The sequence below is a fragment of the Agromyces sp. NPDC055661 genome, from assembly GCF_053618135.1.
Genome location: NZ_JBSHHC010000001.1, coordinates 2,268,619 through 2,478,763, shown reverse-complemented (window position 1 = coordinate 2,478,763; position 210,145 = coordinate 2,268,619). Strand labels below are relative to the sequence as shown.

General features: G+C 70.1%; 176 protein-coding genes, 2 pseudogenes and 1 riboswitch (1 of these 179 cut by a window edge). Of the genes and pseudogenes, 82 read left to right on the top strand and 96 right to left on the bottom strand.

The features are described 5' to 3' along the window. The first annotated feature begins 144 nt into the window (after window positions 1-144). From ACWGO8_RS11360 to ACWGO8_RS11350, 3 genes and pseudogenes are all read left to right on the top strand, one after another. Window positions 145-339, top strand: coding sequence for a hypothetical protein (locus ACWGO8_RS11360; RefSeq protein ID WP_452043159.1), 195 nt, complete (start codon window positions 145-147; stop codon window positions 337-339). Window positions 340-407: 68 nt separating this feature from the next. After that, window positions 408-1,469 carry an iron-containing redox enzyme family protein gene (locus tag ACWGO8_RS11355; RefSeq protein WP_452043158.1) on the top strand — a complete coding sequence of 354 codons (1,062 nt, stop codon included), beginning with the start codon at window positions 408-410 and terminating at the stop codon, window positions 1,467-1,469. After that, window positions 1,466-1,630: pseudogene (locus ACWGO8_RS11350) on the top strand (CDGSH iron-sulfur domain-containing protein); the annotation flags it as partial. The gene ACWGO8_RS11355 and the pseudogene ACWGO8_RS11350, both read left to right, overlap by 4 nt. A 74-nt stretch (window positions 1,631-1,704) precedes the next feature. Here ACWGO8_RS11350 and ACWGO8_RS11345 read toward each other — a convergent pair. Further along, on the bottom strand, window positions 1,705-3,120 hold the full coding sequence (locus ACWGO8_RS11345; RefSeq protein ID WP_452043157.1) for an amidohydrolase family protein: 1,416 nt from the start codon (window positions 3,118-3,120) through the stop codon (window positions 1,705-1,707). A gap of 326 nt (window positions 3,121-3,446) precedes the next feature. Here ACWGO8_RS11345 and ACWGO8_RS11340 point away from each other — a divergent pair, with 326 nt between their 5' ends. The 3 genes from ACWGO8_RS11340 to ACWGO8_RS11330 are packed head-to-tail and all read left to right on the top strand — an operon-like array spanning window position 3,447 to window position 5,005. After that, window positions 3,447-3,668, top strand: coding sequence for a hypothetical protein (locus ACWGO8_RS11340; RefSeq protein WP_452043156.1), 222 nt, complete (start codon window positions 3,447-3,449; stop codon window positions 3,666-3,668). A 1-nt stretch (window position 3,669) separates the two neighbouring features. Next, window positions 3,670-4,014: a DUF1036 domain-containing protein gene (locus ACWGO8_RS11335; RefSeq protein WP_376953753.1), complete on the top strand. Its 345-nt coding sequence runs from the start codon at window positions 3,670-3,672 to the stop codon at window positions 4,012-4,014. A gap of 4 nt (window positions 4,015-4,018) precedes the next feature. Further along, window positions 4,019-5,005, top strand: a complete 987-nt coding sequence (locus ACWGO8_RS11330; protein WP_452043155.1) for an alpha/beta fold hydrolase — start codon at window positions 4,019-4,021, stop codon at window positions 5,003-5,005. Between the two features lie 103 nt (window positions 5,006-5,108). Here ACWGO8_RS11330 and ACWGO8_RS11325 read toward each other — a convergent pair whose 3' ends face one another. From ACWGO8_RS11325 to ACWGO8_RS11315, 3 genes are all read right to left on the bottom strand, one after another. Then, entirely contained in the window at window positions 5,109-6,560 is a 1,452-nt protein-coding gene (locus ACWGO8_RS11325; protein WP_452043555.1) for a DHA2 family efflux MFS transporter permease subunit, read from the bottom strand. A gap of 119 nt (window positions 6,561-6,679) precedes the next feature. After that, a complete protein-coding gene (locus ACWGO8_RS11320; RefSeq protein WP_452043154.1) occupies window positions 6,680-7,309 on the bottom strand; it encodes a PadR family transcriptional regulator in 630 nt (209 codons plus the stop codon). A gap of 139 nt (window positions 7,310-7,448) precedes the next feature. Then, window positions 7,449-8,159: an alpha/beta fold hydrolase gene (locus ACWGO8_RS11315; RefSeq protein ID WP_452043153.1), complete on the bottom strand. Its 711-nt coding sequence runs from the start codon at window positions 8,157-8,159 to the stop codon at window positions 7,449-7,451. Between the two features lie 270 nt (window positions 8,160-8,429). Between ACWGO8_RS11315 and ACWGO8_RS11310 the strand changes: the two genes are divergently transcribed. Further along, window positions 8,430-9,236 (top strand): alpha/beta fold hydrolase, encoded by an 807-nt coding sequence (locus ACWGO8_RS11310; RefSeq protein ID WP_452043152.1) that lies wholly within the window; start codon window positions 8,430-8,432, stop codon window positions 9,234-9,236. A gap of 47 nt (window positions 9,237-9,283) precedes the next feature. On the opposite strand, the gene ACWGO8_RS11305 is transcribed toward ACWGO8_RS11310, so the two are convergent. From ACWGO8_RS11305 to ACWGO8_RS11290, 4 genes are all read right to left on the bottom strand, one after another. Continuing rightward, entirely contained in the window at window positions 9,284-10,399 is a 1,116-nt protein-coding gene (locus tag ACWGO8_RS11305) for a fatty acid desaturase family protein (RefSeq protein ID WP_452043151.1), read from the bottom strand. Between the two features lie 144 nt (window positions 10,400-10,543). Continuing rightward, window positions 10,544-11,257 (bottom strand): ANTAR domain-containing protein, encoded by a 714-nt coding sequence (locus ACWGO8_RS11300; RefSeq protein WP_452043150.1) that lies wholly within the window; start codon window positions 11,255-11,257, stop codon window positions 10,544-10,546. Window positions 11,258-11,297: 40 nt separating this feature from the next. Further along, on the bottom strand, window positions 11,298-11,981 hold the full coding sequence (locus ACWGO8_RS11295; RefSeq protein ID WP_452043149.1) for a GAF and ANTAR domain-containing protein: 684 nt from the start codon (window positions 11,979-11,981) through the stop codon (window positions 11,298-11,300). Between the two features lie 46 nt (window positions 11,982-12,027). Then, the gene (locus ACWGO8_RS11290) at window positions 12,028-12,375 is read right to left on the bottom strand and encodes a DUF7882 family protein (RefSeq protein ID WP_452043148.1); all 348 of its coding nucleotides are present in this window, start codon (window positions 12,373-12,375) and stop codon (window positions 12,028-12,030) included. Between the two features lie 224 nt (window positions 12,376-12,599). Between ACWGO8_RS11290 and ACWGO8_RS11285 the strand changes: the two genes are divergently transcribed. Both ACWGO8_RS11285 and ACWGO8_RS11280 read left to right on the top strand, forming a co-directional pair. Next, a complete protein-coding gene (locus ACWGO8_RS11285; RefSeq protein WP_452043147.1) occupies window positions 12,600-12,800 on the top strand; it encodes a hypothetical protein in 201 nt (66 codons plus the stop codon). A gap of 312 nt (window positions 12,801-13,112) precedes the next feature. Beyond that, window positions 13,113-13,466: a DUF7882 family protein gene (locus ACWGO8_RS11280; RefSeq protein WP_452043146.1), complete on the top strand. Its 354-nt coding sequence runs from the start codon at window positions 13,113-13,115 to the stop codon at window positions 13,464-13,466. Here the strand turns inward: ACWGO8_RS11280 and ACWGO8_RS11275 are convergent. Next, window positions 13,456-14,397, bottom strand: a complete 942-nt coding sequence (locus tag ACWGO8_RS11275; RefSeq protein WP_452043145.1) for a helix-turn-helix transcriptional regulator — start codon at window positions 14,395-14,397, stop codon at window positions 13,456-13,458. The genes ACWGO8_RS11280 and ACWGO8_RS11275 overlap by 11 nt on opposite strands. Before the next feature lie 131 nt (window positions 14,398-14,528). Between ACWGO8_RS11275 and ACWGO8_RS11270 the strand changes: the two genes are divergently transcribed. Beyond that, window positions 14,529-14,741: a hypothetical protein gene (locus ACWGO8_RS11270; RefSeq protein WP_376953742.1), complete on the top strand. Its 213-nt coding sequence runs from the start codon at window positions 14,529-14,531 to the stop codon at window positions 14,739-14,741. A 45-nt stretch (window positions 14,742-14,786) separates the two neighbouring features. Here ACWGO8_RS11270 and ACWGO8_RS11265 read toward each other — a convergent pair whose 3' ends face one another. Both ACWGO8_RS11265 and ACWGO8_RS11260 read right to left on the bottom strand, forming a co-directional pair. After that, window positions 14,787-15,809 carry a PHP domain-containing protein gene (locus tag ACWGO8_RS11265; protein WP_452043144.1) on the bottom strand — a complete coding sequence of 341 codons (1,023 nt, stop codon included), beginning with the start codon at window positions 15,807-15,809 and terminating at the stop codon, window positions 14,787-14,789. Window positions 15,810-15,951: 142 nt separating this feature from the next. After that, window positions 15,952-16,995 (bottom strand): zinc-dependent alcohol dehydrogenase family protein, encoded by a 1,044-nt coding sequence (locus ACWGO8_RS11260; RefSeq protein WP_452043143.1) that lies wholly within the window; start codon window positions 16,993-16,995, stop codon window positions 15,952-15,954. 213 nt (window positions 16,996-17,208) lie between these two features. Between ACWGO8_RS11260 and ACWGO8_RS11255 the strand changes: the two genes are divergently transcribed. Together ACWGO8_RS11255 and ACWGO8_RS11250 are read left to right on the top strand one after the other, a co-directional pair. Then, window positions 17,209-18,249: an EamA family transporter gene (locus ACWGO8_RS11255; RefSeq protein ID WP_452043142.1), complete on the top strand. Its 1,041-nt coding sequence runs from the start codon at window positions 17,209-17,211 to the stop codon at window positions 18,247-18,249. Next, window positions 18,192-18,893 (top strand): alpha/beta fold hydrolase, encoded by a 702-nt coding sequence (locus tag ACWGO8_RS11250; RefSeq protein WP_452043141.1) that lies wholly within the window; start codon window positions 18,192-18,194, stop codon window positions 18,891-18,893. Before ACWGO8_RS11255 ends, ACWGO8_RS11250 begins: the two co-directional genes overlap by 58 nt. Window positions 18,894-18,932: 39 nt before the next feature. On the opposite strand, the gene ACWGO8_RS11245 is transcribed toward ACWGO8_RS11250, so the two are convergent. From ACWGO8_RS11245 to pip, 3 genes and pseudogenes are all read right to left on the bottom strand, one after another. Next, window positions 18,933-19,691, bottom strand: a complete 759-nt coding sequence (locus ACWGO8_RS11245; protein WP_452043140.1) for an alpha/beta hydrolase — start codon at window positions 19,689-19,691, stop codon at window positions 18,933-18,935. 13 nt (window positions 19,692-19,704) lie between these two features. Then, a complete protein-coding gene (gene ypfJ, locus ACWGO8_RS11240) occupies window positions 19,705-20,583 on the bottom strand; it encodes a KPN_02809 family neutral zinc metallopeptidase (protein WP_452043139.1) in 879 nt (292 codons plus the stop codon). Between the two features lie 336 nt (window positions 20,584-20,919). Beyond that, window positions 20,920-21,870 (bottom strand): annotated as a pseudogene (gene pip / locus ACWGO8_RS11235) (prolyl aminopeptidase); the annotation flags it as partial. A 110-nt stretch (window positions 21,871-21,980) separates the two neighbouring features. Between pip and ACWGO8_RS11230 the strand changes: the two are divergent. The 4 genes from ACWGO8_RS11230 (at window position 21,981) to ACWGO8_RS11215 (ending at window position 24,640) form a co-directional block, all read left to right on the top strand. Next, window positions 21,981-22,475 carry a DUF427 domain-containing protein gene (locus ACWGO8_RS11230; protein ID WP_452043138.1) on the top strand — a complete coding sequence of 165 codons (495 nt, stop codon included), beginning with the start codon at window positions 21,981-21,983 and terminating at the stop codon, window positions 22,473-22,475. A gap of 98 nt (window positions 22,476-22,573) precedes the next feature. Beyond that, complete coding sequence (locus ACWGO8_RS11225) at window positions 22,574-23,587, top strand: malate dehydrogenase (protein ID WP_452043137.1); 1,014 nt, start codon at window positions 22,574-22,576, stop codon at window positions 23,585-23,587. Between the two features lie 51 nt (window positions 23,588-23,638). Beyond that, window positions 23,639-24,433, top strand: coding sequence for a glycoside hydrolase family 16 protein (locus ACWGO8_RS11220; RefSeq protein WP_452043136.1), 795 nt, complete (start codon window positions 23,639-23,641; stop codon window positions 24,431-24,433). A gap of 30 nt (window positions 24,434-24,463) precedes the next feature. After that, on the top strand, window positions 24,464-24,640 hold the full coding sequence (locus tag ACWGO8_RS11215) for an HPP family protein (RefSeq protein ID WP_452043135.1): 177 nt from the start codon (window positions 24,464-24,466) through the stop codon (window positions 24,638-24,640). 1 nt (window position 24,641) lies between these two features. On the opposite strand, the gene ACWGO8_RS11210 is transcribed toward ACWGO8_RS11215, so the two are convergent. Beyond that, on the bottom strand, window positions 24,642-25,409 hold the full coding sequence (locus ACWGO8_RS11210; RefSeq protein ID WP_452043134.1) for a TetR/AcrR family transcriptional regulator: 768 nt from the start codon (window positions 25,407-25,409) through the stop codon (window positions 24,642-24,644). Between the two features lie 75 nt (window positions 25,410-25,484). Here ACWGO8_RS11210 and ACWGO8_RS11205 point away from each other — a divergent pair, with 75 nt between their 5' ends. After that, window positions 25,485-26,465 carry an ATP-binding cassette domain-containing protein gene (locus tag ACWGO8_RS11205; RefSeq protein ID WP_452043133.1) on the top strand — a complete coding sequence of 327 codons (981 nt, stop codon included), beginning with the start codon at window positions 25,485-25,487 and terminating at the stop codon, window positions 26,463-26,465. Continuing rightward, entirely contained in the window at window positions 26,462-27,310 is an 849-nt protein-coding gene (locus tag ACWGO8_RS11200) for an ABC transporter permease (protein WP_452043132.1), read from the top strand. Before ACWGO8_RS11205 ends, ACWGO8_RS11200 begins: the two co-directional genes overlap by 4 nt. Window positions 27,311-27,421: 111 nt before the next feature. Here the strand turns inward: ACWGO8_RS11200 and ACWGO8_RS11195 are convergent, their stop codons facing one another. The 10 genes from ACWGO8_RS11195 to ACWGO8_RS11150 all read right to left on the bottom strand — a co-directional run bounded on the left by ACWGO8_RS11195 (window position 27,422) and on the right by ACWGO8_RS11150 (window position 41,200). Further along, window positions 27,422-29,557: an acyl-CoA dehydrogenase family protein gene (locus tag ACWGO8_RS11195; RefSeq protein WP_452043131.1), complete on the bottom strand. Its 2,136-nt coding sequence runs from the start codon at window positions 29,555-29,557 to the stop codon at window positions 27,422-27,424. A gap of 244 nt (window positions 29,558-29,801) precedes the next feature. Further along, entirely contained in the window at window positions 29,802-30,203 is a 402-nt protein-coding gene (locus tag ACWGO8_RS11190; RefSeq protein WP_376953725.1) for a DUF7144 family membrane protein, read from the bottom strand. 55 nt (window positions 30,204-30,258) lie between these two features. Beyond that, window positions 30,259-30,696 (bottom strand): hypothetical protein, encoded by a 438-nt coding sequence (locus ACWGO8_RS11185; protein WP_452043130.1) that lies wholly within the window; start codon window positions 30,694-30,696, stop codon window positions 30,259-30,261. 136 nt (window positions 30,697-30,832) lie between these two features. Then, a complete protein-coding gene (locus tag ACWGO8_RS11180) occupies window positions 30,833-32,704 on the bottom strand; it encodes a glycoside hydrolase family 3 protein (protein WP_452043129.1) in 1,872 nt (623 codons plus the stop codon). Between the two features lie 85 nt (window positions 32,705-32,789). Beyond that, on the bottom strand, window positions 32,790-33,221 hold the full coding sequence (locus ACWGO8_RS11175) for a hypothetical protein (protein ID WP_452043128.1): 432 nt from the start codon (window positions 33,219-33,221) through the stop codon (window positions 32,790-32,792). A gap of 78 nt (window positions 33,222-33,299) precedes the next feature. Then, a complete protein-coding gene (recQ, locus tag ACWGO8_RS11170; protein WP_452043127.1) occupies window positions 33,300-35,330 on the bottom strand; it encodes a DNA helicase RecQ in 2,031 nt (676 codons plus the stop codon). A gap of 116 nt (window positions 35,331-35,446) precedes the next feature. Further along, window positions 35,447-36,079: a copper resistance CopC family protein gene (locus ACWGO8_RS11165; protein WP_452043126.1), complete on the bottom strand. Its 633-nt coding sequence runs from the start codon at window positions 36,077-36,079 to the stop codon at window positions 35,447-35,449. Window positions 36,080-36,096: 17 nt separating this feature from the next. Then, window positions 36,097-36,795, bottom strand: a complete 699-nt coding sequence (locus tag ACWGO8_RS11160; RefSeq protein ID WP_452043125.1) for a YcnI family copper-binding membrane protein — start codon at window positions 36,793-36,795, stop codon at window positions 36,097-36,099. An 84-nt stretch (window positions 36,796-36,879) separates the two neighbouring features. Then, the gene (locus tag ACWGO8_RS11155; RefSeq protein ID WP_452043124.1) at window positions 36,880-37,455 is read right to left on the bottom strand and encodes a hypothetical protein; all 576 of its coding nucleotides are present in this window, start codon (window positions 37,453-37,455) and stop codon (window positions 36,880-36,882) included. 85 nt (window positions 37,456-37,540) lie between these two features. Beyond that, window positions 37,541-41,200 (bottom strand): ExeM/NucH family extracellular endonuclease, encoded by a 3,660-nt coding sequence (locus ACWGO8_RS11150; RefSeq protein WP_452043123.1) that lies wholly within the window; start codon window positions 41,198-41,200, stop codon window positions 37,541-37,543. 315 nt (window positions 41,201-41,515) lie between these two features. Here ACWGO8_RS11150 and ACWGO8_RS11145 point away from each other — a divergent pair, with 315 nt between their 5' ends. After that, window positions 41,516-42,442, top strand: a complete 927-nt coding sequence (locus ACWGO8_RS11145; RefSeq protein WP_452043122.1) for an EamA family transporter — start codon at window positions 41,516-41,518, stop codon at window positions 42,440-42,442. An 18-nt stretch (window positions 42,443-42,460) separates the two neighbouring features. Here the strand turns inward: ACWGO8_RS11145 and ACWGO8_RS11140 are convergent, their stop codons facing one another. The 3 genes from ACWGO8_RS11140 to ACWGO8_RS11130 form a co-directional block, all read right to left on the bottom strand. Beyond that, a complete protein-coding gene (locus tag ACWGO8_RS11140; protein WP_452043121.1) occupies window positions 42,461-45,007 on the bottom strand; it encodes a DEAD/DEAH box helicase in 2,547 nt (848 codons plus the stop codon). Window positions 45,008-45,080: 73 nt separating this feature from the next. Beyond that, window positions 45,081-45,794 carry an LGFP repeat-containing protein gene (locus tag ACWGO8_RS11135; protein ID WP_452043120.1) on the bottom strand — a complete coding sequence of 238 codons (714 nt, stop codon included), beginning with the start codon at window positions 45,792-45,794 and terminating at the stop codon, window positions 45,081-45,083. A gap of 558 nt (window positions 45,795-46,352) precedes the next feature. Then, the gene (locus tag ACWGO8_RS11130) at window positions 46,353-46,952 is read right to left on the bottom strand and encodes a TetR/AcrR family transcriptional regulator (RefSeq protein WP_452043119.1); all 600 of its coding nucleotides are present in this window, start codon (window positions 46,950-46,952) and stop codon (window positions 46,353-46,355) included. 97 nt (window positions 46,953-47,049) lie between these two features. On the opposite strand from ACWGO8_RS11130, the gene ACWGO8_RS11125 reads away from it, so the two are divergent. The 3 genes from ACWGO8_RS11125 to ACWGO8_RS11115 all read left to right on the top strand — a co-directional run bounded on the left by ACWGO8_RS11125 (window position 47,050) and on the right by ACWGO8_RS11115 (window position 52,232). After that, window positions 47,050-47,388 (top strand): hypothetical protein, encoded by a 339-nt coding sequence (locus ACWGO8_RS11125; RefSeq protein WP_452043118.1) that lies wholly within the window; start codon window positions 47,050-47,052, stop codon window positions 47,386-47,388. 71 nt (window positions 47,389-47,459) lie between these two features. Beyond that, window positions 47,460-49,541 carry a hypothetical protein gene (locus ACWGO8_RS11120; RefSeq protein ID WP_452043117.1) on the top strand — a complete coding sequence of 694 codons (2,082 nt, stop codon included), beginning with the start codon at window positions 47,460-47,462 and terminating at the stop codon, window positions 49,539-49,541. Window positions 49,542-49,751: 210 nt separating this feature from the next. Then, window positions 49,752-52,232 carry a hypothetical protein gene (locus ACWGO8_RS11115; protein WP_452043116.1) on the top strand — a complete coding sequence of 827 codons (2,481 nt, stop codon included), beginning with the start codon at window positions 49,752-49,754 and terminating at the stop codon, window positions 52,230-52,232. Here the strand turns inward: ACWGO8_RS11115 and ACWGO8_RS11110 are convergent. Then, on the bottom strand, window positions 52,168-52,980 hold the full coding sequence (locus ACWGO8_RS11110) for a DUF1353 domain-containing protein (protein WP_452043115.1): 813 nt from the start codon (window positions 52,978-52,980) through the stop codon (window positions 52,168-52,170). The genes ACWGO8_RS11115 and ACWGO8_RS11110 overlap by 65 nt on opposite strands. A gap of 87 nt (window positions 52,981-53,067) precedes the next feature. After that, complete coding sequence (locus tag ACWGO8_RS11105) at window positions 53,068-53,988, bottom strand: AEC family transporter (protein ID WP_452043114.1); 921 nt, start codon at window positions 53,986-53,988, stop codon at window positions 53,068-53,070. 169 nt (window positions 53,989-54,157) lie between these two features. Here ACWGO8_RS11105 and ACWGO8_RS11100 point away from each other — a divergent pair, with 169 nt between their 5' ends. Then, the gene (locus ACWGO8_RS11100) at window positions 54,158-54,625 is read left to right on the top strand and encodes an aromatic ring-opening dioxygenase LigA (protein WP_376953706.1); all 468 of its coding nucleotides are present in this window, start codon (window positions 54,158-54,160) and stop codon (window positions 54,623-54,625) included. Further along, window positions 54,589-57,045, top strand: coding sequence for a phosphoketolase family protein (locus ACWGO8_RS11095; protein ID WP_452043113.1), 2,457 nt, complete (start codon window positions 54,589-54,591; stop codon window positions 57,043-57,045). The genes ACWGO8_RS11100 and ACWGO8_RS11095 overlap by 37 nt, the downstream gene beginning before the upstream one ends. Window positions 57,046-57,051: 6 nt before the next feature. Here ACWGO8_RS11095 and ACWGO8_RS11090 read toward each other — a convergent pair whose 3' ends face one another. From ACWGO8_RS11090 to ACWGO8_RS11065, 6 genes are all read right to left on the bottom strand, one after another. After that, window positions 57,052-58,041: an aldo/keto reductase gene (locus ACWGO8_RS11090; protein ID WP_452043112.1), complete on the bottom strand. Its 990-nt coding sequence runs from the start codon at window positions 58,039-58,041 to the stop codon at window positions 57,052-57,054. 95 nt (window positions 58,042-58,136) lie between these two features. Further along, window positions 58,137-58,997, bottom strand: coding sequence for a PhzF family phenazine biosynthesis protein (locus ACWGO8_RS11085; RefSeq protein WP_452043111.1), 861 nt, complete (start codon window positions 58,995-58,997; stop codon window positions 58,137-58,139). Then, window positions 58,994-59,599 (bottom strand): hypothetical protein, encoded by a 606-nt coding sequence (locus ACWGO8_RS11080; RefSeq protein ID WP_452043110.1) that lies wholly within the window; start codon window positions 59,597-59,599, stop codon window positions 58,994-58,996. Before ACWGO8_RS11080 ends, ACWGO8_RS11085 begins: the two co-directional genes overlap by 4 nt. Window positions 59,600-59,807: 208 nt before the next feature. Then, entirely contained in the window at window positions 59,808-60,248 is a 441-nt protein-coding gene (locus tag ACWGO8_RS11075; protein ID WP_376953698.1) for a VOC family protein, read from the bottom strand. A 50-nt stretch (window positions 60,249-60,298) separates the two neighbouring features. Further along, a complete protein-coding gene (locus tag ACWGO8_RS11070) occupies window positions 60,299-60,772 on the bottom strand; it encodes an SRPBCC family protein (protein ID WP_376953697.1) in 474 nt (157 codons plus the stop codon). Beyond that, window positions 60,769-61,170, bottom strand: coding sequence for an ArsR/SmtB family transcription factor (locus ACWGO8_RS11065; protein ID WP_452043109.1), 402 nt, complete (start codon window positions 61,168-61,170; stop codon window positions 60,769-60,771). Before ACWGO8_RS11065 ends, ACWGO8_RS11070 begins: the two co-directional genes overlap by 4 nt. A gap of 160 nt (window positions 61,171-61,330) precedes the next feature. Between ACWGO8_RS11065 and ACWGO8_RS11060 the strand changes: the two genes are divergently transcribed. Continuing rightward, window positions 61,331-61,747, top strand: coding sequence for a VOC family protein (locus ACWGO8_RS11060; protein WP_452043108.1), 417 nt, complete (start codon window positions 61,331-61,333; stop codon window positions 61,745-61,747). Window positions 61,748-61,989: 242 nt separating this feature from the next. Here the strand turns inward: ACWGO8_RS11060 and ACWGO8_RS11055 are convergent, their stop codons facing one another. After that, window positions 61,990-62,445, bottom strand: a complete 456-nt coding sequence (locus ACWGO8_RS11055; protein WP_452043107.1) for a MarR family winged helix-turn-helix transcriptional regulator — start codon at window positions 62,443-62,445, stop codon at window positions 61,990-61,992. 239 nt (window positions 62,446-62,684) lie between these two features. Between ACWGO8_RS11055 and ACWGO8_RS11050 the strand changes: the two genes are divergently transcribed. After that, entirely contained in the window at window positions 62,685-63,920 is a 1,236-nt protein-coding gene (locus ACWGO8_RS11050; protein ID WP_452043106.1) for an MFS transporter, read from the top strand. A 61-nt stretch (window positions 63,921-63,981) separates the two neighbouring features. After that, window positions 63,982-64,683, top strand: a complete 702-nt coding sequence (locus tag ACWGO8_RS11045) for a type 1 glutamine amidotransferase domain-containing protein (protein WP_452043105.1) — start codon at window positions 63,982-63,984, stop codon at window positions 64,681-64,683. A 256-nt stretch (window positions 64,684-64,939) separates the two neighbouring features. On the opposite strand, the gene ACWGO8_RS11040 is transcribed toward ACWGO8_RS11045, so the two are convergent. Together ACWGO8_RS11040 and ACWGO8_RS11035 are read right to left on the bottom strand one after the other, a co-directional pair. After that, complete coding sequence (locus tag ACWGO8_RS11040) at window positions 64,940-65,284, bottom strand: TFIIB-type zinc ribbon-containing protein (protein ID WP_452043104.1); 345 nt, start codon at window positions 65,282-65,284, stop codon at window positions 64,940-64,942. Between the two features lie 124 nt (window positions 65,285-65,408). After that, complete coding sequence (locus tag ACWGO8_RS11035; RefSeq protein ID WP_452043554.1) at window positions 65,409-66,485, bottom strand: fatty acid desaturase family protein; 1,077 nt, start codon at window positions 66,483-66,485, stop codon at window positions 65,409-65,411. 383 nt (window positions 66,486-66,868) lie between these two features. Between ACWGO8_RS11035 and ACWGO8_RS11030 the strand changes: the two genes are divergently transcribed. The 3 genes from ACWGO8_RS11030 to ACWGO8_RS11020 are packed head-to-tail and all read left to right on the top strand — an operon-like array spanning window position 66,869 to window position 69,780. Then, a complete protein-coding gene (locus tag ACWGO8_RS11030) occupies window positions 66,869-67,225 on the top strand; it encodes a hypothetical protein (RefSeq protein ID WP_452043103.1) in 357 nt (118 codons plus the stop codon). Beyond that, complete coding sequence (locus ACWGO8_RS11025) at window positions 67,225-68,853, top strand: M14 family zinc carboxypeptidase (protein WP_452043102.1); 1,629 nt, start codon at window positions 67,225-67,227, stop codon at window positions 68,851-68,853. Before ACWGO8_RS11030 ends, ACWGO8_RS11025 begins: the two co-directional genes overlap by 1 nt. Before the next feature lie 54 nt (window positions 68,854-68,907). Beyond that, the gene (locus tag ACWGO8_RS11020) at window positions 68,908-69,780 is read left to right on the top strand and encodes an NAD-dependent epimerase/dehydratase family protein (protein WP_452043101.1); all 873 of its coding nucleotides are present in this window, start codon (window positions 68,908-68,910) and stop codon (window positions 69,778-69,780) included. Window positions 69,781-69,861: 81 nt separating this feature from the next. Here the strand turns inward: ACWGO8_RS11020 and ACWGO8_RS11015 are convergent, their stop codons facing one another. Continuing rightward, window positions 69,862-70,065, bottom strand: coding sequence for a cold-shock protein (locus ACWGO8_RS11015; RefSeq protein WP_056733649.1), 204 nt, complete (start codon window positions 70,063-70,065; stop codon window positions 69,862-69,864). A gap of 439 nt (window positions 70,066-70,504) precedes the next feature. On the opposite strand from ACWGO8_RS11015, the gene ACWGO8_RS11010 reads away from it, so the two are divergent. The 4 genes from ACWGO8_RS11010 to ACWGO8_RS10995 are packed head-to-tail and all read left to right on the top strand — an operon-like array spanning window position 70,505 to window position 72,492. Continuing rightward, entirely contained in the window at window positions 70,505-71,050 is a 546-nt protein-coding gene (locus ACWGO8_RS11010) for a VanZ family protein (protein ID WP_452043100.1), read from the top strand. Between the two features lie 31 nt (window positions 71,051-71,081). Further along, a complete protein-coding gene (locus ACWGO8_RS11005; RefSeq protein WP_452043099.1) occupies window positions 71,082-71,900 on the top strand; it encodes a sulfite exporter TauE/SafE family protein in 819 nt (272 codons plus the stop codon). Continuing rightward, a complete protein-coding gene (locus ACWGO8_RS11000; protein ID WP_452043098.1) occupies window positions 71,893-72,189 on the top strand; it encodes a DUF2510 domain-containing protein in 297 nt (98 codons plus the stop codon). The genes ACWGO8_RS11005 and ACWGO8_RS11000 overlap by 8 nt, the downstream gene beginning before the upstream one ends. Window positions 72,190-72,198: 9 nt before the next feature. Beyond that, the gene (locus tag ACWGO8_RS10995) at window positions 72,199-72,492 is read left to right on the top strand and encodes a DUF1905 domain-containing protein (protein WP_452043097.1); all 294 of its coding nucleotides are present in this window, start codon (window positions 72,199-72,201) and stop codon (window positions 72,490-72,492) included. Between the two features lie 13 nt (window positions 72,493-72,505). Here the strand turns inward: ACWGO8_RS10995 and ACWGO8_RS10990 are convergent, their stop codons facing one another. Further along, window positions 72,506-73,732: an RNA polymerase sigma factor gene (locus ACWGO8_RS10990; RefSeq protein ID WP_452043096.1), complete on the bottom strand. Its 1,227-nt coding sequence runs from the start codon at window positions 73,730-73,732 to the stop codon at window positions 72,506-72,508. A gap of 39 nt (window positions 73,733-73,771) precedes the next feature. Next, the gene (locus ACWGO8_RS10985; RefSeq protein WP_376953682.1) at window positions 73,772-74,146 is read right to left on the bottom strand and encodes a YciI family protein; all 375 of its coding nucleotides are present in this window, start codon (window positions 74,144-74,146) and stop codon (window positions 73,772-73,774) included. Between the two features lie 314 nt (window positions 74,147-74,460). Here ACWGO8_RS10985 and ACWGO8_RS10980 point away from each other — a divergent pair, with 314 nt between their 5' ends. After that, window positions 74,461-75,603, top strand: a complete 1,143-nt coding sequence (locus tag ACWGO8_RS10980) for a carboxylate-amine ligase (protein WP_452043095.1) — start codon at window positions 74,461-74,463, stop codon at window positions 75,601-75,603. A gap of 28 nt (window positions 75,604-75,631) precedes the next feature. On the opposite strand, the gene ACWGO8_RS10975 is transcribed toward ACWGO8_RS10980, so the two are convergent. The 11 genes from ACWGO8_RS10975 to ACWGO8_RS10925 all read right to left on the bottom strand — a co-directional run bounded on the left by ACWGO8_RS10975 (window position 75,632) and on the right by ACWGO8_RS10925 (window position 85,893). Then, complete coding sequence (locus tag ACWGO8_RS10975; protein WP_452043094.1) at window positions 75,632-76,114, bottom strand: PKD domain-containing protein; 483 nt, start codon at window positions 76,112-76,114, stop codon at window positions 75,632-75,634. Window positions 76,115-76,431: 317 nt separating this feature from the next. Continuing rightward, entirely contained in the window at window positions 76,432-77,016 is a 585-nt protein-coding gene (locus tag ACWGO8_RS10970; protein WP_452043093.1) for a hypothetical protein, read from the bottom strand. A gap of 59 nt (window positions 77,017-77,075) precedes the next feature. Beyond that, window positions 77,076-77,333 (bottom strand): hypothetical protein, encoded by a 258-nt coding sequence (locus ACWGO8_RS10965; RefSeq protein ID WP_452043092.1) that lies wholly within the window; start codon window positions 77,331-77,333, stop codon window positions 77,076-77,078. A gap of 61 nt (window positions 77,334-77,394) precedes the next feature. Further along, a complete protein-coding gene (locus ACWGO8_RS10960; RefSeq protein ID WP_452043091.1) occupies window positions 77,395-77,616 on the bottom strand; it encodes a hypothetical protein in 222 nt (73 codons plus the stop codon). A 386-nt stretch (window positions 77,617-78,002) separates the two neighbouring features. Next, on the bottom strand, window positions 78,003-78,896 hold the full coding sequence (locus tag ACWGO8_RS10955) for a MurR/RpiR family transcriptional regulator (RefSeq protein ID WP_452043090.1): 894 nt from the start codon (window positions 78,894-78,896) through the stop codon (window positions 78,003-78,005). Further along, entirely contained in the window at window positions 78,886-79,869 is a 984-nt protein-coding gene (gene murQ / locus ACWGO8_RS10950) for an N-acetylmuramic acid 6-phosphate etherase (RefSeq protein ID WP_452043089.1), read from the bottom strand. The genes ACWGO8_RS10955 and murQ overlap by 11 nt, the downstream gene beginning before the upstream one ends. Beyond that, entirely contained in the window at window positions 79,866-81,143 is a 1,278-nt protein-coding gene (locus ACWGO8_RS10945) for an anhydro-N-acetylmuramic acid kinase (RefSeq protein WP_452043088.1), read from the bottom strand. Before ACWGO8_RS10945 ends, murQ begins: the two co-directional genes overlap by 4 nt. Continuing rightward, on the bottom strand, window positions 81,140-82,696 hold the full coding sequence (locus ACWGO8_RS10940) for a glycoside hydrolase family 3 protein (RefSeq protein ID WP_452043087.1): 1,557 nt from the start codon (window positions 82,694-82,696) through the stop codon (window positions 81,140-81,142). The genes ACWGO8_RS10945 and ACWGO8_RS10940 overlap by 4 nt, the downstream gene beginning before the upstream one ends. 5 nt (window positions 82,697-82,701) lie before the next feature. After that, window positions 82,702-83,502, bottom strand: a complete 801-nt coding sequence (locus ACWGO8_RS10935) for a carbohydrate ABC transporter permease (RefSeq protein WP_452043553.1) — start codon at window positions 83,500-83,502, stop codon at window positions 82,702-82,704. A 122-nt stretch (window positions 83,503-83,624) separates the two neighbouring features. Then, a complete protein-coding gene (locus ACWGO8_RS10930) occupies window positions 83,625-84,527 on the bottom strand; it encodes a carbohydrate ABC transporter permease (protein ID WP_452043086.1) in 903 nt (300 codons plus the stop codon). Between the two features lie 73 nt (window positions 84,528-84,600). After that, window positions 84,601-85,893 carry a sugar ABC transporter substrate-binding protein gene (locus tag ACWGO8_RS10925; RefSeq protein ID WP_452043085.1) on the bottom strand — a complete coding sequence of 431 codons (1,293 nt, stop codon included), beginning with the start codon at window positions 85,891-85,893 and terminating at the stop codon, window positions 84,601-84,603. A gap of 174 nt (window positions 85,894-86,067) precedes the next feature. On the opposite strand from ACWGO8_RS10925, the gene ACWGO8_RS10920 reads away from it, so the two are divergent. Genes ACWGO8_RS10920 through ACWGO8_RS10910 form a run of 3 tightly spaced genes read left to right on the top strand, consistent with a single transcriptional unit; the run spans window position 86,068 to window position 88,209 of the window. Then, complete coding sequence (locus ACWGO8_RS10920; RefSeq protein ID WP_452043084.1) at window positions 86,068-87,072, top strand: BadF/BadG/BcrA/BcrD ATPase family protein; 1,005 nt, start codon at window positions 86,068-86,070, stop codon at window positions 87,070-87,072. Between the two features lie 49 nt (window positions 87,073-87,121). Then, window positions 87,122-87,580, top strand: coding sequence for an NUDIX domain-containing protein (locus ACWGO8_RS10915; RefSeq protein ID WP_452043083.1), 459 nt, complete (start codon window positions 87,122-87,124; stop codon window positions 87,578-87,580). Window positions 87,581-87,624: 44 nt separating this feature from the next. Further along, window positions 87,625-88,209, top strand: coding sequence for a dihydrofolate reductase family protein (locus ACWGO8_RS10910; protein WP_452043082.1), 585 nt, complete (start codon window positions 87,625-87,627; stop codon window positions 88,207-88,209). Between the two features lie 33 nt (window positions 88,210-88,242). Here ACWGO8_RS10910 and ACWGO8_RS10905 read toward each other — a convergent pair whose 3' ends face one another. Together ACWGO8_RS10905 and ACWGO8_RS10900 are read right to left on the bottom strand one after the other, a co-directional pair. After that, entirely contained in the window at window positions 88,243-90,009 is a 1,767-nt protein-coding gene (locus tag ACWGO8_RS10905) for an acyl-CoA dehydrogenase family protein (RefSeq protein ID WP_452043081.1), read from the bottom strand. A gap of 237 nt (window positions 90,010-90,246) precedes the next feature. After that, window positions 90,247-90,906: a TetR/AcrR family transcriptional regulator gene (locus ACWGO8_RS10900; RefSeq protein WP_452043080.1), complete on the bottom strand. Its 660-nt coding sequence runs from the start codon at window positions 90,904-90,906 to the stop codon at window positions 90,247-90,249. 118 nt (window positions 90,907-91,024) lie between these two features. Between ACWGO8_RS10900 and ACWGO8_RS10895 the strand changes: the two genes are divergently transcribed. From ACWGO8_RS10895 to ACWGO8_RS10870, 6 genes are all read left to right on the top strand, one after another. After that, window positions 91,025-91,711, top strand: coding sequence for a DUF998 domain-containing protein (locus ACWGO8_RS10895; protein WP_452043079.1), 687 nt, complete (start codon window positions 91,025-91,027; stop codon window positions 91,709-91,711). A gap of 172 nt (window positions 91,712-91,883) precedes the next feature. After that, a complete protein-coding gene (locus tag ACWGO8_RS10890) occupies window positions 91,884-93,617 on the top strand; it encodes an ABC transporter ATP-binding protein (RefSeq protein ID WP_452043078.1) in 1,734 nt (577 codons plus the stop codon). Window positions 93,618-93,706: 89 nt separating this feature from the next. After that, window positions 93,707-95,758 carry an ABC transporter ATP-binding protein gene (locus ACWGO8_RS10885; protein ID WP_452043552.1) on the top strand — a complete coding sequence of 684 codons (2,052 nt, stop codon included), beginning with the start codon at window positions 93,707-93,709 and terminating at the stop codon, window positions 95,756-95,758. Between the two features lie 645 nt (window positions 95,759-96,403). Continuing rightward, complete coding sequence (locus ACWGO8_RS10880) at window positions 96,404-96,670, top strand: hypothetical protein (protein ID WP_452043077.1); 267 nt, start codon at window positions 96,404-96,406, stop codon at window positions 96,668-96,670. A gap of 159 nt (window positions 96,671-96,829) precedes the next feature. After that, window positions 96,830-98,140, top strand: coding sequence for an MFS transporter (locus tag ACWGO8_RS10875; RefSeq protein ID WP_452043551.1), 1,311 nt, complete (start codon window positions 96,830-96,832; stop codon window positions 98,138-98,140). Window positions 98,141-98,292: 152 nt separating this feature from the next. Then, on the top strand, window positions 98,293-101,046 hold the full coding sequence (locus ACWGO8_RS10870; protein WP_452043076.1) for a cation-translocating P-type ATPase: 2,754 nt from the start codon (window positions 98,293-98,295) through the stop codon (window positions 101,044-101,046). Between the two features lie 111 nt (window positions 101,047-101,157). On the opposite strand, the gene ACWGO8_RS10865 is transcribed toward ACWGO8_RS10870, so the two are convergent. Continuing rightward, on the bottom strand, window positions 101,158-104,145 hold the full coding sequence (locus tag ACWGO8_RS10865) for a DEAD/DEAH box helicase (protein ID WP_452043075.1): 2,988 nt from the start codon (window positions 104,143-104,145) through the stop codon (window positions 101,158-101,160). A 323-nt stretch (window positions 104,146-104,468) separates the two neighbouring features. Here ACWGO8_RS10865 and ACWGO8_RS10860 point away from each other — a divergent pair, with 323 nt between their 5' ends. Together ACWGO8_RS10860 and ACWGO8_RS10855 are read left to right on the top strand one after the other, a co-directional pair. Next, entirely contained in the window at window positions 104,469-107,642 is a 3,174-nt protein-coding gene (locus tag ACWGO8_RS10860; protein ID WP_452043074.1) for a M14 family zinc carboxypeptidase, read from the top strand. A 244-nt stretch (window positions 107,643-107,886) separates the two neighbouring features. Next, a complete protein-coding gene (locus ACWGO8_RS10855) occupies window positions 107,887-110,982 on the top strand; it encodes a M14 family zinc carboxypeptidase (protein ID WP_452043073.1) in 3,096 nt (1,031 codons plus the stop codon). A 64-nt stretch (window positions 110,983-111,046) separates the two neighbouring features. Here the strand turns inward: ACWGO8_RS10855 and ACWGO8_RS10850 are convergent, their stop codons facing one another. Continuing rightward, complete coding sequence (locus ACWGO8_RS10850) at window positions 111,047-111,748, bottom strand: hemerythrin domain-containing protein (protein ID WP_452043072.1); 702 nt, start codon at window positions 111,746-111,748, stop codon at window positions 111,047-111,049. A gap of 114 nt (window positions 111,749-111,862) precedes the next feature. On the opposite strand from ACWGO8_RS10850, the gene ACWGO8_RS10845 reads away from it, so the two are divergent. The 3 genes from ACWGO8_RS10845 to ACWGO8_RS10835 all read left to right on the top strand — a co-directional run bounded on the left by ACWGO8_RS10845 (window position 111,863) and on the right by ACWGO8_RS10835 (window position 114,611). Continuing rightward, window positions 111,863-112,684: an MOSC domain-containing protein gene (locus ACWGO8_RS10845; protein ID WP_452043071.1), complete on the top strand. Its 822-nt coding sequence runs from the start codon at window positions 111,863-111,865 to the stop codon at window positions 112,682-112,684. 62 nt (window positions 112,685-112,746) lie between these two features. Continuing rightward, window positions 112,747-114,174 (top strand): maltokinase N-terminal cap-like domain-containing protein, encoded by a 1,428-nt coding sequence (locus ACWGO8_RS10840; protein WP_452043070.1) that lies wholly within the window; start codon window positions 112,747-112,749, stop codon window positions 114,172-114,174. 20 nt (window positions 114,175-114,194) lie between these two features. Next, window positions 114,195-114,611, top strand: a complete 417-nt coding sequence (locus ACWGO8_RS10835; protein ID WP_452043069.1) for a nitroreductase family deazaflavin-dependent oxidoreductase — start codon at window positions 114,195-114,197, stop codon at window positions 114,609-114,611. On the opposite strand, the gene ACWGO8_RS10830 is transcribed toward ACWGO8_RS10835, so the two are convergent. Beyond that, on the bottom strand, window positions 114,608-115,075 hold the full coding sequence (locus tag ACWGO8_RS10830) for a methyltransferase family protein (RefSeq protein ID WP_452043068.1): 468 nt from the start codon (window positions 115,073-115,075) through the stop codon (window positions 114,608-114,610). The two genes, ACWGO8_RS10835 and ACWGO8_RS10830, sit on opposite strands and share 4 nt — an antisense overlap. Before the next feature lie 92 nt (window positions 115,076-115,167). On the opposite strand from ACWGO8_RS10830, the gene ACWGO8_RS10825 reads away from it, so the two are divergent. Next, window positions 115,168-115,857: a DUF1345 domain-containing protein gene (locus ACWGO8_RS10825; protein ID WP_452043067.1), complete on the top strand. Its 690-nt coding sequence runs from the start codon at window positions 115,168-115,170 to the stop codon at window positions 115,855-115,857. Here the strand turns inward: ACWGO8_RS10825 and ACWGO8_RS10820 are convergent. Both ACWGO8_RS10820 and ACWGO8_RS10815 read right to left on the bottom strand, forming a co-directional pair. Then, window positions 115,854-116,576: a nucleoside/nucleotide kinase family protein gene (locus ACWGO8_RS10820; protein WP_452043066.1), complete on the bottom strand. Its 723-nt coding sequence runs from the start codon at window positions 116,574-116,576 to the stop codon at window positions 115,854-115,856. The genes ACWGO8_RS10825 and ACWGO8_RS10820 overlap by 4 nt on opposite strands. 120 nt (window positions 116,577-116,696) lie before the next feature. Beyond that, a complete protein-coding gene (locus ACWGO8_RS10815; protein WP_452043550.1) occupies window positions 116,697-117,374 on the bottom strand; it encodes an NADPH-dependent F420 reductase in 678 nt (225 codons plus the stop codon). Between the two features lie 77 nt (window positions 117,375-117,451). On the opposite strand from ACWGO8_RS10815, the gene ACWGO8_RS10810 reads away from it, so the two are divergent. Beyond that, entirely contained in the window at window positions 117,452-118,054 is a 603-nt protein-coding gene (locus tag ACWGO8_RS10810) for a DUF4232 domain-containing protein (protein ID WP_452043065.1), read from the top strand. Window positions 118,055-118,135: 81 nt separating this feature from the next. Continuing rightward, window positions 118,136-118,624 carry a hypothetical protein gene (locus ACWGO8_RS10805; protein ID WP_452043064.1) on the top strand — a complete coding sequence of 163 codons (489 nt, stop codon included), beginning with the start codon at window positions 118,136-118,138 and terminating at the stop codon, window positions 118,622-118,624. 58 nt (window positions 118,625-118,682) lie between these two features. Here the strand turns inward: ACWGO8_RS10805 and ACWGO8_RS10800 are convergent, their stop codons facing one another. Further along, window positions 118,683-119,051, bottom strand: coding sequence for a winged helix-turn-helix transcriptional regulator (locus ACWGO8_RS10800; protein ID WP_452043063.1), 369 nt, complete (start codon window positions 119,049-119,051; stop codon window positions 118,683-118,685). A 122-nt stretch (window positions 119,052-119,173) separates the two neighbouring features. On the opposite strand from ACWGO8_RS10800, the gene ACWGO8_RS10795 reads away from it, so the two are divergent. Further along, window positions 119,174-120,052, top strand: a complete 879-nt coding sequence (locus ACWGO8_RS10795; RefSeq protein ID WP_452043062.1) for an SDR family oxidoreductase — start codon at window positions 119,174-119,176, stop codon at window positions 120,050-120,052. A gap of 143 nt (window positions 120,053-120,195) precedes the next feature. Here ACWGO8_RS10795 and ACWGO8_RS10790 read toward each other — a convergent pair whose 3' ends face one another. After that, complete coding sequence (locus tag ACWGO8_RS10790) at window positions 120,196-124,092, bottom strand: S8 family peptidase (protein WP_452043061.1); 3,897 nt, start codon at window positions 124,090-124,092, stop codon at window positions 120,196-120,198. Window positions 124,093-124,226: 134 nt separating this feature from the next. Here ACWGO8_RS10790 and ACWGO8_RS10785 point away from each other — a divergent pair, with 134 nt between their 5' ends. The 4 genes from ACWGO8_RS10785 to ACWGO8_RS10770 all read left to right on the top strand — a co-directional run bounded on the left by ACWGO8_RS10785 (window position 124,227) and on the right by ACWGO8_RS10770 (window position 129,607). Continuing rightward, complete coding sequence (locus tag ACWGO8_RS10785; RefSeq protein ID WP_452043060.1) at window positions 124,227-125,219, top strand: helix-turn-helix domain-containing protein; 993 nt, start codon at window positions 124,227-124,229, stop codon at window positions 125,217-125,219. A gap of 175 nt (window positions 125,220-125,394) precedes the next feature. Further along, the gene (locus tag ACWGO8_RS10780) at window positions 125,395-127,677 is read left to right on the top strand and encodes an immune inhibitor A domain-containing protein (RefSeq protein ID WP_452043059.1); all 2,283 of its coding nucleotides are present in this window, start codon (window positions 125,395-125,397) and stop codon (window positions 127,675-127,677) included. A gap of 208 nt (window positions 127,678-127,885) precedes the next feature. After that, complete coding sequence (locus tag ACWGO8_RS10775; RefSeq protein WP_452043058.1) at window positions 127,886-128,431, top strand: flavodoxin family protein; 546 nt, start codon at window positions 127,886-127,888, stop codon at window positions 128,429-128,431. Between the two features lie 66 nt (window positions 128,432-128,497). Then, the gene (locus ACWGO8_RS10770) at window positions 128,498-129,607 is read left to right on the top strand and encodes an epoxide hydrolase family protein (protein ID WP_452043057.1); all 1,110 of its coding nucleotides are present in this window, start codon (window positions 128,498-128,500) and stop codon (window positions 129,605-129,607) included. A gap of 243 nt (window positions 129,608-129,850) precedes the next feature. Here the strand turns inward: ACWGO8_RS10770 and ACWGO8_RS10765 are convergent, their stop codons facing one another. Continuing rightward, window positions 129,851-130,264: a YybH family protein gene (locus ACWGO8_RS10765; protein WP_452043056.1), complete on the bottom strand. Its 414-nt coding sequence runs from the start codon at window positions 130,262-130,264 to the stop codon at window positions 129,851-129,853. Between the two features lie 195 nt (window positions 130,265-130,459). Between ACWGO8_RS10765 and glsA the strand changes: the two genes are divergently transcribed. Together glsA and ACWGO8_RS10755 are read left to right on the top strand one after the other, a co-directional pair. Beyond that, complete coding sequence (gene glsA / locus ACWGO8_RS10760; protein ID WP_452043055.1) at window positions 130,460-131,674, top strand: glutaminase A; 1,215 nt, start codon at window positions 130,460-130,462, stop codon at window positions 131,672-131,674. 74 nt (window positions 131,675-131,748) lie between these two features. Then, on the top strand, window positions 131,749-132,588 hold the full coding sequence (locus ACWGO8_RS10755; RefSeq protein ID WP_452043054.1) for a hypothetical protein: 840 nt from the start codon (window positions 131,749-131,751) through the stop codon (window positions 132,586-132,588). A gap of 10 nt (window positions 132,589-132,598) precedes the next feature. Here ACWGO8_RS10755 and ACWGO8_RS10750 read toward each other — a convergent pair whose 3' ends face one another. The 4 genes from ACWGO8_RS10750 to ACWGO8_RS10735 all read right to left on the bottom strand — a co-directional run bounded on the left by ACWGO8_RS10750 (window position 132,599) and on the right by ACWGO8_RS10735 (window position 136,818). After that, window positions 132,599-133,024, bottom strand: a complete 426-nt coding sequence (locus tag ACWGO8_RS10750) for an NADase-type glycan-binding domain-containing protein (protein WP_452043053.1) — start codon at window positions 133,022-133,024, stop codon at window positions 132,599-132,601. Between the two features lie 278 nt (window positions 133,025-133,302). Further along, complete coding sequence (locus tag ACWGO8_RS10745) at window positions 133,303-134,742, bottom strand: DUF222 domain-containing protein (RefSeq protein WP_452043052.1); 1,440 nt, start codon at window positions 134,740-134,742, stop codon at window positions 133,303-133,305. A gap of 236 nt (window positions 134,743-134,978) precedes the next feature. Continuing rightward, window positions 134,979-135,491, bottom strand: coding sequence for a methylated-DNA--[protein]-cysteine S-methyltransferase (locus ACWGO8_RS10740; RefSeq protein WP_452043051.1), 513 nt, complete (start codon window positions 135,489-135,491; stop codon window positions 134,979-134,981). Between the two features lie 100 nt (window positions 135,492-135,591). Beyond that, window positions 135,592-136,818 (bottom strand): hypothetical protein, encoded by a 1,227-nt coding sequence (locus tag ACWGO8_RS10735; protein WP_452043050.1) that lies wholly within the window; start codon window positions 136,816-136,818, stop codon window positions 135,592-135,594. 203 nt (window positions 136,819-137,021) lie between these two features. Between ACWGO8_RS10735 and ACWGO8_RS10730 the strand changes: the two genes are divergently transcribed. The 3 genes from ACWGO8_RS10730 (at window position 137,022) to ACWGO8_RS10720 (ending at window position 139,092) form a co-directional block, all read left to right on the top strand. After that, the gene (locus tag ACWGO8_RS10730) at window positions 137,022-138,230 is read left to right on the top strand and encodes an amidohydrolase (RefSeq protein WP_452043049.1); all 1,209 of its coding nucleotides are present in this window, start codon (window positions 137,022-137,024) and stop codon (window positions 138,228-138,230) included. 146 nt (window positions 138,231-138,376) lie between these two features. Next, window positions 138,377-138,793: a CBS domain-containing protein gene (locus tag ACWGO8_RS10725; protein ID WP_452043048.1), complete on the top strand. Its 417-nt coding sequence runs from the start codon at window positions 138,377-138,379 to the stop codon at window positions 138,791-138,793. A 59-nt stretch (window positions 138,794-138,852) separates the two neighbouring features. Further along, window positions 138,853-139,092, top strand: a complete 240-nt coding sequence (locus tag ACWGO8_RS10720) for a hypothetical protein (protein WP_452043047.1) — start codon at window positions 138,853-138,855, stop codon at window positions 139,090-139,092. Window positions 139,093-139,142: 50 nt separating this feature from the next. Here the strand turns inward: ACWGO8_RS10720 and ACWGO8_RS10715 are convergent, their stop codons facing one another. Beyond that, window positions 139,143-139,529, bottom strand: a complete 387-nt coding sequence (locus ACWGO8_RS10715) for a hypothetical protein (RefSeq protein WP_452043046.1) — start codon at window positions 139,527-139,529, stop codon at window positions 139,143-139,145. A gap of 111 nt (window positions 139,530-139,640) precedes the next feature. Between ACWGO8_RS10715 and qcrB the strand changes: the two genes are divergently transcribed. Further along, entirely contained in the window at window positions 139,641-141,281 is a 1,641-nt protein-coding gene (gene qcrB / locus ACWGO8_RS10710) for a cytochrome bc1 complex cytochrome b subunit (RefSeq protein WP_452043045.1), read from the top strand. Here qcrB and ACWGO8_RS10705 read toward each other — a convergent pair. The 3 genes from ACWGO8_RS10705 to ACWGO8_RS10695 all read right to left on the bottom strand — a co-directional run bounded on the left by ACWGO8_RS10705 (window position 141,260) and on the right by ACWGO8_RS10695 (window position 142,641). Then, window positions 141,260-141,514 (bottom strand): hypothetical protein, encoded by a 255-nt coding sequence (locus tag ACWGO8_RS10705; protein WP_452043044.1) that lies wholly within the window; start codon window positions 141,512-141,514, stop codon window positions 141,260-141,262. The two genes, qcrB and ACWGO8_RS10705, sit on opposite strands and share 22 nt — an antisense overlap. Before the next feature lie 102 nt (window positions 141,515-141,616). Next, entirely contained in the window at window positions 141,617-141,829 is a 213-nt protein-coding gene (locus ACWGO8_RS10700; RefSeq protein WP_452043043.1) for a hypothetical protein, read from the bottom strand. A gap of 413 nt (window positions 141,830-142,242) precedes the next feature. Then, window positions 142,243-142,641, bottom strand: coding sequence for a DUF7715 family protein (locus ACWGO8_RS10695; RefSeq protein ID WP_452043042.1), 399 nt, complete (start codon window positions 142,639-142,641; stop codon window positions 142,243-142,245). A gap of 171 nt (window positions 142,642-142,812) precedes the next feature. Between ACWGO8_RS10695 and ACWGO8_RS10690 the strand changes: the two genes are divergently transcribed. After that, window positions 142,813-143,190 (top strand): YciI family protein, encoded by a 378-nt coding sequence (locus ACWGO8_RS10690; protein WP_452043041.1) that lies wholly within the window; start codon window positions 142,813-142,815, stop codon window positions 143,188-143,190. A gap of 118 nt (window positions 143,191-143,308) precedes the next feature. On the opposite strand, the gene ACWGO8_RS10685 is transcribed toward ACWGO8_RS10690, so the two are convergent. Next, window positions 143,309-147,100 (bottom strand): rhamnogalacturonan lyase family protein, encoded by a 3,792-nt coding sequence (locus tag ACWGO8_RS10685; protein ID WP_452043040.1) that lies wholly within the window; start codon window positions 147,098-147,100, stop codon window positions 143,309-143,311. Window positions 147,101-147,356: 256 nt separating this feature from the next. Here ACWGO8_RS10685 and ACWGO8_RS10680 point away from each other — a divergent pair, with 256 nt between their 5' ends. The 3 genes from ACWGO8_RS10680 to ACWGO8_RS10670 all read left to right on the top strand — a co-directional run bounded on the left by ACWGO8_RS10680 (window position 147,357) and on the right by ACWGO8_RS10670 (window position 150,563). Beyond that, window positions 147,357-148,031 (top strand): O-methyltransferase, encoded by a 675-nt coding sequence (locus ACWGO8_RS10680; RefSeq protein ID WP_452043039.1) that lies wholly within the window; start codon window positions 147,357-147,359, stop codon window positions 148,029-148,031. A gap of 90 nt (window positions 148,032-148,121) precedes the next feature. Continuing rightward, complete coding sequence (locus tag ACWGO8_RS10675) at window positions 148,122-148,394, top strand: DUF1876 domain-containing protein (RefSeq protein WP_148733501.1); 273 nt, start codon at window positions 148,122-148,124, stop codon at window positions 148,392-148,394. A gap of 93 nt (window positions 148,395-148,487) precedes the next feature. Then, window positions 148,488-150,563 carry an endonuclease/exonuclease/phosphatase family protein gene (locus ACWGO8_RS10670; RefSeq protein ID WP_452043038.1) on the top strand — a complete coding sequence of 692 codons (2,076 nt, stop codon included), beginning with the start codon at window positions 148,488-148,490 and terminating at the stop codon, window positions 150,561-150,563. Window positions 150,564-150,570: 7 nt separating this feature from the next. Here the strand turns inward: ACWGO8_RS10670 and ACWGO8_RS10665 are convergent, their stop codons facing one another. The 3 genes from ACWGO8_RS10665 to ACWGO8_RS10655 form a co-directional block, all read right to left on the bottom strand. Beyond that, entirely contained in the window at window positions 150,571-152,022 is a 1,452-nt protein-coding gene (locus ACWGO8_RS10665) for a DUF3482 domain-containing protein (RefSeq protein ID WP_452043037.1), read from the bottom strand. A gap of 113 nt (window positions 152,023-152,135) precedes the next feature. Beyond that, window positions 152,136-153,623 carry a DUF2868 domain-containing protein gene (locus ACWGO8_RS10660; protein ID WP_452043036.1) on the bottom strand — a complete coding sequence of 496 codons (1,488 nt, stop codon included), beginning with the start codon at window positions 153,621-153,623 and terminating at the stop codon, window positions 152,136-152,138. 506 nt (window positions 153,624-154,129) lie between these two features. Then, window positions 154,130-154,516: a hypothetical protein gene (locus ACWGO8_RS10655; RefSeq protein WP_452043035.1), complete on the bottom strand. Its 387-nt coding sequence runs from the start codon at window positions 154,514-154,516 to the stop codon at window positions 154,130-154,132. A gap of 309 nt (window positions 154,517-154,825) precedes the next feature. On the opposite strand from ACWGO8_RS10655, the gene ACWGO8_RS10650 reads away from it, so the two are divergent. Together ACWGO8_RS10650 and ACWGO8_RS10645 are read left to right on the top strand one after the other, a co-directional pair. Further along, window positions 154,826-156,076, top strand: a complete 1,251-nt coding sequence (locus tag ACWGO8_RS10650) for an NINE protein (RefSeq protein WP_452043034.1) — start codon at window positions 154,826-154,828, stop codon at window positions 156,074-156,076. Between the two features lie 132 nt (window positions 156,077-156,208). Continuing rightward, window positions 156,209-158,191 carry a hypothetical protein gene (locus ACWGO8_RS10645; protein ID WP_452043033.1) on the top strand — a complete coding sequence of 661 codons (1,983 nt, stop codon included), beginning with the start codon at window positions 156,209-156,211 and terminating at the stop codon, window positions 158,189-158,191. Window positions 158,192-158,225: 34 nt separating this feature from the next. Here ACWGO8_RS10645 and ACWGO8_RS10640 read toward each other — a convergent pair whose 3' ends face one another. The 7 genes from ACWGO8_RS10640 to ACWGO8_RS10610 form a co-directional block, all read right to left on the bottom strand. Beyond that, window positions 158,226-158,936, bottom strand: a complete 711-nt coding sequence (locus ACWGO8_RS10640) for a DUF6994 family protein (protein ID WP_452043032.1) — start codon at window positions 158,934-158,936, stop codon at window positions 158,226-158,228. 181 nt (window positions 158,937-159,117) lie between these two features. Then, window positions 159,118-160,092, bottom strand: a complete 975-nt coding sequence (locus tag ACWGO8_RS10635; protein ID WP_452043031.1) for a DarT ssDNA thymidine ADP-ribosyltransferase family protein — start codon at window positions 160,090-160,092, stop codon at window positions 159,118-159,120. A gap of 3 nt (window positions 160,093-160,095) precedes the next feature. After that, entirely contained in the window at window positions 160,096-161,847 is a 1,752-nt protein-coding gene (locus tag ACWGO8_RS10630; protein ID WP_452043030.1) for a GmrSD restriction endonuclease domain-containing protein, read from the bottom strand. Window positions 161,848-161,868: 21 nt separating this feature from the next. After that, on the bottom strand, window positions 161,869-164,103 hold the full coding sequence (locus ACWGO8_RS10625) for a 3'-5' exonuclease (protein ID WP_452043029.1): 2,235 nt from the start codon (window positions 164,101-164,103) through the stop codon (window positions 161,869-161,871). A gap of 34 nt (window positions 164,104-164,137) precedes the next feature. After that, complete coding sequence (locus ACWGO8_RS10620) at window positions 164,138-170,449, bottom strand: DEAD/DEAH box helicase (RefSeq protein ID WP_452043028.1); 6,312 nt, start codon at window positions 170,447-170,449, stop codon at window positions 164,138-164,140. Then, entirely contained in the window at window positions 170,446-175,149 is a 4,704-nt protein-coding gene (locus ACWGO8_RS10615) for a DNA methyltransferase (protein WP_452043027.1), read from the bottom strand. Before ACWGO8_RS10615 ends, ACWGO8_RS10620 begins: the two co-directional genes overlap by 4 nt. Next, complete coding sequence (locus tag ACWGO8_RS10610; protein ID WP_452043026.1) at window positions 175,149-177,998, bottom strand: helicase-related protein; 2,850 nt, start codon at window positions 177,996-177,998, stop codon at window positions 175,149-175,151. Before ACWGO8_RS10610 ends, ACWGO8_RS10615 begins: the two co-directional genes overlap by 1 nt. Before the next feature lie 374 nt (window positions 177,999-178,372). Between ACWGO8_RS10610 and ACWGO8_RS10605 the strand changes: the two genes are divergently transcribed. Genes ACWGO8_RS10605 through drmB form a run of 3 tightly spaced genes read left to right on the top strand, consistent with a single transcriptional unit; the run spans window position 178,373 to window position 188,036 of the window. Next, the gene (locus ACWGO8_RS10605; RefSeq protein ID WP_452043025.1) at window positions 178,373-183,052 is read left to right on the top strand and encodes a sacsin N-terminal ATP-binding-like domain-containing protein; all 4,680 of its coding nucleotides are present in this window, start codon (window positions 178,373-178,375) and stop codon (window positions 183,050-183,052) included. Next, window positions 183,049-186,264, top strand: a complete 3,216-nt coding sequence (locus ACWGO8_RS10600) for a helicase-related protein (RefSeq protein WP_452043024.1) — start codon at window positions 183,049-183,051, stop codon at window positions 186,262-186,264. The genes ACWGO8_RS10605 and ACWGO8_RS10600 overlap by 4 nt, the downstream gene beginning before the upstream one ends. Continuing rightward, complete coding sequence (drmB, locus tag ACWGO8_RS10595) at window positions 186,264-188,036, top strand: DrmB family protein (protein ID WP_452043023.1); 1,773 nt, start codon at window positions 186,264-186,266, stop codon at window positions 188,034-188,036. Before ACWGO8_RS10600 ends, drmB begins: the two co-directional genes overlap by 1 nt. On the opposite strand, the gene ACWGO8_RS10590 is transcribed toward drmB, so the two are convergent. Next, a complete protein-coding gene (locus ACWGO8_RS10590; RefSeq protein ID WP_452043022.1) occupies window positions 188,020-188,463 on the bottom strand; it encodes a very short patch repair endonuclease in 444 nt (147 codons plus the stop codon). The two genes, drmB and ACWGO8_RS10590, sit on opposite strands and share 17 nt — an antisense overlap. A gap of 80 nt (window positions 188,464-188,543) precedes the next feature. Here ACWGO8_RS10590 and ACWGO8_RS10585 point away from each other — a divergent pair, with 80 nt between their 5' ends. Next, window positions 188,544-189,650, top strand: a complete 1,107-nt coding sequence (locus tag ACWGO8_RS10585) for a DNA cytosine methyltransferase (RefSeq protein WP_452043021.1) — start codon at window positions 188,544-188,546, stop codon at window positions 189,648-189,650. On the opposite strand, the gene ACWGO8_RS10580 is transcribed toward ACWGO8_RS10585, so the two are convergent. Continuing rightward, window positions 189,647-190,261, bottom strand: a complete 615-nt coding sequence (locus tag ACWGO8_RS10580; protein WP_452043020.1) for an MrcB family domain-containing protein — start codon at window positions 190,259-190,261, stop codon at window positions 189,647-189,649. The two genes, ACWGO8_RS10585 and ACWGO8_RS10580, sit on opposite strands and share 4 nt — an antisense overlap. 79 nt (window positions 190,262-190,340) lie before the next feature. On the opposite strand from ACWGO8_RS10580, the gene ACWGO8_RS10575 reads away from it, so the two are divergent. Further along, window positions 190,341-190,793 (top strand): hypothetical protein, encoded by a 453-nt coding sequence (locus tag ACWGO8_RS10575; RefSeq protein WP_452043019.1) that lies wholly within the window; start codon window positions 190,341-190,343, stop codon window positions 190,791-190,793. Between the two features lie 61 nt (window positions 190,794-190,854). Here the strand turns inward: ACWGO8_RS10575 and ACWGO8_RS10570 are convergent, their stop codons facing one another. From ACWGO8_RS10570 to ACWGO8_RS10550, 5 genes are all read right to left on the bottom strand, one after another. Beyond that, window positions 190,855-191,199 carry a hypothetical protein gene (locus ACWGO8_RS10570; RefSeq protein ID WP_452043018.1) on the bottom strand — a complete coding sequence of 115 codons (345 nt, stop codon included), beginning with the start codon at window positions 191,197-191,199 and terminating at the stop codon, window positions 190,855-190,857. Then, a complete protein-coding gene (locus tag ACWGO8_RS10565) occupies window positions 191,196-192,374 on the bottom strand; it encodes a TRAFAC clade GTPase domain-containing protein (RefSeq protein ID WP_452043017.1) in 1,179 nt (392 codons plus the stop codon). Before ACWGO8_RS10565 ends, ACWGO8_RS10570 begins: the two co-directional genes overlap by 4 nt. Before the next feature lie 120 nt (window positions 192,375-192,494). Then, window positions 192,495-193,841, bottom strand: a complete 1,347-nt coding sequence (locus ACWGO8_RS10560) for a hypothetical protein (RefSeq protein ID WP_452043016.1) — start codon at window positions 193,839-193,841, stop codon at window positions 192,495-192,497. A 55-nt stretch (window positions 193,842-193,896) separates the two neighbouring features. Continuing rightward, a complete protein-coding gene (locus ACWGO8_RS10555; RefSeq protein ID WP_452043015.1) occupies window positions 193,897-195,048 on the bottom strand; it encodes an McrC family protein in 1,152 nt (383 codons plus the stop codon). A gap of 59 nt (window positions 195,049-195,107) precedes the next feature. Further along, entirely contained in the window at window positions 195,108-197,288 is a 2,181-nt protein-coding gene (locus ACWGO8_RS10550; protein ID WP_452043014.1) for an McrB family protein, read from the bottom strand. A 361-nt stretch (window positions 197,289-197,649) separates the two neighbouring features. Here ACWGO8_RS10550 and ACWGO8_RS10545 point away from each other — a divergent pair, with 361 nt between their 5' ends. Next, window positions 197,650-197,994 (top strand): hypothetical protein, encoded by a 345-nt coding sequence (locus ACWGO8_RS10545; protein WP_452043013.1) that lies wholly within the window; start codon window positions 197,650-197,652, stop codon window positions 197,992-197,994. Here the strand turns inward: ACWGO8_RS10545 and ACWGO8_RS10540 are convergent. The 5 genes from ACWGO8_RS10540 to ACWGO8_RS10520 all read right to left on the bottom strand — a co-directional run bounded on the left by ACWGO8_RS10540 (window position 197,978) and on the right by ACWGO8_RS10520 (window position 202,575). Further along, window positions 197,978-198,853, bottom strand: a complete 876-nt coding sequence (locus tag ACWGO8_RS10540) for a hypothetical protein (protein WP_452043012.1) — start codon at window positions 198,851-198,853, stop codon at window positions 197,978-197,980. The genes ACWGO8_RS10545 and ACWGO8_RS10540 overlap by 17 nt on opposite strands. Before the next feature lie 61 nt (window positions 198,854-198,914). Continuing rightward, window positions 198,915-199,346, bottom strand: coding sequence for a DUF1761 domain-containing protein (locus ACWGO8_RS10535; protein ID WP_452043549.1), 432 nt, complete (start codon window positions 199,344-199,346; stop codon window positions 198,915-198,917). Between the two features lie 118 nt (window positions 199,347-199,464). Then, window positions 199,465-200,739, bottom strand: coding sequence for a hypothetical protein (locus ACWGO8_RS10530; protein WP_452043011.1), 1,275 nt, complete (start codon window positions 200,737-200,739; stop codon window positions 199,465-199,467). Between the two features lie 76 nt (window positions 200,740-200,815). Further along, window positions 200,816-201,472, bottom strand: a complete 657-nt coding sequence (locus tag ACWGO8_RS10525; protein ID WP_452043010.1) for a response regulator transcription factor — start codon at window positions 201,470-201,472, stop codon at window positions 200,816-200,818. Then, a complete protein-coding gene (locus ACWGO8_RS10520) occupies window positions 201,469-202,575 on the bottom strand; it encodes a sensor histidine kinase (RefSeq protein ID WP_452043009.1) in 1,107 nt (368 codons plus the stop codon). Before ACWGO8_RS10520 ends, ACWGO8_RS10525 begins: the two co-directional genes overlap by 4 nt. Before the next feature lie 128 nt (window positions 202,576-202,703). On the opposite strand from ACWGO8_RS10520, the gene ACWGO8_RS10515 reads away from it, so the two are divergent. From ACWGO8_RS10515 to ACWGO8_RS10505, 3 genes are read left to right on the top strand one after another with little or no spacing between them, the layout of a single operon-like run. Continuing rightward, window positions 202,704-203,639: a hypothetical protein gene (locus ACWGO8_RS10515; protein WP_452043008.1), complete on the top strand. Its 936-nt coding sequence runs from the start codon at window positions 202,704-202,706 to the stop codon at window positions 203,637-203,639. 52 nt (window positions 203,640-203,691) lie between these two features. Next, window positions 203,692-203,925, top strand: a complete 234-nt coding sequence (locus tag ACWGO8_RS10510; protein ID WP_452043007.1) for a FitA-like ribbon-helix-helix domain-containing protein — start codon at window positions 203,692-203,694, stop codon at window positions 203,923-203,925. Next, on the top strand, window positions 203,909-204,346 hold the full coding sequence (locus tag ACWGO8_RS10505) for a type II toxin-antitoxin system VapC family toxin (RefSeq protein WP_452043006.1): 438 nt from the start codon (window positions 203,909-203,911) through the stop codon (window positions 204,344-204,346). The genes ACWGO8_RS10510 and ACWGO8_RS10505 overlap by 17 nt, the downstream gene beginning before the upstream one ends. A gap of 1 nt (window position 204,347) precedes the next feature. On the opposite strand, the gene ACWGO8_RS10500 is transcribed toward ACWGO8_RS10505, so the two are convergent. Further along, the gene (locus ACWGO8_RS10500) at window positions 204,348-205,742 is read right to left on the bottom strand and encodes an MFS transporter (protein ID WP_452043005.1); all 1,395 of its coding nucleotides are present in this window, start codon (window positions 205,740-205,742) and stop codon (window positions 204,348-204,350) included. 249 nt (window positions 205,743-205,991) lie between these two features. Here ACWGO8_RS10500 and ACWGO8_RS10495 point away from each other — a divergent pair, with 249 nt between their 5' ends. After that, window positions 205,992-206,195, top strand: coding sequence for a hypothetical protein (locus tag ACWGO8_RS10495; RefSeq protein WP_452043004.1), 204 nt, complete (start codon window positions 205,992-205,994; stop codon window positions 206,193-206,195). Window positions 206,196-206,244: 49 nt separating this feature from the next. Here the strand turns inward: ACWGO8_RS10495 and ACWGO8_RS10490 are convergent, their stop codons facing one another. Next, complete coding sequence (locus ACWGO8_RS10490; protein WP_452043003.1) at window positions 206,245-206,778, bottom strand: hypothetical protein; 534 nt, start codon at window positions 206,776-206,778, stop codon at window positions 206,245-206,247. A 33-nt stretch (window positions 206,779-206,811) separates the two neighbouring features. Next, window positions 206,812-206,926, bottom strand: a riboswitch (SAM riboswitch). A gap of 173 nt (window positions 206,927-207,099) precedes the next feature. Here ACWGO8_RS10490 and ACWGO8_RS10485 point away from each other — a divergent pair. The 3 genes from ACWGO8_RS10485 to ACWGO8_RS10475 form a co-directional block, all read left to right on the top strand. Then, complete coding sequence (locus tag ACWGO8_RS10485; RefSeq protein ID WP_452043002.1) at window positions 207,100-208,764, top strand: exonuclease domain-containing protein; 1,665 nt, start codon at window positions 207,100-207,102, stop codon at window positions 208,762-208,764. 124 nt (window positions 208,765-208,888) lie between these two features. Continuing rightward, on the top strand, window positions 208,889-209,695 hold the full coding sequence (locus tag ACWGO8_RS10480; RefSeq protein ID WP_452043001.1) for a nuclease-related domain-containing protein: 807 nt from the start codon (window positions 208,889-208,891) through the stop codon (window positions 209,693-209,695). A 155-nt stretch (window positions 209,696-209,850) separates the two neighbouring features. After that, window positions 209,851-210,145: the start of a DUF222 domain-containing protein gene (locus ACWGO8_RS10475; protein ID WP_452043000.1), read on the top strand. The gene runs 1,097 nt beyond the window's last position; only the first 295 of its 1,392 coding nucleotides appear in the window; its start codon is at window positions 209,851-209,853; its stop codon lies off the right edge, out of view.

Genomic DNA, 210,145 nt, shown 5'->3' with positions numbered 1-210,145 from the left:
TATTGCGGGCCCCGCGCACCCCCCGCCCGGCGTGTGGTTGTCCTCCCCGGGGGGGGGGGCGCGGCCGCCCCCGCCACGGAGGAGTGGCGGGAGGCGTACTGGCGCGAGACCGTCGTCGCGACGGGAACACGGCAGGTGCGCCCCGTGCACTGGGACGCGTTCTGGCGTCCGCTGGAGCGCGGTCTCGAGCCGCTCCCGCGCGCGTTCGATCGCCTCGACGTGACGATGGCGACCTTCGAGCGCCTCGCAGCGGCCGATGGGATCGAGCTCCGGCTGCCCGGGCTGTGGGAGGAGGAGCTCCTCGCGGGTCCCACGTCCGGGTACACCGGGCCCATCTGACGGTCAAGCCCCGTGCCTCGCCGCCACGGCCGACGTAGCGTGGCGGAAAGCCAGGCAAGGGGGCACACATGACGCTGACGGCACCGGTCTCCCCACGCACCGCCGACCGTTGGCCCATGCGCCTGCCCGAACCTCGCGGCGAGGTCAGCGCCCTCGTCATCGACCGACTGCGCGACGGCGGCGGCCGCGACGGCGTCCGCGGCCTGGACCCGGCAGCGGCATCCGATGCGGCTCGCCGCTCCGGGAGCCTCCTCGACGACGAGGACCTGCAGCTCGCCCTCTTCGTGCTCTTCGAACTGCACTACGGCGGCCTCGAGGGCGTCGACGACCGCCTCGAGTGGGACCCCGAGCTGCTCGCCTTCCGCGGTGAGCTCGAGCGCGCCTACGAGGCCGAGCTGCGCGAGCGCATCCCACAACCGCATGCCACCCGCGACGTCCCCGAGGCGCTGTTCGCCCTCGTCGAGGCCGCCGACGACGGACCGGGGCTCTCGGCGTGGGTGGAGCGCGACGCGACCGTCGATCAGGTGCGCGAGGTGCTCGTGCATCGTTCGATCTACACCCTCAAGGAGGCGGACCCGCACAGCTGGGCTATCCCGCGGCTGCACGGCCGGGCGAAGTCGGCGCTCGTCGAGATCCAGGCCGACGAGTACGGGGGCGGGCGGCCCGAGCGGCTGCACGCCGAGATCTTCGCGAAGACCATGCGGGTCATGGGACTCGACGACCGGTACGGCGCTTACGCCGACCACGTGCCGGCGCTCGTGTACGCGTCGATGAACCTGATGTCGATGCTCGGCCTGCAGCGTCGGCTCCGCGGGGCGATCGTCGGCCACCTCGCCGCCTTCGAGATGACCAGCTCGATCCCGTGCCGGGCATACGCGAACGGCTTCCGGCGACTCGGACTCGGCGACGACGCCGCCGACTACTTCGACGAGCACGTCGAGGCCGACGCTGTGCACGAGCAGCTGGCCGCGCACGACCTGGCCGGCGGCCTCGTGGCCGACGAGCCCGGGCTCGCCGACGACATCCTGTTCGGGGCATCCGCTTGCCTCACCGTCGACGGCCGGCTGTGGGGTGAGGTGCGCCGCGTGTTCGAGGCGGGCGGCTCCGCGCTCCGGAAGGCGCTGCCGTGACGCGGCCGCAGAGCCCGTCGGTCGTCGCGTGCCCGAACGGCCCGCTCATCGTCCGCGGCGACGTCGAGATCCTCGACGAGCAGGGCAACCACGTCGACCCGCATCGCCGAACCGTCGCGCTGTGCCGGTGCGGCGCGTCGGCGATCCGGCCGTTCTGCGACGGCAGCCACAAGGTCGTCGGGTTCCGCACGGTCCGACCCGAACGCGACCCGGCGGTCGTGTTCGACGAACCGGATCAGAACCCCGGTGGGATCGGCGGCGTGATGCCACCCGCCCGGGCGTCCTCCATCGAGAACCCCGCCGCCTCGAGCAGCCGCTCCCGCGACGCCACCGCGCGTCGCGCGAGCGCCTCGTAGTCGACGCCGACGAGCTCGCCGCCCCACTTCAGCGGCCGACCGTCGACGAACACCGCGTCGACGTCGGCGGGCGTCGCGAAGTTCACGATGGTGCCGACGGCCGATCCCCAGGGGTGCAGGTGCACGGCACGCAGCGAGAGCACCACGAGGTCGGCGCGCTTGCCCGGCTCGAGGATGCCGATCCGATCCTCGAGTCCGGCGTTCACCGCGCCTCCGACGGTCGCCGCGCGCAGCACGTCCCACGGCTCGAACGGGGCCGGCATGTCCTCGTCGGTGCCGAGCCTGCGGAACGCGAGCCCGCGCTGCACCGTGAGCAGCACGCGCATCTCGGTGAACAGGTCGTGCCCGTAGGCCGTCTCGTTGTCGCTGCTGATGCCGAACCGGAGGCCGGCGGCCTGCGCCTCGAGCACCGGCGTCAGCCCGCCGATCCCGTACTGGGCGTCCGATCGGACGACGAGGTTCACGGCTGCGCCGCTGTCGGCGAGCGCGTGCCACGTGTCGGCCGTGAGCCCGGCGCAGTGGTTGAAGGCCTGGCCCGGTCCGAGCGCACCGGATGCCGCGAGCTCACCCGCCGCGGGCGCCCACGGTCCGAGCTCGGCCGCGACGCCGAGGCCGTGGTCGGTCGCCCAGCGCAGGCTGTCGGGACTCGGGTAGAGGTCGAACGCGCGGAGCCGCACAAGGCCGTCGTCGCTCGGGAACCACCGGTCGCGCAGCCGCAGCAGCTCGTCGGGGAACAGGTCGTCGTGGGGACCGTCTCCGGGCGGGCCGGCCGCGAACACGGCGCGGATCCCGGTCGAGCGCAATGCCTCGATCGTGGCATCCGCGTGCGCCTCGGTGCGGTGGTTGTGGCTGTTGTCGATGAACGTCGTCGTGCCGGCGTTGATGGCCTGCGCGACCGACATCAGCTCGCCGACGGCCATGTCGTCGGGCGTGAAGTGCTCGGCCGTCCCGCCGTGGGTGAGTCCCCAGTACCCGCCGAACGCGACGGTCGGCGCGACGCCGCGGAGCGCGCCCTCCCACGCGTGCTGATGGCTGTCGACGAGGCCCGGCATGACGATGGCGTCGGCCACGTCGACGACGATCACCTCGGGTCCGACGCGTTCGGCGATCCCGAGCGCGATCGCCTCGATGACCCCGCCGCGGATGAGGACGTCCGCCCGCCGCGGTGCGATATCGACCAGGTCGACGACCCAGCCGCCCTGCAGCAGGAGCGACCGGTCGGGATCGTCGTCCGACGCACGCAGCGCGTGGAGCGCCGCAGCCTGGTGAGCCGTCACGGAGGTGGTCGATGGCATGTGCAGCCCCTCTTCGTCGAGGTCGATGGTGTCGGGCGCCCCTCCATCCATACCGAGAACATCCTCCGCTTCGCAAGGGTGCGACGGATGCCGCGACGACGCGATCGTCCGACGAACCTTGCCGCCCCTGCAGGCCGGGACTATATTCCGGCGTGTCGGGGGGCTGCGCCTGGTCGGGTGCATCGGGGGAATCATCGACCGCGGCCGTTGGGATGCGATCCGGGACGCTGCGCTCCGTCGACCGTGCCGAGGCGGTGAGGTCGGGCGCGCGCGACGGTGGCGTCGCGGATGCCGGGCCGGCCGCATCCGACGAATCGAGGTCTCGCATGCAGGATCCATCCGAGCTCGTCCGCACGCTCAGTGCCGACGAAGCTGCCGCCCTCGCCCCGCTTCCCGAGTCGGACGAGGAGAGTCCGACGACCGTGCGGCCCGGACAGGGCGCCGAGTCGACCGCCGAGGCGCATCGCCCCGGCGTGATGGCGTACGCCGATGCCGAGGCGTCGGGCGCCGACGGCCCACCGAACCCGCGCGACGTCGAGGAGCAGTGACATGGCCATCTACGTGCACAACGGCTCGGCGACGACCATGTACGTCGCCCTCGCCTACCACTCGCCAGGCTGCGAGGGCGACAACTGGGCGAAGAAGGGGTGGTGGGCCATCGCACCGGGCGGGCGCGCCACGGTGCGCGGCGGCGCCTCGAACGGGGCGAAGTACTTCTGGTACGCCGAGAACGACGGCGGCCAGGTGTGGGCCGGTCCGTTCATGACGCAGCTGCCGAGCCGGGCGTTCGACTGGTGCTGGCGTACGGGCAGCACCGACAGCCGGCTCCTCGGCCTGCGCATGCTCGTGGTGCCGACCACGAGCATCAACCACTCGATCGTCCTCCAGGGATGACGCCATGACCCAGGCGACGCGTCCCGCCATCGCGGCGGGATGCGCCGTCGGCGTGCTCGCCCTGCTCGCGGGCTGCGGTGTCGGCACGGTCGCCGACGGTGGAACGGGCAGTCCCACCGCGCCCGAGACGTCGGCCGCGGCATCCGACGCCTTCGTGCCCGGCGACGGCGACCGTTCGGGCCTGGTCGACCTCGGCGACGGACGCGAGCTGTACCTCCAGTGCAGCGGCAGCGGCTCGCCGACGGTGGTGCTCGTCTCGGGCGCCGGCGTCGCGGCCGACGACTGGGAGTACGTCGGCGACCCCACGAGCACGAGCGACCCGGCGGTGCCCTCCGACGATGCCGTGTACCCGCAGGCGGCCACGTCCACGCGCGTGTGCGCGTACGACCGACCCGGCACCGAGGAGATGGAGGGCCAGCCGAGCCGGTCGATGGAGGTGCCGCAGCCGACGACGTCGCAGGATGCGGCATCCGACCTGGCGGCGATGCTGGCCGCGGCCGAGGTCGAGGGGCCGTACCTCGTCGTCGGGCACTCGTGGGGCGGCATGATCGCGGCGACGTACGCGCGCGAGCACCCCGACGACGTGATGGGACTCGTGCTCGTCGACCCGGGATCGCAGTACCTGCAGGAGACCCTGCCGCCCGAGGTGTGGGACCAGTGGATGGCCGACATCGCGAAGGCCGGCGAGGCGAACCCGGGCGGCGAGGCGCCCGATTACCCCGCCAGCATCGCGGCCCTCGCGGCCACGCCGCCGCTCACGTCGATGCCCGTGGCCGTGCTCACCGCCGACCGGCCGTTCGACTACCTCGGCATCGGCGACGCCACCACCTACTGGCCCGCGTGGGTCGACGCCCAGGCGCGGTTGGCGGAGTCCCTCGGCGCCACGCACGTCACGCGGACCGACAGCGGCCACTTCATCGGCAACGAGCATCCCGAGCTCGTGCTCGAGCAGATCCGCGCGGCGATCATCATGGGGAGCAAGTCGGGCTGAGCTCCGACGACGGATGCCGCGGCGACTCGCTCAGCCGCTGGTCGAGGAGCGCCCGGTGCAGCCTGACGCGTCGCGAGACCCGGCTTGATCGTGCTCGCCCGGCTCAGCCCGCCGGCGCCGCCTCGGCCGCCGCGCCCGCGACATCCGGCACGCCCTGCGGCGCCCGCTGCGGCCGACGGAGGAAGACCACCGCGACCGCGCCGATGAGGATGACCGCGGCGGGCAGGAGCGTGGCCTGCGCCATCGCCTGCGAGAAGCCGTCGAGCACGAACGGCGGCAGCGCGCCGCCGCCGAACCCCTCGGACGAGGCCTCGGCCGCACCTGGGAGGTTCGCCTCGAGGCGCGCCTGCATGAACGCGGCGATGGCCGCCGAGCCGATCACCGACCCCACCGTGCGCATCGTGTTGTAGATGCCCGCGCCCGCTCCCGCCTGCCGCGGGGTGAGGTTGCGCGTCGCCGTGGTCGCGAGCGGCCCCCACATGCCGGCGTTGCCGATGCCCATGATCGCGGACGGGATGAGGAACGCCCAGATCGGGGTGTCGACGTTCATGAGTGACGAGTAGAGCACGAGCGATCCCGACACCAGCAGCAGTCCGGGGATGAGCATCCAGCGCGGGTCGATGCGGTCGATCAGGCGGCCGGCGAACGGCGAGAGCACGCCCGCGAACACGGCCATCGGCACGAGCAGCAGCGCGGCCTGCGTCGGCGTGAGCCCTCGGGCGAGCTGCACGAAGAACATGAGCGGCAGCGACATGCTCGTCACCGTGAAGCCGACCGTCGCGATCGTGAGGTTCGCGATCGAGTAGTTGCGGTCGCGGAACAGCGGGAGTGGCACGAGCGGCTCGCTGCGCGTGCGCGCCTGCTGCCAGACGAAGAGGCCCATGACGGCGACGCCCGTGATGATCAGGCTCCACACCGAGATCGGACCCCAGATCACGCCCCAGTCGTACTTCTCCGCCTCCTGCAGGCCGAACACGATGAGGAAGAGCGAGGTTGCGCTGAGGAACACGCCCACGAGGTCGAAGCGGTGCTTGTGCGTCTCGAGCTTCGGCACGAGGATCCACGCGAGCACGAAGCCGACGACGCCGACGGGGAGGTTGACGAAGAAGATCCACTCCCAGCCGAACCCGTCGACGAGCAGGCCGCCCGCGAGCGGGCCGACGAGCAGGGCGACGCCAGAGGTCGCGCCCCACAGGCCCATGGCCGCGCCGCGGCGGTTTGGCGGGAACGTGCGCGTGATGACGGCCATCGTCTGCGGCGTCATGAGGGCCGCGCCGAGGCCCTGCACCGCGCGGAAGGCGATGAGCGCGCCGAGCGAGCCCGAGAGGCCGCAGCCGAGCGAGGCGAGCGTGAAGATCGCGAGGCCGATGAGGTAGATGTTCTTCGGCCCGAACCGGTCGCCGAGGCGCCCGGTGATGAGCAGCGGCACGGCGTACGCGAGCAGGTATGCGGAGGTCACCCACACGACGTTGTCGAGGTCGGGCGTGTCGGGGTCGAGCGCCGCCTTGATCGCCGGGTTCGCGACGGACACGATCGTCGTGTCCACGAGGATCATGAAGAACCCGATGACGAGGGCCCAGAGCGCCGGCCAGGGTCCGCGCTCGCGGCGGCCACCGGATGCCGCGGCGGCCCCGGTGCCCGAAGTGGTGGTCGTCGCATCCGTCGAGTGCTCGGTCATCGACGTGCCTCCTCTCGATCGGCGAGGTAGCGCTCGGTGGGTCCGTCGAGCTCGTCGACGCCCCACGGGAACGCGTGCTCCTCCAGTGCGGTGATGATGCCCTCGAGCCACGTCAACTCGGCCGCCAGCATGGCGTCCTCGCGTTCGACCTCGAGGATGAACTGTCGTGGCACGTCCTTCTCGCGCGCCTCGCGACGGGCCTCGACCTGCATCTCGTGCAGTTCGGCGAGCGCGTCGCGGCGGGTGCGCAGCAGCGCGACGACCTCGTCGCGCCGGAGGTGATGCGCCTCGGCGAGCGCCACCCGGAACTCGGCCGGACGGTCGATGCCGGGCAGCTCGCGGCGCACCCAGTCGACGACGGTCTCGCGACCCGCGTCGGTGAGCGCGTAGGTGGTGCGCTCGGGTCGGTTGCCCGAGCGTTCGACGCCCACCTCGTCGACGAGGCCGAGCCGTTCGAGGCGTCCGACCGTGTGGTAGAACGTGCCGTTCGAGATCGCGACGAAGCGGTCGTCGTGCCGCTGGCGCATGAGCCGCATCATCTCGTAGGGATGCATGTCGCCCTCGCGCAGCAGGCTCAGGATCATGAACCCGAGGCCGGTGATCCGCTCCACGGTGGCGTCCTCCATCCCGAATAGTCGACATGGACTATACGCCTCGCACGCAGCGTCGCCAAGGCGAGGGTGAACGGATGCCCCGCATGGGACGAACCGCGCCGGGCGGCGCGCCGGCCGCGCCGGGACCGCGCCGGGCCGACGGCTTCCCCCTTCAGCCCCGACCGCTCGCCGCGAGGATGAGGTCGGCGATCTCGCGGGGGCGCACGACCATCGAGAGGTGGCCGCTTTCGACCTCGATCGTCGTCGCGCCCATGCGCTCGGCGACGAACCGCTCGAGCTCGGGCGAGGTCGTGCGGTCCAGCTTCGAGACCGCGTACCAGCTCGGCTTCTCGCGCCAGGCCGCGACGGTCGTGCGGCTCGCGAACAACGTGTCCGTGATCGGACCCTGCACGGCGAAGAGCACTCGAGCCCTGGCCGGATCGACGCCGTTCGCGAAGTCCTCCAGGAACGCCTCCTCGCCGAACTGGATGAAGCCGGCGTCGTTCACCAGCCCGGCCATGGCGGGCGGCGTGGGGAATCGCTTGGCGAGCGCGGCGTAGTCCTCGCCCGCGTCGGGCCCACGGGCCGCCACGTACACGAGCGCCGAGACATTCGGATGCGCGCCCGCCTCAGAGATGACGGTGCCGCCCCAGGAGTGCCCGGCGAGCACGGTCGGCCCGTCCTGCAGGTCGAGGGCACGGCGTGTGGCGGCCACATCGTCGTCGAGCGTGGTGAGCGGATTCTGCACGGAGGTGACCGACAGGCCCGCCTGCTGGAGCAGGGCGATGACGTCGGCCCACGACGAGCCGTCGGCGTAGGCGCCGTGCACGAGGACCACGTTGCGAGCCGGGACGCCCGCCCCGGTGGATGGTTCGGCTGGCATGGACATGCGTGCTCCTTCCGGAGGTTCGGAACGGGTCGTGCCCACCATACGTTCGGGCCGGGGCTTCGATCTAGACTCAGCCTGAAGGCAGCACCGCGCGGAATCGCAGACGTGGATCGGGGGCCGGCATGGACTGGGCACTGGCGGGCATCGGGCGACGGGGAGGCGGCGTTGTCGGCACCTGACGTCCGTGGCGATCCGCGATCCCGGCCGCGCGGACCCCGCCGGCCGGAGTCGAGCCTGGCCGAGCGCTGGACCCGGATCGACGGGGTGGACGTGTTCTACCGCGAGTCGCCGAACGCGCCGCCCGACACCCCCGTGATGGTGCACCTGCACGGCTTCGGACTCTCGGGCCGGTACCTGCTGCCGACCGCCGAGCGGCTGGCCGACGAGTACCGCACCTACGTGCCCGACCTGCCCGGCTTCGGTCGGAGCTGGCGCGCCCCGCGGGCGCTCGACGTGCCCGGCCTGGCGCAGACCGCCGCCCGGTTCCTCGACGACCGCGGCGTCGATCGGGCGACGCTCGTCGGCAACTCGATGGGCTGCCCGGTGATCACCGAGTTCGCCTACAGCTTCCCCGATCGCATCGACCGCGCGATCCTCGTCTCGCCGGCCGGCGGGGTCTACAACCAGCCGCTCATGGGCGCCATCACCCAGCTCGCGCGCGACGGCGGCCGCGAGCCGAAGCGGATGCTGCGGGTCGCCGTGCCCGACTACCTCAAGTTCGGCATCCCGAGCACCGTGCGCATGTTCCGTTCGCTCACCCGGTACCCGTCGTACGAGCGGCTGCTCGCCCTGCGCATCCCCACCCTGGCGGTGGTCGGCGACCGCGACCCGCTCATGCCCCCGCCGGCCATCGTGCGCGAGGTCGCGACGAACACCGACAACCACGTGGTGCTCGTCGTCATCGAGGGCGCGGCGCATGCCATCAACTTCAGCCATCCCGATGAGCTCGCGCACGTCATCCGGCTCTTCATGGCCGACAAGCCGATCGTCGACGATCCTGAGGCCCCGGGGCTCGCGCACGTCGAGGAAGTCCACCGCAGCCCGCACCACCCGCCCGTCGCGGACGCGTAGCCGTCGCCCGCGGCATCCGCTCTCGAGCCGGATCGGGTGTCCGGGAGCTAGAGACTGCTCCGCTGCGCGACGAGCGGGCAGTCGAACGGATCGTGCTCGCCGAGCCCGACGCGGTTGATGTACCGCAGCACGATCCCGTACGAGCGGAACAGCCCGGTCTGCGTGTACGTGACGCCGACCTCGCCGCAGTAGGCGCGCACGAGCGGAGCCGCACGCCGGAGGTGCGGCCGCGGCATCGACGGGAAGAGGTGGTGTTCGACCTGGTAGTTCAATCCCCCCATGGCCGTGTCGATGAACCGATTCCCGCGGATGTTCCGGCTCATCAGCACCTGGCGTCGAAGGAAGTCGAGCTTCACGGTCGCCGGGACGATGGGCATCCCCTTGTGGTTCGGCGCGAACGACGCCCCCATGTAGAACCCGAACACGCCGAGCTGCACCGCGAGGAACCCCGCGGCGACGCCGGGGGAGAGCACGAGGAACACCAGGGTCGCGAAGCCGCCGAGGCGGGCGGCGAGCAGCCCGATCTCGACCCAGCGGCGCTCGACGGGCTCCTTGGAGAGCACCCGGGCGACGCTCGACGCGTGGAGCGACAGACCCTCGAACAGGAGGATGGGGAAGAAGAAGATGCCCTGGTGGCTGATGAGCCACGACGTGACGGGGTTCCGCCGTCGCTCGGCCTGGTCGGCCGTGAAGGAGATGACGGGCAACTCGAGGTCGGGATCGACGCCCTCCTTGTTCGGGTTGGCGTGGTGCCTCGTGTGCTTGTGCCGCCACCAGCCGTAGCTCATGCCGATGAAGAGGTCGCCGATGATGAGGCTGGTCCAGTCGTTCCACCGCCCGGACACGAAGATCTGCCGATGCGCGGCATCGTGGCCGAGGAACGCGACCTGGGTGAAGAGCACCCCGAAGACGATGGCGCTGATGAGCTGCCACCAGGTGTCCCCGATCCAGACGAAGGCGACGCACGCGACGACGATGGCGAGGGGCAGCAGCACGAGCTTCGCCCAGTAGTAGCCGTAGCGCCGCCGCATCAGGCCGGCGCGTTGGATGCGTGCCGCGAGTTCCGTGAAGTCGCTCGCACTCGCACTCGCACTTCGCGTAGCCCGGACGCCGGCCTGCGCGATGACGGGGCGTTCCGAGACCCCGTTGAATTCGTCCCCCATGACCTTCTCCAGCCCGTGTCGCTGTCGGTGGAGTCGACCAGGGTCCGGGGTGACTGTCGAATGAGGCTACGTCGCCGAATCTCCGTCGACAAGGGGTTGCCTTCGAGACACGGCGGACACTCGGATGCCCATGTGCTGTGCGAATCAGAGGTCGAGGCGTCCGGTGATGACGTCGGCGGCCACGTCGCGCAGGCGACGCTGGGTTGAGCGGGCGTTCGCGCGGATACGGCTGAACGCGGCATCCATGTCGATGCCCTGCGTATGTGCGAGGTAGCCCTTGGCCTGCTCGATGGCCACGCGGCTGTCGAGGGCGTTCTGGAGCTGCGCCTGGGTGATCTCGGCCTGTTCGGCGATGCGGTGCTGCAGGATGCCGATGGTGGCGACGTCCGCGAGCGCCTGCGCCGCCATCGCATCCTCGTCGTTGAGCTGGCCGACGCGATCGCGGAAGAGGTTGAGCGAGCCGATGGTGTTGTCGCGGAGCCGCATCGGGATGGAGTGCATCGAGCGGAAGCCCGACCGGCGCGCGTCCGCCGCGAAGAGCGGCCAGCGCTCCTCGATGTGATCCAGGTCGGCGACTGAGACGACCGCGCCGGTCGTGACGGCCTCGACGCACGGGCCCTCGCCGGCCCGGAGCTGCATGAGTCCGAGGAACTCGCTTCGCTCGTTCGTCGAGACGATGACCTCGAGCTCCTGCGCCCGACTGACGAGGAGGATCCCGGCGGCGGCGGCGTCGAAGAGCTCGATGGCCTCCTCGACGAGCAGTTGGAGGAGGTCGACGACGTCGTAGTCGGCGACCAGGGAGTCCGCCAGTGTCACGAAGGTTCCCACCAGGCGATCCTCGCGGGTTCGGGCCTTCATGTCGCCATCCTAGGACGCGGCCGCCGGAGCGGGTACCGCCTCATGGCCGGAAGTCCAGTCGGCGTTCGACGACATCGCCGGCGACGTCCCGTACCGAGCGTCCGTGTGCGAATGCGTGGGCGCGCAGCACCACGAGGGCGTCGTCCACGTCGATCCGCAGCTGGGCGGCGACCATCCCCGACGCCTGGTGGACCTCGCGACGCGAGAAACGACCGTCGGCGATCCCGTCCTCGCCGTCCACCAGCTCCGCGAGCGCCCGCCGCAGCACCTGACGAGCCGCGATCGACGCGAGCGCCGTGATGTCCTGCACCTGCACCGGCGTGAGTCGACGCCGAGCCGTGGAGTACAGGTCGAGCGAGCCGACGGCGAGGTCGCCGACGTGGAGGGGGAACGCGAAGAGTGCGCCGAGGTGCAGCTCTTCAAGGGCCTCGTGAGCGGCCGGCCAGTCGCCGCTCAGGCGCTGGCGGTCCTGCTCGAGCACGGGCCGTCGCGACTCCAGCGCGTTCCAGCACGGGCCCTCGCCGAGGTCGATCTGGATCTCGTCGATCCTGGCCGCCACGGCGTCGCTCGCACACACGGTCTGCGAGCCCAGGGGATCACCGAGCGTGGAGATCACCGCGCCCGAGACGGCGAACGCCTCGACGAACGGCTGGCAGAGGCCCTGCGGGCCAATCGCCACCGTCAACTGAGCGGCCGCGCGGCCGACGGCCTCACCGGGGCTCACGGCTCGCCCGCCGATCTCCCGGACCCCCCGGAGGGGGACGACGGGGTCATGGCGCCGACACGGGTTCGCCGCGGGGGACGGGCTGGGGCACGGAGTCGCTCGGATGCGCCGGCATCGGCTCGGGTGTCAGCCGCAGCACACCGTGGATGCCGACCTCGTCGGCCATCTCCTCCAGCCATTCGCGGTTCAACGGCACGCGACGATTCCCGGCGTACACGAACTCCAGCGGGGTCCGCCGGCTGACCCAGACGGTCGACCAGTGCTTCGCGTCCCGGAGGTCGAGCGCGAACGACTCGTTGCGCCGGAGCTTGTCGAGGATGACGACCTGGAGGTGCGCGAGGGCGCGGTCATCGATGTCGATCGCGACACTCCTGTCGTAGATGAACGAGCCCATGGCCGCACCTGACCCTTCGTCGAACGACGAGCCCACAGGGTCCAGGTGGGACGTATACCTGCAGGCTACTCGCGGGCGCGGGACCTGTCGACGCGAACGAGCCGAACGGCCCCGGCCGAGCGCAGTCGGGCAGCACCACCACTGAGCCGACGGGTCTTGTGGCGCTTCTCGGATGCGGCGATGCTCGAAGCCCGGACTCTGCTGAAGCGCACGAGGAGATCACGATGGCCATCAATCCGATCGAGCGAGCGCAGATGCTGAAGGCGCTGGCGTCCGAGACGACCGAGGCGATCGGCGCGCTCGCCGACAGCGGCGAGGTCGCACCGGGCAGTGCCGTGTTCGACGCCGTGGCGAAGCTCGCCATCCAGGCGAACGGCATCTCGAACGTGCTCGTCGAGGTGTTGAACGAGCTCCGCACGCGCTGAGCGCGCGTCCCGAGGAGGGCGCGCAGCGCCCGTCTCGAAACCCTGCCTGCGCACGCGGGTTTCGAGACGCGTCCGACTGCACCGGGCGCTCCTCGACCCGCGGCATTCCGGGCGCGCGGCATCCGCGATCGGAACGGCTGGATCCGCTGGCGGAACGGATGCCGCGAGCGTGGGCCCGATCGGGGCGCCGCCGCCATACGGTGTGAGCGGACGACCGCCGGCGGCGTGGGGGCACCCGCCGGCCGGACCCCTCGGTCCGTGCGTCCTCCGCGGCACGCCCCGCCCGCGGACCCCCGACCGGCAGGAGACCCGATGGGCACGCTCATCTACAACGGCGGCATCCCGCTCGCCGTCGACGACCGCACGATGGCCCACCTCCAGGTCGTCATCATCAACAAGCTGCGCCGGCGCGAGTCGTTCACCTTCACGTGGGACGACGGCACGCAGCAGACCGTGTGCTGGATCGCACCGTCGATCGCGATCGAGTTCGTCTACTCGGGCAACCGTCGCCCGACGCTGAATCGGGCCTGGCTCGAGCTCCTCGCGCTCTCGGCCAACGCGAACAGCGGCCTGACGGTGGTGCCCGAGCCGATCGAGCCGCCGCGACCCGCCGACCGCCCCGACGAGCGCACGCCCGACCGCACGCCCGAGCCCGTCAGCGCCTGAGGGTCTCGGAGGGCTGTTCGCCGAACGCCCGGTGATACGCCTGCGAGAACCGCGAGGAGCTGGCGAAGCCCCAGCGACGGGCGACCGCGGCGACGGTGAGGCGCCCATCGGATGCCGCGAGGTCGGCGCGCGCCCGATCGAGGCGGATCCGCCGCAGCATGTCCGACGGCGAGCGGCCGAGGTCGCGCGTGAACGCGTAGTGCAGCCCGCGCGTGGAGATGAACGCGGCATCCGCGACGTGCTGCACCGTGATGGGCTCGCCGGCGTGCTCCTGCATGTACTCCACCGCGCGGCGCACGACCGCCGACCGGGTGGCATGGCCGAGGTCGCGTTCGGCGACCTCGAGCCAGCTCGTGTCGAACGCGTGCAGGAACGCGGTCGCGAGCTGGTGGAACATCCCCTCGGCGAAGATCGGGGAGTCGAACGCCTCGGGGGCGTCGGAGAGCATGCGCTCGAGCGCACCGAGGACGAGGCTCCAGTGGCGAGCGCGATCGGGCGACGACGGGGCAGTCCCCCGGCGGACCAGGCGGAACGACGGATCCCCGGCGGCCGCCTGCGCGATGCGCTCGACGGCTGCGAGGTCGAGCCGCACGAGCTTGGCGTCGAAGGAGTCCCACCGGCCGGCGAGGCCTGCGGCCGGCGCGAGGAACGGCTTGGACGTGTCGACGGCCTCGCGGCCGTGCGCCAGTTCGTATCCGCGGCCGCGACTCATGATGACGACGAGGTCCTCGGACCCGGAGGTCGCTGCGCCCGACCCTTCGAACGTGTAGTCCATGAGCGAGAAGCGGTCGCCGATCGTCGTCGCGAACGTCGAACGGAAGCCCTCGCGTTCGACCCGTCCGAGGCGGATGTCGGGGAAGTGGGCGCCGAGCTCGCGCTCGGCCGACTCGAGGTCGTGGATGACGACATCCGTGCGCGTCACACCGCTCATTCCATCTCCCAGGCGTTCGGGTCCGACCGGTGCGACCACTGTACGCGCCGCCCGCGTCGGGGAGAAGGAGAAGATCTCCCAGCGGCTGTCAAGGGGCGGCGGCGATCGGACAGCCGTGCGAGGCTGACCCGATGGACACCCAGGACGCACCCATCGAAGACGGCAGCGGCGAGGCCGGGATCGACGAGAAGATCGCGGGCGTCGCGGAGCAGATGCGCGGCGACGCCGCGCTGGGCCACGTCGACGACCTCACGACGATGGCGCGCCAGCGACTCGGCGAGGCGAACCTGCCGACGGACGACGCCACGGTCGCCGCCGTGGTCGACGGCGCCCGGCGCGCCTGAGCCGGTCCGGCTGCGGCATCGCCCAGAGCCCTGAGCCGCGCCCGCTCACCGGTTCCGCCGCGACCACTCCAGCAGCCGGTCCACCGGCCACGTCGTGACGATGCGCTCGGCCGGCACGCCGTTCGCCTCGGCGCGTGCCGCCCCGAGCTCGAGGAACGAGAAGTGCCCCGGCGCGTGCGCATCGCTGTCGACGCTGAAGAGGCATCCGGCCTCGAGCGCGAGCTGGATGAGGTCGTCGGGCGGGTCCTGGCGCTCGGGCCGCGAGTTGATCTCGACGGCCACGCCGTGCTCGGCGCACGCCGCGAACACCGCGCGCGCGTCGAACGTCGACTGGGGACGGGTGCCGCGTGAGCCCTCGACGAGGCGGCCCGTGCAGTGGCCGAGCACGTTCGTCTGCGGGTCGGTGATCGCCCCCAGCATCCGTCGGGTCATCTCGCGCGACTCGGTGCGCAGCTTGGAGTGCACGCTCGCGACCACCACGTCGAGTCGCGAGAGCATCTCGGGCGTCTGGTCGAGCGCGCCGTCGAGCAGGATGTCGACCTCGATGCCCGAGAGCAGCCTGATGCCGCCCTCCCGTGCGGCGTCCAGCTCGTCGAGCACGTCGAGCTGCTCGGTCAGCCGCTCCACGCTGAGCCCGTTCGCGACCGTGAGGTTCGGCGAGTGGTCGGAGATCACGAGGTACTCGAGGCCGACGAGCTCGGCCGCGCGGGCCATGGTCGTGATCGGCGTCGTGCCGTCGCTCCACTCGGTGTGGCTGTGCAGGTCGCCCTTCAGCTGCGCGCGGAGCCCCGGCTTCGCCGCCGAGACCGCCGGGCCGCTGCGCTCGCGCAGGTCGGCCAGGTAGTCGGGCACCTCGCCGCCGACCGCCTGGGCGATGACCGCGTACGTGCTGTCGCCGATGCCCTTCGTGCGCTTCAGTCGGCCGTCGCGCACGCGCGCCGCGAGCTCCTCGGGCGTGTACTGCTCGATGATCGCCGCGGCCCGGCGGAACGCCGTGGACTTGTACCTCGAGGCTCGGTCGCGCTCCAGCAGGAAGGCGATCTCCTCGAGCGCCGCGACGGGATCCATCCCCCCATTGTGGCGACCTCCGAGCTTCGACGTCTCCGATTCAGGCGATCGGTCGCGATTCAGGCGGATACGCGCGGAATCAGCCTGAATCGAGCGCGATCGCCTGAATCCGGCGCGATCGTCGGCAGTGCGACGGATGCCGCTACAGCTCGACGACCGTCATGCCCGAGCCCGCACCGCCCGCCGTGCCCATCGCGCCGAGCGCCGCCGGCACCTCGTCGAGCGCGATCGTGCGGCCGACGAGCTCGACCGGACGGAAGTCGCCCGACGCCACCGCGCCGAGCATCGACGGGTACTCGTGCGCCGCCATGCCGTGGCTGCCCAGGATCTCGAGCTCGCCCGCGATGACCGCGTCCATGGGCATGGCCGCGAGCGCGTTGTCGCCGAACATGAGCCCGATCTGCACGTGCCGGCCGCGCTTCTTCAGGCTCCGCACCGAGTCGAGCGCCGTCGCGGCCGAGCCGTATGCGTCGAACGACACGTCGACGCCGCCGCCGGATGCCGCGACGATCCGCTCCGCCGCGCCCTCGCCGCCGCGCACCGGCACCGCGCCGAGCTTCTCCGCCGCCTCGAGGGCCGCGTCGGACACGTCGACGCCGTAGACGGTGACGCCCGCCGCGACCGCGATCATGATCGCCGAGAGGCCGACGCCGCCGCATCCGTGCACCGCGATCTGCTCGCCAGGCGCGAGGCGGCTGCGCGACACGATCGCCCGGTAGGCGGTCGCGAAGCGGCATCCGAGCGACGCGGCCTCGACGAAGCCGAGCGAGTCGGGCAGGCGGATGAGGTTGCGCGCGGCCTCATCGACCACGACGAGCTCGGCGAACGATCCCCAGTGCGTGAAGCCCGGCTGCGACTGGGCGTCGCAGACCTGCTCGTTGCCCGCGAGGCATTCGGGGCAGCGGCCGCACGCGCAGATGAACGGCGCGGTGACGCGGTCGCCGACGCGCCAGCCCGCCTCGTCGGGCACCTCCGAGCCGAGTGCGGCGATCACGCCGGCGAACTCGTGGCCCGGCACGTGCGGCAGGGCGACGGTGTCGTCGTGGCCCATCCACGCGTGCCAGTCGCTGCGGCAGACGCCGGTGGCGCGCACGCGGATCACCGCACCGCGCGGAGGGCACACGGGCTCCGAGACGTCGGCGATCCGGGGCGTCTCGCCGAAGGCGTTCACGAGCACGGCACGCACAGGGGTCCTCCGTTCCGGGTCGTTCCGCCGACGGGCTGGGGGAACCACGTGGCGGATGCCGCGGCGACGCCTGCTGGGGGGAGGCGACGGTCCGCGGCACTGCGGGTCCGTCGCCGCAGGGCGCGCGCGACATCCGCGATGTTACCTCCCCGCGCAGGTCCATGCGTCCGTCGGGACTTGCGGGCCCGCCACAGGATTGTGTAACAATATCGCATGCGTTTCGTCGTCGCGGTCCTCCTCGCCTCGGTGTGCTTCGGCACCACCGGCACGGCGCAGGCGCTCGGGCCCGACGCGAGCTCCGCCTCCGTGGGTGCCGCGCGCATCCTGATCGGCGGCGGCGCGCTGGGGCTCATCGCCCTGTTCCTCCACTTCGCCGGGCGTCGAGGCGGCGCGACCGGGACATCCGCCGCGTCGACGCCCGGCGTCGGCCTCGCGCCCTCGCGCCGGGTGCCGACGTGGGCGATCGTCGGCATCGGCGCGCTCGGCGTCCTCGCCTACCAGCCCGCCTTCTTCGCGGGCACCGCCGCGAACGGCGTCGCGGTCGGCACCGTCGTGGCGCTCGGCTCGGCCCCCGTCATCACGGGCGCGCTCGACTGGATGCTGCGGCGCCGCTATCCCGGACACCGCTGGCTCCTCGCCACCGCGATCGCCACCGCGGGCGTCGCGATCCTCGCCGTCGCCACCGACCAGGGCTCGGCGAGCGCCAGCCCGCTCGGACTCCTCGCCTCGCTCGGCGCCGGTGCGTCGTACGCGGTGTACACGCTGGCGGGCAAGGCGCTGCTCGATCGGGACTGGACGCCGATCGGCAGCATGGGCTCGCTCTTCGGCGTCGCCGCGATCGTGAGCCTCCCGGTGCTCCTGTCGACGGATGCCTCGTGGCTCGCCACAGGCCCGGGCCTCGTCATGGCGCTGTGGCTCGGCCTCGTGACCACGACCCTCGCCTACGTGCTGTTCGGGATCGGCCTGCGCGGGCTCGCCCCCGCGCCCGTGTCGACGCTCACGCTCGCGGAGCCGCTCACCGCGGGGATCCTCGGCGTCGCCGTGCTCGGCGAGACGCTGTCGGCGGGTGGTCTGCTCGGCCTCGCGGTGCTCGCGGCCGGGATCGTGGTGCTCGCCACGGCGGGCGTGCGACGGGCGCCGCGGCCCGCGGTCGCCTCACGCGTCGAGGTGTCGGAGGCCGCCGATACCGTCGAGGAATGGACGTCATCCTCATCCCCGGTTTCTGGCTCGACGCGTCGTCGTGGGAGCGGGTGACTCCCCTCCTCGAGGAGGCCGGTCATCGCGTCAACCCGCTCACCCTTCCCGGGCTCGAGTCGCCCGACGCCGACCGGTCGGAGATCGGCCTCCAAGACCACATCGACGCGGTCGCCGAGATCGTCGACGGCTACGGCGCCGACGCGCAACTCGTCCTCGTCGGGCACTCGGGCGGCGGCGCCATCGCGCACGGCGTGGCCGACGCCCGCCCCGACCGCATAGCGCGCGTCGTCTACGTCGACGCCGGCCCGCTCGGCGACGGACTCGCCGTCAACGACCAGCTGCCCGTCGTCGACGGCGAGATCCCGCTGCCCGACTGGTCGGTGTTCGACGACGCCGACCTCGTCGACCTCGACGACGACCTGCGCGCGCAGTTCCGTGCCCGGGCGATCGCCGAGCCGAAGGGCGTCGCCTACGACCCGATCGCGCTCACCGAGGAGCGCCGCTACGACGTGCCGGTCACGATCATCGCGTCGGAGTTCCCCAGCGCGGCCCTCGTCGAGTGGATCGCCGCCGACTCGCCGTTCACCCGCGAGCTCGCTCGCGTGAAGCACGTCGACTACGTCGACCTGCCCACGGGGCACTGGCCGCAGTTCACCAAGCCCGTGCAGCTCGGCCAGGCGATCGCCGCCGCGATCGCCTGAGCCGAGCCGGCGGCGTCACCCGCGCCGGAGGCACGGGCGTCACGGCGCCGGCGCGAGGAACTCGGCGACCGCCTCCGTGATGCGGTCGCGGGTCTCCTCGTCCGACGCGGTCGCCGCGTTGTCGCCCGGTTGCGCGCCGTAGTCGCCGAACGCGGCATGGTTGGCGCCCGGGAGCATCACCGTCTCGGCGCTGGGCGGCAGCAGGTGCGCCGCGTCGGCGACCTTCTCGGGCGTCGAGAGTCCGTCGCGTTCGCCCACGAGCGAGAGCACCCGCAGGTCGGTGTCGGCGAGGTCGTTCGCGCAGTAGCTGCTGAACAGCACGACGCCGGCGACGGGCGGGTCGGCCGCGGCATCCGTGCCCGCACCCGCGAGCTGGCAGGCGCGCACGCCGCCCAGGGAGTGGCCGCCCACGTACCACTCGGTCACGTCGGGAGCATCGGCGGTGAACGCCGAGAGCGGGCGGGTGTCGAAGAACGCGAGGTTCAGCGTGGGCTCGGTGATCACGACGGTCGCACCCGACTCGGCGACGATGCCGCTGAGCTTCCACAGGTAGGCGGCCGGATCGACGCGCGCTCCGGGGATGAACACGAGTCCGACGTCGCTGCCGCCCTCGGCCGGTTCGATCACGAACGACCGGTCGGTGTGGGTGATGGTGATCTCGTCGTCGCGCCAGGCCTCGAGCGCGGCCGGTCGCTCGCCGGCCATCACGGTGTGCGCCCACGCGAGGAACACGACGACCACGAGCACGAGCACGGCGACCACGCCGAGGGCGATCCGCCCGACTCGGCGTGCGATCACCGACGGGCGCCGATCACAGCTGCGAGCCGTCGATCGAGAAGGTGTCGCACGACTGCGCGCCGCCCTGGTACCCGGTCTCGAACCAGCGCACGCGCTGCTCGCTCGACCCATGGGTGAACGAGTGCGGCGACACCTGCCCCTGCGTGGCCTCCTGGATCCGGTCGTCGCCGACCGCCGCCGCGGCGTCGATCGCCTGCGCGTACTGGTCGCGCGTGATCGGCTGGAGGAACGGGACGCCGCGCTCGTCGGTGGTCTGCGAGGCCGCCGCCGCCCACGAACCCGCGAAGCAGTCCGCCTGCAGCTCGGTGCGCACCGAGTTCGACGTCGGTCCGGTCTGGCCGTCCTGCGCGCGCTCGAGGACGCCCGCGAGGTTCTGGATGTGGTGCCCCCACTCGTGCGCCACCACGTACATCTCGGCGAGCGGGCCGCCGCTGGCGCCGAACTGGCTCTCGAGCTGATCGAAGAAGCTCGTGTCGACGTAGAGGGTCTGGTCGGGCGGGCAGTAGAAGGGCCCGGTGGCCGAGGAGGCGTTGCCGCAGCCGGTCGCGACGGCATCGGTGAAGAGCACGAAGCCCTGCGGGCTCGCGTAGGCGACCCCGATGGTCGGTGCCGCGTCCACCCAGTAGTCCTCGAGGGATGCCGCGGCGCCCTTCATGCGGCAGTCGACGCGCTCGTTGGCGTCCTGGCCCGTCTGGCACTCCTCCAGGGCGGAGTCCTCCGCCGCCGGCTGGCCGCCGCCTCCGCCGAGGAGGCCGGTGACGTCGACGCCGAGGAGCTGCGAGATGATCACCAACGCGATCACGCCGAGGCCGCCTCCGACGGCGATGCCGGTGTTGCGTCCGCGCTTCGAGGTCTTGCCACCGCCGATGTCGGCGTTCGGGTTGAACGTCATGGCATGACGCTACTCTCCGCGCGGCTTCGGAAGCCGATCCCCGCCGTCTTCGGGCGAGGGGTTGACGACGTCGGGTCGGGCCGGAATGAACCCCCTCCGATGCCGGAGCGGCCCCGTGTCGTCGCTGACCGCGTCGTCGTCGTCATCTTCGTCTTCGTTGTCGCCATCGCCCGCGTCGTCGTCCGCATCGTGGTCGTCCGCGTCTTCGTCGTCCGCGTCGTCGCCGTCGTCCACCTCGTCCTCGCCTGCGTCATCCGCATCGTCGTCCGCGTCCTCGCCCTCCGAGGGCTCCGTCGCGGCATCCGTGGCACGGTCACGCTCGTCGTCGCCGCCGCCCGCGAACTTGTCGGTCGCGCGGATCAGTGCATCGAGGATGCCCGGCTCGTCGAACGCGTGCCCGGCGTCGGAGACGAGGTGGAACTCGGCCTCGGGCCACGCGGTGTGGAGGTCCCACGCGGTCATCGGCGGGGTGCACATGTCGTACCGGCCCTGCACGATCACGGCCGGGATGCCGGCGAGCCGCGGGGCGTCCCGGATGAGCTGCCCCTCCTCCCACCAGCCACCGTGCCGGAAGTAGTGGTTCTCGATGCGCGCGAACGCGGTGGCGTACTCGGGCGCCGTGAACCGGGCGATCGTGTCGGCCTGCGGCAGCAGCGTGATCGTCGACGACTCCCAGCGCGACCACGCGATCGCGGCGGGCTGGTGCACCTCGGGGTCGGGGTCCTTCAGCAGCCGCCCGTACGCCTCGATGAGGTGCGCGCGCTCGAGCGCCGGCACGGGTTCAAGGAACTGCTCCCAGAGGTCGGGATACACGGCGGCGGCCCCGCCTTCGTAGAACCAGTCGAGCTCCTGCCTGCGGAGCGTGAAGATGCCGCGCAGCACGAGCTCGGTGACCCGCTCGGGATGCGTCTGCGCGTACGCGAGCGCGAGGGCGCTCCCCCACGATCCGCCGAAGACCTGCCACCGATCGATGCCGAGGTGGTTCCGCAGCCGCTCCATGTCGGCCACGAGATGCCACGTGGTGTTCGCCGACAGGTCGGCGTCGGGCTCCGACGCGTGCGGGATCGAGAGTCCGCAGCCGCGCTGGTCGAACAGCACGATCCGGTATCGCTCGGGGTCGAAGAGCCGGCGGTGCTCGGGTGTCGTGCCGGCGCCGGGTCCGCCGTGGAGGAACACCACGGGCCTGCCTTCGCGGTTGCCCGACACCTCCCAGTAGATGTGCTGGCCGTCCCCCACGTCGAGCATTCCCGTCTCGAGCGGCTCGATCTCGGGATAGAGGTCTCTCATGCCGACACGCTAGACGATCCGCGGATGCCCCCGACAGCCGCCGCGCCGCCGCCGCACCCCCATTCGCCAACGTGCCGCACGCTCCCAGCCTCGCGCCGTACGCTCCCGCCATGCGACCCGACCCGGCACCGACGGCTCCCGGGCAGGAGTCCGTCTGGGACTACCCGCGGCCGCCGCGCGCCGAAGTCGTCGACGTCCGCGTGACGATCGAGCTCGGCGGCGAGCGCGTCGTCGACACCCGCGATGTGGTGCGGGTGCTCGAGACGAGCCATCCGCCCGTGTACTACCTGCCGATCGCGGCGTTCGCACCCGGTTCGCTCGAGCCCGCGGCCGGCCGGTCGTTCTGCGAGTTCAAGGGCGCGGCCCGCTACCTCAGCGTGCGCGGCGGCGGCACGGTGGCCGATCGTGCGGCGTGGAACTACCCGACCCCGTCGCCCGGCTTCGAGGTGCTCGCCGACCGCGTCGCCGTCTACGCGGGCCCGATGGACGCCTGCATCGTCGACGGCGAACCCGTGGTGCCGCAGCCCGGCGGGTTCTACGGCGGCTGGATCACGTCGCGCGTCGTCGGCCCGTTCAAGGGCGGTCCGGGCTCGCACGGCTGGTGACGCGGACGGCGTCGGCCACGAGCCGTCGCGGTGCCGGGTCCACGCGGACGGCACCGGTCGCGCCTGAGCGCCCGCGCACCCGGGCATAGTCTGTGCGTATGGCCGCGAAGAAGCCGATCACGATCACGATCACGGGCGCCGGGGGGCAGATCGGCTACGCGCTGCTCTTCCGCATCGCCTCGGGCGCGATGCTCGGACCCGACACCCAGGTGCGCCTGAACCTGCTCGAGATCCCGCAGGGCCTGCGCGGCGCGGAGGGCGCGGCGCTCGAGCTGCACGACTCGGCGTTCCCGCTGCTCTCGCACGTCGAGGTCTACGACGACCCGACGGCGGCCTTCCGCGGCACGAGCCTGGCCCTCCTCGTCGGCGCCCGTCCGCGCACCGCGGGCATGGAGCGCGGCGACCTGCTCGCGGCGAACGCGGGCATCTTCGGGCCCCAGGGCGCGGCGATCAACGCCGGCGCGGCCGACGACGTGCGAGTGGTCGTCGTCGGCAACCCGGCCAACACGAACGCACTCATCGCAGCGGCGCATGCTCCGGATGTCCCGGCCGACCGCTTCACGGCCCTCACCCGCCTCGATCACAACCGCGCGCTCGCCCAGCTCGCGCCGACCGTCGGGACGCCCGTGAGCGACATCCGCGACCTCACGATCTGGGGCAACCACTCGGCCACGCAGTTCCCAGACGTCGCCCATGCGACCGCGGGCGGGCAGTCGGTGGCCGCGCTGCTCTCGTACCGCCTCGGCGGACCCGAGGCCGCGCGCGAGTGGCTCGTCGATCACTTCATCCCGCGCGTGGCGAAGCGCGGTGCCGAGATCATCGAGGTGCGCGGCTCGTCCTCGGTCGCCTCCGCGGCGAGCGCCACGATCGACCACGTGCACGACTGGGTGCTCGGCACCACGAACGGATGGACGAGCGCGGCGGTCGTGTCCGACGGGTCGTACGGCGTGCCCGAGGGGCTCGTGTCGTCGTTCCCGGTCGAGTCGGTCGACGGCGCCTGGCGCATCGTGCAGGGCCTCGAGCTCGATGCGTTCGCGCGGCATCGCATCGACGCATCCGTGGCCGAGCTGCACGACGAGCGCGACGCGGTGCGAGCCCTCGGCCTCGTGTAGCGAGGGCAGCCGCCGGGAGCGACGCAGACGTCGCGGAAGGAGCGACCGACGATGACGACGGATGCCACGACCCTGGACCTCGACGGCTACGTGCTCGCGGTCGACGAGCAGTTCGACGGCGACGACCTCGCCGACACCCGCTGGTTCCCGCACTACCTGCCGCACTGGAGCTCGCGCGCGGCGACGCGAGCTCGCTACGAGGTCTCCGACGGCACGCTCAAGCTGCGCATCGACCGCGACACCGAGCCGTGGTCGCCCGAGTACGACGGCGACGTGCGGGTGTCGCACCTGCAGACGGGCCAGTTCTCGGGCCCGCTCGGGAGTCCGGTGGGCCAGCACCGGTTCCGCGCCGGCCTCGAGGTGCGCGAGGAGGAGGACGAGGAGCGCCTCTGGCTGCCGCACTTCGGGGTCATCGAGGCGCGGGTCCGCGCGATCCGGCATCCGTCGGCCATGGTCGCACTGTGGCCGATCGGGTTCGAGGACGAGGCCGTGAACTGCGGCGAGATCTGCATCCTCGAGATCTTCGGCAGTGAGGTCGGGGAGGACTCGGGCCTCGTCGGCGTGGGCGTCAAGCCGCAGCACGATCCGCGGCTCGTCATGGACTTCGAGAAAGTGCGCGTCGACGGCGACCTCACCGGGTTCCACGACTACGCCGTCGAGTGGCTGCCCGAGCGCCTGCGCTTCTTCGTCGACGGTCGGCTCGTGAAGATCGTCGAGCAGTCCATCGCCTATCCGGTGCAGCTCATGCTCGACGTCTACGAACTCCCGACGGATGCCCCGCGCGACCTCGACGCCCTGCCGTTCGTGTTCGAGGTGGCCCACGTGCGCGAGTACCGGCCCCGCTGACCGCGCGCCGGCGCCGCCTAGGCTGGGGGCATGGCCTCCGATCCGATGTCCTCCGCCCGCCGCAAGCAGCTCATCGTGGGGCTCGTCGTCGGCGCCATCGTGGGCGTCGGCATCAGCCTCTGGACCGGCTTCTGGCTCTGGCTCGCCGCTGGACTCGCGGTCGGCCTCGCGGCCGGCGCGCTCATGAAACCCCCGTCGTCGGAGTAGGTCAGCGCCCCGACGCCACGTACGCCTCGATCCCGTCGATCACGCGGGCGAGCCCGAAGTGGAACGCGCGCTCGGGATCGGACGGCGCTCCGTACTCCTCGCCGGCCGCCTGCCCGACACGGCCCGAGATCGGGTAGCGCGCCGGGTCCATGATCTCGGTGAGCACCGGCGCGTTCCGCTCCCACCACTCCTCGTCGGTCTCGGTGGTCGAGCGATGCAGTCGCTCGGCGTCGACGTAGGCGCGCGCCGGCCCGGAGACGAAGCCGACGACGAGCGAGATCACCTGGTCCATGGCGAGATCGCTCAGCCCGAGGCCCTCGATGGCCCGCAGGCTCCACTCCCAGCGGTCCGAGACGTTCGGTCCGAGCGGCGGCCGGCTCGTGTCGATCGAGAGCAGCCACGGATGCCGCAGCAGCTCGTTCCACGTCAGCCGCGCCACCTGCTCGAGGCGCTCCCGCAGTGATCCGCGCAGCTCGGGGAGCGGCTGCTCGCCGGCCACGCGATCGACCATCAGGTCGATGAGCTCGGCCTTGCCCGGCACGTAGGTGTACACCGACATCGGCTTCAGGCCGAGGCGCTCGGCGATGCGGCGCATCGAGAGCGCCTCCATGCCCTCCTCGTCGGCGAGGGCGATCGCCGTGTCGACCACCGCGTCGACGCTCGCGCGCTGCTTCGGACCCCGCGAACCCACCGGCTCGCCGAGGCGATCGCGCCACAGCAGGCGCAGGGTCCGGTCGGGCTCCCCTCGCCCGGTGGATTCGGTCGACACGGGGGCTAGCCTACATTCTCCGTATAGTGTACGGTCATTGCAATAATTCCGTACGTTGTACGCTGAAAGGCTTCGATGAGTGCCACCCTCCCTCCCCCTCCAGCCCTCCAGGCCATCGGGCTTCGCAAGCGCTACGGGCGCGAACCGGCGCTCGACGGCTTCGACCTCACGATCGCGGCCGGCACGGTGCACGGCCTGCTCGGCCCGAACGGCGCCGGGAAGACCACGGCCGTCCGGTGCCTCACGACGCTGACCTCGTTCGACGATGGCACCGCCGCCATCGCGGGCGTCGACGTCCGGCGCGACCCCGCCGGCGTGCGCGAGCGCATCGGCCTCGTCGGCCAGTTCCACGCGGTCGACGACGCGCTCTCCGCCCGGCAGAACCTCATGCTCTTCGCCCGGCTCAGCGGCCTCTCGAAACGGCGGGCGGCCAAGCGCACCGGCGACCTGCTCGTGGCGTTCGGGCTGGCGGATGCCGCGGACCGCCCGACCTCCGGGTTCTCGGGCGGCATGCGCCGCCGCCTCGACATCGCGGCCGGGCTCGTGCTGACCCCCGCGATCCTGTTCCTCGACGAGCCCACCACCGGACTCGACCCGCGCGGCCGCGCCACCGTCTGGCAGGCCGTCCGCGAGGTCGCCGCCGCGGGCACCACCGTGCTCCTCACGACGCAGATCCTCGACGAGGCCGACCAGCTCGCCGACCGCGTCTCCGTCATGGACCACGGCCGCGTCATCGCCGAGGGCACGCCCGCCGAGCTCAAGTCGCGCCTCGGCGGCGATCGCGTCGAGGCCGTGGTCGCCGACCCGAGCCGACTGGCGGATGCCGCGGACGCGATCGCCCGGGTCACGGATGCCGCGGCATCCGTCGATGCCGACACCCGCACCGTCACCGTGGAGGTCGCCGCCGGCGCGAAGGCGCTCGCGCCCATCGTGCGGGCTCTCGATGCGGCCGGGGTCGACGTCGACGACCTCGCGCTGCGCCGCCCGTCGCTCGACGAGGTGTTCCTGCACCTCACCGCACCCGCCGCCCGAACCGACGAGGAGGTCGCCCGATGAGCGCCGCACTCCGTCCCACGCCCGCCCGCGGCATCGCGGCCGCCCCCGGGCTGCGCGACCGCCGCTCGAATCCGCTCCGCGAGGGAGCGCTCATCGCCGGCCGCGACCTGCTCCACCAGGTCCGCGAGCCCTGGGGAATCGTCTTCGGCCTCGCGTTCAACATCATGCTGATCCTGCTGTTCGCGTTCCTCTTCGGTGGCGCGATCGAGGTCCCCGGCGGCGGCGACTACATCGCCTACCTCCTGCCGGGGATGTTCGCACTGGCGATGCTGTTCGGGCTCGAGTCCACGATGACCGCCATGTCCGAGGACGCGAAGCGCGGGATCACCGACCGTTTCCGTTCCCTGCCCATCTCGAGCGCCTCGGTCGCGCTCGGACGGGCGATCGCCGACCTCGGCAACTCGACGCTGAATCTCGCCGTGCTGATGCTCGGTGGACTGCTCATCGGCTGGCGCCCGACGACCGGGCCGGCCGAGATCGCGCTCGGCGTGCTGCTCCTGCTCTGGCTCCGGTTCGCCTTGCTCTGGGTCGGGATCTTCCTCGGACTGCGGTTCCGCGGCACGGGTGCGACCACGGCGGTGCAGGTGCTCGTGTGGCCGATCGGGTTCCTCTCGACCGTGTTCGTCTCCGCCGAGACGATGCCCGGTTGGCTCGGCACGGTCGCCGAGTGGAATCCCGTGTCGGCGACCGCCACGGCCGCGCGAGAGCTGTTCGGCAACCCGACGGGAGTCACGAGCGGATGGCTCGCGGAGCACGCCGTGCTCGCGGCATCCGTGTGGCCGCTCGTGATCGCGCTCGTGTTCGTGCCGCTCGCGGCGGTCGCGTACCGGCGCCTGCGCAGATAGTCGGTGATCGAGGAGCGCCGCGCGCAGCGCGACGCGTATCGAGATCCGTCCTCAGGTCTCGATACGCGTCCGCCTCCGCCGGGCGCTACTCGACCACCCGGGAGGCGCTCGCTACTTCTTCGAGCTCTTCTCCGGCGCGGGCAGCGTGCCCGCCGCCCGGCGCTCCGCGTAGTACTCGCGAGCCTCGTCCTGGCGCTCGAGCTCGGCGCCCGTCGCGATGCTCGCACGCAGGTGCTCGGGCGCGAAGCCGAACGCGTCGACGAGGTCCTGCGCGTGCGGGCGCAGGCGCTCGACGAGCCGGTCGATGTAGGCCGTGACGGCCTGCGCGCGCTGCGGCGAGAGGCGGCCGTGGATGAGGTACCACGCGAGGTGCTGCTCGATGAGACCGAGGCCGAACAGGTCGCGCACCCACGTGAGCACCTGCTTGGTGCCGGGGTCGCTCGTCTTCGCGAGGCCGCGCGTGAACGCCTCCCACTGCAGCAGCTCGGCGTGTGCGCGGGCCGCCTCGATGAGCTCGTTCTGGTTGCGGTTGAACGCCGCTGCGGCATCCGCCTTCGGCAGCTTGCGCGCGTCGCGGAGCCGGCCCGCGATCTCGGCGATCATCGTCTCGACCCGGTCGGTGAGCAGCTCGCGCTGGCCCTCCTCGTCCCGGAGCTCCGAGACCGAGCGGGCCGTCGACCCGAAGTCGGCGATCGTCTGCGCGAGGCGGCGCAGGCCCGATCCGTGGTACGCACGGTCGGCCGTCTGCGCGACGACGTACCGGGCGAGGGCGCCGGCGTCGGCGTTCGCGAACTGCTTCGAGAAGTCGGTGAGCAGGCGCTTGGCCACGAGCTGCAGCAGCACGTTGTTGTCGCCCTCGAACGTCACGTAGATGTCGAGGTCCTGGCGCAGGCCGACGAGGCGGTTCTCGGCGAGGAACCCGGCGCCGCCGCAGGCCTCGCGGGCCTCCTGCAGCGTGTCGAGCGCGTGCCACGTCGAGAGCGGCTTCAGCGCCGCCGCGATGGTCTCGAGGTCCTGGCGGTCGTCGTCGGTGTCGGCCTTGCCCGAGAACACGGCGTCGAACTTCACGAGGAACTCGTCGTGCGCGAAGACCTGCGCGTACGTCGTCGCGAGCCTCGGGATGAGCCGGCGCTGGTGCCGCTGGTAGTCGAGCAGCACCTCCTCGTCGACGTCGCTCGCGGCGTTGAACTGGCGGCGCTGGTTGCCGTAGGTGATCGCGATGTCGAGGGCCGCCGCGGAGGCGATGGTCGCCGCGCCGTCGAGGGACACACGCCCCTGCACGAGCGTGCCGAGCATGGTGAAGAAGCGGCGTCCGGGGCTCGAGATGGGGCTCGTGTACGTGCCGTCGACCGTAACGTCGCCGTACCGGTTGAGGAGGTTCTCGCGCGGGACGCGCACGTCGGTGAAGTGCAGGCGGCCGTTGTCGATGCCGTTCAGGCCGCCCTTGAGGCCGTCGTCCTCGCCGCCGATGCCCGGCAGGAACTCGCCCTGCTCGTTGCGGATCGGCACGTAGAACGCGTGCACGCCGTGGTTCACGCCCTTGGTGATGAGCTGCGCGAACACCACCGCCGCGATGCCGTGCACGGCTGCGTTGCCGAGGTAGTCCTTCCACGCGCCGCGGAACGGCGTGTGGATCACGAACTCCTCGGTCGCCGGGTCGTAGGTCGCCGTGGTGCCGATGGCCGCGACGTCGGAACCGTGTCCGGTCTCGGTCATCGCGAAGGCGCCGGGCACCTCGAGGCTCATGATGCCCGGCAGCCACTTCTCGTGGTGCGGGGTCGTGCCGAGGTGCAGCACGGCGGCACCGAAGAGGCCCCACTGCACGCCCGACTTGATCTGCAAGCTCGGGTCGGCGAGCACGAGCTCCTCGAACGCCGCGATGTTGCCTCCGTGGTCGTCCTGGCCGCCGAGCTCCTTCGGGAACGCCTTGTGCACGGCACCCGACTCGACGAGGCGCTTGAGCTGCCCGAGCACGCGCTCGCGGTGCTCGTCCATCGGCTGGCCGTCGATGCGCTGGTACTCGGGCTCCGCCGCGCGGGCGCGAGCGGCGAGCCGGATCTCGGGCCACGTGCCGAGCAGCTGACGTGCGAGCTGCTCGACGTCGATGCGCGGCGAGGCGGGCTGCGGCGCTGCGGGCGGGGCCTGGACGGGCGCCGCGGAACGGTCGCGCGACGGCGTCGCGGGAACGGTCGCGGCGGTCGTGTCGCCGGTCGTCTTCGGGGAAGTAGGGGTTGCCGTGTCAACCATCGTCGGTTCTGTCCTTCGCTGTTCGGCGGGCTGCCGTTCCACGCTAGGACGCCCTCACGGGGGCCGGAAACGAGGCGTCCGGCGCCTACAAACGGCGTGCGGGACCCCTCGGACGGGGCTGTCGGGACCCTACAAAGGCGCATCGAGGCTGCGTTGCAGTGTCCACAAGCGGGCGTCGCGGCATCCGTGCACCCGCTTTACGACGATGAGCGGATGCCGCGGCATCCGCACATCGAATCGCGAGTCAGTTGCGGAAGAAGGCGCTCGCCCGGCGCGTCCAGAGCAGCGCGATGATCACGAGCGAGATCGCGACGCCGAAGTACTCGCCGATCGCGCCGGCCGGATAGGCGATCGCGAGGAAGATCGAGCTCATGATCGAGAGCGCCTCGAAGATGGTGATCACGATGCGCGCGCCGCTGCTGCCCCGCATGAGGCCGACCGCCACCACGATCACCACGGCGCCGATGAGGATCGAGAAGATCGCGGTCGCGATGAGCTGGCTCGCGCCGCCGAACTGCTCGACGGTCGAGGCGATGCTCGTCTGGAACAGCAGGATCGTGCCGCCCAGGATGTCGAGCGCACCCGAGATCCAGGTCAGCACGGCGACGAGCGTCACGCCGCCCGGACGGTCGACGGAATTCGACATCGATGACTCCCCCACGTCGTCGGCGCCGCCAGGACGCGGCGCGCCTGGTGCGATGCTAGCGCTTGGCGCGCTCCTTGGCGCGGGCCGTCGCGTTGAAGAAGGCGCTCGCCGGACGCGTCCAGAGCAGGATGAGCACGATCGCGGAGAGCGCGACGTTCGCCCACTCGCCCACCGGGTTGCCCATCCACGCGACCGCGAGGAACAGCGACTTGATGAGCGACAGCGCGCGAACGACGGTCACGATCATGCGGGCGACCCAGCTGCCCGTCCACAGGCCGAACGACAGCGCCACCACGATGGCGCCGAGGATCATCGACCCGATGGAGGCGGCCAGCACGCCCGCCGAGCCGCCGAACGCGGCATTCACCGTGGGATCGTTCGCCTGGAAGATCAGCAGGATGCCCGAGATGATGTCGTAGACGCCCGAGATGAACGCCACGACCGCGACGATCGAGACGACGACCGGCCGCTTGACTTCCACCGAATCCGACATGATGCGCACCCCATTCGCTCGGAGACGCGACCACTGCGTCCCGTGAGGCCGATGCTAGCGCGGGGGCGGATGCCGCGGCGAGGGCTCGCGGCATCCGCCACCCGATGATGGTCCCGACGGTGTCGGTGCGGGGTCGTCAGCGCTCGTAGCGCAGGCCGTGCCCGAAGCGGAACAGCGGGTCGGCGGTGTCGAACGGCACGTCGGGGCGGTTGGCCTCGACCGCGGCCATGCTCGAGGGCAGGTCGAACGGCAGGCGTCCCTTCGGCTCGGCCGCGCCGGTCAGCACGTCGAGCACGGCGCGCGGGTTCGCACCCCAGTTCGCCACGATCGCGGCGACCTCGTCGACGAACGGGGTGAGGATCGCCGGCCGGTCGAGGAACACGTCGACGACGGTGGGCACGGATGCCGCGACCGCGCGCACGTGCGCGACGAAGGCCTCGGCGAAGTCGAGCGAGCCCGCGTGGAAGAAGTTCTCGAACACCGTCGGGCGCTCCTCCCAAGGCGCCTGGACGCGCAGGATCGCGACGTCCGCCTCCTCGGGGGTCGCGACCACGGTGCCGTACTCGGCGGCGAGCTCGGCGTCGACGCCCTCGACGTAGAGCCTGAGACCCGGGGCGAGCGGGAGCGTGCGCGCACCGGCATCCGTCACCGAGTTCGTGAGCAGCGTGATCGACGCGCGCTGCGCCGCCTCGCCGGCGGCCACGAACTCGGGCGAGCCGACGACAAGCTTCGCGCGCTCGACGTCGACGAACGGGCGGTCGAAGAGGCCGAGCACGAACTTCTCGCGCAGCAGGCGGCGCGCGGAGACGTCGAGGCGCTCCTCCGCGACCTCGCCCGAGTGCACCAGGTCGATGAGCAGCTCGGGGATCGCTTCGCCGCCGAACTGGTCGACGCCGGCTTCGAGCACCTTCACCATGCGCTCGCGGGTCGAGAGGTGCTCGACGCCCCACGCGCGTGCCGGGAAGGCCTGGCCCAGGATCTCGGCGTCCGAGAGGAGGCCCCAGTCGGTGCACACGATGCCGTCGAACGCGTAGCGCTCGCGCAGGAGGCCGGTGATCACGGACTTGTTGAAGCCGAAGCCGACCTCCTCGTACTCGGTGCCGACCGGCATGCCGTAGTACGGCATGATCTGGCTCGTGCCCGCGTCGAACGCCGCCTCGAAGGGCTGCAGGTGGGTCTCGAAGGCGCCGCCCGGATACACCTGCTCGCGGCCGTGCGCGAAGTGCGGGTCCTCGCCGTCGAGCTGGGGGCCGCCGCCCGGGAAGTGCTTCGTCATGGTCGCGACCGAGTCGGGCCCGAGCTCGGCGCCCTGGAAGCCGCGGATGTACGCCGCGCCGAGTCGGCTCGTGAGGTCGGGATCCTCGCCGAAGGTCTGCAGCTGGCGCGACCAGCGCGGCTCGGTCGCGAGGTCGATCTGCGGGTGCAGCGCGACGCGGATGCCGACGGCGGTGTACTCCTGCCGGGCGATGTCGCCGAACCGCTCGACGACCGCCTCGTCGCCGATCGCCGCGAGTCCGAGCGTCTCGGGCCACACCGAGAAGGCGCCGGCCATGAGCCCCGCGAGCGGGTTGTCGCTGTAGGAGTGGCGCGGGTCGGTCGAGATCGTGACGGGGATGCCGAGGCGCGTGGCGGCCGCGAGCTCCTGGAGCCGGTTGTGCCACTCCGCCATGGCCTCGGCCGTCTTCGCCGCGGCGAGGATGTTGAAGTGGCTCATGAGCCGGCCGTTGACGTACTCGTCGGTCGCCGGCAGGCCGAACACCGGGTCGCCGTCGGACAGCGTGCCGTCCTCGTTCATCGCGATCATCGTCTGGAAGAAGAGGCCGGCCTTCTCCGCGAGCGTCATCTGCGAGAGCAGGATCTCGACGCGCTCGTCGACGGAGAGGCTCGCGTCGCGGTAGCGGGTGTCGAGGTCGCTGCCCGCGGTCGGGTCGATCGTGGTCGTCGGGCCCGCGACATCCGCCGCCTCGGTCGTGGTCGTCGGGTCGGCCTGCGCCGTCGTGTCGGTCATCCGCAGCACTCCTTCATGCTCCAGCCGGCACGTTCGCGTCCGGCATCCGGTTCATCATAAACCGAATGCCGCTTGGTTTTGAACCTCAGGCTGCGGGTTCGTCGGGCGCGAGGCCCTTGAAGTAGCGGCTCGCCTCCCCTGACCACAGCAGGAAGAGCAGGGCGATCGCGAGGAGGGCGCTGAGGATCTCGCTCGGGAGCATCGCCGGGTTGACGATGCCGAGCCAGATCGACTGCGCCAGCGAGAACACCTGCAGCACCGTCGCGGCGATGCGGGCCGTCGCGTATCCGCGCAGCAGGCCGAAGGCGATGACGATCATGGCCGCGCCGAGCAGCAGCGACACGATCGCGGCGGTCACGACGAGGCCGGCGCCGCCCGCCCGCTCGACGACCGCTGGATCGGCCTGCACGGCGAGCAGCATGATGCCCGCGATGACGTCGATGATGCCGGCGATGATGGAGAGGGCGGCCACGATCGTGACCCCGAGCGGCCGTTTCGTCGCGAACTGGTCTGACATGGCACTCCCTCGGTCGGGCGAACGGATGCCGCGGCGAACCGCGCTTGCGGCGATCCTAGCGGGCACCCGACGGCCGGGCTATGCCGCCGCGACCACTGCGAGGAGCGCCTCGCCGTAGGCCTCGCGTTTCTTCGCGCCGATGCCGGTGATGCCATCGAGCTCGCCGAGGTTCGCCGGCCGCGCCACCGCGACGGCGCGCAGCGTCGCGTCGCCGAACACGATGTAGGCCGGGACGCCCTGCTCGCGCGCCTCCCCCGCGCGCCAGGCGCGCAGCGCCTCGAAGAGCTCGGCCTGGGCGGGCTCGAGGTCGGCAGCGGCGGGGGCCGCCTTCGGACCGCGCGAGCGGGCCGCACGCTCGGGCTCGGTGCGGAGCATGACCGGGCGGCCACCCGACAGCACGTCGGACGCGGTATCGGTGATCGCGAGCGTGCCGTACTCGCCGTGCGTCTCGAGGAGACCCTGCGCGAGCAGCTGCCGCACGACGCCGCGCCACTGCTGGTCGCTCAGGTCTTCGCCGATCGACCAGGTCGCCAGGGCGTCGTGCCCGTACTGGCGCACGCGCGGGGTCTCCTTGCCGCGCAGGATGTCGATGAGGTGGCCCGCGCCGAAGCGCTGCCGCCGCTCGCGCTGCAGCCGGACGATCGTCGACATGAGCTTCTGCGCCGGGACCGTGCCGTCCCACGACGCGGGCGGTTCGAGGCAGGTGTCGCAGTTGCCGCAGGGCTCGCTGCGCTCGCCGAAGTAGGCGAGGAGGTTCTGGCGGCGGCACTGCACGGTCTCGCACAGGGCGAGCATCGCGTCGAGGTGCTGCGACATTCGGCGACGGTGCGCGAGGTCGCCGGGGCTCTCGTCGATCATGCGGCGCTGCTGCACTACGTCTTGGAGGCCGTAGGCGAGCCACGCCGTGGCCGGCGCACCGTCGCGGCCGGCGCGGCCCGTCTCCTGGTAGTAGCCCTCGACCGACTTCGGCAGGTCGACGTGCGCGACGAACCTCACGTCGGGCTTGTCGATGCCCATGCCGAACGCGATGGTCGCGACCACGACGATGCCGTCTTCGCGCAGGAAGCGCTCCTGCGTGCGGCGCCGCAGGCCCGCCTCGAGTCCGGCGTGATACGGGAGGGCGTTCACGCCGTTCTGGGCGAGGAACGCGGCGATCTTCTCGGTGCTCGCGCGCGAGAGCGCGTAGACGATGCCCGAGACCGGGTGCCCCGAAGCATCCGTGCCCTCGCTGCGGATGAAGTCGAGGAGCTGGCGCCGCACCTCGAGCTTCGGCCCGATGCGGTACTGGATGTTGGGCCGGTCGAAGCTCGAGACGAAGTGCTTCGCGCCCTCGAGCGAGAGCCGGCTCGTGATCTCGCGATGGGTCGCCTCGGTGGCCGTGGCGGTGAGCGCGATGCGCGGCACGTCGGGCCAGCGCTCGGCGAGCTCGGAGAGGGCGAGGTAGTCGGGCCGGAAGTCGTGGCCCCACTGCGACACGCAGTGCGCCTCGTCGATCGCGAACAGCGCGATGCGGCCGCCCTCGAGGAATCGCTTGACCGGCTCGGCGTTGAGGCGCTCGGGGGCGATGTAGAGCAGGTCGAGCTCGCCCGCGAGGTAGGCCCGTTCGACCGCGGCGCGCTCGGCGGGCAGCTGGCTCGAGTTGAGGTAGGCGGCCCGCACGCCGTTGCGCACGAGGGCGTCGACCTGGTCGTGCATGAGCGCGATGAGCGGCGAGACGACGATGCCCGTGCCCTCGCGCAGGAGCGCGGGGATCTGGTAGCAGAGGCTCTTGCCGCCGCCCGTGGGCATGAGCACGACGGCGTCGCCACCGCCGGCGACCTGCTCGATGATCGCCGCCTGCTCGCCGCGGAAGGCGTCGTACCCGAACACCGTGTGCAGCGCCTCGTCGGCGGTCGCGAAACGGGGCGGGGCGGGGCGCACGACGCGCGGCTCGGTCGCGGCGCGGCCCGGTGACGCGGCACCCGTCGGCGTGCCCCAGCCCTGTGCGGCGGCTGAAGGTCGCCCCTCGTCGGGGGGCGGCGGAGCCCACTCGTCGTCGGGCGGCGGGGCGAGCTCATCGGGATCCCAGGGGACCTCCTCGGGGCCGTGGGATTCCGCGTTCCAGCTCACCCGTCGAGTGTAACGAGCACCCACGACGGGTGAGCCGGAAGCCTCCCCGGCCCGGCGGCCGATGCCGAAGCCGGGCTGGGGAGGACGGGTTCAGGCGATCGGACCGCTCCCGCCGATCACGCCCGACGGCGCACGACGAGCCAGGTGACGATCGCCGCCACGGCCGCGAGCAGCACGCCGCCGACGATCCAGAGCGCGTCGGTCGGCGCGGCCGAGGCCGCCTCCGAGGACTCCCCCGGCGCGTCGGACTCGTCGGCCGGCGCGGACGCCTCGGGCGCAGCGGCCGACGTGCCGCCGCAGGCGCCCGGCTCGTCGGATCCCTCCGCGAGCGCGATGCCGTCGACCGGCTGCCACGTGAACGCCCACGTGCCCGAGATCGGGTGTCCATCGGTCGAGACCACGCGCCACGTCACCGTGTACACGCCGGGCGCGCCCAGCTGGGTCTGCGTCGTGGCGACGGGCCCGTCGACCACGGCGCATCCCTCGCCGTAGTACTTGCCGTCGGGACCCTGCACCTGGATGACCGAGCCGCCCTCGACGTCGAGCAGGGCCTCATTCGTCTCGAGGGAGACCGTGCCCGGCTGGGTGGTGACCACGGCGTCCTTCGCGGGCGTCGTCCCCACGAGGTAGTTGTGGGCCGACGCCGAGATCGCAGGCAGCAGGGCCAGCGCCGCGGATGCCGCGACGACCGCCGCGAGACGGCCGAACCGTGCCGCGACGCGCCGCCGGGATGCCGTGGGCCCTGCCACCGAACGCGTCGAGGACATCACGCCCCCGACCGCGGACGGCGCGCGGCGAGCGCGAGCACGATGCCCACCACGCCGACCACCAGGCCGCCGATGCCGAGCACGCGCGCGACCGTGTCGGAGTCGTCGGACGTCGCCGCGGTCTCCTCGGCGCCCTCGGCGTGGCCGTCGCCGTGCTCGTCGGACGCCGCCTCCTCGGTCGCGGCGCCGTGGCCGTGCCCGTCGCCCGTCGCCTCGGTCACGACGATGACGGGCGCCGGGCTCTCGGGCTCCTCCTCGCCCTCCTTGGCGACCTGGTTCCAGTTGGTCTCGCCGACCTCGCAGGTCTGCAGCACGGGGAAGGCGAGCGTCTCGCCGGCCGCGTCCTCGGGCAGCTGGAGCGAGAGCTCGATGGTGTCACGGTAGCCGTCCTGCACCGGCGTGATCGCGGTGTAGACGACCTGCGAGGTGCGGTCGCCGTCGGCGACCTTCTCGATCGTGTAGTTCGGGTTGAGCGTCGGCGAGACGCTCGCGATCGACTCGGGGATGTCGATCGCGATCGCCGTGGTCGGCGACCCTTCGCAGCCGTGGCTGAACGCGAACGTCAGCACGGTGTAGCTGCCTGCGGCGGTGCCGCTCGGCGTGACGGTGACGTGGGCGCTGGCGGCGAGCGGGACGGCCGCGAGCGCGAGGACGGCGCCGCCGGCGAGGCCGGCGAGGGAGAGGCGTGCGATGCGCATGATGGGATGCTTTCGTGTTCGGTGCGGACGCGCGCGTGTGCGCGAGCGCCGGCAAGGAAGAAGAGGTGGGAAGCGTCGGCCGCGTCAAGACGCGGCGAGGACGCTCGGAGGACCTCTCGACCAGAGCCCCGAGACGAGCAGGCGCCCGGCGAAGTTGGGACGCGGCGCATCGACGGGTAGGGAGAACGCGGGCGCGACGACCGGCGCCGGGATCGACGTGAGCCGTCGCACGAACACGCGGAGCGCACGGCCGACGGCCTCGACGATCCGGTCGCCCGCGACCAGCGCGCCCAAGGTGAGCGCGGCGGCCCCGAGGTGCGCCAGTGGCATCCAGACGTTCCCATGATCGACGGATGCCCCGGGCACGCTCAGGTGCGCGGTCGCATGCCCGCTCCGCATCGATCGGGTGGCGGGCTCGCCGATCGCGTACGTGAGGTGCAGCACGCCCTGGGCGATGAGCGCGGAGACGGCGGTGCGGAGCATCCTCGCCCGGGCACCGGAGAGCGCCATCGCGAGCGGTGCGGAGAACGCGAGCGCGACCGCGAGGGCGACGGGTCCGGGAGGTGCACCACCGCCGATGGTGTGCGCGAGCGAGGCCACGAACGTCGCGAACACGGCCACGGCCGTTCCGCGTGCGACTCGTGCGCCCCGGGAGATCACCCGTTCAGCCTAACCGGCCCGGCCGATCGGGAACGGGAACGGCCCCGGGCTCGCGCCCGGGGCCGTCTCCGTCATGCGCCTCGACTCAGCCGACGTTGATCACGAACGAACTAGTGGTGCCCACCGGTGTCGTGATGCCGAACCGGGTCGGTCCGCTGGTGCCCGCGGGCACCTGGAACGTCACCGTGGCCGTGCCGATCTCGTCGACGGTCGGCGTGTACGCCCGGACGACCGTGCCAGTGCCGATCGTCGCTCCACCGAACGTCACCGCGACCGTGCCGGCCGCCGTCTCGGTGCGGCTGAACTCGAGCGACGACAGGTTGACCGTCACCTGAGAGCCCGGGGCGAACGTGGGGCCGCCCTGCACGACCACGCCGACGGCTCGCTGCGCGAGATCCGGCGTGATGGTGTCGAAGGCCTCGAAGTAGTCGACCATCGACTCGAGGTCGACCTTGCCGCTGTCCGCCTTGTTCGTGCCCGAATTGAGCGTGGTGAAGTTGTCGCCACCCGTCGCGAGGAACGAGTTGACGCCCACCTTGTAGGTTGCATTCGGGTCGATCGCCACGCCATTGAGGAACATCTCGGTGATGTGCGTCCTCGTCCGCGAGATCGGGAGCGGGTTCGGGTTGTAGGTGTACGTGAACTCCTTGTTCACTCCGAGCTTGAGGAACGGACGGGACGCGCCTGCCGGCTGCCACTGCTCCTCGAGCACGTCCTTGATCTGCGCACCCGTGAGGTTCATCGTCACGAGCGTGTTCGCGAACGGCTGCACGTCGGCCGCCTCTCGGTACGTCACCTCGCCACTCGCCAGGTCGGCGCGGAGGCCGCCCGGGTTCATGAACGTGATGTCCACGTCACGCGTGCCGTCCTCGTTGAGCGACCAGAGCTGCACGTCGGCCACGAGGTTGCCGAGGGTCGACTCGCCCCCTCGGTTCTCGGGGAACGACGCGGCGCCGGTCGGGTCCGATGCCACGGCGCGGCCGAAGTCCGCGTTCGCGGTACCGAGCACGACACTGCCGAGCTCGTTGGCCTTGGCCACTGCTGCGTCGACGATCGGCTTCACGGCCGGGTCATCGGCGTACAGCGCGGTGGTGCCGTCCATCATGTTGAAGATGTCGTTCTTCATCGTGAAGGTCTTGGACGCCTTGTTGAACGTGATGTCCATGACCGAGAACCGCTCGCCGTACTGACCGCTCGAGATGACCGGCATCGGCGCGTGCTTGAACTGCGCCGAGTCCTTGTCGGTAATCACGTGGTTATAGGCGAGGTGCGTGTGACCCGAGACGATCGCGTCGATGTTCTTGTTCGCACCGAGCACGATCTTGCCGAAGCGCGACCCCGCGTCGAGCGCCGACGACTTGTCCGTCGTCGCCGCACCCTCGTGCACGAGGAGCACCACGATGTCGGCCTCGCCGTTCTGCTTCTTGCCGTCGCTCAGCTGATCCGCCACGCGGTTCGCCGCCTCGACCGGGGAGCCCACGTCGATGCCCGAGATGCCGCCCGGGCTGACCAGCGAGGGCAGCTCGTCGGTGACCGCACCGACGAAGCCGATGGTCACGCCGTCGAACGTCCGGGTGTAGTACTCGGGCAGGGCGGGCGTCTTGGTGCCCTTCTGGTAGATGTTGGCGCCGAGATACTCCCAGTTCGCCAGCGGGATCACCCGGTCGGTGAGGTCGGCGAAGCCCTGGTCGAACTCGTGGTTGCCCACGGAGCTGACGTCGAGCCCGGCAGCGTTCAGCGCGTCGATCGTCGGCACGTCCTTCTGGATGAAGGAGGTGAACGTCGAGGCGCCGATCATGTCACCGGCCGCGGCGAAGACCGTGTTGGGGTTGCCCGCACGGATCTGCTTCACCGCGGTCGACAGGGCGGCGATGCCGCCAGACGGGGTGGCCTGCTCGATGCGCCCGTGGAAGTCGTTCACCGTCACGAGGTCGATGTCGACCGTGCCGGGGACCTTCTCGGTGCCGACGCCCACGAGGATCGGGTCGTGGTCGCTCGAGCGGAACGGGTTGCTCGCGTCAGCGGCGGGGCCCGGGTACTCACGACCCGCCCATTCGGGCGAGTTGATCGACCAGACGCCGACACCCGTCACCCGGTCGGCCGCAGCCGGCGACGCGATCACGTGGTCGAGCGAGCCGAGCTCGCCGTCGAACGTGTAGGTGTACTGGCCGCGCGCCTTGGTGAACAGGAGGTCGCTCCAGCCCGCGTCGGTGAAGACCTTGATCGGGTCCTCCTTGGCGTACGAGTTGAAGTCGCCCACGAGGTACACGGCGTTCTTGCGACCGTCGGAGAGGCCGTCGGCGAACTTCAGGAGCGACTGCGCCTGCTCCACCCGCTCGTCGTTGAAGGCGTCCTGACCCGCCTGCGGTGTCGGGTCGGTGCCGCTCTTCGACTTGAAGTGGTTGGCCACGACGGTCACGAACGACTTGCCGTACCTGAACGTCTGGGCGATCGGCTCGCGCGCGATGTCCCACACGGTCTCGTCGATGATCGTCTGCGCCTCACCCGACGGCTTCACGACGGCGGGCTTGAAGATGATCGCGCTGGTGATGACGTCGGTGATCGCGGCGTCCTTCAGGGCGTCGGGCGTGCGGACGTAGTCCCACACCTTCGAGCCCGCCGCGGCGTTGAGCCCGGCGACGAGGTCGGCGAGCGCCTCGTCGGCCGTCTCGCCGAGCTTCACGGAGTTCTCGATCTCCTGGAGCGCGACGACGTCGGCGCCCAGCGCGTTGATCGCGTTGACGATCTTCGCCTTCTGGATCGCGAACTGCTCGGCCGTGGCCGCGCCCCGCGCGTCGGGGTTCTGCGACGTCAGCGTCGTGAAGTAGTTCAGGACGTTGAACGCCGCGACCTTGATGTCGCCGCCGACCTGCGGAACGGTGGTCGGCCGCGGGTTGCCCGTGGTGAACGTCGGCTTGAGGTTCGCCGGGCTCGCGTCGTTGATCGGCAGCGGCGGCTGCACGCGCCAGTTGTTGAAGTCGTAGCTGAGTAGGCCGCCGCCCGCCGGGAACGTCACGTTGTCGCCGTTGCGCACGACGGCGTCCTTCGTGAGGTACGGCTGCTCGCCCGGGTGCGCTGCGTTGTCGGTGCGGATGCTGTAGCCGTCGTCGAGCAGCAGTCGGGCGTTGTTGTTCGCGGTCGTGATGTTGTTCGCGGCCGTGGTGCCGGGCACCGCGGTCTCGAACGCCTCGACGGGCATGGCGCTGCCGGCGCTCGTCCACAGCTCGCCGAAGTTCTGCGCGTTGTGCGTGGAGACGAGCTTGTACGTGCCGGTCGGCCGCACGAGCATGCCCTCGAACGCCTCACGCGCATTGCCCAGCACCGTCGCCGGCAGCGCCGTCGGCTGGGGAAGCACGCCAACGCCGAGTCGCTCGATCGACCCGGTCTGCGCGCTGCTGACGCTGATCTGCGTGACCTTCTGGATGTCAGTCGGGTTCGACGCACTCGAGAAGTCGGAGACCGGACCGGTCACGCGGACCTTGTCGCCGATCGCGAGATCGAAGGTGCGGTTCCCGACGAAGACGAAGATACCGTCGCTTCTACCCGGGGTGGCGTCGGTCGCGCCGCCGGAGCCCTCGGTCTGCACGTAGATGCCGCGATAGCCGCCCGTCCGGTGGTCGCCGGTGACGACGCCTTCGACGGTCGCGCTCTGCCCGGCGAGCGGGGAGAGCAGGGCGCTCCCCTGGACGTCGGCGATGCTGACGGTTGCGGCGTACGCCGGTGGTGCGGCGAGGACTCCCGCCACGAGTGCGCCTGCCGCGGCGACCGCCGCGGCAGACAGACGATGAACAGTGCTGCGACGTGGCATGACTCTCCTCTGATCCCCTACCTCTGGGTGCACCTGCGGAGCCTGGGCTCGACGACGTTGTCGGCGCAGGTCGGGTTCGCAGGGAGCACTGGTCCGTAGCCTAGGCACCGCCTCCGACGCTGCCAAGGGGTTTCCGTTGCTTCGTACGCCCGTTTTCACGCGGTGTTCACGGATCATGCGCAGATGTGCGCCGCCGACCCTCCATCCTGCTCGGATGAGCACGATGATCGCCGCGGCTACGCTGGGACGACCATGCTCACCGCCGTCTTCTCGCTCGCCGGAGCGCTCGTCTTCGGCGCGGCCGACTTCCTCGGCGGACTCGCCGCCAAGCGCGTGAGCTCCATCCTGGTCACGGCCGTCGCGTCGCTGACGGGTTTCGTGCTGCTCCTCGCGGCGTTGCCGTTCCTCGGCGGCACCTGGCTGCCGGGCGACCTGCTCTGGAGCGTGCTGTCGGGCGTCGCGGGCGCGGTCGCGATCTCGCTGCTCTACGCGTGCCTCGCGATCGGGCCGATGAGCATCCTCTCCCCGCTCACGGCGGTCGTGTCCGCCGTCGTGCCGATGGTGTGGGGCCTCGTCGTCGGCGGCGAGCGATTCGCGACCCTCGGCTACTGGGCGCTCGGACTCGCGCTCGTCGCGGTCGTGCTCGTCGGCTTCGTGCCCGAGCGCGGCGCCGTGCGACCGAGCCTCCGCGGCATCCTGATGGCCATCGGCTCTGGCATCGCGATCGGCGCCTTCTTCATCACGATCGACCAGACCTCGGAGCAGAGCGGCGTGCTGCCGCTCGTCGTCAACCGCGTCGTGAACGCGGTCATCATGTTCGCCGTCCTCGGGGTGCTGGCGCTCGTCGGCATCACCCGTCGTCGCCGGCACGACGAGCCCCGGGCCGAGCGGATGCCGCAGCGCGCGTCGGTCGGCGCCGCCGTCGCGCCCGTGCGCAGCACGACGGCACTGGGTGTGCAGCTCGCGATCGCGTGCGGCGCCGTCGACGTCGTGGCGAACGGACTGCTCCTCGTCGGCATCCGCGCGGGCGACCTCTCGGTGGCGGCGGTGCTCGGCGCGATGTACCCGGCGGGCACGATCCTGCTCGCCGCGCTCGTGCTCGAGGAGCGCATCGCGCCCGTGCAGTGGGTCGGGCTCGTGCTCGCGCTGACGGCCGCGGGGATGCTCGCGGTCGCGTAGTCGCTCGCCCGCGGAACGCTAGAGCCGCACGACCTCGGTGACGCGCACGACGGCGGCGCCCTCCTCCGCGGACGCCTCGAGGTCGACCTCGGCGCGGATGCGCCAGTCGTGGTCGCCCGCGGGATCGTCGATCACCTGCTCGACGCGCCACAGGCCGCTCGCGGCATCCGATTCGTCGATCGTGACGAGCCGCGGCGAGCGCGCCGGGCCGCCCGTGAGGATCTCGTCGTGCTCGCCGTAGTAGCGGTCGAGCGCGTCGGGCCAGCCGACGTCGGGGTCGAGCTCGGCGAGCTCCTCGTCGCGCTCGAGCGCCGCGAGCTGCACGCGCCGGAACAGCTCGTTGCGCACGAGCACGGTGAACGCGCGGCGGTTGGTGACCACCGACGGCGGCGCGGGCGGCACGACGGCCTGCTCGTCCTCGGGAAGGTGCGACGACGGGTCGACGAGCTCCGCCCACTCGTCGACGAGGCTCGAGTCGACCTGCCGCACGAGCTCGCCGAGCCACTCGATGATGTCGAGCAGCTCCTCGTCCTTCGCGTCGGTCGGCACGGTCTGGCGGATCGCGCGGAACGCGTCGGAGAGGTATCGCAGCACGAGCCCCTCGCTGCGCTGCAGCTGGTAGAAGGAGACGTACTCCCCGAACGACATGCTGCGCTCGAACATGTCGCGGACCACCGACTTCGGCGAGAGCTCGAAGTCGCGAACCCACGGCTGGCTCGACGCGAACGTCTCGAAGGTGACGTCGAGCAGCTCGTCGAGCGGCTTCGGCCACGTCACCTCCTCGAGCAGCGCCATCCGCTCGTCGTACTCGATGCCGTCGCGCTTCATCGCGGCCACGGCCTCGCCGCGCGCCTTGTACTGCTGCTGCGAGAGGATCGGCCGCGGGTCGTCGAGCGTGGACTCGATGATCGACACGACGTCGAGCGCGTAGTGCCCCGTGCCGACGCCACCGGTCCCTGAGTCCGTCGAAGGGGCGGGGTCGAGCAGCTCGATCGCCGCGAGCGCGAACGGCGACAGCGGCTGGTTGAGCGCGAAGTTCGGCTGCAGGTCGACCGTGAGCCGCAGGTCGGCGAGGCGCCCGGGCGCGGACGGCTCGAGGATCTCGACCACGCCGGCGACCTTCAGCGTGCGCAGGATCTCGAGCGCGCGACGCGCCAGCTCGTACTGCCGGGCCCGCGACTGGTGATTGTCGAAGACGAGCGAGCGGATGGCGCCGACGACGTCGCCGCCCCGCCCGATCACGTTGATCAGCATCGCCGCCGTCAGCTGCAGCTGCGGCACGAGCGCCTCGGGCTCCGCGGCGACGAGTCGCTCGAACGAGCCCTCGCCCCAGGTCACGAACCCCGCCGGCGCCTTCTTGCGCACGACCTTCTTGAGCTTCTTGGGGTCGTCGCCCGCCTTGCGGATCGCGACCTCGTTCTCGATCTCGTGGTCGGGCGCGAGCACGACGACGGTGCCCGCGGTGTCGTAGCCGGCGCGGCCCGCGCGCCCCGCGATCTGGTGGAACTCGCGGGCGCTGAGCTGCCGCATCCGCTGGCCGTCGTACTTCGACAGCGCCGTGATGAGCACCGTGCGGATCGGCACGTTGATGCCGACGCCGAGCGTGTCGGTGCCGCAGATGACCCGGAGCAGCCCGCGCTGCGCGAGGGTCTCGACGAGCCGGCGGTAGCGCGGCAGCATGCCCGCGTGATGCACGCCGATGCCGGCCCGCACGAGCCGCGACAGCGTCTTGCCGAAGCCGGTCGTGAACCGGAACCCGCCGATGGCCTCGGCGATCTCGTCGCGCTGCTCCCTCGTCACGACGCGGATGGAGGACAGCGCCTGCGCGCGCTCCATCGCCGCGGCCTGCGAGAAGTGCACGATGTAGACGGGCGCGAGCCGGGTCTCGAGCAGCTCCTCGACGGTCTCCTGCACGGGCGTCTTCGCATACGAGAAATGCAGCGGCACCGGGCGGTCGACGCCCGTGACCCGGGCGGTGTCGCGGCCGGTGCGGCGTGCGAGGTCGTCGGCGATCGCGGTGACGTCGCCGAGCGTGGCCGACATGAGCACGAACTGCACGCGCGGCAGGGTGATGAGCGGCACCTGCCACGCCCAGCCGCGCTCGGGGTCGCCGTAGTAGTGGAACTCGTCCATGACGACCTGGTCGACGTCGGCGTCGGCGCCGTGCCGGAGGGCCAGGTTCGCGAGGATCTCGGCCGTGCAGCACATGATCTGGGCATCCGGGTTGACCGAGCTGTCGCCCGTGACCATGCCGACGTTCTGCGCGCCGAAGATCTCGACGAGTTGGAAGAACTTCTCGCTCACGAGCGCCTTGATCGGCGCCGTGTAGTAGCTGCGCCCGCCTCGGGCGACGGATGCCGCGTGCGCCGCGACCGCGACGAGCGACTTGCCCGTGCCGGTCGGGGTCGACAGGATCACGTTCGCGCCCGAGACGATCTCGATGATCGCCTCGTCCTGCGCTGGATAGAGGGAGAAGCCGCGGCCGGCGGCCCACGCCACGAACGCGTCGTACATCGCGTCGGCGTCGTACGGGCGCGGGGCGAGGTCGAGGAGCGGCGCGGTCATCCGTCCGAGTCTGTCATGCGGTGGGGCGCGGGCGTGCCGCGGTTCACCGGCGCAGCCGACCCGCCGTCGCGGGTCAGGCCCGCGGGGCGAACGCGGTGCTCAGCCGTCCGAGCGTGTCGCGGTCGGCGTCGTCGAGCGCGGCGGTCGCGTCGGCGACGGTGATCTCGGGCCCGCGCGACGGCGACCAGGCGATGGTGCCGTGCTCGAAGCATCCGCTCATCGCACCCGTGGCCGGGTCGACGATCACGTCGGCGACGGGCACGCCCAGGCTCGAGCGCTCCCAGCCGAGCAGCGCCCAGATGTCGCGCACCATGCCGTGCACGATGGCCGCGCCGTGGCGGGCCGTCCAGTAGACCGAGCCGCCCTCGAAGTGCGCGAAGCCGCCGGCGTCGCCGGTCGGGCCGTCGAGCCGCTGCTCGTCGGTCGTGGGCAGTCCGAGGAACGATCGCTCGCCGCCGACCGCCTGCCAGCGCTCGGCGATCTCGCCGTGCACCTCGTGAGCGCCCGTGCGCTCCGACCAGTACACCGTGCCGTGCTCGTAGCCGCGGCGGTACACGTCGGCCTCACCGACCTGCGTGTGCAGCGTCACGGCTTCGCCGAGCCACGGGTGCTCGGCGCGCTTGGCGCTGATGGCGGGCACCGCGATCAGCAGCCGGTTGGACGGGTCGTACCGAACTGCGGTGCGGAAGTCGGTCCAGCTCACCGCGCGGTCGAGCCGCTTCGGCAGCAGGGCGGCGTGCGCCGGGCGGCCCTGAGTGAGGCGCGCGGCTCGCGTCGTGTGGTCCATGGGTGCTCCGCTCGTCGGGCCGTGCGTGTGCCGGCGGGTCTGGGCTGGTGGTGATCGGGTGGTCCCGGCGATTGCCGGGGAGAAAGGGGGGAGCCGGTCCCACCCGGTCCGGGACCAGGTGCTGACCGGCTCTCCGGCCGCCGTCCGTGGTGACAGTTCCCCCTGCGGTCCACGGCTCGACGACCGGTTCCCACGCTACGGACGCCTCGAGCGGCGGGCATCAGGGTTATCACTGAACCTCGCGCTCGCGCGGATTCGCTCGACGGATCTCTCGATGGCGGACGGGGGTATCTCTCCGCAGAACCGGTGGATTCGTGGACTTCTCGACATGCCGACTTGTCGCACTGTCGCCTCGTCGACGAATCGACGAGTTGACTCGTCGCCTCGTCGCCCGGTCGATTTGTCGCCCGGTCGATTTGTCGCCCGGTCGATTTGTCGCCCGGTCGATTTGTCGCCCAGTCGATTTGTCGCCCAGTCGATCGATCTACCGCTTCTGCGGAGAGAGGGTCCCGGCAACGGCAGTGCCGCGCCCCCGATCGAGGGTGCGAGGCGGCCGAGTCAGGCGGCGGATGCCGCGGCGTCGATCGCGTCGCGAGCGAGCGCGGTCGCCGACGCGACGAGCACCGCACGGCGTCGCGCCGCGCGGTCGGGGCCGCCGTCGACGAGGAACGCGTCGAGGTGCCCGAGCACCGGCCACGCGTTCACGAGCGAGACGATCGTGAGCAGGAGTTCGCCGGCCGCATCGCGGTCGACGCCGGGCAGCAGCTCGCGGAACCGCTCGACCTTCTGGGCGTGGTACTCCGCGCGCGCCGCGTCGGCCGCCGTCGCCGCGCCCCGCTCGAGCCCCTCCCAGAAGACCAATCGCGGGATGACGCCGTCGACGAGGTGGTGGTCGAACAGGCGGCCGGCGTAGTCGCCCACCGCGTCGGCGCCGACGCCGCGCATCGGCACCTCGTCCATCGACGTGCGCAGGCGGGCGGCGAGCACGGCCGCGAAGAGGTCGTCCTTCTTGCCGAAGTACTGGTAGATCCGTTCCTTGTTCACGCCCGCTGCCGCAGCGATGCGGTCGACGCGGGCGCCGGCGAGCCCGTGCTCGCTGAACTCGGCCGTCGCGGCATCCAGCAGCAGTCGCTTCGTGCGCTCGGTGTCCCAGGCCATGCGGCCAGTGTAGCAATCTCCAACCGAACAGTTGCGATTTCGAGTGCGGCGTGCTTCAATTACAACCGTTCAGTTGGAAATGACCACAGGAGTCGACATGACCACCGCCCCCACCCCCGCCGTCGAGGCCGCAGCATCCGAGGCAGCCGCACCCGCCGCCGCAGCGCCGGCCGCCGCCGCAGCGCACGCCCCCCTCCCCGCCCCGCCGTCGGTGCACGTGCGCGCAGTGATCACATGGCTGGCGATCTTCCCGCTCGTCGCCGTCGGCATGCTGCTCATCGCGCCGATCGCGGAGTCGTGGCATCCGGTGCTGCGCGCCTTCGTGCTCACGCTCGTCGTCGTGCCACTCGCGGTCTACCTCGTCGTGCCGCAGCTGATGCGCGCGTACGGTGCGCTGCGCCGCCGCCGCGCCCCGCGTTCGGGGGATGGCGCTTGATCCGGCGAACCGCCGACCACTAGCGTGCGGTCAGGCGACGCGCCCGATGTCGCCCGACGCAGGAGGACCAGATGCTCATCGCCCCGGCCAAGGGCTCCGAGTCGGCGAGCCGACCCGATCCCGGCACCTTCGACGCCGCCCTCGTGGTGGTGCACGGCATGGGCAACGCGTTCAAGAGCCAGATCCTCCTCGAATGGGCCGAGCCGCTGCTCGAGCGCATGGACTGGGTCGCCCGCGACCGCATCATCGGTGCGAACGCGACGCACGGCGTGACGATCCACGACTCCGACCTCTCAGGCGACAGCCCGATCGTCACGGCAACGGTCCGGTTCCCGAAGCGACGCGACCCCGACGCGCCGCATGCCCCGGTCGAGACCGTCGAGCGGAAGATCGCGGTCCTCGAGGCCAGGTGGTCGGAGTCGTTCGTGCCCATGACGCGGGCGCAGGTGTTCCGCTGGGCGGTGCCGTTCATGTGGCGGGCGATCACGCGCACGCTGAGCCTGTTCTGGAACACCATGGTCGTGCTGTCGTGGCTGACCCTCGGGCACCACCTGCGCGCCCCGCGCAACACCCTCCTGCTCCCCCGCTGGCTCAACCTCATCGTCGACCTGATCCGAGTCATCGTGTCGACGATCGCGTTCCTCGTCGTCTGGACGTTCCTCGTCGTGGTCGGCGTGGTGCTGACGCCGATCCTGCCACTGCTCAGTCCGTTGCTGCTCATCCCGTGGTTCAAGAACGTCGCACAGGGCGTGCTCGACCAGCTCGTCGAGTCGATCGGCGACGTCGCCACGTGGAAGGAGCGTCCCGTGCGTGCGTCCGCCATGCGGCTCGTCGTGCGTGACGCGCTCACGCGGGCGAAGGAGCTCGTCGGCGACGACGGCGACGTGCACCTCTTCGCGCACTCGCAAGGTGCGGCGGTGGCCACCTTCGCGTTGTTCGAGGAGCTCGATCCCGCCGAGCTCAACGTGCGCCGGCTCACGACCGTCGGCGCAGCGGTGGTGCTGCTCGGCCGCGAGAAGTGGCAGGGCCGCAAGGACACCTACACGCCCGTCAAGACCTGGATCGAGCGGAACGCGGCGAACGAGCTCGAGGGCAAGCCGCACGTCGCCTGGTCGAACCACTGGGCGATCTGGGACCCGTTCTCGGCCGGCCCGATCACCGACACGAAGGATGCCGCGCGCAAGCGCTGGCAGGCCGCGTACTTCCCGTCCGCCGAGACGCTCGCACTCGGCCCCGAGGAGCATGCCGTGCACAACACGAGCCAGCCCTGGCTCGACCACGGCGTCTACTACGCGAACACCGTGCAGGTCGTCGAGCCGACCGTGCGGCACCTGCTCGGCGACGAGTTCCCGCCCGTGCCTCAGCCGGTGGAGTACATCCGCAACCGCCTCGTCGTGATCGACAAGAAGTCGCTCGGCCTCTCGACCATCGCGGCGTTCCTGATCGCGGCGATCCTGCCCGGCCTCTCCGGCGCGTCCGTGTTCTTCGCCTGGCTCATCCAGACCGTCGCCGACGCGATCGGATGGGTCATCTCGCTCGTCCCCGGGCTCGACGGCTCGGGCGCCTCGGCGTCCGTCGGGTTCCTCATCGACCAGGGCAGCACACCGCCGCGGCTCTCGACGATCGGCTGGATCGTCGCATCGGCGCTCATCGCGGCCCTCCTCGTCTGGCTCAACCAGCTCATGCAGAAGCAGACCGAGCGCTCGATCGTGTGGGACCGCTGCCCGCTCGACGTGCGCACCTGGCTCGTGCTCACCGCGATCCCGCGTGCCCTCTACGTCCTCGCCGCCGCCGTGGTCGTGTGGTTCGCCGTTCTCGACTGGTGGGAGCCCCAGCCCAGCACGGGCTGGCTCGTCGTGAGCGCGGTCGTCCTCGCGGCGATCGCCGGCTTCGTCATCGTCGAGCCCCGGTTCTCGCCGGCGCCGCGCATCGTGCCCGAGCAGGAGAGCCTCGAGGCGACGCCGCGAATCGTGCCGCCGCCCGAGCCGATGCGCCTCGGCATCGCGATCGCGAGCGAGGAGTACCGCCGCGAGCTCGCGACCCGGCGCGCCAACCTGCAGCCCGAGGGCGCGTGGGCGACGTGGTGGGCGAAGCACTTCCACGGCTGGACGCCCGACGCGACGCCCGCGGCATCCGACACGACCGTGATCTGACGGCTCGGAGGGATGCTTTGACGCGGTCTCTTGCGGCCCGGCGATTTCAGTAGTACCCCCGATGCGGGAGGAGGCACCGAGGGTGCACGCTGGGTGCCAGCACGCGCTACCGGTGCGCCCGCCTGACGCACCGACGTCCCCTGATCGGGGAATCACGCCGATGGCGGCGACGCCTCGGCTCGATCGACTCTTGCCGTCGATGGGAACACCATGCGCATCGCACCGAGCTCCGACCTCGTTGAAGAGCAGCTGATCCGAGTCCAAGTCCCCACACCGAAGCGATTCGACCCGAACGTCAAGGCGGACGGATCACCCCGCGTCGTGACGCCCCCGTTCGACGTCGCGCTCGTGCTGGTGCACGGCATGGGGAATGCCTATAAGAGCCAGATCCTGCTCGAATGGGCCGAGCCGATCGTCGAGCGTCTCGATTGGCTGACCCGAGATCAGTCAGTCGGTGCGGTCGCCGATTCAGGCCAGTTCGGGGTGACCGTTCGCGAGTCCGATCTCTCGGGTCCAGTGCCGATGGTGACGGCGGAGATCGGCGTGCCATCTTCGGCGAAGGAGTCCGTCGACGGTGTGCGCACCTGGAAGGTGGCCATCATCGAGGCCCGCTGGTCTGAGTCGTTCGTGCCGATGACCCGTCGTCAGGTATTCCGCTGGTCGGTCGCTTTCCTCTGGCGAGCCATCGGCCGGATGCTACGCCAGTTCGGTCGCACCATCGTGGTCATCCCGTGGATCTCGTGGACGGTCCACAGAGGATGGCCCCACGTGCTCCTGCGCATCCTCGATGGGCTCCATCTGGTCCTCGCCATGCTCGTCTACGCGGCGGTCGCGGTGGGCGTCATCGCGCTGGGCATCATCGCGAGCGTGTTGCTGCCGCTGCTGAGTCCGTTGCTGCTCATTCCGTGGTTCAAGGACAAGGCGCAGGCGATCATCGACGGCATCGTCGAATCGATCGGCGACGTCGCCGTTTGGAAGGAACGGCCACTGCGAGCAACTGCTATGCGAATCGTGCTCCGAGAGGCGCTGGACACGGCAGCCCGCCTCGTCGGCATCGATCCCGACGCCGAGAAGGCCGAGCGGGAGCGTCGAAGGAAGGACGGCCTCCCCGAACCGGTGCAGGACGACGACCACCCGCGCGTCGAGGTCCTCGCTCATTCCCAGGGTGCGGCCGTCGCAGCGTACACCCTCTTCAGCGACGGGCTCGTACCGAGTGACTACGGCGTCACGCATCTCACGACGGTGGGCGCTGCAGTCGTTCTTCTGGGTCGGGAGCACTGGAAGGGGCGCCCGGACCTCTACCAGCCGGTCATCGCGTGGACGGAGACAGCGCCCAGGACGACCTGGTCGAACTACTGGGCGATCTGGGATCCATTCTCTGCGGGTCCGATCGCGGACAACGCACAGGCTCTCGGTCGAAGGTGGCGCGCCGCCTATTCGCCGGCGCCCGCTGAACCGGCGACTACGGAATCGGCTCGGGCGGCACGGGTCCGAGCCCGAATCGACGCATCATTCGGTCCCGAGGAGCATGCGGTCCACAACACGAGCCAGCCCTTCCTCGATCACTCGATGTACTTCGACAACACGATGCAAGTCGTGGAGCCGGCCGCGCGGAGCTTGCTGCCGCCCGGCTTTCCGGAGCCGGACGACCAGGTCGGCTACCTGGCGAACCGGCTCGCCGTCATCGACAAGAAGTCACTCGGCGTGAACATGCTCCTCGCCATCGTCATCGCCGGATGCGTGCCGGGACTGCCGCTCGTCTCGGCATGGCTCGCCGAAGCCTTCGTAGGGATCGGGCAGGCCCTCGCGACCGTGCTCGGCTGGATCCCATTCGCCGACACCGAGGATTTCAATCCGGTTCAATCCATGTCGTTCCTGATCACAGGGACGAACGAGGATCCGCAGTTGACGGCATGGGGATGGGCGGTGTCGTCTGCGCTCCTGCTCGCCATCCTGATCTGGCTCAATCAGGTGCTCGCCGGGCTGACGACGCGCGCGCTCGCATGGAGTCGCACCCCCAGGAATCCCTGGCGATGGCTGATACTCTCGTCTGTCCCGCGGCTTGCATACACTGTCGCGGCAGCGTTCGCGCTCTGGTACTCCGCTCGCGGTGACTGGGCGCAGAACTCGTTCTGGCTCTGGACCTGGTACGTCGTCATCCTCGTCGGTGCCCCGCTGGTGTTCTTCCAGCCGTTCCTCGCGAGGGTCCCGACTGCCGTCCCCGCCTACAAGCCGGGCACGACCGTGGACCCTGCGACAGTGGCACCCGAGGTGGTCGCCGCTTCGAAGGTGGCGGCCACGGCGATCGCGGCCATCAAGAGCCCCGGTCCCGGCGGAGCCGCGGCCTCCGGGTCCGCGGGGCGGAGCCCCTTGACACTGCGCGGGGCGGCGAGGAGCGATGAGTTCAGGCGCGAGTACGCCAGGCGTCGAGCCCTCCGCCTCCAATCGCGCGACGTCCAGGACGCGCTCGATGACGCTCGTGCCGCGACGGAGTGGTGGGGCTGGCATGTGCGACGCAGCATTCGAAGGTCCGTCCGATGGGCGGACGACTGGTGGTTCTACCCCGAGCCGAAGCGGCGTGGAGCGCAAGCCAACGCGGGTGCCGCGACGCCGTCGGTCTCGCCGATCACCGATCCGGCCCTGGAGCGAGAGCCGGAGGCGGACCCGGAGCCGGAGCCGGCGCGACCGTAGGCCGCACCACATCCCGCGGGTCGCCCCCCGCGGCCACCTCGACGATCGCCTCGACGAGCCGGAACGGCACGAGCGCGACGAGGTGCAGCGCGAGCAGCGGGCCGAGCACCGCGAGCGATCCCGTGAGCAGGAGCACGAGCGTCGCGAGGCGGGCGGCCGCCCAGGGCAGCGCGGCGAGCGCCACGGCGGGCAGCGCGAGCAGCCACCACGGGTTCCAGAACGCGGCGACGGATGCCCCGAGCACCACGATCGCCCCGACGATCGACTGCACGAGCAGCAGCACGCCCGCCGCCCCGCCGAACTGCCGCTCGCGGTCGGCGGCGACCCACGCCCACATCAGCCACGACCGTAGGACTGGAACCCGCTGCTCGCGGAGTCCCGTGCGGAACACCCGATCGTCCTCGCGGCGCTGCGCGAGGGCGGCTGGTCGATCGCCGAGCTCCGCCGCGACGATCGAGCGCTCGTCGTGCAGGATCGCCGGCGCTGACTGGCGTCCGTAGCTCGCGATGAAGCTCCACATCCACATGGGCACCGAGGCGAGGTCGGTCACGCCGTGCACGGGCGGCTCCGCGACGCCGGGGGCGGACAGCGGCGCCCCCGGCGGACGCGTGGGCACCGTGTAGCGGCGGCCCGTCACCGGGTCGTCGTAGACGAACCCGGCCCGCACATCGAAGCGATGGCCGTCGGCCGGGCGCTGGGCCAGCAGCAGCTCGCCGAGGGGCTGCCCGTCGTCGGTGCGGAACGGCATGCGGTCTCCTTCGCTGGCAGGGTCGCGAGGGTCGCTCATGCTCACGGGGTCGCACGAACGCGCTCGCGACCATCCTGCCGCGCCCGGTCAGCCGAGCAGCAGCGCCACTGCGAAGAGCACCGGCACCGATCCCATCGTGGTGACGAAGACGGTGTCGCGCGCCACCACCTCGGCTGTCTCGTAGCGCTGCGCGAACACGAACACGTTCTGGGCGGTCGGCAGCGCCGCCAGCACCGTGACCGCGTAGAGCTCGATGCCCTCGAGCCCGAACACGAAGCGGCCGAGCGCCCACGCCGCGAGCGGCATCGCCACGAGCTTCAGCGTCGCGGCGAGCAGCACGTCGCGACGGCCGGTGCCCGGCTCGAGGAGTCGCTGCCCATGGAGCGAGAGGCCGTAGGCGATGAGCATGAGCGGCACCGCCGCGTGCCCGATGAGCTCGATCGGGTCGAGCACCCACGCGGGCAGCTCGATGCCGGTGACCGCCACCAGCACGCCGAAGAGCGAGCCCACGATGATCGGGTTCGTGAACGTCGACCGCACGATGTCCCACGCCGACGCGCGACCCTCCACCTTGGCGCCGAGCACGGCCAGGGCGATGGGCGCGAACAGCAGGAGCTGGAGCAGGACGACCGGCGCCGACCAGGCTGCGTCGCCGAGCATGTACACGGCGATCGGGATGCCGAAGTTGTTGCCGTTGACGTAGCCGGAGGCGAGCGAGCCGATCACCGTCTGCGCGAGCGTGCGCCGCCAGGCGAGCAGCGCGACGAGGGCGAAGATCAGCATCATCGCCACGGCGGTGAGCGCCGACACGGGCAGCAGCGCCGAGAAGAGCGCGCCGACGTCGGCCGTCGCGAGCACCGAGAACAGCAGGAACGGCGCCAGCACGTTGAAGTTCAGGCGCGCCAGCACGGGCCTCGCCTCGGGCGGCAGCACACCCGTCCGGGCCGCCACCCAGCCGACGAAGACGGCGAGCGCGATGACCGCGAATCCGGTCAGGATGCCGATCACGCGCGCACGCCCCGGTGCGGTGCGCGGGACGGGCGGCTCATCGCCATGAGCCTACTCCGCGGGCGGACCCCGCCGATCGTCCCGCCTGACCTCTTCCGCGCAACCGACAGCGCCCGATACGCTGCCCCCGAGGGCGAGAATCGCCCCCGACTGGGAGGGGGAACAAGCCATGAGCGGACAGGTGGACGACACCGAACGCACCACGACGGAGCAGCCCAAGCGGGGCAGCGGGGGCTCCCGATTCGCCGGCATCGTCGGCATCGTCATCGGCGCGCTGATGATCCTCGGCGGCGTCGCCGCGTGGATCGGCGTCACCACGCAGCTGGCCGAGGAGAACATCGTCGTCAGCGATGACGCCGCCTTCGCGCAGGGCCAGCAGGTGCTCGACCCGATCACCGCGTGGGCGCAGGCGGAGGTCATCCAGAAGCACGCGCTCGCGGCGACCGGCGGCAAGACCTACGCCGAGCTCGACCAGGACGACCCGCTGCGTGAGACCGCGGCGACGGCCTCGTACCTCCGCACCTCGCTCTTCACCTCGATCGTCGCGTTCGGCGTGGCGCTCCTCGCCGCCGGCACCGGCGTGATCGCCGTGCTCTACGGATGGTCGTTGCTCGCACTCGGGAGGCGGCCGGTCTGAGCGGCGGCGACGACGTGGCGTCGAGCGGCGGGTCATCCGTCGACCTGGAGGTCGTCGACGCCTGGTGGCGTGCGGCGAACTACCTGAGCGTGGGCCAGATCTACCTGATGCGGAACCCGCTGCTCGACCGCCCGCTCGAGCCCGACGACGTCAAGCCGCGGCTGCTCGGGCACTGGGGCACGTCGCCGGGCCTGAACCTCGTCTACGCGCACCTCAACCGTGCCATCGTCGAGCGCGGCACGCCGACGCTCTACGTGTGCGGACCCGGGCACGGCGGACCGGCGATGGTCGCGAACACGTGGCTCGACGGCACGTACTCCGAGCTGTTCCCCGCGATCACCTTCGACCGCCCGGGCATGGAGCAGCTGTTCCGCCAGTTCTCGTTCCCCGGCGGCATCCCGTCCCACGCGGCGCCCGAGACGCCGGGCTCGATCAACGAGGGCGGCGAACTCGGCTACTCGCTCATGCACGCGTTCGGGGCGGCGCTCGACAACCCCGGCCTCGTGGTCGCGTGCGTCATCGGCGACGGCGAGGCCGAGACCGGCCCGCTCGCCGCGAGCTGGCGCGGGCACTCGTTCCTGAACCCGGTCACCGACGGCGCGGTGCTGCCGATCCTGCACCTCAACGGCTACAAGATCGCGAACCCGACGCTCCTGTCGCGCATCCCCGAGGCCGAGCTCGTCGACTTCTTCCGCGGCAACGGTTACGAGCCGCTCCTCGTCACGGGCGGCTTCGACGGTGAGGACCACATGGCGGTGCACGGCCGGCTCGCCGACGCCATCGACGTCGCCTACGAGCGCATCGCCGCGATCCGGGCGGATGCCGCGGGGGGCGCGTTCGACGAGAACGCGGCGCGCTGGCCCGCCATCGTGCTGCGCACGCCCAAGGGCTGGACGGGACCCGGCGTCGTCGACGGGGTGCAGGTGGAGGGCACGTTCCACGCGCATCAGGTGCCGCTGGCCGAGGTGCGCGAGAACCCCGAGCACCTCGGGATGCTCGAGGCGTGGCTGCGGTCGTACCGCCCCGACGAGCTCTTCGACGCCGACGGAAGGCCCGTCGCCGACCTCGGCCCGCTGCGGCCGCGCGGCGAGCTGCGGATGAGCGCGACGCCCGTGGCGAACGCGGGCATCGTGCGACCGCTCGACCTGCCGCCGACCGAGGACTTCGCGGTCGACGTCGATCCCGGCGACCGCGGCGACTCCTCCGAGTCGACGCGGGTGTTCGGCGGATGGCTCGCCGAGCTCATGCGGCGCAACCCCGACGACGTGCGGCTCTTCGGTCCCGACGAAGTGCTGTCGAACCGGCTCGGCGCGGTGTTCGACGTGACGCAGCGGGTCTGGGCCGAGTCGCTGCATCCGCTCGACGAGCACCTGGCCCGCACCGGCCGCGTGACCGAGGCGCTCAGCGAGCACCTCATGCAGGGCATGCTCGAGGGCTACCTGCTCACCGGGCGGCACGGGCTCATCACGAGCTACGAGGCGTTCATCCACATCGTCGACTCGATGTTCAACCAGCATGCGAAGTGGCTCGAGTCGGCGACCCACGTGCCGTGGCGCGGCGACCTCGCCTCCCTCAACTACCTCCTGTCCTCGCACGTGTGGCGGCAGGACCACAACGGCTTCTCGCACCAGGACCCGGGCTTCCTCAACGTCGTGGTGAACAAGCAAGCCGACGTCGTGCGGGTGTACCTGCCGCCCGACGCGAACACCCTGCTCGTGGTCATGCGCCACGTGTTCGACACGCAGAACCGGGTCAACGTCATCGTGGCGGGCAAGCAGCCGGCGCCGCAGTGGATGACGCACGCCGAGGCCGAGGCGCACGTCGAGCAGGGCATCGGCATCTGGGCCGAGGCGAGCAACGAGCCCGGGTACGACGCGGCCGACCCCGCGGCATCCGTGCCCGACGTCGTGCTGGCCTGCGCGGGCGACGTGCCGACGATGGAGACCGTCGCGGCCGCCCTGCTGCTGCGCGAGCGGCTGCCCGACCTTCGCGTGCGCGTCGTGAACGTCGTCGACCTCATGCGGCTCCAGGATCCGTCGCACCATCCGCACGGGCTCAACGACCTCGCGTTCGATGCGATCTTCACCAAGGATCGGCCCGTGGTGTTCGCGTTCCACGGCTACCCGTCGCTGATCCACCAGCTCGCCTACCGGCGCACCAATCACGCGAACCTGCACGTGCGCGGCTTCGTCGAGAAGGGCACCACGACGACGCCGTTCGACATGCTGCACCTCAACGACCTCGACCGGTACCGGCTCGCGCTCGACGTGATCCACCGGGTGCCCGGGCTCGCCGAGCGACCCGGCGTGGCCGAGATCGCCGACGAGTGGCACGCGGCGCGCAACGCGGCGCGCGAGTACGCGTACGAGCACGGCATCGACCCGACCTGGGTCACCGGCTGGGAGTACGAGTCGCGCTGAGCCGCGCTACCAGCGATCGTGCACGAGCGGGCGGATGTCGCGGTCGTAGAGCTCGCGCACCTGCGACTGGAACGACGCCGGCAGCTCGAGCGACCCCGCGGCCGCGTTCGCCCGCGCCTGCTCGGGGTTTCGCGCGCCGGGGATGACCGAGCTCACGCCGTCCTGCGCGGCGACCCAGGCGAGCGCGACCTGCGCGGCGGTGGCGTCGGGCGCCGCCTGGCGCGTGAACTCGGTGAACTCGGATGCCGCGCGCACCCCGGTCGCGTAGTCGACGCCCGAGAACGTCTCGCCGACGTCGAACGACTCGCCGTGCCGGTTGAAGCTGCGGTGGTCGTTCGCGGCGAACTCGGTCTCGAGCGTGTAGCGGCCCGACAGGAGGCCGCTCGCGAGCGGCACGCGCGCGATGATGCCGACGCCGTTCGCGCGTGCGGCGGGCAGCACGTCGTCGAGCGGCTTCAGCCGGAACGCGTTGAGGATGATCTGCACGCTCGCGACGCGGGGACGGGCGATCGCGGTGAGCGCCTCCTCGACCTTCTCGACGCTCACGCCGTAGTCGGCGATCGCGCCCTCGTCGACGAGCGTGTCCAGCGCGTCGAACACGCGGTCGTCGGCGTACACCGAGGTCGGCGGGCAGTGCAGCTGCACGAGGTCGAGCGTGTCGACGCCGAGGTTCGCGCGTGAGCGATCGGTCCAGGCGCGGAAGTGGTCGAGCGAGTAGTTGGCGTGCTCCTGCGGCATCCGCCGGCCCATCTTCGTGGCGACCGTCACGCCCGAGCCGGGGTGCTCGCGCAGCCAGCGTCCGATGAGCGTCTCGCTGCGGCCGTCGCCGTAGACATCGGCGGTGTCGAAGAACGTGACGTCCGAGTCGTACGCCGCGTCGAGCACGGCGAGCGCGTCGGCCTCGTCGACGTCGCCCCAGTCGGCGCCGAGCTGCCAGGTGCCGAGGCCGATCGCGGAGACGGTGCGGCCGGTGCGGCCGAGGGTGCGGGTCTGCATGGGGTCGAGCCTAGCCGCGGGTGGGGGTGACGGATGCCCCGCCGAATCGTCGGCGGAGGCCACGTCATGTCGTCGACGGATGCCGCGCCCGCACCTCAGCGGATCGGCACCGCCCGCCCGCTCACGACGATGCCGCCCTGCTCGGGGATGTCGACGATGAGCCGCCCCGGGCGGCCGACGTGCCGGCCCTGCTCGATCACGACGCGGGCCGGCGGGTGCACCGCGCCGAGTCCGCGCAGGTAGCCGCCGACGGCGGCCGCGGCCGAGCCCGTCGCCGGGTCCTCGGTGATGCGGCCGACCGGGAAGATGTTGCGCGCCTCGAAGTGCAGGGCGCCGTCCGCGGCATCCGAAACCCGATGCAGCACGGCGATCGTGAGCGGCCACCCCTGCGCGTCGATGAACGCGCGCATGGCGCCGGGGTCGAACCGGAAGTCGTCGAACACGTTCGCGTCGGCGATGACGATCACCGGGTGTCGGCCGCCGGCGGTGGCGATCCGAGGCGGGTACCGCTCGTCGAGGTGCACGCGGTCGACGCCGATGAGCTCGAGCAGGGCGTCGAGCGCGAACTCGGGGAAGTGCGCGAGGTCGGTGTCGGGGCTCGTGAAGGCCGCGCGCAGCCCGTTCCCGTCGTCGCGGGTCTCGATCGAGATCTCGCCGACCGGGGTCGCGAACCGCACGATGCCGGGGCCCTCGCGCTCGGCGATGGCGACCGCGGTGGCGATGGTCGCGTGGCCGCAGAACGGCACCTCGGAGATCGGCGAGAAGTACCGCACCGTGCGGAGGTCGCCGTCGCGACCCGTCACGAACGCGGTCTCGGAATAGTCGACCTCGGTCGCGATGGCCTGCATGGCCGTGTCGTCGAGCGTCGACGCGTCGAGGACGATGCCCGCCGGGTTGCCGCCCGCCGGATCGTCGGTGAACGCGGCGTACCGCAGCACCTTGGGCTCGGCCGTCATGATGCCTTCGTCGGCGAGTAGCGCGTGGCCGACCACTCGTCGGCCACCGCGCTGACCTTGGTGTCGCGCCATCCCGCGCCACGCAGCACGGCGCGCACGGCGTTGTCGCCGGGTGCGCTGCTCGTCCGGCCCTTGCCGTGCACCACCCACACGTGCGAGGCGATGCCGCACTCCCGGAACCACACCGGGAGCGACTCGAGCTCGGCGTCGCTGTGCACCACGACCACGACCACGTCCGCCTCCCACGGCGGCACCCGCGTGGCGCCGGCGAGCGCCTCGTCGAGCTCGGGCAGCGGCAGCGCACCGCGCACCGCGACCGCCTCGCCGTCGGACACCCCGAGCTTCTCCGCGAGCGTTGGCGGCGGCGTGGTGAGCGCCGTCGCCCACGTCGGCGCCGCCGCGCCCAGCTCGAACCGGTACGTCAATCCATCGGCCTCGAACGACACCACGCCGTCGGCCGCCTCCACATGCGACCACGCCGAACGGGGCACGCGCCCTCGTCGCTCGCCCGAGATCTGCAATCCGGCGGCCTCCAGGTGCAGCGTCACGGATGCTGCGGTTCCGTGATCGCCGATCCAGGTCGCCTTCGCCTGCCTCCCCATGTCAGAACCCCCCGCATCATGATCGCCGCGCCGGCGGCTCGATGCAATGGTTCGGCGGTCGGATGTCGCCGGGTTTCCACACGTGATCGGGGGACATCGGCACGAACGCGCAGGCGGGGGCGCAGACGAGCGGATGCCGCGGCTCCGATCCCTGATGGGGACGGCCCGCGGCATCCGCTGGGCACCGCCGAGGTGATCGGCCGTACCGTCAGCCCTCCTGCTCCGCGCCGAAGCGCTGGCGGGCGTCGAGCGGGATGAGCGGCCGCTCGCCGCGCGCCTTGATCTGCTGCACGGCCCAGGTGTTGCCGTCGGGATCGGCGAACCCGAAGAAGGTGCCGCCGTCGCGCTCGTCGAAGACCGTGATCTCGCTGCACTCGATGCCGCGGGAGACGAGCTCCTCGCGGGCGGCGGCCGCGTCGGCGACCACGAGCTGCAGGCCGCGCATCGAGCCCGGCGCCATCTCGCGCTGCGAGGGCAGGTCGCCGATCACGATCGAGCAACCGGATCCTCGCGGGGTGAGCTGCACCACGTGCATGTGCTCGTTGCGCGTGTCGTGGTCGAGGTCGAACCCGACCTGGTCGCGGTAGAACGCGACGGACCGGTCGATGTCGGTGACGGGGAGGAGGACGACCTCGAGGGTCCAGTCCATGATGTGCTCCGTTCTCTTCGCTCTTCGCGTGATCGTGCGCGGTGATGGGGTCAGGCGTCGAGGATCGCGTCGAGGCGCTCGTAGCCCTCGCGCAGGCCGATCTCCATGCCGGACTCGACCATGCCGTCGCGGGCCTCGACGCTGGGGTAGGTCGACCAGCCGCGCAGCCGGGTGCGGCCGTCGCCCAGGTCTTCGAACGTCATCGACTCGACGGCGACCACGTCGGGCACGCCCTCGAACTCGAAGGTCTGCACCGCGAACTCGTTGGGCCGCACGGTGTGGAACGTGCCGTTGAACGCGTACTCCTCGCCCTCGGGGTTGCGGTGCACGTAGCGGTAGCCGCCCTGGGTCGTGAAGTCCCAGCGCTCGATGTCCATCTCGTAGCCGTTGGGCCCGAGCCACTGCTTCACGAGCGTGGGCTCGGAGTGGGCGCGGAAGACGGCCTCGACGGGCGCGTCGAACTCGCGGATGATCTCGATGAATGGGAGCCCCTCGGGGGCGTTGATGGTGACGGGGTTCGTCATGGTTCCGTCGCTTCCTGTGCGGCCCCGCCCTGCGGGGCATCGGTGTCGGATGCCGCGGCGTCCGTGCCGCGGTCGGTGAGCAGCGCGTCCAGGTTGCGGAACTGCTGCTCGTGGATCAGCCGGTAGCGGTCGACCCATGCGGTGAGCGCCTCGAGCTGCGCCGCATCCAGGTGCACGGGCCGGCGCTGCGCGTCGCGCGTGCGCGTCACGAGCCCCGCCTGCTCGAGCACCTGGATGTGCTTGGAGACCGCCTGCTTGGTGATCTCGAACGGCTCGGCCAGGTCGTTGACCGTCGCCGGGCCGCGGCTGAGCCGTGCGATGATGCGGCGGCGCACCGGGTCGGCGAGGGCCATGAAGGCCCGGTCGAGGCGGTCATCGGCACTCGGGTCGTAGATCATGTCAGCCTCCTTTGTCAACTCGATGCTTGATCAACTGTTTGGTTGATTACAACTGTACGCCGATCGCGGATGGTCGTCAAGAGTTGCCGAGAACCCCTCGCGTCGCCGCGGCATCCGGAGCAGAATCGGGCGGAGGACCGACGACGATCTGGAGGCCACGATGGTCACGCTCAACCCGTACCTGAACTTCCGCGACAACGCCCGCGAGGCGATGGAGTTCTACCACTCCGTCTTCGGGGGCGACCTCAACGTCAGCACGTTCGCCGACTTCCAGTCGGCCGAGGACCCGTCCGAGAACGACCTCGTCATGCACGCCCAGCTCGACGGGCCGGGCCTCACGCTCATGGGCGCCGACACGCCCAAGCGCATGGACTACAACGGCATCTCGGGATTCTCGGTGTCGCTGTCGGGCCCCAATGAGGACGACGCGGTTCTGCGCGGCTACTGGGACAAGCTCGCCGACGGCGGCACGATCGTGCAGCCGCTCGAGGTGGCGCCCTGGGGCGACGCGTTCGGCATGCTGGTCGACCGCTTCGGCGTGAGCTGGCTCATCAACATCGGCGGCGCGGCCGCCTGACGATCACGACGCGGCATCCGTCAGCTCGAGCGGCGGATGCCGCGTCGTCGTGTCAGCCGGGCGGTGCGCGCCGCGTCGCCGTGTCTGCCGGTCGCGCCCGGTCAGGCTCAGGCTCAGGCTCAGGCTCAGGCTCAGGCTCAGGCGATCGGCGCCGATTCAGGCGCGGATGCCGCATCGCAGCCTGAATCGCGGCCGATCGCCTGAATCGCGCTCGCGCCGCGCCGGGCCTCGTTGCTCGTCGCTCAGCCGGCGGCGGGCACCGCCGCGCCGTGCAGCGCTTCGACGACGGGCGCGAGCTCGGGCTGCTCGGCGGCCTCGGCCAGGACGCGCTCGAGCGTCTCGTCGTGGATCGGGCGCGCCTGTTCGTAGAGCGCGCGGCCGATGGGCGTGAGCTCGGTGTAGATCCCGCGGCGGTCGTCGGCGCAGAGGATGCGCGTGAGCAGCGCCCGGTCCTCGAGCCGGTTCACGAGGCGCGTGGTGGCGCTCGGGCTGAGTGCGGCGGCGCGCGCGAGCTGCTGCATGCGCATGTGCCAGCCATCCTGCCGGTTCAGCGCGTCGAGCACGGTGTACTCGACGACCGAGAGGTCGACGGATGCCGCGAGCGCGCGCTCGAGCTCGGCCTCGATCATGCCGTGCAGGGCGGCGAGCGTGCGCCAGCCCTGAGCGCGCACCTCGACCGCGTCGTCGGCGATGCCCATGTGATGCTCCTCGGTCGGTCTCTCTGTTCGTGAGTTCGGTCGATTTGTCGATTTGTCGATTTCTCGATTTGTCGATTTGTCGATTTGTTGACTTGTCGATCGGTCCGCCGGACGGATACCACCCCACCGACGTCCCAAGTAGTTGCTTGCGCTTTGTATTTGCGTGTGCAAGTATTGTGCCCGCGTTCGCAATAGAACGCGTCTGCAACTATCGTACCGCTTCTCAGGAGATCTTCCGCATGCCACTCGGACTCGTCGCCCTCGCCATCGGGGGCTTCGGCATCGGCCTCACCGAATTCGTCATCATGGGCCTGCTGCCCGAGGTGGCCGCCGACTTCGGCGTCACCGAGGCCGCCGCGGGCTGGCTCATCTCGGGCTACGCCCTCGCCGTCGTCGTGGGTGCCCTCGGCCTGACTGCCGCCACCACGCGGCTCCCCCGCAAGCCCGTGCTCATGGGCCTGCTCGTGCTCTTCATCGTGGGCAACGCGCTGTCGGCCCTGGCCCCGACCTACGAGGTCATGATGACCGGACGCGTCATCGCCGCCCTCTGCCACGGCGCGTTCTTCGGCATCGGCTCGGTCGTCGCGGCCGGACTCGTCGCACCCGAGAAGGCCGCCGGCGCCATCTCCGTCATGTTCACCGGGCTCACCGCCGCGAACGTGCTCGGCGTGCCGTTCGGCACGTTCCTCGGCCAGCAGTTCGGCTGGCGTGCGACCTTCTGGGCGATCGCCGTGATCGGCGTGCTCGCCCTCATCGGGATCGCCGCCCTCGTGCCGGCGCTCCATCGCGACGGGCCCGCACCGAGCCTGCGCCGGGAGCTCGGCGCGTTCCGCTCGGGCCAGGTGTGGCAGTCTCTCCTCGTGACCGTCCTCGGCTTCGGCGGCATGTTCGGCGCGTTCACGTACATCGCCTACACGCTCACCGAGGTGAGCGGCTTCGACGCGACCGCCGTGCCCTGGCTGCTCGTGCTCTTCGGCGCGGGCCTCGTCGTCGGCAACTGGGTCGGCGGACGCCTCGCCGACCGCTCGATCGACGGCACACTGCTCGTCTTCATCGGCGCGCTCGTCGTCGTGCTCGCGCTCTTCGCCTGGCTCGCGTGGAGCCCCATCGCGACCGTCGTGCTGCTCGTGCTCATGGGCGCCTTCGGATTCGGCACGGTGCCCGGGCTGCAGAGCCGCATCATGCGCTACGCCGCCTCGGCCCCCACGCTCGCATCGGGCGCGAACATCGGCGCCTTCAACCTCGGCAACGCGCTCGGCGCCTTCGCGGGCGGCGTCGGCATCAGCGCGGGCCTCGGATATGCGTCGCCCATCTGGGCCGGCGCCATCATCACGCTCACCGCGCTCGCGGTCATGGCGGTCGCGGCCCTCACGGCACGTCGCGCCGAGCGGGCGGATGCCGCGAATGCGCCCCGAGCGGATGCCGCGACGTCGTCCGACTCGCCCGAGCGCGAGCCCGCGGCATCCGTCGCCTGAGCGCGGCCCACGAGCGCACCGAACCCCGACCCAGTCCCACTCCCACAGAACAGGAACACGAATGAGCGACCTCCTCATGATCGTCACCGGCGCGACCAGCCTCACCATGAAGGACGGGTCGGAGCATCCGACCGGCTTCTGGGCCGAGGAGCTCGTGACCGCGCACCGCGACCTGGTCGCGGCCGGCCACCGCGTCACGATCGCCACGCCGGGAGGCGTCACCCCCACGGTCGACGCCGTGAGCCTCGACGCGGACGTCGTCGGGAGCGCCGAGACCGTCGCCGAGCTCGAGTCGTACCTCGCGTCGATCGCCGACGAGCTCGTCGCGGCGGTCCCCGTCGCCGACGTCGACCCGGGCGATTTCGCCGCGGTCGTGCTACCGGGCGGTCACGGCCCGATGGCCGACCTCGCCGTCGACCCGGCCGTGGGTCGCGTGCTCGTCGCGGCGAACGACGCCGGCACGATCATCGCGCCGTTCTGCCACGGACCCGCCGCACTGCTGTCCGCGACGCTCGCCGACGGCACGAACGCGTTCGCCGGACGTCGCCTCACGGTCTTCACCGACGAGGAGGAGCGCACGGGCGGCACCGGCGAGAACACGCCGTGGTGGGTCGAGACCGCGCTCCGCGACGCGGGCGTCGTCGTCGAATCCGCCGCGCCCTGGAGCGACCACGTGGTCGTCGACGGGAACCTCATCACCGGCCAGAACCCGCAGTCGAGCGCCTCGGTCGCGCGGCGGGTGCTCGAGGCGCTCGCGGCCTGAGTCGCACGCTTCGGCAGCCCGGCGACGGATGCCGTGGCTCAGGCGATCGGCGCGGATTCAGGCACGGATGCCGCATCGCTGCCTGAACGGCGGCCGATCGCCTGAATCGCGTCCGATGGGTGACGGCCGCGGGCCGGGCGCAGCACGACGGGAGGGGATCCGCACCGCGGGAGGTGCCTGCAGCGCGCAGGCTCCTCCGCTCGTGCGGATCTCCTCCCGTCGACAGCGACGCGCCGGAGGCGCGGCCGCCGGCTGCTCAGTCGAAGAGCTCGGAGAGCCAGTTCTCCTTCTTCTTCTTGCGGTACTGGCCCTGGTCGCCGTACCCGCGGCTGTCGTAGGCGCGGTCGTACGACGGCTGCCCGTAGGAGGGCTGCGAGTACCCGGGCGCCTGCGGCGGCGAGGGTGGCGCAGCGGGGGCGGTCGGCGCGGCGGGAGCTTGGGCGGCCGGTGCGGCCTGTCCGTAGTCGCGGGAGTCGCGCTCGATGATCTTGTCGAGCTCGCCGCGGTCGAGCCACACGCCGCGGCACGTCGGGCAGTAGTCGATCTCGATTCCGCTGCGTTCGCTCATCACGAGGACGGTGGCGTCATTGGGGCACTGCATGGGGGAATCCTCCTGGGGTGTCCGCGAACATCGGCGTCGTGACGACCCTATGGAGCGAAGCTCCGAAGATGCCCGACACGAAGACCCGGCGCGCACGGGGTGGAGGGCCGGGACCCGACGAGCGTCACGCCCGACGGAACCGGTTCACCATCGGGCAGTCGAACGGGTCCCGAGCCGAGAGGCCGACCTCGTTGAGGTAGCGGATGACGATGCCGTACGAGCGCACGAGCGTCGTCTCGGTGTAGGGAACGTCGAGCGTGCGGCAGTGCTCGCGCACGATCTCGCGCGCCTTCGCGAGATGCGGACGCGGCATGTTCGGGAAGAGGTGGTGCTCCACCTGGTAGTTGAGGCCGCCGAGCAGCGCACTCGCCCAGAGGCCGCCCGAGATGTTGCGCGAGGTGAGCACCTGCTTCGAGAGGAAGTCCAGCTTCACGTCGGCCGGGATGAGCGGCATCCCCTTGTGGTTCGGCGCGAACGAGGCGCCCATGTAGACGCCGAAGACGGCGAGCTGCACCCCGAGGAACGCGAACGCCATGCCGAGCGGCAGCACCCAGAAGATCGCCCCGAGGTACACCGCGAATCGCACGGCGATGAGCCCGAGCTCGATCCACCGACCCTTGACCGGCCCGCGGTCGAAGAGCGTCCGGATGGACCGGGCGTGCAGGTTCAGGCCCTCGAGGGTGAGCAGCGGGAAGAAGAGCCAGCCCTGTCGACGCGCGATGAGCGCAAGCAGGCCGCGCTGCCTCGCGGCATCCGTCTCGGTGAAGGAGATCGTGTCGAACTCGATGTCGGGGTCCTTGCCGACCCGGTTCGGGTTCGCGTGATGGCGGGTGTGCTTCGTCATCCACCACGAGTAGCTGATGCCCACGACGCCCGCGGCGAGGATCCGCCCGGCGCGGTCGTTGGCGGGCCCCGACTCCAGCACCTGCCGGTGCGACGCCTCGTGCGCGAGGAAGGCGAACTGCGTGAAGATGAGCCCCAATGCGGCGGCCATGAGGAGCTGGAACCACGAGTCGCCGAGCAGGATGAACCCGGTGATCGCGCCGCCGAGGGCGAGCGTCAGCAGCGCGACGAGCCCGAGGTAGAACCAGCGCGTGCGATGCAGGAGGCCGGATTCGCGGACCACTCGGGAGAGGGCCGTGTAGCTGCGGGTGATGTCGGCTGAGCCGGTGCGGGGCCTCGTGGCCCTGATCGCACCGATCGTTTCGGTGTGTGAGATGTCGGGTTCCCAGCGGGTCGTCGACTTCCCAGCCGGGGGTCGCGGGCGATCGCCCGCTGCAGATGCTCGAACGCTATGGGCTGCACATGTGCACGGCCTGTGAGGCCCCGGATGCCGCGCTGAGCCGAACACCGTCCCTCCCACGTCAGTCCGCGGCATCCGACGACGTCATGACGGTGTTCGACGCGGCATCCGTGCACCCATCGAACCTGAGGTTGCGTCACTTGTGCGGCGGGAGTACGTTGACGCGCAGAGGGGTCCGGGGGGAGCCCGTTCGACGTGCCCGCACGAGTCGTGGTGCCTGCACGAGTGCGCCGGACGCGCCATCGACCCTCGGGCGTGCCATCGACCTGAGGGGGAATCTCATGGCCAGGCGATCGAAGCGCGATGAGCGCGATGAACGCGACGTGACCGTCGACGAGGCGCCGGGCCGCCCGGAGGGCGGCCGCTTCGAGGCGACGGTGCACCCCGGCGAGCGCGACGTCGCGCTGGCGCAGGTGTCCGACCTCGACCTCGACCGCATCCCCGACCCGCAGGGCGGGGTGCGCGTCGTCGTCACGGCGGACGAGCTCGCCGAGCTCGTGCGACGCGGCTACGAGGTGCGCGTGTTCCGCACGGTGCCGATCGCGCCGCTCGATCCGTCGCTCATCGAGTCCGACGAGGACGCCAGGCGCTGGCTCGACGAACGCGTCGCCGGCATCCCGCGTGAGGAGGAAGGCTGATGTACCGCACCGTCGCGCAGCTCGACTCGCTGACGCAGCTCCTCGCCACGTGGTTCCCCGACTTCTTCACGCGGATCCAGCTGCCCGAGGCATCCGTGCAGGGACGCCCCGTCTTCGCCCTCCGGCTGCGCGCCGGCACGGGCCCCGAGCGCCGAGGCGTGCTCCTCGTCGGCGGCACGCACGCGCGCGAGCTCATGAACCCCGACGCGATCGTCGAGCTCGCCGTCGACCTCTTCACGAGCTACGTCAACGAGCGGGATCTCGTCTACGGCGGCCGCCGCTGGCCCGCCGCGGACGTGAAGCTCATCCTCGAGGCCCTCGACATCTGGATGGTGCCGTGCGTGAACCCCGACGGTCGCGTGCACGTCATGACGATCGACGGCATGTGGCGCAAGAACCGCCGGACGAACGCGGGCACGACATGCATCGGCGTCGACCTCAATCGCAATGCCGACTTCGTGTGGGGCGTGACGCAGGGCCAGACCTCGTGCAACCCGTGCACCGACATCTACGTCGGCCCGAGCGCGTTCAGCGAGCCCGAGAACCGCAACGTGAAGCACCTGCTCGACACGCACCGGGTGGACACGTTCGTCGACGTCCACTCGTACTCCGAGCTGATCCTGTGGCCGTGGGGGCACGCGCCGTCGCAGACGACGGATCCGTCCAAGCGGTTCACGACGCTGCCGACGGGCACGTGCGCGCCCATCGGCGTGCCGGGGTACCAGGAGTACATCCCGCCGCGCGACCTGCAGCGGTTCCAGACGGTTGGCGGACGCATCCGCGACGCCATCACGGCCGTGCGCGGCCGCACGTACGCGAACCAGGCGGGCATCGCGCTCTACCCCACCACGGGCACGTGGAGCGATTACACGTACAGCCGTCACATCGCAAACTCGCGCCTCAACAAGACGTACGGGTTCACGTTCGAGACGGGGCCGTACGTGGGCTCCGCCGAGGAGTCGTTCCACCCCGCCGACCCCGAGCCGGTCAAGCGCGACGCGAAGTCGGGCATGGTGGCACTCCTCCAGCAGAGCATCTGCGCGATCGAGCTCATCGGCCTGCAGTTCTTCCGCGCGCAGACCGAGGTCAACGCGCTGCGGAAGGTCCGCGACAAGCTGCTCGCCACGACCGACGCCGGACGCGAGTGGATCGCACTGTTCGAACGCGTCGAGGTGCCCGCGTTGGCGGCCGCGCTCCAGGATCGCGACCTGCTCGCCGAGTCCGCCGAGCTGGTGAAGCGCAGCGCGGGGCTCGCGCGCGACGACACCGTGAAGCTCACGGCGGAGGAGGTCGACGCGGGCGTCAAGGTCCTGCGCCGGCTCCGCGCGCGCGTCGACGACCCCGCGCTGCGCACGGACCTCCGCGCGATCGAGGTGCACCTCGACGCCATGCGGGGCGTCACGATGGCGAAGGCCGTCGAACGGCTCATGGCGCAGCCGCCGAGCGCGAAGCCGAAGCCGCCGGTGCCGCGCGGTCGGGCCGCGACCGGGTCGAACGCGACGTCGAAGGGCATCGAGAACGGCTCGCCGAAGGCCAAGGCGAATGCGAAGGCGTCCGCCGGGAAGGCCGCCGAGAACGGCGCCCCGAATGCCAGGGCGGCCGCGAAGCCGCGCACGAGAGCGCGGTGAACGGCGCCGGATGCCGCGGCGCGGGGCCGCGGCATCCGGTGCGAGACTTGACGCATGCGCATCGCCGTCACCGGTGGGTCGGGCAAGCTCGGCCGCACCGTCGTCCGTACGCTCCGCGAGGAGGGCCACGAGGTCGTCAACCTCGACCAGCAGGGCGACCGCGAGTCCGTCACCCGCGTCGACCTCACCGACTACGGGCAGGTGATCGACGCCATCGCGGGCGTCGACGACCGACACGCGGGCGTCGACGCGATCGTGCACCTCGCCGCGATCCCGGCGCCCGGCATCGTGAGCGATGTCGCGACCTTCCACAACAACATGCTGTCGACGTTCAACGTGTTCCAGGCGGCCCGCCGCCTCGGCATCGGGCGCATCGTCTACGCCTCGAGCGAGACCGTGCTCGGCCTCCCGTTCGACGTGCCGCCGCCGTACATCCCCGTCGACGAGGAGTACGCGGCGCGACCCGAGAGCACGTACTCGCTCGTGAAGCACCTCGAGGAGCAGATGGCGATCGAGCTGGTGCGCTGGCACCCCGAGCTCTCGATCACGGCGCTGCGCTTCTCGAACGTGATGGACCCGGCCGACTACGACGCGTTCCCGTCGTTCGACGCCGACGCGAGCCTGCGCAAGTGGAACCTCTGGGGCTACATCGACGCGCGCGACGGCGCGCAGGCCGTGAGCCTCGCGCTCGCTGCACGGAAGCCGGGCTTCGAGCGCTACATCATCGCCGCGGCCGACACGGTCATGACCCGGCCGAACGCCGAGCTCGTCGCTGAGGTGTTCCCCGACGTTCCGGTGCGCGGCGACCTCGGGGTCAACGACACGATGCTCTCGATCGACAAGGCGCGCCGGATGCTCGGGTACGAGCCGCGTCACACATGGCGCGACGAGGTGACGGATGCCGCGGCATCCGTGCGCCCCGACTGAGCCCGTTCTTCGTCTCAGGCGTCGGCTGGGACGACGGACGCCGCCGCGAACGAGTCGCGGCGGCGTCCGGGTTCGCGGAGCCTAGAGGCCGCGGATGTTCTCGGCCTGCAGGCCCTTGGGACCCTGCGCGACCTCGAACTCGACCTTCTGGCCCTCTTCGAGCGAGCGGTAGCCGCTGCCCGTGATGGCGCTGAAGTGTGCGAAGACGTCGGCGCTGCCGTCGTCGGGGGCGATGAAGCCGAAGCCCTTTTCGGCGTTGAACCACTTGACGGTTCCGGTTGCCATACTGCTGTCCTTCTCTCATGCGGGCCGCCGGCTGCGTGCCCGGTGCGATCGGCGGTCGATCGCGGCTCCGGCGACACGGTGCCGCCGAGGCGTCTTGGGCGAGGGACGGAATGCGCTCGGCATCCGCCGTCTCGTATCGGGTCATGCCATGCGGATCGGTCCGCCTCCGGGCAATCAGATGGAGGCGCGGGCGAATGCCCGCTGATGGAGGTCAACCAACACTAATGCACGCGGGCCGATCCGGCACGGTTTCATCCACAGGTGACGTGCGATGACGCGGATGCGAGGACGTCAGGGGTGGCCGACTCGAGGCTGACTCGAGGCCGACTCGTGGCTGACTCGAGGCCAACTCGTCCTCGACAGGGGCCCGATGTGGACGATCGGCGGACATGCGGCAACGTGCCAGCCTGCTCATAGGGAACCGGAGGAGAATCGTGGAATGAACCGCCGCCCCCTGCGATTCGTCGCCCTCGCCTACGCAGCCCTCGTGCTGTGGGTGACGGTGGGGCCCACGCCGTGGCGCACGACCCCCGGCAGCCAGCTCGAGGGCGGCATCCTCAATCCCGACTCGTGGACGGCGACGACCACCTGGACCACCGGCTACCTCTCCGAGATGGCGTTCAACGTGGCCCTGTTCATCCCGGTCGGCATCCTCGCCGCCCTGCTCATCCCGCGTCGCCGCTGGCTCCTCGCCCTGCTGGCGGGGCTCGCGTTCACCACCGTCATCGAGCTGATCCAGGTGCCCGAGCCGCACCGCATCTCCGACCCCCGCGACCTCGTGATGAACACGGCCGGGGCCGTCTTCGGCGTGGTCCTCGTGCTCGCCGCCCGCATGGTGCGCCGATCCGTCCGGGTCGCCACTGCCCTCCCGGTGCCGGCCTTCGAGTCGCTGCCCGAGGCCTCGGTCGAGCCGACCGTGACCGCCGCCTCGACGGTGCGGGCCGAGTCCACCGCGCTCCTCGCCGGCAGCGACCGCGCCGCCTGATCGCGCGCTCGCGCGCCGGTACGCTGGGCGGGTGACCTCCCCCGATGCGCCCGCCGATCAGGCGCGCGTGCCGTGGGTGCGCCTCGCGCTCGTCGGGGCGGCGGGCGGCCTGCTGTCGGGCGCGTTCGGCGTCGGCGGCGGCATCCTCATGGTCCCGCTCCTCATCCTCGTCGCCGGCATGGACCAGCGGCGCGCATCGGCCACCTCGCTCGCGGCCATCGTGCCCGCCGCGCTCGCCGGCTCGCTCACGTACTTCGCGAACGGCGAGATCGATCTGCTCGCGGCGCTCTTCGTGGCGATCGGCGGCATCGTCGGCTCGTGGATCGGGTCGTGGCTGCTGCGCAGGCTCTCGCTCGGCTGGCTGCGCTGGCTGTTCGTCGCGCTGCTCGTCGCGGTGGCCGTGCGCATGGTGCTCGTCGCGCCGGTGCGCGGCGGCGACACGACGATCGAGTTCGACGTCCTGCCGATCCTCGGCATGATCGCGCTCGGCGTCGTGATCGGCATCGCCTCGGGCCTCTTCGGCATCGGCGGCGGCGTCATCATGGTGCCCGCCTTCATCGCGCTGTTCGGCATGGGCGACCTCGTGGCCAAGGGCACCTCGCTCGCCGTCATGATCCCCACGGCGATCAGCGGCACGGTCGCGAACACGCGCGCGGGCATCGTCGACCTCCGAGTGGCGCTCGTGGTCGGCATCCCGGCGACCCTCGCCTCGTTCGGCGGCGTCGCCATCGCGTTCCTGCTCTCGCCCGAGTGGTCGGCATGGCTGTTCGCCGCGCTCATGGTCATCGCCGCGGTGCAGCTCGCCGTGCGCGCCGTGCGCCTGAGCCGCAAGGAGCGCGACGGTGCCTGAGCGTCGCACCGCCGGCTGGTACGACGACGCGACGGATGCCGCGGTCCTCCGCTACTGGGACGGCACGAAGTGGAGCCCGCACACGGCGCCGCGTCCGGGGCACGATCAGGCGCTCGAGGCTTCGCAGGACGCGCTCGCCGCGCTGTTCGGGTCGGAGGCGCCGACGGTCACCGTGACGATGCCGCTGCGCGCGCCCGACGAGCACACCACCGTCCCGCTGCCCGACGAGTCCGCGCCCGAGCCGCGCGACCGGCACGATCCGCGACGCCGCGTCGGTGGTCGCCGGTAGCATCCGGGCATGCGATTCCGCTTCACGGCGCCGCTCTGGGAGTGGAGCGCGCAGGGCGGCTGGTTCTTCGTGACACTGCCCGAGGAGTACGGCGACGACATCCGCGAGGTGCCGCGAATGCCGCGCGGCTTCGGGTCCGTGCGCGTGCGCGTCACCGTGGGCGGCACGACCTGGTCGACGTCGATCTTCCCCGACTCGAAGCAGGGCAGCTACGTGCTGCCCGTGAAGAAGGCCGTACGCACGGCCGAGGGCATCGAGGAGGGCGACGACGTCGAGGTCGCGCTCGAGGTGCTCGACCTCTGATCCTCGCGACGCCTCACCCCGCCGAGCTGCGCAGGCGCTCCGCCTTCGACGCGAGGTAGCGCTGCTCGGGGCCGTTGAGCGTGCGGCGTGCGGCCTCCGCGAACGCGAGCGACGCGGCATCCGTCGACCCCGACTGCTCGAGGAGGTGCGCGCGGACGGCCCAGGTCCGGTGGTGGTCGGTCAGTCCGCCGTCGCGCTGGGCTTCGGCCCGGTCGAGCGCCGCGAGTCCGGCCTCGGGGCCCTGCACCATCGCGAGCGCGACGATGCGCCCGAGCGTCACCATCGGGCTCGGGGCCAGGCGCGCGAGCAGGTCGTAGAGCCCGAGGACCTCGAGCCAGTCGGTCGTCGCGGTCGAGTCGGCCTCGTCGTGCACCGCCGCGATCGCGGCCTGCAACTGGTACGGACCGATGGGCGCCCGATCAAGCACAGCGGACACCAGGGCGACGCCCTCGTCGATCATGGCGCGATCCCAGCCCGAACGGTCCTGCTCGTCGAGTGGCACGATCGCACCCGCATCGTCGGTGCGGGCGGCGCGGCGGGCGTCGGTGAGGAGCATGAGGGCGAGGAGCCCGGTCGTCTCGCCCGAGGCATCCGGGTCGGCGTCGTGCAGCTGCCGGGTGAGGCGGATCGCCTCGGCGGAGAGGTCGACGCGCGCGAGCCGGTCGCCCGAGCTCGCGGTGTGCCCCTCGGTGAAGACGAGGTAGAGGACGCTCCGGAGCGCGCCGAGCCTCGATTCGAGCTCGTCGGCGCGCGGCATCCGGAAGCCCTCGTCACTCGCCTTGATGCGCGCCTTCGCCCGCGAGATGCGCTGGGCGATGGTGGCCTCGGGCACGAGCAGGGAACGCGCGATCTCGGCGGTGGTGAGCCCCCCGACCGCGCGCAGCGTGAGCGCGATCTGCGAGGGCGTGGTGAGCGCCGGGTGGCAGCAGAGCAGGAACAGGGCGAGGGTGTCGTCGACCGCGGGGACCGGCGTGGGCGGTGGTTCGAGGTCGACGGCGAGCGACTCGCGGCGGCGACGCGCGACATCCGATCGCACCTGGTCGATGTGACGCCGCGACGCCACCTGCACGAGCCAGGCGCGAGGGCTGTCGGGCACGCCGTCGCGAGGCCACTGGGCGGATGCCGAGATGAGCGCCTCCTGCATGGCGTCCTCGCACGCCTTGAAGTCGCCGTAGCGCCGCACGAGCACCGCGAGCGCTGACGGTGCAGCGGCTCGCAGTGCCCGGACGGCATCGCCCACGGCGTCGCTCATCGGCTCGACCGGCGTCGTGCCGACGACTCAGACGTCGCCGCGTGCGGCCATGTCGAGCACCGGCCGGACCTCGATGAGCCCGAACTCGGCCTCGGGGAAGCGGCCGGCGATCTCGACGGCGCGCGCCTCGGTCTCGCAGTCGACGAGGTAGAACCCGGCGAGCAACTCCTTCGTCTCGGCGAAGGGGCCGTCGCTCGCGACCGCCGAGCCGTCGGTCTGCGTCACGCGCTTCGCGAGCGAGGCGTCGGCGAGCGCCTCGGCGGCCACGTACTCACCGCTCGACACGAGCTCGTCGCTGATCGCCTGGTAGTACGCGTAGCCCTCGGCCTGCTGCTCGGGGGTGAAGGTGTCCCACATCGCCCGCGACTCGGGGTTGCTGTAGATCTGGATGAGGTACTTCATCGGAATCGCTCCTTCGATCGTGCGTCGTCGTCGTTTCGTTCAGGAGGCTGGACCGCGCTCCCACCAGTATGTCGAGGCTGTCCTCGCGTTCTCGACATGCGCCCTGATCGGATGCCTCGCGGGCCACCTCGAGGGCCGCCTCGCGGGCGCCGTCCTGCGCCCGTCCTCGTTCGTTCGGAGGTCATCGGATAGCCGAGATCCGTTCATCCGTCACGGGGTTGACAGGAGGATTCCAGCCACCGATGGTCGAATCGGGGCACTGATTCGGGGTCGGTGCCCGAGTCTGTTGTCGGGTTCGGCGGAGGGGTGACGTCGTGAGGACATTCGGGATCGAAGAGGAGTTCCAGTTCCTCGATCGCATCACGTTGCAGCCGGCGGACGTCGCGGCCGACGTCTACGGCGCCCTGATGGCGGCGCCGCAGTGGGCCGACGTGACGCACAAGGAGTTCCTCGCCTCGCAGGTCGAGCACGCATCCACGGTGTTCTCCTCGCTCGAGGAGGCGCGTTCGGCACTTCTCGGCTTCCGCCGGTTCGTGGCGGACCGCGCCGATGAGCTCGGCGTGGTCGTGGCGAGCGTGGGCACGCCGCCGCAGACGACCCCGTTCCCCTCCGTCACCGACGTCGAGCGCTATCACCGCATCGTGACGGACGTGGGCGGAATGATCGCCGACCACCAGCTGAGCGGCCTGCACGTGCACATCGGCGTGCCCGACCGCGAGGCCGGGGTCGTCGCGCTCAACGCCGCTCGGCCGTGGATGCCGCTGCTCACGGCCATCTCGACCAACTCGCCCCTGTGGCGCGGCCACGACACCGGCTACGACAGCTGGCGCACGATCCTCCTCCGCCGCTGGACGACTGCGGGTTGCCCGCCATCATTCGTCGACGCCGCGGACTACGACCGCCGGATCCATCGGCTCCTCGGCATCGGGGGCACCAAGGACCTGGCGCTGATCGCCTGGGACGTGCGCCTGTCCGAGCACCTTCCCACGATCGAGTTCCGCATGGGCGACGCCCAGCTCGACGCCGACTCGACGTTGCTCATCGCCGCGCTCTGCCGTGCGCTGGTGAGCCACATGCTCGCGAGGCCCGAGGCGACGGTCGCCGCGGCCACCGCCTCGGCGGAGGTGCCGTCCGAACTGCTCAGCGCCGCGCTCGTGCACTCGGCGCACTTCGGCATGCGGGCCGAGGTGTTCGATCCGATCTCGGGCGGACTCGCGCCGGCCGGTGACGTCCTCCGCCGCTTCGTGCAGATGGTCGCCGGCGAGCTCCAGGAGGAGGGCGACCTCGAGGCGGTCGAGAGCTCGGTACGACGCCTCATCCGGACCGGCACCGGGGCGGAGCGGCAGCGCGCGGCGTTCGCGATCGACGGGATGGCGGGCGTGCGACGGCTCCTCGACGCGACGATCGTCGCGAACCACGGCCGCAGCGGCGAGCGGACGGCGTCGAACAACCTCTAGGGCGACGCTTCGCTCCGCGGTGCGCCGATCAGCAGCCGGGGCCCGACGGGTCGGCGTTGCAGTCGCCGCGGGTCAGCACCGTGTCGAACTCCCCGACGAGGACGCGCTGCGGCGGACCCGCCACCGAGAGCGCGCCCGCGATCGACCGCCACGGCGATCCCGCGAACCGGTACTCGGCACGGAGGAGAACCTCCAGCTCCACCGTGTACTCGCCCGACGCGGTGTACACGTGGCTCGTCGACGTGGGGCTGAACTCGCGCTGCCCGAGGGCAGTCCAGCTCGCGCCGGGCGTGCCCGACTCGACCGTCGCGCCGTCGCTGTGGCTCCACCGGTAGCCCACCGGCGTGAACCGCACGTCGGCGGGCTGCCCGAGCAGCGTGCCCGAGACCACGTCCACGGATGCCGCGGCCACGAAGTTCGCCGGCAGCCCCACGACCGCCCATCCCCCGGGCTCCATCCCGTTGCCGGGCGTCGCCGGCCGGAACGACGCGATGTCGCGGAGCGTCACCACGACCGGGCCGGCCGGCTCCTCGGGCGGCGGCGCGGCGGGGTCGCCGGCGCAGAGCGCGATGTTGTTGGGGCTGCAGTTCGCGGGCGGGGGTGGGGGTGGGGGTGGTGCGTTTGCTGCGGCGCCGGGCCCCTCGGTTTGATACTCATCGTCACTGGCATATGTGGAACCGGAGCTGCTCTCACCTGTTAGCTCCACCTGACCGAGATCCGGATTGATGACGCTCGAAGCACTGCACGTGCCCGAAAGGATCTGTTCTTTCGAGCAGCCCTCCGCGGCCGACGCTGGCGAAGCGGCCAGTGCGAGGAACGCCGAGATCGCTATGCAAGACAGAAGTTGTCGCGTGTCCACAGTTCCTTCTCGCTAACTCGAAGACTGTCTGCGTCTTCTCCAGAGACCACGACTGTGTATGGCACGTCCACTACCCGACCTTCGACCACCATCGACTCTCCCGCTCCGTTCAGAAGGTCGACCTGACGCAAGTCATCGCAGACGTAGAACGTGATCTCGACGCCGTATGGATCCTCAGCGATCGATTGAAGGTTGGTTACTCGAAAGCCGACTGCTCCAGTCGTTCGAAGTCCCTGCTCGCGGAATCTCTGGGCAGCGGCTTGCTCCTCGTCGAGCGCATCGCCTGATGCAACCGAATCGAGGCTTTCGGGCGCTGCACCGCCCCCGTTAGTAACCGCCGTCGTGTTCTCGATAAACCGGCCATATGTAGCTTCCGCCGCCGCGAGCGCTTCCTCATCCGACGCGAAGATCGGGGCGGAAGTGTCGGCAGGGGAAGGCGTCGGCGTGGCCGCGGGGGCGCCCACGCATCCGGCGAGCACGAGGGCCAGTCCCGTCGCCGCGGCCGCTGCAACAGCACCGCGTCGCACGGTTCGGCGGCGGGTGGGGATCGGCATGGCGTCGAGCCTAGGCGAGCGCGGGCGTCCGGCCGGCCGGGTTATCCACAGGGGGCGCGTCAGCGCGAATCGGGCGCGGGCGGCTCGGAATCCGGGTCATCCGAGGCATCCGTCGGCCCGTCGGCCGACCGCTGCCCAAGGACCTTGCCGAACGCCAGCGCGAACACGAGGCCGATCGCAACGCCGATCCCGATGCCCAGCCCGACGTTGCCGAGGGCGGTTCCCAGTGCGACGCCGACGCCGGTCCCGAGGGCGAGGCCGATCCCCCACGCCTCGCCGGACGGCTTGGGTGCGGGGGCTCGGTCGTGGTCGCTCATGCGTGCGAGCCTACGGATCGCGAGGTGCAGGTTCCTCCCCCGCGACGGATTCCGCCGAGCGCTAGCGCATGAGGTCGCGGACGAGCTCTCCCCACTCGAAGCCGCACTCGCGGCAGTCGAAGAGCGGGCTCTCCCCGGCGAACGGGTCCGCAGCGGCATCCGTCTCGATGACGACGTCGACCGTGCGGGCGTGCACGACTGCTCGCACCGCCGTCGACTCGCAGCGGGGGCACGGCTCGTCGAGCACGTCGTGCGCGACCGTGATCTGCACCTGGTTCGTCATGGCGCCCACGGTACGCACGGGCGGCGACATCCCCGGGCGCACACGCGCGGGTGGACGACAATCGAGCCGATCGTCCGGGTGGGCGGCTCGGCGACGGACTCTCGGCGGAGGGAGCGGGCGGGATTCAGGCGATCGCGCCGGATTCAGGCCCGAATCGGCGAGAACGGCCTGAGCGGCGCGATTGCCTGAATCGGGAGCGAGAGCGCGGCGAGAGGAAGCGATGCGGGTGAGGAGGCGGGTTTCGAGACGCGGCTGCGCCGCTCCTCAACCCGCGGAACTCCGCCCGCGGCTGCGCCGCTCCTCAACCCGCGGAACTCCGCCCACGGCTGCGCCGCTCCTCAACCCGCGGAACTCCGCCCGCAGAGCGAAAACAAACCGCGAACGCCCTACCCCTGCTGCTCGCGCCGCTTCCGCGTGCTCACCTTGTGGCTCGCGGTCACCTCGTACGTGCGGCGCAGCGGCGCCGCGACGTCCTCGTGCCGACGCTGTGCGACGCGCACGAACACGAAGTCGACGACCGCGAGCTGCGCGATACGGCTCGACATGGCGCCCATCCGATACGTCGACTCGCGCGCCTGGGTCGTGAGCACGATGTCGGCGACCTCGGTGACGGGCGAGTCGGGCGAGTTCGTGAGGGCGACCGTGGTCGCACCGGCATCCCGCGCGACGCTCAGCGCGTGGATCGTCTCGGTCGTGAGGCCGGAGTGCGAGATGCCGATCGCGACGTCGCCGGGCTTGCGCAGCGCCGCCGAGACGAGTGCGAGGTGCACGTCGACGGAGCAGAACGCCGAGATGCCGATGCGGGACAGCTTCTGCTGCAGGTCCTGGGCCGTGAGGCCGCTCGCACCGAAGCCGTAGAGGTCGACGTGCGCGGCGCCGGCGATCGCGTCGACCACGCGGTCCAGCTCGGCGATGTCGAGCGCCTGCACGGTCTGCTCGATCGCGAGCACCTCGTGGAACGCGATCTTGGCGACCACGTCGGCGGCGGGGTCGTCCGGCCCGATGTCGGAGTCGGCGAGCCCGAACCGGTCGCGCTCGGCCGCCTCGCGGCTGATCGCGCTCGCGACCTCCATGCGGAACTCGCGGTAGCCCGTGTATCCGAGCGTCTGGCAGAAGCGCGCGACGGTCGAGAGCGAGGTGCCGCACCGCTTCGCGAGGTCGGTGATCGTGAGGTCCACCACGATCGAGGGATCGGCGATGATCGCCTCCGCGACGCGCGCCTCCGACGAGCTCAGGCGCGGCAGGGCCTGCCGCACGCTCTGGAGCACGTCACGGGACATCGGTCTCCTCTATTCGGGCGGGCACGGTCACGGCGCGAACCTCACTGAGAGCATCTCGCAACACCCCATCGTGCGTCGCGAGGCGCGCGAGCGCCGCATCGGGCGACACCCCAGTAATGGTCACGAGGATCGCCGCCTTCACCGAGCCGCCGACCGATTCGAGGGCCGCGGATGCCGCCGCCGCGTCGACGCCCGTCGCGAGCATGACGATGCGCTCAGCACGGGCCCGCAGCTTCGCGTTGGTCGCCTGCACGTCGACCATGAGGTTCCCGTGGACCTTGCCGAGCCGCACCATCGCGATCGTGGAGATCGCGTTGAGCACGAGCTTCTGCGCGGTGCCGCCCTTGAGCCGGGTCGAGCCGGCGACGATCTCCGGTCCGACGACCGTCTCGATCGCGACGTCGGCGACCTCGCCGACGCGGCTTCCGGCGTTGCAGGAGAGCCCGACGGTCAGCGCGCCGAGCGCGCGCGCGTGCTCGAGCGCGCCGACCACGTAGGGCGTGCGTCCCGACGCCGAGATGCCGACCACCGCGTCGGCGGCGGTGAGTCCGATCGCCTCGAGGTCGGCGGCGCCGCGAGTGGCGTCGTCCTCGGCGTCCTCGACGGCCGAGCGCAGGGCGACGTCGCCACCCGCGATGACGCCGACGACGAGCGACGGGTCGGTGCCGAACGTCGGTGGGATCTCGCTCGCGTCGAGCACGCCCATGCGTCCGGCGGTGCCGGCGCCGAGGTAGATGAGCCGCCCGCCGGCACGGAGACGGGGGACGATCGCGTCGATGGCCGCGCCGACCTGCGGCGCGGCATCCGTCACTGCAGCGACGGCCTGAGCACTTTCGCCCTGCATCGCCGCGAGCTGCGCCTCGGTCGCGAGCAGGTCGAACTCGCCGTGCGCGTCGTTCACGCCCTCGGTGGCGAGCTCGCCGAGGAGCTCGCGCAGCGCGCGATGGTCCTCGGCCGGAACGGTGTGGCTCATCGCGGTGCTCCCCCGTGATCGGTGCTGGTGATTGAGACGGATGCGACGCCGGCGAGCGGCGGCGGGAGGCGCAGCGGCATCCGCCCGCTCGTGAATCGGCCGGCGACGCGCGGCTCCCCCGAACCGCCCGACGACAACCACGCCGGGACGCCGTGCCAGCTCAGGTAGCCGAGCAGGGCGAACATGAGCGACTCCTTGAACGACGGATCGATCCCGCGGGCGTCACTCGACTCCACGGCGATGCCGCGCTCGGCGGCCAGCGCCGTGATCCGCCCGAGCAGCACGGGATTGCGCGCGCCGCCGCCCGACGCGATGAGCACGGTCGGGTCGCCTGGTATGGCATCGACGACGGTGCGCGCGGTCAGCTCGGTGAGCGTCGCGACGAGGTCCTCGAGCGCGGGTCGGGTCGCGGGCGTCGCGCCGCCCGAGGCCACGACGGCGGATGCCCCGACCGCCGCCACGGCGCGGTCGACGATCCTCAGGTCGAACGTCTCGCGCCCGGTGGTCTTCGGCACGGGCGCCGCGAAGTACGGATGCCGGAGCAGCTCGGCGAGGAGGGCCGCGTCGACGCGTCCGGATGCCGCAAGGCCGCCGTTCCGGTCGAAGGCCTGCGCGCCGTCGGTGGCGCGGGCCACGACTGCGTCGATGAGCCCGTTGCCGGGTCCGCTGTCGAACGCCACGACGCCGCCCTCAGGACGCACCACCTGCACGTTCGCGATCCCGCCGAGGTTGACCGTGGCGAGCGCCCGCCCGGTCGCGGCGGCCTCGGCGCCGAGCCAGGCCCGGTCGAAGACCGCCATGAGCGGAGCGCCCTCGCCGCCCGCGGCGATGTCTGCCGCTCGCAGGTCGGACAGCACGGGCGCGCCGACCGCCTCGGCGATCCACGCGGGCTCGCCGAGCTGGAGGGTTCCCCGGGCACGGCCGCCGTCGACCCAGTGGAAGATCGTCTGGCCGTGCGAGACGACGAGGTCGGGCACGACACCGGCGGCGCGGGAGCCGGCCGCCGCGGCATCCGCGAACGCCTGACCCAGCCGGGTGTCGAGCTCGCAGAATGCGCCCGCGGTCAGCGGCTCGCCCGCCGTCGCGGCGAGCGCTCGGGCGCGAAGGTCGGGTGCCCAGTCGAGGGTGTCGGCGTGGAGGACGCGCATCGTCACGTCCGCGGGGAGCTCGGGTCTCGAGACGCCGCTGCGCGGCTCCTCGACCGGCGACACGTCCACGACGGCGACGTCGATGCCGTCCGCGGACGTGCCCGACTGCAGGGACAGCACGATCATGCGGTCGCCTCCCGGCGGGAACCGCTGTCGAGCAGCGAGCTCGCGGCCTCGGCGGCGAGGCGGCTCGCGGCGCGCGTGTGCACGGCGGCGAGCGGGAGCCGCGGGCCGGGCATGCCGACGTTCACGACGACCGCGCCCGGGCGGATCGCGCCGAGCTGCTCGATCACGTCGCGCTGGGCGCTGTGCGCGCCGATCGCGTCCACCAGCACGACGAACGGGCCGGGTGCTTCGGCAGCCGCGGCAACAGCGCCGCGCAGCTGATCGCCCGGCACGGAGCTCGTGTCGAGCCGCACCACGCGTCCGCCCGCGGCGAGCGCGTCGGCCACGTAGTCGGCGTCGCCGTCGACTGCGATGGTCGCGCGGCCGCGCACGTCGAGCACGGTCCGCGGGCCGGGTGCGGGCGCGATGGGCCCGTCGACCGTCATCGCGGTCCGGGCGACGGATGCCGCGTCGGCTCCCCAGCTCGCGGCATCCGTCGTTCCCGGCGCCTCGGTGCGCTCGCCGGAGAATCCCCCACCGGCGAACGCGGCCCCGAGCTTCCGCACCCGCTCCGCCGCTCGCTCGAGCGCGACCACGGGTAGGGTGCCGTCGTCGAGCGCGGCGAGCACGGCGGCCTGCACCTCGCGGAAGTCCTGTTCGTCCTGGTCGGGGGCCGTGGCGGCACCCCGATTTCGCGGGTTGCCGATGCAGAGCAGGTCGGCCCCGGCGAGCAGCGCCTGCACGGCGCCCGGCCCCGCGCCGACGGTCTCGCGCACGGCGGCCATGTCGAGCGCGTCGGTCACGATGACGCCCTCGAAGCCCATCGCGCGCAGGCGGGAGAGCACGGCGGCGTTGAGCGTCGCGGGCGGGTCGCCCCACTGGGGCACGACGAGATGCCCGGTCATCACTGCGGCCACGCCGGCCTCGATCGCGGCGCGGAACGGCGGGAGGTGCATCCGCTCGATCTCGTCGACGTCGATCGTCAGCGTCGGAAGGGCGTGGTGCGAGTCGACGTGCGTGTCGCCGTGGCCCGGGAAGTGCTTCACGCACGCGGCGGCACCGGCCGACTGGATGCCGCGCACCGCTGCAGCGACGTGCCGCGAGACGAGCTCGGGTGAGTCGCCGAAGGCCCGCACGCCGATCACCGGGTTGCGCGGATCGGTGTTCACGTCGGCGACGGGGGCGAGCACCACGTTCGCGCCGGCCGCGAGCGAACGCTCAGCCAGCGCGCGGCCGGTGGCGGCGGTGGCATCCGTGTCGTCGACGGCGCCGAGTTGCGCGGCGCCCGGGAGGGTGGAGCCCGTCGCCGCCTCGAGGCGCGTGACGTTGCCGCCCTCCTCGTCGATGCCGACGAGGATGTCGTCGCGGAGGTCGCGGAAGGCGGACGCGGATCTCGATACGCGTCCGGCTTCGCCGGGCGCTACTCGACCACCGGGAAGGTTGTGCGAGAACAGCACCGCGCCGGCGAGGCCGCCCTCGGCGAGCTCGCGGCGCAGCCAGTCGGGCAGCTCGCGCCCGAGGTAGCCGGGCCAGAGTACCGCGCCGACGAGCCGACGGAGCGCTGGGTCGTGCATGGCGCTCATCCCTTGACCGCACCCGCCACGAGCCCGGCCGAGAGGCGGCGCTGCACGATGACGAAGAAGATCATGACGGGGATCGTGATGATCGTCGAGGCGGCCATGATGTAGCCCCACTCGTTGGTGTGCTCGCCGAAGAACTGCTTGAGGCCAATCGCGACGGTGTAGTTCTCGGATGCCCCGCCGAGCAGCGTCATGGCGAAGATGAACTCGTTCCACGCGGTGATGAAGGAGAACACCGAGGTGGCCACGAGGCCCGGCATCACGAGGGGGAGCAGCACGGAGCGGAACATCCGTCCCCAGCTCGCGCCGTCGATGTAGGCGGCCTCCTCGAGCTCGACCGGCACGGCCGCGACGAATCCGCGCAGCATCCAGATGCCGAACGGCAGCGAGAGCGCGACGTACACGACCATCAGGCCGAGGAGCGTGTTGAGCAGGCCGAGGTCGCGCACCTGCACGAACAGCGGGATGACGAGCGCCTCGAGCGGCACCATCTGCACGATGAGGATCATGAGCAGGATCGCGGTGCGCGACCGGAAGCGGAACCTGGCGACGGCGACCGACGCGAGCAGGGCGAGCAGGGCGCTCGCGAGCACGGTGACGAGCGCGACGATCGCCGAGTTGCGCAGGAACACGTCGAACCCGCCCTCGGTGAGCACGTAGGCGAAGTTGTCGAACGTGAACTCGCGCGGGAGCAGCGTCTGGCCGCCCGTGCCGGCCTTCGCGTCGAACGCGCTCGAGAGCATCCAGAACGCGGGGAAGAGCGTGAACGCGAGCAGCAGCACGACGAGCACGGCCTTCAGCGCGGCGGCGCGGGTCTTGCGTGCGCTGCGGCGGCTGCGCGCGATGCGGCGGGTCTCGTCGGCGGGGCGGTCGACGACGGCGGATGCCGCGGGCGCGACGTCGGTGGCGGGCGTGACGGTGCTCACAGCTCCTCCTCCTTCAGCATGGTGCGCACGTACACGACCGTGATCGCGAGCAGCACGAGGGTGAGCAGCACCGCGATGGCGGAACCGAAGCCGTAGCGGTTCTGGCCGAACGACTCGACGTACGACCACACGCCGAGGTTCAGCGCCTCGCGGTTCGAGCCCGAGCCGCCGGGCATGAGGTAGACCTGCGCGAAGACCTTGAAGTCCCAGATCGTCGACAGGATGATGACGACCGCGAAGACCTGCTTGAGGTTCGGCACGATGATGCGCCAGAACCGGCGCCATGGGCCGGCACCGTCCATCTCGGCGGCCTCGAGCATCTCCTTCGGCACGCCGAGGAGGCCGGCGAGGATCGTGATCGCGACGAACGGGAAGCCGTGGTGCACGACGTTGAGCAGCACGATGGCGTAGAAGGTGTACCGGTTCGTGAACCAGTTGACGGGCTCGTCCTGGAGCCCTAGCGCCTGGAGGGTCTCGTTGAAGATGCCGCGGTCGGCGTCGAAGATCCAGACCCAGACGTAGGTGCCGGTGACCGCGGGCATGGCCCAGGCGATCATGATGGCGCTGCCGACGATGGTGCGCCAGAACGGGCCGAGCGAGGCCATGAGCACGGCGACGGCCGTGCCGAGGGCGACCGTGCCCGCGACGGCGAGCACGGCGAAGCCGACGGTGTTCGGGAGGACGACGGTCCAGAGGGTCGGGTCGGTGAAGACCTCGAGGTAGTTGTCGATGCCGATCCAGTTCGGCTCGCCCGAGACGATCTCGCGCAGGCCGTAGTCCTGCAGCGAGAAGAGGAACACCCGCACGAGCGGCCAGAGCAGCAGCACCGCGAGCACCGCGAGGGCGGGCGCGAGCAGCAGCCACGGCCGCAGCCGAGTGATCGGGTTCCGGCGTTGCACGGGGCCGCCGCCCGCGCGGGGGGACTCGGCCCCCCGCGCGGACGTCGGTACCTGGATCGTCGAGGTCACGGACTCAGTTGCCGTTCATGATCTCGTTCATCTCCGCTGCGGCGTCGGACGTGGCCTGCTCGACCGTCTTCTGCCCGGAGAGGATCGCCTGGATGGCGGTGTTCGTGGTCTTCTTCGCCTGCACGGCGCCGAACTTCGGCGTCACCGGAACGGTGCCGCCGCCGTCGACGAGCTGCGTGGCGAACGGCGCGACCAACGGGTCGTCCGATTCCATCGTCTCGGCGAGGAGCGACTGCTGGCCCGGGAAGTAGCCCGACTGCTCGCCCCACTGCTCGGCGAACTCGCCCGTCGTCATGAGCTTGATGAACTCCCATGCGAGCTCGGGGTTCTTCGCGGTGTTGAACATGCTCAGGTGCGAGCCACCGAGGACCGACGGCGCGATGCCGCCGTCCTTGCCGGGGATCGGCGTGGCGGCGAACTTGCCCTCGAGCTCGGCGTTCTTCTCGACGATCGCGGCGGGCGTCCACGAGCCCATGAGCGCCATGGCGACGTTGCCCTGCGAGAAGTTGTCGAGGACGTCGGTCTCCTTCCACGTCGTCGCACCGGCCGACGAGAAGCCGTGCTTCAGCGCGAGGTCGGTGTAGAACTGGATGCCCTCCTGCGACTCGGCGCTGTCGAGGCCGGAGACCCACTCGTCGCCGTCCTGCTCGGAGACCTCGCCGCCGGCGCCCCAGACCCACGGGTACACGCCGAACTCGGCGTCGCCGGGAACCGCGAACGCCATCATCTCGGGATGCGCGGCCTTGATCGCCTCGCCGGCCGCGACGATCTCGTCCCAGCTGGTCGGCGCCTCGAGGCCGAGCTCCTCGAAGATGTCGGAGCGGTAGACGAGCGAGCGCACGCCGGCATACCAGGGCATGCCGTAGAGCTCGTCGTCGTAGGTGCCCGAGGTCACGAGGCCCTCGACCAGGTCGTCGCCCAGGCCCTCGTCGTCGACGAAGTCGCCGATCGGGGCGAGTGCGCCGGCGTCGGCGAACTCCGCGGTCCACGTGGTGCCGGTCTCGGCGACGTCGGGCGTCGTGCCGCCCGCGATCGAGGTCACGAACCGGTCGTGGGCGTCGGCCCACTGCACGAACTCGACGTCGAGCTTCGCGCCGGTCTCCTCGGTGAACGCCTCGCCGACCTCGTCGAAGAACGCATCGGAGTCGGGGTTCGTGCCCTCCATGATCCAGACGTTGAGGGTCTCGCCCTCGGCGCTGACGTCACCGCCGTCTCCACCGTTCGACCCGCCCGCACACGCGGTGAGCCCGAACGCGGCCGTGGCGAGCACGGCGACGGGCAGCAAGCGCTTCTTCATGGATGCCTCCTTCATTGGAAATCTCGATGGCGCGACGCGCGCCCGGGAATGTGACATTGGGAAGTAGTATTCGTGAGCGATGTCATGTTTGCAAGTTTTTTCCGAAATCGTGATCTTCCGGAAACCTGCCGCCTCGCGAGGGCGCGTCGGATGCCCCGGCCGTAGGCTCGGGCCGTGAAGAGTGTCGCATCGCGCGGCTGGGAGTCCGGCGAGTCGGACGCCGCCCGCTGGGTGCTCGGCATCGACGTCGGCGGCACCGGATCGCGTGCCGCGCTCGAGCCGTTCTCGCCGCCAGGCGCGGCGGTGGGCGCCGAGCGACGCGTGCTCGAGGGCGGCCGGGTCGGCGTGGCATCCGCCGGCTCGAGCGTCGTCGACGTGGCCGTCGGGCTCATCGCCGACGCGCGCAGCGCCTGGCCGGATGCCGCGATCGTCGGCGTCGGGGTCGGGGCCACCGGCCTCGCCTCCCTCGTGGGCTCCCCCGACGAAGCCGCCGCCCGCCTCGCACGGGCCGCGGGCGCGCCCGTCGCGCTCGCGATCGACGCCGTGACCGCGCATCTCGGCGCGCTCGGCGGCCGCGGCGGTGCGGTCGTCGCCGTGGGCACGGGCGCGATCGCGATCGGCACCGACCTGCACGACCGCTGGAAGCGGGTCGGCGGCTGGGGCCACCTGTTCGACGACCGTGGCTCGGGCGCGTGGATCGGCATCGAGGCGCTGAAGGCGGCGATCCGCACGCACGACGGGGTGACGACGGATGCCGCGGCGCTCCTCGACGCGGCCGTGGCGCGGTTCGGTGCGGCGCCGTCCTGGCCCGGGCGACTGCTCACGCGGCCCGACCGCGCCGGACTGCTCGCGGGGTTCGCGGCGGACGTGGCGGGGCTCGCGGCCTCCGGCGATGTCGTGGCATCCGACATCATGCGGCGCGCCGGTGCCGAGGTCGCGGCCACGCTCGCTGCCGCGCTCGATCCCGAGGTGTCGCCGCTCGCGGCCGGGACGGGCGGGGTGTTCGGAGCGGGCGGGGTGTTCGCCGAGGCGTTCGCGTCCGAGTTCGGGCGGCTCGCGCCGTCGGCGTCGCTCGTCGCCGCGGAGGGGACGCCGCTCGACGGGGCCGTGCGGCTCGCGCGGCTCGTCGGGGCGGGCGAGGCGCCGGCGGGGCATCCGCCGTTCGTCTGGCGCGGCTGAGGGGACGTCGCCTCCCGGTGACGTCGCCGGGCGGCGGTAGCGTGAGCGCATGGCGGAGACCAGCGCGGGCATCCTGCTCTACCGACGGCAGCCGCGGCTCGAGGTGCTCCTCGGGCACATGGGCGGGCCGTTCTGGCGCGGCAAGGATGCCTCGGCGTGGTCGATCCCGAAGGGCACCTTCACCGACGAGACGCCGCTGGCGGCAGCGCTGCGCGAGTTCGCCGAGGAGATCGGGCGGCCCGCACCCGACGTCGAGTACCGCGAGCTCGGCGCGTTCCGCTACTCGTCGGGCAAGGTCGTGCACGTCTTCGCGGGCGAGTCCGACTTCGACGCGAGCGACGTCCGCAGCAACCTGTTCGAGCTCGAGTGGCCGCCCCGTTCGGGTCGGCGCCAGTCCTTCCCCGAGCTGGATGCCGCGGGCTGGTTCACGCCCGACGAGGCCCTCGACCGCCTCGTGAAGGGCCAGCGCCCGGCGCTCGCCGCGCTCGAGCGGCTCGTCGCGGGCTGAGCCGGCACTGGCGGCGCGCGGCATCCGGGCGGAGGATGAGCCGCATGCGCAGGATCACCGTGACCGAGAACGTCTCACTCGACGGCGTCATGCAGGCGCCCGCATCGCCCGACGAGGACACCCGCGGCGAGTTCCCGTACGGCGGTTGGGCCGTCCCCGGGAGCGACGAGGCCCTGGCGGCCGAGATGGCCGTCGGCATGGGCTCCGACGGCGCGATGCTGTTCGGGCATCGCACCTACCGGAGCATGGCCGCGTTCTGGCCGCACCAGGACGACGGCAACCCGTACACGGCGTACATGAACCGCGTCGAGAAGTTCGTGGTGTCGCGGAACGCGGCGACCCGTCTCGAGTGGGAGAACTCCACGCTCGTCGCCGGCGACGCGATCAAGACCGTGGCCACGCTGAAGCACAGCGACGGTCCCGACCTCTCGATCCTCGGCAGCGGCACGGTGGTGCGGTCGCTCGCCGCGGCGCACCTGATCGACGAGTGGGTGCTCGTCATCCACCCGATCGTGCTCGGCACCGGCACGAAGCTGTTCGGCTCGACGCACCAGCCGCTCGAGCTCACGCGCAGCACCACGACGCCGAAGGGCGTGACCGTCGCGCACTACGTGCCGATCAGGACCTGAGGAGGCTCCGACTCCCGAGCCCGCGAGGCGCCCTCACGCCCGCGCGAGGATCGCCGCCACGTCGAGGCCCGGCGGCAGCGCGCCGTACATGGTGCCGCCGTCGCCCTCGATCCGGGAGCGCACGAACGCGTCGGCCACGGCGGCGGGCGAGTGCTGCACGAGCAGCGACGCCTGCAGCACGAGGGCGAGCCGCTCGGCGAGCTCCCGGGCCCGCACCGCGCCACTCGCCGGATCACGCGACACCTCGAGCACGACCGCCTGCGCCTCGGCGACCTCGAGGTCGAGCGCTGCGTGCGCCCCCGTCGCCTCGGCGACCACGCCGAAGAACGCGTCGAACGCCTCGGGCTCGCGGGCGAGCACGCGCAGCACGTCGAGCGCGATCACGTTCCCCGAGCCCTCCCAGATCGCGAGGAGCGGCTGCTCGCGGTAGCGCCGCGCGAGCGGGAACGCCTCCGTGTAGCCGTTGCCGCCGAGGCACTCGAGGGCCTCGGAGGCGTGCCCGGGCCCGCGCTTGCAGATCCAGTACTTCGACACGGCGGTGGCGAGGCGGCGGAACGCCTGCTCCGGGGCATCCGCGTCGTCGTCGTAGGCCCGCGCCAGCCGCATCGCCGTGACCGTCGCGGCCTCGGACTCGAGCGCGAGGTCGGCCACGACCGCCTGCATCGCGGGCTGGTCGACGAGCAGCTCGCCGAACGCGCGACGGTGCCGCACGTGCCAGGCGGCCTCGGCGACGGCCTGGCGCATCCCGGCGGCCGTGCCGAGCACGCAGTCGAGGCGCGTGCGGGTGACCATCTGGACGATCGTGGCGACGCCGCGCCCCTCCTCGCCGACGAGCCACGCGGCGGTGCCGTCGAGCTCGATCTCGCTCGAGGCGTTCGAGCGGTTGCCGAGCTTGTCCTTCAGCCGCTGGATCCGGAACACGTTGCGCGAGCCGTCGGGCAGCACCCGTGGCACGAAGAAGCAGCTGAGCCCGCCCGGCGCCTGCGCGAGCACGAGGAACGCGTCGCTCATCGGCGCGCTGCAGAACCACTTGTGGCCGGTCAGCCGGAACTCGCGACCCCAGGATCCGTCGGACCCGGTCGGCTCGGCGCGGGTCGTGTTCGCACGCACGTCGGATCCGCCCTGCTTCTCGGTCATCGCCATGCCGACGAGCGCCGAGCGCTTGCCCCCCGGGGGTTGCGGAGGCCGCGAAGCAGCCGTATCGAGGCCCGCCCCGCCCAGCCCCGGCTCGTACTCCCGGCTCAGCAGCCGCGGCATCCACTCCGTCGCGAGCCCGGACGCCGCGAGCTCGAGCGTCGGCACCGCGGCGTGCGTCATCGACACCGGGCACGCGTGCCCGGGCTCGACCTGCGCGAGCAGGAAGAACGCCGCCGCACGCTCGACGTTCGCACCCGGACCCGGCTCCGCCCACGCCGAGGTGTGGGCGCCGGCGCCGACCGCCGCGGCCATGATGCGGTGGTACGCGTCGTCGTACTCGACCTCGTCGATCCGGTTCCCCCACCGATCGTGCGTGTGCAGCACCGGCGGGTGGGTGTTCGCTCGTTCCGCGTCGCGCTGGAACGCGGCCGAGCCGACGTGCCGTCCGAGGTCGTGCAGCACGGACGCCGCGTCGATGCCGTCGAAGTCGGCGTCGGACGGGGCGGAGTCGGGCGCGGGCGGCCCGCCGGCCGGACGCCCGCCGGACGTGCGCGCGCCGTCACGCCCCCAGCGCGCGACCCCCTCGACGAGCGGTGCGTTCGCCGCGAACTCGTCGACGCCCTCGCGGGGCGGTGCCTGGTTCAGGACCTCGTGCGTGATCATCGTCGACCTCCGCGGTCCATTCTGGTCGCCGAGACGACGCCCGCCACCCACCCGCCCTCTGCCCGGTCGCGATTCAGGCGATCGGGCGCGATTCAGGCGCGGATGCCGCGGATCGGCCTGAATCGGGCGGGATCGCCTGAATCCCGGGTCCTGCGACGAGGCCGGGCGCCGGGCCCGGCGGGGGGCCGGGCGGGCGGGCGCCGGGCGGGCGCCGGGCCGGGCGGGCGGCCCCCGAGCTCACGCCGCGTAGGCGCGGAGGAAGGCGGCGGCACCGCGCTCGGCGCGATCGACCGCGCGGGTCGCCGTCGCGGCATCCGTGTCGCTCTCGAGATCGAAGAGGGCGCGGTCGAGCGACGGCCCGATCGCGAGGAACGCGAAGTGCTCGGCGGCGAGCTCGGGGTCGTCGATGCGAAGCAGCCCGCGCTCGCCGAAGCCGCGCAGCGCGCCGGCGACGGCGGTCATCACGCGGCCGGGCGCCCGCTCGTAGTACTCCGCCGCGAACTCGGGGAAGCGGGACGTCTCGCCGATCAGCAGCCGCCGCAGCGGCACGACGCGACCGCTGAGCACGGATGCCGCGAGCTCGCGCGCGAGCGCGGTGAGCGCCGCCTCGACGTCGACGGTCTCGGCGGCCGTCGCGCCGAACGCGAGCGAGTAGCGCTCGGCCGTCGTGATCGCCTGGTCGAGGATCGCCCGGAAGAGCTGCTCCTTGTCGTCGAAGACGTTGTAGACCGTGCGCTTCGAGACGCCGGCCTCGGCGGCGATGTCGTCGACGCTCGTGCCGGGGTACCCACGTTGCAGGAAGACACGGGCGGCGGCCTCCATGATGAGCGCTCGGGAGCGCGTGATGCGCGGGTCCTCGTAGCCGGCCCGGTCGGTCGTCGATGGCGCGCTGTTCATCCGGACTCCGAATCTCTTGCACTCATCCGTTTACTTTTGCATTACTCGGTGTAATACTACACCCATGAGGGCAGAATACCCTCGGACGCACCCACGACATGACGGACAGGTGAGCACGATGTCGAACGCAGTCCCCGCAACCACGCCCGACGCGACCTTCGACCGCGGTCGCGCCGTCACGAAGTCGCTCCTCGGCTGGGGCGTCGTCGCCGGTCCCTTCTACCTCGTGGTCGGCCTCGTGCAGGCGCTCCTCGTGCCGGGCTTCGACCTCTCGCGGCACGCGCTGAGCCTGCTGCTCGTCGGTCCGCTCGGCTGGATCCAGGCACTCAACCTCGTGCTGAGCGGGCTCATGGTGCTCGCCGCGGCCCTCGGGTTCGCGCGGCTGCTGCCGGGCGGTCGCGGGGTCGCCGCCGGCGTGCTGCTCGGCCTCTACGGCGTGAGCCTCTTCGGCGCGGCGCTGTTCCCGCCCGACCCGATGGGCGGCTTCCCGCCCGGTGGCACGGATGCCACGACGGCGTCGGTCAGCGGCCTCCTCCACCTCCTGGCGGGCGCGATCGGGTTCGTGAGCCTCGCCGCGGCCGCGATCGTCGTCGGCGGCTGGTTCCGCCGCGAGGGCCGGCGCGGTGCCGCGATCACGTCGTACGTCGCCGCCGCCGTGATCGTGCTCGGCTTCCTCGGCGGCGCGGCGCTCGCCGTGGTGCCCGCGGGCGTCGGACTGCTCTGGCTCGCCGTCGTCGTCGGGTGGGCGTGGCTCGCGATCGCCTCGTTCACGGCCTATCGGATGGCGCCCAGCCCCGTCCTGTGAGCCCTGATCGCGCGGATGATTGCGCTCTCAGCGATATCCGCCGGACGGATGATGTCGGAGGGTAGCGGTTCGATGCAGACTAGCGGGTGCGATGCCGATCGGGGGTTCGGCGTCGCGCCTCGCGGGCCCCCTCGCATCGCCCGCCATCCACCCCGTTTCCTCCCGGAGAACCATGCTCGGCAAACTCTTGATCCGCTACCTCAGACCATACGGGTGGCTCCTGCTCGGCGTGCTGGTGTTCCAGCTCATCGCGGCGCTCGCCTCCCTCTACCTTCCCAGCCTCAACGCCGACATCATCGACGAGGGCGTGAGCAAGGGCGACACCGAGTTCATCTGGTCGACGGGCGCCTTCATGCTCGCGATCTCGCTCGGCCAGATCACGGCGGCCATCATCGCGACCTACTTCGCGGCCAAGGCGGCGATGAAGCTCGGTCGCGACATCCGCAACGACGTCTTCGACAAGGTCAGCGGGTTCTCCGAGCGCGAGGTGTCGCAGTTCGGCCCCGGCTCGCTCATCACCCGCAACACGAACGACGTGCAGCAGGTGCAGATGCTCGCCATGATGGGCGCGACCATGCTCGTGCAGGCGCCGCTGCTCGCCATCGGCGGCATCATCATGGCGCTGCGTCAAGACGTCGGGCTGAGCTGGCTCATCTGGACGTCGGTGCTGATCATCCTGGTCGTCGCCGGGGTCGTCATCATCCGCATGGTGCCGCTGTTCCGCTCGTACCAGAAGAAGCTCGACAACGTGAACCGCATCCTGCGCGAGCAGCTCACGGGCATCCGCGTGGTGCGGGCGTTCGTGCGCGAGCGCATCGAGGAGCAGCGCTTCCGCGGGGCGAACACCGACATCATGGACGTCGGTCGCCGCGTGGGCACGCTGTTCATCACGCTCTTCCCGCTGTTCATGCTCGTGCTCAACGTCACGGTCGTCGCGGTGCTCTGGTTCGGCGCGATCGAGGTGAACGAGGGCGATGTGCTGATCGGCACGCTCTTCGCCTTCATGCAGTACGTCGGCATCATCCTCGGCGGCGTGCTCATGGCCGCGTTCATGACGATCATGATCCCGCGCGCGGCGGTCTCCGCCGAGCGCATCGGCGAGGTGCTCGACAACAAGGCGACGCTCGCCCGCCCCGAGAACCCCGTCTCGACCTTCCCCGAGGTCGGCACGATCGAGTTCCGCGACGTCGTGTTCCAGTACCCGGGCGCCGAGCACCCGGTGCTCGAGGGCATCTCGTTCCGCGCGAACCGCGGCGAGACGGTCGCCGTCGTCGGATCGACCGGCGCCGGCAAGACCACGCTCGTGTCGCTCATCCCCCGGCTGTTCGACGTCACCGGCGGCTCCGTGCTCGTGAACGGCGTCGACGTGCGCGAGGCCGACCTCGACCGGCTGTGGAAGACGATCGGCCTCGTGCCGCAGCGTCCCTTCCTGTTCAACGGCACGATCGCCTCCAACCTCCGGTTCGGTCGCGAGGATGCCACGGACGCCGAGCTGTGGGAGGCCCTGACGATCGCCCAGGGCGCCGACTTCGTCGCCGACAAGGAGGGCGGCCTCGACGGGCGCATCTCCCAGGGCGGCACGAACGTGTCCGGCGGACAGCGCCAGCGTCTCGCCATCGCGCGGGCGATCGTGCACCAGCCCGACATCCTCGTGTTCGACGACTCGTTCTCGGCGCTCGACCTCACCACCGACGCGAGGCTGAGGCAGGCGCTGTGGCGCGAGTTGCCCAACGTGACCAAGATCGTGGTCGCGCAGCGCGTGTCGACCATCACCGACGCCGACCGCATCATCGTGCTCGACGACGGCGGCATGGTGGGCATCGGCACCCACGAGGAGCTGCTCGAGACCTGCGAGACGTATCGCCAGATCGTCGAGTCGCAGCTGGCGGCGGGAGCACGGGCATGAGCGCGGACATGAAGAACGAGGGCCGCGGACGCGGCCGTGGTCGTCGCGGCGCACCCGTGGCCGAGCCCGAGCTGACCGAAGAGGAGCGGATGGAGGCCGAGCTCGCCGAGCAGGCCCGCCTCAACTCCGGCGACTGGGACAGCGTGAAGCCCGGCAAGGCGCAGGACTTCGGCAAGAGCTTCCGGCGGATGCTCGGCCTGCTCGCGCCGTGGAAGTGGTCGTTCGCGTTCGTCTCGCTGCTCGGCGCCATCGGCGTGGTGCTCACGGTGATCGCGCCGAAGGTGCTCGCCGAGGCGACGAACATCATCTTCGAGGGCTTCATCTCGCTGCAGCTGCCCGCGGGCCTGACCCAGGAGCAGGTCGTCGAGGGGCTCCGTGCCTCCGGTCAGGACGACCTCGCCAACATCGTGGGCGCGGCGACGCTGACCCCGGGCGAGGGCATCGACTTCGTGCGCCTGAGCCAGGTCATCATCGTCGTCCTGATGCTCTACGTGGTGGCCTCCGTGCTCTCGTGGATCCAGGGCTACGTCATCAACGTGATCATGGTGAAGGCCATGTTCCGGCTCCGTGAAGACGTCGAGGCCAAGGTCAACCGTCTGCCGCTGAGCTACTTCGACCGGATGCAGCGCGGCGAGCTGATCTCGCGCGTGACGAACGACATCGACAACATCACCCAGACGATGCAGCAGTCGCTCTCGAGCGCGCTCACGAGCATCCTCACGGTGGTCGGCGTGCTCGTCATGATGTTCTCGATCTCGTGGCAGCTCTCGCTGGTCGCACTGGTCGCACTGCCCCTCATGGGCGTGATCTTCGGCGTCATCGGCCCGAAGTCGCAGGCCGCGTTCGGCATCCAGTGGAAGAAGGTCGGCCGCCTCAACGCGCGCGTCGAGGAGTCCTTCTCGGGCCACGCGCTCGTCAAGGTCTTCGGTCGCGAGGAGGACTCCAGCCAGAAGTTCCGGGCCGAGAACGAGGAGCTCTACGAAGCCTCGTTCAAGGCGCAGTTCCTCTCGGGCATCATCATGCCCGGCATGATGTTCGTCGGGAACCTGACGTACGTCGGCATCGCGGTGCTCGGCGGCCTGATGGTCGCGAACGGGCAGCTGCGACTCGGCGACGTGCAGGCGTTCATCCAGTACTCGCAGCAGTTCACGCAGCCGCTGTCGCAGCTCGGCGGCATGGCCGCGGTCGTCCAGTCGGGCACCGCGTCGGCCGAGCGCGTCTTCGAGTTGCTCGACGCCGACGAGCAGGACCCCGACGCCGCCGACGCGCCCGCGCCGGTCGAGGGCGACGGCACGATCGAGTTCCAGAACGTCTCGTTCTCGTACACGCCCGACCGGCCGCTCATCAGCGACCTGTCGTTCCGGGTCGAGCCCGGGCAGACGGTCGCGATCGTCGGCCCGACGGGTGCTGGCAAGACGACGCTCGTGAACCTCATCATGCGGTTCTACGAGCTCGACGGCGGCCGCATCCTGCTCGACGGGCAGGACATCGCCGAGCTCACCCGGCACGACGTCCGCGCCCGCACCGGCATGGTGCTGCAGGACCCGTGGCTGTTCGCCGGCACGATCCGCGAGAACATCCGGTACGGCCGCGAAACCGCGACCGACGACGAGATCATCGCCGCCGCGAAGGCGACGTACGTCGACCGGTTCGTGCACTCGCTGCCCGACGGGTACGAGACCGTCCTCGACGAGGAGGCCTCGAACGTGTCGGCGGGCGAGAAGCAGCTCATCACGATCGCCCGCGCGTTCGTGTCGCAGCCCTCGGTGCTGATCCTCGACGAGGCGACGTCCTCGGTCGACACCCGCACCGAGCTGCTGCTGCAGCACGCCATGGCGGCGCTGCGCCAGGGCCGCACCTCGTTCGTGATCGCCCACCGCCTCTCGACGATCCGAGACGCCGACCTCATCCTCGTGATGGAGCACGGCGACATCGTCGAGCAGGGCAACCACGAGCAGCTCATCGCGAGGCAGGGCGCGTACTGGCGCCTCTACAACTCGCAGTTCGAGCAGGCCGCGACCGACCTCGACGCCGAACTGGCGGCCGAGCAGGCGAACAAGTCGCCCGCCCAGACGACCCGCCCCCTCGAGGACATCATCGAGGAGAAGGTCGACGCGGTGGCCGCCGAGGGCGACCTCTAGGCTGCGCCGGCAGGCCGCAGCGCCTGCTCACCGCAACCTGACGACGGGCCGGGGCGACATCGTCGCCCCGGCCCTTCGTCGTCGGCTCTTCTTGGTCGTCGTCCCGGCTCCCGGCGCCGGCGTAACCAGTCGGCTCTGTTCCGGCCTGCTCGACGGTCGCTGCTTCCGACGTCGCCGCCGCCACCGTTGTCGCGCCCAAGCGGAGGAGAATACCTCCCCGCAGAATCGGTAAATCCGTCGACTTGTCGATCAGTTGACTTGTTGCCGAATAGACCTGTCGTCCGCGATCTGTCACCAAATTGACACGTCGACGGGATTCGTCGCTCAGTTGATTTGTCGCTCCGTGGACTTGTCGTCCGGTTGATTTGTCGCTCCGTGGATTTGTCGTCCGGTTGATTTGTCGCTCCGTGGATTTGTCGTCCGGTTGATTTGTCGCTCCGTGGATTTGTCGTCCGGTTGATTTGTTGATCGGTCGACTTGTCGCCGAGTAGACAGGTTTACCGATTCTGCGGAGTGATACTCCCGCCCGCCTCGAAGACGATGGCGGTGACGACCCGTCCTCCACACAACGTGCGCGTGAAGCGGTCTCGTCGATGAGGAACGACGTCGCGCCGGGCGCTCTGCGTGCGAAGGTAGCGTGCGGACATGGCCGGCAAGATCACGCGACTCGTACGAGTCGACCTGGAGACGGATCGACTGATCGCCGACACGGCCCGCCTTCAACGGCGGTTCAAGAAGGACGTCGTGGCGTCCGCGATCGGCGCCTACGTCGAAGCGCATCGCGAAGAACTCGATCTCGCGCTCGACCACACCGCGCATCGCATCGATACCGCTGCCGATCCGCACGAACGCGATCCCCGTACCGGCCTGACGCGGGCCGAGCGCGCCGAGCTCTTCGGCCGGCTGGACTGAACCCGGGGCGTTCAGCACGAAGGCCCATGCCGTGCACAGCCGTCAGGGGCACGCCCGCAGCGCGGTTAGGCTGGAAGGGCGGCGCGCGGATGCCGCCGCGGCACCGATCCCCCTGAAGGCCCAGTGACGATTCTCCCCACGCCCGCGCGTCCGTGGCGCATGTGGCTGGTATGGGCCGTCGGCGTCGCCGCCTACGTGCTCTCAGTCACGAACCGCACCTCGCTCTCGTCGGTCGGCGTCGACGCCGCCGTCCGGTTCGACGCGGATGCCTCGACGCTGTCGATGTTCGCGGTCATCCAGCTCGCGGTGTACGGCGCAATGCAGATCCCCGTGGGCCTGCTGCTCGACCGCTTCGGCGCGCGCCCGATCGTGACCGCCGGCATGGTGCTCATGGCGCTCGGCCAGCTCGTGATGGCGTTCGCCTCGGACGTGGGCATCGGCATCCTCGCCCGCGTGCTCATCGGCGCCGGCGACGCGGCCGTCTTCCCGAGCGTGCTGCGCCTCATCGCCGTGTGGTTCCCCGACCGGCAGGCGCCCGTGCTCGTGCAGTTCACCGGCCTCATCGGCCAGTTCGGGCAGATCATCTCGATCCTCCCGCTCGCCGCGCTCCTGCATGCGACCTCGTGGAGCATCGCCTTCGGCAGCCTCGCCGGACTCGGCGTGCTGTTCTCGATCCTCACGTTCACGATCATCCGGAACCATCCGCCCGATCGGGACGCCGACGTCGCCGTCGACACGGAGACCGGCGCCATCCGGGTGGTGACGAGCGCCGCCGACCTCCGGGAGGGCTTCCGCGAGTCGTGGGCGCACCCCGCGACCCGGCTCGCCTTCTGGTCGCACTTCGCGACGCCCTTCGCCGGCACCGCGTTCGTGATGCTGTGGGGCTTCCCGTTCCTCACCGCCGGCGAGGGCCTGTCGCCCGCGGTCGCGTCGCTCGTCGTCACGTCCTTCGTGATCTTCGGCATCCTCGTCGGCCCGGTCATCGGGGCGCTGTCGAGTCGCCACCCGATGCGCCGGTCGCGCATGCTCGTGCTGCCGACGATCGCGATCCAGGCGGTCGCATGGCTCTCCGTCATCCTCTGGCCCGGGCCCGCCCCACTCTGGCTCCTTTTCCTGCTCACGGCCGCCCTCGGCACCGGCGGACCGGCTTCGATGATCGCGTTCGACCACGCCCGCACCTTCAACCCGAGCCACCGGCTCAGCACTGCAACCGGGATCGTGAACGGCGGCGGGTTCCTGGCCGGCCTGCTCGCCATCCTGTTCATCGGCATCGCGATGGACGTGCAGGGCGCCGGAACCCCCGCCACCTACTCGCTCGAGGCGTTCCGCATCGCGTTCCTCACGCAGGTGCCGCTCTGGGCGCTCGGCGCGGGCATGATCATCTGGGAGCGCAAGCGCACCCGCGTGCACATCGGACTCGACGAGCCGCGCTCGCGTCGCCGCGACCGCTGGGGCCGCCTCGGGCGCTGACCCGCCCTCGACATCGGGCATCGGTGACGGATGCCGCGCGGGCGACGACTCCTACTACCGGCCCGCTCGAAATCACGCGGTCGGGGCACTCCCCTTCGTGGCACCCGCGGCGTTACTCTGGCCACAGTCGGCACGACGTTCTTGGGGGTCTTGTGAGCATCGAAGTCCAGAGCACCACCACCGAGGCGGAAGGGCACGGCGTCGAATGGTGGGCCCTCGCCCCCGACGCCGCCGTTGCCGAGGCGAAGACCGACGGTGCACGCGGCCTGGCCGTGGCCGAGGCCGAGAAGCGGCTCGCCGAGGTGGGCCCGAACGCGCTGCAGAGTGCGCCGCCACCGAGTGTGTGGCGCATCGCGCTGAGCCAGGTGCTCGAGCTCATGACCCTGATGCTCATCGCGGTGACGATCATCTCGCTGCTCATCCAGCAGTTCACGACCGCGATCATCGTGGCGATCCTCGTGCTGTTCAACGTGGTCACCGGGACCCGGCAGGAGGTGAAGGCGCGTCGCAGCGTCGACGCGCTCGCGAAGCTCCAGACGCCGCAGGCCCGGGTCGTGCGCGACGGATCGCTGCTGCAGATCCCCGCGACGGGGCTCGTGCCGGGCGACATCGTCGAGGTCGAGTCGGGCGATCTCGTCCCCGCCGACGGCCGGATCCTCCGCTCTGCGAACCTCGAGACGCAGGAGTCCGCGCTCACGGGCGAGTCGTTGCCGATCCCGAAGGGTCCGGCCGAGAACACCGCCGACACGGCGCTCGCCGATCGCACGTCCATGGTGTTCCAGAACACCTCGGTGACGCGCGGCACCGCACGGATCGTCGTCGTCGAGACGGGCATGCAGACGCAGATGGGACGCATCGCGTCGCTGCTGACGCAGGTCGGCGACAAGAAGTCCCCGCTGCAGCTCGAGCTCGACAGCCTCACCAAGGTCCTCGGCATCATCGCCTGGAGCGCGGTGCTCGTCATCGTCATCATCGGGTTCGTGCGCGGGCAGAGCCTCGACGAGCTCCTCTTCCTCGCCACCGCCGTGGCGATCTCGGCCATCCCGACCGGCCTCCCGGTCTTCGTGCAGAGCCTGCTCGCGTGGGGTGCCTCGAGGCTCGCGAAGGAGCGCGCGATCGTCACCTCCCTCAACGACGTCGAGACGCTGGGCGCCACGAGCGCGATCTGCTCCGACAAGACCGGCACGTTGACGCTCAACAAGATGACCGTGCGCACGGCCTGGTTCGGCGGCAACACCTACCGGGTCACGGGAGAGGGATACTCGTTCGAGGGCCAGGTGCTCGGCACGACCGACGAACCGCTCGACGCGCCGACGCTCGGACTCGCAATCAGCCTGCCGAACGACGCGACGGTGTCGGCCGACGGCGAAGTGGTGGGCGACCCGACCGAGGCCGCACTCGTCGTACTCGGTGCGAGGCTCGGCATCGATGCCGACCAAGCCCGGAAGGACTACCCGCGCCTCGCCGAGGTCCCCTTCGACTCCGACTACAAGTTCATGGCCACATTGCAGCGGATCCCGGTGCGCGGCGAGCAGCGTCTCGTCCTGCTCGTGAAGGGCGCGCCTGACGTCGTGGTGGGGCGGTGCACGACGATGCTCGGGGAATCCCGCGACGTGGTACCCCTCGCAGCCGATTCGGCCACCGCAGAGCTCGAGCGGATGTCGGCCACCGGTCTCCGCACGCTCGCCATCGCGGCCCGCTTCCTCGACGATGCCGATGAGGGCCGCGTGGCAGCCGACCCGATGTCATGGGTCGGCGACCTCGTGCTCATCGGCATCGTCGGCATCGTCGACCCGCTGCGACCCGAGGCGAAGGTCGCGGTCGAGGTCGCGCACCGGGCCGGCATCGACGTTCGCATGATCACCGGCGACCACGCCGTGACCGCGGGAGCGATCGGCAGCGAGCTCGGGCTCCCCACCGGTGCCGTGAGCGGCGCGGACCTCAAGGCGATGAGCGACGAGGAGCTCTCGCGGCGTCTCCCCGATCTCCACGTCTTCGGCCGCGTGACCCCCGACGACAAGCTCCGGCTCGTCGGCCTCCTGCAGGCGAAGGGCGCCATCGTCGCGATGACGGGCGATGCGGTCAACGACGCCGCAGCGATCAAGCAGGCGAACATCGGCGTCGCGATGGGGTCGGGGTCGGAGGTCACGAAGCAGGCGGCGAAGCTCGTGCTCACCGACGACAACTTCGCGACGCTCGTGCATGCCGTGGAGCTGGGCCGCATCGTGTACTCGAAGATCACGGCGTACCTCCGGTTCCAGATGACGCAGCTGCTCAGCCTCATCATGCTGTTCCTCGCGGCGAGCGCCTTCTCGATCGCCGAGGGCGTCGCGCTCTTCCCCGCGCAGGTGTTGTTCATCAACTTCTTCGTCGCACTCTTCGCCGTGCTCGCGATCGCCGCCGACGCCAACCCGCCGGGCATCATGAACCACCCGCCCCGCGATCCGCGGATCGGGGTCGTGAACCCGGTGTCCCTCATCGAGTGGCTCGTCTACGGCACGGTCATCTTCCTCATCGCACTGGTGCCGCTCCTGTGGGGCCCCGACGAGCCGAGCCCGACCGAGCCGACCGCGTCGATGACCATGGCCTACGTGGTGCTCGGCCTCGCCACGGTGCTGAGCGCGCTGCTCATGCGGCGCTCGCCCGAGTCGGGCCTGCTCCCGCCGATCTGGGCGGTGACGAAGGTGCTCATCTGGCCGGTGGTGCTCATCGTCGCGTCGACCGAGGTCGGGCTGCTGCAGCGCTTCCTCGGCACGGTGTCCCTGACCGGTTGGCAGTGGCTCGAGTGCATCGGGCTGACGCTGATCCTGCTCGTGGTGGTCGAGGGCGACAAGTGGATCCGTCGTCTCCGTGCCGCGAGCCGGCAGCCCGGACGCCGGGTCGCGACCACGGTCACCCCGCGCTGAAGACCCCGCATCCGGTCACCGGATTCGGTGTTCCGACCGCCCGTACCGCGTGTCGGATCCACTCATCGGCCTGTCGGGACGCAACACCGAATCCGATGACACTGCGCTCGCTCAGCCCTCGAGCAGCTCCCGCAGGTCGGCGGACGTGAGCGCCTCGGCGGCGCGCAGGTCTGCCGGCGCGGGCGTGCCCGAGTCGCCGTCACGCGGCTCTGCGGCATCCGCCCCCGAATCGAGGATCGACGCGACCAGCTCGCCCTTGCGCGCCTTCAGCGCCATGACCTTCTCCTCGATCGTGCCCTGCGCGACGAGTCGGTAGACCATGACCTGCTTCGCCTGGCCGATGCGGTGCGCGCGGTCGACGGCCTGGGCCTCGCTCGCCGGGTTCCACCACGGGTCGAGCAGGAAGACGTAGTCGGCCTCGGTGAGGTTCAGGCCGAAGCCGCCCGCCTTCAGGCTGATGAGGAACACGGTTGCCTCGCCCGCCCGGAACCGCGCGATCTCGGCGTCGCGGCGGCGGACGGGCGTCGACCCGTCGAGGTACGCGTAGGGGATGCCCGAGGCATCCAGTCGCGCCCTCGCCCGCCCGAGGAACGACGTGAACTGGCTGAACACGAGCGCTCGATGCCCCTCGGCGAGCACGTCGTCGAGCTGCTCGAACAGCGCGTCGAGCTTGGCCGACGGGTAGCCGGCGTAGCGCTCCTCGTCGATGAGCGCAGCGTCGAGCGCGAGCATGCGCAGCAGCGTGAGCGACCGGTACACGATGAACCGCTGGCGGTCGAGGTCGTCGACGAGTCCGAGGAGCTTCTGCCGCTCGCGCTGCAGGGTCGCGTCGTACAGGCGCCGGTGCTTCGGCGCGAGCTCGACCGCGAGCACCTGCTCCTGCTTCGGCGGCAGCTCGGGCGCCACGAGCTCCTTCGTGCGGCGCAGGATGAGCGGGCGGATGCGCCGCCGCAGCCGTTCGCGTCGCTCGACATTGCCGTCCTGCTCGATCGGTCGTCGGTAGGTCTCGTCGAACGCGCGCCGTGACGGGAACAGGCCGGGCGCGACGATCCGCAGGATCGCCCACAGCTCCCCCACGTGGTTCTCGATCGGCGTGCCGGTCATCGCGAGCCGGAACGGCGCTCGGATGCCGCGGGCGGCCTCGTGCACCTTCGTCGCCGAGTTCTTCACGAACTGCGCCTCGTCGAGGACGAGCCCGCTCCACTCGAGCGCGGCGAACGCATCGGCCTCGAGTCGGAGCACCGCGTAGGTCGTGACGACGACGTCGGCGGATGCCGCGGCCTCGGCGATGCGGCCACGACGCCGCGCCTCGGTCGCGATGACGGTGGCGACCCGGAGGTTCGGCGTGAAGCGCGACGCCTCGCGCACCCAGTTGGAGGCGACGGAGGTGGGCGCGACGACGAGGAAGGGGCGATCCTCGACCGAAGCATTGCGCGCATGCTGCATGAGCGCAAGCGCCTGCGCCGTCTTGCCGAGCCCCATGTCGTCGGCGAGCACGCCGCCGAGCCGGTGCTGCCACAGGAACGCCAGCCACCGGAATCCCGCGAGCTGGTACGGCCGCAGCGGCAGCGCGAACCCGGCTGGCGGCGGCAATTCCTCGACGCCTCCGTGCGCGAGCCCCTCGACGATTCGACGCCAGGCGACAGCTGGCTCGGCCTCGTGCGCGAGGTCCTCGAAGTCGGCCCAGAGCCCGGCGCGAGTGCGGTGGATCGGCAGCGTGCCGGTCTCCCACTCGGCGACCGTGCCGGCCTCCTCGATGAGCTCGCGCAGCGGGTCGAAGAGCGGATCCGCGAGCGACAGGTACGTCTTGTCGACGAGCAGCAGGCGCCGCTGCCCCTTCGCGAGCGCGGTGAAGAGCCGCTGGAACGGCACCGGGCGACCGTCGACGGTGAGCTGCACCCCGAGGTCGAACCAGTCGGCCTTGAGCGACTCGACCGCCGTGACGGTGAGCCGCGGCTCGCCCTCGGCTCGGCGGTAGTCGGGCCGGATGCCGCGCACGTCGATGCGCAGCGGCCCGCGTTCGGCGAGGCGCTCGAGTCGCGGCATCCGCTCGACCGTGAACTCGGCCGCGTCGGCGCCGCGCAGGAGCACCGCCTCGAGCGGCACCCAGCCGAGCGCGTCGGCGACCCGCGCGAGCAGGTCGTCGTCGAGGTCGGGGTCGTCGGCCGAGGCTGCGACGGACGCGTCGACCGGCGTCGTGCGCCCGTCGGCGTGCTCCCACCGCCACGCGAGCCGCAGCACGTCGCCCGGCTCGTGCCGTGCGTCGAGCACGAGCGTGGCGGGCGGTGCCACCGGCGGCGTGAAGCTGTCGACGCGGCTCACGATCGCGATCGACCGCGCGAGCCGGTGGACGTGCCCGCGCACGAACTCGGGCACCTCCGCGGCCGGCACGCGCACCGTACGAGCCTCCTCGAGCGCGGCGACCTCGGCCGGCCCGAGCGGTGCCGTCAGCGGCGCGACGTCGAGCACCCCGGCGCCGAAGTCGAAGCGGTAGAGCCCATGCTCGCCGATACGGCGGACGTGCTGCATCGGCCGCGTCTCAGTGCCGAACCGCACGATCGGCTCGAGCACGAGATCGCCGTCGTCGCCGATCGTCGCGTCGAGCGCCACGGATGCCGCGTCGTGCACGACCACCGCGGGCGTCGCCGTCGACCCGGCGAGCGCGATGCCGAGCCGCCGCGCCTCGGCGAGCAGCGCCCACAGCAGCGGACTCTCGAACTCGTCGAGCGAGATCCACTCGGACCCGGCCGGCTGGTACACCGCCGTGGACCCGCCCTTCAGCATGGCGAACTGCGCGAACCATCGCGACTGTGCGTGGTCGAACCCGCCCGCGCTCGCCTGGTAGGCGATGTTCTGCCAGGTGAGCCCGGACTTGACCCATCGACCACGGGCGCCCGCCGTGACCGGGCGCACCGCGAGCCGGTCGACGGATGCCGCGCGCCGTGCGGGCTCGTCACGTCGCCCCTGCCACTCGCCCGGCCGACGCGGCACGTCGCGGCGCAGTTCGAACTGCAGCGCGAGGGGACGCGGCGCCGCGGCCGGTCGGCCAGCGCGCGAGGCCGGCGACGCGGCATCCGTCGTCTCGGAAGGCTCGTTCATGTCGGTCGGTGAGGCAGTGAACGAGGCGATCGCACGACGCCAGTCGGGCGTCCGCTCACCACGCGCACCGGGGCGGGACGCGGGTTCGGCGGGCATGGATCCATGCTCGCATGCGGTGCCGACACCGTCGCCGGGCGGGCTCGCCGCGCAGAGCTGCACCCGCAGCGGTCAGATCCCGCCGAATCGGGAACCGTTCTCCGACAGGGGTTGACCCGCCCTTGAGCCGGGGACCAATATGAGGATCGTTCGTGTCGCGGCGAACCGCCGCGAGCGGACGGCCGGGTGATCACCCCGGCGGCACGCACGCGCACAAGGGGGTACGCATGTTCCGTCAACTCGCCGTCGCCACCGCAGCGGCACTGGTCATCACCGGCGCGGCCGCCGCGCCGAGCTTCGCCAGTCCGCCACAGCCACCGGGCGGTGAAGCCGGACCGTCGGTCTACACCGGCACCGTCGACGCCGACGGGCTCGCGAGCATCGTCGACCTCGGCGTGGATCGCCAGGAGATGGTCGTCGAGCCGAGCGCCGACGGCGGGGGCCTGGTCGACGTCCAGGTCATCCTGAACGCCGTGCAGATCGACCAGCTCGCGAGCGCCGGCACGACGCTCGAGGCCAAGGAGCCGGCGGCGCAGCGACGCTCGATGCAGGCGTTCGGCACGCCCGAGGGTGTGTTCCGCCACTACAGCGGCGAGGGCGGCATCCTCGAGGAGCTCGTCGACCAGGCGGCCGCGCACTCCGGCATCGCGCAGTTCCGCGTGCTCGGCGAGACGTGGAACGGCCAGGACATCGGCGCCGTTCGCGTCACCGGCAACATCGCCAAGCAGAAGACGGACGGCAAGCGCCCGACCACGGTGTACGTGGCCGCCCAGCACGCCCGCGAGTGGATCACGCCCGAGATGGTGCGACGCCTGCTCGACTACTACCTGAGCTCCTACGGCACCGACCCGCGCATCACGAAGATCATCGACACGACCGAGCTGTGGTTCGTGCCGGTCGCGAACCCCGACGGCTACGACTTCACGTTCCAACCCGGGCAGCGCCTCTGGCGCAAGAACCTGCGCGACAACAACGAAGACGGCCTGATCACGGGCATCGACGGCGTCGACCTGAACCGCAACTCGGCGACTCGCTGGGGCTACGACAACGAGGGCTCGTCGCCCAACCCGGCGAGCGACACGTACCGCGGTCCCACGCCCGGATCCGAGCCCGAGACCCAGGCGCTCGACCAGCTGTTCGCGAAGGTGACGCCCGAGTTCATGATCAACTACCACTCGGCCGCGGAGCTGCTGCTCTACGGGATCGGCTGGCAGGTGGCGACGCCGTCGCCCGACGACGTGATCTACGAGGCGATGGCCGGCGACGACGCGAACCCGGCCGTGCCGGGCTACGACCCCGACATCTCCGCCGAGCTCTACACGACGAACGGCGACCTCGACACGCACATGCAGGCGGCGTACGGCACGCTCGGGTTCACGCCCGAGATGTCGACGTGCGAGGACGCGGCCGACCGCGTGCCCGACGACGAGTGGGTCGCCGAGGAGGACTGCGTGGCCCTCGGCTTCGACTTCCCCGACGACGAGGCGCTCATCCAGGGCGAGTTCGAGAAGAACATCCCGTTCGCACTCGCCGTCGCCGAGTCGGCGCAGGACCCCGACGACCCGGTGTCGGTCGTGGGCCGTGACGCCGCCGACCTCGTGGCCGACCCGTTCGAGGTCTCGTACGGCGACCCGCAGCCCGTGGCGGTCACCGCGAAGCGTGCGCTGAACGCGAAGACCCTGCACTACAAGATCAACGGCGGCAAGGAGGTCAAGAAGCAGGTCGCCGAGTGGCAGGGCGGCGAGCGCTACGGCTTCGAGGGCACCGACTACTACGCCGAGTACCGAGGCGCTGTCTCGGGCGCTGAGCCCGGCGACTCCGTCGAGGTGTGGTTCTCGGGCCAGACCAACGCCAAGGACCTGCCGAAGGGCCAGAAGCCGGGCAAGGTCGAGAGCGAGCACTTCACGTACGAGCTCGCCCAGGACACGGGCAACCAGGTGCTCGTCATCGCGAACGAGGACTACACCGGGTACAACCCCGAGGAGGCGCCGCGCAACGACGGCGCGAAGTACCTCGACGAGTACCTCGCGGCGCTCGAGGCGAACGGCGTCGACGCGGACGTCTGGGACGTGGACGCGCAGGGCGTGCCGCACGACCTCGGCGTGCTCGGCCACTACGACGCCGGTCTCTGGTACCTCGGCGACAACCGGCTCACCCAGGACGAGGAGGACGTGATCACGCAGTACGGCGGGTCGCAGCTTCCCGACCTGGCCGTGGCCGAGCGCCAGCAGTACCTCACGATGGCCGTTCGGGACTGGCTCAACGAGGGCGGCAAGGTCGCGTACACCGGTGAGACCACCGGGTACTACGGCCTCGGCGGCGACCTGTTCGGCGGGATCTACTACGGCCTCGACGGCGCACCCGACCAGGACTGCGTCGTCACGGTGGATCCGTTCTCCGACTGCCTGCTGCTCGCCGACGACTTCACCCAGTACTGGATGGGCGCCTACGCGCGACAGGACTCGGGTGAGCAGTCGGGCACCGACGGCATCGCGCCGCCGCTCGACGGCGTCAGCGTCGAGTTCGGCGGCCCGGCGACGGTCGACAACCCGATCGACGAGGCCGGCGCGTTCGTGGTGACGAGCGACGTGCTCCCGGCAGACGAGTTCCCGCAGTTCGCGAGCGAGGGCGTGGCCGAGTACCCCGACCCGTTCGCGGCGATCGAGGGCGAATGGGCGGCGGCCGCCGGCCACGTCGACGACGGCTACCAGCGGCTCGGTCGGACGTACGACCTCACCGGGCTGACCGCGGCGAACGCGCCCGCGTTCGAGGCGCAGCTCGCGTTCGACACCGAGCCCGGCTACGACAACGTGATCGTCGAGGCGCGTGCGGTCGGCAGCAACGACTGGACGACGCTCCCCGAGGCCGGCGGCGCGACGGACACGGACGTCCCGACCGAATGCGAGGCGGGCTTCCTCCTCGAGGAGCACCCGTGGCTCGAGCACTACCTCACCCCGGGCACCGCGACCGACCCGTGCCTCCCGACGGGTGACACGGGCGACTGGAACCGGTTCACCGGCTCGTCCGGCGGCTGGATCCCGGTGTCGTTCGACCTGTCCGCGTACGCGGGCGGCCAGGTGGAGGTCGTCGTGAGCTACGTGACCGACCCGAGCTCGGGCGGCCTCGGCGCCATCATCGACGACACGAAGCTGGTCACCACGGCGGGCGAGTCGCAGGCCGAGGGCTTCGAGCAGGGCCTCGGCGCCTGGCAGGTGCTCGGCCCGCCCGCGGGCAGCCCGCCGAACTTCTCGGACTGGGAGCGCTCGGACGGCCTCGCGGAGCTCGCCTCCGTGACCGCTACGGAGGACACGCTGCTCTTCGGCTTCGGCCTCGAGCAGCTGGCCACCGACGACGAGCGCGCCGAGGTCGTCGGCCGCATCCTCGACCATTTCGGAATCTGATCGAGGGGAGCAGGTGATCGGATGCCGCGCCGGGTTCGCCCGGCGCGGCATCCGTCGTCTGCGCCGCGGCGACGCCTCGCGAGCGCAACCGGACGTGAGCAACCCTCGGTGACATCTTGACAGCCGCCCGCACGGCTCGGCAGGCTAGCGCCTAGGGTCCGCAGTGAGCCGCAGGCGTGGCGAACATGATCGACGATGACGTCACGACTACCCCTCCGGCCGGAGACGGATCGAAGGAGCCATGATGGCCGGAATCCGCTCCACCTCCACTCGCCTCGCCTTCGGCGTCGCGACCCTCGCCGTGGTGCTGGCGATGCTCGCTCCCGTCGGCGCGAGCGCCGCAGAGGACGACGAAGCGCTCGACATGTACACCGCCGACGTGAGCACCGAGCAGGCGACCGACCTCGTCGCGAGCGGCGTCGACGTCGCCGCGAGCCGGGTCACCGACGACGGCGTGGCCGTCGACGTCGTGCTCACCGAGCAGGAGGCGAAGGATCTCCGTGCGAAGGGCGTCGACGTCCATGTGAAGAAGAACAAGGATGGCAAGTCCGCCAGGCAGCTGGCGGCCGAGCAGGCGGCCTCGGGCTACAACGTCTGGCGATCCTGGGACGAGAGCGGCGGCATCCGCGACGAGCTGTACCAGCTCGCGAAGGACAACCCCCAGCTCGTGAAGCTGGTGGTGCTCGGCCACACCTACCAGGGCCGCGAGATCATCGCGCTGAAGGTCACGCAGGGCGCGAGGGGCGTCCCTGACGGGTCCCGGCCGGCGGTCCTGTACAGCTCGACGCAGCACGCGCGCGAGTGGATCTCGACCGAGGTCAACCGGCGACTGCTGCACTCGTTCATCGACAGCTACAACGCCAAGGACAAGGCGACGAAGACGCTGCTGCAGAAGAACGAGTACTGGTTCCTGCTCGTCGCCAACCCCGACGGCTACCAGTACACGTTCGACCACGAGCGGCTGTGGCGCAAGAACCTGCGCGACAACGACGGTGACAACCAGATCACCCGCGCCGACGGCGTCGACCCCAACCGCAACTACCCCGAGCACTTCGGCTACGACGAGGAGGGGTCCTCGTCGGTGACCTCGAGCGACACCTACCGCGGTCCGTCGGCCGGATCCGAGCCCGAGACGCAGGCGATGATGGCGCTCCTCGACCGGGCGGCTCCCGAGTTCCAGGTGAACTACCACTCGTTCGGACAGTGGCTGCTGTACGCCGAGGGCTGGCAGACCGGGACCCCGACCGCGGACGACCCCATCTACTACGCACTGTCGGGCAACCGCGACAACCCCGCGATCTCCGACTTCGAGCCGGGCCTGTCGTCCGACGTGCTCTACGTGACGAACGGCGAGACCACCGACTTCGCGCACGTCCAGCACGGCACACTGGCGTGGACGCCCGAACTCGGCGAGGGCGAGCCCGACGCCGGCTTCGTGTTCCCCGACGACGAGGCGCTGGTGCAGGCGGAGTACGAGCGCGCCCTCCCCTTCGCGATGGACGTGGCCAAGTCGGCGGCCGACCCGGCGAACCCGGTGTCGCACCTCGGCCTGACGACGAAGCCGTTCTACCTGAAGAGCGACGACACGTACAAGGCCGGGCTCCCGCTGGCCGACTTCACCTTCAAGTACTCCTACGGCGACCCGCAGGAGGTGCGTGTGATCGCGAAGCGGAGCCTCGGCGCCGTGACGCTGAAGTACCAGATCAACGACCAGCCCGTCGTCTCGAAGCCCACGTCCGAATGGACGGGCGGTGACACCTATGGCGGCAAGACCGGCGCCCACTACGCCATCATGAGCGGCGTCGTGACCGGCACCCAGCCGGGCGACAGCGTCAAGGTCTGGTTCACGGGCGGCAAGGCCACGAGCGACTCGTTCACGTACCAGGCCGTCGAGGAGTCGAGCGACCGCGTGCTGATCGTGTCGGCCGAGGACTACACGGGCGCCTCACCGGTGCAGGGCGTCACCGCCCCGAAGTACCTCTCGTCCTACCAGAACGCCCTGACGGCCAACGGCGTCGGCTACGACGTCTACGACGTGGACGCGCGCGGGCGGATCGCCTCCGACAACCTCGGCGTGCTCTCGCACTACGACGCCGTGATCTGGTACACGGGCGACGACATCATCACCCGAGAACCCGGCGGTGCCGCGGGCACGGCCTCCCGGCTGGCGATGGACCAGATCCTCGAGGTCCGCGACTTCCTCAACGAGGGCGGCAAGGTGCTCTACACGGGCAAGTACGCCGGCACGCAGTACGCCGGTCAGTACCTGTTCGACCCGACGGCCGCGAACGCGTCGTGCGGCGACCCCGCCGTCCGGCCACGCTGCCGTCCGCTCGGCGGATCGGGCAACCTCGTCAACGACACGCTGCAGTACTCGCTCGGCGCGTACATCGCGGTCGACGACGCCGGCACCACGGATGAGGGCGACGTGCTCGACGTGCTCGGCGTCGACACCCCGTACGACGGTCTCGACTGGGGCTTCAACGGCGCGGACAGCGCGGGCAACCAGGACCACAGCAACTCGTTCATCACGACGAGCGGCATCCTGGACCCGCAGCAGTACCCGCAGTTCGAGAGCTGGGTCTCGGCCCGCTGGGACCGCGCGGGCGGTCCGTTCGAGCCGCACTCCGGCGACGCGTACGCGTACTCGCAGATCGCGGACGTGTCGTACAAGCGGCTGACGCGGACGATCACCGTCCCGCAGGGCGGCGCGAACCTGTCGTTCTGGACGTCGTACGACACCGAGCCCGACTGGGATCACCTGATCGTCGAGGCCCGCGTGCCGAACACGGACCAGTGGACGACGCTGCCGAGCGAGCACACCACGAGCAGCACCGGTCAGAGCTGCCCGGCCGGCTGGCGCGAGCTGCACCCGCACCTCGACCACTACCAGACGGTCATCGACTCGACGTCGTGCGAGCCGAGCGGCACCACCGGCGTGTGGAACGCGGCATCCGGCAACTCGGGCGGCTGGGAGCAGTGGAACGTCGACCTGTCGCTGTACCAGACCGCGGGCCAGGTCGAGGTCTCCATCGGCTACGTCAGCGACTGGTCGACCCAGGGGCTCGGCGTCTTCGTCGACGACATCGAGGTGTCGACCGGCGAGGGATCGACCTCGTTCGAGAACGACGACTCGAACGGCTGGGAGATCACCGGACCGCCGCCGGGCAGCGCGCCCAACCCGAACAACTTCATCATCACGACGGCCGCGGGCTTCCCCGAGGCGGCCGTGGTGGCGACGCCGCACTCGCTGCTGAGCGGCTTCGGGTTCGAGGGCATCACCGATCAGGCCACGCGCAACGCGTGGATGGGCCGAGCCCTGGATCACCTGCTCGACTAGGGGGCGAGCAACACAGCACGGATGCCGCGTCGGGTTCGCCCGGCGCGGCATCCGTGTGCGCGGGCTACGCCTTGACCAGCGCCCTGCGGTGCGCCTCGTACTTCGGCCGGCCGATCCACCGCCAGATCAGGCGCACGGGAGCCGGCAGGTGCTTGCGCTGCCATTCGGCGCCGCCGTCGGGCTGCGCGGCGAGGATCGCGCCGAGCTGCAGGAACGCCTTGCCCTTGGGCGTGGCCTTGCGACCGTGCTCCGAGAGCGCCTCGACCTCGGGCTGGGTGATCACCGTCTCCATGACGGGCACGATGTTCGACTCCTCGTCGGGGAGGTGCGCGGCGAGCGCGGCGTTGATGCCATCGAGCGCCGCGAGCACGTCCTCGGCGTCCGCCGGCCGTGCGCTCGCCCGCCACGTCGGCAGCGCCTCGTCCATCGCCGTGAGGTGCACGAGCAGCGCCGCGTGCTGCTGCTTCATGCGCTCCACATGTGCGGCGCACGAGGGAGCCCGCTGCTCGAGGGGCGCCCAGAGCATCGTGTCCTCCCCCTCGTGGTGCGCGTGCAGCCCCACCGAGAGCATGTCGAGGTGGTCGCCCACGAGGTCGGCCTGCGCAGTGTCGCCCCCTGGCACGGCTTCCACGAGCATCCGGCCCTCGCCGAAGCCCGCGCGGAACATGCGGTGGATCTCGGCCATGCCGCTCGCATCGCACGTCTTCACGGGCGTGCCGGATGCTGCGGGCTGGTCTCCGCTCGAGGGCAGCGCGGTCGCGGCCATGTCGGCTCCGTTCGTCGTCGAAGGGTGCGGTCGAACGCGACGATACGAGCCCGCGGATGCCACGACAAGCCCCCGATTCTCGGCACAGGCGCGACCGCCCGGTACGGTGATCGGATGCAGGTCACGCGCGTCCGCGTCCATCCCGTCAAGTCGTTCGCGGGGAACGACGTGCGCTCGGCCGTGGTCGAGCCGTGGGGGCTCGCGGCCGACCGTCGCTGGGGCATCGTCGACGCGGCATCCGGTGCCGTGATCACCGCTCGCGAGCGCAACGGGCTGCTCGCGCTGCACGCCGAGCCGATGGCCGGCGGCGGCGTGCTGCTCGACGACGGTCGGGGCGACCCGCTCCAGGTCGACCCGCCCGTCGACGCGGCCCCGATCCCGGTGGGCTTCACACGGCAGGGCACCGCGCTGCCCGCCGGCGAGGAGGCCGACGAGTGGCTGGCCGCGCGCATCGGCGCCGGCGTGCGCCTCGTCTGGCAGCCCGATCCGACCGCGCGCACCGTGAACCCGTCGCACGGCGGCCTCCCCGGCGAGCGCGTCACCCTCGCCGACGTCGCCCCGGTGCTGCTCACGAGCGAGGCCTCGCTGGCGCAGCTCGACGCGTGGACCGACGAGGGCACGCCGCCCCTCGACATGCTCCGGTTCCGCCCGAACATCGTGATCGACGGCGACGTGCCGTTCGCCGAGGACGCCTGGCCGTTCGTCGACCTCGGCGACGTGCGCTTCCGGGTGACCGCGATCTGCGACCGGTGCGCGATGACCCTCATCGACCCGGTCACGCTCGCGCGTGGCGTGGAGCCCATCCGGACGCTCGCGAAGCACCGCCGGTGGGACGGCACGACGTGGTTCGGCATCCTGCTCGTGCCGCAGCTCGACGGCGGCGGCCGGGCGCTCGTCCGGGTCGGCGACCCCGTGCGTCCCGTGCCCGCGGACTGAACGGCGCGGAACCCGCGGCGTCGCTCCTCGACATCGGCCGGGGCGCGTCGTACGGTTCAGGCATGGACAGCGCCGTGGCCGCGATCGCCGAGTGGATGCCGCTCCAGCGATGGTTCGGCGGCAAGGGCCACACGCCGTCGCTGCGGCTCATCGGCGCGTTCGAGCTGCCCACGGTTGAGGAGGACGCGCGCGTGCGCACCCTGCTCGTGATGGACGACGCGTCGGAGCCGCCCGTGCTGTACCAGGTGCCGGTCGTCGAGCGGCTCGACCGGCTGCATGCGCCCGAGGCATCCGATCACCTCATCGGGCGCCTGCCCGACGACGGCTACCTCTACGACGGACCGCACGACCGCGCCTACACCGACGCGCTGCTCGCGACCATCGTGCGCGACCGCGAGGCGGCCTCCGACGGCGCCGACGCGATCGGCCACTACTCGGGCGATGCGGTGCGCCCGCCGACGACGTCCGCGGCCTCGGTGCTCGGCGGCGAGCAGTCGAACACCTCGATCATCTTCCGCCCGGCCGACTCGGCGCCCATCATCTGCAAGCTCTTCCGGCAGCTGCACCACGGCGAGAACCCGGATGTCACGCTGCAGACGGCGCTCGCCTCCTCGGGCTCCCCGCACGTGCCCGCGAGCGTCGGCGATGTCGTGGGCGAATGGGACGACGTGGGCCGGCCCGACGGTCGCGCGCGCGGTCATCTCGCCTTCGCGCAGGAGTTCCTGCCCGGCGTCGAGGACGCGTGGCGCGTGGCGCTCTCGTCCGCTGCCGCCGGGACCCCGTTCACCGAGGAGGCCCGCGCGCTCGGCGCCGCCGTCGCCGAGGTGCACCTGTCGCTCGGCCGACTGTTCCCCCGCGAGCAGCCCTCGCCCGAGCACATCCACGCGATCACGTCGGCATGGTCGCGCCGCCTCGCCATGGCCGTCTCGGAGGTGCCCGAGCTCGAGCCGCACCGCGCCGCGATCGAGGCGTTCTACGAGCGCGCGGAGGCCGGCGCGTGGCCAGAGCTGCAGCGCGTCCACGGCGACCTGCACCTCGGCCAGGTGCTCCTGGTGCCCGACCGCGGATGGGTGCTGCTCGACTTCGAGGGCGAGCCGATGCGCCCGATGCAGGACCGCCAGCATCCCGACGTGCCGGCGCGCGACGTCGCCGGCATGCTGCGGTCGTTCGACTACGTCGCCGGCTCCACGGGGCTCGCGCTGCCCGAGCGCGCCGGGTCCGCCGTCGCGTGGGCGGATGCCGCGCGGCGCGCGTTCCTCGAGGGGTACGTCGCGGCATCCGGCCTCGACCTCAGCGGCTACCGCGACCTGCTCGCGGCCTTCGAGCTCGACAAGGCCGTGTACGAGGCGATCTACGAGACGCGGAACCGTCCGACGTGGGCGGCGATCCCGCTGCACGCGATCATGAGCCTGCTCGAGTCGGGGGCGACGCGGGCGGGCGAGGCGGGCGCGGCATCCGAGCCCGACGCGCCCACGCCCTCGCTGGCCTGAGCCGACGGATCGGCGACGCGATGGGACGCTTCAAGCAGGCGTGGCTCACCACCATCAAGCACACGTTCAACCACCTGACGCTCGCGATGGCGCGCCGCGGCATCGGGCCGTTCATGCTCGTGCGGCACGTGGGCCGCAAGAGCGGTCGCACGTTCGAGACGCCGATCCTGCACGCCCGGATCCCGGCCGGCTTCGTCGCCGTGCTCGTGTACGGCACGGGGGTCAGCTGGTACCGCAACCTCCGCGCCGCAGGCCACGGCGCGGTCCTGCGGGGCCGCCGCGAGTACGCGATCGACCGCATCGAGCCGTTCCCGACCGACGCCGGGCTGCGCGCGTTCGGCCCGCTGCTCCGGGTCTACCTCCAAGCCGTGCATCGCACCGAGTTCCGGCTGCTGCACATCGCCGACGGCTCGGCCGACGGCGCGGCCGACAACTAGCGGATGCCGCGGGCGAACAGCATCAGCGGCGTGCGATCGGCGTAGGCGCGGTAGTCGTCGCCGAACGCGTCGAGCAGCCGATGCTGCTCGACGTGCGCCTTGATCACGAGCACGACGCAGAGCAGGAGCCACACGACGACGAGCTCGATCCGCGCCCGCCAGAGCACCCAGCCTCCGGCCGCGATCATGAGCCCGAGGTAGATCGGGTTGCGCGTGAGTCGGTAGATCCCGCCGGTGCGCAGCGGCGCATCGGGCTTCGGCGCGACCCACACCACGAGGTCGCGTCCGAGCACCGCGAAGCCGGCACCCACGAGCGCGAGGCCCGCGACCATCAGGACCGCCGCGAGCGCGGTGATCCAGGTCGCGCTCCACAGCGCCTCACCCGGCAGCAGGAGCAGGACGATGAGCCCGAGCTGCGCCCAGACGAGCCAGTTCGCGCGGTCCCAGCGCACCCTCGCGTCCACGACCCCATCCTCCTCCGATGAGCCGGAACCTTGACGCGGCGCGGCGCTCGGGGCCATCGTGGTGTCCACCGCACCGGCGAGGGGGGACGCGTATGACGGAGGCGACGACCGCGACCGTCACGTCACCCAACCACCGCATCGCGCGGGCCGTGAACATCACGACGCTCACGATCATCGTCGTGCTCGGCATCACCTTCCTGGTCGGCGAGGAGCCGGTCTTCGAGATCATCGTGCTGGCGGTGTGGTGCCTGCTCTCGTCGGCCTACATGGCGGCGTGGATGATCGCACTCACCCGCATCTCGCGGCAGGAGTGGCGCGCGACGCCGACGCTCATCGCGACCCGGCGGCCGGGTCGGGTCGCGAGCCTCATCACCACGATCCTCGCGAGCCTCATCGGCGTCACGGCCGCCGGCCAGCTGCTGGTGCTCCGCCAGGATCCCGACCTCGGCGAGGCCATGAACTTCGTCGGGGTGTGGGCGATGCTGATCGCGTGGGGGTTCCTGCACTGGGGCTTCGCGCAGATCTACTACCGGCTCGACAACCGCGTGCCCGACGACCCGCGCGGCCGCCCACTGATGTTCCCCGATCGCGACGACCCCGGCCTGCTCGACTTCGTCTACGCCGCATTCATGATCGGCACGAGCTTCACGCCCAACGACATCAACACGACCTCCCGCATCCGGTGGACCGTGACCTGGCACTCGGTGCTCAGCTACTTCTTCAACGGGTTCATCATCGTGCTCGCCTTGAACACGATCATGGAGATCACGGCGACAGGCTAGGTCGAGCCCGTCTCGCGGCCCTCGCGGACGTCGCCGAGGATCTCGCCCGTGACGCCCGACACGACGAGGTCGGCGTGCACGCGCGTCGGGTCGATCCGGAGCGCGTTGGCGCCGTCGACCTCGATCGCCCACGCGCGGGCCGCGTCGGGAGTGCGACCGAACTCGGTGTGCCGACGCACGAGCCGCGGCATCCGCTCGTCGTCGTCGGCGGCACAGAACCACGACTCGTCGACGAGGTCGCGGATGCGCCGCCACGGCTCCTCGTCGCTCAGCAGGTAGTTGCCCTCGACGACGACGATGCGCGCCACCGGCTCGATCGGGATCTCGCCCGCGACCGGCTCGTCGACGTGGCGCTCGAACGCGGGCGCGTACACGGTGTGGTCGACCTCGCGGCGCACCCGCTCGAGCAGGCCGACGAAGCCCCAGCCGTCGAACGTCTCGATGGCGCCCTTGCGGTCGCGCAGGCCGAGGCGGTCGAGGGTCGCGTTCGCGAGGTGGAAGCCGTCCATCGGCAGGTGCGCAGCGGATGCCGCGTCCCGCGCGTTCAGCGCCGCCACCACCGAGCGAGCGAGGGTCGTCTTGCCGGCGCCGGGCGATCCGGTCACGCTGATGAGCACGCGCCGGCCGGATGCCTCGGCGAGCGCCCGCGCGCGGGAGGCGAGCGCTTCGATCGCGGCGCTCGGGAACGCGGACGACGGGTGCGGCGAGCTGGCGGACACCCCTCCAGCCTGCCACCCCGCCGGTGGTCGAGTGGCGCCCGGCGGAGCCGGACGCGTATCGAGACCCGTTCGCAAGCGGGTTTCGAGGCGCCTCGTCGCGGCTCCTCGACCCACGAGGTTCTACGCCGCCAGCCGGCGCTCCGCACGTGCGAGGTTCGCGACGAGCTCGTCGCGGTCCTGCGGCACCACGTAGGCGGGCTGGTCGCGCTCGACGCGCCAGCTCTCGGCGAGCGGGCCGACGTTCACCGTGTCGAAGCCGAACGCGTCGTAGAGGTCGGTCACGAACTGTGCGGCATCCGCGTGGTCGCTGGCCGTCGCGAGCGCACGGCGACCGGGCGTGCCCGCGGGCAGGCCGGCGGTCGTGATGTCGCTCGCCATGATGTGGTTGAAGCCCTTGGCGACGTGGCTCGTCGGCAGGTGCTCCTGGAGCAGGCCGGTGACGGTCGCGCGGCCCTCGTCGAGCGCGGGGACGTGCCCGTCGCGCTCCCAGTAGTAGTTGTTCGTGTCGATCACGATCTTGCCGGCGAGCGGCTCGACCGGGATCGCGTCGTACGCCTTGAACGGCACGGTCACGACCGCGACATCCGCCGCCTCGGCCGCCTCGGTCGCCGTCGCGGCGCGTGCCTTCGGTCCGAGCTCGGCGACGAGCCCGGCCAGCGTCTCGGGCCCGCGCGAGTTGGCGATCACCACGTCGTACCCGTTCGCGATCGCGGCTCGTGCGACCTGGCTGCCGATGTGTCCTGCTCCGATGATTCCGATCGTCGTCATGCTGAGGCGAACCGCGGCGGGCCGCGGAATGTTCCCGATCGGCCGGCCTCCGCAGCCGCCCGGCTCGCCTCCGCGGATGCACCGGACATGGCGGTTACCCTGACCGGATGAGCCGCCTGATCGCCGGATCCGCGCTGACGACGACCGCCCTCGTCCTGCTCCTCACCGGATGCTCCGGTGGGGCGACCCCGACCAGTCCGCCCACCACGTCGGCGCCCGCCAGCCCGACCCAGACGCCGACGTCGACGCCCACGCACTCGGTCGACCCCAACGCGCCGACCGGCCAGTGCGCCGACGACGCGCTGCAGGTCACCGTCGAGAGCGTCGACGCGGGTGCCGGGTCGATCTACCTGAACGTGGTGTTCACGAACACGGGCGGCGGATCCTGCGAGCTGCGTGGAGCGCCCGGGGTGTCGGTGGTCGACGCCTCGGAGAACGAACTGGGCGTGCCGGCCGAGCAGGTGAACGACGACTCGCCGGCGACGGTCACGCTCGAGCCCGGGGCATCCGTCAGCGCACCGCTGCAGGTGACGAACATCGCACCCGGCGGCGGACCGCTCGACGACTGCCCGGTCGTCGAGGGCACCGGGTATCGCGTGTTCCCGCCGCACAGCTTCACGGGATTCATCGTCTCGAGCAGCGACCCGGTGCCCGCGTGCAGCAGCTCGACGGTGTTCATGAAGGTGAGTCCGGTCGCGGCGTCGTCGTGACGTGCCGGCCCTCGGGGCGACCTCGTCGGTCGGCATCGTCGGTCAGGAATCGAGAAGCACGCGCCGCCGAAGCCGCGTAGCGTGACGAGCACGAGCCCACCGAAGCGGCTCACCGACCTGGAGGAGATGATCATCATGGCCGAGAAGACCGAGGGCCTCTCAGAGTTCGAGCGCGAGGCCGTCAAGGACCGCGCGAAGGAGCTGCGCGCCGAGGCGAAGGCGGGCAAGAACCGCGCCGCGGGCGAGAAGGCGATCCGCGAGGCGATCGAGGCGATGTCGGGCGAGGACCGCGCCATCGGCGAGGGCTTCTACAAGGTCGTCTCGGAGGTCGCGCCGCAGCTCATGCCGAAGACGTACTACGGCATGCCGGCCTTCGCGAACGACGAGGGCAAGGTCGTGACGTTCATGCAACCCGCCGACAAGTTCAAGGCTCGGTACGCGACCATCGGGTTCGAGGACCGGGCGAACCTCGACGACGGCGACTTCTGGCCGATCGGCTTCGCCGTGCGCACGTGGACGCCGGCGATCGAGCAGCGGTACTCCGAGCTGGTGGCGTCCGCGGTCAGCTGATCGAACGAGCCGATGCGGACCGGGCGACGACGCCCGGTCCGTCGCTTGCGTCGCTCGCTCAGGCCGGCCGGCCGGCGATCTCGTCCGCGTTGCCGGCCACCCACTCGACGAGGGGCAGCATGCGGTCCATGAGGTCGCGGCCGAGCGGCGAGAGCGCGTACTCGACCCGCGGCGGCACCTCGGGGTAGGACTCGCGCATGACCAGGCCGTCGGCCTCGAGCGTGCGCAGCGTCGAGGCGAGCATCTTCTCGCTGATGCCCTGCACCTCGCGGCGCAGCTCGCCCCAGCGATGCGTGCCGTCGGTGAGGGCGAGGAGCACGAGCACGCCCCACTTGCTCATGATGTGGTCGAGGACGACCCGCGTCGGACAGCCTTCCATGAAGACCTCGCCGGAGGTCTCCCGGATTTCCGCAAGACTTACCACCATGTGGGTACCTTACTTCAAAGTGGGTACCTTCGAAAGGGAAGGTACAGCGGCGGCATCCGGTTGCCCTCGGTGAAGCGCACCCCTCGAGGGCGATGCGCCACCGACCGGAAGGAACCGCTCCCATGACCATCCTCGTCACCGCCACGTCGGGCCACCTCGGCCGCCTCGTCGTCGAGGCGCTGCTCGCCCGCGGCGCCGCGCTCGCCGACGTCGTCGCGACCGCGCGCGACACGTCGAAGCTCCAGGACCTCGCGGCACGCGGCATCCGCACGGCCGAGCTCGACTACGAGCGTCCCGATACCATCGCCGCCGCGCTCGAGGGCGTCGACGCGGTGCTGCTCGTCTCGGGCTCCGTGCCCGGCGCGCGCGTCCAGGGCCATCGCAACGTGATCGACGCGGCGAAGGCCGCGGGCGTCGCGAAGCTCGTCTACACGAGCGCGCCGAAGGCCACGACGGCCGAGGACTTCCCGCTCGCCGCCGACCACAAGGCCACCGAGGAGGCGATCGCCGCGTCGGGCGTGCCCGCGGTGATCCTGCGCAACGACTGGTACACCGAGAACTACACGGCGGATGTCGCGCGCGCGGCCGGCACCGGCGTGATCGCGTCGTCCGCGGCCGACGGGCGCGTGGCGAGCGCTCCCCGCGCCGACTACGCCGACGCCGCCGCGGTCGTGCTCCTCGAGGACGGGCACCTCGGCGAGGTGTACGAGCTCGCGGGCGACACCCCGTGGACCTTCGACGAGCTCGCCGCCGCGGCATCCGAGGTCGTCGGTCGCGAGGTGACCTACCAGCGGCTCACGACCGAGGAGCACATCGCCGCGCTCGAGTCCGTCGGGCTCGACGCCGGCACTGCCGCGTTCGTCGCGGGCCTCGACGACGCGATCCGCCGTGGCATCCTCGGCGACAGCGACGGGACGCTGTCGCGGCTGATCGGGCGGCCGACGACCCCGCTCGTCGACGCGCTGCGGGACGCGGTCGGGGCGCAGGCGAACGCGGCCTGAGTCGCGCCGGCGACCGAACCGGCAGGCCGAAGGCCCGGGTGTCCGTTGAACGGACACCCGGGCCTCGGGGTCTCGAGACGCGTCGCGCTTCGAGCGGCGCCCCTCGACCAGCGGAGGGCGTCGGTGCTACTCGAGCACCGGCCTCATCGCCCGCCGCGCTTCACGGGCGCGACCTCGACGGCGCGCTCGATCTCCTGGCTGAAGGTGTTGCCGGCAGCGTCCTCCGCCTTCACCCGCAGGTCGATCCACCCGCCCGCGTCGGCGACGGGGAGGGCCGCCTGGTACGCGGTCACGTGGGCGCGACCCTCGGGGAAGATCCAGCTCGGCGGCTCGCCCGGACCCGAGTCGCCCGACACGACCTCGAGCGGCACCGTCACCCAATCGCCGCCGGCGACGCGCATCTCGAGTGTCGCCCCGGTCACCGCAGCGCTGTCCTCGGCGCCGGCGATGTGCCCGATCTCCAGGCCGAGGGCCACGGGCGCGCCCTTCTTGCGTCCGGCACCGACCGTGCCCGCGGCATCCGGCTCGACGTCGTAGACCGCCTGGAGCATCGGCTCGAGCCGGAGCGAGTAGTCGTCGACCGAGCCCGACGTCGTGAACGTCCACTCCGAGACCGTCTTCGTCGACGACGCGAGCGACGTGCCGTCATGGACCGCGGTGTTCACCACGCGCACCTCGGCGTCGCCGTCGGGCAGGCCGAACACGTTGACCCCCTGGAACGGCGACGACTTCACGTATTCGCCGTTCAGGTACAGGTCGGTGTTCTGCGAGAAGCCCGGGTAGCCCGCGAACACGTCGAACGTGCCCGTGTGCTCGGGCTCGCCGCCGTCGCCCCACGAGGGCAGGTTCACCTGGAGGAAGTCTCCGGTGCGGTTCGGCGCCCAGTACCCGGGACCGACGTACGGCCGCACGATCGGGCCGAAGTAGCTCGTGTCGACCCGCTCGCCGAGCTCGTAGGAGCGCAGCACGTCGCGCACCTGCCAGCCGACGTCGAGCACGGTGACGTCCTGGTACCAGTCGACGTCGGTGTTCACCCACTCGGTGCGCTCGATGCCACGGGCCGCGAGCATCGGCAGGCCGAACCCGTACTTCTGGTTCGGCGCGAAGTCCCAGCGGAACTCGCCGAGCCGGTCGCCCCGCTCGCCGTAGTACATGGTGTCGATGCGCGCGAGGTCTCGCGGCCGGTAGTGCAGGTCCTCGGGGATCGACCCGTCGTCGTAGCGGGCGATGTCCCAGATCTCGTCGGCGTTCGCGACGCCCTCGCCCGTGATCGTGAGCTTGCCCTTCGCACCGGCGATCGCATCGCGCACGATCCGGCCCTGCACGCCGCTCATCGCTGCGACGGGGATGCCGACCTCGCTGCCGTCGTCGTTGCCGACCCACTCGCTGAGCTCGCCGTCGGCGTCGTTCGCCACGAGGAGCATCGTGGCGCCCGCGGCGAGCGCGTTGGCCGCCCGCTGCGCCGGCGCGACCGCGTCGGACCGGGTCGCCACCGCGACCTTGCCGCGCACGTCCGCAGCCGCGAACTCCTCGACGCTGCCGGCGCCGACGTCGACCGCCCGGGCCTTCAGGGCGCCGTCGAACCGGACCGATCCCGCCTGGGGGATGAGGTCGAGCCGCTCCTTGCCGGCCTTCAGCGCGAGCGGCGCCTCCTGCAGGCGCCAGCGCGCCGTGAAGTTGAACTGCTCGACGCCGGGCGCCTCCATCGGCTGCGCCCAGAGCTCGTCGGTCCAGACCGGTGCATACACGCCGTTCTCGTATCCGTCGGCGCTGACGTCCATGCGCTGCACGGTGGCGGCGAGGCCGTCTTCGCCGACGTCGACCGTCACGGGCTTCGCGGCCCGTGCGTCGAGGGCGACGGATGCCGCACCGTCGAGGACGAGATCGGGGTCGCCGACGAGCACCTGGGCCACGGTGTCGGCCTCGCGGTCGAGCTCGAGCACCGACATCACCGAGTAGCGGCCGGCGAGGAGGCGCAGGGTGGTCTCGCCCGCGATGCCGACGAGACCGTACTCCTGCGTGTCGTGGTCGTAGAGCACCGCGTAGGTCTCGACGGGCTCGCCGTCGAAGCCGGTCGCCGTGACCGTGAGGTCGTAGCGCTCGGGCTCCGCGATGATGCCGAGTGCGGTGCGCGCGACCGCCGCACCGTCGATCGACGCGACAAGCGCGCCCGACAGCTGCGCGCCCGCCGGCACCTTCGCCGGATCGGCCGTGAGCGTCACCGAACGGGTCTCGCCCGCGGGGATCGTCAGCTCGGCGGCATCCGTCGACAGCACGTCGGAGGCCTCGGACGCCGACATCGGGTCGATGTCGCCGCCGCCCGGGGTCGTGTCCTCGAGCTCCGCCGCGAGGGTCAGCGTGACCTCGGCGTCGCCGCGGTTCGCGTACTCGATCGTGCGCACGACCGGCGTGGGCTCCTCGCCCCAGACGAGCATGCCGAAGTCGCCCGAGCCGGATGCCACGACGGGCGCGTCGACCGCCTCGCCGACGTCGAGCACACCGGCGCCGGCCTGGTACGACGTGAGGCCGACGTCGGTCGCCGTGCTGAGCAGGGCGGCGCGCAGCTGGACGGCCGTGTACTCCGGATGCTGCTGCTTCACGATCGCCGCGCCGCCGGCGACGTGCGGCGTCGCCATCGAGGTACCGCTCATGGTGAGGTACGACCCGTCGCCACCGGCGTAGTCGGCGGACCGGGCCGCCGTCACCTCGTTGCCGGGACCCGCGATCTCGGGCTTCATCGCACCCGACCGAACGAGTGGACCCTGGCTGGAGAACCACGAGAGCGCCCCGCTCGGGTCGTCGACCGAGCCGACCGTGAGGGCGTGCTCGGCCGAGCCGGGCGAGCCGATCGTCTCGGGGGCGCCGTTGTTGCCGGCCGCGACGACGAACAGCGCGCCGGTCTCCTCGGCGATGCCGTCCAGCGCCTCGGCCATGAGGTCGTCGCCGGCCGACGGCTGCATGGACCCGAGGCTCATCGAGACGATGGGCGCGCGCGCGCCCGCCCACTCCATGGCGTCGATGATCCACGAGTCCTGGCCGTACCCGCTCTGGTCGAGCACCTTGCCGACCAGCAGGCTCGCGCCGTCGGCGACGCCGCGGTGGGTGCCGCCGCTGGCCGCTCCCGTGCCCGCGATCGTCGAGGCGACGTGCGTGCCGTGCGCGTTCGGGTCCCACGCCACCTCCTCGCCGGGCACGAAGCTCATCGACTCGGGCAGCACGCGACCAGCGAGGTCGGGATGCGTGTCGTCGTAGCCGGTGTCCAGCACCGCCACTGTCACGCCGATTCCGGTGTAGCCCTCGGCCCAGGCCTCGGGCGCGCCGACCCACGGCACGCTCGAGTCGAGCGTGGCCTGCACCTTGCCGTCGAGGTGGATGGCGGCGATGCCGCCGCCGAGGGTCGCGTCGCCCGGGTCCGCGGAGAACGCGCGCGGGCCGGCGTCGGCCGCGGCATCCATGCCCGTGAGCGCGGCCCAGGTCGACGCGGCATCCGCGTGGCCGGCGGTCGCCGCCGCCGCGCCGATGCTCTCGAGCGGAGTGCCCACGGCGAGGCCCGGCACGGGCGGCTCGGCGCTGAAGGGCGCCGGGCCTTCGTCGAGCTCGACGATGACGGGCGTCGCGTCGACGGAGGCGTCGTCGTAGCCGTACTCGATGAGCCGCGTGACGTTGAACAGGTCGGGGTCGACGACGCCGGCAGCGAGGAAACGCTCGGCCGACGCCGGGATGACGCTGAGCTCGCCGTCGGCCGTGACCGTCTGGTAGCCGGCGCCCGGTACGGCGGTCTCGACCGAGACGGCGTGCGTGCCGCCGGCGAGATCGGTGACCGTCACTCGGTCGCCAGTGATCAGTGTCACGCGGTGCTCGCCGGTCGGCGCGCCTGCGACCACGGGCGCCGACGGCGGCGCGTCGCCGTCGCCGCGGTCGGGAGCGGCGGCCGCCGGCAGGGCGGCGCCGACGCCGGCGATGCCGATCGCGAAGCCGCCGATGGCGGCGGCGATCGCGCGCCGGCGACGGGAGGCACTCGTGGTGCGTCGTCGTGGCATGGATGAACCCCTTTCGGAGGAAGCTGGTTGCCTTGCACGCTCCCACGAGTCCCCCGTTAGGGTGGTGGCGGAGACATGCCATGGCCGCGATCCGCCACGCGTGAAGACGCTTCCCGGTCATCGCGCTGAACCGGATGCGGCACGGTGAGGAGGTGCTCGTGCTCGAGGCGATCGGACTGGACGAGGCCCACACGGCCGTCTACCGCGTGCTGCTCTCGCTGCCGTCGGCCGACCTCGAGCAGGTCGCCCAGGCGGCGTCGATGTCCGTGCGCGAGGCCCGCGGCATCCTCGACGAGCTCGAGGAGCTCGGCCTCATCGCGCGGCAGGCGTCGGCGCCAGACCGGGTCGTCGCGTCGCCGCCGTCGGTGGCGCTGCGACCGATCCTGCTCGAACGCGAGCGCCGGTTGACCGAGGCGCACGAGGCGCTCGTGCACCTCAGCGACCTCTACCGCGAAGGCGCGGCGCAGCGGGCGGCGCCCGACGTGGTCGACGTGGTGCTCGGGCCGGAGGCCGTGGTGCAACGCCTCGGCCAGCTGCAGGCGGCCGCGAAGGACGAGGTGTGCGCGTTCGTGCTCGAGGACGTGGCGCTGCTCAGCGGTGCCGACAACACCGAGGAGGACCGCGCCCTCGCGCGTGGTGTGCGCTATCGCGTCGTGGTCGAGACGGCTGTGCTCGACCGCCCCGGGTTCGTCGACGTGGTGCGGGACCTCGAACCGCTCGGCGAGGAGGTGCGTGTGCTCCCGAGCCTGCCCACTCGGCTGTTCCTCGCCGACCGGTCGCTCGCCCTGCTGCCGATGTACTCCCACGGGGAGCGGAAGGTCTCGGGCGCGCTGCTGGTGCACCCGAGCGGGCTGCTCGACCTCGTGGTCGCGATGTTCGAGGAGGCCTGGCGCGACGCGCCGCGCCTGTTCGCCGACCGCGCCGAGGTGGTGGAGCCCGTCGAGGAGCCGGTCGATCGAGACCTGCTGAAGCTGCTCCTGCTCGGGCTGACGGATGCCGCGGCCGGCGCGCAGCTCGGGATCTCGGTGCGCACGGTGCAGCGTCGCGTCGCCGAGTTGATGGACCTCGCGGGGGTCGCGACGCGCATCCAGCTGGGCGCGGAGGCCGTACGGCGCGGATGGGTGTAGGAACGGTCGACGCGACGTCGCGGCATCCGCTCGTGGTGCGCTGCAGTCCTTCGAATTGGCTGCATTAACGCGAAAAAGATGACCGAAGTCAACATCTTCCCAAGGCGGATTCGCGGTGTTAGATTTCCCGCACTGTGCCCGGCGATCCCGGGCATTCAACCCGAAGGAGAAACCCGTGAATCGACGCACGCGCGGCCTGCTGGCCGTCGCTGCGGCGGGGGCGACGGTAGTGGCCGGTGCGGCATTCGCACCGGCCGCGTTCGCTGCTCCCGCCAAGGACCCGGCACCGTCGGCCGCCCAGCGCCTCGACAACCGCCCCGGTCCGCTCACCGCACGACAGAACGAGCGGCGCAAGGCTGCGCAGAAGCTCATCCTCTCGGGGCAGGCCGCTCCGGGCGAGGACGGCGTGGTCCAGCTGTCGGACGACAAGTACTACCAGGCCGCCGTCACCGGTGAAGACCAGGTCTTCACGATCCTGGCCGAGTTCGGCGACCAGGGCAGCGGCAAGCTCGGCACGACGCCCGGCCCGCTGCACAACCAGATCCCCGAGCCCGACCGCGCGGTCAACAACAGCACGCACTGGACGAAGGACTTCAACAAGACGTCCTACGAGGACCTGTTCTTCGGCGACGGCGAGTCGTTCAAGGACTTCTACGAGCAGCAGTCCTCGGGCAACTACACGATCGCCGGCGAGGTCAGCGACTGGGTGAAGGTGCCCGGCAACGCCTCGACCTACGGCGACAACGCCGTCGAGGACTTCGGCGGGTCATGGCAGTTCATCGAGGACGCCGGCAACGCGTGGTACGACGCGCAGAAGGCCGCCGGCAAGACCGACGACCAGATCAAGGCCGAGCTCGCGAGCTTCGACCAATGGGACCGCTACGACCACGACAACGACGGCGACTTCAACGAGCCCGACGGCTACCTCGACCACTTCCAGGCGGTGCACGCCGGTGAGGGCGAGGACGCCGGTGGTGGCGCGCAGGGCGAGGACGCCATCTGGTCGCACCGCTGGTACGTGAACTCGACCGACTACGGCGTGACCGGCCCGACCGGCGCCCAGTTCGGCGGAGCGCAGATCGGGAACACCGGCTTCTGGATCGGCGACTACACGGTCGAGGCGGAGAACGGCGGCCTCGGCGTGTTCGCGCACGAGTACGGCCACGACCTCGGCCTGCCCGACTTCTACGACACCAACGGCGGCGAGAACTCGACCTCGTTCTGGACGCTCATGTCGTCGGGCTCGTGGCTCAACCACGGCACCGAGGACATCGGCACGACGCCCGGCTACATGGGTCCGTGGGAGAAGCTCCAGCTCGGCTGGCTCGACTACTCGATCGTGAACCCGGGTGAGGGCGGCGACTACACGCTCAGCCCGGCCGCGCTGCAGGCCGACGGCCAGGACCAGGCGCTCGTCGTCGACGTTCCAGACGAGCCCGTCACGTCGAACTACGTGACCCCGAACGGCGGTCACGCGTGGTGGACCTCCAGCGCCGACGACCTGAACACGACGCTCACGCGCACGCTCGACCTGACGGGCATGAAGTCGGCGACGGTCACCGCCAAGGCCTGGTACGACATCGAGGACGGCTACGACTACCTGTACGCCGAGTACAAGGATGCCGCGGGCAAGTGGGTCCAGATCGGCGCGCCGATCTCGGGCACGACCAACGGCAAGTGGTCGAGCCTCCGGTTCACCGTGCCCGGCAACGGCAAGGTCGACTTCCGGTTCCGCTACCAGAGCGACGGCGGCGTGCACCTCGCGGGCGCGTTCATCGACGACATCGTCGTGAAGAACGGCGGCACCACGCTGCTCTCCGACTCCGCCGAGTCGGGTGCGAACGGCTGGACCGCCGACGGCGGCTTCAAGATCAGCACCGGCTCCGAGACCTCGTCCGGCGACCGCTACTACCTGGTCGAGAACCGCACGTACGTCGGCTACGACTCGACGCTGCGTGACGGCCCCTACCAGTTCGACAAGCCGTACACGGCGCCCGACCACGTCGAGCGCTTCCCCTTCCAGGACGGCATGCTCGTCTGGGCGGTCGACGAGACCTACACCGACAACAACACGATCGACCACCAGGGCCACGGCCTCGCGCTGCCGATCGACGCGAACCCGGTGAAGTTCACGTACTCCGACGGCACCGGACCGAGCAACCGTCGCCAGCCGTTCGACGCCACCTTCGGCCTGCAGACGATGGACCCCGTCGCGCTGCACAAGGAGGTCCTCGTCGGCAAGGGCAAGAGCCAGACCATCCAGTCGCTCGCGGCGGTCGGCTCCGACGGCAAGACCCTGCAGAAGGCGACGTTCTCCGACGCCAAGACCGACGCGTACTTCGACGCCAGCAACCCGCTCGGCGGCGTCTACGTGGCCGGCCACGGCGTCACGGTGACCGTCACCTCGCAGAACACCGGCGGCACCATGGGGGTCACGGTGAACAACCCGGCGGAGTAGCCCCCGCCACGTTGATCGGACGGGCCCGCCTCTTCGGAGGCGGGCCCGTTCTCGTGCATGGGGGCCACCCTCGCCGGCGCCCGGGCGGCAGCGCCGCGGTCCCGGGGGACCAACGGCCCGGGAGCCACCTCCCGTTCCGCGAAGACTGGAGTCGAGGCATCCGGCAGCACAGCCCATGAAGGCCGGAACCACGCAGGAGGGAAGCACCATGACCGCCACTCGGGTCACCATCGTCTACGAATCGATGTTCGGCAGCACGCGACGGATCGCGGAGGCGATCGCGCGTGGCCTCGGATCCGGCACCGCCACGACGCTCGTGCGCGTGACCGAGGCATCCGATTCGATCACCGACACCGACCTGCTCATCGTCGGGGCGCCGACGCACGTGCACTGCCTCAGCCGACCGCAGACTCGAGCGGATGCCGCGAAGTGGGCGGCCGATCCCGAACGCGACCTCGAGCTCGAACCCGCCACCGACGGCATCGGCGTGCGCGAGTGGCTGGACCGGGTCGACGAACTGCCCGCCCGCTGCGCCGTGTTCGACACGCGCGCGGACATCCCCGAGATCTTCAGCGGCTCGGCCGCGAAGAAGATCGAGCACGAGCTCCGACGGATGCGTTCGGACCCGATGGTCGAGCGCCGAAGCTTCCTCGTCGACAAGCAGAGTCACCTCGAGGCAGGCGAGCTGGAGCGCGCCGAGGAGTGGGGCCGCGAGATCGCCGCCGCGATGCATCGGCTGGTCGCCACGGTCTGAGTCCGTCGCGGACCGCGCGCGTACGCCGCCGCCGTCCATGTCGGCGGGGCGGCGTAGCGTCAGCCCATGAGCGAGCCGCAGCCCTTCGAGCTCCACGTGCCCGACGAGGTCCTCGACGACCTCCGGGGGCGCCTCGCGCGCACCCGCTTCCTCGACGATTCGCCGCGCAAGCCCAGCTCGGGCATGAGCTCCGCGTACCTCCGCGAGCTCGTCGACACGTGGCTCGCGTGGGACTGGCGCGAACGCGAGGCGTGGCTCAACCGGCATCCGCAGTTCACCGTGCCGATCGACGAGGCGGTCGTGCACTTCGTGCATCGACGAGCCGAGCGAGCGGATGCCCCGGTGCTCCTCGTCATGCACGGCTGGCCGCACACGTTCGCGCTGCAGCTCGACTTCGTCGACGCGCTGCCCGACTTCCACGTCGTCGTCGCGAGCCTGCCCGGATTCGCGTTCTCGACGCCGTACGCCGACGGGCCGATGACCGAACGGCGCCTCGCGGCGACGATGCATGCGCTCATGACCGACGTGCTCGGCTACGAGCGCTGGCTGACCTACGGCGAGGACGTCACGGCGAACGTCAGCGATCTCATCGCCGCGAGCTACCCCGAGGTCGCCGGCATCGTCGCGACCCACTCGCACTTCCCGACCTACGACGAGCGCGCGGCGCTCACCGATCCCGACGAGCAGGCCTTCTTCGCCGAGCTCGCCGCGAAGCACGAGACCGACGGCGCCTACGGGCACGTGCAGGCCACCCGCCCCGACACGCTCGCGGCGGCGCTCAACGACTCCCCTGCCGGCTTGCTCGCCTGGCTCGCCGAGAAGCTCGTCGAGTGGAGCGACACTCCGCCGGGCGATCCATCGGCCGTCGAGCGTCGCATCTCCCGCGAGCACATCCTCACCGAGGCGATGATCTACTGGGTCACCCAGTCGATCGGCACGTCCTTCCGCCCGTACTACGAGGGCGCCGATCAGCCCGACGCCATCCCGCCGACCGAGGTGCCGGCCGCGGTGTACATCCAGCGGCACGAAGCCGCGTACCCCGAATCGATCGCGCGGCAGCACTACCGCGGTCTCAGGGAGTTCGGTCGCCTCGACGAGGGCGGGCACTTCACGGCGGCGGAGGTGCCGCGCGATCTCGCCGAACGCATGCGGGCGTTCGCGGCATCCGTCTGGTGAAGGGCGCGCGCTGATCGCGTGCCGGATCCGGATAGGGTTCGGATCCGGCACGCGGACGCACGCGGACCGGCGCCGGGGCATGAGGAGCTCGGCTCGGGGGGTCGAGCGGCTCCGCCCATGGCGCCGGCCGGGGGACTCCCACCGGGGGAAGTGGGTCGAATGTCCCACTGATGAATGTACCCCGCTCGGCTGTGAGAGCGCTCTACGAGCGCCGAATGGCAGCCGAGAGCGGGAGCTGGATGCTCACGCCTCGACGGCATGCTCCCACTCGATCAGCCAGACCTCGGCGACCCGCCGCAGCGCGACGGTCGTCGTCAGCGTCATCCGCACGCGCGCCTGCGTCCACGCCCGCACGCTCACCTGCTCGACGCAACGGCAGATCGCCTGGTCGCCGTTCATGCGCACGCGCTCGATCCGCGACGACCACCGGATGCGTCCCTGCAGCAGCTCGAACCACTCCCACAGCCGCACGGCGTCACGGCTCGGGTCCGCGATCCGCGTCACCGGCGGCGTCGGACCGACGACCGGCGCACCCGGCAGGTAGCGGGCGGCGAGCCAGTCGGCGTCGCGCGAGCGCATCGCCGCGGCGCGCTTCGACACGATCCAGGCGACCTCGGCCTCGTGGATGCGGCGCTCGTGTTCGAGGCTCGTGAGCATGGCGGTTCCCTCCGTCGTCGGGCGTGGCGTCCTACTGGTACGACGAAGACGGATGCCGCGAATCGACCGCGTGCCCGAATTCGACCCGACGCGCCCGAATCGCCCGTCGCCCCGAGGCTGCGATCGGGGGTCGTCACGCGCTCGTCACCGGCCGGACCCGTGACGCGCGGCATCCGTGCCCCATAGGCTGACCGCATGCCGGTCGACCTGCACCACCCGGTCCGCGCCACGCTCGACGCCGTGCTCGACGCCGCCCGTCCCGACACGAGCGGGGAAGTCGCGTCGTACATCCCCGAACTCGCGAACGTCGAGCCCGAGCGCCTCGGCATCGCGCTCGTGAGCACACGCGGCGACGTGCACGACGCGGGCGACAGCGACGTGGCGTTCACGATCCAGTCGGTGTCGAAGCCGTTCGTGTTCGCCCTCGCGCTCGACGCCCTCGGCGTCGACGAGGTCACGAAGCACGTCGGCCTCGAGCCGAGCGGCGAGCCGTTCAACGCGATCAGCCTCGAGCCGGCATCCGGTCGCCCGCTCAACCCGATGATCAACGCCGGCGCGATCGTGACGACCTCGCTCATCGCCGGCGACACCGTCGAGGACAAGTTCGGCGTCATCCGTTCGGGCCTGGAGCGGTTCGCGGGCCGCGACCTGGTCGTCGACGAGGACGTGTTCTCGTCGGAGGCGCGCACCGGTGACCGCAACCGGGCTCTCGCCTACCTGACGAAGTCGGCGGGCACGCTCGCCGCCGACGTGGAGGTCGCGACGACCGCGTACTTCCGGCAGTGCTCGCTCTCGGTGACCGCCCGCGACCTCGCGATCATGGCGGCGACGCTCGCGACGGGCGGCGTGAACCCGGTGTCGGGTGAGCGCGTGATCAGCGAGGATGCCGCGCGCTGGACGACCGCGGTCATGACGAGCTGCGGCATGTACGACGAGTCGGGCCACTGGATGGTCCACGTCGGCCTGCCCGCGAAGAGCGGCGTCGGCGGCGGGATCGTGGCGGTGCAACCGGGCCAGTTCGGCATCGGCACGTTCAGCCCCCGGCTGGACGCACGCGGCAACAGCGTGCGCGGCGTCACGATGCTCGAGCGGCTGTCCGCGCAGTACGGCCTGCACATGCTCGCGCACCGCGGCGACGCGCTCTCGGCGATCGGCTCGCTCACGACCTCGGACGGAGAGACCGTCGCGATGCTTCGCGGAGAGATCTACTTCGCCGCCGCCGAGGAGGTGCTCACCCGGCTCGCTCCGCTCGTGTCCGACGACGGATGCCTCGTCCTCGACTTCTCGGGCGTGACCCGCGTCGGCAGCGCAGTGCGCCAGCTCTTCCGTGTGCTGCCGTCGGTCGTGGGTGCGCGTTCCGACGGGTCGCCGCGGGTCGTGGTGCGGGATCCCGACGGGGTGCTCGGGTGACTGGCGAACCGAGAGATCAACGATTCGAGCTCGTACTCGCCCCGAATTCACCCGCGGTACGTCTCCTCGTTGAGTTGAGCGGCTTCGCCAATGCCGACCTCTTACCTGCGAAACGGGCGCTCGAAGTCGCGGCGAAAAGGCAAGGAGCCGGAAACAGCACTGAAGCCGGATGGCTTGTCGACTTCGCGGTGGTTTCGTACTGCCGGGCTTTCATGCACTCGGCAGTGAGGAAGCGACTCGATGACTACATCACCATCCCGGAATCGCTCCTCGGCCTCCACGAAACGGTGCGGGCGTATCGCAACACCACGGTCGCGCATTCGCAGAGCGAACTCCTCACCACGTGGCCGGTGGTCTCCATCGACCACGAACATGCGAGCGAGCGGGAACTCTTGATCACGACGATCGGTCAGCCGCTCCCATGGGGTCTCGTCGTCAAGTTCGCGAATCTCGTCGATGCCATGTTGGAGCTGGTCGACGAACGGGCCGATGAAGTCCGACCAAGGGTGGATGCCGAGGTTCAACGCGCCACCGGAATTGGGTTCCTTCCGCCCGGATCCGGTATCACCAGAGCCGCGGTGTCGGAGTTCGACCCGCGAACCAAGCGTCAGCCCTTCCCGACCCGCCAGACGCTCTATTGGTCGATCGAAGAGCCCGATGCCATCGCGCCGGCGCTTCGAACGGAGGAGACTGAACGTGAGCAGAATTCGCCCGCAGAGCTTGGTGGAAGGCGGCAGATCATGGGTCGACGCGACCACGACGAGGTCGAAGAGGGCTACGAGGAGATGCAGCGCGTCGAGGGCGAGGAGACGCTGCCCGGTCCGTCGCGCGCCGACGAGGACGGCCGCAACGCCGCCCGCCGCGCGGCATCCAGTTGGGGCGCGCCCTGGATCACGAGCGACGACGAGCGGTAGCTCGCCGAATCTATTCGCCCCAGAACTCCACCTCGCTGATGGCGGTGTCCTTCGTGCCGGATGAGCCTGCTGACGCCCTCACGGACCTGATCGTCAATCGCACGCTATCGGTCTGTCCGGAGGCGATCGCGACCTGCTGGAATTCGGCGTAGGCCTCAGTTGCCTTATCAGGCAGCGACGCAGTCGTCGTGCCGCGGTCGGTCTCAGTCGCAACCTGTCGAGCTCGGCCGTTGACCTGGTACCGTTCGGCGGTCTTCGCATAGCCGTTCACGATGCAGACCATCCGTAGGTTGGTCCCCGCCGGAAGTTGGAACTCGATCCATTCACCCGTGCCGAGATCCGGTGCATCCTCCACCCATCCCGTCCCGAGGTCACCATCGTGCGCGTCGGATGCTGGATGCGTAAGTCCGCCCTCTTCCTCGGTGTCCGTGTGCACACTGGACGCCTCCGCTCGTATCGCGTCGACGAGCTGAAGATTCTCCGGGTCTTGCACGTCGGCGAATCGAACCACTCACCGACCTGAGTGCCGAGAAAGAGCAGGAGGATTCCCACTGCGATCGGCGCGACTAATCCGGCAATCACCCCCTCGATGGCTACGCGTACCTTCCAACTCGGTTCGTTGCTCGCCATGACTCCCCCTCGATGCTCGGCGCGACGATATTCGTCGAGGACGGCCAACGCGTATCCCCTATTCGGGGATGGATCGCATGCCGCTCAAGCGACCGATGCGGCGGTCAGGCGCACGGAGCGTTCGCGCCCAGAGTCGTAGCGTTCGTGTTGGTCGGCGTGGCGGGTGGGGGATTTGGTGGTGGGTCGCCAGGTTCCGGTGGGGTCGAGCCATCGGGGTGGTCGGAGGTGTGGGACGCCGCGTGTCATGCGGATGATCCAGCCGGAGGTGTCGATGGTGCGGTGGTGGAACCAGCACAGGAGGACGCCGTTGTCGGGGTGGGTGGGTCCGCCGTCGGTGTGGGGGGTGACGTGGTGGATCTCGGTCCATGCGGCCGGGATGGTGCAGCCGGGGATGATGCAGCCGCCGTCGCGGATGGTGATCGCACGGCGCTGGTGGGCGGTGAAGCAGCGTTCCGGCGAGCCGAGCGCGAGGATCCGGCCGGTGTGGTCGAAGGTGATGGTCTGGGTGCCGCCGGTGCAGATCATGTGCCGCGCTGCACGGAGCGAGATCGGGGTGTCGATGCCGTCGGCGTGCGCGACCCCGCGCCCCGTGGCGAGGTCGGCGGCGCGGACGCTGACCAGGACGGTGGGTGGTGCGCCGCCGATCGTGGGGTGTTCCCCGGAGCGGGCCGCGGTGTCGATGATCGCGGCGAGCACGTCGTGGCGTTGCTGATCGGGGCTGCGGTCCTCGCCGGATTCCGCCGCTCGGGCCCGCTCCTGGTCGGTCTGGAATCCGCCGCCGACGCGGGGTGAGAGGTGCGCGTCGAAGAGGCGGGTGAGCTTCGCGGCGACCTCGGGCATCAACTCGCCGGTGACCGGGATGAGCCCGTCGCGCAGGGTGCGGCCGAGCCGGAATCCGCGCCGACGCATCGCCCGCTCATCAGCAGGCTCGGCGCCGTCGGGGTCGAGGAACACCGCCCACGCCTGCGCCTGCACCCGGAGTTCGTCGGCGGTGCACCGCACCGGCGCCCCGTCGCCGGACCCGGTCGCTTCGGCAACGAGTGCCTGCTCGGCGGCGGCGAGCCGGGCGGGGACGGCGTTGGGCCGGGTGCGGTCGAGTTCGCGGATGATCGCGGCTGCGGCATCCGCCCCGACCTCACCCCTAGCCAGCGCGGCGGCCACGGCCGGGAACCGAGCCTCACCTGGCTCACCGGCGAACCCGTCCCGCAGGCGGGTGGCCGCACCGAGACTGACGCGTCGGCGTGCCTCGAACCCGGACACATGGGTGACCCGCTCGAGCAGCTCGACCGCGGACCGGCACCCCTTCCGGGTCGACAGCCGTGCATCGCCGAGCTCGGCACGAGACCGCTCCGCGACCTCACCCGCGACCGCGACCCGGTGCGCATCGACGACCCGACCCAGCGCCTCGAGCGCGCCCGCGTTGGCGAGGAGCTCGTCGTCGGTCCAGCCGGCCGGCGCGTCGAACGCGAGCGTGCCGAGCAGCCGCGACCGCACCTCGTGGAGGGTGTCGCTGATGCCGGTCATGGACCCATGATCACCGCACCCACCGACATTCAGTCCACATGAAAAGGCCAGATCAGCCTGTGAATAACAGCACCGAATGACGGCCTGTTGAGGACAAGTTGAAAGCGTTGAGCGCAAGGGAGCACTGAAGCGAGCCGGTAGATCCGCAGATTTGTCGCCCAAGAGATTTGTCGCCCAGGAGATTTGTCGACGGATCTACCGATTCTGCGGAGAGAAGGGCCCTCCCGAGCGCCACCTCAGAACAACCGCCGCTGCGCCACCACCTCGGCGCCCTCGAGCTCGAGCAGGAACCGCTTACGGTCGAGCCCGCCCGCATAGCCGGTGAGCGAACCGTCGGCGCCGACCACACGGTGGCACGGCACGAGGATGCTCAGCGGGTTGCGCCCGACGGCACCGCCGACGCGACGAGCGAGGTTGCGATCGCCGAGGCGCTCGGCGAGCTCGCCGTACGTGGTCGTCTCGCCGTAGGGGATGCCCCGCAGCATCCGCCACACCGACAGCTGGAACTCGTCGCCCGTCGGCGCCATCGGCAGGTCGAACTCGGTGCGCCGTCCGTCGAGGTACTCGCCGAGCTCCTCGCCGAGCCGGCCCACGAGCGCATCCGCACGCCAGTCCACGGCCGATCCGGTCGAGCCCGCGACCGGCGGATGCCAGTGCGCCGGGAAGTAGATGCCCGCGAGCGCGTCGCCGTCGGCGACGGCCAGGAGGTCGCCGATCGCGGTCGGCAGCGTGGTGTGGCGTCGGGGCACGACTCCATCCTCACCCCGACCGGGCCCGCCGCAACCCAGGCGACCAGCGGGAATCGGACTTCGTCGCGGTGACGCCGACGCACAGCGGATGCCGCGGACCTCAGTTCCCTCCCCCGCCGTCGCCGCCACCACCGCCGCCGCCATCGAACCCGCCGAATCCGCCGCCGTCGAAGCCGCCGCCCACATCGCCGGCGCCGTGCTCGAACCGGGCGTCACCGAACCCGGCGATGCTGGCGCCACCGTCGCTCGCGTACCACCCGCCGAGCCGGCCCCAACCGTCGTAGCCCACCGGCACGCCGAAGCGACCACCGTCGCGCTTCCAAGGCGCCTTCGCCCCGAGGCGGATCGGCTGCGAGAGCTCCGTCGTCATCAGGGCCAGGCACGAGACGAGCCGGTCGGCCGAGAACGGCTCGGTGGATCGGTACCAGGCCGGCGCGCCACCTGATCCCTCCGCGACCTCGGCGACGCGACGGATGGTGCCCGCCTCGTCGAACAGCACCGCCCACGGCAGCACCTGCGCCCCCGACGCGATCGTCGGGATCTCAGCGGTGGCGACGATCTCGCGCAGCTGGTTCGCCCGTTCGCGCAGCAGGAGTCCGGCGGCGTTCAGGGGGATCCAGCGCGGCAGCAGCACGCGCAGGCCGAGGGTGACCGCCCCGATGCCGATCGCGCTCCAGGCGATCGAGTTCGACGCGGCGTCCACGCCCAGCGAGATGAACCCGAGCACGATGCCGAGCACGCCGCCGATCGAGGCGGTGCGGAATCGCACGCTCGGACGCGGCTCGCGGAACCACTCGCCGGCGTCGACGAACCGGTTCCGCGTGAACGACGCGAGCGACGAGTTGCGGGTCACGACGCGATCCACGTCGACGCTCGTGCCGGGCGTCGGCTCGCGCGGTCCGCCGGACATGCCCGGCTCGAAGACCGCGGCGACCACCCCGGCCTCGGGGTCGCCATCGTCGGCCGAAGCCGCAACGGCGCGCACGCCGGCGAGCGAGCGTCGCTCTGCGGCATCCGAGGTGCCGAAGACCAGCCGGACGTCCTTCGGGCGTCCGCCCGCGACATCCGCCCCCGGCCGCCGGTCGTCGATCGTGATGACGCGATCGCACGCGAGCTGCACCACGGTCGCCGGCAGCCACCGCTGCGCAGCCGTGCCCGACGTGAACCCGACCGAGAGCAGCCCGGCGGTCTTCGGGTCGGTGAGCTCGATCAGGCCCGTCGGCTCGGGGGTGCGCAGCCAGGCGATCACGAGCGACCCCACCGCGACCGCGGCGACGACGCTCGCGATGAGCGCGAGGATCGGCAGCAGCGCCGGCCCGAGGGCCACGCCTGATGCCGCGTACGAATCTCCACCTGTGCCGGCCGTGCCCAGGTGCCCTGCCACTTGGTGCAGCGCCGGGACCAGCACGCATCCCATGACCGCACGGTACTCCCGCGGACGCCCAGCGATCAGGTGCCGGTTCAGCCCCAATTCGAGGGAGGCGGCCGACGACGGATGCCGCCCAGCGCGACGCGCGCGAGAATCGCCGCATGACCTCGAACGCCGAGCTCGCACGCGCCATCGACGACATGCCGCTCGTCGACCACCACGCGCACAGCCTGCTGCGCCCGCCGCTCGCGGAGCACGACCTGCTCGACGCACTGACGCAGGCAGAGCACGCGACCGACCGCACCGCGATCTTCGACAGCCAGCTCGGCTTCGCCCTGCGCCGGTTCTGCGCGCCGGTCCTCGGCCTGCCTCCCTACGCGGATGCTGCGGATTACCTCGCCGCCCGGGAGCGACTCGGATTCGACGAAGCCACCCGCCGGCTCCTCCGCGCCTCCGGCATCCGCACGTACCTCATCGACGACGGCCACGCGCCCGAGCGGCTGATCTCCGACGCGCAGCTCGCCGAGCTCGCGAGCGACGGAGACGACGGCGACGGCTCCGGCAGCCCCGCCGTCCGCGTCCACCGCATCGTGCGCCTCGAGACGCTGGCCGAATCGGTCATGGCGGATGCCACGTCGGGCGCCGACTTCGTCGACCGGCTGCCCGTGGCGCTCGAGAGCGCTGCGGCGAGCGCGGTCGGGTTCAAGACCGTCGCCGCGTACCGGGGCGGACTCGCGCTCGACCCCGCGAGGCCCACGCCCGCAGAGCTGGCGGAGGCGGCCGACGCATGGCACGCGGCGACCCGGCGCGGCAGCGGGGCATCCGTGCGCCTCGAAGACCCGGTGATCATCAGGCACCTCGCGTGGTGGGCGCTCGAGCACGGTGACCGCGGCGGACCCGCCGTGCTGCAGGTGCACGTCGGATTCGGCGACCCCGACCTGCGGCTCGACCGCGCCGACCCGTTCCTGCTGCAGCCGTTCATCGCGGCGACGCAGGCCACGGGCGGACGCCTCGCGCTGCTGCATTGCCACCCCTACCTGCGCGAGGCGGGCATGCTCGCGCACCTCTACCCGCACGTGTACCTCGACGCGGGCCTCGCGCTCGCCCACGTCGGAGCGAACGCAGAGGTCCTCGTCTTCGAGTCGCTCGACCTCGCACCGTTCGCGAAGGTGCTCTTCTCGACCGACGCGTGGGGCGTGCCCGAGCGCGTGCTGCTCGGCGCCGCCGTGTGGCGCGATGCGACGACCCGCGTGCTCGCCGGCTACGTCGCCGAGCACGGCTGGCCGGTCGACGAGGCGATCCGCGTCGCCGAGCTCATGGCTTGGCGCAACGCCGACGCGCTCTACGGGCGGGCGTTCCTCGAACGCTGAGGGTTCGCCCGACCGCGACCGGACACGGCCGGATGCCGCATCCGCCGCTACCGCGTCAACCCCCGTGCCGCGAGCGCCCGGCGTGGTTAGCCTGCCGATACACACCGGGCCTCCGACCCGACGCGGCCCGGAGAGAGGACGAACCGATGACCCTCGCACGCGACCTCATGACACCCGACCCCACTTGCGTGAAGGAGCACCAGACCCTGGTCGACGCCGCCCGCATGATGCGGGATCTCGACGTCGGCGCCCTGCCCATCTGCGGCGACGACGACCGGCTCAAGGGCATGCTCACCGATCGCGACATCGTCGTGAAGTGCGTCGCCGACGGCGGCGACCCCGGCAGCGTCACGGCGGGAAGCCTCGCCGAGGGCAAGCCGCTCACGATCGGCGCCGACGTCGACGTCCGCGAGGCGCTCGAGGTGATGCAGGAGTACCAGGTGCGCCGCCTGCCCGTGATCGACGGGCACGACCTCGTCGGCATCATCGCCCAGGCCGACATCGCGCGTGAGCTCTCCGCCACCGAGACCGCGGAGACCGTCGCCGAGATCTCCGAAGACTGACGGCGCGCCGACGACTCGGCCGCCGTAGGCAGGACCACATCCATCACGAAGGAGCGACCATGACCGACTCGAACCTCCCCGATGACACCCAGCCCGTTCGCGATGACACCGAGCGGGCTCCCGGCGCGACCGGGACCGGCGGCAGCCAGAGCGACGACGACCGCGTGGCCGCGGACGGACCGACCGACGAGCCCGGCCACGTCGGCGCCGACACCCCGGGCGCACCCACGAGCGCCGAACCGATGACCGACTCCACCGAGGGCGGCCTCGAGGGCGGCGACCCCGGCGTCGAGGAATAGCCTCCCCGAAAGCCAGGCCGGGACGCGCCCTGCGTCCCGGCCGCGCCACGTCACCGGGTCGGCGGTCCCGTCTCCACCGCGGCAGTCTCGACCGCGTCGTTCGCGTCGAGCTCGCGGGCGAGCCGGTCAGCGGATGCCGCGTCCCGCATCGTGACCACGACCTGAACGCCTGAGGCGGGCGCACCCGACTCCGCGCCCCGAGGGCGGTCGACGTGGTCGCGCTTCGGTCGACCGGAACCGAGGTACGCCTCGTCGGCGATCCGATCCTGGAACTCGGCGATCAGGTCTCCCAGGTGGGCCAGCGTGTCGACGATGGCCTGGCCGAGGTCGTCGGGCGGAGCTTCGCCGTCCCACCTCGGCGGCCGATCGCGCACCGAGCGCTGCCCTCCGGTCCGCTCGCGCAGCCGCACGACCACGCGTGCCTCGGTGTCGCTCATGATGGCCTCCCCGGATCGCTCGGAGTGCTCCTCGCGCTCAGCCTCACCGTACCTGTCACAAAACGGGCCGCTCTCGCGTCGTATGGAGTGAAGGACGTTCGAGGAGCACGCATGCGAAACCACTCCACCACCGACCGCCTCGCCGCACGCCTCGGGGCGGTCACCATCTTCGGCCGACGCCTCGCCGACGTCAGGGCGGAAGCCCGCCGGAGGCGCATCCCGAGCCACTGGACGAACCTGTTCGGCATCGTCACCCTCGCGTGCATCGTGGTCGTGACGGTCACCGGCCTCTGGCTGATGTTCTTCTACACGCCCTCGAGCGAGACGGTCACGTACTCGGGCGGCTACGCGCCGCTGCAGGGCGCCGAGGTGTCGAAGGCGTTCGCGTCGACCATGGCGATCACGTTCGACGTTCCCGGCGGCCTGCTCATCCGGCAGGCGCACCACTGGGCGGCGCTGCTCCTGCCGGCCGCGATCATCATGCAGTTGCTGACGACGTTCTTCACCGGCGCGTTCCGCCGCCCCCGCCGCGGCATGTGGGTGCTGCTGTTCCTGGTGTTCCTGACCGCGCTCGCCGCCGGATGGAGCGGCTACGCCCTGCCCGACGACCTCCTCTCGAGCACCGGCCTGCGCATCACCGAGGGGATCGCGCTCGGCATCCCGGTCATCGGCACCTGGCTCGCGACGCTGTTGTTCGGCGGATCGTTCCCGGGCGAGATCATCGAGCATCTCTACCCGCTGCACGTCGCGGTCTTCCCGGCCCTGCTCATCGCGCTCGTCGTGCTGCGCGGGCTCGCCGCCTGGCGGCACGGACCGCCGCAGTTCCCCGGACGTGGACGCACCGAGCGGAACGTGGTCGGCATCCCGCTCCTCCCGAACGCGGCCGCCCGCGCCGGCGGACTGTTCCTCATGGTCACGGCGCTCCTGCTGCTCGTGGCCGCGACCGTCACCGTGAGCCCGATCTGGCTCTACGGCCCGGCCGATCCGGCGGCCGCCGGCGCCGGCAGCCAGCCCGACTGGTACACGGGCTTCCTCGACGGCGCGCTCCGACTCGTGCCGCCCGACTGGGAGTTCGTCTGGCTCGGCCGCACCTGGACGCTCGCGATCCTCGCGCCGCTCGCCGTCGTCGGCGCCTACCTGCTCGCCGCCGTCGCGTACCCCTTCATCGAGGAGTGGATCACGGGCGACCGCCGCGATCACCACCTCCTCGACCGGCCGCGCAACACGGCGACCCGCACCGGCATCGGCGTCGCCGGCATCGTGTTCTACGGCGTCCTCTGGCTCGCCGCGAGCGCCGACCTCATCGCCACGCAGTTCTCGATGAGCCTCGAGACCGTGATCGCCACGCTGCAGGCCGCGCTCCTGCTCGGCCCGATCATCGGGTTCTCGGTTGCTCGACGCATCTGCCTGGGCCTCCAGCGCAAGGACCGCGATGCGCTTCTGCACGGCTTCGAGACCGGACGCATCGTCCGCCTCCCCGGCGGCGAGTACGTCGAGGTGCACCAGCCCCTGAGCGAGTCCGAGCGCGCCCGCATCGCGGTGACGGATGCCCCGCGCCCCGCGCAGCTCCGCCCGAACGCGCGCGGCGCGCTCACGCTCGCCGACCGGCTGCGGGTGCGGCTGTCGCGGTTCTACTTCGCGGATCGCATCGAGGTCGCAGTGCCGGAGCTCGAATCCGGCGGCGAACCTCACGACTCGGATGCCGAGGCAGCCCTCGAACCGCCGGGAGCTCAGTCGCGCGGCGTGCGGTGACCGCCGCCGAGGTCGAGGTCGTCGCCGCCCTCGAGGTCGGGGCCGTCGCTCTCGGTGATGTTGGCGCCCTCCCAGAACGGGTCGACGCCGAGCTCGCGGTCGTGCTCGGCCTTCAGCCGCGCCTGCTCGCGGGCGCTGTCGGCGAACGGCCGCTCGTCGGGTGGGTTCGCCTCGGCGGCACGGCGCAGCTCCTCCTCGCGCTCCGCGTCGTCACGGTCGGTGGTGTCGCTCATTTCGCCCTCCGTCGGTCGATGCGCCCACGGTAACCCGCGAGACGGTCGACCGCCACGGGGTTGCTCGCGGCGCCGCGGCGGCCGCCGCACTGTCGGTGCGGGTCAGTGAGCGGGCCGCGCGCTCGACGCGCTGCGTCCGTCGTGCCAGAGGTGCGCGAGCTGCTGCAGCAGGCCGGGACGGTGGGCGCGCACAGCGCGCTCGGCGCGGTCGGCGCGGCGGTCGGCGGCGTTGCGGCGGTGCTCGTTCACGCGGGCGGCGACGAGCTCGTCGTGGGTCTGCAGCGTCTGAGCGACGTAGCCGGCTGCGAGGTTCATGATCATTCCATTCGATGTGCGAGGGCGGAGGTCGCCGTCTGCATTCAGGTTCTTCGCTGAGGTGGTCGGTTCGGATCGGGCGATCGCCCTATCTTCCGAACCCATCGGCGGGCGGGGTGCCTTACCGGGAGATCGTGGGCGTGCGGCGGTACCCGTCGCGGCCGAACTGGACGACGGCGGAGGCGATCGCAGTGGCGGCGAGGAGTCCGAGCATGAGCATGGTGGCGAACATTCGTGCACCTCCCTTCGAGTGAGTCCTGCGGGTGGATTCCCGCTGCACACCACACTGCTCTCGAAGCCGTCTCGGCGAATCCGTGTGCCATACGGATATTCGCGCGGCCCACTACCGACGTTTGGGTACTCCACCTACCTACGACCGCCTGGGTAATCGTGGGTACAGGCCCATGGGTTCCTCAGGCACCGGCGGCACGCCGCACCACCACCCGATCCACCAGCCGTTCCACCACCGTGCCCTCGGCGAACAACCCCGCGATCGCCATGAGGTTCCACGCCTCGCCGACGGCATCGAACTCGCAGGTGCATCCGTATGCACTGTTGAACCGGTGCGTGGCGTCGAGGCAGTCCACGTAGGTGCCGAGGTCGAGTTCGGGCACCCCGCGCACGATCGCGGTCGTCGTGACCTCGTCGCTCGTCATCCCTCGGAACGTGATGCCGCAGTCGCACGGACCATACGGACGACGACGGCTGACCGGGCACGCCACGGTCATGTAGACGAGCTCGCCGTCGACGCATCGCGCCACGTCGGTCGATCTCGTGCCCTGGGCAACACTGGTAGCGACCAGCACCTTCATGTCTCACTCCGACCCGGCACGAGCTCTGCGAGTAGTGGTCATGACGATAGGCCGGGCATCCGACATCGAGCTCGAACGAAGTTCATCGAGGTTGATGTCGATCTGCACGACCTCCCGTTCGACGTCGGAGTGAGGGCGACCCGACGGCGTTCTCGGACGAGAGGATGAGCAATGACCCAGTACTTCCTGACCATGCCCCACGACACGGCGACCGAGCCGACCATGGAGTCCATGCAGGAGTTCGACCCCGAGGCGCTCGCTGCGGTCATGGCCGCCGTCGAGGCCTTCAACACCGCGCTCAAGGACTCGGGCGCGTGGCTGTTCGCGGGCGGCCTGCACCCGCCGTCGACCGCGAAGACCGTCGACACGTCGTCGGGCGAGCCGCGCGTGCTCGACGAGCCGTTCGTCGAGGCGCCCGCCTACGTCGGCGGCTTCTGGGTGATCGAGGCGCCCGACGAGGCCGCGGCGATCGACTGGGCGACCCAGGCTTCCCGCGCGGTGCAGACGCCCATCGAGGTACGCGCGCTGCAGGAGCCGCCCGAGCTGTAGACGCCACTTCGCCACAACGCCACAACGCCACAGCGCCGGGCGCGGAAGACATGACGAGGGGCCGAGCGCACCAGCGCCCGGCCCCTCGCCGCGACCGCAGTCGCGATGCAGCGAACCGCTACTTCACGGTCACTTTCACCGGCTTCGACGCCGTCTCGCCGTTCGCGTTCGCGAACACCGCGACGAGCGTGTGCTCACCGGATGCCACGCCGCTGAGCTTCACCGACGCCGACTGCGCGCCCGGCGTGGCCGCCGTCAGCGACCCCGACCCGACCACGACGCCGTCGAGCTCGATCCGGTACGACGTCGCGTTCGTGCCCCACCAGAGGTTCGCGGTGGCGGTGAACGACGACGCGCCCTTCTTCTGGTCGGTGCTGACGACGGGCGTGCCCGGCGCGGCATCCGTCACCTTCACCGTGGTCGAGGTCGTGGCCGTCGTGCCGTTCGCGTTGATGAGCTCGCCCGTGTAGACGTAGGTGCCGTTTGGCTTGCCCTCGAACGAGACACCCGAGGTCTGGGCCATGCCGGCGGTGTCGCCCAGCACGCGCGTCGACACGAGCGCGCCGTTCTCGTAGAGCCGGAAGATCGTGCCCGGCGTCCCCCACCACAGGTTCATCACCACGTCGTAGTTCCCGTCGTGCAGGCCGTACGCCCAGCCGCTCGTGTTCGAGAGCGTGCCCGCCCCCGGCGCGGTCGTCGCCGACGATGCCGGCACGACCAGCAGCTGCGACGAGGCCGTCGACGTGAGCCCGGCGTGGTTCGTCGCGGTCACCTCGACCGTCACGTCACCCGCGATGCCGAGCCCGGCGAGGTCCACCGCAGCATCCGCGTCGACCGCGACCCCGCCGATCGTCACCGACTGCGAGCGTATGCCGCTCTCGGCATCTTCGATCGCGATGCCGAGCTGCAGCGGGGCATCCGACACGACCGTGCCCGACGGCAGGCCCGAGATCACCGGCGCCGTCTCGTCGAGGCCCGGCGCTCCCACGTAGGCGATGGAGGCCGCGGGCGGCTCCGCCATGTCCGCGCCGATGAAGTACGACGGGTTCGGCGGTTGGTTGTACGCCGAGTTCTGCCCGGCGACGCCGACGCGGTACTGCGAGTCGTGCATCAGCGTCGGGATGCGCGCGTCCGTGGCATCCGTCGTCGTGTAGATGCGGATGGCGTTGCCGTCGGCCGTGCGCACCGCGAGCTCTTCGCGCCAGTCGCCGAACAGGTCGGCCTGGATCACGGGGTTGCCCTTCGTGGTGTTGTTCGTCAGCGTGCCGTCGAGGCGCAGGAGCAGGTCCTCCGACTTCGTCGCGGGGTTCCACTTCGAGATCGTCGGCACGCCCGACGCGTTCGCCTCGGAGTAGTCGTGGTCGGTGATCTCGCGGGTGAGGTCGCCGTCCCACCAGGTGACGAAGTTCGCCGCCGGGATGTCGGTCGAGAGCACCTCGCCGGATGCCGCGTTGAGCGTGCCGACCGGCGAGTTCCACGCGTAGTCGCCGCCGATGTTCCACGCCTCGGCGCCCGGGTGCGACGGGTCGATGTCCGCGGCGGTGCCGCGTCCGGTGTCCTTGCTGCCCGAGTTCGACCAGAGGATCTCGCCGGTCTCCGCGTCGCGCATCGTCGCGATCTTGCCGCCGTTGCCGCTCGGCGTCTCGTGCACCGCGTACACCTCGAGGCCCGCGCGGTCGGTGACGAAGTCGCCCACATGCAGCGCATCGCCGTGCAGCAGGCGCGTGTTGTAGAGCGGCGTGCCGTCGTCGTCGATGGTCATCGAGCCGAAGACGATCTCGTCGAGGCCGTCGCGGTCGACGTCGGCGGGCACGAACTGGTGGTTGCCCTGGCCCTCGTAGGTCGATCCGGCCTGGTTCGAGTCGAAGGTCCAGCGCTCGACGAGCTGCCCGTCGACGAGGTCCCACGCCACGATCACGGTGCGCGTGTAGTAGCCGCGACTCGTGACGAGCGACGGGTGCTCGCCGTCGAGGTACGCGACGCCCGCGAGGAAGCGGTCGACCCGGTTGCCGTACGTGTCGCCCCAGGCGCCGACCGACCCGCGGCCCGGCTTGTAGTCGACCGTGTCGATCGCCGCACCCGTCGCGCCGTCGAAGACCGTGAGGTACTCGGGTCCGCTCAGGATGTAGCCGCTCGAGTTCCGGTAGTCCTTCGACGCGTCGCCGATCACGGTGCCGACGCCGTCGACCGTGCCGTCGGCCGTCTTGAACGCGACCTCCGAGCGTCCGTCACCGTCGAAGTCGAACACCTCGAGCTGCGTGTAGTGCGCGCCCGCGCGGATGTTCACGCCCAGGTCGATGCGCCACAGGCTCGTGCCGTCGAACTCGACCGCCTCGGCGTAGACCTTGCCGGTGTAGCCCGACTGCGAGTTGTCCTTCGAGATCGACGGGTTCCACAGGAACACGAGCTCGTACTCGCCGTCGCCGTCGACGTCGCCGACCGTGCCGTCGCCCGGCCAGTACGTGACCGTCTGGCCGTCGGGCAGGGTCGCCGGCGCCGGCTTGTTCAGCGGGATGTCGAGGTACTGTTGGTCCCACACGGTCACGTCGTCGGCGACGGTGATCTCGCGATCGCCCTGCAGCGCGGTGATCAGGTACGTCGACTCGGTCGTGCCCTCGTCGTCGACGAGGTTCGTCGCGCCCGTGATCGGCGCATCGTTGACCTTCGAGCCGTCGCGGTAGACGTTGAACCCGAGGTCGCGCGCCTCGAGGCCGAGCAGGCGCCAGCCGAGGTACACGCCCTCATCGGTCTTCACCGCGACGGGTGCGCGGTCCAGGTACTCGGCCTGACGCACGAGCGTGGTCGCGACCGCGGTCGCGTACGTCTCCGACGCCGCCGACGACCCGCCTGCGTTCAGCGCCACGAGCTGATACAGGTACGGCCGCGTGGTGAGCACGTCGGTGTCGGTGAACGTCGGCTCGGTCGTCGTGGCGATCTGCTCGAACGGGAGGTCGGCCCGCACCGAGCGGTACACCTTCCACTGCACGGCGTCGCCCGCGTCGGTCCAGCTCAGCGTGACGCTGTTGCGGTCGATCGCGGCGGTCCCGATGCCGGTCGGCGTCACGGGCTTCGTGACGTCGGGGTCGACGACGGATGCCGCGAGCCGCTCGCCCGGCTTCGAGACGCGTGCGTCCTTCACGGTCGCTACGGCGTAGTCGTAGCTCTCGCCGAGCGCAACGCCCGTGTCGACGAAGCTCGTCGTCGCGGCATCCGTCACCCGGCCGATCTCGGCGAGCTCGCCGCCCGGTGCCGAGCGGAATATCGCATAGCCCGTGGCATCCGCCACCGGCTGCCAGCCGAGCTCGATGGTCTCGTCCACCGCGTCGATGTCGGTGGCCTGCAGGCCGGTCGGCGCGGGCAACGGGGTCTGCACCCGGATGCCGTTGACGCGCCCGTCGCCGCCCGTGACGCGGATGTTCAGCTGCCCGTCAGCGACCGCGACGGCCGGGAAGTACGCCTCGTGGATGACGCCCGTGCTCGTGCGCGGACCCGCGTAGGCCGTGCCCTCGATGTCGAAGTTCGTGCCGTTGCCCGCGATGAGGTCGCCGGCCCACGTCGTGACCTCGTAGGTGCCGTTCGGCACGTCGACCGCGAACGCCTGGTTGTTCGCGATGGTGAAGTCGCGCCCGACCGTGTTGTCGCCGCCGCGGTCGCGGAACCCGGCGGTCGGCGGCGCGACCGTGAAGCCGTAGCCGCGCGTCGCGGTGTAGGTGGTGCCGGGGTTGATGCCGAGCCAGCCCGGCACGACCGGCGTGCTCGGGCCGCCGAAGTCGAAGCTGTAGTCGACGGATGCCGCGGGCTCGGCCGCGGCGGCGGGTGAGGCGGTGAGCGCGGCACCCGCTACGAGTGCGGCGCCGGTGAGCGCGGCGAGGATCGGCCGCGCGCGGCCATGTCGGACGTCTGGACCCACTGGATCTCCTTCGATCGTGTGCTGTGGTGGTCGTACTGCGGTGGGTGCAGCGTCCGTGCTCGCCGCGCGACCGCGTTGGGAAAGCGATTTCCCAACGGGTCGTGTCCATCCTCGCCCGCGTGACAGCTGCGGTCAAGCAGTGTGTCGCCCGCGGTCGTCGCGTGGCGTTGTGGCGTTGTGGCTTCGTGGCGTTGTGGCGCTCGACTGTCGCAGCTCATCGTTGACGGGACGACGACGCGAGGAGGAGTCTGACCCCATGACCGAGTCCACTCGCGAGTCCTGGCGCGTCGTCGACGAATACCTCGCCGCGACGCTGCTCGACGACGACCCCACGCTGACCGAGGCGCGCGCCGATGCGCTCGCAGCGGGCCTTCCTCCGATCGACGTCACGCCGCTCACCGGCAAGCTCCTGCACCTGCTGGCACGGATGACGCAAGCCCGCCGCGTGCTCGAGGTCGGCACGCTCGGCGGCTACTCGACGATCTGGCTCGCCCGCGGCATCCCGCACGATGGAACCGTGGTGACGCTGGAACTCGAGCAGCTGCATGCCGACGTGGCCCGCGCCAACCTCGAGCGCGCCGGGGTGTCGGACAGGGTCGAGATCTTCGTCGGGCGTGCCGCGGACTCGCTTCCGCGCATCGCCGAGCGCGGTGACGATCCGTTCGACCTGGTGTTCATCGACGCAGACAAGGAGTCGAGCGCCCTCTATGTGGACTGGGCGATCCGGCTGGGGCATCCGGGCACCGTCATCGTGGTCGACAACGTCGTGCGCGCCGGCGAGATCGCGGTTCGCGACACCGACGACCCGATGGTGATCGGCAGCCGGCGGGCGCTCGAGCTCCTTCGAAGCGATCCGCGGGTGGATGCCACGGCCCTGCAGACCGTGGGCTCGAAGGGGTGGGACGGGTTCGCGGTCGCGATCGTCGTGTAGGTCAATCGGCAGAGCATTTCGGCCCTCGCCGCCCACCCCGCACGCGCGTACGCTGAGCGTGGAACCAGACCGGGGAGGGTGGTGAGTTCCATGTCAGCGACGAAGCACTGGGACATCACCGTCGACATCGACGAATTCGACGAGGACACCACGCTGGCGCACGTCAGCGTCCGCACGCCCGCAGGTCAGGAGGTGACCGGCGTGGGGCAGGCACAGCGCAATCCGCTCGACCCGAGCGTGCACGAGATCGGCGACGAGCTCGCCGTGTCGCGCGCGCTGCGCAACCTGAGCGAGCGGCTGCTGCACACGACGGAGAAGGACATCGCTGGGGTCACCGGGGAGTCGGCGCACCTGCATCGGTAGGGGCGGGCGCCGTAGAGGGCGCGGCTGGACAGGAGTACGCTGACGCCGTCCGTCCGAGGGGGAAGGGGGCGCGCGATGCAGCCGCTCCGTTTGATGACGTTCAACGTACAGCTCCTGCCGGTCATCGCCGGCGTGGGCGCGGGCACGGTCAGCCTGCCGGCCGGCATCGCCGGACTGATTCCCGGCGGTTCGGCCGACTCGATCGCGCAGGCCGAGGCCGTGGCGAACGACCTGCTCAAGATCAAGCCCGCCGAGCGACCCGACGTGCTGGCCCTCAACGAGGTCTTCAGCGAGGACGCCCGCGACGCGCTCATCAACCTCCTGAAGCCCGAGTGGCCGCACGTGATCGAGTCGGTGCACGAGGGCGACCTCGAGGAGGACGCCGGGCTCATGGTGTTCTCGCAACTCCCGTTCGTGACCTTGCCGGGTGGTGGCGACCGCCGCGAGCGCTTCTACGCGGATGACGCGGGCGCGGACAGCTGGGCGTCGAAGGCCGCCGTGCTGGTGCAGGTCAACCGCCCGGCCGAGCACACGACGCTGGTGTTCACGCACCTGCAGGCCGCGTACGACACGGAGGAGCAGTATCGCGACATCCGCAAGTCGCAGCTCGCCGAGATCCGCGAGCTCGTGGCCGAGGTGCTCGGGCCGTCGCCGAACGACTGGCAGAACGTGATCGTGGCGGGCGACCTCAACATCCGCGGCGACCTCGACGCGACGAGCAACGAGTGGTTCGACGTGTTCGACACCCCCGGCGAGCCGTTCGGCGAGCTGTTCGCCGACAGCTGGATCGAGATGCGGCCGCCCGGGGCATCCGAGGATCTCGATCACGGCCTCACGAACCGCAACCGGGAGACCCAGGCCGAGCAGCGGCTCGACTACATCTGCCGGTTCAAGACGATCGACGGCGTCGACCTCGTCGCGCACCACATGCGCATCGGACATCGCGACACGTCGGACCACTACGCGCTCGAGGCGATCATCCAGCGGCGCGACGAGCACTGCCAGCCGACGTCGGCGGTCGACATCGACGTGGCGGGGCCGGTCGCCGGCACGTCGGGCCCTGGCCAGCCGAGCACCTCGCTGGCGTACTACGTGCTGCCTGCCCTCGGGGTCGAGGGAGGCCGATCCTGGGCGTGGATCCCGCGGGCCGGCACCTACACGTTCCACCACAGCGGGTCGCTCGTCGTCGAGGTGTACGCCGCGACCGACATCTCGCGCCCGCTCACGCGGCTCGACCAGCTGTCGGTGTCGGATGTCCCGGATGTCGTGAAGCCCGCCTACCGCGAGTTCGGCGGCAGCATCGATGACGAGGGCTCGACCTACGTGAACCGGTCACCGCTCCTGGTGTCGATGCGCACGAAGGACGGCGATCCCGGAAGTGGCGTGCTCATCGTGCTCGAGCACATGGGCGACTCGAAGGCCACGGCGATCGCGCTGCCGCCGCATCAGGACGTGACCGTGCCGTTCCCGCCGAACCAGCGACTCGGCGACGACGACATCGCGTGGTTCCGCGTGCATCCGGTCGCGACCTTGATGGGCGCGCCGCGCCAGGAGAGCGTGAGCCTGCGGCAGCCGCAGGGCTCGGGCACGCTCGAGGCGTCGGATGCCGCGGGCAGCCCGCTGGGTGGCGACTCGGGTTCCTCGAAGCTCGAGTTCGCGTTCACGGCGAACGCCGACGACGAGATCTTCGTGACCGTGCGACGCGACGACGACTCGGACATCGGGCAGGTGATCCGCTGGGCGACGCCCGTGACCTACCTGCGGCTCGATCGGGGATTCGCCGTGCATGTCAACAACGAGACGGGCCCCGACTGGCCGGGCGCAGACGAGCCCGAACTCGACATGTGGATGGACGGCGAGAAGCTCATCCATACCGTGTGGGACGACGCCGACACCGGCGAGGACTGGCCCGGCATCGGCGACAAGATCTTCTTCGAGGTCGTGCAGCGCGGCTGGCCGAGCAAGTCGGTCGCCTTCACCCAGACGCTCGACTTCGTGATCGAGGACCCCGACACCCTCGGCGGGGCGCACGGCGTGACGTCGTACCCGATCGCCGGCCTCAGCGCGAACGAGCCGGCCGAGCGCAAGCGCACGACGGCCATCGCGGTGTACGACACGATCTCGAACGGCACCTACACGGTGAGCTGCACGCTGTCGCGCGACCCGTGAGCGCTGGTCAGCCTCGGTCGTCGGCGTCGTCGTCGAGCGCGCCCGGATAGAGGTCGTCGAGGAGTCCGAGCGCCATCTCGGCGAGCAGTTCCTCGAGGTCGCGCTGCAGCGCGTCCTCGCCCTCGCCCCGCCGCGACCAGAGCACCGCGAGCCGATCCCCCTCGGCGACCACCGCGTCGACGACCATCGGACGCCAGTGCGGCGGATACTCGCCCTGCCGCCAGGCGCCGCGGCCGCGTCCGTAGTGCGCGACGGCGAGGTACCGCAGCAGCGCCGAGGTCACGAGCCCGTCGAGGAACGCCTCCTCCCACCGCAGGCTCGACTCCTCCCGCCCGCGCACAACGTTGACGCCCTGTGCGACGCCCGCACCGCCGAGCGCGCCGAGGATGGCGCCGGCGACCATGCCGGCGCCGAACGTGAGGCCGCCCGCAATGAGGTCGGCGCCCAGCCCGGTGAGCGCGCCCGAGATGACGCCGCCCAGTGCAGCCGTGCGGGTCGCGTCGAGCGGCGCGTCCATGCGGATGTCGCCCGCCACCCGCTCGAGCACCTCGTCAGCCGCACGACCCTCGAGCCGGTGGATGGCGATGAGGCGCTCCATGCTCCGCCGCAGGTCAGCCTCGAGACGTGACGACAGCTCCTCCGCGGCATCCACTCGGGCCTGCGTTCGCGCCGGACTCGGCAGGCCGAGCGAGCCGCCGACCTTCTTCGAAAGCGTCGGTTCGACCGGCAACGTCTCCCGATCGACAGCCGCGCGCGCGATCGGCCCCGCGAGCGCGGACATCGCCGCGTCGAACTCGTCCATGCGGAGGTCGCGCCACGCCTCCGAGAGGCGGACGAACGCCGGCCGCGAGGCATCCGGCACCAGCGGCTCGATCGCCCGGAACAGCGTGAACTCCTGCACCCAGCAGCGGGCGAAGGCGTCGAAGGCGAGCACGTCGCGCACGTGGCCGGAGTCGGCGAGCGCGGAACGCCAGCGCGCGGCATCCGCCTCTTCTGCGGAGCGCTCGCGCGGCGGACCGGTCTGGTTGAGCAGCACGAGCACGGGCTTGCCGATCCACTCGAGCACCTCGAGCTCGGGTGCGAGGTAGCCGGCGTCGGCGGGCGCCTCGGCCGCGTTCACGAGGTAGAGCACCACGTCGGCCTGTTCGGCGACGTTGCGCACCGCGAGCTGGCTGAGCCACAGCGCGCGGTCCTGGTAGCGGTCCCACACCTGCGACAGGAACCAGCCGATGGGGTTCCGGTCCTGCCGCAGCCGGCGCGCGAGCCGAACGCTGTCGCCGAAGCCCGGGGTGTCCCACAGCGTGAGCAGGTCGCCGTCGGCAGTCTGCACGAGCGGGTACGGTGTCGCCTCGGCGGTGACGTGCGGGGCGTCGCGCACCTCGCCGACGTCGCGTCCGAGCAGGGTGCGCGCGAGCGTCGTCTTGCCGGCGTTCGTGTGCGAGATGAGCGACAGTGACACGGCCCCGGCGTCGAGCCCAAGCACATCCTCCGCTGGTCGAGGAGCGCCCGCCGAAGGCGGCCGCGTCTCGAGACCCCGGTTCCCTTCAGGCAACTCGGATGCGCCGCGGTCGCTCACGACCGTCGCCTCGCGTTGCTCTTGGCTCCGCCGTCGTCCCCGGATGCCGCAAGCTCCGCCTCAGCCGTCGCCAGATCAGGCTCACCGAGATCCACGAACACCGCCACGCTTCCGTGCCCCTTGACCAACTCCCGCCACGCGCTGCGCCGCTCCTCACGACGCTGCGCATCCTCACCCCAACGCGTAAGAAACGCCGACTCATCCACAAGCACTGCGCCGATGCCCCCGGATGCCGCGCTCCGCCCACTCCCCGACCCGAGCTCCTTCAGGAACGCCCCATGCGCATCCTCTTCCGGCGTCGCCGTGAGCCCGAACAGCGCGACCCGCACCTCGGACCCGCCGCCCGCGGCATCCGTCACCGGACTCAGCCACTCATCATCGCCCCACCCGACCGGCTCATCGATCACCGCAACCGCATTACCATACGCCCGCGCGAGGACCGCCTCGAGCCCCGCGCGCGCCTCAGGTGCAAGCGTGTAGCTGTACGGAATGACGCGCACGCGCGTCGCTTCGCCCACCCACCCGGCGACGAGCCGGCGGTAGTACGGCTCGTCGAGCGGCAGCTGCACGTGCTTGGCGCGGCGACGCTCGACCAGCCCGGCGACGAGGGCGAGCACGAGCCGCGGAACGATGACGACGACGGCGACCGTGCCGGCCATGAGGTGCATCCACATCGCGGCGTTCTCGCTCGCGGGCGCGCGGATCGCCTCGATCGCAGCAACGTCGGGCACCGGGATGCCGGTGATCCACGAGCCCGGCGCGAGCGTCACGGCCAGCAGGGCGTGCACCTCCTCAGCGCCGAGGAACGTGCTCTCCCACGACGCGCGGTACTCGAACGCGAGCCCGCGCAGGTAGAGGCCGGCGATCACGCCGAGCGCGGTCGCCGCGGCGGCGAGGTGCAGCACGCGCGCGGCGCGCGCTCCGTACAGCGGCGCGGCGACGCGCGCCCACTCGCGAGGCAGCGCGGCGAGCACGGTGCGCCTGGCGGCGGTCGCGGCATCCGCCGGCTCGCTTCGAAGCGGTGCGCGAACGGATGCCACGCGGATGAGCAGCGACCGCACCGGACCGGCCGCGCCGCGCCCGAGCACCAGCGGCCGCACGAGCAGCCAGACGTACACGACCAGGTTCCACACGACGAGAACGAACACGGGCGGCGCGAGCAGGTTGATGCTCGACCCGCCGCCGATGCGGTCGATCAGCAGGCCGAACAGGAACGCCGCGATCACGGTCATGACGCCCACCCACGGCCGCCATCGGATGCCGCGCACCGTGCGCGTCACGGCCGGCTGGCGCGTCCCGATCCGCTCGAGCACGAGCTGCGCCCGCCGCCGGAGGAACTCCTCCGCGCTCGCCCGCTCCCCCACGATCGTCGCCGCCGCGCGGCTCGCCCACTCCCGGTCGGCATCCGACCACAGTACGCGATCGCGGTCAGCCGTCTCGACGGCGCGCGCCGCGGTCGTGTCGAGGGCGGCCGACTCGTCCATGTGCGCCACTCTATGCGCGGAGATGCTGGCTGCTGATTGCGTTTCGCGGCTTTGGCGATGCGTAACCCGGCTTACGAGCCGGAATCGGAACTGTTGGACAAATCCCGACCACGCTGCCGACGAAGCCGCGGGATGGTCCGCCGTGAACGTGCCGAGCTCAGAATCCGCGGGAGTTCTGACGACGCAGGACGTACCCGCGACGTGCGCAAAGCGACTGCCATGCCTCCTCGTCGACGAGCCTGAAGTTCCGACCCCTGACCTGACAGATCCGACGCCATGATTCACGACCGGCCAGGTCCTCGGCATCTATGGACTCGCTGTTGATCGCCCTCACGATCTCACGGTCGGTGGCAGTTCCGAGGTTCATAAGCGTTGCGTTCCTCCTCGACGACATTGACGATTCTGCGAACACGATATGGGTTCCAAGCCATACGAACACGACCCACATTCGGGCTACGGGAGATATCCGGCCAGCATGAGTGTCGCCTTGCTCGGGCTCGAAGGCCTCAGCCGATAATGACCGCTTTGCGTTGATCTACGAGGCGCGGACCATCTCGTCTCCGGGTCCGTCGGTCGCGGAACTCGGCATGCGCCGCATCGAGCCCGTGGATGCGACGCCGGAGCACCATCAGCAGCGCCGCCACGCGCCGCCGCTGGTACGTGTCGAGCGCGCCGTGCGCCTCGAGCGCGCCCGCGCGGTCGGCGAGCGACCTCAGGCGTGTGACGGTGTCACGACGCCAGGTCTGATACGCGTCGTCGGGTCGAGCAGCGAGCCGCTCGAAGCGGTCGTCGATGATCGCGAGCCGGAGTTCCAGCGCCTGGACGTCGGCGAAGAACTGCGGGCGATCGATGTGTTCCACGGGGATGCCGGCCGCACGAAGCTGCGCGTCCATCCGTGCACTGAGAGGCGAGTCCGAGCCCATGTCGGTGCTCCTTGCTGACTCCAGCCGTAGCCGAAGATTCCGACGGTATGGAGTGCCACCGACATCCGCTCGATCGGGTCGCCAAAAGGTCGTGTACCCCGTTCTGGGGCGGATGGCGCGGCATCCGCTGGTCAGATGCGATTTGCATCGCACCTGCGGCAACACTCGAAACGGGTCAGGAAGCCCCCGCGTCGGTCGCCGTCTGTAACGTCGGTCAGCTGTCGACCCGACGGCGGCGCCGCACGTCGCGGCGCCCACCCACAGCGAACGGACGCGATCATGACCGACACTACGAACACCCCCGAGGGCAGTACGCCGAACACCGCCGCACCCGCCGATTGGTACCCCGACGGCCCCGGCGGACAGCGGTACTGGGACGGCAGCACCTGGACCGAGCACACCGCATCCGCAGCGGATGCCACGACGGATGCCTCAGGGCACGTCGCCCGCGACGCCGACGCCGCGGCATCCGTCATCGCCACCGCTTCACCGACTGCGACCGCGACGCTCGCCGACCCGGCGGCCGTCGCCGTGCCTTCGCCCGCTGACGCGACCCCGCCGAAGTCGTTCATCGCGACCTGGCTGTTCGCCCTGTTCCTGGGCGTCTTCGGGGTCGACCGGTTCTACCTCGGCAAGGTGGGCACCGCGCTCGCGAAGCTGTTCACCCTCGGCGGCCTCGGCGTGTGGGTGCTCGTCGACCTGGTCCTCGTGCTCGCTGGCGCGCAGCGCGACAAGCTCGGCCGACGGCTCGACGGCTACGCCAAGCACCGCACGATGGCATGGATCGTCACCGGCGTCGTGCTCGTCGTCTCGCTGATCGTGAACGGCGTCGGCGCGGCGAACCGCGCTGTGGAGTCCGCCACGACCGGGTCCGCCGCCGGCGCGGCATCCGCTGCCAACGACGAGACCGATGCGGATGCCGCGTCGGCGCCGGAACCGGAGGAATCCGCCGCAACGACCGTCGATGAGCTCGCCGTCGTCGAGACCGCCTTCGGCAAGGACATCGATTCCGACATGTGGTGGTACGCCGTGGTGCTCGAGAACCCGAACGCCGACTACGTGTTCCCGTCCGCGGGGATCACCGTGGAAGCGGTCGACGCGAACGGCGTCATCCTCGACTCGGGCAGCAACTACTCAACGATCCTGCAGGGTCGCACGGTAGTCGTCGGCGACTTCGTCGGGGTCGGCTCCGGCACGATCGCCAAGCTCGACGTCCGCGGTCCGACCAGCGCCGCCGCGACCTCCTCGCCGGCCGCGGAGACGGGATCGTTCACCGTCTCCGAGATCGCGACCGCGGCGGAGTACGGATGGATGGACGTGACCGGCAAGGTCACCTCGACCTTCAGCGAGGACCAGGACCTCGTGAAGGTCTCGGTGCTCGCAAGGGATGCCGCGGGCACGATCGTCGGCAGCGACTACACCTTCATCGACCGTCTGCCGGCCGGCGGCACGGCGCAGTTCGAGTCGTCGCTGTGGAACGTCGAGAACCTGCCGGGGGATGTCAGGTTCGAGGCGTTCGCTTCGCTGTAGAAGGACGGGACAGGCGGCGGCCACCGGCCGTCGCCCGTCCGACCCCTTCACCCGACACGAGTGCGATCTCACCGCGCAGGTCGGTAGCTCCCGCTACCGTGAATCCACGATCCCCTGGCCGGAGGGATGACCATGACGAACACCGCCCATACGACGCGCACACGGACCTTCGAGCGCGTCGCGACCGTCGACGATGCCGAGCGTCTCGCGTTGCGTATCCTCGATGCAGCACGCACGCGACCGCTCGTCGTCGTGACGACGGTGCACGGTGCCAACTCGGCGGCGGAAGCCGCATCTGCGCCGCTCGACCCACGAGAACTCGTCGCCGAGATCGGGGACATCGCCGACCTCGTCCTCCTTCCGACCGGCGAGTACAGCATGCGCCTCGCCGACCAGCTGCCCGACATGCTCCAGGTCTACGGCGGCGCCGGCCGCTCGTACCCGGTCGGCCTCGTGCACGACCCCGATTGGCGCAGGTCGCCCCTGCGCTTCCCCGGCGCGAACCCCGCTCGGGCGATTGCGCAGCTGATCTCCGACACGATGTCGCATGCCCACACGGCCGGTCTGTTCGATCACGCACCTCCGCGATCGCGCATCGTCTCAGGCGAGGTTCGGGGTTTCCTGGCCGGTGGAACCCGCGCTCTTGTGGAGCTCGATGACGGCGGCCGCGCAACGGTGTGGGCGGAACTCACGGCGCCGCCGACTCCGCTCGACTGGACACTCGCTGAGGGTGGTCGTATCACCGGCACCCTCGACGAGGACGCCGGCCGCCTCAGCGTCGATGTCCTCGACGTCGATGTTGCAGGCCTGGCCGAGGCGTTCCCGCATGGGACGGTGACGCTCGCGCTGGTCACCACGGTCGCCGACGAGCACGCAGAGCTCGCGCTGCATCCCGCACATCGCACCCGAGTCCACCGAATGGATGTCTCACCCAACCCGCTCGACCGCGTCGACCTACTGCTCAGCGAGGGCGAGGTCGTCGCAGCGAGGGTCGTGCACCTCTCGACCGGAGCGCTCCACCTTCGCCTCAGCGACGTGGACGACGGCGAGCCGGTCGTGCCGCCGCTCGCCCTGGTGCACGGTGGGGCGCCGTGGCTGCGCGAAGACCGGCCGATGCCCCGAGCCGCGCCCGAAGAGGTGCAGGATGCCGAGGCCGAACTCGGCCCGACCGTCGCACATGGCGAAGTCGCTGGGGTTCCTGATACCGACGCGACGGATGGCGCGACGAACTCCTTGGCCGACCCGGATGGTTTCACCTCGGGCTCGCCGCCGGTTCGCGCGGGTTCATCGTTGCCCGCTCACGCCATACCGGGGCCGGGCCTGCGCCGCGCGGTCCCGACGCCGCACCTCACGCCCTCGAGCCCAAACGCGTCCACACAGGTGATCCCTCAGGCCGCCGCGACGGCCGGCTCCGCCCTGCGCTCGACGCAGCTCCAGCTTGAGGCGGAACGCGCACGCCGCTCGGCCGCAGAACGCCGCCTCACCGAGGCCGCACTCACCGACTCGGATCTCGATCGCCTGCGTACAGCCTCGGCCATCGATCGCCAGCGGGCGAAGGAACTGCTCCTCGAGAACGCCGACCTCCGCCGAGAGGTCGAGATCCTTCGGCGCGACCGATCAGACTCGAGCCGCCGCCTACGCGACTACGCCCGCGGCCACGCTACAGAAAGGCCCGCCACTTCGCGACCTATCGCCGACCGCCGATCGGACTTCATCGACGTCGAGGCCTGGGTGCGCCACGAGGTCCGCTGCGCTTGGGTCGAACGTGTCCCGGCCTGCGACAAGGCTGACTACCCGCTCCCCGACTATGCTGTGGGACCAGACTTCGCCGACTCGCTCCAGGCGCTCGACACCGAGAAGTTCGCCAAGGCCGTGAAGGCCGTCGTCGACGTGCTCACCGGCCGCGCCGAGCGGCTGGGCAGCAGGGAACTGCATCGCCTCCGTGTCTCCGACGCGGGTGGATCACCGTATCGCGTGCGGGAGGACGGCTCCTACGCCGTGCGCTGCGCGATCGAACGCAACACCGCTTCGGCGCGACGGCTGCACTATTGGGTGCTGCCGTCTGGTGGGATCGAGCTGTCTCGTATTGACGTCCACGATGTGACTCGGGCCTGAGGCAGCAATGCAAGACACCCCGCAGACACCGGGCTCAGGAGTCGGACCGAGGTGCGAGAGCCTCCGTCATCCGGCGGTTCCGCGCATCGACGAAAGCAAGCGTCGACTGTAGGTATCCGCGATACTCCTCGAGGCTACGAGGCAAGGGCGAGTCGCTGAAGTCTTGGAAAGGGCTGAAGAACTGCACCGCGGTGTAGTCCTCGGACACGAGGTCCTGCAGCAGAAAGAAGTCGACGTATCCGCGGAAGTCGGCGAAGAGCGCAAAGAAATCGGCGTAGCGAGCGAGAACTGGCGTGAGTGGGCTCTCGACCCCGACGTAGTGTCGACGAATCGTCTCGAGCGTCAGGTCGAAGCGATCCCCGACACGCGGATGGAACCCGCGCGCACCGTTGATGGTGGCTTTGGCATCGATCCTGTTCCCGGGGAACAGGATCCTTCCGCCGATCGTCCCGCCCCGCCGTCTGAACTTCGGGATCTCGTCGACCGAGAGCTGACTGACGAATGTAGCGATCTTCGGCCTCCGGGACAGCGACTGTGCGATGGTGTCACTCGCCAGCCAGAATCGGCCGATCTCCGACTCGTGATACAGGTACGAGCCGCGATGTGCATCGACAAGATCGAACATCACGCCGTTCGGCAGCGCCTTGCTCCACATCAACTGGTGATATCGACGCAAGGTCGGACTGTGCCGATCAGGGTCCCTGCCATTCGCATCAGCGCTGAAATCGAGAGTGATGTCGATCATTACTTCGTCCCCCTTTCATCGCATCCGTCTCACGCGTCGACCACACCGCGCCGGAGCCCAGAGCCTTCGTGACCCCTCGTCACTGCTGAGGTCACGTAGGGTTCCATCCTTTCGCACGAAATGGGAAACAACTGAGGTCGACTGAGGCTGATTCCAGTCGACGTGAAAGACAGGCCGTTGGTCAGGGCGCCCTGTCGAACCAGTGCGCTCGGACACGGACGTCGGGAGGCGTCGCGATGCCCTTGGTTTCGAGGACGTGCGTCATCGCATTCTTCAGTGCGACGGATGGCACGAGGATTCGATCGATGAGACGGAATGGCACACCATTCTCGACGAGGAACTCGGCATTCTTCGTGATCGGATGATCAGTGAACCGCTCTCCTGCTTCTCGCCGCGCGATGTCGATCAACGCCGCCAAATCGGATCGCTGATCTCGAATGCTGGCGCTCGGATCACCCGCGTCTCGCGACGTGATCGCCCATCGGAGCCGGAACTCCGGCGCCGCGTCAGCATCCCTATGCGTGACGCGGTAAAACGTGGTTTCGAGGGCGACCAGGTTCTCGGTCCGCGGACGACGGGAAGGCGAGAGCAGGCGCTCATCCTCCGCAACCGTTCGGACGGAGTCCATGAACGATGGTCGGTGCGTCAGGCTGAACGGCACGAAGTGCTGCACAGAGACGTCCGGACGCCGAACGACCGTCGCGGCTCGTGCTGCAACCGACGACTCCGAACCTAGTCCGGGTGCACGATCGAGCCGGTTGCGTGCGAGAATCTCGCGGTCCTCGACGATCGACAACAGGTTCTCGAACCTCGTGAAGTGGGTCAGTCGAAGCTCGCCGATGTATTCGCTCGTCGCCTGCTTCCTTCGCCACCGACGCGGATCATAGGGTCGGCAGACCGGGCATGGCCGAGCACCCTCACGTTCTGCCTTCGCGAACTCGATACGACGACGCCAGTCGGGATCCTTCGAGTAGGTACCCCGAATCTCGCTGTGCACCCGGGATTCGCAATCCGGGCGATTGTGGAAATGCTCCTCGGCATCACTGAGCCACACTTGTGCCGCGGCGAACTCCGCGCAAAACAGGCATGCATCGATGTCGATGCCGTGGTTGCACGGCTGCGTCTGCGCGACGATCGACCGACTCCCGCGCTCCACCGGTCACCCGACCCCGTCCGGCCAACGGCCGAGGACGAATTCCTGCAAACGGCGTCCGCGCGCCGTGACCGCCTGACCATCCCAGCGTGGATATTCAGTGGCCATGTCTCGAGTCGACCCGAAAACGGGTTCCTCTGCGTATCGCCGCCGCTTCTCGTCGTACGAGTCCCGTGCCGCGCGATGGGACGCGGCCTCACTGAGCGGCACGAGATTCGCGAGCAGATCGCGCGAGCTCGAGAGCTCCTCATCGGAGAATTGGTTCCAGGCTTCGTCAGGCTTCTCGGGAAGCACGCGTTCGACCTGGACGACCGCCGGCGGCAACCCACCCTCGACGGCATCGAGCTCCTGGAACAGATAAGGCACGATCGTCGCCCCCGCGAGCTGGCGTTGCAGGACTGCGGCGGCGACCTCCGCGTCGGTGGGCCAGGTGACCGTCTTGTGCTTCTTGATCTCAGAGGTCACTCGTTGCGGCGTGTACCAGTTGTCGCAGTCCATCCAGAGGCGCTTGAATACTGCGTGCAGACCGGTGGGCTCGAACCCGCAGATGGCTCGGCGTGTGAGGAACGCGTCGATCACATCGAGGATGCTGTCGCCTGCTACGACGCCTACGGAGCCCGTCCGCATCGCATGTGAGAGCTGCATGAGGAACGGCAGCGCGGACGCGGGCAGGGCCGCCCGGCGGAGCCGGCCGAACCGGAGTTGCGTGGATGGAGCGTGGCCGGAGCGATTGCCGCCGATCACGAGGTCGAGGAAGTCTGGCTGGTAGACGGCCAATGAGTCGATGACGTCGACCGGACTCATCCGACCCCACTCACGCTTCAGGGTCGGGTAGACCTCCGACTTCCGGAGGTTCGGTTCATGGATCAGGCCGAACGGGAAGAAGTAGGCGTCGAAGTAGTCCTTCGTGTCGGTCTTGAACGCCGAGTAGAACGGCTGCCATGCATCCCGATCGATCTCGATGGCCTGCTCGGGATCCTCGAGCGCGACGCGGAGGAACACGTCGTTGCGGACCAGGTCACCGATCGTCATCGGCTCTTGCCGCGAATTCAAGCTGTCGAAGATCTTCGGCCCGTTCGTCGGGTCGTTGACGTCGATGACGACGACACTGAGCTGCTGCAGCAGTGCGGTATAGATATCGCGGATACGGTCGACGCCGCCCTCTGCCGCCTGGAGCCGGAAGAATCGCTTCGCACGCTTGTAATTCGTCTCGACGCGGCCATGCTTCCGCTCGTCCGAGGGCAGCAAGTTGATGTGTGTACCCATGAGCGCCGGTTCGAGCTGGCGCATCGTCGTGAGTTCACGGAGCACCGCATTGAGGTCGCCCTGGTCTTCTCCGCTCGGCTGCAGGCGCAGATTCGACCTTCGCCCGGTCGGCACATTGCTCACGATGAACCGACGGAAGAGTTGCGCTGCTTCCTCGGCTTGGCCGGTGAGAGCAAGTGCGTGAATCGCGGCGCAGAGGTAGAGGTACACAGTCGTCAGTCGTTGCTGACCGTCGATGATCTCGTCGACCGCAAGGTCGGCCGGGCCGCTGGGAAGCTGGTGCATGATGATCGCCCCGACGAAGTGCACGTCGTCTTCGCCCTCGATGAGGCGGACGATGTCGACTTCGAGCTGGTGACAACGAGCGGTCTGCCACTTGTACGGCCGTTGGAAGAACGGAATCGACAGCACTGATCCGCCTCCGAGAATCGCCTCGAAGTTCGTTTCATCCGTGCTGCTGGTGAGCTTGAGCTGGCGCAGGGTGAGGGACATGCGGGATCCTTCGGTTCGGAGTCAGTCGTTCGCGAGCAGCGGCGACGGCCGCCCGGTCCAGAGCACCACGAGTTCGTCGCGCGCGCGGCTCGAAGCCACGTACAACAGCGACCGCTCTCGCAGTTCCTGGTCCGCTCGATCTTCCGGCGCGAGCCCTCGAGACGCCCACGCCGAAGGGAACGACCCGTCCGACATGTCGAAGAGCACCACTCGCGAGAACTCCATCCCCTTCGACGTGTGCATGGTGAGGACCACCGGATCGATCCCCGTCTGTCTCGCCGAGGTCAGGATGGTGCTCGCGATGCCGTGGTGTTCGAGGGCGTCGTGCACGTCTTTCGAGGCGTTGTTGGAGGCAGTCAGAACGGCGATGGTCTCGCCGCGCACACCGTCGTCGAGCCACACCTGGACGGTGTCGGCTAGCGCCTTGTACTGCTCCCCCGCGGACGTGGACGGGATGCGCCGCGGGTCCGGGCCGAGTCGGCTGGATCTATACCCGGCGACGCCTTCCGCGGCACCTTCGGCGTCGATGTACTCGACTCCTTCGAGCAACCCGAGGGCGTACCGCAGGTTCTGCTCGGTGGTCCGGTAGTTGAGGGTGAGTCGACGCGATCGCCCGACGATGGCGATCCCGAGTCGGGAGAGCACCACACGTCGGCCGTAGATGCGTTGGTGGATGTCGTCGGCGATGAACATGTCGTTCGCGCCCTCGGCGGTGAACGCACGCAGGAACTGCCAGTGGGCAGCGGTGAGATCCTGTGCCTCGTCGATGAGGATGTGGTCGGCGAAGACCCTCGGGCTCCCGCCGTCGAGCCCACTCAGCCATCCGGCGGCAATCGCGGCGAGTTCGGCGTAGGTCACCGTCGAGTTGATGCGCGCGTTCCGGCGGAAGTGTTCGACGACCTTCCACACCTCGGCCCGCTTGGCGCGGTCGAGGGCGATTCCGCGCCCGGGTCTGCGCGCCGTGAAGTAGTCGTCCTTCGTCGTGATGCGGTTGGGCAGGATCACCTCGAGGTACTCCCCCGCCAGGAACGACTTGGACCGGAGTGGCCCGGTGAGATCCGCTCCTGAGTCATCGACCGCAGCTTCCCAGCCGCTGTCGTTGGCGACGGGCCGTGCGGCCGTATCCACTGACGAGCCGATCACCTGCACGGCCGCGTCCCCGAAGCCCACGCCGGCGAGCTCGCGCACGGACGCCACGAGCGCGTCGACGCCGCGGACGAGGATGCCCGCATCGCCCGGTCGCTCGGCGATCGACGCCGTGGCGTCGAGGCGTTCGAGGTCCCGACGAAGGTTGTCGGCGAGCGCCCGCGTGTATGTGGTGAGCACAACCCGCGACCCAGCGTCCGTCCACGAGAGGTTGCGGGCCCGATGGATGAGCACGACCGTCTTGCCGGTGCCCGCACCTCCGGTGAGGCGGAACGGCCCGTTGTACTTCGCGGTGGCGTAGCGCCGCTGGTCGGGGTGAAGGAAGACGCGCCAGGCGCCGAAGTCGCCGCCTTCGATGACCCGCTGCAGCTCTTCGTCGGTATCGATGAAAGTGAACTGCATCTGCGCGGCAGGGTGCTTCAGCGCGTCGACGAGGCGCGCGTCCTCATGCCGGTCGTCGACTTCGGCGGGCGCCACGGGCTCGGCCGATTCGCCGATGCCGAGCGAGGCCTTGATCTGCGAGATCGCCGACCCGACGGCCATCTCGAGCAGGACGGAAGCCTGCCACTCGGTCTCGAGCGACGCGGCGAACGTGAGGAGCGCGTCCTCGTCGGGTGCGGCGAACGCCCGCTCGGCGACGTCGGGCGCGAACCCGAACTCGTCGACGAGATCGCTGCGGAAGTACGAGCGCTCGGTGAGGAACGAGCGCGAAGGAGCAGCATCTGCTTCGGTGGCGTCGGCCATCGGCTGTGACACCGCCGTATCCTCGGCGGGCATGGTCGCTTCGATGAACTCCGGGATCCCGTTGACCGGGTTGATCTGCAGCTTCCGGGTGCGCGCGCGGTCGATCGCCTCGTCGTGCTCCCAGGTCCCCGCATAGACGTACGTGCGCTCCTGCCCGATGGGGTCGAGCTGATAGAGCACCGCCCGCAGGTGGATGTCGACCCGGCCGGTGCGCGCCCGCTCGTCGACCGGATGGTTCATCCGCTCGATGTTGAGGCCCGGGATGCCGTCGTCCTCCGTGAGCTTGCGGAGGAACGCCATGATCTTGAGATCGACGGCCTTCTCGTGCTTCTGACCTTTCATCTTGGTCATGATCAGGTTGGGCATCGGCGTCCTCTCGGGTGGGTTCAGGTCTGCGGTGTCAGCTCACGCCGAGTGCGGCGGCCACGGATGTCGCGTCGGGTTCGACGACAATCCAGCCGTCGCTCTCGAGTTCGTCACGGTCGCCGCCCGCCGGATGCAACAGCACGACGATCTTCGGTTCGATCCAGGCGAACGACACGGGGATGCCGTCGCCGAGCTCGAGCCCCATCTCGGGGACGGGCATGCCCTCGACCGCGTGTAGTGCGTGCAGGAGCACCTGCTCCTCCGGCGTCGCGAGGTCGACGAGGCCCTGCCACTCGACGGCGATGTCCGGGGTCATCGTGAGGTCCGCCGGTCCGGGTGTGCCGGCGTCGGCCGCAGACAGGATGTCGCTGAGTGCGGCCATCGCGATCGACGGTCCGTCCACCCGAGCGCCGAGCAGGTTCGACAGTCGAAGCCAGAACCTCCAGTCGTCGGCGAACGACGGCCCTGCGAGCGCAGCGACCCGGTCGTCGAGCACGACGGATGCCTCGGTCTTGCCCTGCCCGATGTGCCGAGCCGTGAGCACGGCACGATCGTGCCGGAGCTGCCAGGTCGTCGGGTCGGTTCCCGTCGGCTGTCCGTCGACGAGCGCGGCGACGGCGAGTTCGTCGAGGCTCAGGCCGGCCGCGTCCACAAGGACGCTCGACGGCAAACGCACCAGCATCGGCAGCGCCTCCGCGACGGCCTCCCAGCGTTTGGCGGCCTTGTCGGGATCCTGCATCCACCCCATGAGCCAGGTCATCGGGTTCGCGGTGACATGGTCGAGCGACGCGAGCGAGAGCCCGTACTGCCCAGAGAACGCGGTCGCTTTGGCAGCGTCGAACCACGGCGTCGCGGGTTCGACCTTCTCATCTCGGGCCCGCACGAGGTCGTCCCAGGTGAACGCGAGCACCAGGTAACCCTGATCTCTGAGCACCGAGCGCTTCTGCGCGTCGTCCGCGATGCGGTTGTGCGCGACCGACGCGTGGAACGCCCGCCCGTCGGTGTAGATCGCAATCGGCTTCGCGCCGCCGCCGAACTGCTCGAGCACGAAGTCGGGCTGGGTGTGGCCGAGCATGAGCTGCGGCTGCAGCATCCAGATGCGCCGGCTGCCGGCGAAGGTGACCTGCACCTTGTTGCCGTGGTCGCCGGGTATCTCCTTGACGCCCGCGCCGAGCTTCTTCGCGCGAGCCATGAACACCTCGCGGAAGAGCGACTCGATGACAGGCTCGCCGACGACGACGCCGGGGTCCTCGCGCGTGACGTCCCACTCGGTTGGCTCACCGTCGGCGACGCCCAGAAGTACCGCGAGGCTGTGCTCCGCGCTTGCACGCGACACCCGGTCGGCGCTGCCACCCGGTGCGTACGGCAGCAGGCAGCGGTGGCACGATGCCCGCCCCTCGGTACGGCACGGGCAGTCGCGCACGGTCGCCCATGCGATCTCGAGCAGCTCGCGGATGCGCTCGACGTTCGCGAGCTCGGCGAGGTACCCGGTGCCGCCGGGCACGGCGTCGTGCACGAGCAACGCGGGCACATTCTCGGTGCCGTCCGAGAGCGTCGGTTGCACGGTCTCGACGATGCGAAGGTGGTCGGGGTCGCCGCCGATGACCTCGCGGAGTCCGCGAAGGATCGCTGCGGCGAGGCTCGGCATGGCGAGGGTGTCGCCGATCGTGATGCGGGGCGGCAGGCGCAGCAGGATGCCCTGCGTGGTGAGCGTCCTGCTCAGCGAAATCGGGATCGCCTGCTCGTCGCGAGAGTCGCGGTTCGGGCACCACGGCTTGTGCTCGCGCCGCGAGTTCACGTTCGCTTCGGCGTCGAGCTTGCCGCAGACCGCGCAGACGCGGAACAGCGGAGCCGTGCGCTCCTCGCTGGCGATGAGTCGGTTCTCGCCCGCCGGTCCGACCTTGCCGAGGTTGAGCCAGCGCACAGTGAGGTCGCGCACGTAGGTGACGCCGAACCCGTCGCCCTCGACGTACCAGGCGTCGGTGACGCCCGCGGGGTCGACGTCGGCCGCCACCTGCATGACGAACCGTTCCCGCTGGCGCTCGTCGCGTCGGTCGCCGATGGATGCTTCGTCGCGGCGCACCTCTGCCGAGACCTGTTCGAGCTCGACGACGCGCAGCTGCTGGGCGGTGTCGGCGATACCGCTCGCGCCGCAGCGTGGGCAGGTGCCGTGCGTCTGCTCCACCGCGCCGTGGTCGTACCCGAACCCGCAGGCGGGGCAGAACGACCAGGTCCGCACGGCTTCGCCGCCGCTGCCGAGGTCGACCGCGTCGACGGTGATCTCGATGCCCTGCGCGTAGAACACCGCGCCGGGGGCGAGCTCACTGATCGCGATGCCGGCACCGCGTTCGTACGTGATGGCCTTGTCGCGGTACTCGAGGCTGTCTGGGTCGATCCAGCTGAGCGCGACGTCGAGGCGCACCGAGTCGTCGATGAGCGAGTAGTTCGGCAGCAGCCCGAACCGTTCGAGCGCGGCGACCCAGTGCTCCGACCGCAGCTCGGCGAGCTGCTTCGTCGCCATGGCGTACGACGCGCGGGCGGTGCGGTACTCGCGACGCTCCTCGTCGCCGGCCGTCGGGTGCTCGGCCGCCCTCCGCAGCTCGTCGAGCGCATCGGCGACCGCGTTCTTGCGGAAACGCACCTCGTCGACCTGCGCGGTCCACCGCTGCACGGCGTCACGCGCGGCTGTGGCGAATCGGCTCGACCCGGGCTCCTCACCGGGCGTCACCCATCGGCGGAGGCCGTCCCGCGCCTCGGCGCTGACATCGTCGCCCTCGAACGCCCCGAGGAACGCACCCAGTCGCTCGCGGTGGTGGGACTCTGCGTCGGCGACCAAGTCGCCGAGGAACGACCCTGCCTCTGTCGACGACAGCACGTCACGCGCGTTGCGCGGAGCATCCGTGAGGTCAGCCGACCGCCGATCGACGAGTGAAGCCACGTACTGACGCCGGAGGATCTCTTCGGCGTTGAGGTAGGTCGCGGGCGCACGCACGGCGCCGTTGATCACCGAGAGCGGCTCGCCGAGCTTCGGCAGCTGTTCGCCGCGCCCGGTCACGAACGCGAGCGAGAGTGCGTTGCCGGTGAGGCGGCCAGCGCGGCCGACGCGCTGCAGGTACGACGCCACCGTGCGCGGGAGGCCGGCGAGCATGACCGTCGACAGGTCGCCGATGTCGATGCCCATCTCGAGCGTCGGCGTGGCGACGAGCACGTTGGGGCTGTCGGGCTCGGTGTCGGAGGATTTGAACCCGTCTTCGTACGCGAGGCGGGTCTCGTCGTCGAGCAGGCTCGTGTGCTCCCGGGCGACGACGCGGCGCATGTCGCCTTCGTCGTACAGCGCTCGGTAGTAGTTCTGCCCGCCGCGAGCCCGTCGGAGCGCGCCAGGGCACCGAGCAGAGGTGCACGGCCCGTCGGCGAGCTGGTCGATCACCGCGAGCGTCCCCGGAACGGGGTTCTGGCAGACGTCGCAGACGAGCAGGTGGCGGCCGCCCTCGAGGTCGGCGAGGTCGACCGGATGCACCGTGACCGACGACGGCGCCAGCCGGTAGACAGTCGCGGCGCCGGCGCCGATGCCGATCGACGAGACGACCCCGTCTGCGTCGAGCTGGGCGAACAGCGAGCGGGTGAGGTGGGCGCCCGCGGCCGGCGAGACGTCGAGCACGTCACGCGCCCACGAGGCATACCAGCTCTGACTCGAACTCGCCTGATCGAGATGGCTCTTCTGGCCCGGTCCGCCGGCGGCCGTGGGCGCGCCGATCCGCGCGAACCCGGGTGCGTCACGCCCGTCGGGGAACGCGGGCATGCCCACACCGCGGGGGCGACCACCCCAGACGTACCAGCGCTTGCCGTCGTTCTCGACGTACTTGCGGAACCACTCATGGTCGATGGCGCCGCGATCGCGGAGGCGTTCGAGCACGCCGCGTACCCAGCGCACGACGGCGTCGGCGGGCACCTCTTCGGGGGCATCCTCATCGAGCGTCGTCGCCTTGGAGAATCCCGTGAGCACCGACCGCCCGATGGCCTCGAGCTTCGCGGGCGTTCCGGCGCTCACCTCGGCGGCGAGACTGCCGGTGAGTTCGAGCGTACGGCCGACGCGCGACTGCAGGCCGAACTCCATCACGAGGTCGAACAGCAGTCGCTGCCGTACGCGTTCTTCGACGGCGGGGTCGACGTCGCGGGCGGACTCCGCCTCCCAGAAGTCGCGGAAGTTGTCGTGGTCGACGATCTCGGGAGCGAGCAGACGGTAGCGGACATCGCGGTCGTCGCCTGCGTCCTGCAGCAGCAGTTCGACGAGCTTTGACAGGTTCGCGGGCCGCGTGCCGACCGCGCGGCGCACGGCGTTGCGCAGGCTGAACACGTGCGAGCGACTCTGCACGAAGCCGGCGCGGTGCGCCGCATCCTGCACGCTGTCGGTGAAGACGAGCGCCTTCTTCTCGGCGGTGTCGAGCGCGGGCTCGCCGAAGAGCGTCGTGACCGCCACCGAGAGCATGGTGGCGACGGCACTGCCGATGAAGCGGATGCCGTCGGCGCGGCCGCACGACGGGCAGTCGTCGTCCTTCGACCGGTCCTCCACGTCGTTGGCGGTCAGCACGAGCACGGGCAGCACGACGGTGTCGTCGTCGGCCGGTGCGTCGAGGATGATGCGATCGCGCACATGGAACCAGCGGAGGCCCTCGACAGGCTCGTCTGCGGCGCGGCGGGCCTCGTTCGGCGCGTGGATGAGGGCGCGGAAGCCGCGCTCCCGGTGCAGGTGGTTGCCGCGGATGTCGACGTCGTCGTGGTCGAGGTAGGTGCCCACCGGGGCGAGCTGCACGCCCCACCCGCTGCGGCCGCAGTGCCGGCAGTAGACCGCGGGGTACGCTGGTGCGCTGTCGAGATCGGATGCCTCGGCGCCGAGCATCTGTCCGTCGTCGCTCCAGCGGAAGCGGGCGATCGGGTCGGCGACTCGATCGATGCGGGTCAACGCGCGCAGCCAGAGGTGCAGATCGATCGACAGCGCGCCCCGTCCCTGCCGAGCGCGGATGTGGCTGAGCACGGCGAGCACCGTGACCATGAAGGTGCGGCGTCGCTCGGCGCGCTCCTCGTAGGTCTCGTTGACGGCGAGGCCCGCGGGCAGGATGCGATCGGCGAGGTCGTCGATGCGAACGGCATCGGTCGCGGCTTCAGCCAGTGCACGGATGAACGGATGTGCCGCCGCGAGCCGTGCCGCGAACCGGCTGTCGACCAGCTCCGGCCTCATCGCCGAATCACCGCGCCGATAGAGCGCGGCGAACACATGCCGAGTGAGCTCCTCGGGGTCCGGGTCCTCGAGCTCGCCGATCGAGACGATCAATGCGTTGTCGACCGGGAGCGGAACGAAGTCACCCATCCTGGCCCACTCGACCGCTTCATGCGACCACTCGTCGCACGACATTCGGGTCTCGGTGACGACGGAGGACTCGTCGAACTCGACGCCGAAGACCGTGCGCGCGAAGTCGATCATGGCGCTCGGGTCGCCCTGATCGCCGAGCGTGGCGGAGGTCGCGACGGGCGTGACCTGCACCGGCCCGCCCGCGTACCGCTCGAGCGTGAGATGCAGGCGACGCAGAAGCATGGCGACGTCGGTGCCTTGGGCGCCGTCGTAGGTGTGGAACTCGTCGAGCACGAGGTACTGCAGGCTGCTCGCGCTCTGCTGCCAGATCGTCTGGTCGTCGCCGCGCAACAGCAGCTGGTCGAGCATCTTGTAGTTCGTGAGCAGGATGTCGGGCGCTTCGCCGCGGATCGCCGCACGGTTCGTGATGAGGCCGTCGGGCGTGACGTGGGAGCGTTCGGCGTCGGCCTGCCCGGTGTAAATCGCCGCGCGGATGCCGCGCAGCTCCTCGCGAGTCGTGATGAGCTCGGTGAGGCGTCGCGCCTGGTCGTTCGCGAGGGCGTTCATCGGGTACAGGATGAGCGCCTTGACGCCGTCCTGCCCGTTCCGCTTCGCCCGCAGCACGTGATCGAGGATCGGATAGAGGAACGCCTCGGTCTTGCCCGAGCCGGTGCCGGTCGTGACGAGCGTCGGCAGCGGATGCGGCTTCGCCTCGCCGAGGTTCGCGCTGCTCAGTCGCTCGAACGCCGCGGCCTGGTGGCCGTATGGCATCTGCCCGCTGTCCCACTCCAGCGCCGACGGTCGGTCGGCCTCGGCCGGCCGGAACGGCAGCCGAACGCGGACGTACGGGCCGCGGAAGATGCCGTCGACGGGGTGATCGAGGAACGACGTGAGCGCGCCGCGCGCCTCGACGTCGGCGAGGGCGAACGTCGTCGTCAGATACCCGAGCAGGCTCCGACGGATCTGCTCCGCCTCGACACTCGGCAGCAGCTCGCTCACGAACGCTCCCGCAGGATCCGCTCGAAGTGCGCGTACGCCTGCCGCATGTCGGCCTCTCGGTCAAGCGTCACGAACGGCAGCTCGTAGGTGTAGTCGATGCCGGAACCGGGGTGCGTCGCTGTGCGCTCCGCCTCCGTAATGCCGTCTCTTTTTTGGCGCATAAGCGTCAAGATCGAGTTCGGAACGATTCGTCCGTTTGCATCAAATTGATAGACACTACGGTCGTAGCCGCGTAGCACCGCGAATTGGGATCGGTACACAGCGCAGAGTTCGTCCGCTGAGAGCCCGACTGAGAGTGCAACGATCGCGTCGATCTCGACGAGTGCCTGTCTACGGTCAGATGCTCTACGGAGCGGAGTATCCCGGGACCATGAGTCCGAAACATCGCCCAGGCGCCGACGACCCTCGTACTCCCGCCCGCCAGTCCAATGTTCTGATTCGAACGTCGGATCGAACAACTGACGCCAAAGATCCGCGTACGCCTCCGTTATTGCGTTGAGCCGTAATGTTCGCAACAACAGGGAACTGCGGAGAGCGCCGAGGTGGGGTGCGGGTAGAGAGGCGAACATGCCCCGTAGAACAGCGGACTTGGGGATGGACCGGATCATCAGGTCAGACACCAGAGAATGCGAGACACCAACCGAAGCCACAAACTCCCGAGGGTCGGCGGCCGCGATACGCGCGGAGTAAACGCTCTGCGACACGTGCGTGGGCCCTGGTGGGAGGACAGCCGAGATGAGCGTTCGTTCGCCGGTGTTGGATGCCATGCTCCGCCATGCAACACGGTAGGAGTTTCTGGCGGGAACGCCCGCCCAATGCGTGAACGCGGCATCGTAGCGCATACGTTCCGCCGCAGGCTTATAAACGGTCACCGGAGTAGCGCTTGCACCCAGCGCCTCGAGGTCAACGACGGTCCAATCCTTGTTGCTCCGCAGCGTTTCATTTGGCGACTTGTAGAACGGGTTACCCACAAAGAAGTGTGGCCCTTGGACGATTACGTCTTGCCAGCCCTCGACCGGTCCCCACCGCTTTGCGAATAAGCCCCGCTTGAAGTCAGTCGTCTCGTTCCAACCTTGCGAGAAGTCAAGGCCAAGGTCCCTGATACGGCGCACACTTGAGAAGCGCTCAAGCACTCGAGCCGTTGATTGATTTACGGCGTAGACCATCCGCGTTTCTAACCACGAGCGGTTACTGCCATTCTCGAGAAGCCCCCACCAACTTCTGAGCGTGTCTCGGGTGACGTGAGTGATACGCCCTCGATGAGGCGACAAGTCCCATCGGCCACTCTCGTCTTTGAGACCGGGCTCCTCACCGCTGCCGTCATGCAGTAGCGACCTGCTTACAGTGTCTGGATGGTAGAGAGAACTGGCCTGCAGGAATCCGATCTCGCCGTCGGCGCCGTAGATGTGGATCCCGTACGACACGTGATTATCGATTTCAAAAAGCAGTAGGTCATTTCCAAACTGCCAGTGCCGGCGAAGGCGTCGGTAACACACAGCTCTAAGCGCATCAGCCATCTCGTCGGTGAAATGGGTCTCGGGATGGATAAGGCCAACCACCCCGTCGACGCTCGAATTAAGCCAAGTCCGCTCCATGAAGCAGCGGTAGAGGTCCGGCCGCAAGCCAGCCAGATGCGGATAGATTGCGATCGACGAGACTGCCGCCCGCGTACTGATCGCCGTAGCCTCGGAGTCGACGTAGAAGTCCGCTGCTCCTGTTAGCGCAAGCGTTACCGATCTCTGTGACGCTACCTGTTCGACCGAGGGCTTGGCGGTCAGGGCCCACCAGGCATCGAATTCTGCCAGAGCCGAGGTTTCGTCCCAATCGGGCCGCACCCACGGAGGGTTCCCGACTTGCATATCGAAGCCACCGCGATCGAAAACCGTCGCGAAATCGAGTTCCCAATGGAAGAAGCCCTGCTGCTCGGCGATTCGCTCAGCGGCGGCGAGCCACGGCACATTCTTTACGAGCTCAGCCACTGTCTGCGCGCCTGCGAACGACAGATCAAGTTCTTCTGCGTCGCCTAGGGCATCCCAGCTCGTGGGCAATCCAAGAGTCTCGCCACCGGCCGTCTTTCCGGTCTTCTTGCCCTCGAAGTGGGTGCCGAACAGTGCAGTTAGGCCTTCGATCCACTCGTCAAGCGAGGGCGGCTGTGCGCCCTCGGCCCCGGCGTCGGTGAGGGGCCAGAACCAGAGGGCGTTCCATGCGTTCATCACACGCCGGATGCGCTGGAAGGCACCCTCGGGGTCGTTGAGCTTGCGTTCGATTTCGGCGCGGGTGACGGGGGTGCTGGTCTCGATACGCTCGCTGGCGCTCGATCCTCGACCAGCGGGAGCGTCTTGGCCCCAGAGGGGGATCTCGCGGCGGGCTTCGCGTTCGGCAATGGTGAGACGGCGGAGGGCGAACTGCCAGAGCGTCTCGACGCGGTACGTGAGGTTGACGAGCTTCTTCGTCTGCGCGGCGCTCGGCTTGAGCAGGATCTGCTTGCGCCACGCCTTCAGCTTCGCGAGCGCCTCGGGGGCGAGGTCCTTGGCCTCTTTCGCGTCGACCGCGGCGCCCCAGCCGTCGGACGGCAGCAAGAAGTGGTGGATCGCACCCGCAGTGCCCTGCGCGAGACGACCCTCACGGAGGTTCTCGGCGAGCTCGCTGATCGGCACGTCGCGCGGCACGTCCTTCAGCCAGGTTTTCTTCGCGACCTGGTCGGTCGAGTACACCGCGCGGCGGGCGCCGATGAGCGAGTTGCCGCGCTTGAGGTGAAGACCGAACCACGGCGCGGCGAGGCCCTCGACCATGGTATCGAGCCAGAGCGAGATCTCTGCGAGCTCGACCGCCGTCGCATTGAGGTCGACGCCGTAGACCTGGTGCAGCGCGATCGAGGCCTTCACGCGCTGCAGCTCGCGCGGGCGATCCTCGGGGTCGACCTTCTCGCCGAGTTCCTTCTCCTTGCGGGTCAAGTACTCCTCGGCGAGCTGTCGCACCGCCTCGATCGCGAACGCGCCGGAGCCGAGCGCCGGCTCGCAGACCGTGAGCTCGAGGATCTCGTCGGCCTTCGTGGTGTTGCCGTCCTGGTCAAGCAGTTCTTCGAGGGCCTGGCTCACGACGAACTTCGTCAGCACCTCGGGTGTGTAGTACGACGCCGACTGCTGGCGCTCGCGACCCGCGAGGCGGTAGACGAAGCTGCCGCGCGCGTGCAGCACGGCCTTCTTCTCGCCGGTGATCGGGTCTTCGGCCTGCACGAAGTCCTTCGGCGAGATGCCCGACGACCGGTCGACCGGCACGACCCAGGAGCCCTTCGAGGCATCCCCGTCTTTCGCGACCTCGAAGAGGTCGGTCGTCGCGAAGAAACCGGTGTACGACATCAGGCCCTCGTACACGGCGCCGAGCTGGTTGATGCCGAGGTCGGAGTAGCTGATGAAGCCGCGGTCGCGGCCCCGCTGCTCCTTGCTGAGCAGCAGGTGCGCGAGCACCCGCTGCATCGCCTCGTCGCCGAGTCCGACCTCGTCGATGTGCGCCGTCGCCGCGGGCAGGAACAGGTCGGCCTTGAGACTGTTGAAGGTCAGCCCCTCGGGCACGTCGGCGGCTTTGGCCGCCGACTCAGGCCGGTGTCCCTGGTCGACCAGGCGGAACAGCACGCCCAGCGAGTGGTGGAAGTGCGTGCGGTCGGCGGCGTCCACGGTCAGTTCGACGAGCACGAGCTCGCGCAGGCGGTCGAGGCTGTAGCCCTCCTCATACTCGCTCGCCCCGATCGGCAGCACCTCGAGCTCGGGCGACGCCTCGGCGTAGAGCAGGAACAGGATGCGGTACAGGTATCGGAGCGCCTGCTTCGCGAGCGGCTGCGCCTCCTCGGCAGGCAGCGGGTCGAGGCCCTTCGCCGCGCGGCGGCGCACGACCTCGTTCGCGATGATCTCGATCGACGAACGAACGCCCTCACGGAGGTCCTTCGAGACGCCGACCGTGTGCTTCACCGAGTCGTCGAACACCGAGTCCCACCACACCGTGCCCTCGGCGTCGGGCAGCAGCGACTCCGCCGTGATGCAGGCGATCGTGCGATCGAGCTCGCCGCCTTTCTTCTGGTCGTCGCGCTCGACGACGAGCTGCAGGTTGATCGCGAGCCACCGTCCCTCGGGCCACCGCTCGCGGTCGGTGAGCAGCAGCCACCGCCCGGCGACGACCAGTACGAACGCCGGACCGTCATCGGCCGCGAACAGGCGCGAGAGGGCGCGCGAGGCCGACACGATCTCGATCGACTCGTCGTCGGCGGGGATGAACGGCTCGGCGAGGGTCGCGGCATCCTTCTGCAGCAGGTCTTCGACCTCGGCGACGTGCCGGGCGTCGAGGACGACGAGCTTCGCGGGCTCGTCGAGCCCACGCTGCCGCACCGACGCCACCGGGCCGCGGCGGTCGAGCTCGTAGAGCCCGCTGCCGAATCCGAGCCCGTCGACGAGGGCGCGACTGATGCGGGCCGCGGCATCCTGCGCCGACGAGTCGCCCTCGTCCTCGAGGTCCGCGTACGCGCGGACGAGCTCGGGCCGAACCGCCAGGAACGCGGCCCGCGGCGATTCGTGGCCCGATTCGGCGAGCGCGTCCCACTCCTTGCGACGCTGCGCGACGCGTGCCTGGAACGACTGCTTCGTGGCATTCGTGTTGAAGTAGTGCTCGCTGATCCAGCCTTCGCCGACGATGAAGGCGTCCGACGCCATCAGTTCACTCCTTCGTTCGGCACGACCAGCAGCAGCGGGCGCACGAGCCGCCGACTCGGCTTCATGGATTCGGCGACGGTCTGTTCTTCTTCGACGGTGAGCCGGCGCTGCTGCAGATCGCTGCGCTGGATCAGAGCCTGGGCCTCGTCCTCCCAGCGCCGGACGCGCTGCGACCAGCGGTCGATGTTCGTCTCGACGTCGGTCGCGGCGGCCTGCGCCAGCTCGGACATCAGCGCGTCGGCGTGCCGCACCGCGGGGCGGATGAGCCGCTGCAGGTCGTCGATGCCCTCGACCGCGCCGGGATTCGACAGCGTTCCGAGCAGGCCCAGCTCGTCGAGGGCCTCGCGGGCGCTCGCATGCGGCTCGACGAGCACGAACGACGGATCATCGGCGTCGGGAACCGCCGCCGTCAGGAACGACGAGGCGACCACATGGCCGCGCCGGTTGGTCAGCGTGCCGATGAGCAGCACCGTCGGATACGACACGTCGCCGCGCACCGTGAACACCTCGTTGCGGCCGAGCTTCGCGAGCGCGCGGTCGCTCACCCACTCGAGCACCGGATGCAGCGGGCCGAGGTAGTGCGCCTCGGGCCACAGCGATCGGCTCGACCGATCGTCGATCGCCTGCTGCAGCACGCTCTTCGCAAGCGTCTCGGTGACGGCGAGCTTCAGGTGCTCGGTGACCCCCTGATCGCGGAGGTAGCTCTGCGGCAGCACCGCGAGCCGCTGCGCGAGGTCGCGCGGCGGCGTGAACTCCACGAGCCCGTGCCCGGCGTGGCGCCGCCAGGCGACGCCGCCGCCCTGCGCGCCCGGCGCCGCGGCCGGGGTCGTAAAGACTTCCTCGAGCGCCGCGCCCAGATAGGCCTCGTCATCGGCGAACAGACCGGATGCCCCGGCCGACGCGCTGCCCGCGGCAGACACCTCGCCAGAGGCATCCGCCGTCGGATCCGCCTCCTCGGCGGCCGCGCCGAGGAGGAGCGCCAGCCACGGGTCATCCTCGTCTGCCGTCAGGCCATCGATGCCCGGGACGATCTCGTCGACGTCGACGCCCTTCGCGAGGGCTCGCGCGATCGCGTCTTCCTCGGCCGTCACGTCGTACTTGCCCATCAGCGAGGCGACGTCGCCGAGCGCCTGGTGCGCCTCCTGCTCGCGCTCCATGAGGCGGGTGAGCACCTTCACGTCGCCCGCGAACCGCTCGTTGCGCGGCGTCAGCAGGATCGTGGTGATCTGCGGCCGGTGACGCTGCCCGTAGCGGTCGACGCGGCCGTTGCGCTGCTCGATGCGGATGAGGCTCCACGGAATGTCGAAGTGGATCAGCTCATGGCACTGCGAGTGCAGGTTCACGCCCTCGGAGGCGACGTCGCCCGTCACCAACACACGGATCGGCGACGACGACTGCTTGAACGACTCGACGATGCGCTGCTGATCCTGATCGTTCAGGCCGCCGTGCAGCACCTCGATCTGGTCGGCGCGCAGCTTGAGGTCCTTCTGCAGCTTCGTGCGGAGCCACTTCAGGGTGGGGACGCGTTCGGAGAAGACCACGGCGCGCTCGGAGCCGTTCGCGGCGATGCCGATCTCGCGGAGGTAGGCGACGAGCCGGTCGTACTTCGCCGAACCCGTCGCCTCGGACTCCGCGGCGAGCGCGGCGAGGCGTTCGAGCGCCCCACGCTCTTGCGCTTGGGCCGCGGTCAGCTCAGAGCCGAGCCGACGGATGCGCTCGGTCGCCGTCTCACGGAGCGCCGCTGGCGACGAGAGGAACGCCTTCGCGAGCGTCCACGGGAAGAGGCCCTTGTTGTCGCCCGAGTAGGGGCTCGCACCGGACGCCGGATAGAGCCAGACATCCGCGAGCTCGTCGGCGATGGCATCCTCGACCTCGTTCGCGGGCACCGCGAAGTGCTGCAGATCTTTGCGCTCGGCCCAGTCGCCGCCGACCTCCTCGGCCACCTCAGGGCTGTGCCGGTGGCGACGGATGACGAGCCTGCCGAGCTCGTCGCGGTCGATGTCGCCGTCGGGCGTCACCGCCGTCGGTTCGAGCAACCGGATCAGCTCGGCGAACGACTCCTTCTTGCCGTTGTGCGGGGTCGCGCTTGCGAGGATCAGCGCCTCGGTGTTGCGGGCGAGCAGACGCGCCAGTGCGTTGTTCTGCGTGGCTCCGGTGATGTTGTGCGACTCATCCATGACGACCGCGTCCCACTTGTGCTTGCGGAGGTGCGCGCGGTACTTGTCCTGCTTCAGCGTGTCGATCGAGATGATCGCGCGCTTGTAGAGACTGAACGGATTGCGCGTCGCGGGCAACTTCTGGCGCACGCGCTGAATGCCGACCGAGTCGAGGCGCACGAACGGCAGGGCGAAACGGGTCCACATCTCGTACTGCATCTGCTCGAGCACGTGCTTCGGCGTGACGATGAGGATGCGCTCGCCGCGACCCCTGCGCACGAGCTCGGAGAGGATCATCCCGATCTCGATCGTCTTTCCGAGGCCGACCGCGTCGGCGATCAGGATGCGGGGCCGCAGGTTCCGCGAGTCGAGGGCGCGTCGCACGGCGACCTGCTGGTAGCCGAGCGGATCGGAGAGCATGCGGGTGCTGACCGTGAGGCCGGGCTCGTTGAGCGGGATCGGGGTCTTCCGGAGGGTGGCCTCGAGCCAGAGCTTCGCCTGCCGGTAGCCGGGCGAGTCGTCGGCCTTGAGACGTGCCTCGGCCGGATCGAGCACGCGGATGTCGTCGAGGTGCTCGTAGAAGGATGCTGCGGTGTCGCGGACGAGCTCGGAAAGGCCCTGTACACGGACGAGAAGCCCGTCTTGCGTCTGCGTAGCAGCCGTCACCATCCACTCGGCGTCACGCACAACCACGACTGAGCCGGGTGCGACGTTGAGCTCCCGTAGTTCGATTGTGTCCGCCGAGGTGTAGGGGGTCGGCACCGGTGATTCCTCTCGATACGCGGATACCGGACCGCGGCCCCGCCCGGTTCATCGTATCGAGGGGTTGGTCGCATGTCGGCGCATCGAACACCATGTCCCCCGTCTTGGGGGTACGCCGGCGGGGTAGGGCTTTCCCGAGCGGTCGAGAGTTCTTGAGAGGATGCCAGGACAGGGCATCCGAGGGCGGATGTCGGTGCGTATCTGTAACGTCACTCGGCTGACCGGTTGCAGCTCGCGCGGTCGGCCCTCCCCGCCGTCCGGCGTGGGGGGAAGCCTGGCGAGCAACGCACCGAAAGGCGAAGGCAATGGACTGGAACAGCGCGGATGGCCGGCTGCGCGACTACGTACAGAAGCGGCAGGCGATCGCCCTGCGAACGTACGAAGTCAATCCGGATCTCCTGGAAGAGCACGTCAATCAGGAAGACAGCTTCCGTGCCGGTGGATACGGCGAGCGGCAGATCAGCGAGCTCCTACAGAACGCCGTCGATGCACTGACTGCGGCAGGCGCGGCCGGAACCGTCGAGTTCCGACTGGCAGGCGGCAGCCTGTACTGCGCCAACGAAGGAGTCCCGTTCTCCGAGGGCGGCATCCGCGCGGTCTGCCACGCATTCCTCAGCCCGAAGCGCGACGAAGAGAGCATCGGACGCTACGGGCTCGGGTTCAAGTCCGTGCTCGGCGTCTCCGACCGGCCGCAGATCTTCAGCCGCAGCGTCAGCTTCGAGTTCAACGCGCCCGAAACCGCAGAACTCTTCGGTGGGATGGCAGCGCCCGACGGCCGTGTACCGCTGATGCGCGTGCCGAGCATCATCGACGTCGACGCGGCCAGGGCCGATGACCCGCACCTGGCCGAGATGCTGACCTGGGCGAGTACGGTCGTCAAACTCCCCCTCATGCGCGACGGTGCACGTCTCCGCACCGAGCTCCGGGAGTTCAAGACGCAGTCGCTGCTCTTCATGAAGTCGGTTTCCCGACTGAACATCGTGCTCACCGACAAGGACGGCGCGCCGATTCCGGCCGCGCATCGGCGCGACGGAGATCTCACCTCGGGCGAGGTGACGCTGACCGGGCCGTCGAGCGAGCCGACCGCGTGGCTCTTTGCAGAGCGTGAGTACCGGCCGACCGAGGATGTGTTGAAGACGCTCACGGCCAACATGGCCCGCCAGGCGATGACCGTCTCGTACGCCGTCCCCAAGCGCGGCCAGACCGAGCTCGGCGAGCTCTGGGCATGGTTCCCCCTGCGCGACAAGACCACTGCGCGCGGCATCTTCAACGCGCCGTGGCAGGTCAACGATGACCGGACGACGCTGCTCGCGACGAGCGCACTCAACGGGGAAATGCTGGATGTGTGCGCGGAACTGTTCCTCGACGTGGTGGTCCGATCGGCGCGCGAAGACGACCCGGCAGCCCACCTCGATCTGTTCCCTTCGCGGCAGAACGAGTACCGAAGCGCCGCCGACCGCTGGCTGACGATCCGAATACCCGAGCTGGCCCGTGAACGCGCACTCATCCCTGACCGAAACGGCAGATTGCGAACGCGGGACCACTTCAACGGGATTCCTCGGCTGGACGTGCCACATGTCCCGGTCGAAGCGATGCAGATGTGGCAGCAAGTTGTCACCCGGGAGACGATCCCGCACTGGTCAGCATTCACGACGAGGAAGGATCGCATTTCGCGCCTCCGCATTCTCCTGCGCGATGCCGAGAAGAAGCCGTCACCCGCCGAGACAGGCGCGACGGAATGGCTGGAGGAGTTGGCGCGACTTCGAACAGAGGAGGCCCTCGGCGCCGCCCTGCGCATCTATCGAGCGCTCCGGAACGCGGGCTTCGGAGACCAGATCGGCTCCGCGAGGATCATCCCCCTAGAAGGCGGATCATGGGAGCGCGTCTCGGCGAACAAGTCAGTGCTGATCCCGAGGGAAGGTACTCCGACGCCAGACGGCGTCCCGTTGATTGAAGCCCGCTTCGCGTCCGGCGAGGTTCGCGAGCTCCTGGACTCCCTGGGATTCTCCACCGTCTCGACTGATCAAACCGCAAGCGCGCTCGCGGCCCGTGCGAGGCCCTCGTGGGGTGACGAGAACTGGGCCAAGCTCTGGAGCGCCCTGCTGCAGGCGACGCCCGCTGCAGCAGCCACGGCTCTCTCAGGAATCCGCGAACGGGGGATCGATGTGATGGTGGAGACGGCTTCGGGGCCGTGGCGCCCCGCCCGGGAGGTCTTCGCTGGCGACGACTGGGCGCCGAGACTCGCTGCGCGTCACGCCGGCGACTTCCACGGCGGCCGCAAGGACCTCCTTCGGGCAGCAGGTGCGCTCATCGAAGCGGATCCGGACTGGGAGCCCTGGCGGGAGGCGATATACAGCGAGTACCGCGACGCCCAGCTGGCGTGGCTTCGAGGCGAGCTGCGTCGCAACGGACATTCGTCACGACAGCTCGGTATCCCCGACATCACGTGCAGCGGTCCGCTTCAGATTCTGATCGAGCTCCAGGAGGACCCGGGCGCGTGTGCGGGTTGGACTAAGGCCCTTCTCAAGGCGCTCCCCTCGCGCACCGCGACCGTGTCGATCCCTCTCTCGAGCTCGAAGCACGTCGCCGAAGTGCCGATCGAGGCACCCGACTGGTGGGCGATCCGGAGATACGGCCGCTTCGTCACGTCAGTCGGGTTCACCTCGGTCGATGACGCAGTCGGAAGCGCGCTCCGTGCCTATGGGGCCTTCCTCCCGGTAGCCGAATCGGAGGTTTCGATGAGTCTCCCGCTCCCTCGGACCCTCGAGGATGTTCCGGACCGGATTCTTCGCAAGGCACTCGCGCGCTCCGGGCAGTCGGTCGAATCGGCCCGCACCGTCACCGAGATCGTGGTCCAGGCGGTGCAGCGGGCGTCACTTTCCGCGCCCGAAGAGATTCCCGCAGTGTCGCGGGGCATCGTCGTCCTTCGACGACCCGCCGAAGTCGTACTCGCCTCGTCGGAGGAAGATCGCGACCTCCTGGACGAGCACGGGGTGGCGTATCTCGACAGCACGGTCGAGGGCGCGGACGCGATCGCCGAATGGGGACTGCGATCGAGCGACGAAGCCCTCGCCAGATCGTACGAGATCCGCGATGGCGGCGACGCCGCCCCACTCACCGACCGATTCCCGAGCCTTCCCGGCCACAGCGCGCTCCCGCTGGGCAAGGTTCGCCTGCGCCGCAGCCCGGCGATCATCCGGCGGGTCACGACCCCGGGCGGCACCATCGAGCAGCGCCTCATGGGGCACAGGTACGACGACCTTGTCATCGTGGACGACTCGCTCGACGACCAGGGAGTACTCGAAGAGGTGTCGAAGCAGCTCGGCCTCGGGCTTTCGCGCTCCGACATCGCGGCCGTCCTCGACGCGGACGACCAGATGCGGCGGAACGATCTGATCGCCCGCGTCCGAAGCGCACCGACACCGCCCGAGAAGCTGTTGCTGTTGTTCGGGTCCGCCGTGCTCAAGCAGGCGCTCCCCCAGGGCCTTCTGGCCGCGGTCGAGCAGAAGAGCGGCAAGCGCCGTGACATCGACGTCGCGGAACTTTACTGGCGCGTCCGGGGACACGACAGCCTTTGGTACTTGCGCGACGAGCTCGGCGCGCTCAAGCTGCCCGTGCCTCGAGACTGGGCCGGATCGGATCAGGCGCAGGCCTTCGTCTCGCGGCTCGGCTTCCCGACGGGCTATGCCGGGACGAAGGAAGTCAAGCGGCCCGCCCTCCAGCAGGTGCTCGGTCGGATCGATCTCAAGCCGCTCCATGATTTCCAGGAGCAGCTCGCAGGCGACATCCGTTCACACGTACTCGAGCGATCGAGCGACGGCGAGCACCAGCGCGGTCTGCTCTACCTGCCGACCGGCGCTGGGAAGACGCGCGTGACGGTGGAGGCCGTCGTCAGGATGCTCGCAGCAGACGAGATCCGGGGGCCGGTGCTGTGGATCGCGCAGTCCCAGGAGCTCTGCGAGCAGGCCATCCAGACCTGGACGGACGTGTGGCGGGCGATCGGCGACGAACGGGTCCTCGATCTCAACCGGTTCTGGGGCGACTACGAACTCGACGAATCACGCGAAGAGCTCCAGGTCATCGTCGCCACCGATGCCAAGTTGCACACACGGATCACCAACGACGAGCGGGCGTATCCGTGGCTTGCGCAGGCCGCCCTGGTGATCATCGATGAGGCGCACCGAGCCGGAACGCTCTCATACACGTCGATCCTTCGCTGGCTCGGAATCGTCGCCGGACGAGGTCAGGCGAGCGCGAAGACGGCTCGACCCTTGCTCGGCCTGACCGCGACGCCGTTCCGCGGTCGCAACCCCGAACTGAACCGGCTCTTCGCCGAGCGGTTCGGCAACAAGAAGCTCGAGTCGTTGGACCCGGAGGATCCGATCGGTCAGCTCCGTCGGGCAGAGGTGCTCGCGGAGGTCGATCACTACGTCCTCGACGGGATGTCGGTCGATGCGACCGACGCGGACGTCGCTGGCTTCCAGCAGATGAAGGACGTCACCAAGTCGATGCTCGACCGCATCGGGCAGGACATCGATCGGACCAAAACACTGGTCGACGACATCCTCACGCACGATCGCTCCTGGCCGGTTCTCGTGTTCTCAGCATCCGTCGCATCGGCCCATACGATCGCTGCGCTGCTCACGCTCGAAGGCGCGAGTGCCGCCGCCGTCGACGGAACGATGAGACCGCAGGAACGTCGACGCGTCATCGAGGATTTCCGCTCCGGGAAGACGCAGGTCCTGGTCAACTGTGACCTCCTCACGCAGGGCTTCGACGCACCGAAGGTACGTGCGCTCTACATCGCGCGCCCGACGTTCAGCCCGAATCGCTACCACCAGATGATCGGGCGCGGACTCCGCGGTCCCAAGAACGGCGGCAAGGAGCGCTGCCTGATCGTGAACGTGGCCGATACCTTCGAAGAGTTCGGCGAGCAACTCGCCTTCACCGAGTTCAACTACCTGTGGGAGACGCAGAACGCATGAGTGCCACGGATGTCCGGAACGATTTCGTGGACGACTTGCGGCGGATATGGCTCGGCCCCATGGGCGGGCCGAACGAGGTCCTCTCGCGCAACCCGGTCTATGCCTACCTTGTCGGCACGCTCTATCCCGTCGAAGAAGGTGTGGTCGCGGCGGCGCCGACCGTGCTGGACGAGGACATCGAAGCCGGGGTGCTGCACGGCGAGATCGCCGAACTCGTCGATGACGAGCTCGACGTCGGCGGAGAACGGCCGGACGAGGACGACGATCCTGGGCTGAGCCTCGTCGGCGCGTTCGGCTGGGCTCCGCAGTCGATGGGGCTGTCCTTCATCCACGACGGCGACGCGATCATCGTCTCGGTCGAAGCTGGTGCGTATCGCGAGGCTGAATCGGCCGAAGCCTTCGGCGACGAGCCGGGCGAGGAATCGCGCGAGGCTTGGCGGCGCGAAGACGTCTCGCAGGCTGGGATCCGCATCCCGACGACGGCGCATGGAAGGCAGTCGATCCTGCAGGGCCGCGCGGACCTGGCGTGGCGCACTCGCACCATCGGCGAGAAGCGCTTCACCACGATCGCCGTCTCGAACGCGGAAACCGCCGCCGCGGGCAAGGCCAAGTCGGATCCGACGAAGTGCCTGTTCCAGGTCGGGATCAGAGCCGATATCGAAGCCGGCCGCCTGCACCCCTACCCGACGAGCAACCCGGTCACCTCCTCCGACGAGGATCGTGAACTCGAGCTGCGGTACCGCTCGAAGCCGACCTACGCGATCGGTCACGGCACCGCCGTCATATGGGACGACGGCGATGTCCCGGGCTTCGCGATGACCGAAACCGTCCCGCGGCAGGAAGTACCCGCGGTCCGGGCGCGGGTGAGCAAGCTCCCGGCGTTGGAACTGTCATGGCTCGCCGATGAGAGCGTGAGTGCCGCGGAGCTCGGCTCGGGCCTCCGTGAGTTCCTCGAGGGGTACCGCTCATGGGTGAGGGATCGCGAGTGGGAGGCGGCATCCCTTCCACCTCGATTCGAAAAGCCGGCCGCCGACATCCTCGAACGGATGTCGACTGCCCGAGACCGAATCGAAGACGGCATCAGCCTGCTCGAGTCCGGCGGCTCGGTGCTCACGGCCTTCCGACTCGCCAACCGCGCGATGCGGACCCAGATGCTGCAGCAGCGTTGGACGCGCGACCATGTCGGCCATATCGGCATGCCCCTCGATCCAGTCCCAGAGCCCGCGGCCGATAAGGAGCCGCGGTGGCATCCGTTCCAGTTGGGGTTCATCCTTCTCTCGCTCGCGTCGACCACCGATGCCGACCATGACGATCGGCAGTTGGTGGACCTCATCTGGTTCCCGACGGGCGGTGGCAAGACCGAGGCGTACCTCGGCCTCGCCGCCATCGAGATGATCCGACGTCGCCTCGACCGCGGGGTCCACGGAGGCGGGACGGCGGTGCTCACCAGGTACACGATGCGCCTCCTTACTGCACAGCAGTTCCAGCGTGCCGCGACCCTGATCTGCGCGCTCGAGCTGCTTCACGAAGAGGACCGCCGGCTGGCCGGAGCGCCGTCCTTCTCGATCGGGCTCTGGCTCGGCAACACCACGACTCCGGGTACGTACGAACAAGCATTCGACCAGATGAAACGCGTGCTTCGCGAGAAGAGCCCGCAGAACCCGTTCCAATTCCGTCAGTGCAGTTGGTGCGGCACGTCCATCATGCCCGTACGTCAGACGCGGTACGAGGAGCAGTACGGAGTCCGCGCGAGCAAGTTCTCCTTCGAGTTCTTCTGCCCGCATGCCGAGTGCCCATTCCATGTCCGGCTCCCAGTCCAGGTCGTCGACGAAGGCATCTTCGAAGACCCGCCCACGATGCTGGTCGCGACGGTCGACAAGTTCGCGCGGCTCGCCTGGATCGACCAGGGCGCTTCGATGTTCGGGCTCGGCGGCGTGCCGTACGATCCACCGTCGCTCGTCATCCAAGACGAGCTCCACCTCATCGCCGGGCCTCTCGGAACGATCGTGGGCATCTACGAAGCCGCCATCCGCGGCCTGATGTCGTGGAACGGATCGGCGCCGAAGGTCGTCGCGTCCACGGCGACGACGCGCGCATCGGCCGACCAGATCCGCGAACTCATGGCGTCGAAGGTCAGCGTCTTCCCGCCGAGTGGGCTCGATGCCGACGACAGCTACTTCGCTGAGCCCGATCCAGACCGGGCGGGCCGCATGTATGTCGGCATCATGCCTCAGGCCCACACTCCGTCGTGGGCCTTGGGCCAGATCTCTACCGAGATGCTGAACGTCCCGGTGCGCCTCGGGATGTCAGGCGCGGAACTCGACGCGTACTGGACCCTCGTCGTTTACCACAACAGCCTTCGCGAGCTCGGACGGACGGTGACCATCCTCCGCGACGACGTGCGGGCGGCACTCGACCGCAAGGCCGACCAGGATGAGGACGAACCCACGAGGACGCTCGCGAAGGACGGCATCGAGGAACTCAACGGAAACGTCTCATCCGACGAGCTGCTCCGCATCCTCGAACAGCTCGGGGAGGGCCCCGAGAGCGGCGGCAAGCCACTCGACGCGCTCGCGACGACGAACATCATGTCGGTCGGCATCGACGTCGGCAGGCTCGGACTGATGCTCGTCAATGGTCAGCCGAAATCGACGTCCGAATACATCCAGGCCACGAGTCGGGTCGGCCGGGGAGAAGTCCCGGGACTCGTCGTGACGATGTACCGCTCGGGCAAGCCGCGCGACCGTTCAGTGTTCGAATCCTTCACGGCGTACCACCGTGCGTACTACCGCTTCGTCGAGCCGGGGACGGTGACGCCATGGTCGCTGCAGGCCCGGCGCCGGGCGCTCCGCGCCGCGCTCGTCATCCTCGTCCGTCACGGGGCAGGTCTGGGCGTGAATGACAGTGCCGATCGATTCGATGCGGACGCCTCAGCCGTCAAGAAGGCGCTCGATGTGCTCACACGGCATGTGCAAGTGGCCGATCGTCGGGAGGCGGCTAAGGTCGCGGACGAGCTGAAGAAGGCGGTCGACGACTGGGAACACCGCGCCGAGGAGGCTGGGCTCAGTGGGACGCCGCTGAGGTACCGGTCCCGAACCGCGGGCGAGCGGCTGCTCAAGCAGTTCACCGACTCCGGCGCGGGCTGGTCGACGATGAACTCGATGCGGTCGGTGGACCGTGTCGTCCGAGTGCGAGCGGATGGTGAGCGATGATGGCGAGAAACGACAAGGTGATTCGGACGATCCGACTCTCCGAGACCGTCTCCCCGTTCGGTCCGGGGGCCCTCGTCGACATCCTCGGTGAGTCCTTCATGGCGATGACCGGTGACGAGTGGCCGCCTGCTAGCGTGCGCACGTCGGTCTCGTGCGACCGGCTCGCCTCGAAGCTCCGAGTCGACGAGCTCTGGGCTGCGCCGAGCAGCGGTGAACCCGACGGGCCGAAGACCCCCGGCCTCGAATTCGCGCGATTCCCGGCCTGGCTGTTCTGCCAAGAATGCCGACGGATGACGCGCTGGACCCGCATGATGGAGACCGGCTCGACGCCGACGTGCCCGGACTGCGAAGGCCGCCTCGTGCCGATGCGGTTCGTCACCGTATGCGCCACCAAGAGCCACGCCGACGATGTCCCCTGGCCTGACTGGGTCCACCGCGCCGGATCCGCAGCGTGTGATCGCAAGGATCGCCTGCGTTTCCATCCGTCGAAGGGTGCGCGAGAGGGTTTGAGCGCCCTCGAAGTTTCGTGTGACGCCTGCAAGACTTCGCGGTCGCTCGGTGACCTCCGCGGTGATGTGCTCGCGCGGGACGGATTCACGTGCCGCGGCAAGCAGCCGTGGCAACGAGAGTGGGGCAACTGCGGCAAGCCGCTTGAAGTGCTGCAGCGCGGAGCCACGAGCTTGTACTTCGGAGAGGTGGTCTCCGCCATCGACATCCCGGAAGTCGAGGGCAGAGAAGCGGAGCTCGACGAGCAGATCCGGAAGCACCCGTACTGGCACGCGGTGCAGGCGGGGAACGCGGCGATCCTCGACATGATGGTCGACGAGCTGGCGGCCGTGCTCGAGCCCTCGGCGGATGTCATTCGTCGCCGAATCCTCGCGTTGACCAGCGACGAACCGACCCTGCAGGACACCAAGCGGTCACTGCTGAGCGAGGAGTTCGAGGCTTTCGTCGCCGCGATCGCCGGCTCGGCTCCAGTGGAGGACTTCGTCACCCGCGTCGAGCGGCGCTCCGAGCAGACTCCGGCAGGGCTTGGCGACGTCGTACTGGTCGATCGGTTGCGCGAGGTGCGAGCCTCGATCGGATTCCGCCGATACACGCCCGAGGCTCATCTCGTGCCCTCGGTACCGAAGAGTCCCATGGAGCGGAGCTGGTATCCGGCCGTCGAGGGCTACGGCGAAGGGATCTTCATCACGTTCGATTCCGCAGCCGTCGACGCTTGGGCTGCGCAGGACGGCGTGCAGCGTCGTGCCGACCGGATCGCGTCGAACCAGGACGGCTCGATGCTCGGAAGCCGCCTCCACGAGACGAGCCCCCAGTTTCTGCTGCTGCACGCGTTCGCACACGCGATCATGCGGGAGCTCGCATTCGTCAGCGGCTACTCCGCACCGTCTCTGAGGGAACGGATCTACTGCGAAGGTGCCGGCGACTATGGCGTGTTCATCTACACGACATCGACGGACGTCGAAGGGACGCTCGGCGGTCTGGCGCGCCAGGGCGAAGCCGACTATCTGAACGGGGTGGTGCTGCGCTCGCTCGAGCAGGTTGCGTGGTGCGCGAACGATCCGGTTTGCTCGGAGTCCGACCCCCAGAGCATCGACGGCCTCAATCTCGCCGCCTGCCACGCATGCCTTCTGGCGCCGGAAACGTCGTGCGAGAGCTTCAACCTCTTGCTCGATCGGGCGATGCTCGTCGGCGGCGATGGTTTCGAGGGCTACTTCCAGAAGGCGATCGAGTCGGCGCTCGACGTGTCCGTCACTGCAATGAGCTGAGTCGTTCGTATTCCTCGCGGATGCGCGCGCCGACCCCGACCGGGTCGGCGCGCACGTCGTGCTCCCAGATGCGCAGCACGGTCCATCCGTGCGAGCCGAGAACCTCGTCCGTGTTCCGATCCCGTGCGCAGTTCGCCAGCACCTTTGCATCCCAATAGGTCTGGTTGCGGGCCGGCCGCTGATAATGCTCTGGACACCCGTGCCAGAAGCACCCGTCGATGAACACGGCGAGCTTCACCTTCGTGAACACGATGTCCGCTGACCGCCGCAGTCCCTTCACGGGTGGGGTGTTCACCCGATACCGAAAGCCATGCGAATGCAGCATTCGTCGCACCGCTAGCTCGGGGCCGGTGTCCCGCCCTCGGTTCGCGAGCATCGACCTGCGAGTACCCTCAGAGGTCGCCCAGGATGGGGTCTTCTCGCCCATCGCCACCTCCAGGGATTCGTTCGATCGCCCGCCGGCGGGGCGGGCATCCAGCGTCGCACCGGCCGGCTAGACTCTGGGCGATGCAGTCGTCAACCTCCGCCAATCCTCCCACCGAAGAAGTGGGTCTCAGCGCTATCCGAGTGCTCGACCTGTTCGCCGGCGCGGGTGGGCTGACCGCCGGGTTCCACGCCGCCTCTCCTCGATTCCGGAGCGTCCGCGCCGTGGAAATGGACCTCGCGGCTGCAGCGAGTTACGCCGCGACATTCGGCGACGAAATCGTCTACGCAGGGAGCATCCAGGACTGGCTCGTCAACGAGACCGTCCCCGAAGTGGACGTTGTCGTCGGGGGGCCACCGTGCCAGGGATTCTCGAATCTCGGCAAACGAGACGTCAACGATGAGCGCAATCTCCTGTGGCGCCAGTATGCGGCGACCATTCGCCGAGCGAAGCCGAAGTACTTCGTGGTGGAGAACGTGGCGGCCTTCGCCAAGTCCTCCCAGTTCACCGACTTCCAGCAGGCGACCGCGCCCGGCGGCCTGCTCGAGGAGTACGACTTTCGGCACGCTGTGCTGAACGCTGCGGACTACGGGGCGTTCCAGGCGCGAAAGCGCGCCGTGGTGATCGGCTTCCGCCGGGATCTGTCGTTCCCCGGATTTCCGGCGCCCACGCATCTCAAAGCGCACCGGACCGTGAAAGAGGCATTCGACGGCATCCCGTGGACCCCCGCGGGAACCGAATTGCCTGAGCGCACGTACGAGTTCGCGCAGAAGTCGTTCGCTGGCGCATATCGAGCTTCGGAACTGCACCTCGACCGCCAGTATCAGCCGATCTCGATCGATCGCTTCGCCGCGATCCCACCCGGTGGGAACCGATTCGACCTCCCCGATCGGCTGCTCGCGCCCTGCTGGCGCAACCATACTTCCGGCTCGGGCGATGTGATGGGCCGGTTGTACTGGGACAAGCCGTCGGTGACGATCCGAACGGAGTTCTTCAAACCGGAGAAGGGTCGATACCTGCACCCCGAGGCGAACCGCGCGATCACCCACTACGAGGCCGCGATCCTCCAGGGCTTCCCCGAAGACCACAAGTTCGTGGGTTCGAAGACTGCGATCGCTCGACAGATCGGGAACGCCGTTCCGATCCCGCTCGGCAAGGCGATCGCCGAAGTACTCGAAGCCCGACTCTAACGCGGAACGTGCTCGTAGATCCGCGTGAGGGCAATGATCATCTCGCGGAGATCGCCGAGGAGCTCGTGCTCGGGGGGGATGCCGTGTACCGGGTACCTGAACGCGCACAACGTACTCGCCTCGTACGCCTCCGCGACCTTCGACCTCGGGGCGTGGAGGACGATCGAACGCACGAGGCGAGGGGTGTCCTCCATCCAGCCACCGATGATCCGCTCACCCCACCTGACGTGCTCAGCGAGTTCGCCGAGCGTCCGCGGAATCAACTCGCCGTGATCGGGATTCGTCGACGCGTGCATGAGTGTCAGGTAGACCGCACTACCGTCGCCGGCGAAGAGGTACACGACGTACCATCCTGTCGTCGAACTCGGGCTCAGCTGGACCGAATGGATCCGCACCCATGGAACTTGGCTTTTCCTTCCGATGCCGTCCTTGCCCTGAACGGCAGCATCGAACGGCACCCACCCGCCATCGTCAACAGGACGCACGCCCCAGTCACGCAGGATGGCCGGCATCACGTTCCGCACGACTTCACCACGCCGCTTCATCGCCGTGGTATCGCGATCGGTGTACTGGAGCTGAAGTTGAAGGATCTCCGTGATCGTCCTGTTCAACACTTCCGTGTCCCTCTCGTCCGGGCTCTGACCATTCGAAAAACGAGCACATTCAGGGTTCGACGGCTATCGTTTCGTCGTGACGTTTCCTGCATTCTCCGGCACCGAATGGCTGATCCCATCCAATCGTGAAACGTACGATGCCGACGACGCATTCGCCTCTTTGTTTGAGATCAATTGGAGCGAAAGCGCATCGGCGAAGATCGCGACCGGTGACGTCGTCTATCTCTACGGCACCCGACCGATTCAAGCCCTCACGCACCGCTGTCTCGTGAGTGAGACGGGCGTGCCTTTCGATCGTCGTGTAGACGACGATCGATTCTGGGTCGATCGGAACGCGTTGAACGAGCGCCGAGTGCGTTCATGGATGCGTCTGCGTTTGCTACACACGTTCGACGTACGCGAGCGCACGCTGCTTTCCCTCGATGCGCTCGTGGCGAACGGACTCAAGAGGGCGCCACAGGGGCGGATGAGGGTGCCGGTGTCTGCTTCCATCTTGGTATCCGGCGTGGGATCCAATGTGAGGGACTGAGCCTAGCAAGAAGGCTGGTTCCCAGACATCGACCGGGGGCCACCGCCTGCTCCCGACGAGTTCAATCGATCGGAGGAGGTGGCTCGGCCAGTAGCCAAACACGGGCGAAATCGTCAGCGATCAATGGCCAGAGGAGCCGAAGACCATCTTCAACCGAACGGATCTCACCGGCCAACGGCTCAAACACGACGAAGTCGTGCGGGATGGTCCTTCCGGACCGGTCTTCACGTCCTTCGGGGTCCGGAAAACGTAGAGCCAGCGTCTCGCCGACCCGGCGACAGAGCTCCATCTCGTCCTCGATGCCCGAAAAGGCCTCTTCGTACGCGATCAGCGGATCCGGTAGCGCTGCACCGCGGAGGAAGCGGAAGCCCCAGGTCCTTCCTCGAGTTGCCCAGATCAGTTTCACCTGCGGCTCCTAAGGAGGACCTGCTCTTCTTCACCTCTGTCCAAGTCCATCTGGAAGCCGGTCATCGTCGCTCGCAAGTTATCATGCTTGGCCAGCGCTTCGGCATTGGCTTCGCGGAGTTTGTCCCCTCCGAGCCTGGCCAGGTCATTGAGGTTGGAGCCGAAGTGGCTCAGCAGGAGGCCGATGGAGCCGATCACCTTGTTCTGGCGTGCGATGAATGCTGTTGCAAGAGCCCCAACGCCGCCCAACGCGGTCGCTAGGGCTTCGGCGTCCCCGAGGAGATTCTCGGCAACCTTTCCCCGGTTATTCCTTGATCGGGCCCACCGCACATGTCGCTCGAATGGGAGCATCGCCGCCAGTGGCAGGATCAACTCAACACCAACGCTCTTTGTGACTTCGATCTTGTCTGCATTGAACCTCGCAGACGAGATCAACACGTAGTCCTCTCCCACCGACAGGGCATCGCTGTCTTCCACAAGACCGGCGAGGACCTTGCGCAATTCGTCGATGTCATCGGCGGCCTTCTCGATGAGAAGATCCCTGAAGTTGAACACGGTTATGTTGGGCAACAAGTCGGCCTTTGAAAGCGCGAGTACCCAGATCCGCGGAAACTCGACGAGAGGCTTACCGTCCTCCAACAGCTCTTCTTTGAGCGTCAATAGTCCGTTGCGGAAGTTGGTCAGCAAGGACTTCAGGTACCGTTCCTCCTCTCCCGAGTTGTCCAGCAGCCGCTGACCGTCGACCAGCAAGAGTGCCACATCAGAACTCACCAATGATCGGAACGTGTCTATCCTGCGCTGCTCCTCTTCGGGCCCGCTCACGTTCTGCTCGAACCACTCCCCTGGGTAGTCGTGCCAAACGAGGCGCAAAGCGTCGAATGGCCTGGCCTTCGCAGGGCTGGCATCAGGCGCATCCTTGAGCTTGAGGGAGAACGAGTATGCCGTCGCCGAGAACCGATTGGGCTCCGGGAGTCGGGCTGAATCTCGCATGCCGTGGTAGTTTCGATGTAGCCGATTCCCCTGGCCGATATCGTCGGCGACGACGTTGAACAGACTGTTCTGCAAGTACTGCGGCTCCTGCGTCGCTCCATAGAACGAGGAGAGCAGGACGGTCTTGCCGCTGCCGCTTTCGCCGAATACCGCGATGTGCTGCTCTAGCGCCCTGTTCAGTTGCATACGAGAGAATGTATGGCACAGCTGCCCCGCAGCATGCGAAGGCGCAGCCGTGTCATCCCGTCGGCCGACTCGGTGATTGCGCCCTGCTAAGCCTTGCGTTCGCCGATTATGGCGGCCCTCTCAGTCGAAGATCCCGTCGAGCACGCTGCCGATCACGAGGCCGCCGAGGATTCCGCCCATCATGTCGCCTCCGCCGCCGCGAGGGCCTCCGCCCCAGCCCGGGCCACCGCCCCAGGGATCCTGCGGTCGTGACGAGTCGATGTCGCGGCGAGCGAGGTGCAGGGCTTCGGCGGCAAGATACGCCACACGGCGGGCCATCGCCATCGCCTGCTCTCGGTGGTCCTCGTCGATCACGGTGGCCGTCGCCGCCGACCGGCCGAGGAAATGGTCGAGGTCGATCCGGATGCGCTCGGATTCGGCAAGACGAGTGCGGGCGTCGGCGCCGATCCAGCCGCGGTGGCCGGCGATGACGTCGCGGGCGACGGCGAGCTGCCGGTCGGCGTCGTCGATGGCATGGCGCACGTGCTCGAGCGGTGGGATCGGACGCGCCGCCCGCTCGCGGGCAGCGGCGATCGCGGCATCCAGCCCCGAGTTCGCCTCGCGCAACCGGTCGAGATGCGTGAACGGGTCGGTGTTCACGCCGGCCGGCGGAAGGGAGGCGAGGGCCGCCTGCAGCTCCCCGACCGCCGTCTCGACGCCGGGCGAGTGCGGCTCCTTGAGTGCGACGACGATGTCGCCGCGGGAGTCCTCGACGATCGCAGCCAGCGTGGACTCGGCCCGCAGCGCCTCGACCTCGAAGTTCTCGACCGCATCGAGCAGGGCCGCCGCTCGGCGCACCGACTCAGCGGATGCCTCGAGCGCGAGGTTCGCCTGTTCGCGCTGCCCGGCCTCACGCCGCCGCTCGGCGACACCCGCGCTGTGCTCGGCGAATCCGAGCAGCTGCTCAGCCTCCGCGGGGTTGGACTGCACCTGGGCGAGCGCCTCCGGCGAGTAGCGGGCGGCGAGCCGGTCGACGGTGTCGCGCGCCTGCGGGAGACGGGCGCGCAGGAGCTCGACATCCCCTCGCACGCCGGCGATGATCTCGGGGGCGCGGCGTGCGCGGGCGATCTTCTCGGCGAGGGCCGAGGTGCGCTCGTCGAGCACGTCCTCTGCCCAGTCGCAGAGCTGGACGATGCGCGCGTTGCGGGTGCGCAGCTCTTCAGCGGTGTCGGGGATCTCGTCGTAGTTGAGCTGGTTCAGTCGGAATGCCTCGCCCAGGTGCGTGCGCACCGCAGTGAGCCCCTCGCGAAGCTCGGTGGTCGCCTCGGGACCGAGCTCGGCCTCGGCGAACGCGAGCTCGTCGGTGGTGACGCGGATGCGCTCGTCGGCGGCGACCAGGGCGGTGCCGGCGCGCTTCGCCAGGTCGGCGTCCTGCGCCTGGAGTTGCTGCTCTTCTTCGCGCTTGCGCTTGCCCCAGAATCCGGCCATGCCTTCGATCCTAGGGTCGGCGCTGGGAGCGCGGTGTGGGTAGTCGGAACCCGCGTCAAGTGGGCACTGGGGACCTGAGCGTTGCTGCCGCCAGCCGGTCAACGCCGGCCATCAACGCAGCCGGAGAGCCCCCGATGTCAAGGGCATGGGCAATCACACGCTTACGAGCGCTGGCAATGTCGAAAATGCGAGGCTCGATATCGCCCGAAACGTAAATGAGATGTGCCTCCTCAACCCCAGCTGTAAGGGCATATGCCAGCGCTTGGTAGACATCAGCATTTGGTGGGGATTTGGTCGACGCACCCCACACCTTGTACTTGGTATCCGCGACCGTGACGGTGTTTCCATCTCGGAGCACCACGATGTCGGGCCGGAGGCGCACGGCGCCACCCACGTCAAGTCGCCAGTCGCGAAACTGAACTTCGACGTCGAGAAACTGTGGCTTCAGCGCCGATCGGAGTGCCTCCCCCACGAACTTCTCGAAGATGTCGGCCATGTTCACCAGAAAGGTCGACCCGCGTGCAGCACCTCGCGCGTGAGCCCAGGAAACCGCCTCGAGGATCCACCGTGAGATGAGTAGGGCCGTCGAATAGTGGGCGTTCCGCCGCGTGAACAGAACGTTCGGCGTTTCCAGTCCGACGGGCAGAACCTCGACCTCCGAGAACAACGCCAACTGCGCGTTGATCTGGCTACGCAGAGCCCGGCCAATTCCGTCAAAGCGCAGGACCCGCCGCAGTGCGGAGCGCAGGATGCGGTTCTCGAGAATGTCCTCGGTGAAGTCATCGTATGTGACTTCGAGTGGAAGAGGCACGCCCGGTCTGCGAGCGAGCTGGCGCGTGACATCCCAACGCCCTCTCACAACACTTGTCGCGTCATCGCGCGACCGGTACCCCTTCAACAACCCATGTCTGGTCGCGCGTGCCACCGACACCTGTAGGGCGCCAGCGAGCGCAACCGGCACCGACTGATCGATGTCGAAGTCGAACGGGTCATGTTCGAGCGCCAGCTGAGCACCGCCATAGGAAGCCATGAAGACGATGCTTCGCAAAGCAGCCTTCGGAGTGACAATCACTTGCAGATCCGAGATAGAGGCGACACCCACCCTCGTGACGTCCGCAATGCGCCACATGCCGTGTTCGTGTGTTGGGGTGACGGTGCAGAACCGAAGAGCCTGAAGCTCAACGGCCTGTGCGGACGTGAGCTCCACGAACGATTCCCCGCGTTCGGGGATTCGCACGAGGCGCCGTTTCTCTCCTGCGGGGTGTATCACGACGACGACTGGGTGCTTTCAGGTGCTGGCGGGCCTGACTGCGGAACCTCCGATTCTTGGCGGAGCTTCCGCAGCAGGATCTCGAGTCCGTATCGCTGTTGCACATCGACCCCCGTGCCAAGGTGGCGTTCCTCGAGCAGCGGCATCAAGTTCTCTGACCAGATCGCCGCCAGCTCTTTCTGGCTGAGCGACTCCTTGTGCAGAAGGTGACTTGGGCCGATGCGCTCTTCGCGGTCGGTGATCGCAGCGTTCAGTTCATCGAACAGCTCCGCGACCGGAAGGTCCTGCGGATATTGCCGAGTCCACCGATGAAGAATGCCTCTCACAGGGGGCACATCAGGGTGAAGCTCGAAGAAGGAGAACCGTCTTCTCATCGCTGAATCCAACAGTGCGATCGACCTGTCGGCCGTATTCATCGTCCCGATGATGAGCACGTTCGCGGGAAGAGCGAAGGTTGACCCGCCTTCGTCACCCGAACCGGCATAGAGCACGTCAATTGGGTCGTCGCGATACTCGAGCAAGTAGTACAACTCGCCAAACACCTTCGACAGGTTGGCGCGATTAATCTCGTCGATCAGCAGAACGTGCGCGGCCTCGGGGTCCTTCCGCGCACTCTCGGCAATTTCGCGCAACGGACCCTTCGTCAGGTCGAATATAAGCTGACCTTCATCGTTGGTCTTCGGGCGGAAGCCGGCGAAGAAGTCCTCATAGGTGTACGACGGGTGAAACTGGATCCGTTTGACCGTGCTCTGTGGCGCTTTAAGGGAATCGGCAATCGCCCGCGCCACGAACGTCTTCCCCGTGCCCGGCGGTCCGTAAAGGATCACCTGCCCGCGCCTGTAAAGGGCGCTAAGGACATCAGCTATCCACTCCCGATCAAGGCTCAGGAGCTCGCTGAGCCTACCGACGTCAATCTCGGCCACTTGAAACCCGCGCTGATCGAAACTGGCTGGTTCCGCCGCCTGGTCGTCAGGCTCGCTCTCGCTGTTGTCTTCGTCTTCGTCGCGTTCTTCGTTCTGATACCACTTCGGCTTGAGGGGATCCGCGTACAAGTTGATCGGCTTCTGAGCCTTGAGCTGGAGCGCGACGACGATCCGGCGGAGGTCTTCGTCTGCGTCGTCCGAGAAGGCGCCCCCAATCTCACCGATGAACGCTTGACGAATGCGGCTCCGATGATCCGCCGAAACGATCGGGCCGAAGTAGCTCGGATGAACCAGATACAGGAGCGCCCAACGTTGGGTCGGAAAGCTATCGCCTTCGACCGAGAGAACAACGTCCCGCCAGTGCCGGGGCTCAGCGAGGGCGTCCTGCTGCTCATCATCGGACATCTCGGTCCATCGACGCAGCAGATTGAGGATGATCGTTACGGCGTGGTTGATGCGCGACATCATGCCGGTACCGGGATTGAACGCGCCGCCCGCGAACGCGTCATCGAAGACTCGAGGAATCTCGACCTCATGCTCCATGAGGCTCAAGATGGCTTCGATTTTCTCTCGCTTCTTGGCATGCCCCATCACACTGGCGATCGGAAGCACTTGAAGAGCGACGATCTCGGCCATGAGCAATTTCTCATCGTCAGACGCACCCTGAAGTTGAGCGGTCACGTTCTCGACGAAGTTCTTTCCCTCGATCTTCTCCGCCTGAGTCCAACGCTCGTGCAGACGCACGATGTTCGAACTCGACCAGACTGGACGGCCTGGACTGAACGCGGACATTCCGCCACGGAAACACTCCTGAACGATCACGTCAGCTGCCGCGAGGAGGCGCCGTTGTGCCGCGTCAGCAGTTACCCAACCACGACCCAGCTCCTGTTCGATCTCTTCCCGAAGTTGAGCACGGGATGCTGCGTAACGCCGAGTCGCCTCTTGGAAGAACGCATCGCCGGGGTACTCTCCCAATGCAATTACGCCGTCGGGTGTGATCGCCCAGTGTCCACTCCCAGAGGGGTTCTTTCGCAGCCACCCAGCCGCCACAAGATCAGCACTGGCCCATCGCCAGTCGGTCTCGCCTCGTGGACGTCCACGGTTCCCCAGAGTTTCCTCATGCTCAGTGAGCGGAACTCGCGCGAGAGTCTGAGGCCAAAGCTCCCCGATCGGTACGAATTGCCCGGGCCCGAGGTCCGCGAGGATCTCCATGCTTACCCGAGCGCGTTCGGCGCGCTTGACGTCAGTGTCCACGTCCACCCCTTGCCTTTGGCATTCGCGTGATCAGAAGTCTAGGGACGCGAAACAAGATCGGACCTCGAATCCAACGCACAAGTCACCGCGTCCTGGCTGCGGAGGTCATCCAACCTTCCCGACTCCAGAGCTCGTCTAGTGACCGTCAGACGGCAAACCGCTCCACAAGGGACCATTGTCCGCGGCCCGTTGCGCGCCGCGGCATCCGACCCGTAGGCCAGCATGGAGCCATGACCGACACGACCAACTCCCGAACCTGGCTGCGCGAGGGCTTCGAGCACCCCGGGCGGGTCGACCTCGCTTCCGGTTCCACCTCCGCCCGATCCGTGCCGACGACGTCGACCTCGACTACCCGGCGGTCATGGGCTCGCGCGAGCGACTCTGGCGCACTTACGGTGACGCCTGGGGCTGGCCGCCCGAGACGATGACCCACGAGACCGACCGCGAGGACCTCGCCATGCACGAGCGGGAGATCGCCGATCACATCACGTTCAACCACGCGATCCTCGACGAGGAGGAGACCCGGCTCGTCGGCTGCGTCTACATCGACCCGCACGACGAGGCCGACGCCGAGTCCTCGTGGTGGGTCGTCGACGACCTCGTCGGCTCCGACCTCGAGCGCGAGCTCGACGAATTCGTGCCGCGTTGGCTGCGCTCGACGTTGGGGTTCCGAGCGGTCGAGTTCCCGTTCAACGCGGTCGATTAAGGCTGCGGTGATCGACGCCCTCCTCGGGCGGGAGCAGCGCACCGAGGGCAGTCCGCACGGTGAACCGCACCTCCTCTGCGACCTGCCGCATCGCGGCCGGCACCGGTGAATCCTCCTTCGATGAGCGACCGAGCCGGCTGAAGAAGTCGCCGACGCTGCTCCCACGGGCGATGGCACGGTAGGCCTTGGGAAGGTCATCGACGTGTGCGCCGCCATCGTGGTGGGCGAGCCAGAGCACGACGTCTCGCCGGGATGCCTCGGTGCCCTGATTGTCGAAGATCCTGGGGATCAGCCACCAGTAGTTGAAGCCCACCCGGTGTGGTCCGAGCGGCACCTGCCGGAACGCCGGCATCCAGGTGGGCGACGTCGGGTTCGGAATGACTGTGAGGAGCGAGCCAACCGGCGCGACCCCGCGCTCCTTCGCCAGTCGTACCACGCGTGGGCCGCTCGGGATGGTGCCGTCCGCCCAGGGCAGGATCCGCGTGAGACCCATACGGGTCAACAGGCCGGTGCTGACCGAGGTGTCGTATGCGAGCACGCGCACGGCGATCGCCAACCGCTTCGCCTCGGCGCGCACGCCGCGGTCGTACCGGGTACAGCTCGCGTCGAGGAATCCGAGTTGATCTCGCAAGTGCTCGAGAAGGTCATCGGCCATCGCGAGGCCGGGCTTCTCACGATCCCATCGACGCAGACGACGCAGCGCATCGGGCGAACTCGTCAGTGAAGCGGATGCCGCGGCGCCAACGGGCTGACGCGCCGCCCTGTTACCCGACGAGGTCTGCACGCGCAGGTCACGAGCATCCGCCGCAACCGTGCCAAGGGGCGCCGATTCCGCAGCCTCGCCCGATCGCTCCAGCATTCTGCGACCGTAACGGACCGCGTCCTCCGTTCGGGAACCCCGCGTTCGGGGCATCCGTGACTCAGACGGTGCCCGCCGGCGCCCACACCCCGATGATCAGGCCCATGATGATGACCGTCACGAGCTCGTGCGCGATGTTGAGACCCGTGAGCGACCACGGGCGACCCTCGAAGACGTCGTGCGTGATGAACCTCGCCGCGGTGAATCCGGCCCAGAGGATGAGTGCCGTGAGAACCGCCGAGAAGAGGTAGCTCCCGCCGTAGAAGTGCCACGCGATCGTCGAAGCGCCGGCGAGCACCCATGCCGTCACGAAGCTCACGAGCACCGTCACGATGATCGGCATCACCGCGCTCGCGCCGGGGCGATCCATGTCGACGTTCGCGAGCTTCGCCCAGCGGGTTCCGAAGACACCGCGCGCGTACCAGACCGAGCCGACGATCATGCTCGACGCGGTCGCCAGCAGCACCGCCCAGTAGTTGATCTCGGGGACCATCATCTCCGCCTCCTTCTCGCTGCGGCCCAGGCCGCGTCCGGCGGCGACGCGCACGTCGCGCGGTCCGCTGCGCGTGAGCGTACTCCCGCCCGAGGACGTTCCGACCTGAACTTCGCCGCTACGGCGTCGAGCTGGGTTGAGCCACGGCGCCGGCCCGCTGTTTCGGACCGCGCGATCGGAAGGCGTCGAGGTCGCGCCGCGCCAGGATCAGGGATTCGCTCGCGAGACTCGCGACACGCTCGGCCAGCGTGATCACCTGCGCCCGGCGATCCAGGTCCATCATCGAGATCGTCGCCCCGGTGCCGCTCAGGTAGTGGCCGAGATCAGTCCGAAGGCGCTCGGACTCGGCCAGTCGCGTGAGTGCCTCGGCGCCGATCCGGCCCGGGTGACCGGCGATGGCATCGCGAGCGACATCGAGCTCCCGGTCGGCGTGCATGATCGCGCGACGCACGTGGTCCACGAGCACGATCGGACGCGTCGTGTGCTCGCGGGCCGCCGCGATCGCGGCATCCAGCCTCGCGTTCGCCTCGCGCAGTCGAGTCAGGTGGGCGAACGGGTCGGTGTTGACACCAGCCGACGGAAGGCTCGCGAGCGCCGCCTGCAGTCCGACGATCGCCTCCGTAACGCTGGCGGGCTGGGGCTCCTCGAGTGCGGCCGTGAGGGCGCGGCGGGATTCCTCAACGGTGGCCGCCAGCTCGGACTCCGCTCGCAGAGCCTCGACCTCGAAGGCCCCCACCGCGTCGAGCAAGGCCGCGGCACGGCGCACCGAGTCGACGGATGCCTCGAGCGCGACGATCGACTGTGCGCGGTGCCCAGCGTCACGCCGTCGCTCGGCCACGCCGATGCTGTGTTCGGCGAATCCGAGCAGGTGCTCCGCCTCCGCAGGATTGCCCTCCACGGTGGCGAGCGCCGCTCGCGCGTAGCGCACGGCCAGCTGTTCGATGGTTTCGCGGGCTTGCGGGAGACGCGAGCGCAGGCGCTCGATGTCGGCTCGCACGCCGCCGATGACGCCGGGAGCGCCCCGGGCGCGTGCGGCCCGTTCGGCGAGCATTGAAAGGTGGTCGTCGAGCATGAGCTCGACCTGTTCGCACAGCTCCACGATGCGAGCGTTGCGGGCCCGTACCTCGTCGAGGGTGCCGGGGTCCGGTTCGTGGTTGGCCCGGTTCGCTCGGAACGCCTCGCTGAGGAGTCGTCGCGCCGTGACGAGCGCCTGCCGCAACCCCTCGGTTGCGTCGGATCCGAGCTCGGCCTCGGCGAATTCGAGCTCCTCGGCGGCGCGGCGGATCCGCTCATCGGCGGCGACCAGGGCCGATCCGGCCCGCTTCGCCACGTCGGCGTCGTGGACGTCGAATTCCTGCGCGCCTCGTCGGCGCCTGACCCTGAACCCGGCCATGTCTCATCATAAGTTCGCTGTTCGGGACTCGCCATGGCGAGCCGCGAACGCTCCGCGGCATCCGCTCGAATGGCCGCTACGGGCGCAACCCCGCATCGAACGCGGCGATGATCGCAGCGGCCCGGTCGCGCGCGCCGAGCTTCATGAAGATCGCCGAGACGTGCGACTTCACCGTGCGCTCCCCCACGTGCAGCTGCGCCGCGATCTCGCGATTGTTCGCCCCACGGCAGATGCGGCGCAGCACCTCGAGCTCACGGGGGGTCAGCTGCTCGAGCGCACGGCTCGCCGCCGGAGACGTCGGCGCGCGGTCCTTCGCCCGCGCCAGCACTCGGGGAAGCACCCGTGGGTCCAGCCAGGCTCCCCCGGCCGCGACCGTACGCACCGCCGTGATCAGGTCCTCGGCCGGGCTGTCCTTGAGCACGAAGCCCGCGGCCCCGGCCGTCAGCGCTCCCCAGAGCACGGCGTCGTCGTCGAAGGTCGTGAGGGCGAGCACGGGCGGGGACGCCGAAACGGCTCGCAGCTGCCGCGTCGACTCGGGGCCGTCCATCCGCGGCATCCGCACGTCCATCAGCACGAGGTCGGGGTGGTGAGCGCGAACCGCCGGCAGCACGCCCGTGCCGTCGGCGCATTCGGCGACCACCGAGATGTCGGGTTCGGCACCGAGGATGAGCGCGAGGCCGGCTCGCACCATGGCCTGGTCGTCGACGAGCACGAGCCGAAGCGGCGCGGTCACGCGGCACCCCCGATGGGAAGCCGGCATTCGACGACCCACGCGTCGCCCTGGGGCCCGCTGCTGAGCTCGCCGCCGAGCGAGGCGGTCTGCTCCCGCAGCCCGACGAGTCCGTAGCCGTCGGGGCCGGCATCCGTCGAGCCGGGAGGGAACTCGTTCGAGACGCGGGCGACGACGGCGTGGTCGTCGATCCCGACGTCCACCGTGGCGGACGCGCCGGCGGCGCTGTGTCGGGCGGCATTCGCGAGCGCCTCCTGCACGACCCGGTAGAGCGTGAGCCGGAGGGGCAGCGACAGGGGTTCGGCGGTGCCGCTGACCCTCAGCTCCACCGGAAGCCCGGCTGAGCGATAGGTCGTCACGAGTCGCTCGAGATCCAAGGATGCCGCGTCGGACTCGTCGTCATCCCGGAGCATCCCGACGGCTCCGCGAATGGCGTCGAGGCTCTCGCGGGACACCCGTTCGGCCTCGATGAGGGCCGCCTCGGCGGCATCCGGATCCTTGCGCAGCAGTCGACGTGCACCGCCGACGTGGAGCACGACGACCGTCAGCGAATGCGCGACGAGGTCGTGCACGTCGCGGGCGATCCGATGCCGCTCCTCGCGTGCCGCGGCATCCGCCAGCTCGCCTTCGGCCGCGCGCAGCTCGTCGGCCAACCGCGTGGCGCGCCGCAGGAGCACGCCCACGAGCACGCTGAACGCGCCGCCGAATGCGAAGTAGATGGCGCCGACATCCCATTCGACGCCGAACAGGAACGGCACGAACGGGATCGCCATGACGACGACGGTGACCGTGCCGACCAGCCAGCGGTCGTCCGACCTGCTGGCGAGCCGGCTGGCGGCCGCGAAGCTGACGAAGAGCGCCGCCCCGATCTCGGAGAGCGCGATGACGGGGACCACCGGGACGATCGCGAGGGTCACGAAGGCGAGCTGCGGGAGTTCGACGCCGAACACGAGCAGGGCCCAGGGAACCAAGGCGACCAGCATCGCCACCACGACCACGGGGTCGAACTGCGCACCGACCACGGCCAGCACCGCGGCGACGAGGGCGATGCCGGCGTAGACGAGGTCGGTGACCCGTGAACCCGCCCCGACCGAAGCCCGCTGCATGCGTCGCTCCTCTCGGCTCTCGCCTCAACGAAACCGTATCGGACGGGTCCGCGCCTCGTCCCGTGGTACGAGAACGAGGCGTTCCACGGTGCGATGACGGCCGGATGCCGCGAGCGGAGCATCGGGGCATGACCACCTCGATCCCAACCACCACGCTTCCCCGTTCCTCCTCCCGCCCGTCGGCGGCGGGCGCCGTGCTCGCGGTCGGCGCCGGCCTCAGCGCCGTCGCGTTCGCGATCGCGGTCGTCGGCCTCATCGTCGACCCGACCGTGATCACGGGGGCTCCCGCCTGGATGAAGCCGGCCAAGTTCTCGTTCTCGATCGCGGTCTACCTGCTGACGCTGCGCTGGATCCTGTCGCACGTCCGGGGCCACGCTCGACTGCTGGCGGTGCTCAGCACGGTCATTGCGGTCGCCCTCGTCGCCGAGATCGCGCTCGTCGAGCTGCAGGTCCTCCGCGGCACGACCAGCCACTACAACGAATCCAGCGACCTGGATGCCGCGGTCTGGTACGCCATGGGCGGCATCGTGTCGCTCGTGCTGATCGCGACCATCGCCGCCGGCGTGCTCGCCCTGCGACAGCGAGGGCTCGACCGCGGACTGGCAGCCGGGCTCGCCTGGGGCATCGGCATCTGCGTGCTCGGCATGCTCGCGGCGGTCACGATGATCTTCAACAAGGGGTGGAACGATTCCGGCGGACACACCGTCGGAGCGGCGGACGGCGGCGCCGGAATGCCGATCACCGGCTGGAGCCTCGAGCACGGCGACCTGCGCGTCGGACACTTCATCGGGCTGCACGCCCTGCAGGTGCTGCCGCTGCTCGCCTGGGCGCTGCTCCGATGGACGCACCTCGACGCGACGACCCGCGCGCGGCTGCTGAACGTGGCGGGGGCGAGCTACACCGCGGTCGTGCTGCTCGTCACCTGGCAGGCGCTTCGCGGGCAGAGCGTCGTTCGCCCCGACGGCGTGAGCCTGGCGGTCGCCGTCGCCCTCGTGGGGCTCGCGGCGGTGGCCACGGTGGCGGTACTGCGGCGAGGCGGTCGGCGGTCTGCCTCAGTCGAGTAGAGACGGGTGAGCGATGCATGCGTTCTGCATGCATCGCAGGTATACTGACGGCATGCCCGTCACGATCACCGTCCGCGCCGTCCCCGACGAGGTCCGCGACGTGCTTGCGGCCCGTGCAGCCTTGGCCGGCAAGTCGCTGCAGGAGTACCTCAGCGCGGAACTCGAGAACCTCGCGTCACGGCCGAGCGTGCTCGAGGCGGTCATGCGGGCACGCACACGCGCGCGCACCTACCCGCCCGTCGGTCCGGCCGACCTCATGGCCGACCTCGATGCCGACCGCCGCTGAGCACGGGCGGCGTCGGGCGGATGTCCCCGCACCACTCGTCGTCGACGCATCCGCCATCGTGACCCTGCTCATCGACCCCCGCTCCGCCGGCGATGCCGTCGCGGCCCGCATGCGCCACGCCACGCTGCTCGCGCCCGCGCTCATGCCGTTCGAGGTCGCGAACGTGGTTCGACGGCGGCGCAACGCCGGCCTGCTCTCCACCGCGGAGGCCGACCTCGCCCACGCGGAACTCCTCGAACTGCCGGTCGAACTCTGGCCCTGGCAGGCCACGGCGTTGCGCGCCTGGGAACTCGGCGCCGACCTCTCGACCTACGACGCCGCGTACATCGCGCTCGCAGAGGAGACGGATGCCCCGCTCCTCACGCGAGACGCCCGGCTCGCGTCGGCGTCGGGCGTCCGTGCTCGCATCGAGCTGGTCTGACTCACGCCGCCGCGGCCAGATTCGACGCGTCGACGTCGACGAGCGTGCGGAGTTCGTCGGCCACCTCGTCGCTCACGCCGTCGCTGTCATCGCTGCTCGCGTCGATCGGGTTCGCGATCTCGTCTCGCGTCATCCGTGCCGCGATGATCGCGACGACGCCGATCACCAGCGGTGCGATCCCCGCGATGAGGAACACCACCGGCAGCCCCAGCGACTCCCCGGCCGGCCCGGCGACGGCCATCGAGACGGGCATGAACGCGAGCGAGACGAAGAAGTCGAGGCTCGAGACGCGGCCGAGCATCTCGCCCGGGACGCGGCGCTGCAGCAGCGTGCCCCAGATCACCACGCCGCCGTTGAAGGCCGCGCCGATGAGGTACGCCGCGATCGCCATGACCCAGATCTGATCGGTCAGGCCGAACACCGCGAGGGGAAGGCATCCGAACGCCCAGAGCAGGTTCATCACGGTGAGGTAGCGGCGAGGCATCCGGAGCGAGGCGACGATCGCGGAGCCCACGGCGCCGCCGATGCCGAACGCGGCCAGGATCAGCGCGTGGTCGTCGGGCCCGCCGGCGGCGCGGTCCTTGATCACGAACGGCACGAGCACCTCGAACGGCCCCATGATCAGGAAGATCAGCAGCGACGCGAAGGTCAGCGTGCCGAGCAACCACGGCGTGCGCACCATGTAGCGGAAGCCGGCGGCGACGTCGATCAGCAGGGCGACGGCCGGATGCCGCGTGGCGGCGTTGATCGCCGCACCGCTCTCGCCCGCGGTCGCCTGCTCGAGCTCGGGGCGCTCGCCGCGCAGCGGCGTCTCGGGCACCTTCAGGATGAACGCCACTGCCGCGACGCTGGTCAGCGCGGCCACGGCGAGCGCCGCACCGGGCGACGAGACCGCGATGAGAGCGCTCGCGAGCGCCGGCCCGCCGGCCTGCATGAGCACCGGACGCGCCATGCCCTCGAAGCCGTTCGCGGCCATGAGCTGGTCCTGGGGCAGCACGCTCGGCAGCAGCGCCGAGTACGCCGGGTAGTAGAGGCCGGCCATCACGCCGCCGACGAACGCGACCACCGCGAGCTGCCACGCCTCGAGAGCACCGGCGAGCGACAGCAGCGCGACGATGCCGACGCTGGCGGCCCGCACGACCTCGACGACGAGCAGGATGCGCCGCTGCGACATCCGATCGGCGAGCGCACCGCCGAGCAGCGTGGTCAGCAGCATGCCCACGGCGGAGGCCCCGGCGACGAGCGACAGCTCGGCCGCGCCGCCGCCGATCGCGACGATCTGCCAGACGAGCGCGACCATCCAGATGCCGGCGCCGATCATCGACGCCACGAGCGCCGCGGCGAGCCACCGGTAGGCCGGGTTGCGGAGGGGCCTGAGTGCCCGGGGTGTTGACATGAGGTCGTCTCCTTGGTGTCGCTGCTGAGCTTTCGTTTCCGCGTCGAAGCGGATGCCTCGAACGGATGCTTCTACTCATGCGTCGAACGGGGAGAGGTGGGATCGACAGCTTTCGGCGGCCTTCCAACTGATTCGTCATGTCTCTGTCGGCGGCCCGTGCGACGATGTCATCCAGATCGCTCCTTTGTTGAATCCGAGCCGCACCCTGCGGCCGGTTGTCGTATCCCGACATCAATCAAAGGAGCAACAGTGACAGACCAGCAGATCGCCGTAGCCCGTGTGGCCGAGTTCCTCGACCTGAACTATCCGTGCCGATGCACGGACCCCGAATGCCCGGGCAATGAGGATGAAGCGTTCTTCATCGTCGACATCGTGATCGAGACATTGCTACCCGATGCGCACGCGCGCATCCGGTCGCTGCAGCAGCAGCTCACGATCGCGCTCGGGTACTGATCGCCGGCCGCCTCCCGACGGATGACGTCGCGAGGCGGCCGTCTCGAATTCAGGACGACATGAGGATGCCGCCGTCGAGGTCGATGATCGCGCCGCCCGGCCACGAGCTGCGGTCGCCGTCGACGATGAGGTCGAGGGCGCGCTGCGGCGAGACGCCAGAACGGAGCAGCGGCTTCCAATCCGTCCAGTGGTCCGCGATCAGCACGATCGTCGGATAGCCGAGTCGTTGTGTGTCGATCACGAGGCGGCCGTCGTCCTTCTCGAGCATCTTCGTCAGTCGCCGATCGACGCAGAGTCGGAGCAGGTACCAGTCGCTCGCCGTGAATCCGCTGCGGTGGAAGTCGTCGGCCTGCCACGCCCACTGGTGCACGGTCGTGGCGCGGTCCGATCTGATGATCCTCGCGGTCCACGCCATTCTCGACGCGCCCGGGAAGAAGGTCGGGAAGTCCAGCAGCGCTCGGCACCAGTCCAGCCGCAGCGATTCGGGCACGGAGCCCCAAGGGTCCTTCTCTCGCTTCCGGGTGTACCCGGGCGACCGGCGCAGCGCCTCGACGGCCGTCTCGACATTCTCGTATACATGCATGGTTCGCTCCTCTTCGCTCGGAGGCGCGTCACCTCCGTCGACTTCTCCGAGAGGGATGCCACGGGCCGGTTCTTCCCCTGGGGCACCCCGCTCGACGGAGGGGGTTGCCGTGCAGCCGGCCAGGTACCGACAGCTGCCACTCGTGAACCTGAGACCACGTTAGCGTGGGCCCACGACACGGCTCGTCCCGGCCGCGCCTCAGACGCCAGACCTTTCGCAACGGCGGCATCAACGCGTCAGTCATACGGAATCGGAAGGAACGAAGAATCGGCGGAAGGGGCCAGCGTGTCGAGGTCATGAGATGGGCGTCAGAACTGGAAGATGAGCGAGACCCCGCTGGACCCTCCCCTACGAAAGAACAGCATGAGCTTTCTCGACCGGCTTTTCGGCCGAACCGACCGCCGTAAGCCCTCTCCGTCGCGCCAGACCGCTGGCAGCCTCCTCGAAAGGGTCGTGCCCACTTACGCGATCATCGACGTCGAGACGACCGGGCTCTCCCCGAAGGCCGGCCGCATCCTCGAGTTGGCCGTCGTCCGTGTGGACGCGCACGGCGTGATCGTCGATGAATGGACCAGCCGCTTCAATCCTGAGGGACCAGTCGGGGCAACGCACATTCATGGAATCACCGATGCAGATGTCGCAGACGCGCCGTTGTTTCGCGATGTCGCAGGAGACATCGCCCGTCGGTTGAAGGGCCTCCCAGTCGCGGCCCACAATGCCCGGTTCGATCTCGCGTTCCTTCGATCGGAGTTCACGCTCGCCGGCTGGGAGCTGCCGTGGATGGTGTCGTATTGCACCCTCAATGGCAGCTATCACTACTTGCCCGACATGGACCGTCGCCGCCTGGCCGATTGCTGTTGGGCGACGGGCGTTAGGTTGACCAATGCGCACTCGGCGCTCGGCGACGCGAGAGCCACCGCCGGCCTTCTGCGGTACTACCTCGGTGGGGACTCGGGACGAGAAATTCATCGCGACCTGCTCGACCTCCCACAGCGAGCTCGGGCGCTCTCATGGCCCTCGGCGCCGGTGCGCGAGCCACTGAAGGGCTCAGTGGCCGCCACACCGGTCAGCCGCCGCCCGATCCGTGTCAGCCCGCCTCGTCCGACGCAGCCGCCACTCCTGCAGCAGCTGTCGGGGCTCAGCCTGCTCGATGTCCTCGACGAGGGCGCGCCTGAGGGCACGATGACCTACCTCGAGACGCTCCTCGAGGCGCTCGAAGATGGCGAGATCTCGCACGCCGAAGCGGTCGTCCTGAATGACTACGCCGCGATCTACGAACTGAACGCTGCCGACATCCGAGCTGCGAATCGAGCCTTCGTGCTTGCGCTCGCTCATCGAGCGCTCGACGACGGCCATGTGTCGAGCGACGAGCGATCGCAGCTGAACGCGGTCGCGGAGATGCTAGATGTCGACTCGGCCGCAGTGATCGACATCATCAGGCAAGCGGACGCATCGCGATCAGCGCGCCTCGGCGCAGCCTTGCGCGCACTTCCGGAGGACTGGACGCATGGCGAACCGCTCCGCGTAGGAGACAAGGTCGCCTTCACCGGTTGCGACGAAGCAGTGCGGGAGCGGTTGGAGCGGCGCGCCTCGGAGCTCGGGGTGCGCGTCATGGGCAACGTCTCACGGATGACGGCGATGCTCGTCTCCGACGGATCCTTCGCTGGAACGAAGTTCCGGAGGGCACAGGAGCTGAACATTCGACTCGTCGACCCCGCAATGTTTGAAACGCTGCTCGTGCACTTGCAGCCCGCAGAGGCCACGTCGACGAATGCGGCACGGTCGGCGTCACTCGGCGCTCCTGAGCGAGCGCGCGCACTTCCTGATCAGGATGCCTCGGTCGCGTCGACTGTCTACACGGGTCCGTCACCGGCGTTGATCCGCAAGTGGGCGCTTGAGAACGGATACTCGGTGGGTGTTCGCGGTCGCCTGCCGCAGGAGGTCGTGGAAGCATTCCATACGGCCGCGGCCGGTGCGGCCACCTGACAGGTGCATCGGTAGCCGTTTGCACCGCGGACTGGGAACCCCATGATGGGGGACTCCCTATCGGGTCATCCCATTGGGAGGATCGAGCGACCCTACCGCCGACCGAACCGAGACCCGCGCGCCCATGACGAACGAGCCCGCCGTCCAATCGCTCGGGTTGCGCCGCCCCGCGACATCCGTCATCGGCGAGTGCCTGCGCGTGCAGGCGAGCGTGCCGCCGAACAACGCAGCTCAGCGCTTGTTCGGTGTCCCGCCGCTCGGCCGGGAAGCCGAGCCCTGGTACGTCGGAGCGCTCGGTGAGCTCGAGGTGGCCCGGCGGCTCAACACGCTCGGACCGGGTTGGTACGTGCTGCACTCGGTGCCGATCGGCGCCGGCGCGAGCGACCTCGACCACGTCGTGATCGGACCAGCGGGGGTGTTCACGATCAACACGAAGCACCATCGCGGCCAGAACGTCTGGGTCGGTGCCAAGCGCATCCTCGTGAACGGGCAGCGCACAGACCATCTGCGCAACGCAGGGTTCGAGGCGAGGCGGGCGTCGAAGCTGCTGTCGGCCGCGATGCGCTCCCTCGTCGATGTGACGCCCGTCGTCGCGATCGTCGGGGCCCGACGGATGACGGTGCGCGAACGCCCTTCCGACGTCGTCGTGCTGCACGACCACGAGCTCGTGCGCTGGCTGCAGCGACATCCGGTGACCCTGACGGCCGAGGAGGTGCAGCACGTCGCAACGGTGGCTGCCCAGCCAACGGCGTGGCAACGGATGCCGGAGGCCGACGCCGTCGATCACGCCGCGTTCGATCGCCTGCGCTCCGCCGTCGACCGGGCGCGGCGGCGGCGCCAGCTGTGGGGAGTCGTGCTGGTCGCGGCGATCCCGGTCACGTTCGTTGTGCTGTGGTCGGCGGCGTTCCCAGCGCTGCTCGGCCTGGGCTGAAGCCCGCGTCTGACTCAGGGTCTCTGCCGCAGAAGCCGCAGGTCACTCGTCCTCCACAGGGCCCGTTGGGCCTGAGTTACACACATGCGTTTTGCCTGATCAGGCGCAATTTTCAGCTCACATGCAATGTCGGTGGGTCCGGGCATGATGGAGTCATGAAGCAGCCGCTGCAGCACCTCACGCGCGACGTCGAGGAGCTGCGTGCGGCGTGGGTCGGCGCGATGCCGGGTCTCGGCGCGATCGAGGGATCGGTGCAGGCCGAGGTCGAGCAGATGAGCGACGAGGGGCTGGTCCGCGTGACCGACTCGCTCGCGCGCCTGCGACGCGACGCAGAGGGGCTCCTGGCGCGCGTGGCCGCAGAGGTGTCGAAGCGGTCGAGCCGCGACTCGGGCGAGTCGGACCTTGCGAGGGCGCAGGGGTTCCACAGCCCGGTGCGGCTCATCGCCGCGT

Bases quoted from the DNA above. Each gene is read 5' to 3' on its own strand.
- ACWGO8_RS11355 (WP_452043158.1), top strand. From the start codon at position 408: ATGACGCTGACGGCACCGGTCTCCCCACGCACCGCCGACCGTTGGCCC.
- ACWGO8_RS11345 (WP_452043157.1), bottom strand. From the start codon at position 3,120: ATGCCATCGACCACCTCCGTGACGGCTCACCAGGCTGCGGCGCTCCAC.
- ACWGO8_RS11340 (WP_452043156.1), top strand. From the start codon at position 3,447: ATGCAGGATCCATCCGAGCTCGTCCGCACGCTCAGTGCCGACGAAGCT.
- ACWGO8_RS11335 (WP_376953753.1), top strand. From the start codon at position 3,670: ATGGCCATCTACGTGCACAACGGCTCGGCGACGACCATGTACGTCGCC.
- ACWGO8_RS11330 (WP_452043155.1), top strand. From the start codon at position 4,019: ATGACCCAGGCGACGCGTCCCGCCATCGCGGCGGGATGCGCCGTCGGC.
- ACWGO8_RS11325 (WP_452043555.1), bottom strand. From the start codon at position 6,560: ATGATCCTCGTGGACACGACGATCGTGTCCGTCGCGAACCCGGCGATC.
- ACWGO8_RS11320 (WP_452043154.1), bottom strand. From the start codon at position 7,309: ATGGAGGACGCCACCGTGGAGCGGATCACCGGCCTCGGGTTCATGATC.
- ACWGO8_RS11315 (WP_452043153.1), bottom strand. From the start codon at position 8,159: ATGCCAGCCGAACCATCCACCGGGGCGGGCGTCCCGGCTCGCAACGTG.
- ACWGO8_RS11305 (WP_452043151.1), bottom strand. From the start codon at position 10,399: ATGGGGGACGAATTCAACGGGGTCTCGGAACGCCCCGTCATCGCGCAG.
- ACWGO8_RS11300 (WP_452043150.1), bottom strand. From the start codon at position 11,257: ATGAAGGCCCGAACCCGCGAGGATCGCCTGGTGGGAACCTTCGTGACA.
- ACWGO8_RS11290 (WP_452043148.1), bottom strand. From the start codon at position 12,375: ATGGGCTCGTTCATCTACGACAGGAGTGTCGCGATCGACATCGATGAC.
- ACWGO8_RS11285 (WP_452043147.1), top strand. From the start codon at position 12,600: ATGGCCATCAATCCGATCGAGCGAGCGCAGATGCTGAAGGCGCTGGCG.
- ACWGO8_RS11280 (WP_452043146.1), top strand. From the start codon at position 13,113: ATGGGCACGCTCATCTACAACGGCGGCATCCCGCTCGCCGTCGACGAC.
- ACWGO8_RS11275 (WP_452043145.1), bottom strand. From the start codon at position 14,397: ATGAGCGGTGTGACGCGCACGGATGTCGTCATCCACGACCTCGAGTCG.
- ACWGO8_RS11270 (WP_376953742.1), top strand. From the start codon at position 14,529: ATGGACACCCAGGACGCACCCATCGAAGACGGCAGCGGCGAGGCCGGG.
- ACWGO8_RS11265 (WP_452043144.1), bottom strand. From the start codon at position 15,809: ATGGATCCCGTCGCGGCGCTCGAGGAGATCGCCTTCCTGCTGGAGCGC.
- ACWGO8_RS11255 (WP_452043142.1), top strand. From the start codon at position 17,209: ATGCGTTTCGTCGTCGCGGTCCTCCTCGCCTCGGTGTGCTTCGGCACC.
- ACWGO8_RS11250 (WP_452043141.1), top strand. From the start codon at position 18,192: ATGGACGTCATCCTCATCCCCGGTTTCTGGCTCGACGCGTCGTCGTGG.
- ypfJ (WP_452043139.1), bottom strand. From the start codon at position 20,583: ATGACGTTCAACCCGAACGCCGACATCGGCGGTGGCAAGACCTCGAAG.
- ACWGO8_RS11230 (WP_452043138.1), top strand. From the start codon at position 21,981: ATGCGACCCGACCCGGCACCGACGGCTCCCGGGCAGGAGTCCGTCTGG.
- ACWGO8_RS11225 (WP_452043137.1), top strand. From the start codon at position 22,574: ATGGCCGCGAAGAAGCCGATCACGATCACGATCACGGGCGCCGGGGGG.
- ACWGO8_RS11220 (WP_452043136.1), top strand. From the start codon at position 23,639: ATGACGACGGATGCCACGACCCTGGACCTCGACGGCTACGTGCTCGCG.
- ACWGO8_RS11215 (WP_452043135.1), top strand. From the start codon at position 24,464: ATGGCCTCCGATCCGATGTCCTCCGCCCGCCGCAAGCAGCTCATCGTG.
- ACWGO8_RS11205 (WP_452043133.1), top strand. From the start codon at position 25,485: ATGAGTGCCACCCTCCCTCCCCCTCCAGCCCTCCAGGCCATCGGGCTT.
- ACWGO8_RS11200 (WP_452043132.1), top strand. From the start codon at position 26,462: ATGAGCGCCGCACTCCGTCCCACGCCCGCCCGCGGCATCGCGGCCGCC.
- ACWGO8_RS11195 (WP_452043131.1), bottom strand. From the start codon at position 29,557: ATGGTTGACACGGCAACCCCTACTTCCCCGAAGACGACCGGCGACACG.
- ACWGO8_RS11190 (WP_376953725.1), bottom strand. From the start codon at position 30,203: ATGTCGAATTCCGTCGACCGTCCGGGCGGCGTGACGCTCGTCGCCGTG.
- ACWGO8_RS11185 (WP_452043130.1), bottom strand. From the start codon at position 30,696: ATGTCGGATTCGGTGGAAGTCAAGCGGCCGGTCGTCGTCTCGATCGTC.
- ACWGO8_RS11180 (WP_452043129.1), bottom strand. From the start codon at position 32,704: ATGACCGACACGACGGCGCAGGCCGACCCGACGACCACGACCGAGGCG.
- ACWGO8_RS11175 (WP_452043128.1), bottom strand. From the start codon at position 33,221: ATGTCAGACCAGTTCGCGACGAAACGGCCGCTCGGGGTCACGATCGTG.
- ACWGO8_RS11160 (WP_452043125.1), bottom strand. From the start codon at position 36,795: ATGCGCATCGCACGCCTCTCCCTCGCCGGCCTCGCCGGCGGCGCCGTC.
- ACWGO8_RS11145 (WP_452043122.1), top strand. From the start codon at position 41,516: ATGCTCACCGCCGTCTTCTCGCTCGCCGGAGCGCTCGTCTTCGGCGCG.
- ACWGO8_RS11140 (WP_452043121.1), bottom strand. From the start codon at position 45,007: ATGACCGCGCCGCTCCTCGACCTCGCCCCGCGCCCGTACGACGCCGAC.
- ACWGO8_RS11135 (WP_452043120.1), bottom strand. From the start codon at position 45,794: ATGGACCACACGACGCGAGCCGCGCGCCTCACTCAGGGCCGCCCGGCG.
- ACWGO8_RS11130 (WP_452043119.1), bottom strand. From the start codon at position 46,952: ATGGCCTGGGACACCGAGCGCACGAAGCGACTGCTGCTGGATGCCGCG.
- ACWGO8_RS11125 (WP_452043118.1), top strand. From the start codon at position 47,050: ATGACCACCGCCCCCACCCCCGCCGTCGAGGCCGCAGCATCCGAGGCA.
- ACWGO8_RS11120 (WP_452043117.1), top strand. From the start codon at position 47,460: ATGCTCATCGCCCCGGCCAAGGGCTCCGAGTCGGCGAGCCGACCCGAT.
- ACWGO8_RS11115 (WP_452043116.1), top strand. From the start codon at position 49,752: ATGCGCATCGCACCGAGCTCCGACCTCGTTGAAGAGCAGCTGATCCGA.
- ACWGO8_RS11110 (WP_452043115.1), bottom strand. From the start codon at position 52,980: ATGCCGTTCCGCACCGACGACGGGCAGCCCCTCGGCGAGCTGCTGCTG.
- ACWGO8_RS11100 (WP_376953706.1), top strand. From the start codon at position 54,158: ATGAGCGGACAGGTGGACGACACCGAACGCACCACGACGGAGCAGCCC.
- ACWGO8_RS11095 (WP_452043113.1), top strand. From the start codon at position 54,589: ATGGTCGTTGCTCGCACTCGGGAGGCGGCCGGTCTGAGCGGCGGCGAC.
- ACWGO8_RS11090 (WP_452043112.1), bottom strand. From the start codon at position 58,041: ATGCAGACCCGCACCCTCGGCCGCACCGGCCGCACCGTCTCCGCGATC.
- ACWGO8_RS11085 (WP_452043111.1), bottom strand. From the start codon at position 58,997: ATGACGGCCGAGCCCAAGGTGCTGCGGTACGCCGCGTTCACCGACGAT.
- ACWGO8_RS11080 (WP_452043110.1), bottom strand. From the start codon at position 59,599: ATGGGGAGGCAGGCGAAGGCGACCTGGATCGGCGATCACGGAACCGCA.
- ACWGO8_RS11075 (WP_376953698.1), bottom strand. From the start codon at position 60,248: ATGGACTGGACCCTCGAGGTCGTCCTCCTCCCCGTCACCGACATCGAC.
- ACWGO8_RS11070 (WP_376953697.1), bottom strand. From the start codon at position 60,772: ATGACGAACCCCGTCACCATCAACGCCCCCGAGGGGCTCCCATTCATC.
- ACWGO8_RS11065 (WP_452043109.1), bottom strand. From the start codon at position 61,170: ATGATCTACGACCCGAGTGCCGATGACCGCCTCGACCGGGCCTTCATG.
- ACWGO8_RS11060 (WP_452043108.1), top strand. From the start codon at position 61,331: ATGGTCACGCTCAACCCGTACCTGAACTTCCGCGACAACGCCCGCGAG.
- ACWGO8_RS11055 (WP_452043107.1), bottom strand. From the start codon at position 62,445: ATGGGCATCGCCGACGACGCGGTCGAGGTGCGCGCTCAGGGCTGGCGC.
- ACWGO8_RS11050 (WP_452043106.1), top strand. From the start codon at position 62,685: ATGCCACTCGGACTCGTCGCCCTCGCCATCGGGGGCTTCGGCATCGGC.
- ACWGO8_RS11045 (WP_452043105.1), top strand. From the start codon at position 63,982: ATGAGCGACCTCCTCATGATCGTCACCGGCGCGACCAGCCTCACCATG.
- ACWGO8_RS11040 (WP_452043104.1), bottom strand. From the start codon at position 65,284: ATGCAGTGCCCCAATGACGCCACCGTCCTCGTGATGAGCGAACGCAGC.
- ACWGO8_RS11030 (WP_452043103.1), top strand. From the start codon at position 66,869: ATGGCCAGGCGATCGAAGCGCGATGAGCGCGATGAACGCGACGTGACC.
- ACWGO8_RS11025 (WP_452043102.1), top strand. From the start codon at position 67,225: ATGTACCGCACCGTCGCGCAGCTCGACTCGCTGACGCAGCTCCTCGCC.
- ACWGO8_RS11020 (WP_452043101.1), top strand. From the start codon at position 68,908: ATGCGCATCGCCGTCACCGGTGGGTCGGGCAAGCTCGGCCGCACCGTC.
- ACWGO8_RS11015 (WP_056733649.1), bottom strand. From the start codon at position 70,065: ATGGCAACCGGAACCGTCAAGTGGTTCAACGCCGAAAAGGGCTTCGGC.
- ACWGO8_RS11010 (WP_452043100.1), top strand. From the start codon at position 70,505: ATGAACCGCCGCCCCCTGCGATTCGTCGCCCTCGCCTACGCAGCCCTC.
- ACWGO8_RS10995 (WP_452043097.1), top strand. From the start codon at position 72,199: ATGCGATTCCGCTTCACGGCGCCGCTCTGGGAGTGGAGCGCGCAGGGC.
- ACWGO8_RS10985 (WP_376953682.1), bottom strand. From the start codon at position 74,146: ATGAAGTACCTCATCCAGATCTACAGCAACCCCGAGTCGCGGGCGATG.
- ACWGO8_RS10970 (WP_452043093.1), bottom strand. From the start codon at position 77,016: ATGCCGATCCCCACCCGCCGCCGAACCGTGCGACGCGGTGCTGTTGCA.
- ACWGO8_RS10965 (WP_452043092.1), bottom strand. From the start codon at position 77,333: ATGAGCGACCACGACCGAGCCCCCGCACCCAAGCCGTCCGGCGAGGCG.
- ACWGO8_RS10960 (WP_452043091.1), bottom strand. From the start codon at position 77,616: ATGACGAACCAGGTGCAGATCACGGTCGCGCACGACGTGCTCGACGAG.
- ACWGO8_RS10955 (WP_452043090.1), bottom strand. From the start codon at position 78,896: ATGTCCCGTGACGTGCTCCAGAGCGTGCGGCAGGCCCTGCCGCGCCTG.
- murQ (WP_452043089.1), bottom strand. From the start codon at position 79,869: ATGAGCCACACCGTTCCGGCCGAGGACCATCGCGCGCTGCGCGAGCTC.
- ACWGO8_RS10945 (WP_452043088.1), bottom strand. From the start codon at position 81,143: ATGATCGTGCTGTCCCTGCAGTCGGGCACGTCCGCGGACGGCATCGAC.
- ACWGO8_RS10940 (WP_452043087.1), bottom strand. From the start codon at position 82,696: ATGCACGACCCAGCGCTCCGTCGGCTCGTCGGCGCGGTACTCTGGCCC.
- ACWGO8_RS10925 (WP_452043085.1), bottom strand. From the start codon at position 85,893: ATGAAGAAGCGCTTGCTGCCCGTCGCCGTGCTCGCCACGGCCGCGTTC.
- ACWGO8_RS10915 (WP_452043083.1), top strand. From the start codon at position 87,122: ATGGCGGAGACCAGCGCGGGCATCCTGCTCTACCGACGGCAGCCGCGG.
- ACWGO8_RS10910 (WP_452043082.1), top strand. From the start codon at position 87,625: ATGCGCAGGATCACCGTGACCGAGAACGTCTCACTCGACGGCGTCATG.
- ACWGO8_RS10905 (WP_452043081.1), bottom strand. From the start codon at position 90,009: ATGATCACGCACGAGGTCCTGAACCAGGCACCGCCCCGCGAGGGCGTC.
- ACWGO8_RS10900 (WP_452043080.1), bottom strand. From the start codon at position 90,906: ATGAACAGCGCGCCATCGACGACCGACCGGGCCGGCTACGAGGACCCG.
- ACWGO8_RS10895 (WP_452043079.1), top strand. From the start codon at position 91,025: ATGTCGAACGCAGTCCCCGCAACCACGCCCGACGCGACCTTCGACCGC.
- ACWGO8_RS10890 (WP_452043078.1), top strand. From the start codon at position 91,884: ATGCTCGGCAAACTCTTGATCCGCTACCTCAGACCATACGGGTGGCTC.
- ACWGO8_RS10885 (WP_452043552.1), top strand. From the start codon at position 93,707: ATGGAGGCCGAGCTCGCCGAGCAGGCCCGCCTCAACTCCGGCGACTGG.
- ACWGO8_RS10880 (WP_452043077.1), top strand. From the start codon at position 96,404: ATGGCCGGCAAGATCACGCGACTCGTACGAGTCGACCTGGAGACGGAT.
- ACWGO8_RS10875 (WP_452043551.1), top strand. From the start codon at position 96,830: ATGTGGCTGGTATGGGCCGTCGGCGTCGCCGCCTACGTGCTCTCAGTC.
- ACWGO8_RS10865 (WP_452043075.1), bottom strand. From the start codon at position 104,145: ATGAACGAGCCTTCCGAGACGACGGATGCCGCGTCGCCGGCCTCGCGC.
- ACWGO8_RS10860 (WP_452043074.1), top strand. From the start codon at position 104,469: ATGTTCCGTCAACTCGCCGTCGCCACCGCAGCGGCACTGGTCATCACC.
- ACWGO8_RS10855 (WP_452043073.1), top strand. From the start codon at position 107,887: ATGGCCGGAATCCGCTCCACCTCCACTCGCCTCGCCTTCGGCGTCGCG.
- ACWGO8_RS10850 (WP_452043072.1), bottom strand. From the start codon at position 111,748: ATGGCCGCGACCGCGCTGCCCTCGAGCGGAGACCAGCCCGCAGCATCC.
- ACWGO8_RS10845 (WP_452043071.1), top strand. From the start codon at position 111,863: ATGCAGGTCACGCGCGTCCGCGTCCATCCCGTCAAGTCGTTCGCGGGG.
- ACWGO8_RS10840 (WP_452043070.1), top strand. From the start codon at position 112,747: ATGGACAGCGCCGTGGCCGCGATCGCCGAGTGGATGCCGCTCCAGCGA.
- ACWGO8_RS10835 (WP_452043069.1), top strand. From the start codon at position 114,195: ATGGGACGCTTCAAGCAGGCGTGGCTCACCACCATCAAGCACACGTTC.
- ACWGO8_RS10825 (WP_452043067.1), top strand. From the start codon at position 115,168: ATGACGGAGGCGACGACCGCGACCGTCACGTCACCCAACCACCGCATC.
- ACWGO8_RS10810 (WP_452043065.1), top strand. From the start codon at position 117,452: ATGAGCCGCCTGATCGCCGGATCCGCGCTGACGACGACCGCCCTCGTC.
- ACWGO8_RS10800 (WP_452043063.1), bottom strand. From the start codon at position 119,051: ATGGTGGTAAGTCTTGCGGAAATCCGGGAGACCTCCGGCGAGGTCTTC.
- ACWGO8_RS10795 (WP_452043062.1), top strand. From the start codon at position 119,174: ATGACCATCCTCGTCACCGCCACGTCGGGCCACCTCGGCCGCCTCGTC.
- ACWGO8_RS10790 (WP_452043061.1), bottom strand. From the start codon at position 124,092: ATGCCACGACGACGCACCACGAGTGCCTCCCGTCGCCGGCGCGCGATC.
- ACWGO8_RS10785 (WP_452043060.1), top strand. From the start codon at position 124,227: ATGCGGCACGGTGAGGAGGTGCTCGTGCTCGAGGCGATCGGACTGGAC.
- ACWGO8_RS10775 (WP_452043058.1), top strand. From the start codon at position 127,886: ATGACCGCCACTCGGGTCACCATCGTCTACGAATCGATGTTCGGCAGC.
- ACWGO8_RS10770 (WP_452043057.1), top strand. From the start codon at position 128,498: ATGAGCGAGCCGCAGCCCTTCGAGCTCCACGTGCCCGACGAGGTCCTC.
- ACWGO8_RS10765 (WP_452043056.1), bottom strand. From the start codon at position 130,264: ATGCTCACGAGCCTCGAACACGAGCGCCGCATCCACGAGGCCGAGGTC.
- glsA (WP_452043055.1), top strand. From the start codon at position 130,460: ATGCCGGTCGACCTGCACCACCCGGTCCGCGCCACGCTCGACGCCGTG.
- ACWGO8_RS10745 (WP_452043052.1), bottom strand. From the start codon at position 134,742: ATGACCGGCATCAGCGACACCCTCCACGAGGTGCGGTCGCGGCTGCTC.
- ACWGO8_RS10730 (WP_452043049.1), top strand. From the start codon at position 137,022: ATGACCTCGAACGCCGAGCTCGCACGCGCCATCGACGACATGCCGCTC.
- ACWGO8_RS10725 (WP_452043048.1), top strand. From the start codon at position 138,377: ATGACCCTCGCACGCGACCTCATGACACCCGACCCCACTTGCGTGAAG.
- ACWGO8_RS10720 (WP_452043047.1), top strand. From the start codon at position 138,853: ATGACCGACTCGAACCTCCCCGATGACACCCAGCCCGTTCGCGATGAC.
- ACWGO8_RS10715 (WP_452043046.1), bottom strand. From the start codon at position 139,529: ATGAGCGACACCGAGGCACGCGTGGTCGTGCGGCTGCGCGAGCGGACC.
- qcrB (WP_452043045.1), top strand. From the start codon at position 139,641: ATGCGAAACCACTCCACCACCGACCGCCTCGCCGCACGCCTCGGGGCG.
- ACWGO8_RS10705 (WP_452043044.1), bottom strand. From the start codon at position 141,514: ATGAGCGACACCACCGACCGTGACGACGCGGAGCGCGAGGAGGAGCTG.
- ACWGO8_RS10700 (WP_452043043.1), bottom strand. From the start codon at position 141,829: ATGAACCTCGCAGCCGGCTACGTCGCTCAGACGCTGCAGACCCACGAC.
- ACWGO8_RS10695 (WP_452043042.1), bottom strand. From the start codon at position 142,641: ATGAAGGTGCTGGTCGCTACCAGTGTTGCCCAGGGCACGAGATCGACC.
- ACWGO8_RS10690 (WP_452043041.1), top strand. From the start codon at position 142,813: ATGACCCAGTACTTCCTGACCATGCCCCACGACACGGCGACCGAGCCG.
- ACWGO8_RS10680 (WP_452043039.1), top strand. From the start codon at position 147,357: ATGACCGAGTCCACTCGCGAGTCCTGGCGCGTCGTCGACGAATACCTC.
- ACWGO8_RS10675 (WP_148733501.1), top strand. From the start codon at position 148,122: ATGTCAGCGACGAAGCACTGGGACATCACCGTCGACATCGACGAATTC.
- ACWGO8_RS10670 (WP_452043038.1), top strand. From the start codon at position 148,488: ATGACGTTCAACGTACAGCTCCTGCCGGTCATCGCCGGCGTGGGCGCG.
- ACWGO8_RS10660 (WP_452043036.1), bottom strand. From the start codon at position 153,623: ATGGACGAGTCGGCCGCCCTCGACACGACCGCGGCGCGCGCCGTCGAG.
- ACWGO8_RS10655 (WP_452043035.1), bottom strand. From the start codon at position 154,516: ATGGACGCGCAGCTTCGTGCGGCCGGCATCCCCGTGGAACACATCGAT.
- ACWGO8_RS10650 (WP_452043034.1), top strand. From the start codon at position 154,826: ATGACCGACACTACGAACACCCCCGAGGGCAGTACGCCGAACACCGCC.
- ACWGO8_RS10645 (WP_452043033.1), top strand. From the start codon at position 156,209: ATGACGAACACCGCCCATACGACGCGCACACGGACCTTCGAGCGCGTC.
- ACWGO8_RS10640 (WP_452043032.1), bottom strand. From the start codon at position 158,936: ATGATCGACATCACTCTCGATTTCAGCGCTGATGCGAATGGCAGGGAC.
- ACWGO8_RS10630 (WP_452043030.1), bottom strand. From the start codon at position 161,847: ATGTCCCTCACCCTGCGCCAGCTCAAGCTCACCAGCAGCACGGATGAA.
- ACWGO8_RS10625 (WP_452043029.1), bottom strand. From the start codon at position 164,103: ATGCCCAACCTGATCATGACCAAGATGAAAGGTCAGAAGCACGAGAAG.
- ACWGO8_RS10615 (WP_452043027.1), bottom strand. From the start codon at position 175,149: ATGGCGTCGGACGCCTTCATCGTCGGCGAAGGCTGGATCAGCGAGCAC.
- ACWGO8_RS10605 (WP_452043025.1), top strand. From the start codon at position 178,373: ATGGACTGGAACAGCGCGGATGGCCGGCTGCGCGACTACGTACAGAAG.
- ACWGO8_RS10600 (WP_452043024.1), top strand. From the start codon at position 183,049: ATGAGTGCCACGGATGTCCGGAACGATTTCGTGGACGACTTGCGGCGG.
- drmB (WP_452043023.1), top strand. From the start codon at position 186,264: ATGGCGAGAAACGACAAGGTGATTCGGACGATCCGACTCTCCGAGACC.
- ACWGO8_RS10590 (WP_452043022.1), bottom strand. From the start codon at position 188,463: ATGGGCGAGAAGACCCCATCCTGGGCGACCTCTGAGGGTACTCGCAGG.
- ACWGO8_RS10585 (WP_452043021.1), top strand. From the start codon at position 188,544: ATGCAGTCGTCAACCTCCGCCAATCCTCCCACCGAAGAAGTGGGTCTC.
- ACWGO8_RS10565 (WP_452043017.1), bottom strand. From the start codon at position 192,374: ATGCAACTGAACAGGGCGCTAGAGCAGCACATCGCGGTATTCGGCGAA.
- ACWGO8_RS10560 (WP_452043016.1), bottom strand. From the start codon at position 193,841: ATGGCCGGATTCTGGGGCAAGCGCAAGCGCGAAGAAGAGCAGCAACTC.
- ACWGO8_RS10545 (WP_452043013.1), top strand. From the start codon at position 197,650: ATGGGCTCGCGCGAGCGACTCTGGCGCACTTACGGTGACGCCTGGGGC.
- ACWGO8_RS10540 (WP_452043012.1), bottom strand. From the start codon at position 198,853: ATGCTGGAGCGATCGGGCGAGGCTGCGGAATCGGCGCCCCTTGGCACG.
- ACWGO8_RS10535 (WP_452043549.1), bottom strand. From the start codon at position 199,346: ATGGTCCCCGAGATCAACTACTGGGCGGTGCTGCTGGCGACCGCGTCG.
- ACWGO8_RS10530 (WP_452043011.1), bottom strand. From the start codon at position 200,739: ATGGCCGGGTTCAGGGTCAGGCGCCGACGAGGCGCGCAGGAATTCGAC.
- ACWGO8_RS10520 (WP_452043009.1), bottom strand. From the start codon at position 202,575: ATGCAGCGGGCTTCGGTCGGGGCGGGTTCACGGGTCACCGACCTCGTC.
- ACWGO8_RS10515 (WP_452043008.1), top strand. From the start codon at position 202,704: ATGACCACCTCGATCCCAACCACCACGCTTCCCCGTTCCTCCTCCCGC.
- ACWGO8_RS10510 (WP_452043007.1), top strand. From the start codon at position 203,692: ATGCCCGTCACGATCACCGTCCGCGCCGTCCCCGACGAGGTCCGCGAC.
- ACWGO8_RS10505 (WP_452043006.1), top strand. From the start codon at position 203,909: ATGCCGACCGCCGCTGAGCACGGGCGGCGTCGGGCGGATGTCCCCGCA.
- ACWGO8_RS10500 (WP_452043005.1), bottom strand. From the start codon at position 205,742: ATGTCAACACCCCGGGCACTCAGGCCCCTCCGCAACCCGGCCTACCGG.
- ACWGO8_RS10490 (WP_452043003.1), bottom strand. From the start codon at position 206,778: ATGCATGTATACGAGAATGTCGAGACGGCCGTCGAGGCGCTGCGCCGG.
- ACWGO8_RS10485 (WP_452043002.1), top strand. From the start codon at position 207,100: ATGAGCGAGACCCCGCTGGACCCTCCCCTACGAAAGAACAGCATGAGC.
- ACWGO8_RS10480 (WP_452043001.1), top strand. From the start codon at position 208,889: ATGACGAACGAGCCCGCCGTCCAATCGCTCGGGTTGCGCCGCCCCGCG.